The following is a 230,686-nucleotide window of genomic DNA, read 5'->3' on the forward strand; positions in this document are numbered from 1 at the left end:
CAAAAGCTTCAGGAGCTTTTATATCTTCTAAATTAATACCTCCAAAGGTTGGAGCTAACGATTTAACTATTTCAATAAATTTGTCCGGATCTTTTTCATTTACTTCAATATCAAAAACATTGATTCCGGCAAAAATTTTAAATAATAAACCTTTACCTTCCATAACCGGTTTAGAGGCATCTGCACCAATATCTCCCAATCCTAACACGGCGGTTCCGTTGGAAATTACTGCTACCAAATTACCTTTTGAGGTGTATTTGTAACTATCTGCATTATTTTTTTGTATTTCTAAACAGGGTTCCGCCACTCCCGGAGAATAGGCTAATGATAAATCTGTTTGAGTTGAATGTGGTTTGGTAGGTATAACTTCTATTTTACCTTCTGGTTTGGAACTATGATATTCTAAAGCAGCTTCTCTTAAATTTTTTTCTCGTGACATTGTTTTAATAATATTTTGACATACAAAAGTAAATATTTTTATTTTATAACATAGATTCTATTTTTCACCTATAGTTTATATGATAAAAATATATAGGGTTAATAATTTATTAACTTATAGACAATCACTTAATTAGTATATTTTTAAATTAAATGTTACATATCCATAAATTTATATTTTTTTAAAATATATAATTACATTAATTATATCGTAATAATATAGTTAACTAGCTTTTCCAATGGTTTTTATATTTTATTTTTCAGATATTTATTTTTAACGGGCTTACCCTTACGAAATGCGCCTAAATATGTATATTATAGGTAATATTTGTTTAATTTTGTAAGCTAATAAATTATTTATGAATAGTACTCTACAAAGTAAATTAGATAAATTAAAGGAGAACGGTTATAATTTATCTATGAATCAAGTAATTATGGATGGGTTTACCGCTTGGAAAAATATTATTTTTTATGGAGTATTTAGTATTTTGTTTACCTATATTTTTACTAACTTAATTAATAATTTATTGGGTCGCTATCTAGGAACTAATATAATTGATCTGGAATTTATTAAAGCGATTAATAAATTAAATAATCCTCAAGCGTTTAACAAAATTTTCCCATTAGTTCAAAACTATATATCTAATCCTTTAATAATTGTAAAAAATTTATTGTCTTCAGTTATTGGTATTCTTTTATACCCCTTAACTGCAGGCGTTGTTTATTGTGCTTATCAAACAGATAGAAACGGAAAAGCAAGTTTTAAAGAGTTTATAAGTGGCTATCAAGGTACTAAGTTTTTTAAACTTATTGGATTAGCTTTTATCGTACTAATTTTACATTTCATTAGTATTTTCTTTTTGTTTATTCCTTCTCTTTATTTTACACCAGCTTTTATTTTAGCCGGAGCTTTAATAATTATTGATGATGTCCCCTTAATTCAAGCTATTACTTATAGTTTTAGAATCGTAAATAAGAAATTTGGAAAAGTATTTTTATTATTAGTAATTTCATGTTTGGTTAGTAAAGTTTTAGGAATCTTTTTGTGTGTTGTAGGTATAATTTTCACGTATTCTTTTTCTCAAGCCATGGTTTATTCTTTGTATAAAAATACTGTTGGTTCAATAGATGTTGATGATGAAATAAATGAAAATTAATCAATCTATTATAAAAAAACATTTTGAGTCCTATTGGGATTCAATTAAAAAATTACGAGTAAAATATAACATCGTAATACGAAAATTCAGGAATCAAAATCCTCAAGCATTTATTTACTTAGCAAGTACATTAATTGGAATAATTGGAGGAATAAGTGCGGTAATTTTAAAAAATTTAGTTAGTTTAACTGAAGAACTGATTTATCATAATAAAAATTTTAATTTCAATTATTGGACTATTTTTTTCCCAACCATCGGCATTATTTTGACCGTTATTTTTATTAAATATTGGGTTAAAATGGATATAAGTCATGGAGTTGAAAAAGTCTTATTTGCTATTTCCAAGAAACGTAGTATAATAGATAAAAAAAATACATACAGTTCGATTATAGCCAGTTGTTTAACCATCGGTTTTGGAGGATCTGTAGGTACCGAAGCTCCCATTGTATATACAGGAGCAGCCATTGGCTCTAATATAGCCCAGGAATTTAAACTTAACTTAAAATTAAGAACTTTATTCATTGCTTGTGGATGTTCCGCAGCCATTGCTGGTATTTTTAAGGCTCCGATAGCTGCCATTATTTTTTCGCTTGAAGTTATTATGATCGATTTAAGTATGTGGTCATTAATACCTATTTTAATTTCTTCAACTACCGGGGCTTTAATTTCCTATTTTTTATTAGGTGATAATATATCGTTTTATTTTGCGATTTTTGAGCCATTCGATAAATCGAAAATTCCTTACTATATAATTTTAGGTGTTATTTGTGGTTTTTTTTCATTGTATTTTATAAAAATCGGTCGTTTAATTGAGAAGAAATTTTCAACCAGTAAAAGCATCTATTTAAAAGCTATTTTGGGCGGTTTAGCAGTAGGTATCCTTATCTTTATTTTTCCTCCGCTTTTTGGTGAAGGGTATATCGGGCTGCAACATTTAATGAGTTCTCACCCGGAAAGTATAGCAAAAAATTCTTTCTTTTATATATTGAGAGAAAATGATTATTTTCTTATTCTTTTTTTAGTAGGCATTTTGTTTATAAAAGTGGTTGCCAGTAGCTTTACTACTTCGTCCGGGGGTATTGGCGGGGTATTCGCTCCTGCTCTTTTTACCGGAGGAATTTTAGGTTTTGTATTTACAAAAATTATTAATCTTACTAGCTTCACCAAGCTTTCTGAACATAACTTTACTTTAGTGGGAATGGCGGGTGTAATGGCAGGTATCATGCATGCTCCCATGACCTCGATTTTCCTTATTGCTGAAATTACAGGAGGATATAGTTTATTATTTCCTTTAATTATTACTTCTACCATTGCTTATCTTGTGAAATATCATTTTGATAAACATTCTGTGTATACCTATAATTTAAAAAGAAATAATGAGATGATTACTCATAATAAAGACAAAGAGGCTATTCGTAGAATGAATATTAAAAATCTTATAGAAAAGAATTTCGTTAAAATTTCTTTATCTTTATCTTTTTCTGAGTTTATAAATGAGGTAATTCCTTCTTCAAGTAAAAAGTTTTTTATCGTTGAAGATTCGGATCAGAAATTTAAAGGATATATCATTTTGGATGATCTTATTAATATTTTGCTTCATAAGGAACGTTATGAAAGTTTACATATTGTTGATCTTATAACCCAACCGTCTGAGTGTATTTCTTTACTTGATGATAATGAAACTATTTTTAGAGTTTTCGATAAGTCAAAATCTTTGTATCTACCGGTTGTTGAAAATGATCAATTTATCGGAATGCTTTCTAAATCTAAATTATTGGATAAATACCGAAAATTAATCGTAGATTTTTCAGAAGATTAAGTTATTTATTTAATAATACATTACCGGAATTAAAAACTATTGGAATAATAGATTTCTTATGTCGCTAAGTATTAAGTGTAATGCCGGTAATGTTTACTAAAAAATTATTTTTATTTGTGTTTACTTATTTAATTCCAAGAAAACATCGGAAAGACACTGTATAATGCTTTGAGCTGTCATAGCTTCTTGAGAAAATTTCTCTGAGGCATAATCCCCTGCTTTACCATGAATGTAAACTCCTAAAATAGCTGCCAATTTTGAGTCATAACCTTGTGCCAATAATCCGGTGATAATACCAGTTAAAACGTCTCCACTTCCCCCTTTTGCCATTCCGGCATTACCTGTAGCATTATAATAACAAAGACCATCCGGTAATAAAATTGCTGTGTTATGCCCTTTAATGACTATAACAATTTCATGCTCTTTTGCTTTTTTCCTAGCAAGTTCGCATTGCTCTAAAGTAGAATTAGTTTTCCCAAACAATCGCTCAAATTCTTTAGGGTGTGGAGTGATTATAGAATTTTTAGGAACTAAATTTAATAAATCTTTGCTTTCTGAAATTATATTGAGAGCGTCAGCATCCAAAACCATCGGATTTTTTTCATTTTGCAGCATTTTTTCAAATGCCATTTTTGTTAATACCTCTGTACCTAGCCCTGGGCCTATACCTATGGTATAATTTTTAAATGGAATTTGTATATCTTCTATATATTTATCTCCGCATGAGAAAAACATAGCTTCGGGAGCAACGGTTTGAAGTACTAAACTGCCGTATTCAGGAGCACCTGTAAATACTAATCCGGTACCCACGCGCAAGGCTGACAATGTAGAAAAGGTAATAGATCCCATTCTTCCGTAGCTTCCACCTATTATAATGGCTTTTCCGAAAGTTCCTTTATTACTGAACGGACTTCTTCTTTTATAATTTTTTTCAAAAAAATCATTTTCTATAAGGTAATTATCGGTTTGTTCATTTTCAATGAATTTTTTATCCAAACCTATATCCAGTACATGTATTTTACCGGCATATTGTGCTGCTTCAGGATGTAAAAAAGATCTTTTATAAAATTCAAAAGTCAAGGTTTCATCTGCCCTAAACACCGTTTGGTTTTCTTCGGGAAGTGAATCTGTAAATAATCCTGAAGGTATATCAATTGAAATTTTTATAGCATTGATTTCATTTAATTTTGAAACTATTTTTTCAGCTTCTCCTTTCAATTTGTTATTTAATCCTATACCAAATAAAGCATCAATAATAATCGCTTTTTCTTCATTAACTTCAAAATCATCTCCTTCAATAAAATCTACTGATTTTGGAAATTTATCAAAATTGATCTGAGTATCTTCTGTAAAGTCAGAAGAGGATTGTATAATAAAAGCTTCGACATTATAATTTTCATTATTCAACAATCTAGCTAAAGCTAAACCATCTCCTCCATTATTCCCTTTTCCACAAAAAATGTAATAGGTATATTCGTTCGAGTATCTGCTTTTTAGCCAATCAAAACAAGCTAAAGCTGATTTTTCCATTAAATCTAAGGATGTTGTCATTTCACTTTCGATGAATTGACTTGCACATTCTTTTATTTGCGTTGATGTTAATATCTTCATAAGTATTGTTAGTTTCTAGTTATTATAAATCTCCAAAGTTTATTCTTCCAAATTTCTCCTGCATAGTCTATTCCTACTCGTACGGTGGTAATAAAATTTGGTTTAATTTGAGAATCTTCAACCCAAATTTTTTTAGAAGAAGCTAAATCTTCTCCATAAAAATCTTTATTTAACTGTAATAATTTGCCAATTCGTCCCGGACCGGAACATTCCTCAACGCCTCTTATTAATACTGCTTGAGGTTGGTTCTTTTTACCCGTAACAAAGTTTAGCATCCAATATATTCCATATATCAGATAAACATATACTTTTCCTCCTTCATGGTACATAATCTCTGTTCTTTTGGTTCTACCTTTACTTGCATGACAGGCTAAATCTTCTTCTCCTCCGTATGCTTCTGTTTCCGTAATAGTATATTTTACTATTTCTCCGGAATCATAAACTCTTACGATTTTTTTCCCTAATAATTCCTGCGCTACAAAAAATGCTTCTTTTTGAAAAAATTTAGTATCGATTCTCATTTTATCTTCACATCGGTAAAAATAAGTACTTTTTTTGAATTATAAGTTATTAAAATAAAATTTGATTAATAAAAATAACATTTTATTTTATTTATATAAAATCACCTGATAAAATCAAGTTTTTTTTATTTATATATCAAACATTTATCAAATTATTTATAATTTTAAAAAAAATACTTAAAATATATTTTATTTTATAAAGAAATATAATATATATAGAATTTATATTTTACTCTTTACGAAGTTAAAATTCGATTTTATTTTCTTCTAAACTTTCAAAAATGAAAATAAAGTTTCGCTACCTATACTAATTCTGCCGCTTTATTGTCAATACTATTGTTTTTGCTTAATTGTCTTAAGTTATCTAATGTTACTAATGCTATTTGTGTTAATGCTTCTTCTGTGAAAAATGCCTGATGCGCCGTTACTAAAACGTTAGGGAACGAAAGTAATAATTGTATTTTGTCATCTTCAATGATGGTTTCAGATAAATCCCTAAAGAATAATTTATCTTCTTGTTCATATACATCAATTCCTAATGCTCCAATTTTTTTAGATTTTAATCCGTCAATAATATCTTGTGTATTAATTAAACCTCCTCTACTGGTATTAATTAAATACACGCCGTTTTTCATTAAGCTTATCGTATGTTTGTTTATTATGTGATGTGTTTCAGGGGTTAAAGGGCAATGTAAAGAAATTATATCGGATTGTTTTAGTAACTCTTCTAAGGTAACGTATTGAAATCCTTCTTTTTTTAGTTCTTCATTGGGATAGACATCATAAGCTAAAACGTTTGTCCCTAAGGCTTTTATTGTTTTACAAAATACTTTACCGATATTTCCTGTTCCTATAACACCCACCGTTTTTTTATAGATGTTAGTTCCCAGTAATCCATTAAGGGAAAAATTTTGCTCTCTAACTCTATTGTATGCCTTATGTGTTTTTCTATTTAAGGTTAAAAGCATCGCCAATGTATGCTCTGCTACTGCTTGAGGAGAATATGCAGGAACTCTACATACTTTTATTTCATATTTTTTAGCAGCTTCTAAATCTACATTGTTGAATCCTGCATTTCTTAATGCTATATATTTAATTCCTCTTTTTTTTAGTTTTTTAATTACCCCTTCGTTTAATTTATCATTTACAAAAACGCAAATGGCATCGGTTCCTTCTTCAATTATATTGACTGTATGTTCATCCAAATTGGGTTCAAAATATTCTAAATCAAAATTAAAATTTTTGTTACATTCATTAAAGAATTTTATATCATAGGGCTGTGTTGAAAAAAATGATACCTTCATATTTAAACTTTTATCATTAAACTTAATTTTTATATAATTACAAATATTGTACAAAATTATATATAAATTTTTTCCGGTATAAAGTTTATTTTTTTAAAGATAAAATATAAAGATGCGGTATAATAGGTAATAAATTTATATTCAATAAGTTAATCTAAATAACAAATTTACATATTGGTTATATTAAATAAAAAAAGAACCGTAAATAAATACGGTTCTTTATGAATTATTTTAGGAAATGGTTTTATTATAAGGATTATTGTCCTTCTTCCATTTTTCTTTTTAATTCTTGTAATTCGTCTAAATCACCTAAAGTAGATTTTTCAACAGTTTGATTTTGTGATTTAACTTGTTTTTCAGTTTCTTCTCTATTTTCTTCTTCACGGAAAGTTCCGGTATGAGAAACTACAATTCTTTTGAATTCTTTATTAAATTCAATTACTTTGAATTCAGTTTCATCTCCTTTTTTAATTTTGGAACCGTCTTCTTTTTCTAATAATCTAGATGGACAGAAACCTTCTACTTCAGCGTCTTCAAATTGAACAGTAGCTCCTTTGTCGAATAGCTGAACTACTTTTCCTGTGTGTACAGTTCCTTCAGCATATTTAACTTCGTATTTTTCCCAAGGGTTTTCTGTTAATTGTTTGTGACCTAAGCTCAATCTTCTAGCATCTGTATCTAATTCTAATACTACTACATCTAGTACGTCACCAACTGAACAGAATTCGGAAGGATGTTTAATTTTCTTAGTCCAAGATAGATCTGAAATGTAAATTAACCCGTCTACTCCAGCTTCTAATTCAACAAATACTCCAAAATTGGTAAAGTTTCTTACTGTTCCTTTGTGTTTAGAACCAATTGGATATTTTGCTGTTATATCAGTCCATGGATCCGGAGTTAATTGTTTCATACCTAAAGACATTTTTCTTTCTTCTTTATCTAAGGTAAGAATAACACATTCTACTTCATCCCCGATTTTAACAAAATCTTGAGCTGATCTTAAATGAGTAGACCAAGACATTTCAGAAACATGTATTAATCCTTCTACTCCCGGTGCAACTTCTACAAAAGCTCCATAGTCTGCTAAAACAACTACTTTACCTTTGATTTTATCTCCAACTTGTAAGTTTGGATCTAATGCATCCCAAGGGTGTGGTTCTAATTGTTTCATTCCTAATTGGATTCTAGATTTTTGATCATCAAAATCAAGAATTACCACATTAACTTTTTGATCTAATTGAACTACTTCAGATGGATGATTTATTCTGCTCCAGGATAGGTCTGTAATGTGGATTAATCCGTCTACACCTCCTAAATCAATAAATACTCCGTAAGAAGTTATATTTTTAACAACTCCTTCTAATACCTGACCTTTTTCAAGTTGTCCGATAATTTCTTTTTTCTGATCTTCAATATCTGCTTCGATCAATGCTTTATGAGAAACAACTACATTTTTAAATTCGTGGTTAATTTTAACGATTTTAAATTCCATAGTTTTTCCTACGTATTGATCATAATCGCGAATTGGTTTTACATCAATTTGTGAACCCGGTAAGAAAGCTTCGATGCCAAATACATCTACGATCATACCTCCTTTAGTTCTTGATTTTACATAACCTTCAACGATTTCGCCGGTCTCATGAAGCTCATTAACTCTATCCCATGCTTTAAGCATTCTTGCTTTTCTATGAGAAAGTTGTAATTGACCGGTTTTATCTTCTCTTTGAGCAACCATAACTTCAACCTCATCTCCAACTTTAAGATTAGGATTGTAACGGAACTCATTCAAAGAGATAACTCCTTCTGATTTAAAGTTTATATCAACGATTGCTTCTTTGTCAGTAATACGAACAACTTTACCTTTGAAAACTTGATTTTCGTCAAGCTCTCTCAAAGAAGTATCATACATTTTTTCTAACTCAGACTTTTCTTTTCTATCCTCAGCATTTAATCCAGATTCAAAAGAATCCCAGTCAAATTGCTCAGGAGCAACATTTACATTTTTAAGAGTTTCTTGCTCTTCTACTAAATTTTTAGTCTCTTCGGACATATTTTTATAAACATTGTATTCCTTTGCTTTTCAATGTAAGATAAAGGCGAAATTGATGCTTAGGAAGTGGTTATACTTGATGTTATTACGATTTTCTTACTTTCGCCAAATCGAGGCGCAAATATACTAAAAAAATTTTAATTAAACTTAATTTTTATCTTCTTTTTTACTGATTTACTTTAAGTTAATCAATATTTATTAAAAATTACTCACTTTTAGATCATAGAAATATAATTAATTAAATAATAGTTTATTATTCCTTTATTTAATTTATTAACCATCTAAATTTCAAAAGACTACTCTATAAAAAACTAATTTTCTTTACAAAAATACTAAGTAAAAAATACTAACCATTAAAATAAAAATCAAATGATAATTCCAAATAAGTTTTTGTAAACTCATGAATTCGAGTATCCTAAACACAAAGCCATATAAATTTATATACCCGGTTCAATTATTAAATTAAATTATAATACAATTCATACTAGATATACTATAATGATCTTTTGGTTTTTAAAATTAAAATAAGACTTATCTATTATAAATAAAAAATCTTACTAATTCTAGGAATAATGTTATTAATAGGTAAAAAAATTGTATTAAATTTGAGGTATGGATTGGTTTGCAGAATGGTTTAATACTCCTTATTATCATATATTATATAAAAATCGTGATGATCAGGAAGCTCAAGAATTTATAACGAATTTATTAAAATATCTTGCCTTACGTAAGGAAAGTAAAATTTTAGATTTGGCTTGTGGTAAAGGTAGACATAGTATTTTTTTAAATAAATTGGGATACGATGTTATCGGCGTTGACCTTGCACCGGAAAGCATTGCTTATGCAAAGAGTTTTGAAAATGAACATCTTAAATTCTTTGTTGCAGATATGAGAAGAAGTAATTTCCCGAACCATTTTAATGCCATTTTCAATTTATTTACCAGTTTTGGCTATTTTAATGATGATGAAGATAATTTAAAAGTTTTTCAATCTGTTTTTGAACAATTGTTAAGTAAAGGAATATTTGTGATGGATTTTATGAATGTTTCCTTAGCAATGGATACACTAATTAAACAAGAGGACAAAGAAGTCGACGGTATTTTATTTCATCTGCAGAGGAAAATTGAAGATGGTTTTATTATAAAAGATATTACATTTCAAGATAAAGGTAAAAATTTTCATTTTCAAGAAAGAGTAAGAACTTTTAAACTGAATTATTTTGAAAGTCTGGCCAAAAAAGTAGGATTTACTTTAAAAAATGTATTCGGTGATTATCATCTCCTCCCATTTGAAGAAAAAAATTCTCCCCGTCTAATTTTAATTTTTGAAAAATAAATGGATTATATCGTATTGATTTCTGCTGTAATCATCGGAGCAGGAATAGCTTATTTTTTCCAAAATAATTCAAAATTTAATAAACAACTTTTAATGTTTAGTGCGGGATTGCTTTTAGCAATTACTGTATTAGACATGTTTCCTTCCTTGTATATAGATGGAGGAATTAATGCAGGAATATGGATTATTATCGGGGTTTCCATACAATTAATCTTAGAAGGATTATCTAAGGGAATCGAACACGGTCACTTACACAGCTCAGAACATCATACGGACAGCGTTATTCCGATTAGTGTAATGCTGGGGCTGTTTATTCATTCATTTTTAGAGGGAACTCCATTGGAAGTTCATCATATACATAATCATGTTGCTCATGATCATTCTATGCATTCTTCAAATATTTTATGGGCTCTAAGCATCCATAAAGTTTCGGAATCCATTGTTTTATCTACTTTTTTATTTTCTTTACCTATTAAAAGGATATATTCTTTCTCTATTCTTGTTTTGTTTGCCGTTTCAGCTCCTATTGGGGCTTTCTTTGGTTCATTCTTAGATCCTCATATTTATCCTAAATTGTTGGGTATCGTAGCTGGAATTTTTTTACATATCTCTTCTGTGATTATATTTGAAAGTAATGAGAAGCATTCCTTAAATTGGCAAAAATTACTTTTAGTATTTAGTGGAATGTTCGTAGGTTTTTTAATTTCTGTAGTTTAAATATTCGTTTTTTATCTATAAAAAATTCCCCTAAAATGTTAGGGGAATTGATCTTTATATAAAAATATGATTAGTTGACGGGTATATCTTTATTTACATTTTTACTTCCGATTAATGCATAATAAAGGATATAAGCAAATTCTATGATAATTAACCAATAACTGGATAAAAAGCCGAATAAATCAGCAAAATAATTTTGTATGAGAGGCAAAATTCCTCCTCCACATACCATCATCATAAAAATTCCGGATGCTGCTGATGTGTATTTTCCTAATCCTTCTACCGCTAAATTAAATATACCTCCCCACATTACGGAAGTACACAATCCACACAATACAAAAAATACGATGGTAATAGGTAATTCTGCAAAACCTATAGATATATCCGATTTAAATACTGGCATACTTACCGTAGAAGAAATAGGACTAATAATTGCTAAAACTATGAATATTAACCCTAGAAGTGAGGTAAAGGCCAACATAGCCTTACTGGATATACGAGCCCCAAGTGAAGCTCCTATTAATCGACCAATGAGCATTAAAAACCAATAGGTTCCTACTACCGTTCCAGCCACAGTTGTATCAATACCTAAACCTCCTTTGTCTGGTGCAGAAGTCATAAATAAATTGGCGGTATTGGGAATTCCTACTTCAATACCTACATATATAAATATGGCTACTACTCCTAAACAAAAATGTCTAAATGAAAATGCGCTATATTTTCCTTCAATTTTTTCTTTTTTATCTAAAAAAGGTTCCGGTATATTTACCAACAACAACACGATAAAGGCAAGGACAAATATCCCCATAGCCAAGAAAAGAGCGGGATTTGCTTCTTTTATGGTTGCTCGTGATGCATTTCCGATTAAATATCCTACCAACACAGGTACAATAGTTGCTCCCATTGAATTTATTGAACCGCCTAATTGCAGCAAAATATTCCCTTTTTTACCTCCTCCTCCTAACGTATTTAGCATAGGATTTACAACGGTATTTAACATACACATAGAGAACCCGGAAACAAAAGCTCCTATTAAATAGGCAACAAAACTTTCCATTCCTCCGGATAGGTATTGAATTCCAACGCCTAAAAATCCAACCACAATGGCTACTAAGGCTGTTTTTTTATATCCTATTTTTTGTAACAGCATACCCGCCGGAATACCCATAAATGCATAGGCTATAAAGTTTGCAGCATTACCTAGTTGAGACATAAAGTTGGATGCCCCAAATTGATTTTTGACAATTATTCCCATCGGATTTTGTAAGCCTGTTACAAATGAAATCATAAAAAACAGGGCAAACATCATTGCTATAGGTAATGCGTAATTTTTTTCTTTATTAGTCATATCTAGTATTATTTTTTAATTATTATTATAGGTTAAAAAGAGTATTTAAGACCAAACTCAACTGTAAAAGGACGGATGTATGTTCCTGAAAGAATAGTTCCTTCCTTCTTTTTAGCTTCTTCGGAAGTTAAGATCAAATCAGAATCCCCCATATCTCCTTTAGCTCCCCTTTGATTGAATAAATTTATCACAGTTGAAGAGAAACTTAAGTTTTTGGTAATAGCATATTGTAAACCGGCAAAAGTTTCCCAACGACTTGCAAAATATATTGTATTCGGTCTATTGGCATATTGTTTACTGAAATATCTTGCACTCGCCCAAATCCTTAAATCTTTCCAAACATAGCTCGGATCAATCTCTAATAAAACTTTAGAAATACCCGTTACATATTTGTCTGTGAAATCATACTTAGCTGCTGCACCGTCTTTAAATTTAACTTCTCCGACAAAATTTTTATATTTTGGACTTTGTAAAGTGATCAAAAAGTGTAATTCAAAGTTTTTTATGGGTTTTGATATGATATCTGTAGTCCATCCTATGGTTTCAATATCATAATTTGTAGTTTCTCTTTTCACTTCTCCCGGATTATTGGGATTGGAAAAATTTACTGTTGAACGATATTCATTACGAGTGATATAGGTTGCCTTAGAAACTATACTTGCTAACGGATGATTGAAATATACTCCAAACCCTGCAGTTGGTATTTTAGATTTTTTGATTTTAGGATCAACTCCAATGTTATAGTATTCTAAGTGTCCGGCTTGTTCATTGTAATTAACCTCACCTAGTAAACCAAATTTAGGGGTCATTTTATATACTGCATTTAACATGTAGGATTGATTAACCCAATCTTTATTTATATCAGTTTTAGGTCCTGTTAATGTTTGCAATCCTAAATTTCTGTCCTGGTAATCTCCCCGTAATGCTTGATACTCAATACGTCCACCCAAATTTAATTCTAATTTATCGACCAATAACCACTTATCTAATATATATAATGCTAATTTATTTTCATTCCCATTATGATATTCTAGTCCTTGATTTAAATTAAAATCTCCATTGGCATTTGCCGTACCTCCTACTTGAATTAATTTTCTTGGATTCGGTGCCACCTCTTGAAAATACATAGCAGATTCTGTAGCATATTTATCCACTTTATAATGCCATTCGTTTAAACCAACTTTCAAATCGTGGTTTCCTATCTTTTTACCTAATTCAACGGTACCGGTTATAGATTTAACAGGAGTTTTTCTGGTTGCTAATATTAATACCCCTTGTGCGTTATTTCCCATATAAGCTTCTCCCGTATCAGCATATACATACTCTCCCGGTTTCGCTTCGGAAACTCCTGCCATAATAGGTATGTAAATTCCCACTTTGGATGAATGGTAACGAACCATGTAATTTAAATAAAATCCATTATCAAATTTGTTATTACCTAGTAAATCAACTGTATGGGATTCTGTTCCGAAATCGTCTAATATATCTTTTTCTACCATATTTCCGGTAAAAGCATCCATTAATGTTATTTTTCCGGATCTTTCATGATACGATTTCCGCCCAATTTTAAATCCCGATATTTCACTTACATCCCCATCTTTTCCATACATAAAAGGGCTGTAATTATATGTTAGATTTTTAACATTAACATATTTATATAATACTGAAACAGAGCCTTCTCCTCCTCTGTATTTATAGTCTTGAGTTAAGGCCATTTTATACATTTGAGTTTTATCGGCATAATATTTATCTATAATTGATGGTTTAAAAGTACCCGGGTCAAAGCTCAGATAAGCACCGGCTGAATATTTAAGTCCCTTAGTATTTACAGGTCCGCTCACATTTGCACTTCCTCTCATTAATCCAAAATGATTGGATTCCAGGTTAATTATACCTTGAAGCTTATCTGTGCCTAGATTATCAAACGTATTTAAGGAAAAACCTACATCTCCAATATTGATAAAGGTTTGTCCTAAGTCAAATAAACCCGTACGATTAAGGGTAACATCGGATCTCCATGCTTTAGTAGGTAGTTCCGGCCAATAGTGGAATACTACCGGAAGACCATTCTCAAGAATAGTAGTACCTCCTACTGAAGCGGGTAGACCGATATTTACATCCCTGGGACCGGTACTATTTGCTGCATTTAACATGACATTCCTATCATTTTTCTGTTCTATGTCTACTTTTATCGTATCATTTTTCGTTTGATTTTGACTATATATTTCATTGGTACTAATAAGTAATAAAAGTACTGACAATGAATATATACTATTTTTATTTCTCATCTTTTATAAATTTTATTTCAGTGGTTACGTGCTCTGCTCTTTTTTATATACACAGAGTTTTATGTTCTTTGAAATTGATGAATTATAACAGTATCAAACACTAAAAATTTTTAAGCCGACTTAATGATAGTTTTTCATGAAAACCATATATTACAATAAATTAAAGTATTTATACTATTATGTAAATGCGTATAAAACATCTTATTCAATTATTTAGAATGCAGTAAATTTTAATTGATTTTTAACTTCTTATTTGATTTATTTTTATTTGCCTAATACCTTTTTTCCTTTTTCCACATAACTCATATCTCCAAAAGATTCAATCGTAAACTTTCCGTCTTTGTAGATTACCTTGGAAACTGCTGCATTTCCCATATGTGTACCTGTTATTTTTTTACCGCTACTGTCTAAATCTGAAAGAAAAACGCTAATTGCCATTCCATGAGCGACTAATAATATGTTTCCTCCTCCTGATAAAGCCTCTTTTTCTGCTATTTCACGAATGGCTTTCTGTCCTCTCGCTTTAACATCTTCATAATTTTCTCCTATTCCTAAGGTTTCTAACGTTTTAAATGTGTTCATGGCTTTCTTTAATATTTCAGGATTTTTTGCCATATCGGCAAAAAGTTCTTTTGATGATTTATAGTGTAAGTAGAGAGCCGCATCCCCCCACATTTTCGAGTTTAAATCACCTTCGTAGCTGCCAAAATTGGTTTCCCTTAGTTGAGGTACTTCTGTTATTGCTAATTTTTCTTGACCTTTAGTATCTAAGACTATACGAGCTGTTTGTCTGGCCCGTCCTAAGTCACTGGAATAAGCTGCTTTAAAATTTACATCTTTAATTCCTTCCCCTAGAAACTTAGCCACTTCCACTCCTTCGGGTGTTAAAGGGGTGTCTGCCCAACCTTGCACTCTATCCATGGTATTCAATATAGTCTTACCATGGCGGGTAACATATAAGATTACCGTCTTATCTTGTTTCGTTGATTTTTTATTTTGCCCATAAACTTGTGGGTTAATTGATACGGTCAATAGCATGAAAACTATCAACTTAACGTTTAGTAGTACAGAGTTTTTCATTTATTTACATTTTATTTATTTAATTATTAAAATACAACACCACCGGATAATGATCTGAATAGAGATCAGTAAATTCATCTTTAATTACATCACATTTTATAAGATCTTTTTTCATATTTCCGCTAACATAGAGATAATCATATCTTACCGGAGATTTAGATTGATCATAAAATAATTTTGTTGGCGCGGTCGCTTCAAATTCAGGATGGAATAAACGAAGTGCATCTATAAATCCAAAATCAAGTATTTTTTGCTGGATAGTATAATCTAACTCATTGTCTTTACCTAAATTCAAATTATACGGTCTTTTCTTTCTGTCTTCCCGTATAAAATTTCTGAGTTTATTATCTTTATATGCACTTTTATCCAATGGAGAAACTGAATTTAAATCCCCCATAAACAACCATTTATCATTAGATGGTTTGGATTGGATGGTAGCTAAAATTTGATCCACTTCATAACCTCTTTTCTCAGATGAAAATGGGTGAAAATGAGTAACTATAAAATGATATCCTTCAATTTCTGCTTCTATATATCCATGAATATTATTATCTAATACCCGATGAACATTTACAATCGGGTATTTTGAAGTTATGGCCACCGGAAAAGTTACAGAGCCATCGGTAGAAGGTTCTCTGACAATAACACAATAAGGGTGACCATAACTTTCAGCTAATTTTCTTAAATTTTTTGGATTCGCTCCTTCAGGGGCAAACTCATAAATTCCTGCAGTAAATCCATTCATTTCCTGCAAGGCTAAAATATCAGGATCTTGTTTACGAATCCATTCAGCAAATTTGGATTTATCTTTAGTTGAGTCCTGTTTCATTCCCCAGTATACATTATAGCTAATCAACTTTATTATTTTCTTTTTGGTAATGCCTTGTGCATGAATATGGCCTAAAGGAATTAGAAGGAATAAAAAGAAAACCAACCTATATTTAATATAAATCCAATACTTGCTCATTTTTTATTTTTTAAAATTTAAACTTAGTTTTAAATTCCAGAGTAAAAGGTCGGATGTAAGTTCCTGCTACCGGTTTATTATAATAAGGAGTAGGATCTATAGCTGTATTAGTTCCAGATATAGAGCCTTGTGCTCCACTTTGGTTTAATAAGTTAACCGCACTTACTCCAAAACTCAGGTTACTGTTATATTTAAAATCTATACCCGCAAATGTTTCCCATCTTCCTGCAAAAAACAATGAATTGGTATAATTTGCATATTCTTTACTGAAATATCGCGCACTTCCCCAAAATTTAAATTTCTTCCAATTATAGCTTGGATCTAATTCTATTATGGTTTTTGATACGCTTCTTGCTATATTCCCATCGTAATCATATTTTACATCATACGCTTCAAATTTGTAATTTTTGTATTCGGGATTTTGTAAGGTAAATAACATATGAAATTGAAAATTTTTAAATGGTGTAACCAAAGCATCGGTTGTCCATCCTATGGTTTTAACATCATAGCTAATAGTTTTTTTCATGTAATCGGTAGGATCTTTTGGATTGGTAAAAGTGGAATTATTTGTAAAATTACTTCTCTGAATGTAAGTAACTTTAGATACTACTCTTACCAAAGCATGGTTAAAGTATACTCCGAAAGAAGCTCCTGGTATTTTTGACTTTTTAATTCCCGGATCATCTGCACCTGCATAACTACTTAACTTTCCACCTAATTCTCCATAGGTTGCTTCTCCTTGAAGTCCAAATGAAGGCATGATTTTCCATAGTGCATTGACTGTAAAAGTTTTATTAATCCAATCTTTTTTAACTTTTGTTTTATTTCCGGATACCCAATTAGTCCCTGCTAATTTTCTGTCTTCTCCTTTATACCATTCTCCGTTAATATTTTGCCATTCTAATCTCACACCTCCTCCCACTTGTATTTTTTCGGAAGGCGTCCATTTTTCAGTACCATACACAGCCATTTTGTTTTCTCCACCGGTATAGTATTGCATAGCGCCGTTATGATTATATCCTCCGAATTCATCTGAACCTTTTCTTGGCATCCAAGTGCCGGTAAGTGGATCGTAATTTTCTTGAATTAACAGTGACGGATTTGGAGTCACTTCATGGTAATAGGAATAAGAAGCTGTATTATAATTGTTTATGTGGTAATACCATTCATTAAATCCGATATTCCAATTGTGTTTAGACGTTTTTTTGCTTAATTCCACGCGACTCATATAAGTATTGAATGGAGCTCGGGGGGTGAAAAGCATTAAAACCGATTGTACTTTTCCATTATAAATGTTATCGGAACCTACATAACGGAAACGTGTCTTACCTTCAACCGGATTACTTATGGATGAATAGTACGGATTAAAATATCCGGATTCAGCATATTGATATCTAAAAATATAATCCAGCTTCATCCCATTTGTAAGGCTATTTTTTCCGATGATATCGAAAATATGATTTTCTCCTCCACTTCCTTTCATTATATCTCGAGTAGTATATTCTCCTGAAAGCGGATCTATATAATGCACCAATCCGGATTTTTCCAGATAGGAATCTCTGCCTAATTTGAATCCTTCTACAGCATCTACTTTTCCATTGGAACGATAGTAATAAGGATTTTGTTTAGTTGTTATCGCTTGTGAGCTGATAAATTTATATTGTACTCCAATTTCTCCTTTTCCGTCATTATATTTTTTATTTATAAATACTTTATAAATTTGAGTTTTATCTAAAAATTGAGAAAAGGCTGATGTAAATGTTCCGGGATCCATATTAGCATAAGCACTAACCGAATAATAAAATCCGTTTTTCATCGGTCCGCTTACATTAAAGCTTCCTCTTAATAATCCGTAAGAATTGGTGACAAATTCACCTTTACCTTGTAATTTATCTGTTCCTTTATTGGTATAAGTATTTACTGATACTCCCACATCCCCTACGCTTATAGCGGTTTTTGCAACATCTAATACGTCCATCTTTTCAAAACTGGAATCTGACCTCCAGGCCCTCACGGGCATTTGTACGACGTAGTCCATCACAACCGGTAACCCATTTTCTAAAATAGTAGTTCCTCCCACACTTGCCGGTAAACCAATGTTTACATTTCTTGGCCCGTTATCGGCTGAGGCATTTAACATCACGGAAGTGTTCTGATCTTTTTTTAAATCTGTTTTAGTTTTTAAACTATCAGATTTATTCTCTTGTGCCTGTATCAAATTCATAGTAGAAACAATCATAATAGCACTAAGAGACTTAACTGCTCTTCTCATACTTAATTAATCTTTTTGTGGTTTTAGTTTAATTATGACTTTATATTTTATATCATTATAATTTTGTTTTTTTATTTATAGCATATCATTAATCAAAACTTATATTTATTTTTTTATACCGTATTTTGCAGTCCTAGAATCTTTGATGACACCTTTCCAATCTAAACCAAAACCAAAATTATAGACATTCCCTTCACTGTCTTGATGACATTCCATGTCAAAAGGAATATCTTCTTTCTGTTTTTCAACCGTGTTCATATTTGCAGGCATTTGAAGGGGTAATAATCCGGAGGGTTCGTACTTCCCGGAAATAATATCCATTATGGCTTGTTCTCCAATTCCAAATCTTGCTATTATCCCATCCACTCTAGATTCAAATTCATTAAAAATCATAGGACGACTGATATTTACTACTACTATGACCGGTTTATTTCCCATTTGACTTTTAGTAGTTAATATGGTAGATAGATCGGATGAATTGGAAACGGTTACTGTTTTATCTTTATAACTTCGATCTTTAATTGAAGGGTCTATTACGGGGTCTCCTGCTGCTATACTGTGCTCACGCGCATTTGTAGCCGTATAGCTGTTATATTGTAAGGAGATGGGAACGTATCCATTTCCTCCATTATTTCTATCAGCTATATCATATCCCCCGCCATCGTTGTTAGTTTGAGGACTTGAAACAAAGACTATGGAAAAATCTGCTTTTTCAGGATCTTCTGTAACATGATAATATTTCTTAACTAACTCTATATTAACCGAATAATCTAATTTTGGTTCAGACCATTTTCCCCACCAATCTTTTATGGAAGGTTGATAGTTTTTTGGTATATATACCGTTTTTTTATCTTTTATAGGTAGTATATGTTTTTTATTTTTAAGCAATACCACTGATTTTATTTGTGCTTCATAACCCGCTTGCATAAATTCAGGATTTCCAACTGTTTTAACGCTTTGCTCAACGTTTAAATACGGATTTTCAAACAATCCCAGCCTGAAAATATTTTTTAATAATCGTATTCCTGATTGCTCAAAACGATTTCTCATATAATTATTCCCGTATTCCTTTACTCCCATTTTGTAGGCTTCTAATATGGGTTGCATAACATTGTTGCCTCCAAATTGATCCATTCCGGCCATTAAGGCAATATAATGTCTTTGAGCTATCGTTTTATTTTCCACTCCCCAAGGCTTACCTTTAAATTCATCCGGAGTTTTACCCTCATTGGCTGTTATCAGCCAATCTGTACATAATACCCCATCATACCCAAACTTATCTCTAAGTAAATCGGTAATGATATATTTATTGAAACCATTTGCATAGTTACTTCCGTCTTTTGATTGATTATATGAAATGGTGTAATAAGGCATAACTGCTGAAGCTTTGGAAGTTTTTCCATTGAGATTAAAAGCTCCGTTAACAAAAGGGCTCATGTGTGTATCAAAATTATTTCCTGGATATACTGCATATTTTCCAAACGCCCAATGTGCATCTCTTCCGCCCTCTTCCGGTCCTCCACCCGGCCAATGTTTAACCATTGTATTAACACTTTTATATCCCCATCCGTCTGCAATTTCATCTTTACCAAAAGAAGTTTGGAAACCATCTATATAGGCCCTGGCCATATCTGTAGTTAGTTCCGGGCTTTCTCCAAATGTCATGTAGATTCTATACCATCGGGGTTCTGTTCCTAAATCTATTTGAGGAGATAAAGCTGTAGTTATTCCTAAAGCTCTATATTCTTGTGCTGCTATATTACCAAATTTTTGTACAAGTGACGGATCAAATGTTGCTCCTAAGCCTAACCCATCCGGCCAAAGTGATATGGCGCCTCCTGCTCCTGCATTAAATTCAGATTTTATATTTCCGGTAACTTGATCAGAATGTCGGGGATCTGAACTTGTATTTCCCGGAATTCCTAATCCCAACCCTTCCACGTATGCTTGCATTTGATTGTTCCATCGTGCCGCAACTTCAGGGCTTTGAACCGAAGTTATTAATATATGTCTTAAATTATCCTTTTGCAGAAATTTTTTTTGTGCGTCTGATAGTTCCCAAGGTTGTGCACCACTGGCAGAAAAGATTTTTCCATTATAGGTTCCAGATGCGAATCCACTATCGTTTGAAGGTATAGCTTGGTGATTACTATAAAGCATTAATCCTGCGATCTGTTCCAAGGACATTTTTTGAACTAAATCTTTAGCCCTTTCATCTGCAGATAATCTCCAATCTTCATATTTATCAAGTTTTCCGTTTCTATTAAGGTCTTTGAATTTCAAACCGTCAACAGTTATAATTTTTACACCTGATAATGGGGAATATCCTAAATTGACTCCATTTCCATTATCGATTAAAATAAATTCTGTTTGCTGCGCCTTTGAAAAAAAAAGAGACAAGATTGTTAAAGTAGTAAAAATCTTTCTTCTCATATATGTAGTTTTTAATTTATTTTTTATAAAAATTACTATAAACATGTAAGTTTAACGTGTTTATACAAATATAAATTAAATATCCTATTATAGTATAAATTATCAAAGATACGTAATCTAACCTTAAATAGTTATACATTTAAATATATCATTATCATATAATTAACAATATTGTAATTGATTAATATCATATTTAGAAATGACTAATTTTATCTAATATTAAGGTTAAAATGGTGTTTTTGATGCTTGGAAACCTTACCATTTCATTTACTTATTTGAAGTAAATGTTAATTTTTTAACAAAATTTTAATTTCTCTTTATTTTAATGGCTGAACAGGGGTATCCATAAATTTAATACATATAAAATTAAATTTATTTTATTTTTTATACCTAATCGTATGATTTAAATCAACATTTGATAAATATTTACAGTTTCAATGATATCTTTTATTAATTTTAGTCTGTAAAGAGATAGTTAAGCTATTTCAAACATTAGTATATATACTTATTAGTTGTAATAAATTGAGCACATTAACCATTACTAATAAGATAATTTTACCAACATTTATTGAATATTTATTTTTATTATAAATATTTTTATTTTGTACTTTTGAAACATAACTAAAATTAAAAACAAAAAATATGATTCTTCTAGCAGATTCAGGTGCTACTAAAGCCGATTGGATAGCCATTGATAATAATGGCAATCGTATATTCTCAACACAAACTAAAGGTTTAAGTCCCGAAGCCATAAATAAAGAGGAAATGATCAAAAGATTAAATGAACGTTTTGACATTTACCAAAATAAACCCGCGGTAAAAAAAATATTTTTTTATGGGGCAGGATGTGGAACTGATAATATGAAAGATATTGTAAGAAATGCTTTAACAGAATCTTTTCCTAATGCTGAAGAAATTGTGGTTGAAGAAGATACCTATGGAGCCGTTTATGCAACCACACCTCCGGGAACTCAAGCCATAGTATGTATCTTAGGTACCGGATCCAATTGCAGTTATTATGACGGTGAACTTTTACATCAAAAAGTTTTATCTCTTGGATATCTTTTAATGGATGATTGCAGCGGTAATAAATTAGGAGCAGATTTGATTCGTGCCTATAATTTCAAAACTCTTCCTCATGAATTATCAATAAAATTGTCGAAAGAATATAATATGGATATAGATTTTATAAAAGAAAATCTATACAAAAAACCTAATCCCAATGCTTATCTAGCCACATTTGCTAAATTTATTATTCAAAACAAAGATCATGAATTTATTCAGCAAATCATTGATAAACAAATTCAAACCTTTATCGATTTATATATAAAACAATACGATAATTGTACTCAAGTCCCAATCAATTTTAATGGTTCTATCGGTTTTTATTTAAAAGATGAATTAGAGAAAAAATTATCTGAAAATGGAATGAAATTAGGTATAGCTTTACGAAGACCTATTGATGGTCTGATTGACTATATCTGTACTCATAGACTTACTTAAAATTTGAATTTTAATTGGTTTAAAAGGAATGAGTATGTCATTCCTTTTTTCTTTTTGGGTAGCTAGATTTTAAAATTAATTTTATTTTTGTTTAGTATTAAACTATAAAAATGTCTAAAACAATTATAATTACAGGAACCTCATCCGGCGTGGGATTGGCATTGGGAAATTATTTATTTCAGAAGGGTTACAACGTATACGGTTTGAGTCGTTCAGTACCTAAAAATGCTAAATTTACTACTATTCCAACTGATATAACTAATGAAAAAGAAGTTGATGATGCATTAGATCAAATTCTTGCTAAAAATTCAACCATTGATCTGTTAATCAATAATGCAGGAAAAGGTATGGTCGGGCCTGTTGAAAACGCTAAAAAAAATGAAATTATAGATTTATTTACCCTAAATATTGTAGCACCCTCTTATCTGATTTCAAAGGTTTTACCAATTATGCGTAAAAGTAATAAAGGTAAAATTTTTAATATATCATCGATTGGAAGTGAAATGGGTTTACCATTCAGAGGTTTTTATTCCGGTTCTAAATCTGCATTAGACATGATTACAGAATCGTTACGTTATGAATTAAAAAATTCTGGTATTGAAGTATGTACAGTAAATTTAGGTGATATACGAACAGATATAGCAGCTCATAGGATTAAAAGTGATATTTCGGTTGACTATGTTAAAGTTTTTGATAAGGTGTATGATCATATGAATGCGGATGTTTCAAATGGTCTAGCCCCCGAAACTATTGCTCCCTTTATTGAAAAATTATTTACTCAAAAAAATAAATTAAAACCCCATTATTATTTTGGTACAACCATCCAAAAATTATCTATTTGGGTTAAAACCATAATTCCTCAATTGTGGTTTGAAAAAATTATAGCTAAATATTCGGGTTTATAACAAAAAAAACCTCTTTAAAAGAGGTTTTTTGTACTCAATTTATAATTATTTAGCTGAAGCACGTAGCATCCATGCCATAGATTCGTGCTGTTCCATAACTCCGGTTAAAAAATCACTGGTTCCATCATCTTTATTTTTGTCAGCAGTTGGTATGAATTCTGCTCGGATCAAACGGATGATCGTTTCATGATCCTGACATAATTCTACCAATATAGTCTTTTCATCATCCACTTCTTCCCCGTCATGTTCCAGTAAGTCTACTACTGCACTGTATTGTTTAAATGATCCCAGCGCATAATGACCTAATTTCCTTATCCTTTCTGCCACTTCGTCAATAATTTCCGCAATTTCTTTATATTGCTCTTCTAATAATAAGTGTATAGATCTGAAATGTGGACCTTCTACATTCCAATGAAATTTTCTGGTTTTGGTATAAAGAAAATATTCATTGGCTAACAATCTGTTTAGTGCATCGGACACTAATTGTTTATTTTCTTCACTAAGCCCTATGTTGGCTTCTATGTGCCTTACTTTTTCAGACACAGGTTTTTTGGTTTTTGTTTTCAAAATAAATTTATGTTATATAGGTTTTTCGTACTCTATAATTAATAATTGATTATTGTAACCTTTTCAATCTAAACAATAATTGTTGAATGGCTTCTTGATAATCATCAAAAATGGACAACGCATAGTCATCAACAAATAATTCTCTACCGTCTTGAAGTAACAGGTAAAAATTCTCACAATGTTTGATAATATCTTTAGGCGTAGGAGTTTCTTTGATAGTTACTTCAATATCTCCAAATTGCGCATAAGCTGTTTCAACTAAGCGGTCAATTACATCTAATACTGAATCAATAGCCTGATCTAAAGCAATATGTGTTGCATAACTTCCTTTGCCGGTTACTTGCCAATGATATAGTTTTAAACTGCTGTTATATGAAAAAATTTCACCAAAAAATTTACCTAATTTTTTGTTTTTTGAAGAGTCGTTGTAAGTGCTTTTCACTACGTTTTGTTCTTTGATCATAATTTTAAATTTTTAGTCTTCTATTTATTAATATTTGATTTGTACTTATAAAATGCAAATATCAGACCTAAAGCGTTTAACTCTATATTATTTTAAAATCCTATGATAAAGCTGTAATTTGTTTTTTATAGTAAACTGTAAACTTTTGAATTTTATGAATAAAAAAAGATCGTCTGATGAGACGATCTTTTTTTTATTAAATCAGATATAAAATTATCTCATTTTTTTATAGGCATTTATCAGCCCATTAGTTGATGAATCATGTGTGGTTATTTCTTGATCTCCTGATAATTCAGGCAGCACTTTGTTAGCCAATTGTTTGCCTAATTCTACGCCCCATTGATCGAAACTGAAAATATTCCAGATAACTCCTTGTACAAATATTTTTTGCTCATATATAGCAATTAATTTTCCTAGTAATTTAGGTGTTAGAATTTTATACAAAAAGGAATTGGTTGGACGATTTCCTTCAAATATTTTATATGGTTTTAATTTATTAATTTCCTCTTCATTTTTACCCTGATCTTTTAATTCTTTATAAACTACTTCTTCCGTTTTACCAAAAGCTAAAGCTTCTGTTTGAGCGAAAAAGTTGGATATAAGTTTTTCATGATGATCTGAGACTTTATTTAGTGTTTGAGCACCTGCAAAAAAATCACAAGGAATAAGTTTTGTTCCTTGATGTATCAATTGATAAAATGCATGTTGTCCATTGGTTCCCGGTTCTCCGAAAATTATTGGTCCGGTCTGATAATCAACTTTTTTACCGCTTCGGTCTATATATTTACCATTGGATTCCATATCTCCTTGTTGAAAATAGGCTGCAAACCGGTGTAAATATTGTTCATAGGGAAGTAAAGCAACATCTTCCGCGCCAAAAAAGTTATTATACCAAATACCTAATAGGGCTAAAATTACCGGTATGTTTTTATTTAGTTCCGTATTTCTAAAATGTAAATCAATTTCATTTCCTCCTTCTAATAATTCGGTAAAATTGTCATATCCGACAGCTAAACATATGCTCAGTCCAATAGCTGACCAAATAGAATATCTTCCACCTACCCAATCCCAAAATTCAAACATATTGTCTTGGTTGATTCCAAATTTTGTTACGGCTTCTTGATTGGTTGATAGGGCGACAAAATGTTTGGCTACTTCAGATTCTAATTTTGCTGATTTTAAAAACCAATCCTTTGCTGTTTGAGCATTGGTCATAGTTTCTTGAGTAGTAAATGTTTTAGATGCCACAATAAACATTGTTGTTTCCGGATTTAACGGTTTCAATGTTTCTACTATGTGAGTTCCATCAATATTGGATACAAAATGTAAATTGAGTCTGGTTTTATAATATTTTAGCCCTTCTACAACCATTAAAGGTCCTAAGTCAGAACCACCAATACCAATATTAACCACATCAGTAATTGCTTTTCCTGAATAGCCTTTCCATTCGCCCGAAATTACTGATTCAGAAAATTTTTGCATTTGCGAAAGGACTTTGTTTATCTTAGGCATTAAATCTTCTCCATCAACTATAACCGGTGTATTTTTTCGATTTCTTAATGCTGTGTGTAAAACTGCTCTATTTTCTGTCTCATTAATTTTATCGCCACTAAACTGCTTTTCAATAGCTTCTTTAACTTGGGTTTCCTCAGCCAGTTGAATTAATAATTTCAATGTTTTTTCTTCTATTCTGTTCTTAGAATAATCAAAAAGAATATCATTAAATTGTATTGAAAATTTATCAAATCTTTGAGGATCTTCTTTAAACCATTGACGAAGGTGTTTATCTTTTATTTGGTCGTAATGTTCTTTTAATAATTGCCATGCGCGGGTTTCTGTTGGATTAATCTTAGATAATGCCATAATACATTTATTTATAATACTAGCAAATTTACTTATTTATCACTTTTAATCAACAAAAAAACCTCTGAAATAAATCAGAGGTTTTTATATTATTTTTTTATTTATAAAATTAAAAACTGAATTTTTTAGTAACTCCTACGTGAATAGATTTTCCAAACGTTAGGTCAAAATCTTTGCTCTTGTTATAATTTTTATAATCCAAGGCTACGTTTTCTTTTGTGTCGCTCCATTCAACTCCTCCAAAAGAAACATTTAACCCAAAATTATTTTTAAAGTTTATAAATAAAGCAGGGGCAAAATCGATGTAATATCCATATCCTCTAACTCTATTACCTTCGATCATATCAGCCTCATTATAAATTGGACTACCTGAATCTATTTTGCTATCAGAGCGATACTGTTGATATCCGGCCCCTAGATCTGCATATATACCAAAAGTTTCATTAAAAGGTTTATAGTAACGAACAAAACCACCAATTCTACTTTCGTAAGCTTTATCTTGTATTTTTGTATCTAGAAGTTGATCACTTGAATAAGTATGTTTATCAAAAGATAGGCTGGTTTTAGCTCCTACAAACCAATTATCTGCTACTTCATAAGCTATTACAGGTGTAAATGTAACATTATTGGTTTTTTCGTCATTATAACCATTAACTCTTTTAAGGCTAAAATCTGTACCCAAAAGGATAGAATTCTTTTGAGCTTGGGCAGACAACACACTAAAAAGGGTAAGGGTTGCTATTATAATTTTTTTCATGCTTTTTCTTTTTAATTAGTTATATAACTTGCGTTAAATAATTTTATACTATAATTAAATTATAGTGAAAAGTTTTTAGAAATACCAATATTGAAAGCATTTCCAAAAGTTACATCAACCCCATTAGATTTATTTTTTGTTCCTTTTTCTTTTAAGTGGTTGTATTCAACTCCACCAATGCTAAAATTCAATCCAAAATTATTTTTGAAGTTAATGAATAATGCCGGATTGAATCCGATGTAAAATCCATCTGCTTTATTTTCATATTTTGCTAAAGCATCGTGTCCTTTGGTTTTTTGCTCTTGCCAACCTGCACCCAAATCAGCATATACTGCAAAAGTTTCACTTAATGGTTGTGAATAACGTATAAAACCTCCGATTTTTGAAGTTTTAGTATCTCCATCAAGTAAATTAGATTCTTGAAGTGCTTTACTATCTAAATCCGCTTTTGTAAAAGCTACTTTTGCTCCAATAGTTAAATGATCAGTAAATTGATATCCTAAATAAGGAGCCCATTCGTAAGTGTCCAATTTTTGTTTTCCTGAATTTCCTCCAAATTTGTTTTCGGTGTGGTTGTAACCTACATTACCTCCTAATAAAATACTGTTTTTTTGTGCATTCATAGTTGATAATCCAAAAACTACTGCTGCAAACAACACTAACTTTTTCATAATTTTCTTTTTTGTAAAATAATTTAATTCAAAATTTATTTAATTCTAATTCTTCCACTTAAAACGTAGTAGAATCTAAATTTATCCAATTTCGTGTTAAAACTATACTAAATACCGTGCCAAAGTTAACATTATGTTAAAAAAACATCTTATTTTCTGTTATTTTATATTGGATCAATATACAAATAAATTAACTTTGTATGATTATTCAGTTATAATTTTATAAACAATATCTAAATTTAGCATGCAAATATAAATAAATACTCACTTATAAAGTAATTTGATACTTAATTTATTTTTTTTTCATGCAAATTTTGTGTTTTCTATTAAATTAATATTAATTATTAAAGTAAAAATATTAGTAAATAAAAATTTAAATTGATTTTTTTTAACAAATATTACCACCTAATTAATTGATTATATACCAAATTCAATTTTTAACATTTTTTTTATTTGTTTTAATTTATAATTGAAAAAAAACAAAATGAGTCATTTTAGAAAAACATATTGTACATAAAAACACAAAAATGCCTAAAAATAAAAAGCTTTTTTTGTATAATATATTTCGTATTTTATATAAAATTTTATGCCTTTATATAGTAATAATGAGATGAGAATTTATTATTCTGCTTTTTTTACCATTTTAAAGCAATATTTATACATTAATATACTGTTTTTTTCATTTTTTGACTAACTAACTTTTCTTTAGCATATAAAATAAAACAAATAAAAAAAGAGTATGATAAAACATACTTTTTTTAGATTTAAGTGTTAAATAAATCCTTTTAAATTAGGCTTCTACAGGATTTTATTTTTTTAGAATGCTTATTAATATAGATGAGGTATTAAGCATTTTAAATGGTAACAAATTGGTAGTAAATGTACATTTTGTTTATCTAGCCAATATTTTAAAAATCATTAAATCCTTTTACTTTATTGGATTTTCCAACTTTTTTTAATTTATTAAATATGTACAATTTGTTTTCCCCCCTATATATACATAAAAAACCTCAGAATTAAAATTCTGAGGTTTTCCAATTATACTTGTGTATTATTCTTATTTTTATTTCACTTCTTCGAAATCAACATCTTCAACATTATCTCCTCCTTGATTAGGATTACTTGATGATCCTTCTCTTCCGCCTTGAGCTCCCGGATTTGCTCCTTCAGCTGCTTGACCGGATTTATATAAATCTTCTGAAGCGGAAGCCCATACGGCATTAATTTTTTCCATTGCTGTTTCAATTGCCGGAATGTCTTTGCTTTCATGTGCTTTTTTCAAGTCTGCCAACGCATCTTCAATCGGTTGTTTTTTCTCTGACGGTAATTTTTCTCCAAATTCTTTTAATTGTTTTTCTGTTTGGAAAATCATTGCATCCGCAGAATTTAATTTCTCAACTTCTTCTTTTCTCTTTTTATCTGCTTCAGCGTTAGCTTCTGCTTCTTTCTTCATTTTTTCAATTTCTGCTTCACTTAATCCGGAAGATGCTTGAATTTTTATGGATTGTTCTTTTCCGGTTCCTTTATCTTTAGCCGATACACTTAAAATACCGTTAGCATCAATATCGAAGGTTACTTCAATTTGTGGAACTCCTCTTGGTGCCGGTGGTATATCCACTAAATCGAATTTTCCGATTTCTTTATTATCGTTGAACATAGGTCGTTCTCCTTGCCCTACTCTAATAGTAACAGCCGGTTGATTATCTGCTGCAGTAGAAAACGTTTCAGATTTTTTAGTTGGAATGGTGGTATTGGCATCAATTAATTTGGTAAATACACCTCCGTAAGTTTCAATTCCCAAGGAAAGTGGAGTAACATCTAACAATAAAACATCTTTTACATCTCCCGTTAATACACCTCCTTGAATTGCAGCTCCAATAGCAACAACTTCATCTGGGTTCACTCCTTTGGAAGGTTTTTTACCGAAAAATTTTTCTACTTCTTCTTGGATCACCGGGATACGTGTTGAACCTCCGACTAATAATACTTCATCAATATCTGATGTTTTTAATCCTGCATCTTCTAACGCTTTTTTACAAGGTTCCATAGATCTTTTAACAAGATCGGCTGCTAATTGTTCAAATTTTGCTCTGGTTAACGTTTTTACCAAATGTTTTGGACCGGAAGCTGTAGCGGTTATATAAGGTAAATTAATCTCTGTTTGAGTAGATGAAGATAATTCTACTTTAGCTTTTTCAGCGGCTTCTTTCAATCTTTGTAATGCAATTGGATCTGCTTTTAAATCAACACCTTCTGCAGATTTGAATTCTTCTGCCAACCAATTAATTATTACATCATCAAAATCATCTCCTCCTAAGTGTGTATCTCCATTAGTTGATAATACTTCAAATACTCCGTCTCCTAAGTCAAGAATAGAAATATCAAAAGTACCTCCTCCTAGGTCGTATACTGCTACTTTTTGGTCTTTATGAGCTTTATCTAATCCGTAAGCCAAGGCTGCTGCTGTAGGCTCATTTATAATTCTTTCTACTTTTAAACCGGCAATTTCACCTGCTTCTTTCGTTGCTTGTCTTTGCGCATCATTAAAATAAGCAGGAACTGTAATTACTGCTCGATCTACAGTTTCTCCTAAGAAATCTTCTGCTGTTTTCTTCATTTTTTGAAGAATCATAGCTGAAATTTCTTGCGGAGTATATAATCTTCCGTTAATATCTACTCTTGGAGTATCGGAATCACCTTTTACTACTTTATAAGGAACTCTTGAAATTTCACCTGCATCTGATGAAAATCTAGTACCCATAAATCTTTTTATGGAGTATACGGTATTGTGTGGATTGGTTACTGCTTGTCTTTTAGCAGGGTCCCCCACTTTAATTTCTCCATCTTCCATAAAAGCAACTACGGATGGAGTAGTTCTTTTTCCTTCAGCATTAGTAATAACGGTAGGATCGCTACCTTCCATTACAGCTACACAAGAATTCGTTGTTCCTAAATCAATTCCTATAATTTTACTCATGTTTATATTTTTTCTTTAATTACTTATGGTTATTAATTATACTAAATACTACTATTATTACTTATATAATTGCTTATGCAATTTCAATGATTATGCCATGAAGCATTATATAAACATTTGTCATAATTAATTTTTTGCAAGCTGACATATTGTCTAAGCATTTTTACTTCACCTTACGATTTTATATAATTTTATCTATAATGATAATTAAAAAGGTAGAACTTTAATGCTCTACCTTACCCATTTAATCTATTTAATCTATAAATTGGTTTATTCCTTATCTTTTAGATATTAGATAAATGTTTTACTGCATTTAGTAAAACATTAGCACCGGCATTCATCCATTCCGGTTTAATTTCTTCCTTTTCATTATGACTTATTCCTTTAATACAGGGTATAAAAATCATGGAAGTCGGGGCTATTTTAGAAATATTACACGAGTCATGTCCGGCTCCTGAAACCATTGTTCTATGGGGATAATTTAAATTCTGAGCTACTTTGCGTACCACTTCAATGCAGGTTTTATCAAAAGGTAAGGGAGGAAAGGATAATATAGGACGGATGCTATAGGTTAAATTTAATTTCTCGGCTATTTGATGTATTTTTTCAGACAATTGTTGATCCATCCTTTGTAGTCCTTTTTCTGAAGGATGTCTAAATTCAACTGAAAACCAAGCTTTATCAGAAATTACATTTCTTGAATTGGGGGTAATTTTTACCATTCCAACAGTTGCCCTGCCCTCCGGTTTTTCATTTTTTCCTATTGTGTTGACTTCAAGCACTGCCTCGGCAAGTCCCAGTAAGGCATCTTGGCGTACTTCCATAGGGGTTGTTCCGGCATGAGAAGCCATCCCGGTGAATTCAACATCGTACCATTTTTGACCTAAAGCGCCGGTAACGATTCCTATTAATTCATTATGGTTTTCTAATATTGGACCTTGCTCAATATGCAGTTCCAGTGAAGCATGAATTTTATAATTTGAAAAATTATCTTTTCCATCATATCCAATTCTTTCTAATTCTTGTTTAATAGTATTACCTTCACTATCTCTACACGACCAACCATCTTGTAAAGAAGTTAACCCTGAAAAAACGGCCGAACCTATCATGGCAGGAGCGAAACGTGAACCTTCCTCATTGGTCCAGCTTACAACATCTATGGGGCGATCAGTCTTTATATCATGGTCATTCAATGAATAAACAACTTCCAGGGCTGCTAATACCCCATAGATCCCGTCGTACTTACCTCCTAATGGCTGACTATCTATGTGAGAACCTATAAGTACAGGATTCAAACGGTTATCTACACCGGATCGTCTGGCGAAAATGTTGCCCATTGCATCTATTTTTATTGAACACCCGGCTTTCTTCGCCAGAGATACAAACAAATCACGAGCTTGTTTATCTAAATCTGTGAGCGTTAAACGATGTACCCCTCCATTTGGTGTAGCTCCTATGGTAGCGAAATCGGCTAACCACGTTTGTAGTCTCTTTGAATTTATATGTAAATTATCATTCATTGGAAATATCTGTTTTCCCTTTTTCTAGTTTATAATGAAAATCACAAAAACCGTCTCCATTCATTATAGTATGGGGACGGGTTAATTTTACGTTTGGAGCATATCCTTCGATAAATTTAGCATCTCTGTTGCAGGATAGTAAAAATCCAATTTCGCCCAATCCCATTTCATGATACATTTCTGCATATCGACATCTTTTCACGTTATAATCATATTGGTTCTCATTATTAACAACCACTTCTGTTTCAAGTGCATCATCTTTTTCCCATAGATATTGGAGAGCTACAAAACTTTGTACTGAGGTTGGCTCATCTTCTTTTTGGGCAAAATCTTTTCCGGCCTGAATGGCTGCATTAGCTACGGCTTCTTCAATAATCGATTTTGCCTGTTCAAGTCCATACTCTCTCTTTAAAATATCGTATATAGGTTTTATTATTTCTGCTTCAATTTTTCGTCTTTGTAAAATACCTATTTCTTCTTTTAGATTCTTCATACTTGTATTTACTTATGTTTATTTTAAATAGTATAATCGATGGGAGCAACATTTCCAATGAATTTTAGTAATCTTTCATCCTTGGATTTTTTCATTTGTTGAGGTTCTTCATTGTATAAAATTTTTCCTGATTCCATAAAAACAATTCTATCTGATACTTCAAATGCGAATTTCATTTCATGAGTAACAATTATCATAGTCATGCCTTCATTAGATAATTCTTTAATAACTTTCAATACTTCTTGAACTAATTCGGGATCTAAAGCGGAAGTAGGTTCATCAAATAACATAATGTCGGGCTGTATAGCCAATGCTCTTGCTATGGCTACCCGCTGTTGCTGCCCTCCTGATAATTGGTGAGGGTATTTATTGGCATGAACCAACATACCTACTTTATCTAACATTGCCAATGCATACATACGCAGCAGCTGTTTATCTTTGTTTTTTTTATGATATAAAGGAGCCAACATAACATTTTCTAATACCGTTTTGTGTGGAAAAAGATTATACGATTGAAAAACCATACCTATCCTCATTTCCTGAAGTTTCTTTTTTGATTTATGAAATTTACTTTTATTTTTAAGTATAAGAGAAACTTCTCCCATTTCAATATCTCCTTCATCTATTGTTTCTAAACCGTTTATGGATCTTATTAAGGTACTTTTCCCGGATCCTGATGGACCTATAATACTGATTACTTTTCCCCAAGGAACGCTTAAACATATATTATTTAATACCAATGTTGTTCCAAATGTTTTTGTTATATTTTTTAATTCTAAAGCGGTTGAACCTTTATTCGTATTTTTTATGTTCGAATATTCTCTTAATTTTTCAAAATCAACTTGTATTGAACTATCAATGTCTGTGCTTTTTTTATGGACATCAAATTTTGCTTCAAATTTGTTAATAATCCATGTTACCAAAGTAACTATTAGTATATAATAGATAGCAACTGCTAACAGGGTTTCCATAACCAGAAAGTTACGTGTATACAATTGCTGTCCAACCATCAATATTTCGGTCAAGGAAATCACCGATACTAATGAGGTTAACTTAACTATGGTTACGTATTGATTAGCGAGTGACGGTAAGGCTATCCTAAATGTTTGCGGGGCAACAATCAATCTCATGATTCCCCAGTAGGATAACCCCAGTGCTTTTCCCGCCTCATATTGTCCTTTGGGTATCGCTTGTAATGCTCCTCTATGTATTTCCGCTATATAGGCTGTTTCACTTAAAACTAAAGCTATTAAACCGGATATGAAGGGATTGGATAGTATTATCGAGCTTTGAGGCCAAATTTGAGGTAGATTATATATAAATATTAATAATACCAATAAAGGTAAACTCCTGAAAAACCAAATATAACCTTTCGAGATAGTTCTTATAAATGAATGAGTACTCTGCCCCATTAATGCTACCAAAAAGCCTAAAACTACTCCTATACACCAAGTTAATGTACTTAATTCGATTACAGTTAAACAAGCTTTCCAAAAATCTGTGTTAATAAATTGATTTTTAAAATATTTCCAATCGAAAATTGTATTCTTTTCTTGAGATGAAATCGATTCTTCATCTATCTTATATTTATGTAGTAATTCTTGACTTGGATAAGCCAAATTATATTTGTCCAATAGCTGCTGATATTCTCCCGATTTTCTTAGTTCTTGGATAACTTGTGCGATTTTATTTTTTAAGGTTATGTTTTCATTTTTAAATGCTAAACCTATTAATACGGGATCTATCATTTCATGTGTAGAAATTACCAATTTATCTCCTAATCTGTCAATTAACATTTTAGCTACTGCCGCATCTTCATATTGTACGTCCACGCCTTTGGATAATAACGCATGTGAAGCCTCGGGAGCGCTGGGGTATTCTTTAACTTCAATTGCTTGTTTATTATTCTTAAAACAGAAATTCTTGGTAACATCATTCAATTTAGGAATCCATGCCGCCCCTTTCATGGAAGAAATTTTCTTTCCGCATAAGTCTTGTAAGGATAACGGACGATAGGATTCGTCTTTTCTAACAACCAATACACCTCCGGTTTGTAGATAGGGTAAAAATGAAACTTGTTGAGCTCGTTGCGGATTAATATACAATGCAGATGCTATGAGATCATAATGTCCTGCATTTAAGCCCATAATTATATTTTCTATTCTGGTATCTTTAAAGACTACTTTAAGATTTAATTTTTCTCCTATTAATCTCATTAAGTCAGGGTCAAACCCTCTGGGAATTCCTTCTAAATAGGCATAGGGAGCATAAGTTAGGTCAATACCAACCGCTAATTCGCCTTTTTTTAGAGTTTGTGAATGATAAATCGTTGTACTAAATAGAAAGATTAGCACGTATACATATTTAGAAAGCAAAGTGTAAAATCGAAGATCTATTTTAAATAATTGGTTATTCACAAGCAATATTATTTTATTCAATATAAAAAATAACAAAGTTTAATTCCTATTAAACTGATAGGCAAACTTACTTATTATTTGAATTATAATAAACTTATTTTTTTATCTTTTTTATAAAATATAAATAATTAAATTTTTATTAAACTTCTGCTTTTTGCAGTATTTAAAATTTTATAAAAGACAATTGGTTAATCAAATATAATTACCATATAATAATTTAAAAATACAATTATATCACATAATCATAATATTATATACACTTTGAATTATAATTCAGAATATAAAATTAAATATTTTTTCCTATATTTGATAAATTTATAAATGTTATGATTATGAAAAATTTTACTTTTTTTTTACTATTATTTTCATCTGCTTTTCTGGTTTCTTGTAATGAGGAATCATTAACTTCAGACATTTATCCTGAAAACAAATCTTCAGAAAATGAAAAATTTTGTGTAGATGCCTTTCTACCCGGAGATAATTTTCAGACCTCAGAATTGGATAAAGAAGTTTCCGGTTATGGTGTAACCACCATTATAAAAAAATGGAATCCCGGAGATACCATTAAAATCAAATTTTTAAATGGTTCATCGTATTTGCAAGATAAAGTCAGAACATATGCAAGTGAATGGCTTCAGTTCGCTAATTTAACATTCAAATATGTTACTGCGGATCAATATGCCGATATTAAAATCAATTTTGATAACAGCGGAAAATCATGGTCTTATGTGGGCACCGATTCAAAATACATTTCTCAACAAAGTCCTTCTTTGAACTTTGGTTGGTTTACGGATTTTACTCCTGAAAATGAATTATCTAAAACAATTCTTCATGAATTTGGTCATGTTCTTGGATTACATCATGAACATCAAAACCCTAATTCGAATATAAAATGGAATAAACCGGTAGTATATGCTTATTTTGAAGGTGCACCTAATTATTGGAATAAGGACAAAGTGGATTTTGAAATTTTTTATAAATACAGCAAGGCATTAACTAATTATTCGGCTTTTGATAAACATTCTATCATGCTTATTTCATTTCCTGCTTCATTCACTTTAAATCATTGGCATAGTCAACCCAATTATAAATTATCTTCTACTGACAAGAAATTTATTGCTAAGCAATATCCAAAAAGTAAATAAATGTTAAAATCACTTTATATAACTCTAATTATTTTATATAAAGTAATATTATTAAACATTTATTCTGGATTTATAAAACCTTAAAAAATCTTAAATATGAAAAAATTTTCCTACATATTTTTATTAAACGTAAGCCTATTTGTATATATGGTTTCCTGTACTGAAGATTCATTAAATTCTGATATTGTACCGGACAAAAGTACAGCTCAAAAAGAACATTTTTGTTTAGATGCTTATTTACCGGATGACATTATTCAACCCCAAGATTCAACTCAAGAAGTTATTGCTAATGGAGTAATTAATAAATTTAATAAATGGAATACAGGACAAACTATAAAAATTAAATTTTTAAACGGAAACTCTTATTTACAGAATAAAGTAAAACAATTTGCCGGTGAATGGTTGAAATATGCTAATTTAAACTTTGAATATGTTCCTGCTTATCAATATGCTGATATAAAAATAAATTTTGATAATAGTGGTCAGTCTTGGTCTTATATTGGAACTGATGCTAGATCCATTACTCAACGTATTCCTACCATGAATTTCGGGTGGTTTACAGATTCAACTCCTGATTATGAATTTTCAAGGACAATAATTCACGAATTCGGACATGCACTTGGTTTACAACATGAGCATCAAAGCCCCGCTGCTAATATTCAGTGGAATAGACAAAAAGTATATGAATATTATGCCGGAGAACCTAATTATTGGAACCAAGCGTATGTTGATAGTAATGTTTTAAATAAATATAATTCAACTACAACTAATTATTCTTCTTTTGACAGTCAATCAATCATGCTTTATTCTATTCCTGCATCTTTAACTTTAAATGGGTGGTCAAGCGGTTGGAATACCGTACTTAGCGAAATGGATAAAAGATTTATATCTGAACAATATCCCGGCAGGTATGCATATGTGGAAACAAAAAATTTCTACAGATATAATATAAACGGACAGCATTTTTATACATCAAATTATAATGAATTAGGAAATAATCATTTTGAGGGGATATTAGGAAAAATTTATGCTAATCAAGTGGAAGGATCTTATCCTATATACAGATATTATAATTTTTTAAACGGTGATCGTTTATCTACACTTGATTGGAACGAATTAAAAAACGGTGGACAAGGAGGATGGATTTTTGAAGGCATATCCGGTTATGCATTCAATACTCATAAACCTAATACAATTCCGGTTTATCGTTTTTACAAATCATATAAAAAGAAATCGGATCATTTGCTCACCACCAACAAAAATGAACTTAAAATCTGGATATCCGAAGATGGTTCGTTAGTTTTAGGTAAAGGTAAAAGTTATATTCCCATTAATGTCTATAGATATGAAGGCATAGCATTTTATATTTTAAGATAATAGTAACAGATACTATTGTTCGTTAAAAAAAGAGAGCTAAATTTTTTTTAGCTCTCTTTTACAATGTTTTTTTATATATTTTACCTAAAATTCATTCGTAAAATGAAGTTTTACCGATGGAAATTTTTCTTGAGTCATGGTTATACTAAATGCAGAATCAGCTAAGAAGACTAATTGCCCAAACTTATCTTTAGCTAAGAATTTTTGTTTCACCCTCTTAAATTCTAAAAATTCCGATGATTTTTCATCCTCTGTTTCCACCCAACATGCTTTATGTATATGAATTGGTTCATAACTGCATTTTGCTGAATACTCATGTTCTAAACGATATTGTATTACTTCAAATTGCAGCGCACCCACTGTTCCTATGATTTTCCTGTTATTCATTTCCAATGTGAATAATTGCGCAACTCCTTCATCCATTAATTGATCAATACCTTTTGCCAACTGCTTGGTTTTCATAGGGTCTTCATTATTTATATAACGGAAATGTTCCGGTGAAAACGATGGAATTCCCTTGAAATTTAATTTTTCTCCTTCTGTTAAGGTGTCCCCGATCCTGAAATTACCGGTATCGTGCAAACCAACAATATCTCCGGGAAAACTTTCTTCCACAACCTCTTTTTTATCTGCAAAAAAGGCTGCAGGACTGCTAAATTTCATGGTTTTATTTTGACGTACATGCAGATAATTGGTATTTCGTTTAAAAGTTCCGGATACAATTTTTACAAAAGCTAAACGATCCCGATGTTTAGGATCCATATTGGCATGAATTTTAAATACAAATCCCGTAAAACTCGTTTCTTCCGGTTTAACTAATCGTATATCGCTCATTTTAGGTAGCGGATTGGGTGCAATTTCAACGAATGCATCTAATAATTCCTGAACTCCAAAATTATTTAATGCGGAACCGAAAAATACCGGCTGTAAGGTTCCGTTCAAATATTCTTCTTTTGAAAATTTTGGGTAAACCGAGTGTATTAATTCTTGTTCATTCCTTAGATTTTCTGCTGCTTGGTCGCCAATAAGTTCATTTACTATTGGATCATTTATATCTTTAATCTCAATACTCTCTCCTACTTTTTGTTTTTTTTCTTCGGTGAAGAATTTAAAATTATTCTCCCACATATTAAAGATTCCTTGAAAATCTAATCCCATACCGATGGGCCAAGATAATGGTGTAACCCTTAATTGTAACTTTTGTTCAACTTCATCTAATAAATCAAAGGCATCTTTACCCTCGCGATCGAGTTTATTGATAAATACCAACATAGGAATATTCCTCATTCTACAAACTTGAACCAATTTTTCAGTTTGTTCTTCAACTCCTTTGGCTACATCTATAACTACAATTACTGAATCTACGGCAGTTAGTGTTCTATAGGTATCTTCGGCAAAATCTTTATGCCCGGGTGTATCTAATATGTTTATTTTTTTTCCTTTATATTCAAAGGCTAATACGGAAGTAGCAACCGAAATACCTCTTTGTCTTTCAATCTCCATAAAATCTGAGGTTGCCCCTTTTTTGATTTTATTGCTTTTTACAGCTCCTGCTTCTTGAATTGCTCCACCAAATAAAAGTAATTTTTCTGTTAAGGTTGTTTTACCAGCATCCGGATGGGATATAATTCCAAAAGTTTTCCTTCTTTTAATTTCTTTTTCTAGAGTGGTTCCCATATATTATTAAATGTTTGCAAATATAAACTATTTAAAATTTCTAATTTTAATGTAATTAATTAGTTTTTTGTAGAATTTCTATAATGAATAAGATAAATAATTAATAAAAATCCAATTCAAATTTTTTAGAAGAATATTAAAGTTAATTCATAAATATTTTTATTTAAAATAGTTTTAACTGAATTCTAAAAAATATTGATATCATTTTAAATGAAAATAAGATTTTTTGATTTTGGATTTCACTAATTTATTTTAGAACAAGGAGTTTGTTTTGTGTAAATTACATAATTTCAATAATCAAAATAAATTAGTAATGAATATTATTTACTGATATTTTTAAATGAATTACTTTTGTAATTCTTATCAGGCAAATTTATGACGATTAATTTAAAACATGCTGTAATTTCCAAATTAACTTTACAATTTTACGGTAATAAACTTCGTGAAGAAAAAAACATTTATGCCGGTGATTTATTTCATTTAAATGAAAAAGAAGAAGAGTCTATGCAACCCTTTTTCCTTTCCCCTTTTAAAAAAAATTTGGAATACTATGAATTTACACATTATACGCAAGACATAAATTTTAATATTTTATATTCTTTATGTAAAGATGTTTTTGAAGATGCCATCGATTTTGTCAGTTTTTCAGACAAAGTTTTGGATCACCTTTACGAAAAATCCAATCACCCACAAATTAAAAAAGGCGAAATTTTTATTGCTTTATTCAATGATATTGATATTGGACAGGAGTCTAAAATTTCCGGCATCGGAATATTCAAATTAGAAAATAAAAACAAATTTCTTCGATTTAAACATTCTGACATTGTTGAATGCGCCATACAGAAAGGTTTTAGATTAGACTCATCCATTGATAAGAGTTGTTTAATACTTAATACACATAAAGAAAGTGGTTATAAAATATTGGTACATGATGATGCTCATGTAGAATCCGAATATTGGAAAAAGTCATTCCTGGAAGTAGATTATATTAAAGATGATTCGTATCAGACTAAAAATTATATTAATTTATTAACTGATTTTTCACAACAAGTAATTTTTGAGGAAAAAGGAAAAAAAATTCAAACTGAATTTATCAGTAATTGTCTTCAAGTATTCAATGAAAACGAAACGATAACTGAAGAAATTTTAGAGAAGGAATTATTGGAAAATTATAATTTGGTTGATGAATTTAAATCATATAAAAAAGATTATTCAGAAAACTCAGGGGTCCAATTTTCGGAAATTTTTGATGTTTCCACCAATGCTTTAGCAAGGGAAAAAAGAAAAATTAAAACTGATATCAAATTAGACACATATATTCAAATTAAATTGGATATTAACAGACCCGAAGCTTCCGAAGATTTTCTAGAGCAAGGGTATGATGAAGAAAAGAAAATGTTTTATTACAAAGTATTTTACAATTCTGAGTTATAAGAGAATTATCATAATTTTATATATTTATTTACTAATCTATTTAAATTATCTTAAATGCCTATTGTAGATTTTATTATACCTGATTATTTTACGAGAATAGTTACTTGGAAAGTCAGTGAAACTAATGAGGAATTGTTACGGATATTAAAATTAGATAACATAAGACAAGGTAAGTATGATTCTTTAACCCCTAAAAGAAAACGTGAATATTTGGGATTACGAGCTTGTTTGATGGCTTTAGGTTTAGATAGTACCGTGAAATACACTAAAGAAGGAAAACCCTATGTTGAAGGAACTTACAATATTTCCGTATCTCATTCACATGGAGTAGTCTGTGTTGGTGCCTCATCTTTCAACATTGGCGTAGATATTGAATTAGAAAGAGATGAAAAAATTAACACTATAAAATATAAGTTTATTCGAAAGGATGAATTTGAATTCATACCAAAAGGTGAGGAAAAGGACTATTATCATATTCTATGGGGATTAAAAGAAGCCCTGTATAAAATACACCATGGAAACTTATGGTCTTTCTTAAATCACTATAGAGTAGAACCCTTTCAATTGAAAAGTGATAAACCTATTGTATGTTGGATTATTGATGAAAAAGCGAGTGTTAAATATTATGCCTACTATAAGAAAATAAATAATTATTACATGACTTATGTACTAAATTATGAATAATTTTTTTTTCTACTTTTGCCGAACTATTTTATAATTAAATATTATATTTTTGAAAAAAGCATTAATTATACAAAATAAATTTATCGGGGATGTTTTAGTATCCAGTGTACTTGCTAAAAATTTAAAAAAAATATTTTCTAATATTGAAGTTCATTTTTTTTGCTATAATAATGCTATTCATATCCTTCAGAACAATCCCTATATAGATAAAATTATTGGGTTTGAAGATTCTGAATTAAAAAAATTACCTGTTTTATGGGAGTATACAAAATACATACAAAAAGAAAGATATGATCTACTATTCGATCCTTATGCTAAATTGCAAAGTCGTTTTATAACGTTGTTTTCTAAAGCTCAAAGGAAAGTTAGTTTTGATAAACCTTTTTTTAAATATTTTTATACGGATGTTTTTGTTGAGGAAAAGTTTCCTAAGTTTATACATTGTACATCTATCGAAAATAGATGCCTTTTACTTTCTCCTTTTGTAGAGGATTTTTCTAAAATTGACTTTCAAACCGAAATATTTTTAACCGAGCAAGAAATAAATAATGCTAAAAAATTAATGATCGATTCCGGAGTCAGTTTTACTAAACCTATCATTATTATTGGAATATTGGGAAGCAGTTTAAAAAAATCTTGGCCTTTATCTTATATGGCTGAATTAATTAATTACTTATTAAAACATTATGATATAGATATTTTATTTAATTATATTCCTAAGCAACAAAAAGAAGCGGATGATCTTTTAAAAGAAATTGAACATAAAGAAAAAATATTTACTTCCATTCTTGGAAATAATATTCGAGAATTTGCTGCCATATTATCTAATTGCAATGCATTGATAGCCAATGAAGGGGGAGCTGTTAATATTGCTAAGGCCATTCAAAAGCCAACATTTTCAATATTCTCACCTCATAAATTTAGAAAAGATTGGGGATGTTATGAAAATTTACTTATTCATAAAAGTTTTCATCTAATGGACATTTTCCCTGAAATATATACAGAATATTCACTTAAAGAAATTTTACGTAAGCCTGAACCTTTTTATAAACTAATGAACCCGAAAATGTTACTTGGTAAAATTGATAATTTTTTATTAAATATTCTAGGAATCAATAAAATGGAATCCAATTTACCACAAGAAATTGAAACTAAAAAACCAAAAATAACTGCTTTATGTATCACCTATAATGAGGAAGAAAATGTTGATCGATTTATGAAAGATATTTCTTTTGCCGATGAGATAATCGTAGTGGATTCATTTAGTACAGATAGAACTAAGGAACGTTTTAAAAAATATCCTAATGTAATTTTCATTGAAAGAATATTTGATAATTTTACTAATCAAAAGAATTTTGCTATTGAACGCGCGACTCATGAATGGATAGTATTTTTTGATTTAGATGAACATATACCGATTGCTCTTAAAAATGAAATATTAATAACTGTAAATTCTCCATTTCCTAGAGATGCTTATTGGATAAAAAGAAATTTTTATTTTAAAGACAAACTCCTGAAACACAGCGGATGGAAGAATGATAAAGTAATACGTTTATTTAAAAAAGATAAATCCTTATATAAAAGCAGTAAACTTGTTCATGAAGAAATAGAATGTAAAACCGAACCGGGATATTTAAAAAACAGATTGGATCATTATTCTTTTAATTCTGAAGAAAAATATTTAGATAAGTTAGATAAATATTCCCGACTTAAAGCAAAAGAATTATTTGAAAAGGGTAAAAAATCTAATTTTCTACATCACCATATTAAACCTATATATCGTTTTCTCCATCATTATATTATTCAATTTGGTTTTTTAGATGGAAAAGAAGGATATATTATTTCTAAAATGTATTCACAATATGTTTCCGACAGATATAAATATTTAGACCAACTTTGGAAATCTAAAAAGAACAAAAACTAACTTTAAATATTTGTATTTATTTATAATTTACAAATGAAATATTCAATAAAATTGTTTATTACATCATATGGGACAAGAAATTGAAAGGAAATATTTAATTACAGGAGAATTTAAATCGAAGGCTATTAAAAGTTTACAAATTAAACAAGGATATCTATCTTCAATACCTGAAAGAACTGTACGTGTTAGAATCCAAGACAATCAAGGTTTTTTAACCATTAAAGGTTCAAATAAAAAAAATAGTATAAGCAGATTTGAATGGGAAAAGGAAATCACAAAAGAAGAAGCTAATGAACTTATACAATTATGTGAAATGGGTATTATCGATAAGAAAAGATATATTATTCCCTTTAGAGATAAAATAATTGAAGTAGATGAGTTTTACGGGGAAAACGAAGGACTAATCCTTGCAGAAATTGAATTAGATGATGAAAATGAAAATATTGAGAAACCGAATTGGTTAGGAAAAGAAGTCACTGACGATCCAAGATATTACAATTCAATGCTTATGAAAAATCCTTATAAAAATTGGGATAACAAATAATTTTATTTTAAAGTAATCTTATTATTAAATTTATATTACTTAAATTTTAGATTATTAAAAACTTACCTGCCATCATAAAAGTAGCTAATAATAAAAGAATACTTCAAACGCCTTTAACTAATTTTAAATACTATTCTTAACTCTATTATTTTTAACGAATATTTAATTGAAAAATATATTATATTTTTATATTGATATATATAACTGTATTTATTATTTATATTAAAAACTTTATAATTATAAATAATATCTATCTTTTATAATCTTAAGTTACTTATATTTATATAATTGATTTTTTAAAAAAAATATAATGGCATAGATTTTGTCTTATATAAAATGTTCATAAGGCAGTGAATTTTCGTAGTAGTTAGTTTTAAACCCCATTAATTATGGGGTTTTTTTATATATAAATTTAAAACATTGATAGTAAATATTTTGCAAAACACCTTACGATGTAATTATTACTATTTTAGTAGTAAACATTAAATTTTAAAATTTATAAATTACTTGCACAACCCAATGGCACAGATATTGCCTTACTTAAAATGTTCATAAGGCAGTGAATTTTCGTAGTAGTTAGTTTTAAGCCCTATTAATAATAATAGGGCTTTTTTATTATATTAATTGTAATTTTATCTTATATAATTGTATCATTTCCAATTTTTATAACATTTAATTACCCTAAAACAAACATTTTACACAAATAATAATTTTATATAATTATGGCATGAATTTTGTTTTAAAATAATTGTTCATAAGGCAGTGAATTTTCATAGTAGTTAGTTTTAAGTCCCGCATTCATTTGCGGGACTTTTTTTATTTAATGCATTTTATCAACATATTATTTTAATTATATAATAATATAAGTAAAATTATAATATATTACTACCATATGATTTTATATTATGGCATGAAATTTGTTTTTAAATAATTATTCATAAGGCAGTGAATTTTCATAGTAGTTAGTTTTAAGTCTCACTTTTATTAGTGAGACTTTTTTATTTAAAGCAATCAATAAGATATATTATTTCATAACGTATAAAATATTACCATATTTATAATATATAAATAAATTAAATATAGCAATTATGGCATAGAATTTGCCTTTAAACAATTATTCATAAGGCAGTGAATTTTCATAGTAGTTAGTTTTAAGTCTCACTTTTATTAGTGAGACTTTTTTTATTTAAAGCAATCAATAAGATATATTATTTCATAACGTATAAAATATTACCATATTTATAATATATAAATAAATTAAATATAGCAATTATGGCATAGAATTTGCCTTTAAACAATTATTCATAAGGCAGTGAATTTTCATAGTAGTTAGTTTTAAGTCTCACTTTTATTAGTGAGACTTTTTTTATTTAATATAATTTAAACGATTATTATTTCATATAATATATATTATTAATTATATTATCGTATTTAATTAAATTAAATATATTTTTTATGGCATTAAATTTGACTTTAAACATTTGTTCATAAGGCAGTGAATTTTCATAGTAGTTAGTTTTAAGTCTCACTTTTATTAGTGATACTTTTTTATTTAATATAATTTAAAAGATTATTATTTCATATAATATATAACATTAAGCATATTATTGTATTTAATTAAATTAAATATATTTTTTATGGCATAGAATTTGCCTTTAAACAATTGTTCATAAGGCAGTGAATTTTCATAGTAGTTAGTTTTAAGTCTCACTTTTATTAGTGAGACTTTTTTATTTAATACTTTATTTAAACTATATTATTTCAATTACAAATTTATTATCAATAAATTATTATAATTAAATAAACAAAACACATATATTATGGCATAGAATTTGACTATAAACAATTGTTCATAAGGCAGTGAATTTTCATAGTAGTTAGTTTTAAGCCCCGTATTACGGGGCTTTTTTTATTAACAGAAAAATTATTTTTTACTAAATTTATTATCGAATCAGTCAGCTAAAAAAATACATCTGAATAATATGTTTGATTTGAGATAAGTTTTTTTTTAATCCCGTTCTTTTTAATTTGAGAAGAACTTTATTAATAAATTAAATACAAAATATTACTATTTTTCCAATATATGCTTCATATAATTCTTTTAATTATTTATTTGTTGAAATAATTTAAAATGGAAAATTTAATAACATATTAGATCAAAAAACGTTAATTCATATTTATTTTTAAAAAGAAAAATAATGTATTCACTATAAATTATCTTAAAAATTATATAAACACATATAATTTATAATAATTTAACTGGTTGAAGTATTATGGCATGGAATTTGTCTTACTATAAATGTTCATAAGGCAGTGAATTTTCATAGTAGTTAGTTTTAACCCCGTTCCATAACGGGGTTTTTTATTATGATTAAATAAAACAGTAAAATCAATAGTATATATACTTATACTAGTATTTAATTTAAAAATATCTCTAAAAATATTATTGTTATATTTTTTCTATAATACTACCTCCACTTTGTATAAAATTTCTTTTAATATTTTCAAAATTTGATACATCAATGGCCTTTGTAGCATTTTCAATAATAGTAGATGTAAATCCTAATTCCAGAGCGTCTTTGGCTGTAAAATATACACAATAATCTGCTGCCAATCCACAAATAAAAATTTCCTTCATTCCTCTCCCCTTTAAAAAATCCCCCAAACCTGTAAATTTTAATTTTCCATTATCATAAAAACCACTATAACTGTCAATAGTAGTATTAATTCCTTTTCTAAAAATCGCTTCTATTTTATTTTGATTCAGTTCCGAAGATATTTCGGCTCCAAAAGTGCCTTGAACGCAATGATCCGGCCATAGAACCTGTTCTATACCATTTAAATCTATTTTGTCATACACGCTTTTATTACTATGTTGCGAAGCAAAACTTTTATGTCCTTTGGGATGCCAATCTTGAGTGGCAACAACCAAATCAAATTTTCCCTGAATGGAATTAATAACGGGGATTATTTCATTCCCCCCTTGTACGGCTAAGCTTCCTCCTTGAAGAAAATCGTTTTGAATATCAACTACTATTAATGCTTTCATTTTAACCCTATATTGTTTTGATCCGATAAATATAATCTTTTTATTTTTATCTTATATTCGATAAAAACAAAAGGTTTTATTAATTAAATGGCTTATTAATAATAGTTTTAATCATAAAAATTGTAACTTTGACAAATACCTTTTTAGAAAACATATTTTAATTATGATAATAAAGCATTTTACAGACAACGATTTATATAAATTTTCAGTAATGCATGCCATTCAAAAATTATATCCATGGGCATATGTTAGATATGACTTTATAAATCGAGGAAAAGATGATTTTCCAAAAGGTTTTGCAGAAAGGCTGAAAGAAGAAATAAATAAAATGATTAGTTTGAAATTAACTAATGATGAAAAAAATTTTATTTTAAAAAGATGCTATTTTTTAGATCCGTTTTTTGTAGATTTTTTAGAAGGGTACAGATACAATCCTGATGAAGTTCATATTTCCCAAGAAGGCGGTAAATTAAACTTGTATGTTGAAGGATATTGGTATAGAACTGTCTTATGGGAAGTTCCGCTTATGGCTATGATATCGGAATTGTATTTTGAAATGATCGGCACAAAGCCAAAAGATATTGAAATTAAAGCTAAAGAAAAAGCGATTGGACTTAAAAATTTAAAAGCCGATTATTCTGAATTTGGTACTCGTAGAAGATATTCATTCGACGTTCAAGATAAAGTTGTAGGAGTATTAAAGGAAAATTCCGATAAATATTTTAAAGGGACCAGCAATGTATATCTTGCCATGAAATATAATACAACTCCAATAGGCACTATGCCTCATGAATGGTTTATGTACCATGGAGCTTTATTCGGTTATCGCTCAGCTAACATTAAAGCTCTGGAAGCTTGGGTGGATGTTTTCCAGGGAAGTCTGGGTATTACCTTAACAGATACGTATACATCACAATCATTTTTTAAATCTTTTAATTTAAAACTGGCAAAATTATTTGACGGAGTGCGTTGTGACAGTGGAGATCCATTAGAGTTTACAGAAAAAACTATCGATTTTTATAAGAAAAATAGAATCGATCCTTCTTCAAAAACTATAGTATTTAGTGATTCATTAAATTTAAATGAGGTTAAAAAAATAAAAGAACATGTCAAAGACAGAATCCATGACACTTATGGCATCGGAACATACTTATCTAATGACGTGGGTGTTAAGCCTCTTAATATGGTAATTAAATTAACTCATGTAAAAGAAAAACCTTCTGATGATTATTTAAATGCTGTAAAGCTATCTGATGTTTTAGGTAAAAATACAGGAGATGAGAATGAAATCAATTTCAGCAAATTATCCTTAGGTTTAAATGAAAATATATGATTGTAATTTCTATCTAATTAAAACTTATATATTATTAAATTATATTTTATATAGGGTATAAATATAATTACCATTGGTTTATATTTGAGAAATTAATACATTTAAAATTCAATTACAATAATAGAGAATTGAGTAATTGATTCTTAAAAGCCTCAAAAAAGATTAATATATCAATTCCTAACTTAGGATTTATCGAATACGCCGGACAAATAAATAAAAAATAATCCTACCACGATCACAGTCATACCAATTATAGATGATATCCACTCTTTTTTGGTTTTTCTTTCTTCATTAAAATAAACTCCTGCAATTACTGAGACAATAATGGATGCTTGACCAACCGGATAGGCTACTGATAATCCTAATTTCATTTGAGAAATCAATATAGCTAAATTACCTATAGCCCACACCACCCCTACAACACTATTTTTCAAAGAATTAAGATTATAGGGATTTACTTTGAAATATAAAAATGCTATAATATTAATACCAAGTAGTTGGCCTATAGATTGAGGTAAAAGACTCGACCAACTATCAATATTATAGTATTTTAAAATACCAACATACAATGTAAAACCTAAGGAAGATAATAAATTAACTGAAATTCCTTTACTCCAATTTATTTTTTTAGCATCATCATTTTCGATTACTTCCTTATATGAAGTAAAAATAATTCCTAAAATAATTAACGCTAAAGCACTAAAACCAAATATTTTTGAATTAAGAGTAGACCAATCTCCTAAAAATACGCCTAAAATAGAAGTACCAATGATCTGAGTTCCATTGGATATGGGCATTGACTTTGAAACTCCCAAATATTTCAATCCCATAAATTGACCTACCGATCCGATTGTCCAAAATAATCCGGATACGATTCCAATTCCTATAATATGAAGATTTAAAGCAGGATGTTTAATGGCATATATAATGCAAGCAAATATAAAACTCCCTATTGCAATACCAAATGATTGTTCTATAACCTTTCCACCTATAAGGGTAGCTATAACGGGAACAAAACCCCAAGATAAAATAGGAATACAGGCTATTAAAAAGTCTGTAATATTCATATTTTAAAGATATAGTGTAAAATCACTTAGGCATTTTGCCCTAAAATTGACAATGCTCCATCTACTGTATAAGTTGAACCCGTAACGTAAGAACTTGCATCGGAAGCTAAAAATAAGGCTACATTAGCAACTTCTTCCGGTGTACCGCCTCTTTTCATAGGGATAATATCTTCTTTTTCTTTTAATAACTTCGCTTCATCAGTAAATTGTTTGTTGATAGGAGTAAGTATCATTCCCGGAGCAATATTATTAACTGTTAATTCTCTTGATGCCAATTCAATAGCCAAAGTTCTGGCCAAATTCCTCATTCCGGCTTTAGCTGTATTATAATCAGCATCTCCCGGTCTGCAAATATATTCATGTATAGAAGTCACATTAATAATTCTTGATCCTTTATATGAATTGTTTTTTTTCTTAAGTTTTAAAAATTCTTTAATACAATAGAAAGGTCCATATAAATTGGTTTTTATAGTTCTATCCCAATCTTCCAAGTTCATATCCTCCACATATGTATTTTTACCATTTATTCCAGCATTGTTAACTAAAATGTCTATATCGGTAAAATCTTGATTAACCAAATTGAAAAAACTTTGAGTTTCATTATAGTCTGAAACATTTACCTGATATGCTTTAACTTTTACGTTCAATCCTGATAATTCTTGCACCAAATTTTCTGCTCTTTCCTTTCCCGAATGGTAAGTTATAATAACATTAGCGCCTTCATGCGCAAATTTTTCTGCAATCGACTTTCCAATACCTGAACTTGAACCTGTAACTAATGCTGTTTTATTTTGTAAAATTCCCATGTCTTATTGTTTAAATTATTTTATTTATAAATTGATAACTTTATTTTTATTTATTATTTATTATATAAATCATTTATCACATTACTATATTAACTAAGTAAAGAATTAAATTTTTAAATTCTTTATTAACCATTTTGTTCCTTAAATAAGTACTATTTATTTATAGTTTAAATAGCACTTATTTAGATTTCTTTGCCAAAAATTATGTAGTAGTAAGTAATTGTTATAGAGTAGTTAAGTTATAAGATATAAAAACAATATTTTTAAGTCTTAATTTCGAAAAACTCAAAAAAGTAGCTATAAAATATATGTTTTTTAATGTTATATCAAATATTGTACTTAACTGAAAAAAACAGAAATAAATATTCATTATATGAAACAGGATATTATATATATTATAAAGCATTTATACTTTATTTATATTTCAAAATTTTAAAAATAAAAATAATTTTATATAAATATTTTTTAATAATTTTAAATAATTATTTTAATACTAAAAAACAAAATGAAATTTTATTTAGTTATAGGTACTTATACTGATGGAGAAAGCAACGGTATCTATATATATGATTTTGATTCAGAAACCGGAAGTACTACATTTATTGATAATGTTTCGGTTAACAATCCATCCTATTTGGTTATAAACCATAAAAAAAATCATATATATTCAGTTAGTGAAAATGATGATAAAGAAAGTTCCATAGTAAATTCCTTTTTATTTGATAAAGCTTCCGGAAAAATTTCTTTTCAAAACTCACAGGCAGCCTATGGTGCTGCACCTTGTTATATTTCTATTGAATATCAAGATAAATACATAGTTACGGCAAATTATATAGGAGGAAGTATTTCTGTTTTTAAAACAAAATCTGACGGAAGTTTAAGTCCCATGATTCAACAGGTTAATTTTTCGGGAAGCAGCGTACACGATGTACGGCAAAATCAATCGCATCTTCATTGCGTGGTGTTCTCTCCCGATTATAAATATCTTTTTGCTACGGATTTAGGAAGTGATAGAATTTATAAGTTCAATGTAAATTATTCTACAGAAAAGAATTTTCTTACGTTTTTTGATCCGGCTTATATAAATGTTGCACCCGGTTCAGGTCCTCGACACCTCGTATTTCATCAAAATAAAAAATTTGCTTATCTAATTAATGAATTGGGTGGAACTGTAGTTGTTTTTAAATATGAGGATGGAAATTTAGAAGAAATTCAGACGACAGTTTCCGATGAATATAAGGCCGAGGGAAGTGCAGATATTCATATACATCCTAATGGCAAGTTTTTATATTCTTCCAACAGATTAAAAAAGGATGGAATATCAATTTTCAGTATCGATCAGAATACAGGTAAATTAACTCCCATTGATTATGAAAGAACTAACATTAATCCCAGAAATTTCGTTATATCTCCTAATGGTAAATTTTTGATAGTTGCTAATCAAGATAGTGATACTATTCAAATATTTTCCATTGATCAAAATACAGGATTTTTACAAGACACCAATCAAAATATAAAAATTGATATGCCGGTCTGTTTAAAATTTATTTCTCCATAAATAATTTTATATTTAATAGCATTAACAATACAATAAAAAATAAATTTTTCATAACCTCTATATATTAATAAATGAGTATTTTTGTATAAAATTTTAACAAACAAATTTTATAATATTATGAGTCTAATAGCACAAATTCATGCAAGACAAATCTTGGATTCCAGAGGAAATCCAACAGTTGAAGTTGATGTAATCACCGAATACGGTACTTTGGGTAGAGCAGCTGTTCCATCTGGAGCATCAACCGGTGAATATGAAGCTGTTGAATTAAGAGATGGAGGAAAAGAATATTTAGGTAAAGGAGTTTTAAAAGCTGTTGAAAATGTAAATGATGTTATTGCACCTGAATTAGTTGGAGTTGATGTCTTTGAACAAGCTTTAATAGATAAAACAATGATTGACCTGGATGGTACACCTAATAAAGGTAAATTAGGTGCTAATGCTATTTTAGGCGTATCTTTAGCTGTTGCTCAAGCTGCTGCTAAAGAATTAGGATTACCATTATATCGATACGTTGGAGGTGTTAACGGTAAAGTTCTACCTGTTCCAATGATGAATATTATCAACGCAGGTGCACATTCTGATGCTCCTATTGCGTTTCAGGAATTTATGATTATGCCGGTTGCTGCAGATTGTTATTCTACTGCTATTCGTATGGGAACTGAAATTTTCCACTCTCTTAAAAAAGTTTTACATGACAGAGGTTTAAGTACCGCTGTAGGTGATGAAGGTGGTTTTGCTCCTAACTTTAAAAATATTGAAGATGCATTAGATACTATTTTAGATGCTACCAAAAAAGCAGGATACACTCCGGGGCAAGATGTTATGCTAGCTCTAGATTGTGCTTCATCTGAATTCTTCAAAGACAATAAATATGATTATTCTATTTTTGAAGGTCAAGGAGGTAAAGTAAGAACCAGTGAAGAACAGGCTTCTTATTTAGCTGAATTAACTGAAAAATATCCAATTATTTCTATTGAAGACGGTATGGATCAAAACGATTGGGAAGGTTGGAAAATACTTACTGATAAAATTGGTAAAAGAGTTCAATTAGTAGGTGATGATTTATTTGTTACCAATGTTAAAAGACTTGAAGACGGTATTAAACAAGGAGTAGGAAACTCAATCTTAATTAAAGTTAATCAAATCGGAACTCTTACTGAAACTATTGATGCTGTACAAATGGCTCAAAATGCCGGATATACGGCAGTAATGTCTCACCGTTCCGGTGAAACAGAAGATAATACGATTGCAGATCTTGCCGTTGCATTGAACTGTGGTCAAATTAAAACAGGTTCTGCTTCTAGATCTGATCGTATGGCTAAATACAATCAATTACTAAGAATTGAAGAAAACTTAGGAGAAGTTGCTGTTTATCCTCAATTCAAAGCTTTTAAAGTTAAAAGATAATTTATTTTATAAATAAAGATAAACGGAAAGATTAGTTAACTCTTTCCGTTTTTTTATTGCATAAATTCTCGACTGCATTATATCCATTAAAAATTATTAACTTATATGGAAAGAATAAGAATTTTTTGTGATTTCCCCCCTATTTGATAAGTACACTTATCCATACATCCAAAAAATTATAAAAATACTCGATATTTATTTTAACTTTTTCTTCTAATTTACTGTTTTTGAATGTTTTTTTTCAATATTTCTTTTATAATTTTTTTTCTACTAATTTTAATTTCATATATTCAAAGAATAAAACAACTAATAAAATAAGAAAGAACATAATAATATGTCAGATACAGTAAAATTATCCTATGAAGGCAAAGAATATGAATATCCCATTGTTGAGAGTGTTATTGGCGACAGAGGCATAAATATATCCAAATTACGAGATGAAACCGGACTGATTACTTTAGATGTCGGCTTTAAGAATACAGGTTCTACAAAGAGTAAAATTACATATCTTGATGGAGATTTAGGTCAATTATATTATCGAGGATATCCCATTGAACAAATTGCTAAAAAATCAACCTTCACCGAGGTTATGTATTTATTGTTAGAAGGAGAACTACCTACTCTGGAACAATTAAACAGATTTGAGGCAGATATAAAAAAGAATAGTTTGGTAAGTGAAGAAATGAAACAAATTTTAAAAGCATTTCCTCGTTCTGCTCATCCAATGGGTGTTTTGTCTACCCTTACCAGTTCCTTAACAGCTTTCAATCCTCACGCTGTTAATGTTAAATCTGAAAGAGATCTATATAACGCATATACCTTATTATTGGGTAAATTTCCTGTATTATGCGCTTGGACATACCGATTAAAATTAGGGTTACCTTTGAATTATTCTAATAACAAACTGGATTATCCTCACAACTTTTATCAAATGATGTTTAGAATGCCGACTGAGGATTTAGAAATTGATGAAGTAGTTGTTGATGCCATCAACAAATTGCTTATACTTCATGCTGATCATGAGCAAAATTGCTCTGCGTCGACTGTCCGAATGGTAGGTTCAGCTCAGACCGGACTATTTGCTTCTATATCTGCAGGAGTTTCAGCCCTTTGGGGACCTTTACACGGAGGAGCTAATCAAGCAGTAATCGAAATGCTCGAAATGATTAAAAATGACGGAGGTGATCTTCAAAAATGGATTGATAAAGCAAAATCAAAAGATGATAGTTTCCGTCTTATGGGATTTGGACATCGGGTATACAGAAATTTTGATCCTAGAGCTAAGGTTATAAAAAAGGTGGCTGACGATGTATTCAATAGATTAGGTGTTGAAGATGAAACCCTTGAAATTGCTAAGAAATTAGAAGAGGTAGCTTTAAATGATCCTTATTTTATTGAGAAAAAGCTTTATCCTAATGTCGATTTTTATTCCGGAATTATCTACAGAGCTCTAGGCATTCCTACAGAGATGTTTACAATTATGTTTGCTTTAGGAAGATTGCCCGGGTGGATTGCTCAATGGAAAGAAATGAGAATGAATAATGAGCCTATCAATAGACCAAGACAAATCTATATCGGTAGTCCTAAAAGAGATTATATCGATATAGATAAAAGATAAAAATATCAATTCATTGTAGAAAAAGTTTTAGTAATTAGCTAAAACTTTTTTTATTTTCATTAAATTTATCTTATTAATTACTTGAATAAGACTAAATTATGAAAGAAAAGTTACTGCATTATATTTGGCAATTTAAAAAATTTAACACTTTAGATCTATATACTAATGATGGCAAAAAAGTTGAAATAATTCAAGCGGGAACTTATAATACGAATGAAGGTCCGAATTTCATTTTTGCTAAGTTAAAAATAGATGATATTGAATGGAACGGTAATGTTGAAATTCATGTAAAATCATCGGATTGGTTTAAGCATAAACATGATCTCAATAATTATTACAAAAATATAATTCTGTATGTTGTATACGAAATTGATGATAATAACGATAAAATTCCAAATTTATCTTTTCCAATTCTTGAATTGAAATCCTATGTTTCCAATGAGATTTATAATAATTATGAATTTTTGGATCATCAAACATTCAAATTTATCCCTTGCGAAAATTTAATTGACACCTCATTAATTTCTGATATTTTTTCTTTCTCAGAAAATTTATACTTGGATAAATTAAAAAATAAATGTGAACGTATCTATGAAATTTTGAAAAGAAAAAAGAATGATTGGGAAGCCACCCTAACTACTGTTTTAGGGTACACATTAGGTCTCAAAATAAATGCTTATGCATTTGAATATATATTTTTATATTTAGAGTATGGGATTATCAGAAAAATTTCAAAAAATCTATTTCAAACTGAATCTTTATTATTTGGAACAACTCATAAACTGGAAAATTGCGTTGATACTTATCCTCAAGATTTATATAAAGAATTTAAATTTTTGCAATCAAAATTTAACCTACCGGAAAAAATTACTGACGTAAAATATTTGAGATTAAGGCCTTCAAATTTTCCTACCATTAGATTATCCCAACTTGCAAACATTGTCTCTACTTATCAAAATTTATTTTCTTATATCATAGGTATCAAATCTGTAAATCAGTATTATCGGCTATTAGATGATGTCAAAGCATCCGGCTATTGGAATGATCATTATGTTTTTGATAAAAAAACATCGTCAATTTCTGAAAAAAGATTATCTAACTCACTAAAAGATTTGCTAATATTAAATGCATTTCTTCCCATAAAATATGCTTATTCTTTAAGTATCGGAAAACCTATGGAAGAAGAAATTTTTGAAATACTTTCTGAAGTTAAAGCTGAAAATAACTCGATTATAAAAAGTTATAATCAATTAGGTATTAAAATTAATTCTGCTTTAGACTCTCAAGCATTTCTATATTTATATAAAAATAAATGTTTAAAAAAACAATGTTTAAGCTGTAAAATAGGATATAAGATTTTAAAGTAAATAAGTAATTGTATCTATGATTATTTTAACCAATTAAGTTATATCTTAAATTTTAATTATAATACAATCACTATTACTTAAAATAAAAATCATTTAAAAATTATAGTTGATTAAAAGTGCTTATTCTTTGCGTTTATTAACAATTAAGTAAATTAAATATGCGATAGGAATTAGCATTAATAATAAATAAATGGGTCTAAAATTAGTAAAAGGATAATAGGGATATTCACTAACAAATAAGAGTCCACAAAGAATACCAAAAAGAGCTCCTCCTATATGAGCATCATGTCCAATATTACCCAATTGAGTCTTCATCCCATATAAAGAATAGGTTAAATAAACAACACCAAAAATCCATCCCGGAATAGAAAATGGTAAAGGAAAAATTCCTATTGAAATTTCTGAATTTATAATAATTGTAGCAAATAAGATCCCGGATACACCGCCTGAAGCTCCTATTGCACTATATTGTGGATTATTTTTATGCATCCATAATGCCAATAAATTACCGCTAATAATGGATCCAAAGTAAGTTATAAGAAAAAACAGATTTCCATAATTTAGTAAAAAGACTGAAAAAAAATAAAAGGTATACATATTGAAAAACAAATGAGAGATATCTCCGTGTAAAAATGCTGAAGTAATCATCCTTTCCCATTGTTTTCCTTTTAAAATAGCATCGATGTTAAACTTATAACGGTTAAAAAAATTCTGATCATTAAACCCTTTAAAACTAAGTATACTGGTAATTATAATAATACCTATTACAATAATATTTGAATTTTCCATTTTATAAATTAAATCTATTAATATTTACTTCAGACATTAATTCTTTTCCATTTTCCATATAATCAAATAACTCTTCTGCCATAATAGGGGCTAACATAACTCCCCTACTGCCCAAACCATTAAATATAAACATATTTTTATGTTCAGAATGCTCTCCTAATAAAGGTCGACGATCAACAACTGTAGGTCGTATTCCTGCAAATTTTTTAATAATTTTATAATCAATAGTTAAAAACTTATTTAAATTATTAATTAGTTCGCTCTGTCCCTCTTCAGATATTTCATCATTTACTTCACGATAATGATAAGTAGCCCCTATATAATAATAGTCTTTTTCCATAGGCATAACAAAAACCTTAGCTTTTACGATATCAGTAAGGCCTAATCCATTGGCATGAATTACCATGGTTTCCCCTTTGACACCTTCCATAGGTAGATAGCTAAAAAAAGGATTATACTTTAAAGCATAACCATCACAAAATACGATTTTTTTAGCTTTAATTCCTTTATATTCATAATTATTTATCTCTTTATTTAATTGATTAAAATCAAATATATCATCAATTATCCTATTTTCATTAAGTAAAAATTTTCTAAATTCCCTTAAAAGTTCTCTTACAAATATTTTCCCAGCCTTGTATACTCTTCCCATTCCAAATTTTGCTAAAATATTTGGATTAATCGAATCATAAATTTCAGGATCTAAAAAGGGTTTTAAATTTTCATTCCTTACAGACTTTTTTTTCCAAGTTTTAACTTCGTCCTCATTTGCAAAAATTCTGTATAAATTTGAATTATAAACTAGTTTTACCTGTAATAAATCTTCAAATTCTGTAAATTCTTTACGTAGTTTATCAATTTCAATTTCTGCGTTCCAAACAGGCGTAAATCGTTTTAATACCACGGGATTATACATTCCCGATGAAACAAATGAAGCCGAATTGGAAACTATATCTATTATTTTAAATGATTTGTTTTCTTTATATAATTTATGAGCCAAACAGGAACCTGCCAATCCTTGACCTATAATAAGATAATCTAGCATACTTTTTTATATTATCGGAAGTAGTGTATATTATTTGTAAAGTTAAAAAAAAAGTCCTGAATCAATTTGTGTGATTCAGGACTGTATTTTATTAAAATTTATTTAATTAATAATTCCACATATTGTTTTCTTTCTGTAGAATTTCATTTTTAATTCTATTACTTTCTTCAAGCTGAGATTTTGCATCTCCGGGTATATAATTTGATATCAACCCGTCACCATATTCAGATTGCGATTTATAAATAATGGAACTGAATCGTCTTGCGTTAAGTACATCATCATAGGTAATTGATGAAGATCCGTTTTTAGGATTATACACTGTACAACTGGATAAAACCTCTCTAGCTCCCGGATAAAATATCCAAAATAAGTCGATCAACTCTTCATCTCCTTGATATCCAAGCATAGCAGCTTCTGAAAGCCCCATTACTTGAGGATCCGGTCCCATAGGTGCAATTCCCAACAAACGATATTTCATTTGACCTAATCGTTTATCTATATACCACATTCCTTTAATCTTAATTAATTTCACGCTACGTGTATCCGTTTTAAAATGATCCACTCCTTCAATCAAATCTTGAGCAGTAATTTCTTCTCCGGAAGCTCTTTTATCTTGAAGCCATTCGGATTCTCTTATAGCTTGGATTTTATTTTGAAGATTTTCGGGTGAAATCCTTGAAGTAAAGTTATCATCATCATATACTTCAGTTATATTTCCTGAATCAATACCCTTAAAAAGAGCATCGTATAGGGAGATATAAGTAGCTGAAACATCCTCATAAGAATAGTAATAAGGTTGATTTAATTTTTCATTTAAATCTATAATCTCCCATACTACTTTAGACCATAAAATATCTTTATCTTCAATATACCCATAAGGTAAGACAGTCGGAGCAGTTGAAATTGTATCTGTTCCATTTACAATATCATACCTCTCTTCTCTCATTTCTCTTAATTCAACAGGAGATTTTGCATTTAAGATATTTTGTGCAAATGCTCCTGAACTTATTAAGACTGTTATGCTAAGTAATAAAGATTTCATGTTAAAAATAGTATTATTAATTTCTTTTTTATTGAACATTTATAAGAATAGGTGAAATACTTTGTTGAGATATTCCGGATGCTGTAGCAGAAATATCAAATATTAATACTTGATCACCTGATTTTAATCCTTTTAAATAATCTGCAGCCGGTCTTAGAGAATTTCCGGAATATGGTCTTGCTGCAGCGCCAGGTCTCTTCAATTTAAATCCGGTAACATTAAAGGTAACAGGGAATTCAAAATCCGGTATAGCTGCTGATACTGTTTGATTAGATACTGAGCTTGGCGGCATACTTACTACATTCGCACCTCGTATGGTTCCTTGTGCTTTTGGTACATTCTTAATTCTAAATGAAACAGTTGTAGAAACTGTTTTTCCAGAAGAAGTTTTTCCTGAAATGGTAAAGTTTGTAGTTGTTCCTGAACCTGCTTTATATATCCAACCTTTTCCTGATCTTGAAAGACTACCGTTTGAAGTACTCATACTGATAGTTGATGCATCAACTCCGGTAACCGATCCGCTCATAGGGTTATCTACACCTCTATAAACGACATTCATCTTATCTGCTACTACAGTTCCTCCGGTTGGTAAATCCTTAACAACATCTTGTACAACTTCGTATGTTTCGTCGAACGATTCTGTTTTAATACCATTAGCTGTTTGGTATGAAATATTCCCTGATAAACGTTGTTTTCCTACTCCGGAAGCAACCATATTGACTATAGCTTTTCCTCCAGATAAAGGAATATTTCGTCCGTTCAGAGTTATAGATCCTTTTAATGTGTTATCGTACGCACCGAAACCAATTGTAACATTAAATTTCTCTCCTGCTCTAACAAATTTAGGTGCAGAAACGATTGGAACAAAGGCTTTCAATTCTATTTCATCTTGCAGTTTATTAGCTAATAAATCTCTAACTCTATTCCCTTCTTCAGTTCTAATATTTGATTGTAATCTTGTTAAGTTAGTTAGAGCTGAAATCATAGGTTGATCATAAAATTGATTAACAATCCACGGTTTATTTTGTTTATCTGTAAAATCAAATAATTGATCAATCCTTTTCTTTGCATTCTCATTCGCTCCTTGCAAAATAAATTGGGTAAATGTTTTAACCTTTGCAATCATATCTTGCACATCTTTTGTAGCTGTGTTATCATTTGCAAAGAACACTTTATTAACTACATCTGTATTTTGAAGTGAGTTGTAATTTGTTTCTTCACCTGCTGAAGGAGGAGTATATTCTGCAGCTGTCGCTAAACGATTTTTTACTTCTTCAATCGCATCTACAGCTGTCTGTGCTTGTCTTTTAACTTCATCTGATTTTTTTGCTATCTCTACATACCCTTCATTTCCATCGGCTTTTTTAGCATCGATTTGATCATAAAAGGTTTTATTATTTTCATCCGTTAATTTTGTGGATAATTGTAAAGATTCATTTATACCTTCGAAAGAACGTAAAACCTCTCTGTCTACATTCATTGCCAACATAGCAATAAACACTAAATACATTAGGTTTATCATCTTCTGGCGTGGTGTCTGTTTTCCTGCTGCCATTTTTACTTATTTAATTTTTGAATTTAAAATTATTAAGCTTTCATGGCATTAAGCATACCACCATATACCTTATTTAAGTTGTTTAGATTTGCTGTTAATTCAGCCAATTGTTTTTGGAATGTATGTGAATACTCTCCTGCTTTAGATAAGTCATCCACAAATTTTTGATTTGCTTCTGAATATTTTTTACCATTGTCTAATTGCAATTGGTATAAAGCATTTAAATTTTCTAAATGAGAGGAAGCTATACTTAATTGGTTTTTATATTTTTCTGTAACAGAACTAGCTTCTACGGTTTTGTTAATTCCTTCAACTGCTTGTCCAAAGTTTTCTATACCACCTCGTAATCTTTCCAATAATCCTGCATCTAATTTAGCTTGAGAAAGCATTTGGTCTAATTTAGTTGACAAAGATATTTCAGCTTCTTGTATGGATGAGTCCTGTATTTGAGATTTTGATTTTCTCTGTGCTGATGAACTGTCTAATAATTCCGGATATGCTTTTTCCCATTCATATTCAGCAGGAGGTGGATCAAACGCAAATACCACAAATATAAAAGCTTCAACAATTAAACCTATTGCTAATATGGTACTACCGGTTATAGGACCTAATCCCCAGTGATTAATTTTAAATAAAGCACCAATGATAACTACTGCTGCACCTAAAGAGTACACCATATTTAACACTTTATCCTTTGATTTCGTTTGATTTGCCATTTTTCTAAATTTTCTAAATTATTATCTATGTATTATTTAATTATCAGTACTAATTATCTTACCGGAGCATGTTTTTTAACAGCCGGATATTTACCCTTAGACCCTTCCGGTATAGTTTGAACACGTCTAAAACCAATAAAACTTCTGGCTGAATCTTTATGTTCCCAATCTCTTTCACTCACCATAAGCATGTAACCTATGTCTTTCCATGATCCTCCTTTTATAACTTTTCGAGGGTCTTCAATTCTATTTCCTAAATAAGGATTTAAAGTGGATGATATTATATAAGAACTATTATTATATGCGGAAACTGTCCATTCAGAAACATTCCCTGCCATATCATATAATCCAAATCCATTTTTATGAAAAGATTTTACAGGAGCTGTGTATAAATAACCATTTTGATTTTCCATATAATCCCCTCTTTTAGGTTTAAAATTAGCTAAATAGCAACCTCTATCATCTATTAGATAAGGTCCACCCCATGGATAAGGGGCATTTTCTAAACCTCCTCGTGCAGCATATTCCCATTCAACTTCTGAAGGTAATCTATACGGAAATATTTTATCTATTTTTCTTTTTCTGCTTTGGTTATAATCGTTTTTGGATTTTGTGCTATAAGCACAAAAAGCCCTTGCTTGATCCCATGTCACACCCACCACAGGGTATTTAGAATAAGCTTTATGCCAAAAATACTGTTCAAATAAGGGCTCATTAAAAGAGTAATTAAAATCTCTTAGCCACACTGTCGTATCCGGATAAATAGCTATTTCTTCTCTTCTAAGAAAATCTTTACCTCTACCTTTATTTTTAACTGCTTCCAGTTGATCAATCCATGTAAATTGGTAAATTAATTTTCTAGCATCTATGACTCTTTCATTGTTAAATCTTTCTTCAGGCGGGTAATATAATGATTCTAATACTTCTGCATAAGCAACATCAGGGTATCTGGAAGTATTCCATTCTAAAGGCACCGACCAATCTAACTTTTTAGATTCGTCATATCCTTCTCTACCTCCCTGTTCTTCCAACATTTGCTGATATGCAGTCTGTTCTTTTTCTGATTTTTTGTTTAAATAAGAATATCTTCCTATACCTTCACCTCCTTCTTCACCTCCTCTTTCTGCTAATAGGGAACGAACAATGGAATCTTTCACATAGTTTACAAATACTCTATATTCAGCATTGGTTACTTCTGTATCATCCATATAAAATGCTGATACGGTAACAGTAGTTAAAGGGGCTTTTGTGTTTGTGCCGGTGAAATCCATGTCAGATTGCCCTAAAATAAAAGCTCCACCTGGAATAGGAACCATACCATACGGTTTTTTGTTATTCCATTGCTGACTCTTTTGCGTAACTACAATCTCTCCTTGTGATCCCGGTTTTCCTGCTCTTCCTTTTTTGGATGAATTACAAGAAATAATTGTTGACGTTGCCAATAAGAGTAATAATACTTTTCTCATTATAACCAAAATGTTTCTTTTAAAAATTGTAAAACTACTATTTTTTTATTTTATTTAAAAATTTTTTTGTTCTTCTATTAAAATCAGCGTTAATTTTATCTGTGACCGTTTATAAAAACTTTTTGAATGTTTTCCAATATCGCTCGGGAACATTTCCTTCTAAAGCTTCTTTGTAATCATTTGATGAACAAGGAACTAAGAAAGCAGGACTTTCATTGTCCTCAAAATCGATAGCCAACCACCACCTATCGACATATTTATCTTTTAAAAAGACCAATTCTTTATCTTCATGTAAGACTGTATATTTTATGTATTCATCATTTTCATAATATTCTTGCTGATTTTTACCTTCCATTATATACCACAAAATTTGTGAAACTAATTTTTCATTCATTTTATTGTATGAGTATCCTAAAAAATTATAGATTCCTATTATTTTTACCTGTTTAGACAAACCTATATACCTTGATAAACCACAAATTTCACGATTGGTGAATCCGTTTACCGTACTTCCGGTTGAGAGAGTCCCGTCATAAGACTCTACAGAGTCCAAATTGATCCCTACAAAATCAGAACTTCTGAATATAGGCTCTGAATCTTTTATATTCGTTGTTATATTCCCTAAACGTATGCCTTCAAAATCTAAGGTGTTAAATTTTTTTAATGTTGATTGAGGTACGTAATAACTTTGATATCCTATATTGGTAAAATTGAAAAGTAAATTAAAATCTTCAACTATCATCTTGGAAAGATAATTTTTATCCGTTAGCTTTCCTTCTGTATTTCCAATTTCAATTTTCGTATCAACTGCGGTATAATTTAAAGGCTTTTTTAGTATAGAAAGTGCTTTATAGGCAGTATAATTCAGTCCCATATTTCCACCTAAGATAATGGGTTGTACCTTCATTTCCAATAATTCTTCTAATACTTTTTTGAGAGCAAAATCTGTATCCTCCCATTCATTTCCAGGAATTATATCTCCCAAATCATACAACTTTAAATTCCAATCATTCCATACTAATTGATAGAATTCTTCACGGATCAACCTTAAATTGGAAAACTCTTTTTTATGACCTGTACCTCTTAAATCGGGACAACCAATAATTACAACACTATTCTCTTCAAGTTTTTTATCCCAGTAAAATTGTATCTTGCTTCCTATTGAATCCGGTTGTGCATATATTAAGGATTCATCTACCGGATGCAAAAAATCTCGCAATGCTTCCACTTATTTCTTTTTTGATTTGGTTTTGGATTTAGGCTTGGTTTTACTACCTGATTCCGAGATTAATTTTTTGACATCTTCGAGAGTTAATTTATCGGCTTCCGTGTCTTTAGGAATTTTATAATTTTCTTTTCCTTGTTTAATATAAGGCCCCCATCTTCCATTTAAAATTTCAATAATTGGATCTTCTGATTCAAATGCTTTAATAAATTTATTTCTGTCTGCTTCCCTTTTCGCTTCTATTAATTCGATAGCTCTTTCTAAAGTAATGGTTGAAATTTCATCTCCTTCTTTAGGTTTTAAGGAAAAAAACTTGCTGTTATGTTTTACATAAGGACCAAATCTTCCCGTATTTACTTCAACTTTTTTATCTTCATAATCTCCTAAATACTTAGGCAATTCAAATAATTTAAGCGCTTCTTCTAAAGTTATTGAATTTATGTGTTGCCCTTTCATTAAACCGGCGAATTTTGGCTTTTCTTCATCTTCGGTTTCACCCATTTGAATCATTGGACCGAATCTGCCTATGCGAGCATAAATATTTTTACCGCTTATAGGATCTTGACCTAATAATCTTTCTCCTGTAGCTCTTTCTGCCGTTTCTTTTACTTCTTCTACATGGGGGTGAAAATCATCATAAAAACCGGTCAACATTTCTTTCCAGTTTTCATTTCCTCCGGCTATATTGTCAAAGTCTTCTTCAACTTTTGCTGTGAAGCCATAATCTAATATGGTTGGAAAATGTTCCGTTAAAAATTCATTTACGACTAATCCTATATCTGTCGGCATTAATTTTCTTCGATCCGCTCCATAATTTTCAATTTCAATACTTTCTTTTATAGTATCATCTTTTAAAAGAATTTTCTTAACCTCCCTTTGTTTGGGATCTAAATCTCTGATTTCCACATATTGTCTTTTTTGAATTGTAGAAATAGTAGGAGCATATGTGGAAGGACGCCCGATTCCTAATTCTTCTAATTTCCTTACTAAAGAGGCTTCATTATATCTAGCTGCCGGTCTACTGAATTTTTCTTCGCCAATAATTTGAGATAATTGTACTTCTTCTCCTTTTTCTACGACAGGTAAGAGTCCTTCATTATTGTCTTCATCGGCTGAATCTTCTTCTTTTTGAATTTGGTATACTTTTAAAAATCCATCAAAAACAATAACTTCTCCTTTTGTTACGAACTTCTCTTTTAATTCCGGATTTGATATATCGACAATTGTTCTTTCTAATTTAGCATCGGCCATTTGTGAGGCCAAAGTTCTTCTCCAAATTAAATGATATAGTTTCTTTTGTGAATCATCTGCCCCTGCTTCTTGTACGGATAAATTGGTTGGACGAATTGCTTCGTGAGCTTCTTGAGCCGACTTATTTTTTGTGGTATATTGTCGTGTGATTAAATATTCTTTTCCATATTGTCCAATAATTACATCTTTTGCAGAATTCAACGCTTCTTCTGATAAATTGACGCTATCGGTTCTCATGTAGGTAATGTACCCCGATTCGTAGAGTTGTTGAGCTAACATCATTGTTCTACTAACTGAAAATCCTAATTTGGCAGCTTCTTGTTGTAAAGTAGATGTAGTGAAAGGGGCTGATGGACTTCTTTTACTTGGACGAGTCTCAACATTGGATATAGTGAAAGTTTTCCCTTGGGCTCTTTGTATAAAATCTAATGCCTTAGAATAGTCTTGAAAATCTGTATTTAATTTACTTTTTAATAAATTATGTGATTTATTGTAAAAATCTGCTTCAACTTTATACGTGGGAACCGGAATAAATTTTTCAATTTCCTTTTCTCTTTCACAGATCAAACGTACAGCCACAGATTGTACTCTTCCTGCAGATAATCCGGCTTTTATTTTAGACCAAAGAATAGGTGACATTTCAAATCCTACCAATCGGTCCAACACTCTTCGGGCCTGTTGTGCATTAACCAGATTAATATCTATATTTCTAGGGTTTTGAATGGCTTTTTGTATGGCATTTTTGGTTATTTCATGAAAAACTATTCTTTTAGTGTTTTCTGATTTAAGTTGTAATTCATTAAATAAATGCCAAGCAATGGCTTCCCCTTCACGATCTTCATCGGAAGCCAACCATACAGTTTCTGCTTTTTTTGCTAATGATTTTAGTTTTTTAACGACTTCTTTTTTATCTGAGGAGACTTGATATATGGGCTCTAGAGTTTTCATATCTATACCCATATCTTTTTTTGCTAAATCAGTTATATGACCATAACTAGATTCAACTTCAAAGTCATTTCCTAAAAATTTTTTTATTGTTTTGGCCTTTGCGGGCGATTCAACAATTACCAAATTCATGCTAAGATTTTTTTGCGAAATTAGAAATTTTTTATCAATATTATAGTTCAACTTTGATTTTTTATTTTCTAATAAACAAATTTATCCAGATATAAATAATTAATACTCATAGCATTGTATTTTTCTTAAAGTACCATAACTGTAAAATTCATTTCCTTTATTTTATTTCATCTGTTCAAGTTTGTTTTATGCTTTTTTTGGGTAAATTTTATATTACTTGCACTTATTTTTAGTAGGTATTTTTAAAGTAAAAATTAGTAGTTATAGATTCTAATATTGAAAAAATATAATTATGTTACATGTTATCTATTTTCAAAAATCAATTAGAATCATTACATCGATAAAATTGCATTTAAAATTTAGATTATTAGTATAATTACGATATAAAAAATACCTTTAAGTAATTAACTTAAAGGTATTTTGATTAATGATATATTTATTATTTAAATTTAACTAAATTACCTTATATTTTTAATATCCAAAAAGAGTAGTATTCAAAGCCTGTAATGCTTCTTTTTTACTTTTGCTGTCAATTACTACAGATATATTATGCTCACTTCCTCCATAAGATATCATATGCAGAGGAATATTTTTAAGAGCTTCCAAAATTTTAACAGCATAACCTGATTCATTTTTTGCAATATTTCCTACGATGGCAATAATGGTTTGATCTTTTTCATATTCTACATTGGCTATTTCTCTTAATTCCTTTAATATATATTCTAAATTAGAAGGATTGTCAATGGTTAATGATACAGCAACCTCTGAAGTGGTAATCATATCTATAGAGGTTTTATATTTATCGAATATTTCAAAAATTGTCTTTAGAAATCCATACGCCAATAGCATTCTACCACTTTTTATGGTTATGGCGTAAATACCGTCCTTTGCTGCTACGGCACGAATTCCTTCCGGAGTATTAATATTTCCTATTAAAGTACCTTTAGCTTCAGGTTGCATTGTATTTTTCAAAGCTACGGGTATTCCTCTTTTCTGTGCAGGAAGAATACAGGTTGGATGTAAAATCTTTGCTCCGAAATAGGCTAATTCTGCAGCTTCATCAAAACTTAATTCATTTATGGGATGAGTTTTATTAACAAATCTAGGATCGTTATTATGCATCCCGTCGATATCGGTCCATATTTGTATTTCTTCAGCATCAATTACGGCGCCAATTATACAAGCTGTATAATCACTTCCCCCTCTTTGCAAATTGTCTATGTCTCCTTGAGCATTTTTACAAATATATCCTTGAGTAATAAAAAAATCTATATCAGGATACTTTTTAATTTCTTCTTTAATACGTTCTTCTATATAAGGAAAATCCGGTTCACCGTCTTTGTTTATTCTCATAAACTCCAATGCCGGAAGCAATATCGTTTTTTCTCCGATTTCACTCATGTAAAAATGGAACATATGAGTACTCAAAAGTTCACCTTGAGCCAAAATTATTTTTTCTTCTTTGGAAGTAAATATAGGAAAATCCAGGAATGAAGTTATATAATTGAAATAATCATCCAAAAGTTCGTTCCCTTTCTTGGCAATGGTTTCATTCTTGTACAGGTCTTTTATTTCCTTTCTGTATTTATCTTCTAGAGATTGTATTAATTCTTTCGCCTTAGAAGTATTTTTTTCATAAAGAGCTTGGGATATTTCTACTAAGGCATTAGTTGTTCCACTCATGGCAGACAAAACAACAATCTTCGGTTTTTGACCTTTAGTTAATTCAGCTAAATTTTTTATACGTTCTGCACTTCCTACGCTGGTGCCTCCAAATTTTAATACTAACATTTTTATCCTATTATAGAAGAGATACAAAAATACATATTTTATGGTTTATCAACTATTTTTATATTAAAAACATTAGTAATTTTTTATCATGAATTTAAAACATATAATAGGTTTTTAAACTAGATTTTAATTTCAGTCCAAATTAAATTAATTTATTAAAAATCTTTCTTATTTTTATAGCCGAAATACTAATTTCTAAATCAAAAAATGATTTTTTTAAATAAAAAAAGAAGCTTAATTGATAAGCTTCTTGCACAAATTTATATAAGTTAAAAACTTAATCTATTCTTTTTTAGATGCATCTCTAATTTTTCGTTTCGCATCTGTGGTTAAATCCTCTACCTTATCTCCTATTTTATCACCCCAATCTTCTGCCTTATTGGATATTTTACTAAAAAAATTAGATACTGAATCTTTAAAATGTTCGTATTTCCCTTTAAAGAATTTTTCCCAATCAACATGTAAATCTTCTTTATCCATATATTCTTTTATAACATTTAAAGATTTCACCGCTTGATCTTCACTGAGACCTACTTCTTTTTGAAGTTTTTCAATAATATTTTCCATACACTATGTTTTTTTATTGTTTTAGTAAAATAAAAAATCAAAAATTAGACCTAATAAATGATTTGCTTATAAATATTTTATATGTAATACATGTAAAATTTCAGGCTGTTAAATTATATTTTACATTCTGTTTAAATAGAAACTAATCTTTCTTTACCCTGTAATTTTTTTAATGTAAAAATTCACTCTATTTTATTCAATTCCAAGATCTTTCAAAGTTATTTTTAAGAAATGAAATATTGAAGGAACTTAAGATTTAAAAGTTAGATTCATAAAGAAATCCCTAACTTTGTATTATGAAATTCCTAGTTTTTGATACTGAAACCACAGGTCTTCCTGCCAATGCAAATGCACCTGTTTCCGATTCAGACAATTGGCCTAGAATGGTTCAAATTGCCTGGCAGTTACATGATGAAAATGGTGATTTAATTGAAAACTATGACTATATAATTAAACCCGAAGGATACGACATACCTTTCAATGCTCAAAAAATTCACGGTATAAGTACCGAAAAAGCATTAGCGGAAGGTCATGATCTTAAAACCGTATTGGATCAATTTAATGCGGTACTGGCAGATAATCCGATTTTAGTCGGACAGAATATAGCATTCGATATCCCGATTGTTGGAGCTGAATTTTATCGAAAATCAATTGAAAACCATATTGCGGATCTTCCGTTAATAGATACAGCCCGTGAGGGAACTAATTTTTGTGCTTTGCCCGGAGGTATGGGAGGTGGATTTAAATTTCCTAAACTTTCCGAATTATATGAAAAATTATTTGGGCATGGTTTTGATGAGGCACACAATGCTGCGGCAGACGTTAATGCTACTGCTCAGGCATTTTGGGAGTTGGTTAGACGAAACCAAATAAGTGCAAATAAGCTGAATTTTACAGAAGAAGAATTAAGTGCTTTTATTGAAACTCATCCTGAACCTTTTCAACCTTTTGATATTGTTATTCGTGAACAGGTCAAAGATTTTAATAAAAAACTAAAAGGGAAAACAGAAAGTACTAAAAAATCTGTAGATGAAATAAATTATTCATCTTTTTTCCACTTTCACAATCATTCGGTTTATTCAATACTTACTTCTACCAGTAAACATTCTGATTTAATAAAAAAAACCTTAGAATATAACATGCCCGCTTTAGGTGTAACGGATACGGGCAACTTGATGGGTGCATTTGCTTTTCTCAATGAAATAAAAAAAGCTAATGGATCTATTAAAGATCATAATGCTAAAATTTTAGAAGGCAATGGTTCTGAACCTTTAAAAAATGAGATTTTACCAATTATCGGTTGTGAACTGTATATATCTGAAACTTATTTACAAAATAAGTTTACAAAAGATAATCCGGATCGTAGATATACTCAGATATTACTTGCTAAAAATCATGAAGGATTTAAAAATCTTTCTAAATTATCAACTTTAGGATATAAACTAGGTTTGTATGCAGGCTATCCCAGAATTGGAAAAGAACTTATTGAACAATATAAAGAAAATTTAATTGCAACTACCGGAAGTTTATCTTCAGAAATTCCCAGTCTAATTTTAAATGTGGGAGAAAAGCAGGCAGAAGAGGCCTTTATCTATTGGCATGGATTATTTGGTGATGATTTTTATGTAGAGTTACTAAGGCACCATTTAGATGAAGAGGAACACCTCAACAAAGTTTTAATAAAATTTGCCAAAAAATACGGAGTCAAGGTTTTAGCTCAAAACGATACATTTTATATTAGTAAAAAAGAAGCAGAAACCCAGGATATCCTTTTATGTATAAAAGACGGAGAAAAACAATCTACCCCTAAGGGCAGAGGTTTTGGAAGAAGATACGGTCTTCCTAATGATGAATATAATTTTAAATCTCAAACAGAAATGGCTCAATTGTTTGCAGATATACCGGAAGCAATTGAAAATTTTGAAGACTTTATCAAAAAATTTGAACCCTATCAATTAACCCGAGATGTTTTACTTCCTAAATTTGATATACCTGATGAATTCAAAGACCCTCAAGATGAAGTGGACGGAGGTAAGCGAGGAGAAAATGCCTACTTAGCATATCTTACCTGGGAAGGTGCTAAAAAAAGATATGGTGACCAATTATCCGAAGATACTAAAGATCGTTTACAATTTGAGTTGGAAACCATAGCCAAAACGGGATATCCCGGATATTTTCTTATTGTACAGGATTTCACCTCACAAGCGCGTAAAATGGGTGTATCTGTTGGTCCGGGTCGAGGTTCTGCAGCCGGATCAGCCGTTGCATATTGTATAGGGATTACTAATATAGATCCTATTAAATATGATTTACTTTTTGAGCGTTTCTTAAATCCGGATCGGGTATCCTTACCCGACATAGACATCGATTTTGACGATAGAGGACGTGAAAAAATCATTCAATGGGTGGTAGATAAATACGGAGAAAATCAGGTTGCTCAAATAATTACTTACGGTACATTAGCCGGACGTTCCGCAATAAGGGATGCAGGAAGAGTGCTTGAATTGCCCTTAAGCGATACGGACCGCTTATCAAAAAACCTACCCTCTACCTTAAATTTAACCAAGCTAAAAAATAAAACAGAAAGTGAGTTAATTAAAGATTTTGGTAAAGAGGAGTCTGTTCCAGTGCTTCAACTCAAACAAAAATTTAATGAATATGACCTGGAAGGGCGGGTAATACAAAATGCTTATCAACTCGAAGGTAGTTTACGGAACACGGGAGTTCATGCGTGTGGAGTAATTATTACTCCGGAAGATATTACTAATTTAATACCGGTTGCCGTGGCCAAAGATTCCTCTTTGTTGGTATCCCAATTTGACAACTCCGTGGTAGAAAGTGCCGGATTGTTAAAAATGGATTTTCTAGGTTTACGTACTTTGACGATTATTGCCGATACCATTGAAATTATTAGAAAAAGGACCGGTGAAGTTTTAAATCCTGATGATTTTCCTTTGGATGATGATAAAACCTATGAGATATTCAAAAATGGAAATACAGTAGGGATCTTCCAATACGAGTCCCCCGGAATGCAAAAGCACCTCAAAGCATTGCAACCCGATAAGTTTGAGGACTTGATTGCCATGAATGCCTTGTATCGTCCCGGACCTTTACAATATATTCCCAACTTTATCAATCGTAAACATGGAAAGGAAGAAATATCTTACGATTTAGAGGATATGGAAGAGTATCTTGCGGATACTTACGGTATTACTGTTTATCAAGAACAAGTAATGCTTCTTTCTCAAAAATTAGCCGGATTTAGTAAAGGTGATGCGGACGTGCTAAGAAAAGCTATGGGTAAGAAGCAAATTCAAGTCTTAAATAAAATGGAAGCTCGTTTTCTTGAGGGAGCTATCGAAAGAGGTCATCCTGAAGATAAATTAAAAAAAATATGGGAAGACTGGAAAGCTTTTGCTCAATATGCTTTTAACAAATCTCATTCCACTTGTTATGCATTTATTGCCTTTCAAACCGCTTATTTAAAAGCTCATTTTCCTGCAGAATTTATGGCCGCATTGCTCAGCAATAACCTTAACAATCTTACCACTTTGAGTTTCTTTATGGAAGAATGTAAAAATATGGGATTGGAAGTGCTCGGACCTGATGTTAATGAAAGTGATTATGAATTCACCGTAAATGAAAAAGGTGCTATCCGTTTTGGAATGGGAGCTATTAAGGGAATCGGTGAAAATGCTGTTGAAGCTGTAGTAAGTGAAAGACAAACTAAGGGAAAATATAAAAATCTGTTTGAATTTTTTGAAAGGACAGATTTAAAAAATATAAATAAAAAAGTTCTTGAAAATTTAGTATTGGCAGGAGCTTTTGATGGACTAGCCAATAATAATCGTGCCCAATTTTTTAAAGAAGAAAATGGTACCAGCACTATTGAAAAGCTGGTAAGATACGGGATTGCCTATCAGGATAATAAGAATTCTGCTCAAAATTCTTTATTTGGAGACTTGGGGGATGAAGGATTTGATGTTATGAAACCGGTAATTTCTGAAACGGAAGAATGGAGTACCATGTATAAATTGGGCAGAGAAAAAGAAGTTGTAGGTATCTATATATCCGCTCATCCAATGGATAATTACAAATACGAAATTGCGTTGATTAAACCTGTTGATATTTCCGAAATTAATGAAAATAAAGAAAATTATATTAATAAGGAAGTGTATATCGCCGGTATGATCTCACGTTTTGAGCACAAGGAAATAAACGACGGCAGAACAAGAATCGCCTATTTTGATTTGGAAGATAAAACAGGTACTATTTCTCTTAAGCTTAAAAAGAATTATCTGGATTTGCAAAAATATCTTATTCCTAATTTATTTGTTTTGGTAAAAATCACGGTAGGAATGATTAAAGATAACGGCTTTGTATATATAAACGTGCTGAATATCGAAGAACTTAGCGATGTGATCGGAAAACATGCTAAAAAATTAACCATTAAGATAAACTTGGAAAATTTAGATGAAAATACCATTACTACTTTAAATAAAGTATGTGATGAAAATGCAGGTTCAAAAGATATACACTTTGAAATTATCGATAAAAAGAACAATGTGTATTTAGAATCTCAATCAATGAACCGAAGAGTAAATATAAATAAACAAATTTTAGATGTATTAAGAAACGATCTGTATTTAGATTTCAGGTTGAATTAATAAAAATTCCGACTCTATTTTAAAGTCGGAATTTTATTTTAGGTTTTATTATTGTAGATAAACCTTCAGATCTTTAAAATATCCTTCAGTGCCTACATCAACAAAGAGTCCGATAGCTCCTGTCGCATTTCCTCCTAATTTTAAATCATTTACGATGAGTGAGGGTTGTTTATTATCATTTATATATAATTGAGCTTTTTGCCCTTGAACTTCAATTCTTAATTGTATCCATTCGTTTAGTGCCATATCTGCATAGGACTCGTATTTATTTTGAAATTCATTTCTCAATCGTTGATACTTATAATTCGGATAAGAAAAATATTGTATGGTCCTGTTTCTATGTTCCTGATTCTCGGATCTTCCGTTTAAAGGGCGAACATATATACTTTCAAACTTAGAGTTTGAATCATTTATATGAAAGGCTATACCAATAAATCCTCGGGCAAAATTCGGAGCATCATCCAAAATTCGACTTAACACTTTTACTTCTATGATCCCATTGGCAAAATTTACATTATTGATTCGTACATAAGTAGGTTCATCAAATTTCTTGATTGATGGATCCTTAATGACTCTTACTACTTTATCGCCATCCATTTTTTCAAATGTCATAAATGTATTTATCGCTTTCAAATGAGTCTCCGTTAAATCTATAACTTTTTGTGCTTTTATTTCAGAAATGTTTATAATCACAACAAAAAGTAGAAAATATGCATTTTCTATAATATTTATTTTCATCGATTTTCAATTTACTTGATTTATATATGTTTTATTACATGATAAAATTTAATCTATATACTTAAAAGTTGAATTCCATTTATTATATAAAATACCTTGAGCTACATATAATTGTCCCATATACTCTAATGCTCGTGAAGATTCTAGTTTACCTGCATCATAGGTATTCCAACCTAAAGATTTAATTATTGTAGAAATTGTATTTTTAACCTCTTCATTATTTCCGGCAATAAATGCGGTACCGTTTTCTTTCAGTGAGGGCTGATACATAAGATGCGCACCTATGGTATTCATTCCTTTAACAACATGCGATAATGGCAAAAGCTTTTGTACACTTTCTGACAGAGATTCTTCCGGAGATGAAATTAATTTTATTACTCCATTAGTCGGAGCTTCCGATGAAAATGCATTTGTAATATCCCAAAGTATTTTACCTTCAAAATTTTTAATTCCAATATCCTTTATGGTTTCTATAAGCGCAAATCCGGGAATTGAAAGAAGTATAATTTCACTTAATGCAACAGCCTCTTGGTAGGAAACAATGGATAGGGTTTTATTAACTTGTTTTAGTTTTTCTATATTTTCACTTCCTTTTTCGAAATTTCTTGAACCAACTACCACATTATACTTTTCATTAATTAATCCGTTAATTAACGCTTGTGCAACATTTCCTGTTCCTAGTATTGATATTTTCATTTTTATATATATTTAAATAAGTTTATGATTCGAATTTAGCCCGAACAACTTATGTTCACAAGCAGGCTCGTAACGAACCGCTAAAGTTAGAATTATTGATTATCAGCTAATTATATGTTTAATTTTAACATTTATTTAACTATAAATTATTACTTTATTATTTATAGTTGTACTCTATTGGAGAGTAATATGTATATTTGATAGAAAAATGAAAGCTCATAAACTCGATTTAAAATATCCCATCTGTCCCATAAGAAATATATTAAGCCGATTTAGCGATAAATGGTCTTTATTATTATTAGCTGTTTTATATTCCGGCAAAACGATGCGTTACGGAGAAATAAAAAATGAACTTCCTGATATTTCTCAAAAGATGCTTACCAACACGCTAAAAAATTTGGAAAAATATAATTTAATTAAAAGAAAAGCCTATGCTGAAATCCCGCCTAGGGTTGAATATAGTCTTACGGAAACAGGTATCAGTTTAATGCCTTCCATTCAGATGATGATCACTTGGGCTGAAAATCATTTTGAAGAAGTTTTAAAAAATAATAAAAACCACTAATTCTAAAAGATCAGTATTAGTTTTTACTTTTTAAAAATCGAATATGCAATAAACTTAAACTCATAATTAATATGGCCGATACTCCTCCAATCGAGGTGGCAATTAATCTGTCCATAGCTATTTCATTACCCGATGACCCATTAATTGCAAACATTAATACGGTTGTAATCGTTAAAAAGGTTGACAAAATTGCATATCTGTGGTTGGCAAATACATAGCAAACATATAAAGATATCAGAATTTCCAATGCCATGATATATCTTGATGGAAACCACCATATTAAAAAAGTAGCTATGACAATACCCAGAAGTGTTCCCATCAACCTTATACTTGCTTTTTTCAGGGTATCAATAAAATCAGGTTTCAAAATAACTAAGGCAGTCATAACAGCCCAGTAATAATATTTGATATCGAAAACAGTTATAAAGAAAAAGCAAACTAAAATGGTTAATGCGGTATAGATGATGGTCATATGGAAGCGTATTTTTTTATCAATATCTTCATATATGTTTTTAAAAATGATCAGAAGCTCCTCAGGGTTACTAATATTTCTTTCAAATGATGATTTCTCAATGAGAAAAATAATACAAATAGATTGAAATAAACCTCCTGCAAGAATTAAAACACCTCTATGCAGAGCGGCATAAATATCTCCCACATAATAGCCTCCTACAAAAAAAGCAATAGACCATTGTAAAACAATCCACCAAGCATTTTGATCGATAGTTCCCACACAGGTTGCTAAACAGGCCAATAATACACAACAGACTATATACCAAAAATAGAAATGTCCTATTAATGAACCCAATGCAGCACATATACTCATTCCTAGAACGGCTATGATCATGGGCGCAAAAGGATATTTTAATATTTTTTTATTTGCTCCATATCCCGCCGTCACAGCACCTCCTGCAGCTATACTTGCAAAAATGATATTATTGAAGATAAATCCGAAACTATAGATTATTAATATACCCGGTAAGGAATATAGCGCTATAATTAGGTCTTTTTTGTAATCTTTCAACATTTAAAATTAAAATTTTAAATTTTTTAAAATAAGTTGTTTCCGATTGTTATGATCTATTTTATTTAAACTTTCTAAAGTATTTAATTAGTAACTGAACCTAATGTACTCTTCTTTAAATTAATTTTTTTTCTAATTAAATAAGCATGAAAAAAACTCGGTACGTCATGCATCCAATGAGGTAATAGTATAAGTATAAGTAAAACATCAACATAGGAAATATATCCCACAATTATAGTCAGATATAAAAAGAATCCAGCGTAATTAAACCCCAGTATTGATATAAGTGCTAAAAATAAAGTTATTCCCCAAAATTTTGAAGAATACGCATGGGTACTTGCTTCTTTTCTGAATCGCAAGAAACTAATTAGCGCATTTATTCCTTCTAATATTACTAAACCTACAATAAATATCAAATTGGCTTCAATGATCCCAGGTCGAACTATTCCTGTTGAGGTTGCAAGAGATAGCCAAAATATAATATCTATAAAACTATCCATTCTTCTTAAATTTTCAGTTGCTACCTGATACTTTCTGGCAATAATTCCATCCAATATATCGGAAGTCAACCCCAAGCATAGTATTAAAACAAGCATGGGAACACATCTTTCTCCATAGTGATAAGATAAAATAATGCTTAGGAGAGCTAGTAAGAGTCTGAATATCATAAGAATTTTAGGGACAGTACGCATATGTCTAATATTAATCTTATGTAAACTCAAAAATAATGCAAATGCTAACTTTATTGATTTTAGATCTTTTTATTTTTAGATTTTAAATAACCGTTAAAACAGATGGCAGCAATCATGACAGCAGTTGAAATATAAAATACTGGACTCATTTTTTCCGAATCTTTCCAAATTAAAAAGGCTATTAAAATAGCATATACAGGCTCTAAGTTTATGGAAAGCATAAGTGTAAAAGGCGTAATGTGTTTCATCAGCTTCATGGTCATAACTAAAGGAAAACTGGTTAAAAGTCCGCCCAACACTAAAAGCCATAGGATATCCCAAGCTTTTATGGTAGCTATGGCTTCCCAATCATTGAACAAAAACATAAAAACCGTCAAGGTTACAAAAGCTCCTGCCATTTCATAGAAAGTTATTATTTCTGGACTTTCTTTTGAATGCATTATTCCGTTTACTACTGAAAACAAGGCCGACAAGAATGCACATCCGATACCAAGTAGTATACCTTTCCAATAACTCATTTCTGTATTAAAGATAAAAAGTATACATATTATAATAACTAAACTTAAAATTATTTCAGAAATTTTGATTTTTCGTTTGAAAAAAAAGGGCTCTAAAAAAGCCACAAATAAAGTTCCTGTTGATAGGGTTGAAGTGGCAATAGAAATGTTGGATATTTTAATGGATCCATAAAACAATGACCAATGAGTACCTACAATTACTCCACACCCCAAAAGTTGTAACATCAGCTTTTTGGAAATTTTAAAATTTTTTCCTTTTGAAAAATATAAATAACAAAATAAAATAAAAGCTGCAACCAAGGTCCTACCCCATACCAAAGGTATAGCATTAAGAGAGATAAGCTTACCAATTACACCGGTAAATCCCCAAATAAATACGATAATATGCAATTGAACTATTGCCGGTAATTTCATGAATAATTAATTTGTTAAATAGTGGATGCAAATTTAATCATCTTTGTTTAAATTCTAAAAAAAAGAGTCATTTAATAAATAATTTGTAATTTTTATATATAAATATTCTAAAAAATTACATTATTCGCATTTCACCATCCATCATTTTACCCATAAATTGATCGTATTAGGGGAAAGAATAATCGGATATTTTATTTAGTTGTTGAAGTTAAATTGGCATTAAAATTTATATTATCCATAAAGCAAGAATAAAAAAAGGATGTGTAGTGTAAGTAAACATCCTTTTTAATAATCAATTACTATGTAACTATATTTCGTAATCGATAGCTACTCTTTGTTCAACCACTGTTTTTATAAACTCCACCACTTTAAGATGTTCCGGATGATTTGCATATAGAGTTAAATCTTCAAAATTTTTAAATCGGGAATCTAACAGTATATCAAAATTTGACTGTGGAGCAATCTCCATATTGGTATTTACTTGGATATATTGTAACTCCTTAATTCGATCTTTTAAAGCTTCTAAATCATTTTTTATTTTTAAAGCATTATTTTTTTTATCGCTTTCTTTAAGCTTCCACATTACAATATGATGTATCATTTTTATTGTTTTTTAAATTATTTTGATTTTTATTATAGATTTTATTTATTCAATCCAATAGTAATTGCCAAAATTCAACATCTATCAATTGATTAAATTTTTTTCCTGATTCTTTAAAATTTCCTATCAGATTAAATCCTGTTTTCCGATGCAATTTTCTACTGGGCTCATTCGGTAAAGATATTACTCCTATAATGGAATGTATATCTATCTTTTTTGATTCTTCAATCAGGTCTGTAAGCAATTCATTACCTATTCCTTGATGGGTTTGATTATAATCCAGGTAAATACTGTTTTCTAATGTTATATCATAAGCCGAACGTTCTCGCCAAGTATTCAGATATGCATATCCGAGTACTATTCCTTCTTTTTCATATACTATATAAGGATAGCCTTTTGCAAATATTTTTTGGATTCTGTTTTCTATTTCCCGGGCACTAACTTTTTTTTCTTCAAAGGTAATGACCGTATTTTCTATATAATAATTATAAATTTCAGCTATTCTTAATGCATCGGATAGTTGAACATTTCTTATCATAATTTATTATTATTTTCTTTGTTCAAATTAATAATAATTTTTTAAAAATTTACATTTATTTACACCATCCTTCCCGATCAAGACTACGATATTGTATAGCTTCTCCAATATGGTGAGCTTGGATAACTTCAGATTTATCTAAATCTGCTATCGTTCTGCCCACTCTTAAGATTCGATCATAGGCTCGGGCAGATAAACCCAATTTTTCAATGGCAGACTTTAGTAAATTTTTGGAGACGTCGTCCAACAAACAAAATTCATCTAATTGTTTAGGACCTATTTGAGCATTATAATGGATTCCTTCCGCTGTTTTATATCTTTGAGTTTGAATTTTCCTTGCTTCTACCACTCTTGCCCTTATTTCTGAACTTGACTCTCCTTTCCTTTTATCCGATAAATCATCAAAAGGTACTGGTGAAACTTCCACATGAATATCGATTCGATCGAGTAACGGCCCGGATATTTTATTCTTATATCTTTGCATTTCTTGTATAGTGCTCGTATTTTTAGGGTCATTTGGAAAATATCCGGAAGGAGAAGGATTCATGGAAGCAATCAACATAAAACTGGCCGGATAGGTGATCGTAAATTTTGCTCTTGAGATAGTTACAATCCTGTCTTCTAAAGGTTGTCTCATGACTTCCAATACTTGGCGATTAAATTCAGGCAGTTCATCCAGAAAAAGTACGCCGTTATGAGAAAGAGAAATTTCTCCGGGTTGCGGATAGCTTCCTCCTGTAAACTCCAATAGATTTTGATAAAAACATTCCTTTAATATTTCTTTTTTACAAAAGAAGATGATAAAACTATCATAAACATTTATTTAAAACCTTAAAATTAATAAAAGATGGTGAGAATAAGCCTAAATAAACAAAAATATCTTGACTTAGAAAATGTTCAACTAACCAGTCAAATTAATACTATTATAAATAACTCATTATTTCATGATAAAAACGAATTAGAACTGCAATACTCTTATTTATTAGAATATGATACAGATATTTTATTTTACTATGAAGCACCTATTAGTATATATCTGAAATCACAAAAAAATTTTCCTTTTGTCCCTAACTATATTGTAAAATACCATACTAAAAATACAGAGGTAATATTTATCAAAGGGAGAGAAGAACTAAATGAATTTCAACATAATTATTTAAAAGAGTTACGCACAATAAATAAATTTTGCAAAGAAAATAATTTCAATTTAAAAATTATAACTGAAGATGATATCTATATTGATAAATTATTCAATGCTAAATTCCTACTGCATTTTCAAGATCCTTTCATCAAAATTAATTATAACGACACCGTAATTCTTTCTGATATTATAAAGAAACATAAAAAAATATCAATTTCTAATTTAATTCGAGAAGCATCATTAGTAAAAGAACGACAAGCAGAATTACTTTATGTATTATGGTATTCTGTTGCTAATCATTTTTTTGATTATGATAAAAATAGTAAATTGAACATGAATTCCATGATATGGATTGACAAATTATAATACCATGAAAAGATTATATATAACTGAGGGAGAGAAAGTATTATACAAAAACAAAGAGTGTATTATTATAAGAATAATAGATGTATGTACTATTTCCATAGAAGAAAAAGACACTAATATTATTCATACTATACCTGTAAATTTAGTAGAACCCTATGATCCTAATCACATTTCTAAAATCAAAGAAATTCATAGTCTATCCGAAAAAGAATGGGAAAAAGCTCTATACAGGTACAATATAATACAACCTATTTTAAATAAAAGAGGAGATTTAGCTCTTATACAAGAAGTATCCAATGAAACCAAAATAAGCATCCCTACCCTATATAGATGGATTAAATTATTTGATGAAACAGAATTAGTATCTTCTCTAGCCGGAAAAAAACATACCGGAGGAATAGGAAAAAGTAGGCTTACAGAGAAATTAAACCATATAATAGAAAATAAGATCCATTCTGTTTATCTAACTAAATCAAGAAAATCCATTACGAAAACTATACTAGAGATTGAATTAGAATGCAATAGATTAGGAATTAAGCCTCCTCATTCTAATACCATAAGAAATAGAATAAAAAATATTTCTGAAGAAGAAAGAATAAAAAAACGTCTAGGAATAAAAGAAGCTAAATATAAATTTGAACCTTTGAAAAATCATTTCGAAGCGGAATACCCCTTATCTGTAGTTCAAATAGATCATACTTTAGTCGACATTATTCTTGTCGATGAGCAGTTTAGGAAACCCTATAAAAGACCTTGGCTAACCTTAGCTATTGATATTTATAGTAGAATGGTTGTAGGCTTTTACCTATCCTATGAAACTCCCGGAGCTTTAGGTACAGGAATGTGTATATCTAATACTATTCTTCCTAAGGAAATCTGGCTTGAAAAATTAGGAATTAGTACGGAATGGAATTGTTGGGGAGTTATGGATACTATCCATGTAGATAATGCCAAAGAATTTAGAGGAAATATGCTAAAACGTGCCTGTCAGGATTATGGAATAAAATTACAATTTAGACCTATAGGAACTCCACATTGGGGAGGACATATTGAAAGGTTACTAGGTACTTTTTCTAAAGAAATTCATAATTTACCTGGTACTACTTTTTCATCTGAAGCTGAAAGAAAAAAATATCAATCAGAGAAAAATGCCGCATTTACTTTAAATGAATTTGAAAAATGGTTAACCTTATACATTACTAAAGTTTACCATAAAAGAATACATTCTTCACTTGATAAAACTCCTGAAGAAAAATGGGAAGAAGGAATCCTAGGTTTGGGCTCTCAAATAGGAAGAGGAATTCCTGCTAGAATATATAATGAAAGAAAAGTAAGGTTAGATTTTATGCCCTATGTTGAAAGAACCATACAAGAATATGGAGTAGTTATAGATCATATTCATTATTATGATGATATTTTAAGAAACTATGTTCATGATTATGATAATAATAAGAAAGAAAATAAATTACATGTTTTTAAAAGAGATCCTAGAGATATAAGTATAGTTTATTTTTTTGAACCCAAACAAAATGAGTATTTTAATATTCCCTATAGAAATACTTCTTTCCCTCCAATTTCAATTTGGGAGTATAGAGACCTACTCAAAAAATTAAAAAGTAATAAGATAAACATAACCGAAGATAATATTTTTAATGCTTACCGAGAATTAAACGATTTAGAAGAAAAAGTGGTTAGAGAAACTAAAAGAAAGCAAAAATTAGACTATGTTGATATTTTCCGAAGTGAGCCATTAAAAACAGCTCACAAAACAATTGAATCTGAAATCATTAATACTGAAACCATACTCCCTTTTGAAGATTTAGAAGATGAAACATTTACAACTTAAAACCAAAGAATTTGTACAGAAAGCAACCAACGAAGAAAGAATAGTTGCCTGTAAAAAATTTAAGTGGATAGGATATACTCATGCAAAGAAGATACTAAACATTATGGATGACTTTCTCACCTATCCAAAATCTCATAGAATGCCTAACCTTTTACTTGTTGGAGATTCCAATAACGGTAAAACAGCCATACTTTCAAAGTTCAATCAATTACATCTAGCCTATATAGATGAAGATACCAGTAGATTGATCAATCCTGTTTTAATGATCCAAGCTCCTCCAGAACCGGATGAAAAAAGATTTTATAATGCTATACTAGAAAAATTATTTGCCCCTTACAGAACTTCTGAAAAAATTGAGAGCAGGTATATTAGAGTAAAAAACTTACTTATTGATTTAAAAACCAAAGTATTAATTATAGATGAAATTCACCATGTTTTAGCAGGTTCGCCTATGAGACAAAGGACATTTTTAAATGTAATCAAGCATCTATCTAATGATCTTCAAATTCCTTTAATCTGTGCCGGAACTAATCTTGCTTTTAATGCTATACAATCAGATCAACAACTTGCCAATAGATTTGAACCTAGAGTTCTTCCTCGATGGAATAATGATTTAGAATTAAAACGTCTATTACTAAGTTTTGAGAAATTATTACCCCTTAAAGAAGAATCTAATCTAATTGATAATAATCTTGTTACTAAAATTCTGGCTCTAAGTGATGGACTAATTGGAGAAATTGCAAAAATATTAGAATTAAGCTCTATCATGGCTATCCAATTAGGTATTGAAAAAATAAATAAAAGCTTGATTGACCAGATAGATTATACCCCCCCACAAAATAGAAAAAGGAGATTTATAGCTTAATCTATGGTTTTTATTAAATCTATAAATAAAAATATCTTTCCTCACTATCTACCCCCTGAAGAAGATGAATTATTTTCTTCTTGGTTATGTCGATTAGCTATCAACCATTATGTAAAGCCCCAAACCTTTATTCAAAATTATTTTGGAAAAGATTTTCCAATTATGAATAGAGATATAGATCTATACGCCCCTGAAAATCTTATTAATATCTTAGAGCACCACACCCCTTTAAATAATTATGATATAAGAAAAATGTTTCTCACCATCTATGAATCCTATGCTTTTGAAAAAGTGGGAGAAAAAGGGACTTACACTAATAACATACTACCTTTAGGCATCAATCATAGAAAAAGAAAAAGATTTGGTCTCTCACTTTGTTCTTGTTGTTTAAAAAATAAAAACTATTACAAAAAATCATGGAGACTTATTACCTCTCTAATTTGTGTAGAATGCAACCAATATCTATTGGATAGATGTTTTTCTTGTTCCGCCCCGATAGCCTTTCATAGAATAAATATGAGTAATAATGTTTCAACCATGGATTTTAAACCGATTTACCTTTGTTACAATTGTAATCAGGATTTAAGAAAATACACTCCCACTCTCTTACCTTTACCCTTTGAAATAAAATATCAAAGGTTTATAGATTCAACCATACAACTTGGATATAATAAAGTATGTTCTTATTCCTTTTTCTATATATACACTTTGTTGTATCTTTCTTACAAAGTAAGGGGGCAAAGAAGAAATAATCGATTTAAAGAAGCAATTCTTTCTATTAATCACAAATTAAAAAAATCATCTACGATAAAAGAACACATTAAATATTGGACTATAGAACAAAGGCTTGAAACCCTTCCTTTTATTGCCAAATTATTGAACAATCCTTTAAAACTCAAAAAAACACTTATTAATGGAAGAGTTCATAAAAGCTATGTAGATCAGGATAAAGTACTACCTTATTGGTTCATTAAAAATACTATTAACTAAATTATGTTTTTACAATAATATGCAATTACACATGAGAAAATCAAAAATATTTATCTTCCAAGTCTTTCTCTAATTTTAATTTTACCAGTTTAGTATATAACTTATCTATCATTTTATCTGTATCAATCTGCTTAATAGCTTCCTTCTCCTGCTTCCTAAAGTATAAATTATGATCCATAGGTTGAAAAAGTTTTATTCCATATACCTTTTCTAATCTCTTATTACGATACAAATGAGACCAGGAAAAATCAAAATTTTCTATGGTAAATCTCAATACTTTACTTAGTTCTGATCCATTAAATTTAACATTATAGCTATTGTATCTCATTAAAACCATACTAGTATTAACATAGCTTTCTACTAGACAGTAATATCTTCCGTTTTTACTTATCTGAACTATAAATAAAATTTTTGGTTTGTTAGTTGATATAGGAGGATAAGATAAATTTCCATGAGTATTCTCCAATTTTATAATCTCAATCTGAAAATCTTCCTGTTTCATTCTTTTTAATACTTCATAAAGTACTGACAAATGAATATTTTCACCCCCTAAATTTGTGAATTGAATTGTTTGAGATGTGCTAGTTGTAGAAATGTCCGTATTCTGAGTAAAATTGTTAATTTCAACTGGGTAATAATTATCCGGATAATAACTAAAATTCTGATCTTCTCTTTTTATAAAATTAAAATTTATTTGTGGCATAATACTCATTAAAGGATCTATTTCATTTTGTATAGGAGTAGCATTTGTCCCTTCAATATCTCCTAAATCCATTGTAATATGCTCATTATTATCAACTATAGGCTTATTATAAGGCAATAAGTCTTTATCTTCTTTACTTTCAGTTGAATTATTCTGATTTTTACTAACTGCATGTATATCCTCCTGAACTTCAAATAAGTTTACCAAATTTTCATTGTTACCTAATACACCACCAACTATATCAAAAACTAAGAATCTATTTTTTATATAAGTCTCCTTCTCAATATTATTTATAAACATACCTATTACAGTAAATTTCATTACACCTAAATATGGTAACCTACAAAATAAATAACTCTTATTATTTTGATTATGAAAAGGCTTTTTGAAGCGGTCTGTTATATCAAATAACATTTCTTTTCCTTGGGTATCTATAGTAAACAAATATCGGCATAATTCCTTCACTTCCTTTTCTCTTAATTTGCCATTCACCTGATTTAAAGGATTATATTCTAAAACACCTATTTTCTTTTCATCTTCCACTTTTATATAATAGTTTATAATCTTAAGCCAAAAATCAGGTTTCAATAACTCTTTAATAGTTTCATTAAAAAAAGCCTTTAAGATGGAAGATGGAGGAAAAACAAATTCTGTTATTAAATTCTTATTTATATTATTTTTTCTAATTTTACTAGTAATAACCCCTTGAAAATAGTTAATATCTTCAAAGACATCTTCTTCTATTAAAGAAAACTTAGTATCTTCAAAATATTCAAATAAACTCCCTCTCTTCTTTCCTTTCTCATTACTTAATATAACCTCATATGATTTTGAAAAATCTTGTATTGATGGATAATGTATAACATGCCCTAAATGATTAAATATAGTACCTATAGGAATTATAAAAGATAAATATAACTCTCTTTTTGTTTTATAAATTTTATCTCCCCAACTTTTAAAATCATAGTATGGTTCACTTACTGTAACAAAAAACAACTCTTCCTCAAAAGTTTGTTTTTCTAAATTATAACTTGCCCTACCATGCCATACTAATATCCATTTTGTATTTTCATCTCCATCAAATTTTATTATACCTGGAACTCTTCTTTTCATAATTTATTTTTACCCCCATAAAGATAAAATAAAAAAACTATTATCATTAACTTATGTATTATTGTAATATAGTTCCATAAAGACATAATTTATAAAACTATTAAATGTTACGAAAAAAAACACTATATTTAATTACTAATTTAAGATAGTAAAAGAGTACTTTAAAACGATCGTTTTAAGGAACTAAAAATTACTATCTCAAACAATTCTTATAAATATGAAAATAGGCTATGCAAGAGTTTCCACACAAGAACAAAATATTCAATCTCAGATTGACTTATTAAAAGAATATGGATGTGAAAAAATATTTTCAGATCATGTTAGTGGAGTTAGGGATGACCGTCCTGGACTAAATTCTATGTTTGATAGTTTACGGAAAGGAGATACCGTTATCATTTATAAAACAGATAGAATCTTTAGATCCCTGAAAAATATGATTACTCTTATTGAGAAATTTAACAATATGGAAATTAATTTTAAAAGTATAAGTGAACCTGAATTCGACACAACATCAGCTAATGGCAAATTCATACTACAAATATTTGGGGCTGTAGCAGAATTTGAAAGAAACTTAATTAGCGAAAGAACTAAATTAGGATTAACTAATGCCAGGAAAAGGAAAAAATTATTAGGTAGGCCTAAGGGTGCTAAATCTGAAACAATTGAAAAATACAATTATGCACAACATCTGTATGAAATTAAGAATATTCCCATTGATAAAGCATGTAAACAAGCCGGAATAAGTAAAACTACTTTTTACAGAGTTGAGAGGGAAATAACAAGAAATTAAAAATATCCTATATCATACCCCAAATTAGCTAATCTAAATATCATTGCTTGTTCACTTACTTTAAATTTTTCAGCTAAATAAGGTACATTATCTTCATACAATGGAACCTTATTGATCTCATATTTAATAAAATCTATTGGCATTAATAACGATGCCGCAAAAGAATTAGCCTCTCTCTCTTTACGAATTTCTCCTGTAGTTGATTCTGAATTTCGATACATAATCTTTTCATCCCTATCAATAAATAAAGGAATGATATCTTTATGTAAAACGAAATGTCCTAATTCGTGAGCTATTGTAAATCTCTGTCGAACTTCCGATTCAGTATTGTTATATCTAATGTAAGCATTAGATTCTTTGACTACAAATATCCCAGAAATATCACTATTCATATCTTCTCCTTTAACATCAATTCCTAAATTCTCTGAGATTCTAAATAAATTAATATCTTCTACTTTTTTTATTCTGAGTTTTTTTAAAATTTCAAAAGTAATTTTTTCTATTCTATGATTTATCATGATATTAAATTTAAATATTTATTATAATGTTTTTTATAGAATCTAACTCATCATCATCAAACTTACTTCTATCAATATGTTCAATATAATCAAAAATTTGTATAGAATCTGATACTTCTTTATAACTTGGGATTAATTCCTGAATATCTATTTTCAGTACTTGAGAAATAGAATATAAAACAACCAAAGGAATCTGATGTCTTCCTACTTCGATGTTAGAAACAGAAGCTCTACTGATATTTAAACTTTCAGATAACTCTAATTGAGTTATCTTTAACTCTTCTCTTTTAGATTTAATTTTTTCTCCAATAATCTTATATAAAGCCACCCTAAAACTCTCCATTTACTTATATCTAAAGTTGAATTTTATGTAAATATAGCAATGTTTATGTAACTAACAAACAAAAAATTAATTTTTTATATTTTTTGACATATGAAAATAATGATTATATTTGTATCAGAATAATATTAAATATGATAGAATCATAAACATATATTCTCGTTAAGTCCTTTATATCGAAAAGTTAAAGGATTATTATATAATTTAAAACTCTTAATTACCATGGCAAAAAATCCACCAACAGACAACTCTAGAAAAGGAGCTATTAGAGAACGTTCACAAACTTACAACCCAAAAACAGATTCTTGGGTAAAACGTGATACTAATACAGGTAAGTTTATGGATGTAAAGACTTCTAGCAATAAACCTTTTAAAGGAGTGCGTAAGGAAAAGTAACTTTATTTCTAAAGAGTATCTTCTTATAAATTAAAATTAAGTATAGGGAGATACTCTTTTACTTAAATAAAAAAATAATTATTAATTTATATAAATAATCATTATGGCAGAATTATCTACAGTTTTATTAAGCTTAGCCAAACCTATTGTAAAAAAAAGCACAGATATTATATGGGAAAATCGAAACTATTTAACCTTATATTTTAAAACAAATTTTTTAAAATATAGAAATTTGGATATTCGATTCTCTATTAGTGGACTTTACAAAATTCAAATTCCTAACACTAATAAATATTTACTGGTTTTAAACAGAAGAATCGCTAATCAATTACAACCTGTAGGTGGAGTATACAAACGATGGGGAGATGATAGTTTATTTAATAAATGGGGATATAAACCAGACAACATATCTAATGGGTTAGATATAGATAAAAAAAGTATAAATGATCTACGTTTTATGGTGAAAGGCAAAAATGTATTAGATGTAATTAATTGGTTCGAAGGAAATTCTGAAAGAGAAAGTGACCTCAAAAGAGAGTTTTCGGAAGAATTACTAGAAACTAGAATTCTTGATTCAAAAATTTTCTCAATTATTAACCATAAACATATTCGACGATACTCTAAATCTTTATGCTGGAGTGACTATTTTAATTGCTATGAAATTTTAATCTATGATATTTTTGAATTGTTACCCAATGAAAAACAAAAAAAAGAGCTAATTAAACTCTCTAAACAAAAAATGGATCTTTCTAATAAATATGCAATTGTTACTTGTGATGATATAGAACAATTACGTTTAATGGAAAACAATATACAAATTGCCCGTATTGGACAACATACTAAATTAGTCATTAATAAAAACTTTTAAAACCTTATCCTATGTATACAAATGATGAAGAAAAAGAGCTAAATAAAATTTTGGAAATTTTAACTGAAAATCTAGATATTTCAGAAAGTCAATATAATATGGCTGTTTCCAGTTATGAAGCTGTAGGTAGATATTTATCAGAACCTCCATCCCCATTAGCTAAATACTCTCCTACCATCAAACCTCAAGGTTCTTTTATGCTTGGTACAATAACAAAACCTATAATTGAACAAGATGATATTGATATCGACTTAGTCTGCGAACTTTCAGGAAAAGATTTACGGTGGACACAATATGATGTTAAACAGATAGTAGGAAACAGATTGAAAAATCATGACATCTATTTCGGAATGCTAAAACCTGAGGGCAGGAGATGTTGGACACTAAAATATTCTGAATCTGCAAACTATCATATGGATATTTTGCCCAGTATTATAGATGAAAACTATAAAAAAAATCTATTAAAATTATCTTCATCATATATTAGTGACGCTAGTTTAGATCCATTAGCTATCAGAATTACAGATAAAAAAACAGCAAATTATATGACTGAAATACTAACTTTTAATTGGCTAAAAACCAATCCTTTTGGATTTGCTATATGGTTTTTCAATAAAGCTACTTTAAGCTTACAAGAGCAAGTTCGTTTATTTAGTAACTCTGTAAAAAACGTCCCTGAATATCAAAAAACTAAATTGCCTCTTCAGAGAGCTATCCAAATATTAAAACGTCATAGAGATATGATGTTTAATGGAGATGATGAAAAGCCTACGTCTATAATAATTACAACTCTAGCAGCAAAAGCTTATAAAAAGGAAACTAATTTAATTTCAGCTCTAAAAAATATAATTGACAATATGGATTCTTATATTGAAGAGAGAAATGGACAAAAAATAATTGTAAATCCAGTAAATTTAGAAGAAAATTTTGCTGATAAATGGGTTAATTATCCCAAAAGAAAAGAAAATTTCTACAAATGGCTTTATAAACTTAAAAAAGATTTTTCAGATATTAAGCTTCAAAAAGGATTACATAATATTAGCAACTCAATGAAACCTATGTTTGGTGAACAAGTAGTCACTAAAACTTTTTCTACGTTGTCTTCTCAAGCTTATGAAGAAAGAATTTCAGGAAATCAAAAAATGAGTATTAAAAGTGGAATATTGGGTTCCACAGGTAGCATTATAAACAAACCTCATAATTTTCATGGCAACTAATTTTTTTCCTCCAACTTCAATATCAATATCTAAACAAGCTTATAAGCTTAAGAAATATTTCCCTTACTCTAATTGTAACATTATTAATAAGGGAACTATCTTAATTTGGAATGGAAATATAAAACCCTCAGAATTAAGTTTAGAATATTCAATTAAAATAAATTATAAAAGGAACCAACATCCTAACGTATATATTATATCACCTTTCCCCTTAAAGCTCCCTAAAGATGAAAAAAAATTAAAACATGTTTATTCTCACGAGAAACAACACCTATGCTTATATTACAGAAATATAAATGAATGGAACTCTACAATGTACATAGCAGATACAGTAATTCCTTGGACTAGCGAATGGCTACTCCATTATGAATATTGGCTAGCAACTGATGGAATATGGAATGGTGGAGGAATAGAACATTAATTCTTTATAACCCAAAAGTTTAAAAAAGTATTTACCATGTATATGAGTTCTTTATCTTTTGTATATTTATTTTATCAAAATGTAATTTATCATTTACTATTGTAATTAACACCTCCTCCAACTAATGCTACTCCTGATATGGTATGATGAGGATTACGATAAGGTCTTACTGTCATTAAAGAAGATTCTAATCCTAATTTTCCGGCAACGGAATGTATTTTGGTTGTCTCTAGTGCTTCCGATAAGGTCAATGGAGGTAAGATGGAGGGAATTCTTTTTGCCAACATGGTTTTTCCACTTCCCGGCGGGCCGATTAAAAGTACATTGTGTCCTCCGGCAGCAGCAATTTCCAAAGCTCTTTTTACATTTTCCTGACCTTTGACTTCTGAAAAATCAAATTGAAATTTATTATTATTCTCAAAAAACTCTTCTCTTGTATTTACTATGGTTGGATTTAATTGAATGTTTTTATCAAAAAAATCAATGACTTCTTTTATATTGTCAACTCCATAAACTTCGAGATCATTGACTATAGCAGCTTCTTTAGCGTTTTGTTTAGGAAGAAAAAAGCCTTTAAAACCATCTTCTCTTGCTTGTATTGCAATAGGTAAAACACCTTTTATGGGTTGTAAAGAACCATCTAAAGATAATTCGCCCATAATTAAATATTGATCGAGATGATCTCCTTTTATTTGCTCGGATGCCGCCAATATTCCCATAGCAATTGTTAAATCATAAGCTGATCCTTCTTTCCTTAGATCTGCAGGTGCCATGTTTACTGTGATTTTTTTACCCGGCATTTTATATCCACAGTTTTTTAAGGCTGCCGAAATTCGATGTGCGCTTTCTTTTATTGCCATATCCGGCATACCTACTAACTGATACCCTACTCCTTTATCTACATTTACTTCAACGGTGATTAATTGAGCATTGACTCCATAGACAGAACTTCCATATGTTTTAATTAGCATAAAAAATAGTTTTATCCGTATAAAGATAAAACTATTTTAGTTTATTTTAGATAATGTATGATGATGAATATCTGTTTTATACTTAAAATACTACTTACATTATTTTTTAATACGTTTAAAGACGATAAAAAATATGAAGGTATTATTTAGATGCGGCATCGACTAATTGCATATACCAATTTCTAAGATTTTTTTGTTGTTCAGTATCTAATTTTTTTAAGACCTTTTTATAATTTTCATCTATATCATTGGCTTTAAGTTGCAATTCTAAAATTTTACTATCATTACCTGCTTGAGTAGCTTCTGCTATTTGCTCAAAATATAATTTAGTTTCCTGAACAAAGTTGTCCACCTCTTTATTTTCAAATTTCGGAACTTTTTTAATTGGAGATAAACTTATCGTATCTAATGACGTAGATTGTACCACCGGAGTACTATCTTTAGATTGGGTCGTATTTGGGGCCTTCTCTGATTTTTTAGAATTGTTACATGAACTTATGCTTAAAACAATACTTAAAAAAAATACGATATAAGATATTTTCATTTTCTTATTTTTAAATACTAATCAAAAGTACAATTAAATTATTCATTTTAATAGTGTTTTTAAGTTTCTATTAATAAAACCTTAAATTATGAATAATACTATGCTTTTATTTACTAACACAAAACCATATATTTAGCAATAATATCTTACATTTGCACCTGAATTTTAATATCATATATGCAATCAATTAGAAATATAGCAATTATTGCTCATGTCGATCATGGAAAAACAACATTAGTAGATAAAATTATTCAGTCTTGTAATGTTGTTGAAAAAAATGACGGGGATTTGATTCTGGATAATAATGATCTGGAACGTGAAAGAGGAATAACCATTTTATCCAAGAATGTATCGGTTAACTATAAAGGTGTCAAAATTAATATCATTGACACTCCCGGACACGCGGATTTTGGAGGAGAGGTTGAACGTGTTCTTAAAATGGCTGACGGTGTATTATTGCTTGTGGATGCGTTTGAGGGACCAATGCCTCAAACTCGCTTTGTTCTTAGTAAAGCGATTGAATTGGGATTGAAGCCCATCGTAGTAATTAATAAAGTTGATAAAGAAAACTGCCAACCGGAACATGTACATGATCAGGTATTTGAATTGATGTTTAATTTAGACGCTACTGAAGAACAATTGGATTTTGAAACGGTATACGGTTCTTCTAAACAAGGTTGGATGTCCGGAGATTATAAACAACCTACTGATAACATTACATATTTATTAGATAAAATTATTGAATTAATACCGGAAGCACCTTATGTAGAAGGAACGCCTCAAATGCAAATTACCTCTCTTGATTTCTCAAGTTTTGTGGGAAAAATTGCCATAGGTCGTGTGTATCGTGGAGATTTAATTTCCGGTAAAGATTATACTCTTTGCCAGGAAGATGGTAAAAATAAAAAAATACGCATAAAAGAATTACAAGTCTTTGAAGGTTTAGGAAGAAAACCTGTTGAATCTGTTAGAAGCGGTGATTTATGTGCTGTAATCGGTATCGATGATTTTGAAATTGGAGATACCATTGCTGACTTGAACGAACCGGAAGCTTTGCCTCGTATTGCAGTTGATGAGCCTACGATGAGTATGTTGTTTACTATCAATACTTCACCGTTTTTCGGTAAAGAAGGAAAATACGTTACTTCAAGACACCTTAGAGATCGATTAATGAAGGAAACTGAAATCAACTTAGCCCTTCGAGTGGAAGAAACTGATTCCGAAGATAAGTTCAATGTTTTTGGTAGAGGTATTCTTCACTTATCTGTCCTTATCGAAACTATGAGACGTGAAGGATATGAATTGCAAGTAGGTAGACCAAAAGTAACTATTAAAGAGATTGACGGTGTTAAGCATGAGCCCTATGAACATTTAGTAATTGATGTTCCCGATGCTGTATCCGGCAAAGCTATAGAATTGGTTACTCAAAGAAAAGGAGAATTAAAAGTGATGGAACCCAAAGGTGATTTACAACATTTGGAATTTGATATTTCTTCTCGAGGTCTTATCGGATTACGTAACCTTCTTCTAACAGCAACTTCCGGAGAAGCTATTATTAATCATCGTTTTAAAGATTTTGAACCGGTAAAAGACATTATTCCACAAAGACAAAACGGATCTATGATTTCATCTGAAACGGGACAGGCTTTGGCTTATGCAATCGACCGACTTCAGGATAGAGGTAAATTTTTTGTTGAACCGGGAGATCAAATATATAAAGGTCAAGTAGTCGGAGAACATAGTCGTGATAATGATTTGGAAGTTAATCTTATAAAAGGTAAAAAGTTAACCAACGTGAGAGCTTCCGGATCTGACCAAGCTGCTAAAATTTTCCCTAAAGTTGAATTTTCATTAGAAGAAGCTATGGAATATATTAAAGATGATGAATATCTTGAAATAACTCCTAAGAGTTTACGTATGCGTAAAATTTAATATACTTTTAAATAGCATTTATATAAATAAAAATATCCTGAATATTTCAGGATATTTTTATTTTCATCATTTAATTGGATTAATCCAATAATGCATTCATTTTTTCTGCTAGCTTTTCTTTTGGCTGAACCCCTACTACTTTGTCAACAACTTGTCCGTTTTTAAAGAATAAAAGTGTAGGAATATTTCTGATTCCATATTCAACTGAAACTTCTTGATTGGCATCAATATCAATTTTAGCAACTTTTACTTTTCCTTTAAATTCTTCAGTCAATTCATCAACTATAGGTTTTAAACTTCTGCATGGTCCACACCATTCAGCCCAAAAATCAACCAAAACCGGTTCTTTGGAACTTAATACCTCATCTTTGAATGTTTGATCACTAATTTCTAAACTCATATTTGTATTATTTATATCTATATCTTCACTAATTTTTAAAGCAAAATTAATTTAAAAATTTCATTTTGCACTAGTAAAGAAATTGTATTTTTAATGATTTATGTGAATAAAAAATTAATATATATTAATTCTTGAAAATAAAATGAGCGCAAATTATTTTTTTGCCTCAAACTTTAGCCTTAACATTATAGTAACAAGTTTAAACGTTTTATTAACAATTTTTACTTAAATCTATTAAATAATTTTGTATTTAAGAAAAATGATGTATATTTGCATCAATAATTAGTTGTTCTTTAATAAAGTTTTTTAGTGTTAATGAACCCTTTCATAGTTTCTATTGAAAGGGTTTTACATATAATAATGTTACATTAATGTTAAATTTTTTTTTCTTAACCCAATCCCCTGCTATATTTTAACAAGTTATTAATCTTAATATTTCATTTATAACATATATAAATATTATCTTTTTTATATTTATACAATTATTTTAGCTTAATGAATAAAATCCAAAATAAAAAAGTAATATATAAAGATTTACTTCATGCTGATTATCTTAAAACTTGGAAGTTGCAAGAAAAATTACTCCAATATATTGTTTCAATCAAATTAAAAAACAAAAAATCAATAACTAATGAAATAAATCTTACTCCCAATTATTTTTTATTTGTTTCTCATCCGCATATATTTACCTTAGGTAAAAATGGTAATTTAGACCATCTTCTTATCAGCAATATCAAACTTCAAGAAATTAATGCTCAGTTCATTAAAACCAATCGAGGCGGAGATATTACGTATCATGGTCCCGGACAAATTGTTGGATATCCTATATTTGATCTTGATAATTTTTTTAATGATATCCACAAATACATGCGCTTGTTGGAAGAAGTAATTATAAAAACCATAAATTTTTATGGAATTAAAGGAGAAAGATCTAACGGGGAAACAGGCGTATGGATTGATGTAAATAAACCTATGGCCAGAAAAATATGTGCTATTGGCGTAAAGGCCTCTCAATGGGTCACTATGCACGGTTTTGCACTTAATCTATCCCCCAACCTTTCCTATTTTGACTACATCGTTCCTTGCGGTATACAAAACAAATATGTTACTTCTTTAGAAAAAGAATTAGGTATATCCGTAAACCCGGATGAGGTGAAAAAAGTTATTAAAAAATACTTTTCTGAAATATTTGATCTTGAATGGATTTAATATTTATATTCTATAATTTTTAATTATAATTACTATTTCATCTTCCATAAATTAAATTCTTCACTAATTTAATTCTTCATCTTAAAATTCGAAATAGTAAAAAAGATAAAAATTTTTTTTTATTAATTTTTACATTGTGCTTTATATCTTTAAGAATTTGTTAATATAATTTTTAGATTTTAAATTTTTAAAAACTAAAAAAATTGAATTTCTACTTTATTTAACACTTTTTGTGATTTATTTAACTTTAATATTTTTTTTTGATTTATTTATTTAACAACATAAAAATTATGTTTTTTTGAATATTTAATCCATTTACATTTTATTATCACTTATATAGCACATTTGCAATATTTTTTATATTTTTGTTTGGAAAAATATCAAAAATATGGGTACTGAATCGGATAACCTGCATAATGCAGAAGGAAATGAAAAAAAGGTTGAATCAACTCAAAATTTAGAATCAACATATAATAAAAATTCTTCTAAGGAAGATTCTATTGATGAGCTAAATTCTGAAAACAACAAGGAGGATCAATCCGTTGAAGAAACAACCATTCCTGAAAAAGATTATGAATCTTTTTCATTAGAAAAACTCATTGATGAGCTTAAATATCTTCACAATCATTATCCAGTTCAATTAATTGGAGAAAATATTAATTCCATAAGGGATATATTTTTAAAAAAATTTGATGAACATGAAACGGAACGAAAACAAAAGTTCCTTAATGAAGGTGGAGACGAGCTAAGTTATCAACCCGATCAATTCTTAAAAAACAAATTCAATTCAGCCTACCACGACTATAAAACAAAACTAAACTCATATTATAAAGAACAAGAACAAAACGAGCAAAATAATCTCAATAAAAGACTTCAGATAATTGAAGAATTAAAAGAGCTGTATACAACCCCTATGGAATCGATCAGTTCTTTTTTTAAAAAATTCAGAGATATAAAAGAAAGATGGCATAATGCAGGTAAGATACCTAAATCTAGAGCCGGTGATGTTTTCAGAACCTATTTTCATCATTTAGATAATACACATGAATTTATCAAATTAAATAAGGAACTTGAAGAATTGGACTATGCTCATAATTTGGAACAAAGAAGGGCTATTATTAGCAGAGCCGAAGAATTGACAACTGAGCCTAGTGTGCAAAAAGCATTAAATGAACTGCAATATTTGCACAAGCTATGGAAAGAACAAGCAGAACCTGTGGCGGAAGAGTTTAGAGAAAGTACTTGGCAAGAATTTAAAGCTATAACCCAAAAAATTCACGAACGCAAATCTGAATTATTTGAAAAAATTAAAGAAGAACAACAAGCGAATTTGGAGAAAAAACAAGCCATTATTTCTCAACTTGAAACTATAGCATCCGCTGAAAATCCCGATCATTCCTTCTGGCAAAATAATGTTAAGAAAATAGAAAATTTAAGAGAAGCTTTCTTTACTACAGGAAGAATTCCTAAAGAAACCAGTAGTGACACGTGGAGTAAATTTAAAAGTCTGCTTCATGAAATTAACAATAAGAAAAATACATTTTATAAAGATTTAAAAAAGATCCAACAAGAAAATCTTAAAAAGAAAAACGACCTATTGGAAATCGCTAAAGCTAATAAAGACAGCGAAGATTGGGAAGTTGCTTTAAATCTTTATAAAAAGATTCAGAATGAATGGAAAAATATTGGTCATGTTCCAAGAAAATATTCTGATAAACTTTGGGATGAATTCAGAGAAAATTGCAATTATTTCTTTAACCGATATAAATTAAGAAATAATAAAGTTAATGAAGAATGGATCGAAAATTTAAAAAGAAAGCAAGATCTTTTGGAAGAAATTTCCTCCATTTCTGCTATAGATAAAGAAGATGCTCTTGCTAAAATCAATGATTACAGTATTCAATGGAATTCTATAGGAAAAGTTCCCAGAGAGAATATGAACATCAATAAAGAATTTAATTCAGCTATTAAAAATCTTATTAAAAAATTCGATATTGACAAAAACATCATTGATGAAATTCAATTAAATATTAAAGTAGAAAATTATAAGCAATCTAAGGATGATAAAAAGCTGGATGAAGATCTACGAAAAATGAGAAAGCAAATTCAAGATTTGGGACATGAAATTGTTCAATTGGAGAATAATTTATCATACTTTTCAAATGCCAATCAAGACAATCCGCTTTTACAGAATACATTAAACAATATTGAATCCAAAAAAACTAAATTGGATGAATTAAAACAGACTTATTCAAAACTGGTTAATTTAAATTTGTCTGAAAGCGATTCAAATTATGAAGATGGTGAAGGTATTTCTGAAGAAACTGAGGAAGAATAATCTATTTCACCGCTTATAAAAAGAATTTATGGGTAATACTGTCGATGAAGTCTACATGCGGCGTTGTATAGATCTTGCTCAAAATGGTTTGGGAACCACTTATCCTAATCCTTTAGTAGGTTCTGTTATAGTTTACAACAATACAATAATTGGAGAAGGCTGGCATAGAAAATCCGGTGAAGCTCATGCTGAAATTAATGCCATTTCCTCGGTTAAAGATCAAAGTTTACTTAAAAAAAGTACCATTTATGTTTCCTTAGAGCCTTGCGCTCATTACGGAAAAACTCCTCCTTGCGCTTTAAAAATAAAGGATTTAAAGTTTAAAAAAGTGGTGATCGGTACTCAGGATCCAACGAGTAAAGTTAACGGTAAAGGAATTGAAATAATTCGCAATTCAGGTATAGAAGTAGTTACCGGTGTTATGGAAAAAGAATGTAAAAGATTAAATAAAAGATTTTTTACTTATCATTTGAAAAAACGACCGTATATTATTTTAAAATGGGCAGAAACTTTAAATAAGAAAATAGATAACGGCAGAGATAGAAACCATCCGTTCTGGATCAGCAATCCTTTTTCAATACAAAAAACTCATGTGTTAAGGAATGAAGAACAATCTATATTAGTCGGAAAAAATACTGTTTTAATAGACAATCCTAGTTTAACTACCCGATCTGTTTATGGTAATAACCCAATAAGATTACTCATCGATAAAAATTTAGAAATTCCCCTCAGTCATTCTATTTTCGATGACCAAGCTGAGACTTTTATCTTTACGGAAAAAAAATCTCAATCAACTACTCATTTAAACTATTTTCAATTAGATTTTAACAAGGATTTAGTTCCCCAAATTATAAATGTTTTATACGACAAAAATATTCAATCGGTAATCATCGAAGGCGGTAAACAAACCTTACAACATTTTATTGATAAAGGAATGTGGGACGAAGCAATGATCATCACGTCTCCAAATATATTAAAAAATGGCACTAGTGCTCCTATTCTTTTCGGAGATATTAGTTATCAAGAATTGGTGGGAGACAATCTTATTTCATATCTTAAAAATCCATCAACGTTATTTTAATCAATTATCTACAAATCAATATCTTAAATTTACATGGATGATAAATTTATTTATAAAACTGTTGATACTGAAATAACGGATGCTCTTTTAAAAATTAAAGGAAGTAAATTTTACGGGCTAATATTTAATGTCAATAATGAACAAGAAGTAAAGGATTATCTAAAATTTAGTGAAACACTATATCCCAATGCAACGCATTATTGTTATGCTTTTCGAATGGGCATTTCGGGAGAGCTATACAGAGCCAATGATGATGGAGAACCTTCGGGTACTGCCGGATTACCAATCTATAATCAATTGCTTTCTTCAGGACTAACCAATGTACTTTTAATTGTAGTACGATATTTTGGAGGAACTAAACTTGGAGTTGGGGGATTGATAAAAGCTTATAAAGAAAGTGCTCAATATACTATTGAATGTGCAAAAATCATTTCTAAGGAATTAAGTGAGAACTATGAGCTCTTATTTGATTATGCGTATCAATCTTCTATTATGACTCTTTTAAAAAAATTATCGATTGAAATGTTATCAAGCACTTTTTCCGATAAATGTTATCTTGTAGTTGAAGTTCCCATGAAAAATAAAGAATTATTTTTTGAAAAATTCGATTCTTATTTGGCTCAAAATTTTATTGCCATAAAAAAAATTTTATAGCTCACTTATCGTACTGAGCAACAAATTTTCTACCGATTTATTAATCCAAAATAACACTAATTTTCCTTCTTTAAAAGCCATAAAAAATCATCTTGTTTTTTAATTTCACAGACCTAAAATATACCTATTTCTTTAGAAAAATGATGGATATTAAAATAAATAATTTGTTCAACAACATTTCAATTCTATTTTTGTCTATTTGATGAATAAATTGTTTTTTACAACTATTGGCTCATATTCTGCAATCCCTTTATTGGCCTTATATAGATCGAATTTATACAATCCAAATTATTACTAATAATCAATATTTTTAAACTATTGTTTTTTATCCAATTTATCCTATCTTATTCTTATTTTTACGCTTTATTTAATCCAAGATAGAATATATATTTACTTACTAATAAATTTCTAAAAATACAACAGGTAATCCTCTTTTTTTTTCTAAAATAAATTAACAATTTTGTGATCTAAAAGGTGGGTAAAATTTTATCCTTTATTTTTTATACAAATTTAAAAAAATGTTAAATTCTGCGATTTCAATATGGGAAGCCTGTCTACAATATATCAAAGATAATATCTCTGAGAAATCCTATTTTACATGGTTCCAACCTATCAAGGCCGTAAAGCTTCAAGATAAAATATTAACCATACAGGTACCCAGTAAGTTTTACTATGAATATCTTGAAGAAAATTACATAAAGATAATAAAAAGTGCCTTAACCAAAAATTTGGGAAAAGATGCCAAATTGGTTTATTCCATTATGATGGAAAAAAACCAACAATCTGAAAATTCCTATACCGTTAACATTCCAAGTTCCCAAAAAGCACAAATAAAGGTTCAGGAAGTAGAAGCTCCCCTATTTATTGAAAGAGGAGTTAAAAATCCATTTATTATTCCCGGATTACAAAAATTAAAGATTGATAGTCAACTCAATACAAATTATACATTTGATAATTTTATTGAAGGAGATTCTAATCGTCTTGCCCGTTCTGCTGGAAAACAAATTGCTAAAAGACCCGGCGGTACTTCTTTTAATCCTTTATTTATTTATAGTAGTGTAGGTTTAGGAAAAACCCATTTAGCTCATGCTATCGGCTTAGAAGTTAAAAGAATTCAATCTGAAAAAACCGTCTTGTATGTTTCCATGGAAAAATTTTGTCAACAATTCCAGGAAGCTACTAAATCAAACAATAGAAATGATTTTATTCATTTTTATCAAATGATAGATGTGTTGATCGTCGATGATATTCATTTCATATCGGGTAAAAAAGGTACACAAGAAGTATTTTTCCATATTTTTAATCATTTACATCAAAACGGAAAACAGATTATATTAACCTCGGATAAATCGCCGGTAGACATTCAAGATGTTGAGCAACGATTAATCTCTCGATTCAAATGGGGACTTTCAACTGAAATACAATCCCCTGATTATACTACGAGGTTAGCAATTCTCCAACAAAAAATGGAATTTGATGGTATTGCGCTTTCTGATGAAGTTTTAGGATATATTGCTAAAAATATTAAAACCAATATTAGAGAACTGGAAGGATCTCTAAATTCCATAATTGCTCAGGCAACTTTCAATAAAAAGGAAATAACCTTAGATCTTGTTGAAAAAACACTATCTAATCTTATTACTAATTCCAAAAAAGATATTACCATAGATTATATTCAAAACTTGGTTTGCGATTATTTTAAAGTATCAATTGATGCTTTACAATCAAAAACCAGAAAAAGAGATATTGTTCAGGCGAGACAATTAGCTATGTATTTCGCTAAAAAATATACCAATGCCTCTCTTTCTTCTATTGGTATTCAAATTGGTAAAAGAGATCACGCAACCGTATTACATGCTTGTAAAACGGTTGACAACTTATTTGAAACAGATAAGTTATTCAAATCTTATGTTGACGATTTAAATAAAAAATTGACTTCTGATATATGAAAATATTAATGGTTTGTTTAGGTAATGTTTGTCGTTCCCCTATGGCAGAAGGAATTTTACGTTCAAAACTTCCTGATAGTTTTACTGTAGATAGTGCCGGGATAACCGATTATCACGTAAATGAAAAACCTGATAAACGTGCGATTCAGGTTTGTAAAAAAAACAATATTGATATTTCTCAGCTAAGAGGCAGAAAATTTATTACTTCTGATTTCGACGAGTTTGATGCCATATATGTTATGGATCATGCCAACTACAGCGATATAATCTTCAAAGCAAAAAAAGAAGCAGATAAGAAAAAGGTTAAACTAATTATGTCTGAATCTCCTACTGCTGTTAAACAAAGTGTTCCGGACCCTTATTACGGTGATATAGAAGATTTTGAAAATGTTTTCAACCTATTGAATGAAGCTTGTACTTGTATTGCTGAAAAACTTTCAAAGGATTAATGGATAAGTTATTTACCCATTAATCGCTTCTACTGCTTCAATTTCATTAGGTAACATTTGTTTTAAAAGTTCCTCAATTCCATTTTTTAAAGTAAATGTTGAGGATGGACAACCATTGCATGCGCCTTGTAAAAGCATTTTAGCTACCTTCGTTTCTTCATCGAAAGAAATAAGTTCTATATTACCTCCGTCTCCGGCAATTGCAGGTAACACATATTCATCCAAAATATTTTTAATTTTAATTTCAATTTCTGAAAATTCTCTTTCCGTATGATCTGTAGTTTTATAGGTGGAAAAATTTTTTATGTTGCTGATCTCTTTTTCTTCTCTTAAATATTCAGAAATAGTATACCTTAGTTCCATAGAGATATCTTCCCATTTATAATCATCGGCTTTAGTTATGGAAACGAAATTATCCGATATAAACACTTCTTTTACATAAGGAAAACTAAATAAATATTGTGCTAAAGGGACTTCTTTAGCTTCGCTCTCATTTTTTAATTCAATTATTCCTTCAACTAAAATTTTGTTGGTAACAAATTTCATCACAGAGGCATTAGGCGTCATTTCTACATACACAGATATGGGAGTATTACGCGGCTGTAAAACAACTGAAGGATTCGCCAGTAATTCGTCTTCAATTAGTTCTTTTACTTCATCTAAGACCATATCCCATTCTACCATATCATTTTTTTGAACAGCAATAAAATTTGCTGTAATAAAAATATGAGTAACAAATGGCAATTGAAGTAATTCTTGTGCTATAGGAATATCACCTGCTTTTTTTATATCCGATATTTCATAACTGCCTTCTACTAATGTTGAGGGGGCAACGAATTTAACTATATTCTTATTGGGAGTTTTTTCAATTTTTAATTTCATGTCATTTAGTTTAATTCTTCAAAATTACATAACTTGCTAGTATCTATAAATAGATTATTATAATATTATTTAAAAATATGGCGCTACTTAAAAAAGTATTAGATAAATTTCCCTCAATTGAAAATGATTGTTATTTATCAGAAACATGCGTAATCATCGGAGATGTGACTATAGGAAGCCAAAGTTCTGTTTGGTTTAATGCTGTAATCCGTGGTGATGTTAATTTTATAAAAATTGGCAGCAGAGTTAATATTCAAGACAATGCAGTCATTCATTGTACCTATATGAAACATCCTACCCTTATTGGAAATAACGTATCTATAGGTCATAATGCAATTGTCCATGGATGTTCCATTCACGATGATGTTCTGGTTGGTATGGGAGCTATAGTCATGGATGAGGTAACCGTAGAAAGTAATGCAATTATTGCTGCCGGAGCTGTAGTCACTCAAGGTACGTTTATATCACGTGGTGAAATTTGGGCAGGAATTCCGGCAAAAAAAATAGGTATGGTTTCAGAAGATTTAATGAAAAATAAAATATATCAAACGGCTTCCAATTATCTTAAATACAGCAAATGGTATAATAATGAAGATGATGATGATGACAATGGCATTTAAGGATTCGATGCAAGAAATTTATTAACTTGATTACACTTTTTTATTAATAATAAAGATTTAGATAAAGATAATTTTATTTTATGATTTATAATATTTTTTTAGTAGGATTAGGTGGATCTTTAGGTACAATCATTCGTTATCTATTAACACTTTATATCCAAAAATATTATGGAGGAATATTTCCTTTAGCTACCTTTCTTATAAATTGTAGCGGATGTATTGTCATCGGATTATTTTTGGGATTATCAGAACGATTTAATTTTATAAACAATGAAATAAAATTACTATTGGTAACCGGTTTTTGTGGAGGATATACTACTTTTTCAACTTTTTCAGCGGAAAATTTGCAATTATATCAAAATCATCAATTCTTCACTTTAGCTTTATATATAGGTATCAGCATCTTGGTAGGAATTTTGGGTGTTTGGATAGGAAATTTTATTTCTAAAATCTGATATACCAATAAATTTTAGAGTAAAAGTCGAACTATGATTGTTGTTTCTAAGAACGATAAGAATCGGATCTTTAAGCTTAAAATCTACTATTCAATTAAATTTTTCTGCTGAAAAAAGAAGGATAGAAAGAGTGTATAATGAATGAAAAATAAGTATAGGGTTTAATTTGAAAATTTATAAATGACTTCCTTCTCTTCGTTTTGAATTTGAAATTCAAGATATTTAAAGCTGTCTCTAGGAATTACCCTAATCCATCGTTTGTAATTTAGAAACCATTCATTACGTATGCTTTTGATGCCTTTAGTTAAATATGCTGCAACAAATGGATGTGTATGCAAATACAATTTGCCTTTATTTGAAACTATGGCATTTAAGATTTGTTGTTGAATTTTATCTACTAATACAATAGGAGATTCTACTTTTCCATTAATATTAGGATTTTCCTCTGTTGTATTCAACTGTTTTTGAGGACGTACTCTTTGTCTGGTGATTTGAACTATTCCAAATTTACTTGGAGGTAAGATTTTATGTTTTGCTTTATCATCTTTCATTACCTTTTTTAGATATTCATAAAGATCTTTTTTGTGTTGAGATGAAGTTAGATCAATAAAATCTATAACGATGATTCCTCCGATATCCCGTAAACGTAATTGACGAGCAATTTCTGCTGCAGCTAATTTGTTGATATGTAAGGCTGCATCTTCTTGGGATTTTTGATTGGCTGTAACGTTCCCTGAATTAACATCTATAACATGCATGGCTTCAGTATGTTCAATTATCAAATACGCGCCTTTCGATTGATAAATATTAACATGCTTACCAAACAATTGTTTTATTTGCTTATCTATATTGTAATATTCAAAGATGGGAATATGGGAATCGTAATATTTAACTAACTTAGATTTTTCGGGAGCAATAATATTAAGGTATTCTTTCATCTCTCCGGCCAATTCCTCATTATCACAAACGATACTAACAAAATCTTCATTTAAATTATCCCTAAGAATTGATGAAGCTTTATCTAACTCTCCCAAAATTTTGGCAGGTGCTTTGCTTTTTTTTATATTACGAAAGCACACATTGTTCCATTTATTTAAAAGATTAGTTAATTCCGATTGTAATTCTTGAGCGGATTTACCTTCTGCTACCGTTCTAATAATAAGTCCGAAACCATTAGGGCGTATTTGTTCTCCGATTTGTTTCAACCTGTCTTTTTCTTCAGCAGTAGATACATTTCTTGAAACTGATGTCTTGGATGCAAAAGGAATCAATACAAGATACCTTCCGGCTAAAGAAATTTCGGAAGATAATCGAGGACCTTTAGTTGAAATGGGCTCTTTGGTAATTTGTACGAGTATATCCTGATTAGGAGTTAGAACATCTTGTATAACTCCATCCTTGTTTATATCTTCTTCAAAAGGGAACGAAGTTAATTTGGGTGAATTTATTTTACCGGAAGATACTCCTTTACAATATTTTAATGAAGATTTAATTTGTGGACCTAAATCAAGATAATGTAAAAAAGCATCTTTTTCGTATCCGATGTTTACGAAACAAGCATTAAGACTTGGAGCAAGTTTTTTTACTTTGCCCATAATAATATCTCCAACCGTAAAATTATTTCCTATTTCTTCTTCATGAAGTTCTTGAATCCTACCTCCTTCTAATATTATAATTCTAACTTTTGAATGTTCGTATGATACTATTAATTCTTTACTCATCTTTTACATTAATTATCCACCCTTATACACATTCATTTTTGAACAAAAACATTCTTTACCTATTGTTTTTGAGTTTAAACTTTGGTAAAGAATGTACAAATATCTTAAGTAAAAAAACCTTAGTTTTATGTTAGAAGAAAATTATTTATTTTTCTTTTTATGACGGTTTAATCTTCTTCTTTTTTTACGTTTATGGGTCGCTACCTTATGACGTTTTCTTTTTTTTCCGCTTGGCATAGTGTTCTTTTATTTATTAATTATTACTAATTTTTGACTTTAACATTTGTTTTTACGTCTTCAACAAAAGACTTAGCTGGTTTAAAAGCAGGTACATTGTGAGCCGGAATCTTAATAGTTGTATTTTTAGAAATGTTTCTTCCTGTTTTAGCTGCTCTTTTTTTAATTAAAAAAGTTCCAAAACCTCTTAAATAAACATTATCACCCTTAGCCATAGCAGTTTTAATCTCATCCATAAAAACTTCCACGACTTTTTGAGTTTCAACTTTTTCAAGACCCAGTTTACTTGAAATCGAATTTACGATATCTGCTTTTGTCATACTTTTAATATTATATTATTATACTTCTAATTAAATTTTGAGTTTGCAAATATAATATTATTTTTGGAAAGTAAAACTTATAAACATTTAAAAGTGTGAATTTTATTAGTCTTTTACAGAAATGGTATAAAATCAATAAACGCTTACTGCCATGGAGGGAAACTCTTTCTCCTTATAACATTTGGATTTCGGAAATTATTTTTCAGCAAACTCGTATTAATCAAGGATATGAATATTATTTAAATTTTATTCAACGGTTTCCTAATGTTAAAGTTCTGGCAAATGCCGCCGAAGATGAAGTATTAAATTCCTGGCAGGGATTGGGGTATTATTCTAGAGCGCACAATTTACACTTTACCGCAAAATACATTGTAAATGAATTAAATGGTATTTTCCCTAATTCTTATCATGAAATAATTAAACTTAAAGGAATTGGAAAATATACTGCCGCTGCCATAGCTTCAATATCTTTTAATGAAAAAGTGCCTGCTCTGGACGGTAATGCATTTCGAGTATATTCCAGAGTTTTTGGCTCAGAAAAGGATATAAGTAAAAGTAGCACTTTTACCTACTTTTTTGATTTAATTAAACCTTTAATGCCGGAAAATCCGGGTGATTTCAATCAAGCGATCATGGATTTCGGTTCGATGGTCTGCACACCGTTACATCCAAAATGTGATCAATGTATTATTCAGGAGGAATGTTTGGCCTATACTAATAATTTACAAAACGTTCTTCCTATTAAATCTTCCTCGGTTAAAATTAAAGAAGAAAGTATACATTATGCCTATCTTTTTTGTAAAGACTTAACATTAATAAAAAAAAGAAATAACAATTCGATTTGGAAAGGGTTATATGAATTCCCCTTATTTGACCAAAATTTCAAGAATTACCAAATTATCCATAACCATCAGATCAAACATAAGCTTAGTCATAGATTGTTAACTATTACCATTTCAGAAATTGAAATTGATGAAAATGATTTTTATCAAGTCGCCTATAAAATAAATGCTATAATTTTGAATAAAAACAACTTAAAAAGCTACGCTTTTCCAAAACCCATGGAAAATTTTTTATTTTATAATTAAATTTTTTATTATTTTTGCTCATCAATGCGATCAATTTATATATAAAAATGAGTACATCTATTAATAAAGTAATTTTAGTTGGGAATTTAGGTACTGACGTAAAATCTTATAGGTTTAGTGATGGAAATATTGTTGTTAACTTTCCGGTTGCCACATCTGAAAGTTATATGAATAAAGAAACCGGAGAAAAAGTAGATGTAACTGATTGGCATAATATAACTGCAAGAAATAAACTGGCAGAACTTTGTGAAAAATTTTTGAAAAAAGGAAGTAAAGTTTACATTGAAGGAAAACTTAAAACCCGTAAATTTGATGATAACGGTATTACTAAACATATTACCGAAGTTATTGCAGATAATATTTTATTTTTATCCAACTTATTGGGTAAACAACCTGAAAATGAAGACATAATTCAGCATGATTTTTAAACTTCAAAAATACTTATAATAAAATTTCAATTTATATGGACGAGCCCGGGCCCACGAGTATTTCATTAATTTATATCCTCTTATTTTATAATTTTCTCTTCTCCTATTGTTTTAAGAGAAAAACTTTCTTTAAGTTATTTAGTAAAATTCTACAGGTATGTGCATTGACTGCTTTTGCATATACTATATTCCCTCAAAAATATTTTTATTACAAGATAAAATATTTATATAAAAAGTTTCTATTTATAGGTAATAGATGGGATAATATACGTATTGTATCTAAAAATTCGTTATATATATTATTTAATTAAATACTAAATTTATTTATTTAGATGGGTAAATCATTAAAAAAATTATATATTTTATATTTTATTATTCTATTTTCTTTGTTTTTACTTAGTTGTAAGAAAGAAGAATATTTACCTAAGCCAATCGGCCAGGTAAGATTAGAATACCCTGCACCCAATTACATACTTTTTAAAAAAGAAAAATGTCCTTTTGAATTTCAGTATTCGAACCTCACTAAAGTAGAGGATAAACACAAAAATTGTTGGTACAATTTTAGTTATCCATTCATGAAAGCAACTCTATATTTAACTTATTCTGAGGTAAACGGAAATTTAAATTCGCTATTAAAAGAAGCTCAGAGACTTGTATATGAACATACCATAAAAGCCAATTCTATAAAAACCAAATCATTTTCTTATCCGGAAAAAAAGGTATTTGGGAATCTTTATCGATTGGGAGGCGAATCTGCTTCAAATATTCAATTTTATGTAACAGACAGTATTAAACATTTCCTTTCAGGAAATTTATATTTTAAAGTTCAGCCTCGGCCTGATTCTTTACAACCTGCTGTTGAATATATTGAAAAAGATATTATTAAAATGATTGAAACAACTACCTGGGAATAAACTTAATTTTTTTATATTAAAATGTTAGAAATAGGAATTCTTTTATTATTAACTCTTTTAAATGCCTTTTTCGCTATATCTGAGATTGCCTTAGTATCTGTAAAGAGGCAAAAAATTGAAAACAAAGTTAAAAAAGGAAATAAAAAGGCTCAAATAGTACTCAATCTTTTAGAAAAACCGGAAGATTTTTTATCTTCTATTCAAGTGGGTATAACTTTGATCGGTATTGTATCGGGTGCTTATGGAGGCGCTACCTTAGTAAAATACGTTACTCCATTTTTTGAGCATTTCTCATTGACAGCAACCCATGCTAATGAACTGTCTTATATGGTAATTATAGCATTGATTACTTATGTTTCCATAGTTTTGGGAGAGTTGATTCCTAAGACTTTCGGCATGAGAAATCCTGAAAAAATAGCTTTGACTGTTGCTCCAATTATCAAAGTTTTTTCAATGGCTTTGTATCCATTTGTTAAAATCCTTTCATTTTCAACCCATATATTTAACAAGATATTTAAAATTTCAAATGTGGAAGGTGAAAAAATTTCTGAGGACGAACTAATTTATATGCTTAAGACAGCTAGTTTACAAGGGGTTTTAGAAAAAGAGGAAAGTGAATTGCATCAGAATGTTTTTGCTTTTTCAGAACAAAAAGCAAAAAGTTTAATGACATACCGCAAAAGAGTTGAATGGATTAATTTAAAAGATAGCTTCGAAGAAATTGAAAAGCAAATTAAAGACAGCAATTTTACCAAATTTCCCGTGTGTGACGGTAATTTAGATGAAGCTAATGCCTATTTGGCTATAAAAGAATTTTATGAAAATATAAATACACCAAATTTTGATATCAAATCCATTTTAAAAACTCCGATCTTCATTCATGAAAATATGCATTCTGTTGATATTTTACAGGAATTCCGTAAAAATAAACAGCATATGGGTTTTGTTGTAGATGAATATGGTACTTTTCAAGGTATTATCACTTTGCAAGACCTTATTGAAGGTATTGTAGGTGACATGCCTGAGAGCGATGAAGAGGAGACAGAAATTGTGCAACGTGAAGATGGTTCATATTTAGTTAACGGTAATATAGGAATTAGAGATTTAAATTCCTTTTTTGATGATACTATTATAGAATTAGACGATGATGAATATGTTACATTAGCCGGATTTATTATTTATCATATGGAGTATATTCCTGAAGTTGCCGAAAAATTCAATTATAACGGATTTTCATTTGAAATTGTAGATAAAGATGCAAATAGAATAGATAAAGTATTAATGGAAAAACTTAATTCTACGGAAGAAAACGAGGAGAGTTCCGCTGAAGATGAAATTACTGATTAATACTATTTTTTATGGTTTACTTTATTTATAGTTTACTCTTTATTGGATTTATTATTATTTCATTTATGCTTTATCGGTTTTTACTAAAAACTACCGATATAATGAAATATATGTTTTTCATAATTTTATACATAGTCGGTATATTACTATTTTTTCAGGCAGCAGAAATGATTATTATTTATTGGTATGATCCCATACCTGCTAAGTATTTAAATTTTATGTTCTTAACCTATCTTTTTGCTACAATGATAGGATTTATAAGTATTTCAATTATTACCATTAAAAAGTTAAAAAAGAAATGAGTTATTCATTTGATTTATAAACTTTAACATAAAAATTTTCATCAACATAAAATTTATTGATTAAATTCTTAGGTTTGATGGATTTCCAATTTTCTGTTGGTTTTATTTTACCTATGGACGTGTTTATTTCCATTGAAAAGCCTTTAACAACGTTTGACCATTTATAAAATAAGGCATTATCTTTTATATAATAATTTAATACGGGTATATCTACGGTTCTTAAATATTGGTCAAAAATTTTAGAAAAATTAATTCCTGATTTTTCTGATATATAATTTTCTACTTGACTCGAAGTAACAGTTTGATGATAAAAATCTTGGTTTAAACCTCTGAGTATATTTCTGAACAGTTCATCACTTCCAATAATTTGTCTTATGGTATGTATCATATTAGCTCCTTTATCATACATATCTAAACTTCCTTTTTTATTTTTAGAATACGTTCCTATAATGGGAATATCATTTTTAATATTCTTTCTTTGTCCTATTATATACCTATTTGCTTTTTCCTTTTCATAAAAATATTCAACAAATAACGTTTCCGAATAGGTAGTGAATGCTTCATGTATCCACATGTCTGCAATATCCGCATTAGAAATATTGTTGCCAAACCATTCGTGTCCGGATTCGTGAACTATAATAAAATCCCAATCCAACCCTATACCCGTGTCACTTCTATCTTGACCTAAATAGCCATTTTTATAATTATTGCCATAAGCAATTGCACTTTGATGTTCCATGCCCAAATAAGGCGCTTCAACGATCTTATAACCATCCTCATAAAAAGGATACGGGCCGAACCAATATTCAAACGCTTCAAGCATCTTTTTTACTTGTGAAAATTGAAATTTAGCTTTATTTAAATTTTCAGGCATAACCCAATAACTTAATTCTAAATTTCCTTTTTCTCCCTTATATTCATCTTTGAAATTTACGTAATCTCCTATATAGGGAATTATATTGTATGAATTTATGGGATTAATTACCTGCCATTTAAAATAATTTTTTTGTGATTCATTCCAGTTATCTTTAAGTTTCCCATTGCCTATACCTTTTAAGTGGTTATTGGTAACAATAGTTAAGGTCATTCCTTCATCCGGTTCATCTCCCAAATAGCCCTTGCATGGAAACCACACACTAGCTCCAATGCCTTCACAAGCAACGGTCATCCAATCTTTACCATTTCTATCTTTAGAAAATATCCAACCTCCATCCCAGGGAGCATTTTCTGCAATTTTAGGTTTTCCGCTAAAATAAATAATGAGTTCCTGATCAACATTTTCTTTTTCTGCATCGCTACTTAAGTCTAAATAATAAAAATTTCCTTTTTTTATAAATGGTACACGGTTATTTTTTACAGTCAAAATACTATCAATATTCATTGGATTTTGAAGATCAATTTGAATTATATCAGATCCTTTATTTTGGAATTTAATTTTGTTTGATCCTTTTAAAAATTTAGTTGTAAAGTCCGGTTCAATGATTAGATCATAATGTTTTACATCCCAATGATCTACATACTTATTTTTATTACTTTCTATCGAATCTTTAAATATAAATAAAGCTCTTTCTTGAGCAACAAAAATTAGAGGGAAGAATAAAAATATAATGTTTTGAAATTTAAGAGATTTCATAAAGAATACTTTTACGATGGATTTATTTGCTAAACTAATTATATAAAAGAACGTATAGGATGTAAGTATCTTGTACTTTACTTTAATTATTGTAAAATAGTTTTAAATCATGAAAAATTTATTATACGTATTGGTAAAAAAATATTAGACACTAATGAACTTCACTCTAATTTAATCGTATTTCACATTTGAAGTCAAATTACTTACTATTGTAGTTAATTTCAATTAGTAAATCCCTATTAACTATTTTGATGAAATTTGATTAAGCTTTATACATTAATTAAAATTGTTAAAATTCTAATTTCAATAAAAAAAGTCATTAAAAACAAGCTATTTAACTCGTTTAAAATGACTTACTTCAGTGACCGCGGAAGGAGTCGAACCCTCAGCCTTCAGAGCCGTAATCTGACGCTCTATCCAATTGAGCTACGCGGCCATTTATTTTGCGTGCAAAGCTAATAAAATTTTTTTTTCTATTAAAATCTTTTTGAATTTTTCAATGAAATTTCATTATTCATTTCAAATCTTTTTATTTAATAATACTTTTTTTAAAATCTTAGAAATAGGGGTTTCTAAATATTTATAGCTAAACAATGAAAAAATGCAAGCTAATGAAGCAATAAGTAAAGGTATGAAAAGTATTTCTTTTCCAAAATAATTATATATAGTTTTTATTGTTGCAACGCCAATGTGATAATGAATTAAATATAATGAATATGAGGCTATGCCTAATTTCACAATCCATTTATTATTTAAAAAGGATAGATATTTAGGAAAGTATATTAAAATTAAAAAAACGGATATTATTATAGTATGAATCAATAGATATTTAACGTGTCTACTCCAAAACGCTAATATGATAGATAATATAAAAATATAAACTATAATTTTATAGTCTTTTTTATTGTTATATAGTTTATATAAATACATTCCTATTAGAAACCATAAACATTCATGAAAAAATACAAAAGATCTACTGACATATTTATAATAATTTATTTTTTCAGATGAAATGAAATTTTGTAAAATAATATGCCCTGCTTTACTCCAAAATAACACGTAGAAAAATATACCTATGATACAAATTATTATATAATTTCTCATCATTTTTTTTGGCGAATAAAAATATAAAAAACCTATTAAAAAATAAAAATTCACTTCAACCCATAAACTCCAGTAGCAATTATCTATATAATAAAACTTATTATAACCATAGGGTATATTACAGAAATACGGGTCAATAAAAGCATTTGCAATTAAATAATTATAAATATTTTTAGAATGTGAGTAATCTTCTCCTAAGTAAATGTATTTAAAAAATAAAAAAGTTAATGTTGAACATACAAACATTCCAGGAGCTAATCTTATATATCTTTTTTTAAGAAATTCTAAATAATTTTTCGATTTTTCTAAAGAAATGGATATAACAAATCCGGATATAATAAAGAAAATTTGAACTCCAATATATCCATATATAGCTATATTTTTAATAATTTCATTTTTCGAGAAATTGTAATAATGCCCTAGCATTACCATACCAATAGATAAAACTCTTAATCCATCTAAAACCGGCACCCTAGAATCTTTCATTACTGATTTTTTATAAGTATTTATTTACTATTTCTAATAATTTTTCTGGATAATTTATAATATATTGAGCTCCTTGCTTTTTTAATTCCTCTTCGGATCTGAATCCCCACAGAACCCCTATACTTGTTATGCCTGCATTTACTGCTGTTAGCATATCTGTTCCGGTATCCCCCACATAAATAATTTCTTCTTTATTAGTTACATTTAAATCTTTCATAATATCGTATACAATCTGTGGATTCGGCTTCATGGGAACATTAGTTCTTTGTCCTAAAACAGATGAAAATTTTATTTCACTAAAATATTTTTTTACTAATTCTTGAGCACCTTCCATAAATTTATTGGATGCTACTGCCAGTTTTATATCCATAGAACTCAGTGATTTTAACATTTCAAAAACTCCGTCATATGGAGCTGTCTTTATAGCTGAATGTTTAGTATAGTATTCAATGAATTCATCTTTAATTTTTTCAATTACCTCAAAATCGCTTTTTAATTTGGATGGCAAAGCTCTTTCAACCAATTGGGCCATTCCATTACCAACAAAATTTTTGTATGACTCTAAAGTATGTAACGGTAAATGATTCTTTTCTAAAATATAATTACATGAATCAGCTAAATCATTTAGCGTGTTAAGTAAAGTTCCGTCTAAATCAAAAATAGCCAACTTAATCATAATTTTAATTTTTTATTTTACAAATATAGTTTTAAACAGATAGTTAAAGTCTCCTGTTAATGACCAATTTTTTACATAATCTTTATTTATATTAATTTTATCCTTCCAAATGATCGTATCATTGTATAATTGTGGATTTTCAACTTTAGATAAAATTTCCTCTTCATTTCTGTATTTTAGTTGAGCCGGACCTGTAATTCCAGGCTTTACGGAAAGAATAATTTTATCTTCCCCTTCTAATTTGTCCGCATAACCCGGAACATCGGGCCTGGGACCCACCCAAGACATATCACCTATAAGAATATTTAAAATTTGGGGTAATTCATCCAATTTATATTTTCTTAAAAATTTACCTAATTGGGTGATTTGCATTTTATGTGTAGTGACCGTTGATGTATATACCCCTTTCATCGTTCTAAATTTGAACAAATTGAAATGTTTACCATTTTTACCTATTCTATTTTGAGTAAAGATTCCAATCATACCTGTGTCAAATGTAACCGCAATAAATATAATTATCATGGGGACAAGAAAAATAATAAAGCATATTAATGCTAATATATAATCTGCTATAATTTTATTTTTCTTCATACTATTTATTATACAAAATTATAAAAGAAAAAGGATTTCTTACGAAATCCTTTTCCTATTAAGCACCTTTTAAAATAAACATTGAATAAATATTCTAATAACTATTAAAAAACTTTTTCACCGTGTTGTGATATATCTAAACCTAATTCTTCTTTATCAGGGTCAACTCTTAATGGAATAATTTTATTTACAATAAATAATAATAACAACGTTCCAAAAAAAACAAATATGGAAACGGCAATCATTGCTATAAAGTGATTAACAAACAATGTGGTCTCTCCAAAAAACAATCCGTTTGAAGGAATATCTTCATTTATAGACTTATCCGCGAAAACTCCGGTTAAGAGCATTCCTACCATACCTCCCACTCCATGACAAGGAAAAACGTCTAAGGTATCATCTACCCCATTAGTATGGAAAAATTTAACCATGTAAAAACTAATCACGCTGGCAATTAATCCGATAAACAATGAATGCCCTAAAGAAACAAATCCTGCACCCGGGGTTATAGCTACTAACCCCACTACTGCTCCTACACAAACTCCTACTGAAGATAATTTTTTCCCATTAATTTTTTCTAAAAATCCCCAAGTTAAAGCACTTAAAGCAGAGGCTGCCGTTGTATTTGCAAAAGCTAGTACACCTAACTCATTAGCCGCAAACGATGATCCCGCATTAAATCCAAACCAACCAATCCAAAGCAAACTTGCGCCTAAAATTACATAAGGTATTTGTGCAGCTGCTAGAGTTGTATCTCTTCTTTTTTTCAAAAAAATAGCTCCTGCTAAGGCAGCCCAACCTGAACTCATATGAACCACCGTGCCTCCGGCAAAATCCAATATTCCTGCTTTTGCCAATATTCCTTCCGGATGCCATGTAGCATGTGCCAGGGGGGAGTAAATAAAAATTGAAAACATAACTATAAATAATAAATAACCCCAGAATTTTATACGCTCTGCAACACCTCCTGAAATTAATGCCGGAGTTATAATGGCAAATTTTAATTGAAAGAGGGCAAATAAAAGTATGGGGATGGTAGGCGCTCCTACCCAGGCAGAAGTTGTTCCAATCCCTTGCATAAACATATGAGGTAATGGATTTCCTATGATACCTCCTATATCCGGTCCGAATGCCAATCCAAACTCAAAGATAAACCATAAAACGGTTATTGTCACCATAGCTATAAAGCTCTGAAATATAGTGCTTATTATATTTTTACTGTTAACCATTCCTCCATAAAAAAAACCTACTCCGGGAGTCATTAAAAAAACAAGCACTGAAGCTACTAACATCCAAGCTACATCAGCAGAATTAAAATTTATGCCTTCTGCAACTGCTTTTGAAGACTCTGCTGAAAATAATGTATTTGAAAAAAGGCTTACTAAACCTACGAAAATTAAAATTAGAATTAAAATATATTTACGCATACCCAATATTTTATACAGCAAAAATATAATTTTTTAATTAAAAACAAAATAAACATATGTTTTTTAACGGGTATAAATTATAAATATTAATAAATTATAAGATATACCCCTATTTTTTAATACCACAATTTATTTTTATTGCATTTAATTTATATATTATATTGGATAAAAATTTAATCTAAACATTTGATTATTTAAATCGTTTAATATATTTATCTCTTATTTAAAGAACTCTTCGTGTACCTTCTTAAAAGAAAGTAATTCGTTACACAATGAATTACTCAACTTATAAAAACTATAAAAATATATTTATAAACATCTGCAAGTACTCAAATTAAATTTATTTTATATAATTTTTTTAAAAAATTTTTATAATATTTGCGATTCATTCAATAGTATTTTAAAAATAAAACCCACAAGTTCTTTTCAAACTAGACTTGCAAAATTCTTTTAAAAATGTACTTAGTATTAAACATTTATCATGCAAACACCAATTCTATAAAAATTATTACATATAAACTACTATATAATTATACGTTAAAAGTATTTAGATAAATATTAATGTATTTTATTTCTATATATTAAAAAATAATATATATTTATCCGAAATTAAAAACTATATTAATGGAAGTTATAAACAACTGATTTTAAATGAATTACTAATTTTTTAATAACAATTTTTATGAAAAAAATTCTTTTAACACTTAGCACTATTTTAGCGCTATATTCATGTAATAATGAAGACTTACATGATGGTTCATCCCCCTCTCATTCTTTGAATGATAAGAAAATTATCAATCAGTCCGGCTCTATACAAGGAGTTACCTATTCATTTGATAATGTGGAAGTAAATCCTAATTTAGTAACCTTGAATACAGAAAATAGTTCTATTCTTAGTACTAAAGAGGAGTTATCAAGAGGATTTATTAGTTTACAAAACATATCTGAAAAAATCGGTAAAGAACTAATCCCGGGTAATACGGTTTATTTAATTACCCAAGATTCGACGTATATAAGAAATATCACCTCAATTAATCAAAAAAATGATATTTATAATTTAGAAACAACGGATGCCAATATAGGCGATGTTTTTGAAAACGGTACGTTAAGCTTATCTTTAAATATTGATGATACTAACAACAATAAGAATAGTTCTTTACTTGCACTTAAAAATGCTTACGATAAAGAATACGTTTTTCATCCTTTGATTTTTAATAAAGAATTTCGTGTAAAAGGGCTAATTTTTAATCCGGACAGTAAATTAACCCCTTCTATCGCTGTAAAATTAGGTTTTGATAAATCACGCATTATACCTAGCGTAATTGAGATGTATTATAACAGCCATACAGAATATAATCCGACTTTAACATTAGATAAAGACTTTAAAGGTAAATTTTCTCATGATTTTATCGATAATGTTCCACAAATCCTGATCGATTATTTAAAAAAATATAGTGTAGAAATAAAAATTCCTACCGGCAAATATTTAGGAGACGTTCCGGTTAAAATTAGTGTAAACCAAATTAATTTTCCAACTGAAATTGAAGCAAACGTTTACAGAGGATCTAGCGTGAGCTTTAAAGCCGAAGGTAATATAAAATTAGGTGTTAAATTTACACTTGATAATAATCCGGATTATATCTATGAAAATGGAATTCAAAAAATAGACGGATTTACTAATAATTTATACGGAGAAGTTTTAACCGACATGAAATTTATCATCATACCTCAAGTTCAAGTTTTCCAATCTAAATTAATTGATGTTAAAGGTAAAATAACTGTAGGACTTAAAACTTCTAATATAGGTAATGGAACTTCTTCAGGTGATTCTAAAAGTTTTTCACAAGGAACAGTCTATACTTCTGCGGCATTCACTTTTTCAAGTTTAGGCTTACCTGCCTATACCACCGATATTTTCAAAAAATCTATAAATATATGGAAAAAAGGAGAATATATTAATTCTGTTTCTTTTTCAAATTTTAAAGTGGGTAAAGCTACCATTGTACCATGTAGCGGTTTGACCTCTTTTGGATATGATGTGTTATTGGATTATAAATACAGCTTACCAGGTAAAACAATTTCCGGTGATTTAGAAATAACTTATGATGTATATGCTGATAATGGTACTCTTCTTGAGTCCAATAAAACAGTTAAAGTGTTGCCATATAATGTAACTTCTAACTCATTTAAATTCAACATGTGTATTCCTTTCAGAAAAATCAATTTCTTCAATATATCTAAAATTAGTTATGTTAAAAATATAACTATTAAAGATGCTAACGGTTATATAGCGAATGGAATATTAGACCCATTGACCGGAAGCCCGGTTACTGAAATTGCATTTGTAAGGTAATTTTTCTTAGTAATATATTAGTAAAGGTAGACGCTCATTGTCTACCTTTTTTTATAGAACTAATATTTCCTCAAAAAAATCAAAATGTATAACATTAAAATTATCAATTTTTAAATTTTTCTTAAGATGTATAAGATATCGTGAAGAATTTTTAAAAAGAATAGTAAATAAATACGGTAAACATTTTAAAGGACTTACAGATTATTACTAAATTTGCACGATAAAATTGTTATTATGCAACTTTCAGAACAAGAACTAATTCGAAGAGAAAAATTACAAAAACTTAAGGATGCGGGTATCGATCCATATCCCGCTGCAGAATATAAAGTTACGCATACTGCCCAAGAAATAAAAGATCAATTTAAAGAAGGAGAGAAGGTTGTGATTGCCGGAAGACTTATGTCTAATCGTATTCAGGGAAAAGCGGGTTTTTCTGAGCTGCAAGACACCACCGGGCGTATTCAGCTGTATTTTAACAGAGATGTAATTTGTCCCGACGATGATAAATTTAAATATAACGATTTTTATAAAAAATTGCTCGATTTAGGTGATTTTATAGGAGTTGAAGGAGAATTATTTGTTACTAAAATGGGCGAAAAAACCGTAATGGTTAACGATTTTAAACTTCTTTCAAAAGTATTGCGACCGCTTCCTCTACCTAAAGTTGATGAAGATGGAAAAGTCCATGATGCATTTAATGATCCTGAATTAAGATATAGAATGAGATATGTTGACTTAGTAGTTAATCCCCATATTAAAGATATTTTTATTAAACGGACTCGTCTGTTTAATGCTATGAGATCCTTTTTTAATGATAAAGGATATTTTGAAGTTGAAACCCCTATACTCCAATCTATTCCCGGTGGAGCTGCGGCTCGACCGTTTATAACCCATCATAACGCTTTAAATATTCCATTGTATTTACGAATAGCAAATGAGTTATATTTAAAACGTCTTATTGTTGCCGGTTTTGAAGGTGTTTACGAATTCTCTAAAAACTTCAGAAATGAAGGAATGGACAGAACGCATAATCCTGAATTTACTGCAATGGAAATTTACGTTGCTTATAAGGATTATAATTGGATGATGAAGTTTACTGAACAATTATTGGAACATTGCGCCCTAGCAGTTAACGGAACTACCCGAGCAACATTTGGAGAACATGAAATTGATTTTAAAGCTCCATATGCCCGAATTTCTATGACTGATGCTATTAAAAAATTTACGGGTTTTGATATAACCGGAAAATCTGAGGAGGAATTGAGAAATGCGGCAAAAGAAATGGGTATTGAGGTAGATGAAACTATGGGTAAAGGAAAGATCATAGATGAAATATTCGGAGAAAAGTGTGAAGGTAATTTTATACAACCAACCTTCATTACTGATTATCCCAAAGAAATGTCTCCATTAACCAAACAGCACCGCGATAATCCTGAATTAACCGAACGTTTTGAATTAATGGTTTGCGGAAAAGAAATTGCTAATTCTTATTCAGAATTAAATGATCCCATAGATCAAAGAGAACGTTTTGAAGAACAATTAAAATTGTCTGAAAAAGGAGATGATGAAGCGATGTTTATTGATCAGGATTTTTTACGTGCATTGGAGTTCGGTATGCCTCCTACTGCAGGTTTAGGTATAGGAATGGATCGATTAATCATGTTCCTTACTAATAATCCGTCTATACAAGAAGTATTATTTTTCCCGCAAATGAAACCCGAGCAAAAAGCATCTTCTATTGAACATTCTGAGGAAGAAAAGATTATCATCAAATTATTACAAGATAATAATTCTTCTATGGAATTAAGTGAATTAAAATCTTTGGCCGGACTAAGTGGAAAAAAATGGGACAAAGCCATGAAATCGCTTTCTAAACATTCATTGATTACTGTTACTGTTACCAATGAAAATAAAACAGTTGAATTAATTTCATAAAAATATTTTGAAATAACATTTATAAGGCTATCTTTTTAGATAGCCTTTTTCAATTAAAATATATCGAATTTAGAACCCATACATTCTATTATAAGTCAATTTGTAAAAATGAACTAAAAAAAATGTTTTTATTTACCACTAAATCTATAGGAATTAGATGATATTAAATTCATATTTATTATCTTTGTTTAAAATCAAAATAAATAAATGATTATGGAAACGATATTTAAAAATAAAAGTCAAGAATTACTTAGCTGTATAGAAAATCTAAAATTAAGTAACTCTGATTATGAGCAAGTTGCATCAGAATTATTTAAATATAATTTCAATGATTACGATGCAACTTTTTCAATTAATAAAGTAAATGTTCCGGAAGGCAGTTATGTTCGTTTACCTATTTTTGCTAATAAATGCTGTGCGATTTTAATGCTTTGGGGAATAAATAATAAAACTGCCATTCATGACCACTTAAACTACGACGGATTAATAAAAGTTTTAAAAGGAAATCTTACAGAAGTTAGTTACATTGAAGATAAAAATTTCATAGTATATAATGGAGAAGGCGTAGCTCCTGAAGGTGCTATTTTTCCTGAAGATTTAGGAGGTATTCATTCGGTAGTTAATAATTCTTCGGAAATATCTGTTAGCTTACATATTTATCACACTCCTCAAACTTCTTTAAAAGGTGTTAGAATTTTTGATATTGAAAATAGAAAAATAGCTATCTTAAATGATAAGGCTACCTCCTGTTCTTGGGATTTACCTAAAGATAATTACGAGAAAATCACTCATTTATAGCTAGTTAAATCTAGTATAATTTTAAAATATTTAAATTCTAACTCAAATTGAGTTAGAATTTTCGTTTGTGTATTATTCCCCCTAACCAAGAATCTAACCTTTACCTTTTCTAATATTAATTTTTTTATAATCTTATTTTTTTGGTCTCTTTTATTTTAAAAGTTTAGAAACAAAAAAAGCTATTCCATTTAAATGAATGAAATAGCTATTTAATTTTATAAATTATAAATAATTATTGTAAAAGTTTTTGAAGATTTAAAGCATCTGCATTTTGAGGATCCACAGATAATGTTTTGTTTAAATAAGATTCTGCTTTTTCTTTATTTCCTTCATGATATTCTTTATAAGCGAAAAAAGTATAGGCAATAGCTAAATATGCTTTTTCATTAGCTGAATATTCTTTCTTCGGTTCAACCATATCAATATATTTTTGGAAGGCTTGAGCTGTAAGACCGCTTTTATCACTCGAATCATACGCGTATAATGCCATACCTTTTCCGGCATAAGCTACTTCCCAGGTAGGAATTAGAGAAATCAATTGGTCCCATGATGCAACAGAGCCTAAATAATCTTTAGCTTCGTATTGTTCTAAAGCTAAATTATACCATGAAGTTGTATCGTTGGCATCAGCCGCAACCGATTTTTTCAAAGCTTCGATTTTGGAATTAGTTATAGATGCTTCTGTTTTAGCTCCCGGTTGTAAGGATAAAAGAATAGATTGATAATCATAGGTTTTATCTCCTTGACCGATGGCTTTGGTTAAATTCAGTATCGCGGTTTTGGTTAATTCCTCTTTTTCTTGTCCGCTTGCAGTTTTAAGTAATGAGGATTGTATTTTTCCTAAAATTCCAAAATCTGAACCTTCTCTTTTTGATTCAGGAATGGTTTGTAAGTATTGATTTATATTTTTATAGGCTTCGGAAAAATCAGAATTTTCAATTAAATCCAATGCTTTTAGCTTAAATTTTAAAGGGTCGGATATATCATTCCAATTTTTAGTCAGTAAATCTAAAGACTTTGCATAATCTTTAATAAAATAGGAAACTTTAGCTAATTCAAATTGAGTCTCGGAATCGTTGTTCCCTGACAAAGAAATATATTTTTGTAAGTTTTTAAAAGCTTCATTATAATTACCGCTTCTCACATTAAAGTCTGACAAATATTTGTATGTTAATGGATAATTAGGATTAGCTGATATGGCCTTGTCAAAATTTTCTGAAGCTAATTTTCCTTGTCCATTGGTTCGCCCCCATATATTTCCTATTAATGCATAAGGTATGGATTTATCTTCGGCAATTCCTAAGGCTTTGGTATAATTGGAAACTGCCTTACCCGGATCTTTTTTTTCAAAATAGGCATTTCCTAAAACTATATAGTATTCGGACTTATCTTTATTTTTAGCCAAGTCTAATAGCTTTTGGCCATATTCGATACTTTTATCATAATCTGTACTTTCCGGCTTATTGGTAAATAATTGATAGGCTTTTGATATTTGATATAATACATCCGCATTTTTGTACTTAGATCCTTTGGCGATGGATTCAAAATCTGCATTTGCTTCCGATTTTTTTCCTTGATATAATTTTATTGTCGCTAATCCGATTTTGTTTAAATCAGATTTAGAATCTAAAGCCAATCCTTTATTAAAATTTTGTGAGGCCTGTTCTATATCAGGTTTAGAAATTGTTAAATAATATACTCCTAAATAATAATAATTGTCTGCCGATGGTGATTGAGCTGCTAATTTTTCAAAAGTATTTTGGGCTTTGCTATATTGATCGCTTCCTAAATACTTAATACCTTCTTGAATACTTTGTGCATTCATAAATCCTGATAACATCAAAGCAGAGATTACAAATGTTGCACCTATTTCTTTTTTCGCGTAATTCATTTTAAATCTTTATTTTTTTTCTTTTTATTTTATTTTTAACTATTATTTGTATTTAAATAGTATTAAATTTTATTATTTTATTAAAATTTATCTTCCATGAAGCTGAATCCTTCTTTCATACAAATAATAGGGTTGAAGTCCCGCCCTTTTAACAACAAGCTGTCCTCTCTGAGAGCCACAAAATCTTGAAAAACTGCTCCCTATTTTAAAACTGTTTTCAGCATTTAATAGAAAAACTCTTTTGGTGAAAGGGTATATACCTTCACGCAAATTAGGCACCGTCGGATTTATTAAATTACCATCCGCTCTTCTTATAGGCAATATTCTCACTTTTGAAAGGAACTCCTTAACTTCATTACTATTTTCTTCACTTAATACATCCAAACCAATAATTCCTATATGAGAGCTATTTTTACTAACAAATTGGATTACCTCTTTTCCATTTGAAAATGAGTTAATTTTTTGATTTTTAGTAAGTTTAAACCCTAATTTTTTTTTTAAATTATTAAAATTACTTGAATTTCCTCCATCAAATACAAATTTACTATCATTTGAAATAATATTTGATTTTAAAGAAGTTTGGTCAATTTCTTTAATGGAACTTTCTTTTGACACAACAAAAATGGTTGCATCACACGCTATTTGTGTTGAAATATAAGTAACATTGGTATGATTATATAAAATTCCGGCTTCTTCTGCAGATAAATCCCTGGTAGTCATTGCTATGGAAACCTTACCGTTCAAAAGATCAGCGATCACTAAATCTTCAACTTCCGGCTTGAATAAAATTTTTGTTTCGGGATAAGAGGATTGAAAAACTTCAACTAAAGCAGAGCCTAAATTCATAAGTGACGGATCAATAGCTAAAGTTATATTCCCTTGCCTATACGCTTGTTTCTTTTTTATATCTTCTTGGCACGAAATACATATAATTAAAAAAGCTAAAAATACTATGGGTCTGATTATTAATCTATTGTTCATTTTGTCTAATATATTTAGTCGCTCGGTAAGCTCTATAAAATCCGTAAACTATTAATAATCCCCCTAAAATCCAAGAATATTCAGGTTCTAATTCAATAAAAAACTTTTTATAAACAATAATTAATATTCCTATTATAAAATACCCAATTCCAATAAATATGGAAAGTGATTTATAACTTAGCTTCATACTTCTTTTTTTGAAGAATTCTAAATAACAAATATAAAAATATTTATTTACTTATTTTTGCAGTTACTATTCTTATAATCTTTTTAAAAAATAAATTATATGGATTATGTTATCAATACATTTTCAGACTTAGAAGATGTTGCTAAAGAAATAATTTCAAATTCAAAATATAAAATTTTTACACTTAAGGGAAATCTAGGTGCCGGAAAAACCACTTTAGTAAAATATTTATGCAAAACACTTGAATGCCATGATACCATAACCAGTCCAACTTTTTCATTAGTAAATGAATACCTGTGTCCTGCAGGTAGAATTTATCACTTTGATTTATATCGAATTAAATATATGGAAGAATTAATAAATATTGGTTTTTATGAATACATAGATTCCGATAATTATTGTTTTATAGAATGGCCGGATATATGTGAAAATGAATTACCTGAACATCATAAAATTTTATTAAATTTGATGGATCAAACCAGGCACTTAACATTTAACTAATATGGGTATTTATACACCTTTTTCCGAAGAAGAGCTGATTCCCCTGGAGGAACGAATTGAAGTGATAAAAAAAGGAGGAAAATGCAGTATTGGTATTCCTAAAGAAGATCATTTGATTGAAAGCAGGATTGCTCTCACTCCTGATGCTGTTTCTGTTCTAAGCTCTAATGGTATTGAAATCATAATGGAAAGTGGAGCCGGTTTAGGGGCTCATTATTCCGATACTTTATATTCCGAGGCAGGGGCAAAAATTTCATACGACCCTAAAGAGGTTCTGTCTCAACCCATCATTTTAAAAGTTGAACCTTTATCCATAGATCAAATAAAGCACTTGCAGCCAAATTCCTATTTGATTTCTGCTGTACAAATAAATACTCAATGCAAAGAATATTTCGAAGAACTTTCTAAAAAAAAGATTACGGCTTTAGGATTTGAATATATACGAGACAGCCATAATGAATTATCCATTGTACGACTTATTGGTGAAATAGCCGGAGTTTCCAGCATACTCATCGCCGCTGAATTACTGTCTTCTACTCATGGGGGAAATGGTCTTTTACTGGGCGGGATAACCGGCGTTAGACCATCCAACGTAGTAATTATAGGAGCAGGAAATGTGGGAGAAAGCGCCGCACGTTCGGCTTTAGGGTTAGGAGCCACCGTAAAAGTGTTTGACAATTCTATTACTCGACTTAGAAGATTTCAAGAATTACTGGGACGACGGTTATATACATCTACGATAGACCCGAAAGAGCTCAGCAAAGCGTTAATTCGCTGCGATGTTGCCATTGGATGTTTAAAGGGAGAACTTAGGGCGCCGATTATTGTACCTGAAAATACTGTTAAAAGAATGAAACCGGGATCTGTTGTCATTGATATAAGCATTGATAACGGAGGAGTTTTTGAAACCTCAGAAATAAATGCTAAAAATGAAGCTTTTATTAAACATGAAGTCCTACATTATTGTGTTCCCAACATCACTTCTAAATTTGCAAGAACCGCTTCTAAAGCTTTAAGTAATTTCTTTTTAAGTTATTTTCTTAATCTGAACAATCAAGGAGGATTTGAAGCTATGTTTAGAAAAAACCGTGGAATTTGTCAGGGCATTTATATGTACAAAGGCAGAATTACTAATAGACAGATAGCTTCTTGGTACGACCTGCCGTACCAAGACATTCATTTACTAATTATTTAAGCATGTCATTTTCTAAAAGATTAAGACTCTATCTTACGGGTTTTTTTATGGGTCTTGTATTTATATTATTTGTATTTGGTAATAAGGTATTTTCTTGGTCATATTTGCCCAATGACAGGGTTTTAGCCGAAATACAAACCAAACCTTTAAAATTTTCAAATCAAAGTCTGGAAAGTCTTAAACTAAAAAAAATATCTCTCAATTTTATAAAAGATACAGTTCTTAGTAAAGGTAAAATAAATTTTAAGATGAGTAATGCTCAAGCATTGCCTTGTCCTCATTATGTCCTTCATTATGAAAGCTTAAAAGTTACATTTACTAAATGCAAAGACACGGTAGTCATAAACACGATTGATTAATCCTATTAAGGATTTTTTAACATAAAATTCCGTTTGTACAATTTTTTCCTATATTTACAATCTAAATGTAAAACAGAATATATGAGATGGTTTACTAGACAGAAAAAAAACATCAGTACTGACATTAGCGAAAAGAGGGAGGTTCCTGAGGGATTATACTATAAAACTCCATCCGGGAAAATTATTGAAACTGATCAATTAACAGCTAATTACTATGTTAGTCCGGAAGATGATTTTCATGTTAGAATTGGTAGTTCCCAATATTACCAGATTTTATTTGATAATGGTAAATTTAAAGAACTTGACGTAAAAGTTCACAGCAAAGATTCATTAAATTTCGTCGATTCCAAACCGTATAAAGATCGATTAAAAGAAGCACAATCTAAAACTAATTTAACTGAAGCCATAAGAAATGCCGTAGGTAAAGTAAATGGAAAAGAAATTTATATTTCTTGTATGGATTTTAGTTTCATCGGAGGGTCTGTAGGATCTGCGGTTGGAGAAAAAATTAGAAGAGCCATCGATTACTGTATTAAAAATAAATTACCATATGTAATTATAAGTCAATCCGGAGGTGCTAGAATGCAAGAAGCAGGGCTATCTTTGATGCAATTAGCAAAGGTTGAAGCTAAATTAGCTCAATTAAGTGATGCCGGACTTCCTTATATATCTGTACTAACAGATCCAACCTTTGGAGGAATAACCGCTTCATATGGTTCTACCGGTGATATTATAATTGCTGAACCCGGCGCATTAATCGGATTTGCAGGACCAAGAGTAATTAAAGAAACTATCGGAAAAGATTTACCTCCAGGTTTCCAATCTTCTGAATTTCTATTAGAAAAAGGCTTTATAGACATTATCTCACACAGAAAAGATTTAAAAAATACCATTTCACATTGTGTTGACATGTTAATGAATAAAGAAGTTAAATAAAATATAAAAAACAAAGAAAAAGCTAATAATTATTAGCTTTTCTTTTTTTAATCCATTACCTAAAAATTTATAATCTCCTCAAATAAATGACCCTTAATTATATTTGGATTGCCTTTATTATCTTATCTTTTTTTGTAGGAATTCTTAAGTTCGTGTTTTTAGGAGATACGGTAATCTTTAAACATATGGTTGACGGGTTGTTTAGTACTACCAAAGTCGCAGTAATGGATATAGCTTTGCCTTTGGCAGGAATGATGACTTTCTGGTTAGGAATAATGAAAATTGGTGAAAATGCAGGCGCTATACGTTTTCTTTCTAAATTGGTTTCTCCTTTTTTTTCCAAATTATTTCCTTCCATTCCCAAAGGTCATCCTGCAATAGGAAATATGATGATGAATTTTAGTGCCAATCTTCTTGGATTAGATAATGCCGCCACTCCTTTAGGATTAAAAGCAATGGACAGTTTGCAAACACTGAATACTAAAAAAGATACTGCAACGGATGCACAGATCATGTTTTTAGTTTTGCATACCTCGGGACTAACATTAATCCCGACTTCCATTATGCTCTACCGTTATTTAAATGGCGCACAAGATCCCACCGATATATTTGTACCGTGTATTGTTGGAACTTTTTGCACTACTTTATTTGGTATAATTATAGTAGGAATTAAACAACGCTTAAACTTATTTAGTCGCCAAATATTGATTGGTTTACTAGGAGCTCTAGTAATGATTTTTGGGCTTTCATACTTCATTAAATATTCCACAGATTCTCGGACAAAATATGCTGTCGAGTATGTATCTCATATCACCCCTCAAACTGTATATGTTGAAAATGTAACTGCAGAAGATTTCGTTAACTTATATCCTGATTCATTTCAGAAGGAGATTAACATAAAAGATAAAAAAATAACTCCTGAGTTGATCCGTAAAACTAACCAAGAATATATAAATTTTGAGCGTGGTACAGCCTCTCGAGTGATTAGCAACGTACTTTTATTACTAATTCCCGTTGTATTTATTACAGGCGCTTTTATAAAAAAAATAAATGTTTTTGATAGTTTTATTGATGGTGCTAAAGAAGGTTTCGGAGTATCTGTAAAAATAATTCCTTATTTAGTAGCCATGTTAGCTGCTATCAGTTTATTGAGAACCAGCGGTATAATGGATTATCTAATTAATTCTATTTCTTATTGCTTATCCTCGTTACATATCAATACTGATTTTTTACCTGCACTACCTACTGCTTTAATGAAGCCCCTTAGTGGGAGTGGTAGCCGTGCATTAATGATTGAGGCCATGCAAAATTATGGTGCTGATTCTTTTGTAGGAAGACTTACCTGTATATTTCAGGGAAGTGCAGATACTACTTTCTATATAGTTGCTCTTTATTTTGGAAGTGTAGGTATTAAAAGAATTAGATATTCTCTTACTGCAGGTTTGCTGACCGATTTATTAGGCGTAATCACAGCCATTTTTATTACCTATTATTTCTTTGGGTAGCCATTAACTATAAATATGTTAATTTTTTTAACACATCATCGAACTCCTATAACAATATTTTTCTTAATTAAATATTAATATCTTTGCACCTGTTAATATTTAATTTTTCTTTGTTCCTATGAATGATTTTAGTTGGGGCCAATTAGTCAATCCGGAGTTTTATATAAAGTTAGGCGGTATTTATTTAGTTTTATTTATAGTTTTTGCTGAAACGGGTCTCTTTGCCGGATTTTTCCTTCCCGGAGATAGTTTATTATTCCTCTCAGGTATATACAGTAAGGAATTAATACGAGAAATTTTTTATATTGAATCAGATTTTTTAAGTGTTTTTTTATTATCGTGCTTAATTTCAATTGCCGGTATAATTGGCAACGAAATAGGTTATTGGTTTGGAAAAAAAAGCGGAACTTATCTTTATAATAAAAAAGATACCTTTTTATTCAAAAAAAAATATCTTTTCCAAGCAAAAGAATTTTATGAAAAACATGGGGGAAGAGCCATTATTCTTGCTCGGTTTTTACCTATTTTAAGAACATTTGCACCTATAATTGCTGGAATTGTTCAGATGAATAAGGGAAAATACTTATTTTATAATGTTTTAGGATCAACGGCTTGGTCTTTTTCCTTATTATTTGCGGGACATTACCTTTACCAAATATTCCTTAAGGAATTTAATTTCGATTTGAAACGTCATATTGAAACTATAGTATTAGTAATGGTTGTAGTAACCACCGCCCCTGTAGTAGTTAAGTTATTTTTCCAAAAAAATAAAGATATTTCAGAAAATTAATGTAAAAAACTAATAGATATATATAATTTTAAAAATTATATATATCTACCGGCTGCTTTTAGTTGCAATAAATTATTGAAAGTTTAATTTTACTTAATTCAATAATTTTTATACTTTTAGAAAAGTTTAAAATTAAATTTATAGTATAATCGGAAGGACCTCTCCTTTCATTTGACAAATTAATAGATTTTTTGTACATTGAATATTGTTCTTTACTAGTTATTATAGTATAGATAACGATATTACATTAAATTTTATTATTGTAAATGAATGTTAAATTTTTGGTCTCAATTAGTTTTCTTAGATTTAAAATTGCATATCTCATTCTACCTAATGCCGTATTAATTCCGACATTTGTTTCTTCTGCAATTTCTTTGAAGCTTAAACCTTTATAAAAGCGTAATTCTAAAACTTCTTTTTGATCTTCAGAAAGTTCATTTATAAGCCTTTTAAGATCCTGGTTAATTTGCTCATTAATAATCAATTCTTCAATGGATTGTTCCGAAACCGTTACAAAATCAAATATATTATATTCTTCGTTCAGTCCACTCGATTCATTAATAAATTTGGTTTTATTCGAAACTCTAAAATGATCAATAATTAAGTTATGTGAAATTCTCAAAACCCAAGGTAAAAATTTCCCTTCTTCATTATATTTTTTCTCTTTTAAAGTTAATATAACCTTTATAAAAACATCTTGAAATAGATCTTCTGCAAGCTCAGGATTATTTACCTTTCGATTAATATAATTATATATCCTTAACTTATGCCTATTCAATAATATTTTAAGAGCATTTTCATTACCATTAATATAAGAATGAACTAATTCACAGTCAGTTCTTTTTATCATTACTTATGATATTTGATAGTTAACTAAAGTAAAAATCTATTCAATACATTTAAATTCTTTAAACTTATAAAACTTTCTTAATGAGCAAATGTATACATAAATTTTTAAAAAAACCTAAAAACTGTTAATGAAATTATAATATTTTATTTATGCAACATAAATTTGTTTTATTTTTTCTTATTATATAATGTAAATGTCTATTATTACTATCAAAATTCATATATCAAGTTATAAAATCAAAACTTTTGCATTTAGTAATATAATTTTTAAAATATAGAACAAATTTATATATTGCAACTTGAAATCTAAATATTAATATGAATAAGATAAAATACCAATTAGAATTTGCTATGAAATGTTCCACCACTCTTTTATTTGAATATATTGGAACTTCTTCAGGTATGAGTGAATGGTTAGCAGATGACGTAATTGAAAGAGGAGATAAATTTACTTTTGTATGGGGAGATCAAGAAGAATCAGCCAACTTAATACGATATAAAGAAGAATCTTTTGTGCGTTTCAGATGGGAAGAAGATGAAGGAACGAAATATTTTTGGGAACTTGCCATACATGTTGATGATGTAACCAGTGACGTAGCTCTTGTAATTACTGATTTTGCCGAAGACAGCGACTTAGAACACTCAAAATTATATTGGGAAAATTTAATTGAAGACCTAAAAAAGATTATAGGTTCTTAAATATTATAATTACTCCCCGTATTAGGGCCAATAAAAAAAACCACTAACACAAAAAATACTAATGATTTAGTATGAGAATTATTTTCAATCAAAAATGTATTGAAGAAAATCAATTAGTAATCAATTACACTGAAAACAATTATTTTTCCGGGGATTTTGTAAACGGTTTCTGTTGGCTATTTCAAAATAAACTCCTCTATTGGGAATATGTATATTTCCAATTGATGGCATCCATGAGAAAAATGAGGATAAATATACCTCTAGCTTTTACTCCGGAATTATTTGAAGATCAAATTAAAATACTCTCTGAGAAATTAAATACTACAGAAGGTAGAGTAAAAATAACCATCTATAAAAATATCCAAAATCATCCCCCTTCATTTATAATACAAATTTTACCCCATAAAAATTTCTTTGTGACTACTGAAAATGAAGTTGATGTTTATAAAGAAATTCTTATATATCCCAATTTATTGTCTGATTTATTAATTTATCAGCCTCTTAATAGCATAGCAGAACAATATGCAAGAGAAAATGAGTTACAGGACGTTATTTTGCTGAATAGTGAAAAAAGAATAGCTAGATCTGTATTAGGTAATATATTTTTAATTCAAGATAATATGATAGTTTCCCCTCCCACTGCGGAAGGTGCCATCCAATCTGTTTTAAAGAAAAATTACATCCTTTTTCTACGTGAAAAAACAAATTACATCTTTAAAGAAGCACCAATATCTCCTTTCGAAGCTCAATCTGCAGATGAATTTTTTATACTTAGTGATGAAAATGGATTACTGCCCGTTACCCGGTTGAGAAAAAAAGTTTTTAAAAAAGATCAAACTCGTTTATTGACAAAAAAATTTATCGGTTATTCTTTAGAATAGTTAGTAACTCAAAATATCTGTTTTGTTTTAAATAAAAAAAGGTCGCATAAGCGACCTCAAACTAAAACCACAAAAAAATGAGAAAGCGATTACATTTAAGTAATCATGTCTTGAAAGATCATTAAAAATCTTTTTAAAGATATCTCTTACTTTCTTGATGCAAAAATAATCTAATTATGGTTCTATAAAGGGTTTTATCAATAAAATTATTTTATAGTGTAAATAGTACGTTTTTTATTACCCCTCAATTTTAGATAGATAAACACGCTAAAGTGTAAAATAAAATTTAGGCTTGCACTATAAAAATAGTGGGTTCTTTGTGAAAATTTGGTTTTTTAGCTTTCCAATCTTTGCAATATAAAGTTTTAATAGATTCGTTGGGAAGAGTAACATTCGTGGCAATACATAAAGAAGTTTTTGGATTTAAGTATTTAATCAAGTCATCAAATAACGCTTGATTTCGATACGGAGTTTCCATAAATATTTGTGCTGATCCTTGATTTCTGCTAACCTTTTCAAGATTTACTATTGTCTTTTTCCTTTCATAGGAATCTATGGGAAGATAACCGTTAAAAGCAAAACTTTGACCATTTAAGCCACTGGCTATTAAGGCTAATATGATGGAAGAAGGACCCGTTATAGGAACTACTCGAATATCGTGTCTGTGACACCAAGAAACTAAAATATTACCCGGATCTGCTATGCAAGGTAATCCCGCTTCTGAAATTAATCCAACATCCTCCCCGTTTTTAAAAGGCTGTGAAAGATAATCCAATTCCTCTTCTGTGGTTCTTTTATCTAATATTGAAATACTTAATTCGCTTTGAGTTATATCCGGACATAAAAATTTAATAAATTTTCTGGCCGATTTTTGATTTTCAGCAACAAAAAATTTTAACGTATGTAATAATTCGATTTCTCTCGGAGAAAATATATCTTTGGGTGAGGTTTCACCTAAATAGGCAGGAAGTAAATATAATACAGCCATAATTATTTTTTACTAAACTTTTTTCTTCTTACAAATATAAACGAACCTCCTACGATACTGACTAAAACGATAGGAACCCCTAAATTTAACCATTGCCAATACGATTTTTCCTGAACAATTAGAGGCTTATTCAGCATTCTCATTTGTACAGTCCTGTTTCTTAAAAGCATTAAACCGTGATCATCCAATAAATAGTCCAGGGCGTTTATTAAAAATTCTTCGTTTCCATAAGTAATACCTGTTGAATAATCAAAACCTAAAGGCAAAGGTTGACCTTTTATCACCTGATTTCTTGCTATGTCACCATCGGATATAACGATCATCTTATTATTGTTTGACCGGTCCACAAAATTTTTAATTCCACTAGACTCTATCCTATCCTTGTATGCAGAGGTAAATTTACCTTCAAGCAAAACTGCCAATATTTTAGGCCCTTTATTGTATTCGTTCCAATTTACGTTGTTTCTTTCAAATAACTTTGCTTCTTCAAGTGATATATAGGAGGGTACTCCTTGAAGCGCGGTATAGGAAGAACTTTGATAGAGAATTGTTTTTTTAACTCCGGGAGTATCTAAGGTATCTATGGAAGTAGGAAACTGAAAGGATACCGGATTAATATTTTTGGTTATCGGATGATTATTCAAGGAAAATCCCATAGGAAAATATACCCAAGGTACTCTTGCATTTTGTGCATTTCCTTGTATTTCTCCAACCTGTAAATTTATATAGGTAGGATTTTTTATATCCTTAACAATTCCGGAATTTATCCTTACTCCGTAAGAAAATAATAAATCAGTTAAATTAAGATCATACGGATAAGCCAATATTTTACTGGACTTAAGCAAAGTATCCATTTCGGCATTAACTTGATCAATTGCCCATAGTGTTTTACCTCCACTCATGATATATTGGTCAATCGTTAATTTTTCCTTATCAGTAAAAGCCTTTCTTGGTTTAGCAATCAGTATGGCGTCAAATTTTTTAAGAGTTGGTAAATCCTGAAGTGACAAGGTCTGACTATCTTTAGGAAAAATAGGTCCGAAGTTATAACTTTGATGAATCCTGTTAGCCAGGCTAAACATTTCCAATCGGTTCAGTTCTTTTTGATTTACTAAAATGCCTACACTTTTCAAACTTTTATTGGATAACTTATCAATAGCACTTATAAAACCGTATTCCAGATTTTCGATAGATTTAGCCATTTGCTCATCTCCTGTTATTCCTGCCTGAGAAATTATTAACGGTACTGTTTGCCCATTGCCTTTATATTTTATAGTTGCATAAGGAAATAAAATTAGTTGAGATGATGCTCCATCTTTTTCAACCCGCAAAGCCGAAGGAGCCATACCCATAGCTTCTAATGTCTCTTGTGATAATTTTTCCTTTATTGGATCTATTAATTGAAAATTAATATTGGAATTTAACCTTTTAAATTCGTCTAGCAGACTGAGAGTTTCAGACTGCAGTTGTTTAAAATCTGCAGGAAAATCTCCTTCTAAATATACATCAATCTGCATCGGCTCATCAATTTTTTTTAATACTTGACGAGTACTTTCAGTTAACGTATATCGTTTATCCGAAGTTAAGTCAAACCTTTTATAAAAAAAACCACTAGTCAATATAAGTCCTGCAATAAGTAGGATTACTAAGCTAATATTTATCTTTTTTAAATATCTCATTACTTTTTGCTGTTGATTATTCGAATCGATAATAAAAGAAAAACAACTATTACAAAGATAAAATAACCTATATCTCTTGTATCTACAATCCCTTTGGTAAAACTGGTATAATGTTGAAAAAATCCTATTTTTTGAAGGGTATAATCTAAATTTCCTAGCAGATTATACGATGCCAAATTTTCAAATCCATAAAAACAAATAAAACAAAAAAAGACACCCGTTACAAACGCTAATACCTGATTTTTTACTAAAGAAGAACAAAAAATACCAATTGAAGCAAAGGTCATAGACAAAAAGAGTAATCCGATATATCCGCTAACAATGATTCCTGAATCTATACTTCCTTTCGGTAAACTTAAATAATTAATCGTATAAACATAGGTAAATGTAGGAAGTAAAGAAAATAAGACTAAAATCAGAATCGCCCAATATTTACCTAAAACAATAGATGAAACAGACAATGGTTGAGAAAATAACCAGACCAAAGTACCGTTTTGCTCTTCTTCTGCAATGCTTTTCATTGTCAAGGCAGGTAATAGGAACATCAGCACCCAGGGAGCAAGTATAAAAAAGTTATTTAATGTAGCCAATCCTACATTGAAAACATTAAAATCATTATCGAAAAACCATAAAAATAAAGAACAGATTAACAAGAAAGCAGCCGAAACAATATAAGCGCCTAATGTTCCAAAATATGCCCAAAGTTCTTTTTTAAAAATTGAAAACATACGATTCTTACTTTTTCTTTTTTCTGTTAACTAATTTTACAACTAACATAATAACAAGAACCAGAACAATAAAACTGATCAATAAGCTTAGCCACATTCCCATAAAATATTGTTTAAAAATAACTATAAATATTACGGCAAATAAAATAATAGTAGCAACTTCATTCATCATACGAAGCTTAATAGAAGTTGTATTGAATTTTCCGGCCTTTATTCTCCTAATACACCTCCAACTCCAGTAATGATATAGAGCCAACGCTCCAACAAATACCAGTTTGATATGGAACCAAGGTTCTCTTAAAATGTAAAAAGTAATATCCCCGCGGGTATTAATCATCATTAATGTTCCGGTTATAAGCATTATAATTCCTGCCGGAACCGTTATGATATCCCATAAACGAGAAATCATATATATGTATTGCTTTCTAAGAATCTCACGTTCAAGCTCCGGTTTTTCATTGGTATCTATAAAATAAACAAATAAACGTATTAAGTAAAAAATCCCCGCAAAATAGCTTACCATAAAAATAATGTGAATCGCTTTTAAGGCAAAATAACTGGGAATATCAGGAATATGCATTATACAATCAATTTTGAATGCGAATTTAATAAATTTAATATTATCAATACTTTAATATATAACCCTGTGAACAGGTTATATATACACACCATATATATTTAAGCTAAAATTATAGTTTTTTGAATATTTGAATAATTGATATAACTTTTGGTAATAAAGAAATAAGTAAACATTGCTTAACCATTCTATCAATTTCATAAATAAAATTGTAATAAAATTAGTATTATACTGAATAAATGTAAAATTTTAGGCATTTTTTTTGAAAATGATTTTAAACATACGTTTTTAAATAGCATACATTAATATCAAAAAATTGTATTGTTATTTCAATTAATTAATCATTTATATAATTCTGTTTATGAAAAATGCTTTACATCCTAAGAAAAATGTTGCCGTATGGGTAGGAATCATTTCAGGAATCATTTCAGGTTTTATCAAATTCGGTTGGGAAGTTCCTTTTCCTCCCCGTACTCCCGAAAGAGATATGACCAATCCACCACAACACCTCCTGGAACAACTGGGAATGTCTCATGACCTCTCCCATCTCATGTATTATTTTAATGATAATCCGCGACCGATCATGAGCTTTATTATTCATTTTTCCTTCTCAATTATCTGTGCAATATTCTATTGCTTAGTTGCAGAATATTATCCTAAAATTAAATTATGGCAGGGAACAGCTTATGGAATATTTATTTTCATAATGTTTCATATTATTATAATGCCAATACTGGGAACGGTACCTGCCCCGTGGGATCAGCCTTTTGCAGAACATTTCTCTGAATTTTTCGGACATGCGTTCTGGACCTGGATAATTGAAATTACGCGTAGAGATTTACGAAACCGAATTACGAAACAACCGGATTCCGAAATCCCTCTTACTTCTCCTTTCAGGTAAAAATTTTATATTTCAACATACATGTAAAAAGGAGCATATGTTTTATGCTCTTTTTTTACCTTATTTACCTAAAAAAAAATCAAAACATTTCTATACCTTTGTTTTAAAAATAAGACATAAAGAAATGAAACCCGGAATTCCTAAAGGCACCAGAGATTTTACCGCTAAAGAATTACAAAAGAGAAGATACATAATTACTAAGTTACAATCCAATTTTGAAAAATTTTGCTTTCAACCGTTGGAAACTCCTTCTTTTGAAAATTTAGATACATTGACCGGTAAATATGGAGAAGAGGGAGATCGCTTAATTTTTAAAATATTAAACAGCGGTGATTTTTTAGCTGAAGCGAAAAAAAAGAATCCGGATATGTCTCAATGGAGTTCTAAAAATATAATCGGTTCCATTTCGGAAAAAGCTTTGCGGTATGATCTTACCGTACCTTTTGCGCGTTATGTTGCCATGAATCACGGGCAACTTCCCCTACCTTTCAAAAGATACCAAATACAACCGGTTTGGAGAGCAGATCGACCTCAAAAAGGACGATATCGTGAATTTTATCAATGCGATGCCGATATTGTCGGTTCAGCCAGTTTGTGGCATGAAGTAAATCTTACTTTATTATATGATTCGGCTTTTTCGGATTTACATATTCCTATTGAAATTCATATAAACAACCGAAAGTTATTGGCAGCTATTGCTCAATATGCATCTATCGAAAATCAATTAATCGATTTTACCGTTGCTTTGGACAAGTTAGACAAAATTGGTTTAGATAAAGTTTTAGAAGAAATGTCAACTAAAGGTATTGGACAAGATTCTTTACAAAAACTTATTCCGATTATTGAACTTTCAGGAACTTTTGAAGAAAAAATTTCGCAACTAAAAGATATACTCACAGATATTGAAATAGGGCAAGAAGGTATTCAAGAGATGGAATTTATTTACAATCGGGTAAAAGAAATTGGTCTTACCTCTGCAGAACTGGTCTTCAACCTGACCCTAGCGCGAGGTTTGGATTATTATACCGGAACAATTTATGAAGTGAAAGCTAAAAATATCTCCATGGGATCAATTGGCGGAGGCGGACGATATGACAACCTCACCGAAATATTCGGCGTTAAAAACATGCCGGGAGTAGGTATTTCTTTCGGATTAGACCGAATATATTTGGTTATGGAAGAACTTAATCTTTTCCCTGAGGCTACATTACATCAAAAACAAATTCTCTTTTTCAATTTCGGTGAAAATGAATGTCTTCAAGCATTGAAACTAATTAAAGAACTTAGAAGTAAAAACATTGCTTGTGATTTATATCCTGAAAAATCTAAACTTCAAAAACAATTCAGCTACGCAGAAAAAAAGGAAATATCTTTTGTAGCCTTTTATGGAGAAGATGAAATTAATACGAATACAGTAACACTTAAAAATATAAAAACGGGCGATCAGAAAAATTTATCTATTGATGAAATTGAAGAATTTTTATCTTAATTTTAATTAATTTTACCTCAAATGATTTACGAAATTACAGTTATGTAGCTAGTAATTAAACACATAAAAGCTTTTAAAACTGGCATATTTTTTGATTGGTTTTATTTGTTAATTAATTTAATAAAACCAAAATAATAATGAACAAGTTTTTAACCTTAGCATTTCTAGTAATGCTGTCTACTTCTGCCTTTGCTCAATCCGGAAGAAAAGAAATGAATAAAGAATACGGCAGACAATATAAAGAGATAGGCAAAAATCAAAATTTATCCGGATACGAAAAAGCACAAAAAAAACGTGAACTTTCACTTCAACAAAAACAAGATAATTTAAATTACTCTAACTCTCATGATCATGCATACGATCGCCATTCAGAGCTTGCCGACAAAAGTTTAGAAAAAAAAATTCATTCCATTACTAAGAATAAGAAAGCCACTGTGGGAGTGGCCGTAATTTTCGACGGAAAAGATACCTTAACAGTTAATAACGATATGGAGTATCCGGCGATGAGCGTTTTTAAATTTCATCAAGCACTTGCTTTGTTGGACTACATGAACAATAATTTACTTTCTTTGGAATCTAATTTATATCTGAAAAAATCAGACATAAAAAAAGATACTTACAGCCCTTTAGCAAAAGAGTACCCGGAAGGTAATTTTACTATTCCAATTGGCGATTTGTTAAATTATACGGTTTCCAAAAGTGACAACAATGCTTCTGATGCTTTATATTATTATATGAGTGGTACTAAAATGACAGATCTATATTTACGTACACTAGGAAGTAAAAATTTTTCCATTCAAGCAACTGAAGAGGAAATGAGCAAAGATTTTAATAACCAATATATAAATTGGACGACTCCGTTAGAAGCTGCCCGTTTATTGGATATTTTTATAAATAAAGATATCTTTTGTAAAAACTATAAAGATTTCTTATTCCAAGCAATGACAGAATCTGAAACAGGTTCGGATAAGTTAAAAGCTCTTTTACCTAAAAAAGTTTTAATTGGACATAAATCCGGCAGTTCTTCCCGAAATTTGGAAGGCTTAAAAGCCGCCGATAATGACATCGGTTTTGTTTATTTACCCAATGGGAAACAATATTCTATTGCAGTATTTATTAAAGATTCTAAAGAAGATGATAAAACAAATGCTCGAATAATTGCCGATATTTCTCAGGTAGTATATAACTTTTATAAAAATAAATAATTTTTCATTTTGAAATTTTACATATATCAAACCGGAATGATTTTAAAAATCATTCCGGTTTTTTAAAACTAACAATAACTAGATATTACGCTATTTCCTTTCTAATTTCATCCAAAAATTCCAATTCAGAACGTGGAATTAATTTTTTAGCTATATCCAATAGATTATATATATCTGTACGCACTTCTTCTTCTAATTTTTCTTCTCTAAAAAACAACGATTTTTGTGAAATATGAATAATGGAGTAAAGCAAAGCTCCCAACTGCACATAATTTTCAAACACAATTTCCGATTCAAGATCCTCTGTTGCCCGAGAAGATTGTAAATAATGACGAGCTTTATCAAGCCAAAAATCTTTAGTATTTGTCATTCTCATTTGTTATTATATTGTCAAATTTAGCCCATTATTGAGATGGTATTTTACAAGTACTTACTTGTATAATACAATTATTGAGATGTATTTCACAAATTCGTCGCTTTTAGCCGTATTTTTAGTATTTTTGTATACATAAATAAATAGTAACACAGAATGAAATTAGATATTGCTCCTCAAAAAACACATCATGGTAGAAATATCAAACGATTGCGCGAAATGTTAGGTATAAAACAAGAGGCGATTGCTATTGATTTGGATATTACCCAACAATCCGTTTCTGAACTTGAGCAAAAAGAATTTATCGATGATTCTACACTAAAAAAAGTAGCCAAAACTCTTAATGTTCCTATTGATGCTATTAAAAATATGAATGATGAAGCAACTTTTAATTATATCAATACTTTTAATGATAAAGTAGAAAGTTCATTTTTAAATAATCCAATAAATTGTGCCTTCAATCCTATTGATAAAATTGTAGAACTCTATAACGAAAAGGAGGCTTTATACGAGCGCATGCTGAAAGAAAAAGATGAATTATTGGAAAAGTTATTGAATAAATAAAGGATTTCAATTTAGATAATAGTTTAAAGAGGTTTTAGTGTTAAAATCTCTTTTTTATTTTTAAAATAGATTCTTTTACTTTAAACACAATAATAAAAGCAAAAGCTTAGCTAGGATTTAACATTAACTTTATTAATATAAAATATTTTTTAATTAATATTATACCATCAATCACAAATAAATTGATTTTTTAATGTTAAAAAAATATTTTTTTCAAATTAAATTTGCATTTAAATTCATTCTATATTTAAATTATATATTAAATTTATTTTATTATATTTGTTATGTAAATTCATAAATATGAAAAAGAAATTTAATAAACTTATAACTAATTTTAATCTTCCTAAAAATAATTTTTTTATAGGAATTGGAAGTATATTAAATGTATTCGGTTTCTATTATGATTATAATTATTCTAAAACTTATAAAAAAACAGATTTTGAAGCAATTTTTTCAGATTGGAAAAATGTAGGTGAAGATATAATAACGGCTGAAAAAAAATTTTTAAAAAAAAATAAATATATTTTATATAATAATTAAAAATTTTTTATCCTTACTATGAACGATTACTTATGAATGAGACAGAAGTTAATAATAATGCTTTCAACGAATCTGATAATGACGAAAGTTCAGGTCATGAACCAAATCTATCAAACATAGAAAGAAGTATTAAAGAAAATTTCCCAAAAATTTATAAAATTATTCCAGATGAGGATAAAAATAGTTTTTTTGGATTCATAGGAAATTCATCTTCGATATCTTTTACTGAACAGAAATTACATTCAGGTCCTATCCCATCTCCAGAATCTTTAGATAAATATAATTCTATAATACCCAATGGCGCAGATAGAATTATGAAAATGGCTGAAAATCAATCACAACATAGAATGAAAATCGAAGAAAGAGAAATTAACTCTCAATATAGACAAAATGTCTTAGGTCAAATTTTTGGATTTATAATCAGTATTTTGGGTATTGTAGGAGGAATAATTTCAGGAATATACGGTTCTCCTTGGGTTGGCGGAATAATCGGAGGAGGAACGGTCGTAAGTTTGGCGACCGTGTTTGTATTAGGTAAAAAATATCAAAATAATAATAATAATAATAATAATAATTAATTATATTTTCAATTTCATTTAGAACTAATTATTTTAGTTCTAAATTTTTTATAAATAACGTATAATCATTAATTTAATTTTATCATTCATTTTTAATTATTTATGAATTGCTCTTTTTTCGGTAGCTTCTAAGGCAGCCTCTTTTATGGCTTCAGCATACGTAGGATGTGCATGGCTCATTCTAGCTATATCTTCAGCAGATGCTCGATATTCTAATAAAGTCACGGCATCCGCAATTAAATCGGCAGCACGAGCGGCTATCATATGAATTCCCAATACTTCATCGGTTGCCTCATCAGCCAATATTTTTACAAATCCGTCCGTATCGCCACTGGCTCGAGCCCTTCCTAAAGCACGAATGGGAAATTGTCCTATTTTGTAACTACGCCCCTCCTCTAATAATTCTTCTTCTGTTTTTCCTACTCCCGCAACTTCCGGCCAGGTATATACCACAGCAGGTATAAGATTATAATCTATATGAGGTTTTTGTCCTGCTAACTGTTCGGCAACTAAAACTCCTTCTTCTTCCGCCTTGTGTGCCAACATAGGTCCACGAACCACATCTCCTATAGCATATATATTTGGAATATTCGTTTGCAAATGTTCATTTACTTTTATTCTTCCTTGATCATCCAATTCAATACCTGCCTTTTCCAATCCAAGATTTTCAGTATAGGGTTTCCTTCCGACAGCGACTAAACAATAATCACCCTCAAACCTGATTTCCTTGCCGTTCTTTTCCACAGCTTGAACAAATATTTTATCTCCCTTACGTTCTATCTTGGTAACTTGAGTGGATAAAGAAAATTTCATTCCTTGTTTTTTTAACACTTTCAGTAATTCCTTAGATAAACCGCCATCCATAGTAGGAATTAAGCGGTCTAAAAATTCTATGACGGTCACTTCTGCTCCCAACCTTTTGTATACAGATCCTAGTTCTAATCCGATAACTCCTCCCCCGATAACCAATAAATGCTTAGGAATTTCTTTTAGATTTAATGCCTCTGTTGAAGTGATCAAACGTTCTTTATCTGCGGGAGCAAACGGAAGGTTTGCAGGTTTAGAACCGGTGGCTATAATGAAATATCGAGCTTCCAGGTTTTTTATATTTCCTTTCTCATCTTTAACTTCCAATTGATTGGAAGACTTAAAAGTACCCATACCATGAAAAACCGTAATCTTATTTTTATCCATTAAATAATCGATTCCCTTACTTGTTTGTTCAACGACTTCATTTTTCCGTTGAATCATTCTGCTAAAATCAATCGTTGGCTTAGTAATTTCAATTCCGAAGTCTTTAAATTGGTGTAAAGCTTTATCATAAAGCTCGGAAGCATCTAACAAGGATTTGGAAGGAATACATCCCACATGTAAACAGGTGCCTCCTAAATGGGAATATTTTTCTACCAATGCGGTTTTAAATCCTAATTGTGCACAACGAATGGCTGATACATACCCCCCGGGCCCCGATCCAATGATTACTATATCGAAATTACTCATGATTTATTTTTCTACTAGGTTGGAATTCAAAGATAAAAAATATACATTCAATTTATACATCTCACCTAAATAATTTTATAAATTTAAAATTACTTAGTCTATACCTTTACATAACGTATTAACCATAGTTAAACAGTAAAAGGTCTTAATCGAAATTATTTCCATTTCCAATCCAACATTCTTTTATACGGGATCGATTTTAATTCTGCTAAATCAGTAAGAGTTTTAGTAAGTGAGTCTATAGCTTCAATTTGAGATTTAGGAATAATAATATTTCTTCCTCTGTCTAATTTTATAAAAAAATGCGAGGGAATTTCATAGATTAGTTCTATATTGGAAATAGGAATTTTTCCTTCATTTTCACCGTTGGAAAGGATTACATCATCCGTTGAAAAAGTAAGTCCAATGGTTTCTAATTGCGTTTTATTAAAATTTCGATAAACAAAACGTTTATAAAATCTTTTATATATCCAACGAGAATAAATCGGATAAATAAATATAAAACCAATTCCAAATACTCCAAAATAAGCGGCTAATGCATAGTTTTTTAAAAAAACAAAAATTACAGCAAGTACAAAAAAGGCAGAAGTCCATAAAAGTAGCCCTTTTTTCCTTTGTTGTTTTACTATTTCATTCATCGAAGCACTAAAAAGCTGATGAGTAAGATAATCATCTGCTGAAATTTTATAAGTATATGTATAATCTTTCATAATTGTAAATGTATGAAATCCGTCGAATTTATGTTAGTGATTTAATAAGTAAGAATGAGATACGTATAAATAAATATTCCTATCTCCCTATATTATAAAATTAATTTATAATTGTAACTAGTAAAGATAGGAATAAGTATATGCTCCGTTAGTAACGGAAGCATATTTTGGTTATATTTTCTTTAAAAGAGATTTTAATTCAACATTCTCTCCTAAAATAGTGCGTAAGGAATCTACTGAAACTCTTTCCTGTTTCATAGTATCTCTGTTTCTTATAGTAACCGTATGATCGGAAAGCGTGTCATGGTCTACGGTAATACAGTAAGGAGTACCGATAGCATCTTGTCTTCTATATCGTTTACCAATGGCATCTTTATCTTCATACATTACATTATAATCAAATTTCAAATCATTGAAAATCTTTTCTGCATATTCCGGCAATCCATCTTTTTTAAGTAATGGAAATATAGCAACTTTATTAGGCGCTAAAGCAGGAGGCAAACTTAAAACAACTCTTGATGAGCCATCTTCCAATGTTTCGTCTTTTAAACATTTAGATAAAAGAGCTAAAAACATTCGGTCTAATCCAATAGATGTTTCCACTACATAAGGAACATAACTTTTATTTTGTTCCGGATCGAAATATTGAAGTTTTTTACCGGAATATTTTTCATGTGCCGATAAATCAAAATCGGTTCTGGAATGGATACCTTCCAATTCTTTAAATCCGAATGGAAAATTAAATTCAATATCGGTGGCAGCGTTTGCATAATGGGCTAACTTTTCATGATCGTGAAATCTATAATTATCTTTACCCAATCCTAAAGCTAAATGCCAATTTAAACGTTTTTCTTTCCATTCTTTAAAATAAGACAGTTCTGTGCCCGGAGGAACAAAAAATTGCATTTCCATCTGTTCAAACTCTCTCATCCTAAAAATGAATTGTCTTGCCACAATTTCATTTCTAAACGCTTTACCAATTTGTGCAATTCCAAAAGGTAATTTTTTTCTTCCTGTCTTTTGAACATTTAGGTAATTTACAAAAATTCCTTGTGCCGTTTCAGGTCTTAAATATAAATCGGTAGCAGAATCAGCAGTAGAGCCTAATTTTGTCCCAAACATTAAATTAAACTGACGAACTTCTGTCCAATTTTTAGAACCTGTTTCGGGATCACCAATTTCCAGTTCTTCGATTAAAGCTTTAGTATCTGCTAAATTAGTTTCCAAAGATTTAGCTAATCTTTGTAAGATATCTGCTTTTTGCTTTCTATATTCTAAAACTTTAGGATTGGTAGTCTCAAACTGTTCCAAATCAAAAGCTTCTCCGAATCGTTTTCTTGCCTTTTCAATTTCTTTTTTGGCTTTATCTTCAAATTTCTCCGCAAAATCTTCCACTAAAACATCCGCACGAAATCTCTTTTTACTGTCTTTATTGTCAATTAACGGATCATTAAACGCATCAACATGACCGGAAGCCTTCCAAATAGTAGGATGCATAAATATAGCAGAATCCAATCCCAAAATATTTTCATTCAACTGCACCATTGCTTTCCACCAATACTGTTTAATATTGTTTTTTAATTCAACACCATTTTGACCGTAATCGTAAATGGCTGATAATCCGTCATAAACTTCACTGGAAGGAAAAACAAACCCATATTCCTTGGCATGGGCAACTACCTTTTTTAAAACATCTTCTTGAGATTTCATATATATACTTGGTTAGATATTTATATTCAACGTTCAAATTTACTATAAAAAATGAGATATTACCCTATAACTGTTATATACCTCTATTAGGGAAAACAAAATATATCCAATAATTCAACCGAATCTTTCGTTGATATTAAAAATAAATTTGTGTTTGCAAATTATCTTCATATATTTGCACTTCGAAAATAAATGAAGAACAAAAAAGAGATGTTATTATGTTAATTATTCCAGTAAAAGATGGAGAGTCTATTGATAAAGCTCTAAAAAAATATAAAAGAAAATACGATAAAACCGGTGTTGTTAAAGAATTAAGAAAAAGACAACAATTTATTAAACCTTCTGTCACTAAAAGACAACAAGTAATTAGAGCAGCTTACAAACAAAGATTGCAAAGTCAAGAAGAAGCATAAGAAACTTTTTCTATAAAATATTAGCCTATTTTTCGAAATTATTTTTAATTTTGAAAAGTAGGCTTTTTATATGTTACAAAAATTTCTTGAATACCTTACCTTAGAGAAACATTATTCTCCTCTTACCATACAAAGTTATGAAAGAGATTTGCTGGATCTTCAAAGCTTTCTTTTAGAATCTGAAAGCATTTCTGATGCAGAACATGCTACTGCCAAACAACTAAGGAATTTCATTATTTATCTATCCAATAAAAATTTATCGGAAAAATCCATCAATAGAAAAATTTCTTCTATAAGAAGCTTTTTTAAATTTTTGCTTAAAATTGGTTATTTGGATATAAATCCAACCATACACTTAAAAAATCTTAAACAAAAGAAAAAAGTTCTACTCCCTTACACTGAAGATGAAATTTATTCCATCGAAACTTATATAAATTCTTGTGAGGCAGGAAAAGATAACTCGGATTCCTTTGAAACTCTTAGAAACCATCTCATTTTTGAGATATTTTATCAAACAGGTATCAGAAGAATGGAACTCCTGCAACTTAAAACTTCAACAATCGATTTAAAGAATCACACGATTAGAGTTACAGGAAAAAGAAATAAAGAAAGATTAATTCCTATAACTCAAAAATTATCAGAGCAAATAAATGCATTTCTAGCCTATAAAATCAATTTTGGTATACCTTATGAATATTTATTTACCTATAAAAACGGTAAAATTTTAAGTGAAAAGTATGTATATAACCTGATTCATAGATATGTTAGCATGGTAACTACTAAGGATAAAAAAAGTCCGCATATGCTTCGTCATACCTTTGCAAGTCATCTCTTACACAACGGAGCCGAAATCAATTCCATAAAAGAATTACTGGGTCATAGTAGTTTAGCAGCTACACAGGTTTATACTCATAATACTATAGAAGATTTAAAAAAAGTATTCAACCGGTCCCATCCTTTTGGGCTTAAAAATAAAAAAGATGAAAATTAACGTACAAGCAGTAAATTTTAATGCACAAGACACCCTATTGGCATTTTTAAATAAAAAAGTATTAAAATTAGATCAATATTACGATAAAATTATCAATGCTAATATATTCCTAAAATTGGAAAACGTTGGAAATAAAGAAAATAAGACTACGGAAATCGTTTTAGAAGTTCCCGGTGATGAATTAGTAGCTAAAAAAACGTCCCCTACATTTGAAGAAAGTATTGACTTAGCCTGTGAAGCCGCTAAAAAGATGATACTCAAAAGGAAAGAAAAAATGTAGGTAAAAAATCATATTTTTTTTTCATAAAAATTTGGAAATATTAAAAATTTATCTACCTTTGCAATCCGTTAGACGAAGATAATGATCTTAGAAAAATAACGAAATATTTTCTTTGAAATAAAAAATTTAACGCCGGTATAGCTCAGTTGGCCAGAGCACGTGATTTGTAATCTCGGGGTCGTGGGTTCGAATCCCTCTACCGGCTCGTTTTTGAAGGGGAGATACTCAAGCGGCCAACGAGGACAGACTGTAAATCTGTTGGTTTTTACCTTCGGAGGTTCGAATCCTCCTCTCCCCACAAAAAAAATTAAAAAAAAATTTTGTAATTCAAAAAAAATTTCTACCTTTGCAACCGAATTACAAAGGTAATCAAAAAATAAGCGGAAGTAGCTCAGTTGGTAGAGCGTCAGCCTTCCAAGCTGAATGTCGCGAGTTCGACCCTCGTCTTCCGCTCAATTTTTTAACAGCCGATGTAGCTCAGGGGTAGAGCGCTTCCTTGGTAAGGACGAGGTCACGGGTTCAATTCCCGTCATTGGCTCTCAATTATCCAAACATACAATCACAAATTTTATTAATAAGCCTAAACTTTCTTAAAGACATATTTACAAAACAGTTGTTTATAAAAAAGTATTTATTTTTTATAAGCTATTGTTATTTAAAAAAAATTGAGTATATTTGCACTCATTTTTGGAAATATAAACAAACATATTTATCATGGCAAAAGAAACTTTTCAGCGTACCAAACCACATCTTAATATAGGTACAATCGGTCACGTAGACCACGGAAAAACGACTTTAACAGCTGCTATCACAAAAGTTTTAGCAGAAAAAGGGTTAGCAGAAAAAAGAGATTTCTCTCAAATTGATGCAGCTCCTGAGGAAAAAGAAAGAGGGATCACAATCAATACTGCACACGTAGAATATCAAACAGAAAACCGTCACTATGCACACGTTGACTGTCCGGGGCATGCTGACTATGTAAAAAACATGGTTACCGGTGCTGCTCAAATGGACGGAGCTATTCTAGTAGTTGCTGCAACAGATGGACCTATGCCTCAAACAAGAGAGCACATCTTGTTATGTCGTCAGGTTAACGTACCTAAAATCGTTGTATTCATGAACAAAGTGGATATGGTTGACGATCCTGAATTATTAGACTTAGTTGAAATGGAAGTAAGAGAATTATTATCTTCTTACGATTATGACGGAGATAACACTCCTGTTATCCAAGGTTCTGCTTTAGGTGCACTTAACGGAGATCCAAAATGGGTTGCTACTGTTGATGAATTAATGGCAGCAGTTGATAACTGGATTGATTTACCGGTTCGTGATCAAGATAAACCATTCTTAATGCCAATCGAAGACGTTTTCTCTATTACAGGTCGTGGAACTGTAGCTACAGGACGTATTGAAGCCGGAGTTATTAACTCAGGTGAAGCTGTAGATATCGTTGGTATGGGAGATGAAAAATTAACATCTACTGTAACCGGAGTTGAAATGTTTAGAAAAATATTAGATAGAGGTGAAGCCGGAGATAATGTTGGATTATTATTAAGAGGTATTGAAAAAACTGATATTCGTCGTGGTATGGTTATCGCTAAACCGGGGTCTATCACTCCTCACAAAAAATTCAAAGCAGAGGTTTATATCTTAACTAAAGAAGAAGGTGGACGTCACACTCCATTCCACAATAACTACCGTCCTCAATTCTACGTTAGAACTACTGACGTAACCGGTACAATTACTTTACCGGAAGGAACTGAAATGGTAATGCCTGGTGATAACTTAACTATTACAGTTGAATTACACCAACCAATCGCACTTAACAACGGTTTAAGATTCGCTATCCGTGAAGGTGGTAGAACTGTTGGTGCAGGTCAGGTAACTGAGATTTTAGATTAATTTAAATAAAATCATAACAAAAGAAAGAACTTAAAGTTCTTTCTTTTTTAAGCGGGTGTAGCTCAGCTGGTAGAGCAGTGGTCTCCAAAACCAAAGGTCGTGAGTTCGAATCTTTCCGCCCGCGCAAAATAATAATAAATGAACGGACTCATTAAGTATTTAAAGGGCGCAATAGAAGAATTTAAAGATCACGTCGAGTGGCCTAAATGGTCCGATCTGCAATCCTCAACAACTGTTGTAGCGATTACATCGATCATTTTGGCTATGTTCTGCTTTGGTGTAGATTGGATTTTTGCTAAAGCGCTTCAGAATATTTATTCTATATTAATAGGATTAAAATCTTAATATTAGGAAGCGATGGATGAAATGAAATGGTATGTACTGAAAACGATCAGTGGGCAAGAATCTAAGGTGAAAATGTATATTGAAAATGAAGTTTTAAGATACGAACATCTTAAAAAAAATCTTGGCCAAGTAGTGGTACCTATGGAAAAAGTAGTACAAATTAGAAATGGGAAAAAAATTCGTAAAGAAAAAGTTTATTATCCCGGTTATGTTATGGTTGAAGCTAATTTAATTGGTGAATTACCACATACCATAAAGAATATACCTGGCGTAATTAGTTTTTTAAGTGCTACTAAAGGAGGAGATCCACTTCCAATGAGACGAAGCGAAGTGAGTAGAATGTTCGGTAAAATGGATGAATTATCAGAATCTGAAGATACCGTAAACATTCCTTTTGTATTTGGTGAAACCGTGAAAGTTATTGATGGACCATTTAATGGTTTTAATGGAACCATCGAAAAAATAAATGAAGAGAAAAGAAAATTAGATGTGATGGTGTTGATTTTCGGAAGAAAAACCCCCATTGAATTAAGTTTCTCTCAAGTAGAAAAAATATAGGCTGCTTCCACAGATATAAATAAAACATTTTTAAGTAAAAATTAAAATGGCAAAAAAAATTTTTAAAATGGTAAAACTCCAGGTGAAAGGAGGTCAAGCAAATCCTTCACCACCAGTAGGACCTGCATTAGGTGCTGCCGGGGTTAACATTATGGAGTTTTGTAAACAATTTAATGCCCGAACACAAGAAAAGCAAGGACAAGTATTACCGGTTATCATTACTGTATATGAGGATAAATCTTTTGACTTTGTAGTTAAAACTCCTCCTGTAACCGTTCAACTTTTAGCAGCTTCTAAAGCTAAAAAAGGTTCCGGCGAACCAAACAGAGATAAGGTAGCATCCGTTACTTGGAGCCAAGTACAACAAATTGCTGAAGATAAAATGGTAGATTTAAATTGCTTTACTATAGAATCAGCAGTTAGCATGGTTGCAGGTACAGCAAGATCTATGGGTATTAGAGTAACTGGGCAAAATCCCTTTAATAATTAATTGTAGGAATCATGGCAGTTTTAACGAAAAAACAAAAAGCAGTAGTTGCTAAAGTAGATAAATCAAAACTTTATACATTAGAGGAAGCTTCCAATTTAGTTAAAGAAGTTAATTACACTAAATTTGATGCATCCGTTGATATAGCTGTACGTTTAGGAGTAGATCCACGTAAGGCTAATCAAATGGTGCGTGGAGTTGTATCTTTACCTCATGGTACAGGTAAAGAAACTCGTGTTTTAGCTTTAGTTACTCCCGATAAGGAAGAAGAAGCTAAAAACGCAGGTGCTGATTATGTAGGTTTGGATGATTATCTACAAAAAATAAAAGATGGATGGACAGATGTTGATGTAATTGTTACTCAACCTCAAGTAATGGGTAAATTAGGTCCTTTAGGAAGAGTTTTAGGTCCTCGTGGATTAATGCCCAATCCTAAAACCGGAACAGTTACCACTGAAATAGGAAAAGCAATTTCAGAAGTGAAAGCAGGTAAAATAGATTTTAAAGTAGATAAATACGGAATTGTACATGCTGCAATAGGTAAAGTATCTTTCGATGCAAAAAACATTCAAGAGAATGCACAAGAAATTATTTCTACTTTAATAAAATTAAAACCTCAGGCAGCAAAAGGAGTTTATGTGAAAAGTATATACCTATCCTCTACTATGAGTCCGGGTATTGCTATTGATCCTAAAGGTATTAACTAATTTTTAATTTTACCAAAACATGACAAAACAAGAAAAAACAGAGGTAATTAAAGAATTACAGGAAGTACTTGAAAGTACAAATGTATTATATATAGCTGATACTGATGGATTAAATGCACAACAAACTTCAGAACTAAGAAGAGCTTGTTTCAAAGGTGAAATTTCAATGAAAGTTGTTAAAAACACCCTTCTTAGAAAAGCAATGGAAAATGTAGAAGATAAAGATTTTTCAGGTGTTTTTGAAAGTCTAAAAGGAAACTCTACTATTTTCATTTCAGAAAAAGGAAATGCTCCGGCTAAATTAATACAAAATTTCAGAAAGAAAACCGAAAAACCATTATTAAAAGCTGCTTGGATTGATTCTGCAGTATTTGTAGGAGATGCTCAATTAGAAACATTGGCAAATCTTAAATCCAGAGAAGAGCTTATTGGAGAAATTATTGGATTACTTCAATCTCCAATTAAAAATGTTGTTTCTGCCCTTAAATCCGGTGGGAATACCATTGCCGGTTTGGTTAAAACCTTATCTGAAAAAGAAGAATAATTTCACACTCATAATAAATAGTTGTTAAACAAAAATTAAAACAAAATTAAAAATGGCAGATTTAAAACAATTAGCTGAAACTCTAGTAAATTTAACAGTAAAAGAAGTTAATGAATTAGCTGAAATATTAAAAGAAGAATACGGTATTGAACCTGCTGCTGCTGCTGTAGCTATGGCTGCACCTGTTGCTGGTGCTGATGCCGGTGCTGCTGAAGAAAAAACAGAATTCGATGTTATTCTTAAAGCTGCAGGAGCTAACAAATTAGCTGTTGTTAAATTAGTTAAAGATCTTACAGGTAAAGGTCTAAAAGAAGCTAAAGATGCTGTAGATGGAGCTCCTACTCCAATTAAAGAAGGAGTAGCTAAAGACGAAGCAGAAAGTCTTAAAAAACAGCTTGAAGAAGCTGGAGCTGAAGTTGAATTGAAATAATTCATTCTACCTAAAAATAAAGGTTTAGGCCTCCAATTTAACATTGGTAAGGTCTAAGCCTATTTGTGTTTTAAAGATTTTAATATATCATATGAGTAAATCATTGGCGTCAAAAACTCAAAACCCTAAGAGATTTAGTTTCTCTCACTCTAAAGGACAAATTGAATTTCCTGATTTCCTGGATATACAGGTTAAATCATTTCAGGATTTTTTTCAATTAGAAACCCGTCCTGATCAAAGAAAAAACGAAGGACTTTTTAAAACGTTTACTGAAAATTTTCCTATTTCCGATACTAGGAATCAGTTCGTTTTAGAATTTTTAGATTATTTTGTTGATCCTCCAAAATACTCTATTGAAGAATGCATTGAAAGAGGATTAACTTATAGTGTACCACTTAAAGCACGTCTTAAATTATATTGTACCGACCCCGAACATGAAGATTTTGAAACTGTAGTTCAAGATGTATATTTAGGGCCTATTCCTTATATGACACCAAGCGGTTCGTTTATTATAAACGGTGCTGAAAGAGTTATGGTATCCCAATTACATCGTTCACCTGGTGTATTTTTTGGACAATCTTATCATGCCAACGGTGCTAAATTATATTCTTCCAGAATTATTCCATTTAAAGGATCTTGGATGGAATTTGCTACCGATATAAATGGTGTGATGTATGCTTACATTGACAGAAAGAAAAAACTTCCGATGACAACCTTGCTTCGTGCAATCGGTTATCAAAGTGATAAAGATATATTAGAAATATTTGATCTTGCAGAAGAAGTAAAAGTAAATAAATCCAACCTTAAAAAGATGTTAGGAAGGACTCTAGCTGCAAGAGTTTTAAATACTTGGTTTGAGGACTTTGTTGATGAAGACACCGGTGAGGTGGTTTCTATTGAAAGAAATGAAATTATCCTTGACCGTGAAACTGTTTTAGAAAAGGAACATCTTGATTTAATCATAGATTCCGGAATTAAAACTATTTTAGTTCATAAAGAAAACAGTAATGAATTCTCAATAATTCACAACACATTACAAAAAGACTCTACCAATTCCGAAAAAGAAGCTGTAGAATATATCTATCGTCAATTACGTAATGCTGAACCACCTGATGAAGAAACGGCTAGAGGAATTATCGATAAATTATTCTTCTCTGATGCTCGATATTCTTTAGGTGAAGTAGGTCGTTATCGTATTAATAAAAAGTTAGGATTAAATATATCAGAAGATATTCAAGTTTTAACAAAAGACGATATTATCGCAATTGTTAAATATTTAATTGAATTAATCAACTCAAAAGCTGAAGTTGATGATATCGATCACTTATCTAACCGTCGTGTTAAAACTGTTGGTGAACAATTAGCCGGTCAATTTGGTGTAGGTTTAGCTCGTATGGCTCGAACCATTAAAGAGAGAATGAACGTTCGTGATAACGAAGTGTTCACTCCTATTGACTTGATCAATGCTAAAACCTTAACTTCAGTTATCAACTCTTTCTTTGGAACTAATCAGTTATCTCAATTCATGGATCAAACCAATCCACTATCTGAGGTTACCCATAAAAGACGTATGTCTGCATTAGGTCCCGGTGGTTTATCAAGAGAAAGAGCCGGATTTGAAGTGCGAGACGTTCACTACACTCACTACGGTAGAATTTGTCCTATCGAAACTCCGGAAGGCCCGAACATCGGTTTGATATCTTCTTTAGGCTGTTACGCTAGAATCAATGACTTAGGATTTATGGAAACCCCATACAGAAAAGTTGTTGACGGTAAAGTAGATTTAGAATCCGAGCCTCAATATTTAACTGCGGAAGAGGAAGAAGGAAAAATTATTGCTCAAGCGAACATCAATATGGACAGCGACGGTAAAATTCTTGATGAGAGAATCGTTGCCAGAGAGGAAGCTGATTATCCTGTTGTTGAACCTGATAAGGTGGATCTGATGGATGTTGCACCTAATCAAATTACAGGTATTTCCGCTTCATTAATTCCTTTCCTTGAGCACGATGATGCGAACCGTGCTTTGATGGGTTCAAACATGATGCGTCAAGCAGTACCCTTATTAAAACCTCAAGCCCCAATTGTAGGAACCGGTTTAGAATTTCAAGTAGCTAAAGATTCACGTATCTTAATTAATGCAGAAGGTGAAGGAGTAGTAGAATATGTGGATGCTAACATTATTACTATTAAATACGACAGAACCGAAGAAGAAGAATTAGTTAGCTTTGATTCTGCAAGTAAAACATATAAATTAACGAAATTCAGAAAAACCAATCAAAGTACATCTATAACGCTTAAACCAATCGTTAAAGCAGGTGATAGAGTTTCTAAAGGTCAAGTTTTAACTGAAGGTTATGCTACCGAAGATGGAGAACTTGCTTTAGGTAGAAACCTTCTAGTAGCTTTCATGCCTTGGAAAGGATATAACTTTGAGGATGCGATTGTTATTAATCAAAGAGCAGTTAGCGAAGACTGGTTTACTTCTATTCACGTAGACGAATATTCTTTAGAAGTTCGTGATACCAAATTAGGTATGGAAGAACTTACACCGGATATTCCAAACGTAAGTGAAGAAGCTACTAAAGACCTTGATGAAAACGGGATGATCCGTATTGGAGCAGAAGTTAAACCCGGAGATATTTTAGTAGGAAAAATTACTCCTAAAGGAGAATCTGACCCAACTTCAGAAGAAAAATTACTTCGTGCCATATTCGGGGATAAAGCCGGAGATGTAAAAGATGCTTCTCTAAAAGCAGAACCATCTTTAAAAGGTGTGGTAATTAATAAAAAATTATTTACACGTAACATTAAAGACAAACGTAAAAGAGGAGACGAAAAATTAAAAATTGAACAATTAGAAGCTGAATTTAAAGTAAAGCTTAATGATTTAAAAAATCAACTATTAGAGAAATTATATGTCCTTCTAAATGGTAAAACTTCTCAAGGAATCTATAATGATTTAAATGAAGAAGTAATACCAAAAGGAGTTAAATTCACTCAAAAGCTTTTATCTAGTATTGATGACTATTTTAATTTAGCTGGAGAAAATTGGACTTTAGATGATAACAAAAACAATTCTATTAAAGAATTGCTTCACAACTATAAAATAAAACATAACGATTTACTAGGTTCTCTAAATAGAGAAAGACATACTATTTCTGTTGGAGATGAATTACCGGCCGGTATCGTTAAATTGGCAAAAGTTTATATTGCTAAAAAACGTAAACTAAATGTTGGAGATAAAATGGCAGGTCGTCACGGTAACAAAGGTATTGTTGCTAGAATAGTACGTGATGAAGATATGCCATTCCTAGAAGACGGAACACCGGTAGATATTGTCCTTAACCCATTAGGGGTACCTTCCCGTATGAACATTGGACAGATTTACGAAACAATCTTAGGATGGTGCGGTAAAAAATTAGGTAAAAAATTCGCAACTCCTATCTTCGATGGAGCTACTTCTGAGCAAATCGATGAACTTACAAAAGAAGCAGGAGTACCACAATGGGGAACTACTTATTTATATGATGGAGGAACCGGAGAACGTTTTGAGCAAAAAGCAACAGTGGGAGTTATCTATATGTTGAAATTAGGACATATGGTTGATGACAAAATGCACGCACGTTCAATCGGACCATACTCATTAATTACTCAGCAACCATTAGGAGGTAAAGCTCAATTTGGAGGTCAGAGATTCGGAGAAATGGAGGTTTGGGCTTTAGAAGCTTTCGGAGCGTCAAACATTCTAAGAGAAATTATAACAATTAAATCTGATGATGTAATAGGTAGAGCTAAAGCCTATGAATCAATTGTTAAAGGTGAACCAATGCCGGAACCGGGTATACCTGAATCATTTAATGTATTCTTACATGAATTACAAGGTTTAGGGTTGGATGTAAGATTGGAAGAATAAATATTTCTTTCTTAACTCTTAATAAATTTAAATTTTTTTCAATTTAATTGATTACAAAATAATGGCAGTTAAACAAAGAACTAGCAAATTTAGTAAAATTATAATCGGATTAGCTTCTCCGGAAAGTATATTACAACAATCTAGAGGAGAGGTTTTAAAACCTGAAACAATCAATTATCGGACTCATAAACCTGAACGAGACGGTTTGTTTTGTGAAAGAATATTCGGTCCGGTAAAGGACTACGAATGTGCTTGTGGGAAATATAAAAGAATACGTTACAAAGGAATTGTTTGTGATCGATGTGGAGTTGAAGTAACGGAAAAAAAAGTTAGACGTGAAAGAATCGGACATATCAACTTGGTAGTGCCTGTGGCACATATCTGGTATTTCCGTTCTTTACCCAATAAAATTGGATATTTATTAGGTATTCCATCCAAAAAACTGGATATGATTATCTACAACGAACGTTTTGTAGTAATTCAAGCCGGAATAGCTAAAAAATTAAATGGTGAAGAATTAGAACATCTTGAATTTTTAACGGAAGAAGAATATTTAGATATATTAGAAACTCTTCCTATTGAAAATCAATATTTAGATGATTCTGATCCGAATAAATTTGTTGCCAAAATGGGAGCAGAATGTTTGGAAGAACTTTTAAAGAGAACAGATTTAGATGCTTTATCTTATGAATTAAGACATAAAGCCAATAATGAATCTTCCAAACAAAGAAGAACAGAAGCGTTAAAACGATTACAAGTAGTTGAATCTTTCAGAGATGCTAATTCCAATGGTCGCATTAACAGACCAGAATGGATGATCATGAGAGTGATACCTGTAATTCCTCCGGACTTACGTCCGTTAGTTCCCTTAGATGGAGGGCGTTTTGCTACTTCTGACTTAAATGATTTATATCGTAGGGTTATTATCAGAAACAATCGTTTAAAACGATTAATTGAAATTAAAGCCCCTGAAGTAATTTTACGTAATGAGAAGCGTATGCTTCAGGAAGCTGTTGATTCTTTATTTGATAATACCAGAAAATCATCTGCGGTTAAATCTGAATCTAACAGACCTTTAAAATCTCTGTCTGATTCCTTAAAAGGAAAACAAGGACGTTTCCGTCAAAACTTATTAGGTAAACGTGTGGATTATTCTGCTCGTTCGGTAATTGTTGTAGGTCCTTCCCTTCAACTTCATGAGTGCGGACTTCCTAAAGATATGGCTGCAGAGCTTTATAAACCTTTTATCATTCGTAAATTAATTGAAAGAGGAATTGTAAAAACTGTAAAATCTGCCAAGAGAATTATTGAAAGAAAAGAGCCGGTAGTTTACGATATCCTGGAAAATGTAATGAAAGGACATCCGGTATTGTTGAACCGTGCCCCTACTCTTCACCGTTTAGGTATTCAAGCATTTCAACCTAGAATGATTGAAGGAAAAGCTATTCGTCTTCACCCGTTAGTTTGTACTGCGTTTAATGCAGACTTTGACGGTGACCAAATGGCAGTGCATTTACCTTTAGGACCTGAAGCTATTTTGGAAGCTCAATTATTGATGTTAGCTTCTCAAAACATTTTAAATCCGGCTAACGGATCTCCTATTCAAGTACCTTCACAAGATATGGTTTTAGGATTATATTATATGACTAAACCATTAACACCTACGGACGAAATTAAAGTTAAAGGACACGGATCTATTTTCTATTCTTCAGAAGAGGTAGACATTGCTTATAATGAGAAAGCAGTAGATTTAAATGCTATCATTAAAGTAAAAGCAACAGTTGTAGAAGGTGAAGAATTAGTTGAAAAAATGATTGAAACTACTGTAGGGCGCGTGTTATTTAACAAAATCGTACCTAAAAAAGTAGGTTTCATCAATGAAGTATTGACTAAAAAATCATTACGTAACATTATCGGTACCATATTACAAAGAACCGATTTCCCTACCACAGCTAAGTTTTTGGATGATATGAAAACTTTAGGTTATGCAACTGCATTTAAAGGTGGATTATCATTTAGCTTAGGTGATATTAAAACTCCTGAAGAAAAGAAAATTATGATTCAGGAAGCGAATGAACAAGTGGATGGGATCAGAGCTAACTATAATATGGGATTAATTACCAATAATGAAAGATATAATCAGGTAATTGATGTTTGGACTAATACCAATGCACGATTAACAGATTTAATCATGCAACGAATGAAAACCGACAAAGGTGGATTCAACTCTGTATATATGATGCTTGACTCCGGTGCACGGGGATCTAAAGAACAGATTCGTCAGTTAGCAGGTATGCGTGGATTGATGGCAAAACCTCAAAAAGCGGGATCTTCCGGAGGTGAAATTATTGAAAACCCTATTATCTCTAATTTCCGTGAAGGACTTTCCATCCTTGAGTACTTTATTTCTACTCACGGGGCTCGTAAGGGTCTTGCAGATACCGCATTAAAAACCGCTGACGCAGGTTATTTGACTCGTCGTTTAGTGGATGTGGCACAAGATGTTATTATTAATGAACAAGATTGTGGAACTTTAAGAGGTATCGAAATTTCTCCGTTGAAGAAAAATGACGAAATTGTTGAACCATTATCTGAAAGAATTTTAGGACGTGTATCTCTTCATGATGTATATCATCCTGATACAGATGAGCTATTAATTGAAGCAGATCAAATGATAACTTCCGAAATAGCTAAATTAATTCAACAATCCGGAATTGAATCAGTAGAAGTTCGTTCGCCTTTAACTTGTGAATCTAAAAAAGGTATTTGTGCTAAATGTTATGGTGTAAACCTTTCAACCAATAAATTAATCAACAAAGGGGAAGCGGTTGGAGTTATTGCAGCTCAATCTATCGGTGAACCGGGTACACAGCTTACCTTAAGAACCTTCCACGTGGGAGGTACTGCAGGAAACGTTGCAGAAGTTAGCAGCATTGTTGCTAAAAGAGACGGAAAAGTTGAATTTGATGATATTAGGACTGTTGAAAGTGAAGACGAAAACGGAAATAAAGTTTCAATCGTTGTTTCTCGTTCCACAGAATTTAAATTATTGAATGCGGAAGGAAACATTCAAATGCTTACCAACATTCCGTATGGTTCTACTTTATTAGTTGAATCTGGTGATGAAGTTAAGAAAGGAGATATCATTTGTAAATGGGATCCGTATAATGCAATTATACTTTCTGAAACTGCCGGTAAGATCGAATACGAACAAATTGAGCAAGGTTCCACTTATCAACTAGAAATAGACGAACAAACCGGATTTGAAGAAAAAGTAATTTCAGAATCTAGAAATAAAAAATTAATTCCTACCCTAAAAATATTAGATACAAAAGGGAATGAGTTAAAATCAATTAACTTACCGGTTGGTGCACACCTTATCGTAAATGATGGTGAAAAAATTAAGGCAGGTAGAATCTTAGTAAAGATACCAAGAAGATCAGCTAAAGCCGGGGATATTACAGGTGGTTTACCACGTGTTACCGAGCTGTTTGAAGCACGAAATCCTTCCAATCCAGCTGTTGTTTCAGAAATTGACGGGGTAGTTAGTTACGGTAAAATTAAGAGAGGTAATAGAGAAATAGTTATTGAGTCTAAAACCGGTGAAATTAAGAGATATTTGGTTAAATTATCAAATCAGATTCTTGTACAGGAAAATGACTTCGTACATGCTGGAGATGCCTTATCTGACGGTGCTATAACTCCTAACGATATTCTTAACATCAAAGGGCCTACTGCCGTTCAGGAATATTTGGTAAATGAAATTCAAGAAGTATACCGATTACAAGGGGTAAAAATCGATGATAAACATTTCGAAATTATTGTTCGTCAAATGATGACTAAAGTAGAAATTGTTGATTGCGGTGATACTAAATTCTTAGAAGGTAATCTTGAACATAAGATTGACTTTATTGAGGAAAATGATCGTATTTTCGGAATGAAAGTTATTACTGATCCCGGAGACAGTTTGGAATTAAAAGCCGGACAAATCATTACTTCAAGAGAACTTCGTGATGAAAATTCTAAATTGAAACGTGAAGATAAGAAATTGGTTGAAGCCAGAGAAGCGCTTCCGGCTACTGCCAGTCCTGTACTACAAGGTATTACAAGAGCCTCTTTACAAACTAAATCATTTATCTCTGCAGCATCTTTCCAAGAAACAACTAAAGTTTTAAATGAAGCTGCTGTTGCCGGTAAAGTTGATTACTTAAACGGATTGAAAGAAAATGTAATTGTAGGACACAGAATCCCTGCCGGTACCGGTTTAACTGAATATCAACACGTAGTTGTAGGTTCGAATAAGGAATTTGAGGAAATGATAACCGAAAAAATTTAACCAAAAACTAATTCGAAATGGAAAATCAAAATCAGAATCAACAAGACTTAAATATTGAATTGACGGATGAGGTAGCTTCCGGGGTATTTTCAAATTTGGCATTAATAAATCATTCTCCGACTGAGTTCGTAGTAGATTTTATACAAATAATGCCGGGGGTCCCTAAGGCTAAAGTTAAATCAAGAATTATTTTAACTCCTGAACATGCGAAACGATTATTAACAGCTTTAACTGATAATATTCAAAAATTCGAACAACAATTTGGTGCAGTTAAAGATGATACCTACCATTTAAATTTTGGTCCTAAAGGTCAAGCTTAAATAATCTAAAAGTCAACAAATTATTTATAATAATAATGAAGCCGAGGGTTTACCTCGGCTTTTTTTGTTAATGGTTTAATAGTTTACATCATAAAAGGTCGATATTTTTATAATATAGACAACTAAATAAAGGAATTAATTTGTGAATTATGTAATTATTTAACAATTATTTTACGATAATTAAAAAATATATTATATATTTGAAACGATAAATTAATGTATTAGATATGAGAGTAAACCGAATTTTCTTAGGATTTTCGTTTATCTTCTTGGGTTCGGCTTTTGCCTGGGCTCAGATGAAAACGATTAGCGGGAAAGTTCTTGGGAGTGACGGTCAGCCACAAGCTGATGTTTCTGTTACGATACAAGGATCTACCAAAAAAACGTATACTGACGACTCAGGAAATTTTTCAATTGAAGCTGAACCCGGACAAACCATCGAAATTTTATCATTTGATGACGAAACTGCAAGTTTTATTGTTAATGATCAAAGTTTCTATGATGTGGTTCTACAGCCTCTAGTTACAGAAAACAAAGAACCTGCTGAAAAAAAGGAAACAGTAATTGAAGGAGTCGTGGTAACTGCTTTAGGTATCACAAGAGAAAAAAAGTCGTTGGGTTATGCGACTCAATCAGTAAATGGCGACGATCTTTCCGTTACCAGGGAAAGTAATCCAATTAATTCACTTTCGGGAAAAGTTTCGGGATTACAAATCGTTAATAATAGTGGAACCATGGGAGGTTCAACACAAATCAGATTAAGAGGAATGAGGTCTCTATCTCAATCCAACAAACCTCTTATCGTTGTAGACGGTATTCCTTTAATTGACCAAAATATCAATGATAAAAAGACTGAACGAGGAGCCGGTGGTATTGATTATGGAGATTCATTCGGTGATATTAATCCCGACGATATAGCAAATATTTCCGTGCTTAAAGGAGCTACCGCCGCAGCATTATACGGATCCAGAGCCATGAATGGAGCGATAATGATTACCACAAAAAAAGCAAAAAGAGGTAAAACTGAGATTGTCTTTAATTCAGGTGTTGTATTTGACAAAGTTTATAAAATGCCTCATCAGCAAAAATTATATGGTGGTGGCGGAAGCAAAACATTTGCAACAAAAAATATTAATGGTGTGGATTATCTGGTGGTTGACTATAGAACCGACGAATCTTGGGGGCCAAAATACGATCCGAATGTTAAAGTCTTACATTGGAATGCATTCGATCCAGAATTTCCAAATGATTATTTAGTTGCAAAACCGTGGATATATCCTAAAAATGATTACAAGAAATTTTTCAAAACCGGTGTAACATACAATAATGGTATTTCTTTTAGCAGAAGTGTTGAAAATACTAATATCAGAGTGGGATATAATAATACTAAATCATCAGGAATAACTCCAAATTCAGACTTAACCAAAAATTCATTATCCATGAATCTGAATTCTAAATTATCTGATGATTTAAAAATAAATGCTTCTGCAGCTTATACTTCTACAAGAGGTTTCAACAGACCTGAAGTGGGATATGACAATAACAACATTATTCAAAAAATGTTTCATTTTGGTCAAACCTCATTAGACTATAATGATCTACAAAAATATGAATTAGCAGACGGTACTCAAAGAACTTGGAACAGAGAATCTTGGGATAATTCAAAACCCGCTTATTCGGATAATCCTTATTGGACTATAAACAAAAATACCAATAAAGACAATAGAGATCGTTTATATGGTACTGCCGGATTAATTTATAATATAACAAAAGATATGTATGTAAATGGAAAGGTAATGCTTGATACCTATACTCTTCATACAGAAAACAGGACAGCTGTTGGATCACATGCTCTTTCTGAATTTAAAATTTCAGAGAGGAAATATACTGATCTAAATTATGAAGCAACATTACATTATGACAAAAATATAGGGAACTTTTCACTTAATTCTTTTGCAGGAACTAATCGAAGGGAATACACATATAGAAGAATGAATGGAAAAACTAAAGGAGGGCTAATTATAAGAGACTGGTATAATCTAAATAATTCATTAGAACCATCTTTAGTTATGAATGAAAAAGAGAAGAAAAGAGTAAACAGTTTGTTTTATTCATTTAGTTTAGGATATGACAATTTTGTATTCTTAGAAACTACCGGTAGAAATGACTGGTCTTCTTCTTTACCTTCTAAAAACAATTCTTTTTTCTATCCATCGGTAGCAACCAGTTTTGTAGTTACTAGATATCTTACCAGCAATTGGTTGGAATTTTTAAAAATTAGAGGGGGATATTCTGAAGTTAGAAATGATACTGATCCTTATCAACTCATCAATACATTTTACAATATAGATGAGGAAGAGGATCCGGATTATGGCAGCTTGTATTTAAAAGATCCTTGGTTTTGGTTAACAACTGTTGCTAAAACAGATAAATTAAAACCCGAAAAATTAGAATCTTTTGAATTGGGAGTAGAATTTCAAATGTTCCAAAGAAGATTAAACGGGGATATTTCATTATATCAAACTACCACCAAAGACTTAATAACCAAAGTACCCTTAGACGGTTCTGCCGGTTTCAAATATGCAATGATGAATGCCGGAAAATTAGTTAATAAAGGAATAGAAGTTTCATTGAATATAGTTCCAATTAGAAAGGAGAATTTTAGATGGGATTTTAATTATAATTTTTCAAAATCTGATAATGAAATCAAATCTTTGAGTGAGGATTTAAGTTCACTAACCATAGCTAAAGCTCCATTTAATGCTTTTGTCGTTGCACTACCCGGGTATAGATACGGACAAATATACGGGACAGATTTTGTTTATAAAGATGGAAAAAAAGTAGTGGGTAGTAATGGGCTATATCTGAAAACCGATAAAAATGTACCCTTAGGATCAATACTTCCCGATTTTAACATGAGCTTTAGAAATTCTTTCACTTATAAAAATTGGAGCTTAGGATTTCAAATTGATTGGCAAAAAGGCGGTAAATATTTTTCAACTACCCATATGCTAGGTATGAGCTCCGGAATATTACCTGAAACTTCTGCAAATGGAATTAGAGAAAACGGTATTATTGTAGACGGCGTTAAAGAAAATGGAAAACCTAATGATATTAGAGTTTCAGCAACAGAATATTCTAAGCATTTTTTTAGTGGACCTAGTGCACAAAATGTATTCGACGCGGATTACATCAAACTGCGTGAATTGTCACTAGCTTATTCTCTTCCCTCTCAATATTTAGGAGATTTTATTAATTCCATAACATTTTCTGCCTTTGCAAGAAATTTATTTGTATGGGGACTAGATTGGAAATCCATGGATCCTGAGGTTGCTAATTATGGTAGTGGAAATGCTTCAGGAATTGAAGGGGGATCGATGCCTACTACCAGATCATTTGGAGTTAATGTGCAAGTTAAGTTCTAAATTAAAATATTCAATATGAAAAAAATAACCATTTATATAGCTTCTCTAATTTTTCTATCTGCCACCGTTTCTTGCGACAATGATTTTGAAAACATCAATACCAATCCCAACAATCCGGAGAAGGTTCCCGGTTATACTACTTTTAGATACGGTAGCCGATATTTTATTGATAACACCCGAGATGAATGGGGATCCGGAAGAATGGTTCTTCCTTGGATACAGTATTGGTGTCAGGTAAATTATACGGAAGAAGATCGATATCAGTATAGAGACGGAGCTAATCAAAACTTATGGAAAGATTATTATCGCGCTGCAGAAAATCTTAAAACCTCCATTGAATTAGTAGAAGCCGATCCGATAAGCAATGTGCAATTTGGTGCTATAAGTAATCAAATAGCTGTCGCAAGAATAATGTTAAGTTATTTATTTATGCAACTTACAGATACCTACGGAAATGTTCCATATTGGTCTTACGGAGGGCAATCCAATCCGGATTTTCAGGCTTTACAGGTTGAAAAATATAAAACTCCAAAATTTGCTTCACAAATAACCATATATAAAGACATTTTAAAAGAATTAAAAGAAGCTTCCGGCCAACTTGATCTTTCTGAAAAAGTCACTACAGGAGATCACATGTATGAAGGTAATGCGGTAAAATGGAAAAAATTTGCCAATTCTTTACGCCTAAGATTAGCTAATCGTTTAAAAAGCGTTTTACCTGAAGCATTAGCCGAAGCTAATGATGCGATTTCAATGGGTGTATTTACATCTAATGATGATAACGCAGTATTTGCGTATGGAAATACTACATCAGATGCTAATCCAATGTGGATGGCTTATTTTGTTAAAAATAGAACTGATTTTGCAGTAACCAATACATTTATTGAATTATTAAAAGGAAAAACAGGTAATTTTTCTGCTGATCCAAGACTTTATAAATTCTCTTCTCCTAAAAAAGCAAGTATAGACGATGTAAAAAATAATACGTATATATCATCCACTAATTTAGATGATTATGAGGGGATGCCTTATGGTGTTAAAAGCGAAATGGCATCTGAAGTGTTCACCTCCAGCACTATTTCTTTCCCTAGTTATGACGTTTTACATATTAACAGAGGTGAAGTACTTATGGAATACGCTGAAGTTGAATTTATATTATCCGAATTAAATAATTGGGATCAAGCACATTATGAAAGTGGTGTAAAAGCTTCGTTTGATAAGTGGAATGTATCTGCTGCAGAACAAACAGCCTTTTTAAGCACTTTGCCGCCGGCAAATGAAGAAAATGTACTAACACAGAAATATATTGCACTTTATATGCAACCCCATGAAGCATGGGCTGAATATAGAAGAACAGGGTATCCTAAAAATTTATTATTACCTAATCAATTGCATACTCTTCCGGCGTATAATAAAACTCCCGAAGGAACTACCTATACTTTTATTCCTTTAGTCGATAATATGACTGATCTACCGACTCGTATTCCTTATCCTTCTCATCTTTCTACACAGAATTCAAAAAATTATTATGAAGCTGTTAAAGGATTGGGAGGACCTGATGATATGAAAACAAAATTAGTTTGGGATGTAAATTGATACTTAGTTAAAATTTCATATATGAATAACGCTCTGTTTAATTATAAACAGAGCGTTGTTATATTTATAAAGCAATTTTTAAAATTTAATATTCTACCAATAATTGAATATCCTGTGTATACTTTTTTAACTCGTCTAAACCTCCTAAAAAGGAAAGTCCCAATATAAAGCTAAATTGAGAGACTACTGCATCACAATTTTGCACTAATTTAGCACATGCAGAAGCTGTTCCTCCTGTTGCTAGAACGTCATCATGAATAAGAATTTTTTGTCCCGGCTTAATGTGTCCTTTTTTAACTTCAATAATTGCTGAACCATATTCTAAATCATATTCTTGGGAAATTATCGGAGGAGGCAATTTCCCTGCTTTACGTACCAATATAAACGGCAAACCAAGCTCCCTGGCAATTTGAACTCCAAATAAATACCCCCTACTCTCAATACCACAAACTGCATCAATTTTACCTCTACTTAAATCAGCAAAAGCTTTTACAATTTTGGTACACAAATCTGCATTTAAAAATATGGGAGAAATATCTTTATATTGAATGCCTTCTTTTGGAAAATCTTGAACTCTATCAATATGTAAATCTATTTCTTGGCCTAAACTTAATTCTTTCATTCAATTCATTTTTAATTTTACTTAAAATCTTATTTCCAAGTATCTTCTTTTATTTCTTTAGTTTCTGTATTTATTATTAACCAATTATCTTTAACTTTTTTTAGTATAAAATTTTGATTTAAAGTTTTTATTTTTCCATTAATGTCTTTGATCTGATATTGTACATTAACAGTTTGTTTATCATCATTCTTTTCTTCTAATTGTGCGTTAATTAAATTAGTAGCAGCAATAGTTCCAAATCCATTGGTAGTAGACGAAAATTGATCTAAAGAAGTCCATTTAGGATTCTGTGCTAAATTATAAGCTTCGGAATATTGCTTATCACCAATTAATTGTATAAATTTTTTAACATTGTCCAATGCAACTTGTTTATTTATTTCATCCTCTATAGGAGTGGATGCATCTCTTGTTTTGGATAAATCTATAGGAATACCCGACAGTTTACCGTATAGGTATTTATCTTCGGCATTAATCTTTATTTCAACATCCAGGGAGGATGTCGCCAATTTTTTGTTATCAAACATGAAAAAAGGAATTTTAATACCTTTATTTAATGAGGGATCTCCCACTGCCGAAGAATTAATTTCTCTTTGGATTACATATACTATGGTACCATTGTTTATAAATGATATGGATAAAGTCAATGGTAAATCAGCATAAAAAATTTCTGATCCTGAATCATCAATTAATTCGGGGTATAAATAAAATCCATCATTGATGGTTTCATCTTTGCTAATCGGAGAATAACGAATATTGATCCGTGTTGCTTTTTCTATTTGTTTTAGTTTTTGCTCAGCTTCAGTTAATGGCTTTAAATCATTATCGAAAACAGAAGGATCTACTGAGTTCATGGAAGTGCTGGACCAAGGAATCTTGTTTTTCTTTGCTATATCCTCTGCAATATCGAAAATTTGTTCGGCATTTTTACCATTAAGTAAAGTATAGAGTTGTTCCCATCTCTTATTTTCATCGGATCCTTCTGTTTTAAACTTATAAATCAGTTTAACCGCTTCTTGAATTTTATCCTGCTGTAGGATAGTCAATTTGGACGAGATAGATTTTACACTTTTAGTAAAGGTTTCCTTTGATGTCCCGTCAATTACCTTATATTCTTTTTCACAAGAAGAACATAAGAAAATAAAGGTGAGCCCTATCAAAAATATTTTTCTCATAAAAGTATGTTTGTCACAGGTAAAAATACATTAATTATTTTTAACGATATACCCCGATATTTTTAATGATGAAAGATTTTTATAAGTAATTAGTGCTTTAGTTTCATAATCTATGATATTCAATCCGGCATATTTGGCAATGGCGTGTCCACCGGCAATATCCCAAAAATTAATGGGACTTAACCGTGCATATTCGTTTGCTTTTCCTTCAGCTACCAGGCCGATTTTAATAGCACTTCCCATCTGTAAAACAACAATTTCTGAATGTTGTAATTTTAAGTTTTTTATATACTCTTCATCCACATGACTATAGTGGGAACGACTGGTTAAAACGGTATATTTTTTTAAATCAGGTTTAAAAGGTAATGTAACGGATTGTTCCAGTAGTTTGTCCGTAAGATCATCTTCATTCAGTAACGCATATAAATCTTCATACTTTCCATTCCATTTATAGCTACCTAATCCTTCCGCAGCAAAGTAAAACAATCCCATAGAGGGAGCAGCTAAAACTCCGAGCAAAGAAGTTTCGGGAGTCAGTAAGCCAATTGAAATACAATATTCTCCGGTTTTATTCACATATTCTTTAGTTCCGTCAATTGGATCTACACACCAATATTTTTCCCAACTTCCCATTACCTTTTCCGATTCGTGCTCGGTTTCTTCACTTAAAATAGGAATTAATGTTTGTTTTAAATAAGTGGTAATAATTTCATTTGACTTAAGATCACCCGTTGTTACGGGTGATTGGTCTTTTTTTAAGGAAACTGAAAAGCCATCCTCATATATTTTATGGACTTCTTGAGAAGCTTCTATAGCAGCTTTTAGCGCTATATTAATTAGTTTTTTCATTAGTATGAATCATTTGTATTACCTTTTTGAGATAAGGCTTTTGCCGAAGAAGTTCCTATTCTTTTTACTCCCATTTCAATCATTTTCACTGCTTCATCGTAGGTTCTAACTCCACCAGCTGCTTTTACCGGCAAGGGTTGAGAATATTTAAGCATAATTTCCATTGCATGGAACGTTGCTCCATTTGGTTTTCCCTCTTCTGCTTGGTAAAAACCGGTGGAAGATTTCACAAAAATGTTACCAAATTCATTCTTTTCAAAGTTTTCTTGAGCCCAGGTGGAAAAATAAGAGCAAATGGATTGGATTTGTTCGTCAGTTAATGCCGCAATCTCAATAATCCATTTAACCACTTTAGATGCTTTTAAACCTAATGACGTTCCGGTAATAAATTCTTGTTTAATTAAATCGATATCTCCCTTTTTAAAAGCCTCATAGTTGATTACATAATCCAACTCATCCACTCCATCTTCAATAGCTTTCTGTGCCTCTGCAATTTTTTCAGTTAATGAATAGGTACCTTCATGAAACCCAATGACGGTTCCTACTTTTACCTCAGAATCAACTTTTTGAATCATTTCTTTCACTTTATTAATGTATTCGGGACGAATCATTACTAAATAAAAATGATTTTCAATTGCTTCTTCAGTAAGTTTTTTAACTTCTTCCCAAGTTTGTTCTTCGGTTAATCCACTTTGAGAAGGTAGCTTAAGGTAAGTTGAATCTAAATACTTTGTTATATCCATTTATCTTATAATTTTTAATTGTGTTTTTAGGGTATAATCTGTCGTGAAATACTTTGTTCTAAAGAAATAATGGTTTCAGTCCTTTCAATTCCCTTTATATTTTGTATCTCATTTCTTAAAACCGACATGAGATGATCATTATCTTTACATAATATTTTGATGAAAATAGCATAATTTCCTGTTGTAAAATGTGCTTCGATAATTTCAGGAATTTGCATCATGCTTTTAATGGCTTCTTTGTACTGGGCCGATTTTTCAAGAAAAATACCCACATAAGCGGTAGTTTTATATCCTAATAATTTATAATTCAAAGGGGTAACCGGATCTTCTATGATTTTTGCTGCTTCCAGTTTTTTAATTCGTTGATGAATTGCTGTGGATGAAACTCCTACCTGTTTTGCTATTGTTGAAACCGGTATTTTCGAATTCTCCATTAATGCTTTTAAAATGATTTTATCAATACCGTCTAATTCTACTGTATGTATATCTGATATTCTCATTTTTCGGTAAAATTACAAATACTAAATTAATATTATACAATTTTATATTTTATCTTTTATATTTTTAACAATTTCTACAAGATTTAAATTATTTTTACTTTTTGTCCTTGTATTTAAAAATAAGTACCTTTGGGATTAATAATTTTAAATAGCTGTACATGCAGGACAATATGCTTAATCATCCCGGATTAATTACCATATTCGCGGTTTCGATTATTATTATGCTACTTCTTGACTTAGGAATTCTCAATAAAAAATCTCATGCTGTTTCTAATAAGGAAGCTGCGATATGGTCGGTAGTTTGGATATCTTTAGCCATGATTTTCAGTGGGATTATTTATTTTGTTTTTAAAGGAGCGGATGGATCAAAATTCGCCCTTGAAAAATTCTCTCAATTTCAATCTGCTTATTGGATAGAAAAAGCACTATCCGTTGACAATCTTTTTGTATTTATAATGGTTTTTGGATTTTTTAAAATTCCAAAAGAATATCAACATAAAATTTTATTTTGGGGTATTATTGGTGCCTTGGCTTTCCGCGCCGTATTTATTTTCTTAGGTGTAGAAATGATTAATAAAACCTATCTTCCTCCTTTTTCCATCGGAAATTTTCATTTTATTTTAGACCAACAAAGTGCGGAACATGCCGATTATAGTCAAATGCTGTTTTTCAGGCCTAATATAATTTTAACTATTTTTGGATTCTTCCTTATTTATGCCGGTATCCATTCTTGGACATCCAAAGATGATGACAACTCCGACAAAAAAAATCTAAATGAGAGTTTCGGTGCTCGTTTTGTAAAACGATTTTTTAAAGTATCTGATGAATTAGACGGAAGTAAATTTTTTACAGTTAAAAATGGGATTAAAATGGCAACCCCTTTATTTACTGCTCTAGTTATCATTGAATTTACTGATTTAATTTTTGCCGTGGACTCCATACCTGCTATCTTCGCTATTGCACCTAATGACCCGTTTATTTTATATACTTCTAATATATTTGCCATTTTAGGTTTGCGATCTCTTTACTTTTTACTGGCTAATTTTATGTATATGTTCAGTAAATTAAAATATGGATTGGCTGTGATCTTAAGTTTTATAGGAGTTAAAATGTTGGTAGCTCCTTTTATACATATTTCATCTATAGTTTCTTTAGGAGTTGTGGCAGGAGTACTTGTAATTTCAGTATTGCTTTCATTAACTTTTCCTGAAAAAAAAGAAAAAAATGTTTAATAATTTAAAATAAAAATTAGAATTTACAATGAATAAACCTATTTCGGAATTTATTGAAAAATATTTTTTACATTTCAATTCTGCAACCTTAGTAGATGCTGCTAAAGGTTATGTAGCTCATCTTAAAGATGGGGGTAAGATGATGATTACTATGGGAGGTGCCATGAGTACCGCTGAATTAGGAAAAATTTTGGCTGAGATGATTCGCCAAGATAAGGTATCCATTATTTCTTGTACGGGAGCTAATTTAGAGGAAGACATCATGAATTTGGTGGCTCATTCCCACTACAAGAGAATTCCTGAATATCGCGACCTGACTCCTCAACAAGAATGGGAATTACTTGAAAATCATTTAAATCGCGTTACAGATACGTGTATTCCGGAAGAAGAAGCTTTTCGACGTATCCAACAACATATTGAAAAAATATGGAAAGATGCAGACGATAAAGGAGAAAGATATTTCCCTCATGAATATATGTATCAAATGCTTCGTTCGGGAGTATTGGAACAATATTACGAAATAGACCCAAAAGACAGTTGGATGTTGGCCGCTGCTGAAAAAAACTTACCTATTGTAGTTCCGGGTTGGGAAGACAGTACTATGGGTAATATTTTTGCCGCTAATGTGATTAAAGGAAATTTGAAAGCTTCAACCATGAAAAGCGGTATTGAATATATGATATATTTAACCGAATGGTATCGAAACAATTCCGAAGGTAAAGGTGTAGGATTTTTCCAAATAGCCGGAGGAATATCCGGAGATTTTCCTATTTGTGTAGTTCCTATGATGTATCAAGATTTAGAATGGGAAGATGTTCCATTCTGGAGCTATTTCTGTCAGATATCCGACTCAACCACCAGCTATGGCTCTTATTCGGGGGCTGTTCCCAATGAAAAAATAACCTGGGGAAAGTTAGATATTGATACTCCTAAATTTATTATTGAGAGTGATGCAACTATTGTAGCTCCGTTAGTTTTTGCTTATATTCTAGAAATGTAGTAAGATAAAATTATTAATTTATACTATAAAAAAGTTCGGAATTTTAGATCCGAACTTTTTTTTTATACTATCTTAAAAGATTACGATACCACTCCCAAAGAACTATTCCGGCACAAACGCTTACATTTAAAGAGTGTTTTGTTCCAGATTGAGGGATCTCAATAAAAATATCAATTAAATGGAGAATAGAATCACTGATCCCTTCAACTTCATTTCCGAAAATTAAAACATACTTTTGCTCCTTGTTTATAGGATAATCTTGTAATAAAATGCTACCTTTCACTTGTTCAACTCCTACAATACTATACCCTTCGTTTTTTAAGTTAGTTATTAATTCACTTATATTTTCCTGATACTCCCATTCAACGCTTTCCGTAGCTCCCAAGGCTGTTTTTTGGATTTCACGATGAGGAGGGCACGGCGTAATTCCGCATAAATAAATTTTCTCTATAGCAAAAGCATCTGAGGTTCTGAAAACCGATCCTACATTATGCATGGAACGAACTTGATCCAGCAATACTATCACGGGAATTTTCTCACTTTCTTTATAATCTTCAAGGGATTTTCTGTTTAACGATTCTAATTTTAATTTCTCTACTCTTTCCTGTTGCTGCATATTTTCAGTAATGTTGATTGATTTTTAGAAGTTTCATATATTTTTTACCTTTTCCTTACTACCGGTAAAATTTCATTTTTCGATAATGCGTATTTTTTCATTTCACTTTCGGGTAAAGTTTCATAATACTTTACTTGCTCTACTTGAAACCCTGCGTTTTCTAAACGTTCAAAATAATCCAACCCATACCATCTCACATGATCATATTGTCCGAAATGTTTTTTTCTTTCTTCTTTGTCTGTGATGGAGAAATCTTCGTATGTTTTGTTAGATCCATATCTCATAGGCACTTGAAAAATTCCCCATCCTCCAGGTTTCATCACCCTGTATAATTCTGACATTGCTTTACGATCATCTTCTATATGTTCCAAAACATGATTGCAAAAAATAACATCAAATTCATTATCTTTAAAAGGCAGGTTCAAAATATCCGCTTTAACATCTACAATAGGAGAATAAAGATCAGCGGTTATATAGTCTAAATTTTTTAATTTTTTAAACCTTTTTAGAAAGCATTGCTCTGGAGCAATACTTAAAACTTTTAAATTAGCTGAAAAAAAATCAGTATCTTTTAGTAAATACAACCACATTAACCTATGTCTTTCAAGAGATAGTGTCCCCGGTGCTAAAGCATTATTTCTAGGTTTACCGTAACCGTACGGCAAAAATTTTCGGTATTTTTTACCGTCTATTGGGTCTACAAATTGATCTCCTTTGTAAAACCAAGCAAAAAAAGGAGCAAAGAAATAGCTGAATTTAATAAGAATCGGTCTAGGTATTAAATTCAAAAAAAACTTAAATACTTGCTTCATTAACTAAATTAATTCTGCACGGGTTGGTATAAAAATTCATCTTCTTCATTGGAAGTAATGCCTAAAGCATTATATATGTATTTATAGGTTGAAAGCAGTTTTGGCTCTCCATCTACTACTGCAACATCGTGTTCAAAATGACAAGAGGGTTTGTTATCCCGCGTGGTGACTGTCCATCCGTCGTTATGGAATTTAACTTTATAAGTACCTAAATTGACCATCGGTTCAATTGCTATTACTAATCCTTCTTCTATTTTCGGACCATTGCCTTTTCTTCCATAATTAGGAACTTGCGGATCTTCATGCATTTCTTTACCTAAACCATGACCTACTAATTCGCGTACTACTCCATATCCTGCATTTTCACAAATTAATTGAATCGCAAAACTTATGTCCCCTATTCTATTTCCTGCTTTGCATTTTTTTATTCCTGCATATAAGCTTTGTTTAGTAATTCGCATCATTTTATCAACTTCAGGTTCAATGCTTCCTACAGAAAATGTATACGCTTGATCTCCGTAAAATCCATTTTTTAATGCTCCACAATCAATGGAAATTATATCTCCATCTTCGAGCGGTTTATTATTAGGTATACCGTGAACCACTTGTTCATTAGGAGACATACATAATGTATTAGGAAAGTCATACAATCCTAAAAAACCGGGAATAGCACCGTGATCTCGTATATATTCTTCAGCAATTTTATCTAAGTATATGGTAGTCACTCCGGGTTTAACTTCTTTAGCCAGTATTCCCAAAGTTTTAGAAACCAATTGAGCGCTTTCGTACATCAATTCAATTTCTTCTTTTGTTTTTAATTGTATCATAATTTAAAAATTCTTGAAAAAAAACCTCTCTTATTTTTATGTTTTCTTTTTGAATAAACTAATACTTGTCTTCCCTCTACTCCAAATTCTATCTTTTCCTTTATAATTTCGTAAACTTCTCCCCAACCGGGAAATCCGCCTAAATTCCTGTCATCAATGAAATAGTCGGCATTTATTTTTCTACTCTGATTTTCACTTTCAAATATTTCCCCCTCAAAATTTGAATTAACTGAATAAAATTCAATTCCATTTTTTTTGCAAAATTCTATTGCTTCATTCAATCTATCTCCATATCTATAAGTCCACAAAATCAGTCTATAACCTTTTTTTTGAAGTCTTTTCATAGTTTCAAAAGCAAAAATCATCGGCCTACCAATTTCTGGATATTTATCTTCTACAATTGTTCCATCAAAATCAATAGCTATTATTTTATTATTCATATAATTATACTACAAGTTAGTTCTGTTTACTCTTTTAAGTTTAGTGTTCAAATTACTGTTCTAAATTGTCATTAATTTTCCAAATTTACAAGTTTTTAATCAATAAATTTTATGTTATCCACTTAGATATTAGCCTGAAATAATTTAAGAAATCTTTTATAATAAATTCGGTTATAATTTTTATAATTTTTGGTATAATATTAGATGAGAAAATTTTTAGTTCTGAAATATTAATTAAAAAAATAAAGGTCTATGAAATTAAAACTTTTAGTTATGACTGCTTTTTGCATCTTACTTTCCAGCTGTGCATTAACTACTTCCTATGATTTTGACAAAACGGTTGATTTTTCAAATTATAAATCTTTTACCATTTATCAGCAGGGTATCGATAAATTAAAATTGAATGATATTGATAAAAGTCGTATCATCCGTGCTTTAGAGAATCAATTAAAAAGCAAGGGATTAACCGAAAGTGCCGACGGAGATTTGATCGTAAATGTTCTTGCTTCATCAAAAAAAGTTATTAACGTTGATAATGATCCTTATTGGAATGGTCCATGGGGATGGGGTTACTATTGGGCACCTTCCAGTACCGTTTATGAAACTCGTGAAGGTAAATTAACGTTTCATTTAGTGGATTCTAAAAAAAATATTCTAGTTTGGGAGGGTATGGTTGATGGTTTTGATGTTGGTAATATCAAAAATAAAGACGAACAAATAAATAAAGCCATTCAAAAAATATTTAATTATTATCCGCCTAAAAAGAAAAATAACTCATATTATTAAAAAGGATAAACTCATCTAAAGCCTCAAAATATAAATTTTGAGGCTTTAATTATTTATCTAACCTAAATTATTTTATTTTTACTAATAAATTATTTTTGAGATCTTTATCCAGAAATTAACATCCTTTGCTTAACGAGATCATCCTCTTAAATTTGTTGCAAAAAAATTTTTACTCTAAATTTATTAATGAGACTTTTTGGTAATTTAATCCATAAAATTTTTGTAGGAAGTTAAGTACCCAAATAAATTTCCCAAAAAATCTTTACTCTTTCAAGTTTTTAAATATTTACCCTATCTGCCAAAGTGACATAATGAATGAAAAATGGTTTATCTAAGTCAATAGGGATATGAAAACCTCTCACTATAAGTAAGAACGCTACACTTATTGCCACAAAATTTAGTACAATATTGATGCTTTACCGTAACAATTGTAAAACTTCTTCCAAAGTATCGACTCATTATTTGATCATAATTTCTTTAAAAAAATATACTTCTTAGGATTTACTATGTTTTTCATTTACTATTTATTTTAATTATAAATGAGATAATTTTAAACCAGCTAAATCATTATTTTTTTATGAACATTTGTAAAAACTTTTCAATATTTAAACAAGAATTAAAAGATATTTATACTTTTGCATTTGATATCATTTCCCTTATTTAAAAATTCAAAAAAGCCGGAATGAATTTTAACACATTTTTTCGTAAAAAAAATATTTCTGATTTACAGGATACAACACAAAAATCTGAATTAAGCAGAGTATTAACTGTAAAGGATTTAACTTTTTTTGGAATTGCTGCGATTATAGGCGCCGGCATTTTCAGTACCATCGGAAGAGCCTCTTATGAAGGAGGACCCGCCATTTCATTACTTTTTATCTTAGTGGCTGTTGCTTGTATTTTTACCGCATTATGTTATGCGCAATTTGCCTCTATGATTCCGGTGAGCGGCAGCGCTTATACTTATGCTTATGTTTCTTTAGGTGAAATTTTTGCTTGGACTATCGGGTGGGCTTTAATACTTGAATATGCTGTATCAAACATGGTGATCGCAATCTCTTGGTCGGGATATTTTGTCTCTATGTTGCAAGGTTTTGGCATTCATTGGCCTGATTGGCTTTCCATTGATTATTGGAATGCTCATAGAGCTTATCTTGAATATCTTGCACATCCTCAAAGTCTATCCCAAAATGATCTTAGACTTTCGGAAATATATCAATCTGCTCCTGAAATTGCAAACATAAAAATAATATTTAATTTACCGGCGGGATTAATTACTTTATTAGTTACCACCCTGGCGTATGTAGGAATTAAAGAATCTACCCGTGTAAGTAATGCTTTAGTTTGGATTAAATTATCTGTAATTATAGGCATTATTTTAATCGGTGTATTTTATATAAAACCGGATAATTGGTCGCCTTTCTTTCCTAATGGTTTAGGAGGAGTTATGGGAGGAGTGGCTGCCGTATTTTTTTCTTTTATCGGATTTGATTCTATATCAACTACAGCTGAAGAAGCTAAAAATCCACAAAGGGATTTGCCACGCGCCATGCTATATTGTATTATAATTTGTACCGTTTTATATGCTTCAATAGCATTAATATTGACCGGTATGGTTAATTATAAAGAATTACGCGTTGATGACCCGTTGGCGTATGTTTTCAATAAAATAGGAATAAATTTTATAGCCGGAATCATTTCCGTGAGTGCGGTAATCGCCATGACAGGAGCCATTCTTGTTTACCAGATCGGACAACCGAGAATATGGATGACCATGAGTCGAGACGGTTTATTGTGGAAGCCTTTTGGTACTATTCATAAAAAATACCATACCCCCGGATTTGCAACTATTATTGCCGGTTTCTTTGTGGGAATACCTGCTATGTTCCTGGATATGCAGTTGGTTGTGGATTTGACAAGTGTGGGAACTTTTTTCGCTTTTATTTTAGTTTGTTCCGGAGTTTTATATTTAGATAACAAAGGTCTTTCTCATCAAGCAAAATTTAAATTAATTTATATCAACGGTCAATATTTAATTCCTTTATCTTTTTGTTTGGCAATCATTTTGTTCTTAACCCAAACCAATTATAATGAAATACTTGCTGATAAACCTTTATTAGCTATTTTTTGGATTATCTGGTTCGGTTTATCTTTAGGTGCATTCAAATATAAATTTTCGCTAATACCTATTCTCGGTATTTTGTTTAATTTATATTTAATGACGGAATTAGGATGGTCTAATTGGGGAATGTTTATACTATGGCTATTGATTGGATTATCAATTTACTTCTTATATGGAAGGAAAAACAGTAAACTCGAAAAATTAATTCAAACTTCTCGTAATCATTAATTATTTTAAATTATTTATACTATAGTAATTTTATCTTCAAATAATTTAGTATTAAATAAATTACATTAATCTTAAATATTTTCACTTTCATAAAATTTTGCTTCTTTCCAATATAAATTTTGGATACAAACAAGTAAAATATGCTAAAAGATATTTTTGTTTCACTTAACTATATATAATTATCCATCAATACTTTAAAAAATAAAGTTTCTTTTAATTTCAATATTTATTTTATTTCTTTCATATGAATCTAAAAATAATCATGACGAAAAAAAATAAACTTATTATCTTTGCAAACGCTAATTAGCTTGAAAGTAAATTTTTTCTTGCTCAATAAATATAATTAAGTATTATGAATCAGAACTTAATAAATTTTTTTCCAAAAGAAAATGAAATTCCTGAACATTTTCGACTTCAAAACGAAATCTCTCAGAAAAGAGTATTGATCGATGGAGAATTTATTGAATGGGAAGGTCCATTTCAAGAAGTTTATTCTCCTATTTATACCCGTTCAAACTCTACAGATGAGTTAGTACAAACTAAATTAGGGAGCTATCCAATCTGTACTTCTAAAGAAGCTGAAAAAGCCTTACAGGCTGCTTTAAAAGCTTTTAACGGAGGAAGAGGAGAATGGCCGTCTATGTCTGTTTCTCAAAGAATCTCTGCGATGGAAAATTTCATCGTTAAAATGGTTGAGCAAAGAGAAAAAGTAGTAAAATTACTAGTTTGGGAAATTTGTAAAAGCTATAAAGACTCCGAAAAAGAATTCGACAGAACGGTTGATGCAATAAAATGTTCTATTGAAGCTCTGAAAGAATTAGATATAAATTCATCTCGTACAAAAACAGATGAAGGGGTGGTTGCTCAGGTTAAAAAATCTCCTTATGGAGTTGTCCTTTGTATGGGTCCTTACAATTATCCGTTAAATGAGACTTTTGCGACTTTGATACCTGCTTTATTAATGGGTAACACCGTATTGTTCAAACCGCCGCGTCGTGGTACATTATTGTTTGAACCTTTATTAAATGCATTTAAAGAATGTTTTCCTGCAGGGGTTATCAATACTTTATACGGTAGAGGTAAAGATGTTATTCCTACTTTAATGCAATCAGGTAAAATTAATGTATTAGCATTTATCGGATCCAGTAAGGTAGTAAATGGAATGATTAAAGAACATCCTAATGCAAACAGTCTTCATTCCGTATTAGGATTAGACGCCAAAAATGCGGCTATTATCGACAAAACTGCTGATATCGATTTAGCGGTTAAAGAAGCTATTTTGGGTACTTTTTCTTTCAACGGACAAAGATGTACAGCTTTAAAAATACTATTTGTTCACTCTTCTGTTGCTGATGAATTCAATAAAAAATTCACTGAGGAAATATCTAAATTGAAAGTGGGAATGCCATGGGAAGATAATGTAACCATTACTCCGTTAGCTGAACCGGACAAACCTCAATATGTTCAAAAATGTATTGATGAAGCTTTAGAAAACAACGGTGAAATTATCAATAAAGAAAATGGAGGAGGACAAATTTTAAATTCATTAGTTAGCCCAACTGTAATTTATCCGGCTAATGAGAAAATGAATCTATTATATAATAATGAGCAATTTGCTCCTATCATTCCGATAGTTTCTTTTGACGATCTTGAATCTCCGATTAGCTATATTACCAATTCAACTAAAGGACAACAAGCAGCCATCTTCAGTAATGATGAAGATACTGTATCTTATCTTGTTGATGCTCTATGTTGTCAAGTAGGTAGAATCAATATTAATGCTCAATGTCAACGTGGACCTGATACGCTTCCTTTTAACGGTAGAAAAAATTCAGCTTTAGGTACTCTTTCAACCATTGACGCATTATATGCCCTATCTATCGACTCTGTTGTAGCTACCAAGGATACTAAATCAAATGACAATTTGATTGACTCTGTTATAAAGAGTGGTAAATCTTCAAGATTAAGCTAATTTGAGGTTTTTTATCTTATAATATCAATTATTTTATAAAATGGAACCATCTATCTTCGTATAGATGGTTTTATTTTTTTTTAATATGCTAAGCTTTATTAAAAAGGGAAATTCATACATTCAAAAATTTATATCATTAATCGATCATTTCCTCTTACCTCTTATTTATCTTTTCAAATGCGGGACTCCGTTTTAGTTAACAATATTTTTTATTCTGTTAGATTTATAATAAGTTTAGTAAAAGTTTTCAATAGTGAAGTTAAACTGCATATATCAGATAAATATATGACAAAGTGTACTTTGGTTTAGAATTTGTACCGATACATTATACACGAAATATACACGAATATAAAAAATTTGACTTACACTATATGGCATATATTGATTATTATAAAGTTTTAGGATTAAGTAAAAATGCTTCTCAGGATGATATCAAAAAGGCATACCGAAAATTAGCCCGAAAGTACCATCCGGATTTAAATCCTAATGATAAAGAAGCTAATGTAAAATTTCAGCAGATTAATGAAGCTAATGAAGTTTTGGGCGATCCCGAAAAACGTAAGAAGTATGATCAATACGGCGAAAATTGGAAACATGCAGAACAATTTGAACAAGCACGTCAACAACAAGGAGGCGGTGGCGGTCAATACTATTATGACAATTCCGGTAACCCTTTTGAAGGTTTTTCCCAAGGTTTTGGTACGGAAGGTTTTTCTGATTTTTTTAGTGATCTTTTTGGTGGAAGAACCGGTAGAACCCATCGAAGAAGTTCTCAATTTAAAGGGCAAGATTATACGACAGAATTACGTCTTTCCTTGCGAGACGCAGCCAACACACATAAACAGACTCTTAACGTCAACGGTAAACAAATACGTATTACCATTCCTGCAGGCATCTCTAATGGTCAGCAAATAAAATTGAAAGGTCAAGGGGGCCCAGGTGCAAACGGAGGTCCCAACGGTGATTTATATATTACTTTCAATCTTTTGGAAGATCCTAAATTTAAAAGATTACATAATGATTTAACCACTACTGCAGAAGTAGACCTTTATACAGCTGTTTTAGGGGGAGAAATAACCGTTGATACTCTGGATGGTAAAGTTAAACTCAAAGTGAGTCCGGGTACACAAAATGGAACTAAAGTGCGATTGAAAGGTAAAGGGTTTCCTGTGTATAAAAAAGAAGGAGAACATGGAGATTTATTCGTGATTTACCAAGTAAAAATACCTACTCATCTTTCTGAAAAGCAAAAAAATTTATTTAAACAATTAGCAGAATCATAAAATTATCTGATACATGAAAAATGATTTGATAACTATAGAAGAATATTCCATACATTATAATGTAGATGTATCATTTATTGAGGATTTAGAAAATTTGGGTATTATCCATACCGTTCAAAAGGAGGAAATAAAATACATTCCTTTTGATATTCTTTCCGATTTGGAATCTTATTCCAGAATGTTTTATGATATGGATATAAACCTTGCAGGAATTGATGCTGTAAAAAATTTACTTTTTAAAATACGTAAACTCCAACTTGAGATGACCGAACTTAAAAACAGGCTTAAATTTTATGAATAAATAAAAATATTCTGTTATTTAAAAATTAAATTTAGCAATGAAAATATAATAGCCATACATCTTAAAAATGTATGGCTATTAACATATATGTACAAACTTTATAAAAAATTCTTAAAAACTACTCCTCCTTGTATCCATCTTCCCGGCATGGGTACCAAATTTGATTCTGTATATTTATTATTGAAAATATTGGTCATTTGGATGTATAACTGTAAGTGATTGGTTTGATACATAAGACGATCATCCAATAAATGGTAATCATCTAATTTTACTCTGTCATTGTATCTATAAATTATTTGATTGGATATATTCTTGAGAAGTTTATGCTCTACTTTTACTACTAACTGATGTCTTAAATTATCTAATGAATATCTAGAGTACGCTCGGTCAGAATATTTTAAATTTTTATCCAAATAGGTATAACCTAAATTAATTGATTTTATGAAGAGTGCCGTAAAAGAATAATTAAAATCAACTTCTACACCATCCGTATTTATTCTTGAAATATTTTCGGGTTTCCATTTACCTTCTTCACTATCTTTTGTCCAATCTATACTTTTTCTTGATTCCCTTCTAAAAAGGCTGATGGTAGTTTTTATGTTTTTATGATTCAATCGATATCCCAATTCATAAGACAAAGCATTCTCAGGTTTTAAATTGGAATTTCCTTCTGTGACCGGGTCTGTATAATTAAGATCTGTATACGTAGGAACTCTATAGGTTTTTCCTAAATTAGCAAATAATTTATTTTGTTGGTTTATACTGTATCCAATATCAATTCCCGGATACCAAAAATTCCCAAAATCCGAATAGTCGGAAAAGCTTATTCCCGGAGTAATATCCAATCTGTTTTTAAAAAACATAAATCGATGTTCCAAAAATGCAAAATAAACTGTCCGTTGATTTTCACCTAAATTATTGGAAGATAAATATTCCTTTCTAAAGTCCAATCCAACGCCGGTGATTCCTAAAGAAGATGAATAGTTTGTATTGGCTTCGATACCTGCATTATTACCTATATGAAGGTTTCTATATTTTGAGGGATTATGTCTTTCGAAAATATATTCGTCTTGAGACCTTCTCCAATATGCATTGGATTCCCATTTGAATTTACCTGATTTTTGATTCCAACCAATGCTAACCAAGGAAGTTTGAATCGCTTCGTATTGATCTTTTGCTAATGGGGATGAATAAAATCCGTTGGCTCCAAATTTTTTATCAATAAATCCTCCTTGTAAACGAAGTTCTCCCCCGTTTAATTTATACTGATTCTGATACCAAACATTTTTAACTTGATAGTCCGTATTATAACGATATCCATCAGATTGTGAAGTTTCCGCTTGAATAAATTGAGAAAACTTTTTTCCTGAAACATTTAATGAAGCACCTAAAGATGTCGTATTAAAATCACCTAAAGATCCTGAAATTGTTATATCATTCTTGGTAGACGGACGAGTAACAATATTAATAGCACCGGCATATGCATTTTGTCCAAAACGACGAGCTGCAGGTCCTTTAATTATTTCAATTCGTTCAATGGATGCTAAATCTAACGGAAGATTCATGGTATTATGTCCGGTTTGGCTATCATTCATGCGTATTCCATTGATAAGAATTAATACTTGTTCAAAAGAACTTCCTCTTATACTAATATCGGCTTGTACTCCATGCGCTCCTCTTTGTCTTATATCTATTCCTGAATAATAAGAAAGAACTTCTTCAATACTGGAGGCAGGCATAGCTTTGATTTGTTCTTTCGTAATTATTTGAACATCTTGTGAAGTTTTATTATAAGGTAAGGAAAGTGTTTTCCCTTGAATTACAACTCCTTCAAGTTCTTTACTCTCCTGCGCAACCAGTACTAAACATATAAACAAGGCAATAATTGAATAAAATAGTTTCATAATTCTATTGTTCACAGCAAATTTTCGCAGTAGTTAGTTAAAATTTATTTTTATACTAGTTAGTTTATACAAAAGTAGTAACTTTCCGGATGATTAAACTATACCAGTTTTATTATTATGACTAGTCCGGATTTACTACCTTATTACAGCTTGATACATATCGACCGAAACGCTAAAGTTTCTGTATATCTACAAATTACCACTCAGATCATCAATGCTATTCAAAGAGGTTATTTAAGTATAGGTATGAGACTTCCCGGAACGCGTATTTTAAGTAACCTTATTCAAGTAAATCGCAACACGATCGTTAAAGTATATGATGAATTGCATGCACAAGGATGGATTGAAGTACATCCCAATAAGGGCAGTTTTATCATTCAAAAAGACAATGTGACTAATAAAAAAATTAAATCCATATCTAAAGATTCTTTGACTCATTATCCTTCTAAAACGGGATTTTCATATAGAACTTCCAATTTATTGGATAACCCTTTTGAAACTTCAACTTGCTCATGGATGTTAAACGATGGTGGACCCGATACTCGACTTTTACAAATGAATACCTTATCGAGCCTTTATTCATCGAACCTTAAAAGAAAAAGACATTTTACCAAAGGAAATAATGAAGTTCCTGAAAAAAGTGAATATCTAAAAAAAAACTTATCTAATTTTTTAAATCTATCTCGGGGATTACATATTTCACCAAAAAATCTACTTATCACGCGAAGCATCGAAATGGGAGGTTATATAGCAGCAGAATTACTTATTACCCCAAAAGATATTGTATTGGTCGGAGAACCTAGTTATTTTCTAATCAATATGATTCTGCAAAAAGTCGGTGCAGATATAATAACCATTCCTGTTGATGAAGAAGGCATTTCTCCGGATGCTGTTAAAAAAATTTGTCAAAAAAGAAAGATTCGTATGTTATATATAACTCCACACCATCATTATCCAACAACGGTTTCATTAAGTGTGAAACGTCGTATGGAATTGTTGGAATTATCTCAACAGTATGGATTCATTATTTTAGAGGATGATTATGATTATGATTTTCATTACGAAAACAATCGGATTCTGCCTCTTGCCAGTGCAGATACCTCTGGAATGGTCGTTTATATCGGTTCGTTTGGAAGATCTTTAGCCCCGGGATTCCGTAAAGGCTTTGTGATCGCTCCTGAGGATTTAATTTTAGAAATGCAAAAATTATCAAACATGCTTGACAGGCAAGGAGATATTTTTATGGAATATGCTTTGGGCGAACTTATTGAAGAAGGTGAATTTAACAGACACCTGAGACGAACCTCTGCTATTTATAAAGAAAGAAGAAATTTTCTGGCATCTTTATTAAACACTCATTTGAAGAATTATTTAAATTTTTCTTTGCCAACCGGTGGATTGGCTTTTTGGACACAATGGAATTCATCGGTAAATTTGATGAAATTACGAGAGTATTGTCTAAAGGAAGATTTGCTCATTCCTAAGTCCTTGCTTTATCAAACGCACAATTTATCTGCTATGAGATTGGGATTTGGAAGTTTTACCACAGAAGAAATGGAGGAAATCATCTATAAAATCAAATCAGCTTTATCACGTTTAGAAAAAAAATAGATCCATTATCCACAATTAATCAATCATTTAATAAAATATTTATAAAAATTATATTAGATCGTAACGACATTTTTCAACGTTACTACTTTTCGTTTTGAAATTTTAAAACCGACAGTCTATAAGTTAAATTTGAAGTTTTTAAGTTGATTTTTGAATCAATTAGATAATAGTACAATCACTCAGTTACTCAGCTTGGCTCTGAAAAGGGTGTAATATATAAACACTAGAAACCCAATGAATGTTAATACAACACCCGGCAAAGCACTATATTCATAGGGATAATTTTTACTGATAGGAATACCTCCTAAATAAGCGCCTAAAGCATTTCCTATGTTAAAAGCTACCTGTGCCATTGCAGAACCTAACATCTCTCCTCCTCTTGAGTTATGCAACAATAAAATTTGTTGAGGAGCTGATACGGCAAAAAGACAACCTGTACAAAGGAACATAAGTAGTAACGAAAGGATTTGAGATTTGCTGAAAAAAAAGAAAAATAATAAGGATAGCATTGCCAACCCTTGGGTAACTGTAGCTACCTTTTGCGGAGAATATTTATCCGATAATTTTCCACTCAACAGATTTCCAACTACCATTCCCAAACCTGCAAACATCATTACTCCTGTCATAGATTCTTCTGAAAAGCCAACCGAATGGGTCATAATTGGATTTATATAACTATACCAACAAAATATACCTCCATTTCCTACAATGGTTGTTACGACAATCAGCCACGGATTCAAGTTCTTCAAAAAATGAAATTGATCTTTAAATCTAGTATAGGGAAGCGGTTTCAATTCAGGAACAAATTTTTTAATGGATATGAAAATTATGATTCCTAATAAAGCTATAAGAAAGTATGTAATTTTCCACGAAAAATGATGGCTTATGAATGTACCCAAGGGAACCCCTAAGAGGTTAGCAATCGTCATTCCTGAAATCATTCCCGAAACGGCAGAAGTTCCTTTTCCCTTAGGTGCCAGTTTACTGGCAACAATGGAACCGACACCAAAATAAGCGCCATGTGGAAGACCTGAAATAAACCTGAACAATACATTCAATTCATAATACGAAATCAAAGAAAAAAATAAATTACCTAATATGAAGATTAAAATAAGAATTAACAATATTCTTTTTAAGGGAAGTTTACCGGATATTAAAACCAATAAGGGGGCTCCGATAGCTACCCCGAGAGCATATGCCGATATAAAATGCCCTGCTTTTGGTATGCTTATAGACATATCTCTTGCAATATCCGGAAGTATGCCCATCATGCCAAATTCAGACATTCCTAATCCTAAAGTACCTAAAGCTAACGCTATGGTAGATTTTTTCATATTTTTTAACTGCCTTTTTACTAAACAAAATTATAGGAAATTATTCCTTATTCCGCAGTTTCCGGCAAAAAAATATTTATCGTATATTTGATTAAATTATAATACAGGAATCATGAATATAACAGATATTTCAGGAACAACTACTCTTTCCAACGGTGTAAAAATGCCTTATTTGGGTTTAGGTGTGTATAAAGCTGACGGAGGACAAGAAGTAATTACTGCTATACATGATGCCTTAGATGCAGGATATCGTCATATTGATACGGCTGCTTATTATTATAATGAAGAAGGAGTTGGAAAAGCCATCCAATCTGCTTCAATTCCTCGTGAAGAAATTTTTGTAACTACCAAAATATGGTTCAGCAGACAAAGATATGAGGACACTTTTAAAGCATTTGATGAATCTATGGAAAAACTTGGTCTTGATTATCTTGATCTATATTTAATCCATTGGCCTCATCCGGATTTCTATTTAGAAGCATGGAAAGCAATGGAAGAATTATATAAGGCGGGTAGAATACGTGCAATAGGTTTATGTAATTCTTTGCAGCATCATATCCAAAAAATTATAGATTTGGGACAAACCGTTCCTATGGTTAATCAAATGGAATTCCACCCCAATTTAGTACAACAAGATTTATTGGATTTTTGCAAAAAAAATCAAATTCAATACGAAGCTTGGTCTCCTTTAAAAAGAGGGGCTTTGTTTAACGATCCTTTACTTATAGAATTAGCTCATAAGTATAATAAAAATGTAGCACAAATTATTATTCGATGGGATTTGCAAAAAGGGGTAGTTACTATTCCGAAAAGTACAAAAAAAGAAAGAATTATTTCCAATGCTGATGTTTTCGATTTTCATTTAAGTGATGAAGATGTAAAAAAAATAGATTCTTTAGATTCCAATGATCGAACCGGAGCTCATCCCGATCATTTTTTGGAATATTTTGCTAAAAAGGGAATCAAATAATCAAACTATCATATATCTCATTTAAAAAAAAAGATTCATTTAAACTCAAAAAAATATATCAATTTTTTTGGAGTTTAATTATACATATTGAAATATTTATTAATTCTTTTTTATAAATACTATTTCTTATAACCTTGAATTTGCTTTATAGACAAAAAGTATATACTTAATATAAGAGTAAACTTTCCTAAGTTAAAATTCAACTAATTACAGCTAAAAAATATTTACATAATATTGTAAAAATTTTTTAGACGTTATCGTAATTAAAAACCAATTCCTAAATGAAAATTGCATACTGTATAGGTAACATTCATAATTCCGGAGGAATAGAACGTGTGATTTCAATTAAGGCCAATTATTTGGTTGACAAAGACTATGAAGTTCATATTGTCGTTATATATCCATCTTCTCAAAAGCCTTTTTTCAACTTTGATTCCCGTATTAAATTTCATTATTTGAATTTGGATTTTGAAAAAGATAGGGGATTGAAAAAACATATTAATTTTAAAAAAAATAAAAAAATTTTTCTTCAAACAATCGGAAATCTTTTTCAGGAAATTAAGCCCGATATAGCTATTTCCACTTTTTGTAAGTACTCGAAATATATTTTTGAGTTAAATGATGGAAGTAAAAAAATTATTGAACGACATTTCGCTAAATACAAACGTGCGCAATATTATTCAAAATTGGATAATTATTTTCTAGGAAGAATCATAACGTATTTATACCGTAAAACAGATTATGATATTGGTAAGAATTTTGACCGATTTATAGTTTTAACGAATGAAGATAGAGAATCCTGGGGAAATAATCTTCCCAACCTTGAGGTAATTGAAAATCCACTTACTATATTACCTAAAACTCATGCATCTCTTGAAAATAAAATAGTAATTAGCTTAGGCCGATTAAACCAGCAAAAACAGTTTGATCATCATATTGAAATATGGAACACTATTGTTCAAAAACATCCGGATTGGAAATTGTTACTATATGGTAATGGTGAGAAAAAAAGAGAGCTTGAAGAAATGATTGATCGATTAAATTTAAATTCCAACATTGAATTACATCCGGCGACTTCAGATATAAGTTCAGTTTTGCTAAATAGTTCCATTTATGCTATGACTTCAAAATATGAAGGATTTCCATTGACATTAATTGAATCTATGGTTCATGGAGTCCCTCCTGTTTCCTATACCTGCAAATGCGGACCTAAAGAAATTATCCATGATGAAGTAGACGGATTATTAGTTCCTTTTAATGATAAAGAAATTTTTGCTCAAAAACTCTCCTACTTAATAGAAAATGAAACTATTAGAAAACAAATGGGAAAAGCGGCTTCTGAAAATATTCTGCGTTATTCACAGGATATAATCATGCAAAAATGGATGAATTTGTTTCAACGTTTAGTAGAAAGTTAAAGTCGGGCTGCAGACTTTATTTTTTTATTATAAAATTCTACTTTTGTTTTAAAATACTTTGATTTACGAACTTTCCCCGCATCTGTAATAATGAGGCAACTATAATCCGGATAGTGGTTAATGAGTTTGCGTCCGGCTTTTACTCCGAGTACCATTATTGAGGTACTGAATCCATTGGCCGTTTCTGCATTCGGACCTATCACACTGACACTTTTAATTCCTTTTACGGGATATCCCGTGCGAGGATCGATAATATGAGAATATTTTTTTCCTTCTAATTCGACATATTTTTCATAAGAACCGGATGTTGTGACGCATTCATCTTTAAGTGTAAAAAAACCTGTAATATCCGAAGGCTCAAAGGGATTAATTATTCCAATGTTCCAATATTCTCCATTAATTTTATGCCCCCAAACACTTATATCTCCTGAAGCATTGATTATCCCCGCTTTTACATTATTCTTCACCATTAGTTCTTTTGCTTTATCAGCTGCATATCCTTTTCCTATGGATCCAAATCCGATTTTCATTCCGGTGAGCTTTAAAAAGAGAGTTGAGTTTAAAGTATCTATAATGATATTTTTATAGCCTATTTTCTTTATGGATTCTTTGATTCGTTCCTCTGAGGGCATTTTTTTCATAGAACCGTCAAATTTCCAAATTTTATCCATAGCTGCAAAACTTATATCAAATGCTCCTTCTGTAATCTCTGAGATTTTAATAGCTCTTCGAGTAAGTTCCAATACTTCTCTATCTACTTTTACGGGCTGTATACCTGCATTTTGGTTAACCTTTGAAACTTGTGAATCAGGCTTCCAATCCGATATTAAATTTTCAATCCGTACTATTTCATCGATAGCCTTATCTATGTATTTTTCTGCTTGTAGGGAATCTTCTGCTAGTATTGAAAAGTCAAATTTACAACCCATTAATGTTGCTGTGCGGTTTCGTTGTACTTGCGAATTAATGTTTATGTAAGATAATACAAATAATGCTGCCAATAGTACATATTTCCCTCTCATATATTTACTATTTTTCTTGAAATTCATTAATAACAATCGGTTACAATTAGTCCTTTTCTTTTGTAATCATTACATTTTTTTAGGCTATCTACAAAAACAACCTCATCCAAGACTTTTTCAACCTCCAGTTGCATTTGCAAGGCTCCACAAATCATGATTACTCCTCCCTCTTCCAATAAATTAACAAAAAAATTTCTGTCATTTTGAATTAAATCCATCACATATTTATTTTCTGTATCTGATGAATACGAAAAATTATATTGTTCTAAATATCCTTTGTTTATTTGTTCTTTCAAAAAACAAATATATTGATCTACCATTTCACTTCGTTGTCTGAATCCGCAATACAAATAAGTTTTAACTTTGGTTAAATTTTGATCGATCATTCCTAAAAAGGGACCTATTCCTGTTCCATTGGCAATCATAACTACTTTATTTGCTTTTTCGGGAAAATGAAAAGAAGTGTTAGTTAAGATTTTCCCGTATATGGTATCTCCTTTTTTCCGATTTATTAAATATTCTGACGCCAAGCCGCTCGGATAATATTTTATTGATAACTGTATGTTATGATTGACTTTAGCTATGGAATAATATCTTTCCTTATTGTCTTTACAGGGATAAACAGCAAGGATATCTCCTGAAGTAAATTTTTGTTTACCGGGATGTATTTGTACTATAAAAGTTTCTTTAGAATCATTAGGTATGTAAACCTCCTCTATCTTCATTTTTATACGATTTTTGGGTTTACTTGTATAAAATTTGGCATCAGCATATAGTTTGATACCCGTTTTATTATTCCATTCTTTTATCCATGTTGTAAACTCATCTATTGATTGGTCGTTTACTGTGTGTAAATCTAATATCGATTCGCTCCATGCCTCTTTTTTGATTTGTTCGTCTACAGTTTTAGCAAACAAACAGTAATCTTCATAGGATTTTGATCCAAACCCAACTACACTGAACTTAACGTTTTGGTTTTGTGGATTTTCTTTTAGAAGTGTTTCGAATTTACGCGCATTTGAAGGAGCATCTCCCAGTCCATAGGTTGAAGTTAAAACTAGTATATATTCCGCTTTTGGATATATTTGGTACTTATTAAGCTCTGTTAAATAGGATCGATAATTTTGCGAAACCATTTGTTGATGAATTGAATGAGCCAAGTTGAACGTACTTCCATTTTCTGATCCTACCAATAGTATAATTTGGCTATCTTCAGGGAGGTATTTATTTTTAAAACTACGTTTTCCTCTTTTCAAAGTTATGGTAAATCCTGAAACTATAAAAAACAATATATATACACCGGCTATAAAAAGAATGACAGCCCAAACTACATGAGTTCTGCCGGTATGAAGGTCTAAACTTAGAGTTGCTAACTTTTTTGAAATCGGATGATTAACTTGAGAGACAACCTCACCTGTTAAAGGACTGACGGTTAATTCTTTATCTTTTAATTTTAAAATAAAATATTCGTCGGGATCATCGGAAAACGGAAATTCTATTTTACGAACTTCTGAAAGTTTAATTCGTGAAAAAAGAGGGATATCTTTATATAATAGTTTCTTTGTTGTAGTTTGATCTTGAGGGGAATGAAAAATAATTTTCTCACCTTCTTTGGAAAAAAAATGAAACCTTTCTAAACATAGATAACTTCCGGTTAATGAAATTATACCAATAGGTATAAGCAGTACACGTCCAAACAAAGTATGGTAATATTGAGAAAAAGATGCTTTTTTTATTTTTGAAAAAAAGTTGCTGAATTTTTTCTGTCTTTTTATTATAAGTATGCTTCCTGAAGTTGCTATTAAAAAAAGTAAAAATGAATTGATACCCACAAGTATACGTCCGGTTTCATGCATAAACAGGGATCTATGTAATGAGGTAACCCACAAGATAAAAGAATTGTTTTTTTGAGGTTTTCCTATGATAGTTCCCGTTTTAGGGTTTATGTATCCTACTACCTCCTCCCCATTCGTATCGGTACCTTGTAATTTTACAAACGATTTTTCATTAATTTCCAATTCAGAAATTTCCTGAACAGTAGATTGTAATGCTGAAAGAGTCTGCGCAATACTAATACGATTTAAATCATGAATGCAATATGGTGACGTATTTTCTTCAATTGTATAAAAAGCAAGTATGGATCCCGTTATGGAAGCCATACTCAAAAATATGAAAGAAACTAATGCTAAAGTTAAGTGAGCATATCTCCAAATGGAAAGCGTCATTGAATTATTGAATCTTACTTAGTCTCACATAATTTATATATCCCGTTCCGGATATTTTACCCGTAAAGGCTTGAGAATTTAAAGGGATTTCCAGATCTTTTACATAATAATTTTGATCTTCAACAGCGGTTTCAAATCGGAGTTTATATCCCTTATCAATTTTAGAATCTTCAATTTCCAACGTGGTTATGCTACGGTCTCCGCCGGTTACGGATGCTCCGGTTTTAGCATCTATAGTTTTCTTTTTTGAATTGTATTTATGCCATTCTTTTAAGGTATTATACCATCTTTTATCTTCTCCCATTATATATAATGTCTTTTCATATTGACCTTGCGGAGAAATTAATGATACTACTATGTAGGCACCTTCTCCTATATAATTATTCATTTGAAGTAGACATTTATATTTATGAGTCTGTGCAAGGCCCATAAAAGGCAACAACATTAGAAGTAAACTGTAAGCTGCTATTTTAATATTCATCTTCATAATAGATTATTTTAAGAAATCAACGGATACTTTATTTTGAGTTAAGATTTTGTTTTCTTTTGCTAAATCATAGGCTGTTTCTCCAAACTCTGTTTTTAGGTCTTTTTTTGCACCTAAAGATAGCAGATATTTCAAAATAGTATCGTCTTTAGCAATCATTGCAGCTCTTTGTAAAGGAGTTATCCCCTCGTTATTAGCTGTATTAACGTCTACTTTTAATCCTGAAATTTTTTTAATCAAATTGATATCATTTTTACCGACTGCTAAATGATAGAGGATATTGCCATCTTCTTGTTTTGCATTAAAATCTACTCCTTTATCTTTTAGTAATTCTAAATTTGCATCAAAATCTTTATTTCTAGGATGATAAGATTGGATAAGATAATAAACCAAACTGTTTCCTTTGTTATCTTTCTGATTTATATTAGCTCCATTAGCAAGTAACAAAGCAATCATTTCCGGTGTACTAGATTTTACTGCTAACATTAGAGCACTTTCTCCCTTATTGTTAACTTCATTGATATTTTTAACTAAAGGTAAAAATACTTGTGTATTTTTAATATCTTTTCCTGAAGCACTTTTTATAAATGCTGTATTTCCTTCTTTATCTTTTTTTTGTGGATCAACCTTTTTAGAAATAAAATAGTTGATAATTTCTGCCTGATCAGGTTTTGTTGCGACTATATGAAGTACGGTTTGTTGATTGTCATTGACAACTAAAGGATTTAATTTTATATCCTCTACCAAATATTTAAAAACATCTAAGGTATTGGCTGTTCTCCGTGTAGCTTCTGCTGCCAGTAAAAGAGCATTGTTGGTGCTTTTTACCCCTCTTGTTTTCAATTTTTTTAATAATTCTATATCGCCTTTTCTGGCCGCATAATCAAATGCTGTGCTTCCTTTATCATCTGTATCCGATAAAGAAAGACCTTTGGATTGTAAATAATCGGTAAGGTGAAGATCAGAATCATAGGGAATAGCTAAAAGCAAAATGGTTGCCCCGTTTTTATATTTTTGCTTAGGATTTAATCCGGCATCAAAAAACAAGCGATAGATTTCAACATCGGTTTGTCCTGCATTTGCTGCAAATACTAAAGGAGTGAGCCCGTGGGAATCTTCTAAATTGATATTGCTCTTTTTATCGATTAAAAATTTTATTAATTCTGTGTTTCCTTTTAAAGCTGCCCAATGTAAATAAATTCTGTTATCATGAGTTAATTTATTTATGTCATTTCCTTTCTGTTTTAACAGGTATTTAATGGTTTCTAAAGGGGCTTCATTTAGTATGGCAACTGTAACAGCGTCAAATTTGTTATCATTAAACTCATTCGGACTGTTACCTTTTTTAATTTCTGTTTCAACTGCTTGTAAATCGGGTTTATTTTTCCAAAAGTTATTATCTAACAAGGTATTATTTATTTGAGCATTCATCCAAATGGATGCCATGCAAAGGAGAGTTACGAAACTTCTTTTCATTTTTTTTATATTTTAAATGAGAGCACTATAATAGTAATTTTTTTTCAATAATACTTATATAGACTAAATAAAAACAAAATAGTTTAAAGCAGTTGAATAATTCAACTGCTTTTATTAAAAAATTATCTGAGTAAAATTAATTAATTTTTCAAGAAAGTGACCGCTCTAATATGCTCCTTATCATTGGAAAGTTCAAATCCTTTATTGGCTGTTGCCGTTACCGGATCTATGGCATATATGGCTGAATTTCCGCTAACCGGATTTAATGGTAAATATATTTTACCTTTATGTGCTAACGGCCATCCGTTACTTGACACTTGGGTATAGTCCGGAATTCCTTCTACCCATTTAAAAGATTTAGAGTCCATTTTAACGACTGCAAAACGTGTTGCTTTGGAACCGTTTCCGGAACTTGTTGTTTCATTGTAAAATTCAAGTAAATAGTAATCTTTAGTAATCGGAAAAACTTTTCTGAATTTATATCCTCCTGAAGCAGTTTCAATATCAAAATAATAATTTGAATCGAATGTTTGAGAACCTTTATTAATTTTTAAAGCACCGGCTTTTTTAGCAGTGGTATTCCCGGATCCGGCACCTGAAAATACGTATACGTTTCCTGATCCATCCGGCCAAATTTGAGAATATACAGCACCTTTCCATTGGCCTCCTGAAAAGCTTAGACGCGAATCGTTAATGACTAATTTAATAGTCATATTATAATCCATCAAGGCAACATAAACATTATCTGAATTTGTATATTTAAATGCAGCAGCTATTTCGTTATTTCCTCTGTCTGCAATTCCTGTAATGGTGGGCTTCTTATCTTCTATCATATGTGAAGAAAGGTCGATCGGTTTATCTATCATTGATATATTATCTCCATTTCTTTCATACAGAAAGCTGTTGTCTTTATTGGATATGGCATAAATATATTTTCCAAAATTTCCTGTAACTGAAAATCTACCAATAATTATCGGACTTCCTTGTAATTCTTTCATTTTATCATCTGTGTCATATTTAAATGCTCTGCATCCTGATTTTCCTTGCCCTAAATCTGATCCGTTGGGATAAATAAATCCAACCAATGTGCTTGCATTGTTTACTACGATCTGTGTAAAAGAACTGGTTGTTTTCACTGAATTAGAATTTCCTGAAATACTATCTTTACCGCTATCTAAATGATTGACAGTCAAAAAATAAGTTCCTGTACCTAATTTTCCACTCCCGGGAGCAGCCGCTATTACAAACTTATCTGCTTTAGTGGGTAGGGGTTGTGTGGCTATCGTATTATCATCATCGCTACTACATGATATAGTCATGCATCCGGCCAAAAAGCTTACTAATACTTTTTGGATAAAATTTGTTTTTTTCATACTATATTTTATTTAAGAGTTTATTGAAATTTATTGTTTTTTTAACAGGGATAATCCCGTAATGCCATCTGCTTCAACCACTAATCCTGCTTTAGCTGAAGTAGTTTTAGGATCGATCACGTATACGGTAGGTTGTTCATTAGAAGTGGTAACCGGAAGATATATTTTACCGTCATAACTTAATGGCCATCCCGTTGCCGTAATTTGTTCTTTAGATGGGAAACCATCTCTTAGCCAATTAAAATTTTTGGTGCTCATTTTTAGAATTGCATATTGAGAGGCAGGGCTTATAATGTTATAGTTCAATTCGTTATAAAATTCTAACAGAAAATAGTCTTCCGTTATATGAAATACTTTACGAAATCGATAGCCACCTGAGGCTTGTTCAATATTAAAATAGTAATCTTTATCGAAGGCAGTACTTCCTTTTTTTATACATAACGCACCCGCTGGTTTTGTGGTAGCGCTTTCGTATGAACCTGAAAATACATAGGTATTTCCGTTATCATCTTTTCCTATTTGAGAATACATGGCAGATCGCCATCTTCCTGCAGAGTAACTAATTCTATCATCCGAATAAATTCGTTTAACATTTAAATTTGCGTCTAAAGCTAACACATGCACTTTATCGGGATCATTGGGACTAACGGCTGAGGTAAGAAATTCTCCATTTTCGGTATCAACAATTCCGCTAATCGTTGGATTATAACCGTTTCCAACTATATTATCGGTATGTAATGTTTTTTGGGTTATAGACATATTTGTTCCTTCTTGTTCTATAAAACTGAAGATGGCTCCTGTCGTTCCGTCTGCTAAAGCCTGTGATCCTCGTGCAGAAATCATATAATTTCCGAAATTTCCAACGGTATTATAACTGTTTACTTGAAATCCCATGTCCTGATCTCCCTTTAATTTTTGAATTTTGCCGTTTGGAGCCAAAATGAAGCAATATCCAACGTATGCACCTCCTTGTCCGTATACCAGCCCTACTAATGATTTATAGTGGTTATTTATAAAATGTGTAAATACTCTTCCAACTTCCACGCCATTTCCCGATAGCGAGGTTCTGCCTATATCCAGATTATCGGAAGTTAACATATAGCTGGAACTGCCCATAGTTGCAGCTATAACAAATTTTTGTGTAGCAGAATCTGTTCCCGGATTTTCTGATAGGTTATCATTGTCATCGCTTCCGCATCCCACTATGAAAACTGATAGTGCTGCTATTAAAAGGAATTTTCTTTTAAATGATCTATTTCTCATATTATTGATTTATTTACTTTTTATGTGATTTTGAAAATGAATATCTTAGCTTGATATAATAAGCCCTACCGGGCTTTTGTAAACTGTAGTTGTCATAAAGAAATTCATTGGTGATATTTTTAAGTTCCAATGAAACACTTAATGAACTTTCGTAGAGAGTGTAATTTATAATTAGATCATGTGATAGTTGTCGGGGTAAAGTGTATTTCGATTTTTTATTTCCCAAACTTTCCCAATTAAGATAAAATTTTTCAATAAAGTTGAATGTATAACCAATACTTAAATTATTTTTTCTTTTTACCCGATCGTTAATAAAATATGCTGCATCAATTGCGCCGAAAAAATAAGGAACATTAGGTATTCTGTCATTAAAGGTAATATCTTTCCTGTTTCCACTGACGGAAGAATATCGCTCTTTATTCCTTAAATTTTGGTAGGTTACATTTCCTCCTAACGAAAATTTATTTCTGTAATAGAATTTTATTTCAGCATCTATTCCAATATTTTTTACTTTTCCGTGGTTGACATAAGTTGCTATACCATAATGTTGTTCAATAATTCTTCGGATATAATCTTTAGTATCTCTTATATAACCACTGACATCAAAGTAGATAACATTATTATTTTTAAATTGTTTATTTAAAAGGATTCCTAAATTGTAATTCATGGAATTTTCAGCTTTTAAAACTGAATTTCCCAATTCTAATACTTCATCCCCAAAGAGTTCATTATCTGTGGGCAGACGGTATGCCTTTTCTAATGATCCCTTAAACTGAAAATCTTTCAAAAAATAAGTGACGGCTAAGCCATACCCGTTGGTGTTAAATTTTTCCGTGTTTTCAATATATTTTGTACTATTGGTTATGGTAGAAATATTTTTAGGACCTTTCACTTTTTGATAGTAATATTTACCAAAAACATTCGCATTCCATATATTTTTATAATTAAAACTATAAGAACCTCCTAAAATATTTTTCAAATTGGTTCTTCTCATAGTATCGCGCACGGAACCGATTTCCACTATAGAAACCCGATCAGATTTCTTTCTTTTGTAGCCGGAAAGAACATCATTTATAGCAAAGGAATGCATATCATTCCATCGATAAGTTAAATTTGCTGTTGAGGAATAGTTATCATTATAAAATTTTGAAAGAGAATAAATGCCTTCACCTCTAGTTTTTTTGGGTACATAGTCTCCTAACCAATTGTATTGTCTGGCTGCAGTGTCCGTATTTTTATTATAATTTCTATTATAATTTGCCGTGAGTTTAAGATTTAATTTATTGATCAAAAAATTATTTTTCCCATAAACTAAAGAAGGCATAACAGTTGTACCCATTCGTTTTTTCATTCCGTAAACAATTTCCATTAAATTGGCATTTTGTATGTCGGAAAATTCTTGTCCTAATGTAATCCCTATTAGAAATTTATCTGCCCATCGTTTCTTAATAAAACCTAATTTTAAAATACCTGTTTCATTGTGGTATTTTCCATGAAATCTTTTGACCCAAAATTTTTCGGATGAAAAGACATTTGTTTTCAAATCCAATATAGAAGTCTTTACTTTGTAATTATTATCTGAATAATTTTGAAAAGCATTGAGTTGAATCGTAAATCCTGATTTTGAGGTATGCCCCATGTTTAAATCGGTTCGGTAGGTATTGAAGGAACCGGAAGAATACGATAAATCCATATAGGTTTTAGTACTTTGAGCCGTCACAATGTTGATCACTCCACCTATTGCATCAGTGCCAAATTCAATAGGCACCACTCCTTTATATATCTCGATTCGATCCGCTATATTTACCGGAATATTGTTTAATTGAAAAGCAGAACCGAAACCCTGCATAGGAACACCATCCATGAATATTTTAACATGTTTTCCCGTAAAACCATTTAAAGAAATTGACATATCCGAACCTACTCCTCCGGCTTCTCTTACTTTTACTCCGGGTGCTTTCTCAAGCATATGAGCTAAATCTAATGAGCTATTATAAAATGATTTAGCATCTAAAACTGTTACATTATACGGGGTTTCTTTTGTTTTTTGTATGGCTGATTTTCCGATAATTACAACGTTATCAATATCGGTATAGGTGATAGGTTTAAGTTTAATGGATATATTTTTCTTTTCTCCTTTTTTTAAATAAACAGGAATACGTTGGGTTTCAAATTTAGGATTTGAAAACGTTAACCCATATTTTCCCTCAGGAAGCATTATCTTATAATATCCTTTTTGATCGGTTTTAGTTATATAATCTATATTGTCTACCTGAACAGAACAATTTTCCAACACTTGGGTATTAGAGGTAACTATTCCTTCTACAACTGCCATTTGAGAGTATAAACAGGTTGAAAATGAGCATATAATTAGAATATTGATAATTACTTTCATGGAGCAGTAAGTTTAAGACCTCAATAATTTTTTATTTCTTATTTTTGTTTAGACTAAATAAATATTATTTACGAAAGTATAATTTTAGAACCATATAATAATATCATATTTGGTATAAAAAATAATATAAACAGTATCATGAATATTTATTCGGAAATAAATCAAGATCTTTTACTGACTATTGAATTGGAAGACAGATTAAATATTAATTCACCTATAATTACTAAGAAAAACCATTTTAAAAAACATTTTGCCAGTGGTATTCAAAAAAGTATATATACCGGAGGTTTATGTATTCTTATTCAAAAATTTTCTGTAGTGCATAATTTTATTCAAACATTAAATATTGAAAAGGACTACATACAAGTATCATTATTATTACAAGGAAAAGCAACTATTGAATCTTCTAAAAATAAAACCATTCATGGTATTAAGCCCGGTATTTTACAAATGACTTATCAAAATAAAAATAATATAAAAATTAAGATAGATCCTTATGAAAAGACATTTTATTCTATTAGTATTTTCATATCTAAACCTTTTATTTTTTCAATCTTAAAAAATGAAAAATGGTTTTTGGATAGTATTTTTTGTAAAGATATTCAACGGAATATTCATTCTGATTTCAACGAAATAGTTTTACCGATAGATTTCAATATGCTTACCGTTATAAATGAATTAATTGAAATTAAAGAAACGGGAGTATTCGGTCACAGTTATTATCAAATTAAGTTAAAAGAATTATTTTTAAAAATCTTTATAAAATTATCAACCAACAAGAAAGAAATAAAGTCTATAAAAGAGGAAGATTTCAAAAAAATTGAACTAGCTAATGCCTATTTAACTACCCATTACGAAGAACCGCCTACAATTAACCAGCTTTCTAAAATTATTCATTTAAATGAACTAAAATTAAAAACGGGATTTAAACAGGCTTATAGTTGCACCATTCATTATTATATTATACAATTACGCATGAAAAAGGCACTTCAAATGTTGAATAACCATTACCCAATAAATGAAATTGCATTGGCAACAGGTTATAAAAGCACTTCTCATTTTATAACCTCCTTCAAAAAAATGTTTGGAAAAACACCTAAACAATATATATTAGATGAGTCACTTTAAACTTTAAATAAATCGATCGTTTCTTATTTGAAAAGCTTTTTCATTCTTTTTCCATCTTATTAATTCTTTAAATGATTTTTATTCATCAGATATTTATTAATGTCTGAACGTATATTTAACTGAGCTTTTCTATTCCTTATTAGATATTTATTTTTTTACACTAAATTTGCCATTTAAAGTTTACATTGATATGTTACAGGTTGCATATATTAAAGATAATAAAGAAAAGGTCTTAGCCGGATTAAAAAAAAGAAATTTCGGCAAATTAGAACTTATCGATGAAATTATTTCACTGGATGAATCCAGAAAAAAGATTCAATTTGATTTGGATTCCCAGCTTTCGGAAATGAATAAAATTTCGAAAGATATTGGAATTTTAATGAAAGAAGGTAAAAAAGATGAAGCCGAAAATGCTAAATCACAAACTCTTTCTTTAAAAGAATCCACTAAAAAGTTGCAACAAAGTTTATCTGAAACAGAGGAAAAGTTAAAATTAACTTTATATGAAGTACCCAATATTCCAAACGATTTAGTTCCTGTAGGAACAAATGAAGAGGATAATCTTGAGGTTTTTAAGCATACTGCAAATGAAAATATCATAAGTAATGCTTTACCTCATTGGGAACTTACTAAAAAATACGATTTAATAGATTTTGAATTAGGAGTAAAAATAACCGGTGCCGGTTTTCCCGTTTATAAAGGAAAAGGAGCTCGATTGCAACGCTCTTTGGTTCAATATTTTTTAGATAAAAATGCTGAAGCCGGTTATATGGAAATTGTTCCACCATTTGTAGTAAATGAAGCTTCCGGATATGGCACGGGACAACTTCCTGACAAAGAAGGTCAAATGTATTATATTAATGAAGACAAATTATATTTGATTCCTACCTCAGAAGTTCCGGTAACCAATATGTACAGGGATGTATTGCTAAACGAAAATCAACTACCAATAAAATTAACAGCTTATTCTCCTTGTTTTAGAAGAGAAGCCGGTTCTTATGGTAAAGATGTTAGAGGGCTTAACAGATTACATCAATTTGAAAAAGTTGAAATCGTTCGAATCGAAAGACCAGAAAATTCTTATGAGGCATTGGATGAAATGTTTGAACATGTAAAATCTTTATTAGAGTCACTACAACTTACTTACCGAATACTACGACTATGTGGCGGGGATTTAGGCTTTACCTCAGCAATTACTTATGATTTTGAAGTTTGGTCGGCTGCTCAAGAAAGATGGTTGGAAGTTAGCTCAGTATCAAATTTTGAAACCTTTCAAGCAAACCGATTAAAATTACGATATAAATCAGAAGGAAAAAATCAGCTTTGCCATACACTTAATGGTTCATCTCTTGCATTACCTAGAGTTTTAGCAGCTTTACTTGAAAATCACCAATCGGAAGAAGGAATTAAAATACCGAAGGTATTAGTTCCTTATACCGGTTACGACTTAATTAATTAAATATTTTTTCCATGACAATTTCTGAAATACAACAAGGACTTATAAATGAATTTAATTTATTTGACTCTTGGGAACAACGGTATGAATATGTTATTGAATTAGGTAAATCTCTGCCCGAAATACCTGAAAAAGACAAAACTCAAGATAAATTAATCAAAGGATGTCAGTCTCAGGTTTGGCTAACTACTCGTTCGGAAAATGGTAAATTATTTTTTGAAGCAGATTCTGACGCAATTTTACCGAGAGGAATAGCTGCCATGTTAGTACGCATCTATTCAGGACAACCCATTGAAGACATTTTAAAATCGGATGAAAATTTTATTGAAGAAATAGGTCTTCAAGAATTTTTAACTCCTACTCGAGCTAATGGGTTATTGGCAATGATTAAACAAATTAAATACTACGCAATTGCTTACTCTGCAAAAAAATAATTAGTAAAAAAAGTGAGTAAGATCAAAGAAAAAATTTTAGTCTTTCGTTTTTCTGCAATGGGAGATGTCGCAATGACTGTACCCGTTATAAGAGAATTTATCGAGCAAAATAAAGACGTTGAGTTGCTGATAGTTACCCGCCATTTTTTTGCTCCCTTTTTTCAATCAATTCCTAATATAACCTTTATAGGAGTAGATATCGAAAACTATAATGGAATTTTAGGTTTAAAAAAACTTGCCGACGAATTAAAGGTTTACGAACCTACTATGGTAGCTGATTTACATAATGTCTTAAGAACCAAAATTTTAAAATTATTTTTATCTAAACATGTAAAAAAAATTGCTACCCTTGATAAAAATCGTAAAGAAAAAAAATTATTAACTCGAAGAAAAAATAAAAAACTTTATCCACTTCGCCCTGTATCCGAATATTACGCAGATGTTTTCAGAAGATTGGGATTTGATTTACAATTATCTCATAAATTATCATCAAACCCTATAAAGAAGAAAAACTCCATAGGCGTTGCACCTTTTGCAAATTACAAGGAAAAAATGCTACCTTTAGATAAAATGAAAGATATTTGCATACATCTTGCAAAAGATGATTATCAAATATATTTATTTGGAGGCGGAAAGGAAGAAACTGAGATTCTTGATTCTTGGCAGAAAATGCATCCAAATATTCATTCTTTATCAGGGCAAATTACCTTAAAGGAACAAATGAATTTAATTAGCCAATTGCCTTTAATGATAACTATGGATTCTGCCAATATGCACATATCATCTTTAGTGGGAACCAAAGTTATTTCCATTTGGGGAGCTACTCACCCTTTTGCCGGTTTTTTAGGTTATGGTCAACAATTAAATGATGTGATACAAATAAATGATCTTCCTTGCCGACCTTGCTCGATTTTTGGAAATAAACCTTGTTATAGAAATGATTGGGCATGTACAAGAAATTTGGAATGTTCCTATATCCTAAATAAAATAAAAAGTCAAACTATTTTATAATTAGTAATTTTTTTACTGTTTATACACCTAGAAGTTATTTCATAATAACAACAACTCTAATAACTTAGATTAACAACTTACAGTATATCAAATATTGATAATGTTCGAGAAATTAACATATTAACAATATAAAATATTGCCAAAACCTATAGTCAATTTATTTTATATAAAATTATTTCTTAATTTTTATACAAATTTTCTTTTCTTTTTAAACATAAAAGAATTTGATTGTTCAAAAAATTTGTACTTTTGCCGTAATAATTTTAAGTACAATGAAGGAAGTTCAATTTAGACAAGCAATTTGTGAAGCTATGAGCGAAGAAATGAGAAGAGATCCTTCCATTTATCTGATTGGCGAAGAAGTTGCTAATTATAATGGAGCTTATAAAGCTTCCAAAGGAATGGTAGACGAATTCGGTGCCAAAAGAGTCATTGATTCCCCTATTGCAGAAAGTGGTTTTACCGGAATTAGTGTTGGCGCAGCCATGAATGGATGCCGTCCTATTGTAGAATTTATGACATTTAATTTTTCCTTGGTTGCAATCGACCAAATCATAAATAATGCAGCTAAAATTTATCAAATGACCGGTGGTCAATGGAATGTACCAATCGTATTTCGTGGTCCAACCGCTTCAGCCGGACAATTAGGAGCTACTCACTCTCAGGCGTTTGAAAGTTGGTTTGCGAATTGTCCCGGATTAAAGGTTATCGTACCTTCTAATCCTTATGATGCCAAAGGATTATTGAAATCCGCTATTAGAGATAATGACCCTGTTATTTTCATGGAATCTGAGCAAATGTATGGCGACAAAATGGAGATTCCTGAAGATGAATATCTTATCCCTATAGGTGTTGCAGACATCAAGAAACCAGGATCCGATGTTACTATTGTCTCTTTTGGTAAAATAATGAAAGTTGCTTTACAAGCTGCTGCTGAACTTGAAAAAGAAGGCATTAATGCAGAAGTTATAGATTTAAGAACTGTTCGACCTTTAGATTATGACACTGTTATTAATTCCGTTAAGAAAACCAATCGTTTGGTATTATTAATTGAAGAATGGCCTTTTGCATCTGTTGCTAGTGAAATTGCTTATATGGTACAACAAAAAGCTTTTGATTATTTGGATGCACCTATAAAAAGAATTACAACTGCTGATACTTCAGCCCCTTATTCTTCTTCTTTATTTTCTAAATGGTATCCGAATGTGAACCAAGTAATAACCGCAGTTAAAAATACTTTATATAAAAAGTAATCGTAGTTATTTTCTTTAATAATATAAACTAAAAAATATTTTTCGGGTTTCAATTTTAATTAATAAATTAATTTTGAAACCTGAATTTTAAATTAATATCAGCTTTATTAAAGCTTATGGAACAAAAATGTACTTTTTGCGGAAGAAAAAAATCTGAAGTTCAACTATTAATTGCCGGACTTCACGGACATATATGCAATGATTGTATTGAACAAGCACATAACATTGTTATACAGGAAGAAAATTTTAAAGACGACAGCAATTTTGAATTGCAAGTAAGAAAACCTAAAGAAATAAAAGAATTTTTAGATCAATACGTAATAGGTCAAGAAAACGCAAAAAAAACGTTATCTGTTTCCGTTTACAATCATTATAAAAGGTTAGCACATTCTTTAGACGTTGACAGGGAGGTTGAAATTGAAAAATCCAACATATTGATGGTTGGTGAAACAGGAACCGGAAAAACTCTAATTGCCAAATCAATTGCTAAACTTTTGGATGTTCCTTTTACTATAGTTGATGCAACTGTTTTAACAGAAGCCGGATACGTGGGTGAAGATGTTGAAAGTATATTAAGTCGATTATTACAAGCTGCTGATTATAACGTTGAAAAGGCTGAACAAGGTATAGTCTTTATAGATGAAATAGATAAAATTAGTCGAAAAAGCGATAATCCAAGTATAACCCGCGACGTTTCCGGGGAAGGAGTGCAACAAGCTTTATTAAAACTTTTAGAAGGAAGTATTATTAATGTTCCTCCTCAAGGAGGCAGAAAACATCCCGATCAAAAATACATTCAAGTAAATACACAAAATATTTTATTTATTGCAGGGGGGGCTTTTTCAGGTATTGATAAAATTATTTCTAACAGGTTAAATAAAAACACGATAGGTTTTAGCAAAACGGATGAAAAAACACTTGAAGTAGAACACATTTTATCTCAGGTAAATGCTACCGATTTAAAAACGTTTGGACTTATTCCCGAACTATTAGGAAGATTCCCTGTAATAACTAATTTAGAGCCATTGGATGATGAGGCTATGTTACAAATTCTTACTAAACCTAAAAATGCAATAATTAAACAATATCAGGCTCTATTTAAATTAGATGGAATCAACCTTTCAATTACCGATGACGTATTAAAAGAAATTGTAAAAGAAACCAGAATTTTAGGTTTAGGGGCAAGAGGGTTGCGAAGCATCTCTGAAAACCTATTTTCTAAAATTAGTTATGATATTGACAATTATAACGGAGATTTACTTATAGATATGGATAAATTTGTTGCGTTAACGAAACACAAATCAATAAAATAAAAAAAAAAGACTTGCGAATAATATTTTTATTTATATTTGCACTACTAGTATATATTATATTTAATAAATAAATTTAACTAATAAATGCTTAATAAATGAAAATGAAATTTATACCCTTGCTTTTTGTATTGGGTTGTATTGCAAGCAATTCACAAATAACCACAACGAGTGGTGCAAAGTTCTTTGTGAGTCCAGGAACGAAATTATTTAGTACTGGAGATATAACCATAGATAATAGTTCGGATGTATTTACTAATAAAGGTGATATAAAAATATCTGAAGGTACTCTTAAAAATAATGCCCTTCCAGACAAATTTGTTCTCACTTACATAGACGAGCAACATTACGGTCAATTAATTATTGCAAGTAATAAAAGTGCTTCTGGTAAAATAACTATTCAAAAACAAATTTTTGATGATGGGTCTGGTCAAATACTCTTTGGTACTCCATTTGTTAATTATACATATGATCAATTCTATCAAAATATTACAAACTCTACTTCAACATCCGGTATACCCGATCTTATTTGTTACAGAGCTGATGTAAACAATAATTGTAGAAACAGTAAAAATTGGGCTAAACACCCTGTATTTAAATGGAGAGAGGAATATTTTAGATTTGATCCTTTTCAAAAAGGTGAAAATTTTGTTCCCGGAAATTATTATGCATTTAAAAAAGCAAAATTTGATAAGGGATCAAATTTTAATAATCCTTTATCATTTACTGGAATTCCTTATGTGGCAGGAACCAAACCAGCTGATGGAAATATAGCTTCAACTTCTGATTTGTCTGTACATGTTAGCAATAGAGTTGCAAGTGGTCGTAAAATTGGAAATAATAGAGAAAATGAATATGGTATTTACTATTGGACATATTTATCTGACCCTTTCGTTACAAATATAACTTTTGATAATAATACTAATGACCAAATTCTAGATAATGCATATTATGCTGATAGAATGTTGCACTTAGTTAATCCTTATACATCTAATATAAATCTTGATGTATTAGTTAAAAATAATTCACAATATATTATAGGTCTTGGCAGTGAAGGTCCTATAACAAATGTAGTTGACGATGGAATAACTAGATATAAACAGAAAATGCAATTGCGTACTTATAAAAATGGAAGTCCGGTGGGTGGTGATTCTATTACAATTATTCCTCCGATGACTAACTTTTTTATAAAGACCAATACAGATGATGTAAACATTAATCTATATAATTCTGACATTCAAACGTTTAGTCAATCAAAATACGAATATAATAAGGGAGACATTAAAGAATATAGTATAAAACCAGTAAATACAGATAAATATCAATTAAATCTTGAACTATTTTCTGGAAAAACCTTTTATGGTAATACATTTATTGCTGCGGGTGCTGACTTAATAACTGGAAATACTAATCAATGGGAGGCCAAAAATAGTGATAATATTATTTATGAAACTAATATTTATACTATACCAGAATCTCCTAATGGAGGAAAACAAGCTGGATATGAGGATACCAAGTTATACATTAATGTTATAAATACAGATAACGCTTCTAGGATCGCTGTGCCAGTAGGAATAAATGTTCTTAAAGAAGACAGAGGTAAACAATTTACATTTAAATCTGACCTTAGGTTGAATATGAATGCATTAAAAAAAGGTCAAACAAATTTTGATAATCCTAATGCGAGATTTTATTTTCACGATAAAGATTTGAATGTTATTAAAGAAATTGATTCTAATTTTTCATATTCTGTAACAATTAATGAATCAACTAATGACAGATTTGAAATATTTTGGAAAGAACCTGGCACTTTAGGAAATGAAGACATTAATACTTTAAATAGTTTAACAACAATTTATAAGACCGGAAACGAATATAAAATTCACTTTGACCAAAATTGGAGTAAAGCAGAAGTTAATATATTTAACGTTTTAGGTCAGTTAATTTCGACAGAAAAAAATATTAATACCCAAAATGATTATTTACTACCTATTCATACTACATCCTCATCTTTGTACGTTATAGTTGTAACTAATTCGATTACTGGCGAAAAAATAACTAAAAAAATAGTTAAATAATAAAGTACATTAATATGAAAAAATTATTTTCCATAATATTTATAGTCATCATATATAATTTTACTTATGCCTATAATTTATTACAAGTTGTAGTTGAAACTAATGAGGTTCCACCTGTACCTGAAGGAGAAGTCCAAGCATATATAGGTATTGGTGAACCACACACAACTACTCCAATAAATTTTATAGTACCATTTTTATTAATAAGTGCTATACTTTTAATATTTTATATTTTTAAAAAGAAAAGAATTAAATCTATATAAAGATTTTAATTTCATAAATTAGCCTTGTTAAATAAATAACAAGGCTTTTTTTATGAAAAAAATTTCAATTACATTCTTATTAGTTCTATTAAACTTAATAGCTCAAGCCCAATTCACTTTTAAAGGTACTATTGCCAATTATCCTAATAAAAGAATATTAGTAAAAATAGATAGAGCATTTGATGATATTTTAATAGGAAATATAACTACAAATTCAAATGGATCTTTTTCAATTCCTGTTAAAGATAACTATTCCGGTATAATTGAAATTTCATTACTGGATGCCAAAAAGAATTACATTTTCATTTCTAATAATACCGATATAGACTTTAGCGCATCAATTACTGCAAATGATGAATTTATTATAAATATACCAGGTAATCAAATTAATGACCGTTATCAAAATTATCTAAATTATGATATTAAAAAAAATTCAATTCTTCCTCAATTACAAAATATGAATTTTTATTATAATTCTAAAGATGATTTTTATTTACCCTTAAAAAATGAAATTCAAAGAATATCTGAAATGAATGAACCTGATATTTCTGAATTCCCATTTTTATCCTATTATTTAAAAACTTCAGATCTAATTAAAAACACTGAAATAGGAAACGGCGATGCTATTTCAAATAAAAATTTAATTTTAGATCATTTTAAAAATGCCGGACAAGAATTTGAAACTTCCGGTGTAGGTAAATCGCTTTTATATAATTATTTTAAACTGTCTGCAATGGGAGCCTCTTCTCAAAAAGATTGGGAAAATAAAATTGATAAAGCTATAGAAGTTTTATTGGATGAAGTTGGTGAAGATACAAGCAGGGGACAAGAGATATTATCCGCAACTATTAATTTTCTAAATGGATATGGTTTAGTAAATCTTACTGATAAATATATGAAAAGAGCAGAATCACTAACATGCGAAATAAGTGCGGAACTTAAAAAAACAATTCAAGACAATAATTCTATAAAGGAAGGAAAAATAATTCCAAACATAAAATTTACGCATAAATTAAACGATAAGTATACGTATTTATATGACATTAAAACTAAATATAAATTAATTATGGTATGGGCTTCTTGGTGTAGTCATTGCCAACAAGAAATGCCATATGTTAAACAGTTTTACGAAAATTTTAAAAAATCGGGTGGTGAAATTATAGCCCTTTCTGTTGATTACAATAAAGAGGATTGGCAAAATGCCATAAAAGAAACTTCATGGTTAAACGATTCAGATTTAATATACTGGGATAGTAAATTTGTAAAAGAACTAAATATAACCGGTACCCCTACACTAATTTTAGTAGATCAAAAAAATAAAATTTTAAAAATTACTTCTAAAATATCTGATATCAATAATTTAATTAAATAAGATACCCAAATATATACTTTTACATAAGAAGGGAAATATTCCCTTCTTATGTGTTTTCTTTAAATAGTAAATTTCAATTAATTTATATCTCTATTGCTAGTTATAGTAAGATCAGTTTCTTAATTTTGTAATATGAGTGCATTATATCTTCAATCTTCTATTGAATATGTTAAAGGTATAGGAACTGAAAAAGCGAACTTATTAAAAAAACAGCTTAATATACACTCATGTGAGGATTTACTTAATTATTTTCCTTTTAGATATGTGGATAAAAGTAAAATTTATAAAGTAAATCAACTAGGCTCTTCTTCAGCAGAAATTCAATTAAGAGGTAAAATAATATCTTTAAAAGAAACTACTTTTAACAAGAAAAGCAGATTAACCGCTATATTTGAAGATAGTACCGGAAAATTAGAACTTATATGGTTCAATGTAACGAATTGGTTAGTAAAAAGCATTCCCTTACATGAAGAAGTTTTAATATTTGGTAAAGTAAATGCTTTTAATGGAAAATTAACCCTTGCGCATCCGGAAATTGAAAAAATGAATGATGCAAAACTAGCTCCTATAGTTTTAGAACCAATTTATTCAAACTCGGAAAAATTACAAAAAAGAGGGGTCAATCAACGTTTTTTTAAAAAATCAATTAGGGAAATTTTAGTCGCTATTGATGATCAAATAGAGGAAAACTTATCGCAAGAAATTTTAGTAAATTATAAGTTAATTTCTCGTAAAAATGCTTATCAACAAATTCATTTTCCAAATTCTTACGTTGAATTACAACAGGCCGAATACAGGTTGAAATTTGAAGAAATGTTTTTTTTTCAACTTGGTTTTGGACTACAAAAAATTCATAGACAACGTATAAATTTAGGAAATCCTTTTTCTATTGTCGGACATCATTTTAATGAATTTTATAATTTTCATCTTCCGTTCCAATTAACAAATGCTCAAAAAAAAGTAATTAAAGAAATTCGTAAAGACCTTAGCCGAAATATTCAAATGAATAGGTTATTGCAAGGTGATGTAGGCAGTGGAAAGACGATGGTCGCTCTCTTATGCATGCTTTTAGCTATTGATAATGGATTTCAAGCTTGTATGATTGCTCCCACCGAAATTTTAGCCGTTCAACATTATAAAAGCATTTGTGAATTGGTTGATGAAATGAATATTTCTGTACAGTTATTAACGGGATCAACTTCGACCTCGGAAAGAAAACTAATTCATCAAGAATTACTGTCGGGAAAAATAAATATATTGGTGGGTACACATGCTTTACTTGAAGAAAAAGTACAATTTAAAAATTTAGGTTTAGCTATAATTGATGAACAACATCGGTTTGGGGTTGAACAACGCTCTCGATTATGGGGAAAAAATTCGATACCTCCTCATATATTAGTGATGACAGCTACTCCTATACCGAGAACATTGGCCATGAGTTATTATAGTGATTTGGATGTATCTATAATTGATGAATTACCAAGTGGCAGAAAAGAAATTAAAACCTATCATAGAACAGATTCAAACAGGCTATCCGTTTTTGGTTTTCTGAAAAATGAAATTAAAAAAGGCAGACAAGTATATATTGTATATCCCCTTATAGAAGAAAGTGAAACTCTTGATTATAAAGATCTTATGGATGGATATGAAAGTATAGTCAGAGATTTCCCAATGCCTGATTATCAAATAAGCATCGTACACGGGAAAATGAAACCTGCGGATAAAGAATATGAAATGCAACGATTTATCAATAATCAGACGCAAATTATGATTGCCACTACTGTTATTGAGGTGGGCGTAAATGTTCCGAATGCAAGTGTCATGGTTATTGAAAGTGCAGAGAAATTCGGATTATCTCAGTTGCATCAATTGAGAGGAAGAGTGGGTAGAGGTGCTGAACAATCATATTGTATTTTGATGACCAAATCAGAGCTATCGAATGATGCTCATAAAAGGATTAAAACAATGTGTGAAACAAACGACGGATTTAGAATATCTGAAGTGGATTTGGAATTAAGAGGACCCGGTAATATTTTAGGAACTCAGCAAAGCGGTACCATTGATTTTAAAAAAACAGATTTGATTCATGATAAGGTAATAGTATCATTATCTAAATCATGTGTAGATCATTTATTACAAGATGATCCTGATCTTACAAAGGAAAAAAATCAAGCTATAAGAAAATTCTTTTTAAGATATCATAAGAATAAAATCAAATGGTCAAAAATTAGTTAATACTAAAGGGTATCTAGATAAGACTATTTTTGTCAGAATAATTCAAGCGCAAGAATATAAAAATAAATAAGGAAAATCCTAATAGTGAACTGCCCCCATAGCTAAAGAAAGGTAATGGGATTCCTACGGTTGGAAACAATCCTATTACCATTCCTATATTAATTAAAAAATGCATAAATAATATGGAAGCTAATGAATATCCCATAACTCTGGAGAATGCGCTTTTCTGTGTTTCTGCCAAATAATATATTCTTGCTATTAAACAAGTATAAAGCCCGATCAATAGGGTACATCCTATAAATCCCCATTCTTCACCCACTGTACAAAATATATAGTCTGTTTGTTGCTCCGGCACAAATTTACCTGCTGTAACACTACCTTGTTTATATCCTTTACCCCAGAAACCTCCCGATCCTATGGCTGTTTTAGAATAAAGCAAATTATATCCTGCGGTATCTCTGTACTTTTTTTCTCCTTCGTATAGTACTAATATTCTTTCTTTTTGATGCTTAGGTAAATGCTCGAATATAAACGGTGAGGATATACTTATAACACTTGATATTAGTACAAATACTATGATAAATAAAATGTTAAAGTGTTGATTCCATTTAATTTTCTTTCTAAGCAAGAATAATAATAGAAACAGTAAAAGTGTTAATATTAAAATAACGATCCATGATGGAACCCAGATGGAAGTCAGAAATAAAATCGCAAAATAAAAACCAATGATAAACAACCATCCCGTCATTCCTTCTCTATATAATGCGATAAAATAAGCAGTAAATACTAAAATGGATCCAACATCGGGTTGCAGCAAAATTAATACTATGGGAATAAATATAATTAGAAATGCAATTCCTAATGATTGATTATTTTTAATATTAAAATTAGGGGAATCTACGTAATTAGCTAACATTAATGCTGTGGAAATTTTAGCTAATTCTACCGGTTGTAAACTGAAACCTCCAATTCGATACCAGGCTTTAGCTCCGTTAACATAGCTTCCAAACAATAAAACACCGGTAAGTAGACATAAGCCAAATAAGTAAAATAAGCCCGCAAAATTCTCAAAAAATTTAGGACGAACAAGAAAGGTTGAAGTTCCTACTGTTAAAGATATTAACAGCCAGATGAATTGTTTAGTACCACTGGAACTATCAACGCTATATATATTTGCGATACCAAATAAGGCTATAAGCAAATATAAAAATAACATTAAACCATCTACTCCCCTAAAAATTTTATTCATTTTTAATCACCAATAAAATTATCTAATTTTTTAGCTGCTTCTCCCTGATTAATTATATTTTGTATTAATCGTTGCTTTTCTTTTAAGGATAGTTTTTTATTCGAATTGATCTTATTTATACTATCTTTTAACGCTTGAGGTAAATTATTTGGAACATATTTTCCTGTTCTTTTTAAATAATCGTTCCATTGTCTCAAATATTCATTACTGAAATCAGATTTTATGATGCTTTCCTCCATTGATTTTCTTTCAATGGTTCCGGTAAGATATTTTTCTGCAAGTAGAGAGGCCATGGGTCCGGCATAAGTGGCTCCAAAACCTCCATTTTCAACGACTACAGCAATTGCTATTTTTGGTTTATCTACGGGAGCTATTAAAACAAATATGGAATGATCTTTTCCATGAGGATTTTGCGAGGTACCTGTTTTTCCTTCCTGACTAAATGTATTGGTAAAAATCCTATGACCCGTACCCGACAAAACTACCATACTCATTCCCTTATTAACAATATCAAAATATTTTTTCTCGACTTTTACTTGTTTGGGTACAGTAAATTGAGGATCTGTTACCGGTTTTCCATCTATAGCTTTTACAATATGAGGGGTGTAAAAAAATCCTCTGTTGGCAATAACAGCCGTATAATTTGCGATTTGTAATGGAGTTGCCAAAACTTCACCTTGTCCTATTGAATTAGAAATTATAGTATAGATATTCCATTTATCCTTTCCGTAACGCCTATTATAATAATTTGCATCCGGAATGTTTCCTCTACTTCCCACTGCTAAATCATTATGCATAAATTCGCCGACGGCAAAACTTTTAACTATATCACTCCATTCATCAATGCTTTTTTCAATGTTACCCGGATACTTGTTAAGTATTCTTACGTAAGCCTCTGCAAAGAAATTATTGCATGATTTTTGAATAGCTTTATCCATAGCTATAGGAGTATAAAAATATCCACAGTGGCAACCTATCTTCCTGTTTCCATAATGAAAACCATGTTTACATATAAAGGTTGTTTTTTCATCTATTACTCCCATTTGTAAAGCAGCTAAACCATTTATCAATTTAAAAGTAGATCCTGGAGGATATGCTGCTTGAGCCGCTCGATCAAACATTGGCTTATTCATTGAATCCATTTGAAGAGCATATATATGTTTATTCTTATCTCTTCCTACAAATACTGACGGATCAATAACAGGAGCTGAGGCCATAACCAATATTTCTCCATTATTGGGATCTAAAGCAACGATACCGCCTCTTTTATTAACTAACAATTTTTCTGCCAGATTTTGTAAATCATAGTCAATTGAGAGTGTTATATCTTTACCACTATGCATTTGTTGGTCATACTCTCCATCCTTATATGAGCCTATACTTCTTAATCTTCTGTCTTTTTGTATATACTTAATTCCTTTTATTCCTCGTAAATATTTTTCATACGATTTTTCTACTCCTGTCATACCAGCTAAATTACCGGGCATGTAATAGGACGAATCAGATTTTATATACTTTTCATTAACTTCATTAATATAACCCAATATGTTTCCTGCTGAATGGACCAAGTAATTTCTTTCAGGAGTTCGAACAATTGAAAATGCATTATATTTAAAAAGTTTTTCTTGTATTCTGGCTAAATCTTCACTAGTCAGACCTTTCATAAAGGTCATAGGAACCAGGTTATTATAAATTTTCTTATTTGATTTGATACTTTTGATTTTTTTTATAAAATCAGCTTTCGAAATATTAACTAATTTGCAAAAACCTAAGGTATCAAAATTTTTTTCCATCTGGGATTGGGTAAAAGTTAACTCATAGGAAGGAGTATTTCCTACTAATATTTTACCGTTTCTGTCCATTATATATCCCCGTAATGGAATTTGATATTCTGCTTTTATTGAAGTATTTGCTGCGTTAAGCTTATATTTTTCTGTAAATAATTGTAGGTAGGATATACGCGCGATAAACAGTAACGCTAAGAAAATCAACACCCCTATTATAATCTGAAATTTTTTCACTATCCAATCTTATTTTTAAAGAAAGCGTAAATTATAATGATAAATAAAAATGAAAATACTGATGTTATAAGAGCGTCTTCTATTACATCTAATATCATAGATATTTTAAAACTTTCTAAAATAAAAAGACTTAAATGATGAATTAATATAATTATTATTATATACGATAGTAATTGAAGGAAATTTAAATCTGAAAAGTTTAATATTTTCATTTCTCGATCTAAATCTGAGATATATCGAAGTACTGTATTTCTTATATAAGAAATTAATACGGATGAGAAAGCATTAACGCCTCCGGTGTCCATAAAACAATCAATTCCAAATCCCAAAAGGAATGAAAAAATTAGAAACAGATAATTAAAAGATTTGTCATATGGATAAAAAATGATCCAAATAATATATATGATAGGATTATATTTATGGAAAAAATAGATGTTATTAAATACAAAAACTTGCAATAATAGTAAGATGGGAATTAAGATGAGATTTATTAATGTGTATCTGTTAAGCATTATTAATTTATAGAATCTTTCAAACTTTTAATTTCTTCTCTATCCAGTTTATCCACTACATATACTTTTTGTATATTTCCCATATCTTGAAATAATTCAATTGAAATATTCCAATTACCGGTCTCCTCATCTATGGATTTACTGCTCACTCTTCCAATTAATATACCTTCAGGATATATTTTAGATTTTCCATCCGTCTCAATAGTATCTCCTATCTTTACACCTACATATTTAGGTATATCTGATAAATGCATGATTCTGGGATCTTCTCCCTGCCATAATAATGTACCGTAATATTTACTTGATTTTAATCTGGCATTTATCCTGGTATTCCTATTAAGAATGGAAATAACTTTGGAATAATTCTTCGTACAATTGATAATCATTCCTACAACTCCGGTTGAGGTAACAACGCCCATTTCCGGACTCACACCTTGATCTGTCCCTCGATCTATAATTAAATAATTATTTGACCTTGTAATTGAGTTTGATATTATATCAGCAGTTGTATAATAATATTTTTGCTTATATTTTGTAGAATCTAACATAGCAAAAAACTCAGGCTTAATTTTTCCCGTTTTTCCTAGAAATTTATTTCTATATTCTTTATTCTCTTCTATTAGACGTTCATTTTCCTTTTTGAGATTTATATAGTACGTTAAATAAGATATTTTAGAATCTACATAACCGGTGAATGAAATTATTTTTTCTTCTAGTATCGAATTATGATAAACATTTCTGTTAAACGTAAAAAAAAGAGCTAATATCTGCAAAAATAGAAATAGCAGGAATCTACTATTTTTTGATAGAAAATTTATCAATACAGACATTAATAAGTTTTATCTTAAGAATAATTTATTATTTGATTAAAAAATTCTCAAATTTTTCAATATTTTTTAGTGCAATTCCAGTACCTCTCACAACTGCTCTCAATGGATCGTCAGCTATGAAAACAGGTAACCCTGTTTTCCTTCCTATTCTTTGATCGAGACCTCTAAGTAAAGCCCCTCCTCCTGCTAAATATATACCGGTATTATAGATATCTGCAGATAATTCCGGAGGTGTTCTTGATAAAGTTTCCATGATAGCATCTTCGATTCTTAAAATTGATTTATCTAGAGCTCTGGCCATTTCTTTATAATTAACCATAATTTCTTTAGGTTTACCGGTAATTAAATCTCTACCTTGAACTGGTAGATCTTCAGGCGGATTATCCAGTTCTTCAAGTCCTGAACCTACCTCCATTTTAATGTGTTCTGCTGTTTTTTCTCCGATAAACAAATTATGATGAGTTCTTAAATAATATAAGATATCATTATTAAATACGTCTCCTGCAATTTTAATAGAGTTATCACAAACAATTCCTCCCAAAGCTATAACTGCTATTTCAGTAGTTCCTCCCCCTATGTCTATAATCATATTACCTTTAGGCTGTGTAACATCAATACCAACCCCTATGGCTGCAGCCATAGGCTCATAAATTAATTTTACATCCTTAGCATTTACTTTAGCTGCAGAATCTTTTACTGCTCTTTTTTCAACTTCTGTAATACCTGAAGGAATACAAATAACCATCCTCAATGAAGGATTAAAAATTTTTCCTTTTATTCCCGGAATTTGTTTTATAAATTCCCTGATCATATGCTCGGACGCGCCAAAATCAGCTATTACACCATCTTTTAGAGGTCTAATAGTTTTTATATCATCATGCGTTTTCCCCTGCATTTGCTTAGCTATCTCTCCGACTGCAATAGGCTTCATGGTCCTTCTATCTATAGCTACTATAGAAGGACTGTCTACTACTACTTTATTATTATGAATGATTAGGGTATTTGCTGTACCCAAATCAATTGCTATTTCTTGTGTAAGAAAATCAAATAATCCCATTTAACTTTTAAATAATTGTACTATTTGGTTGAATAAATTCTCGAAAAAATTATAAAAATACTTTTCTCAAACTTTTAAGTTTTGCAAAGATATAACATCTTTATTGAAAATGATATATTAGTTAGAATATTTTTATTCAAGACTTTTTATCCGTTATTTAATTTCTACATCATACGGCATTAAGTACATTATTCCTTGATTACTTTCTATATTTTTTATTTTTTGATATAATTTATAATGATCCTTACCTAATTCATATTTAATAAGGTTTTCTATTATACCCGATTGATTCAAATCATTGTCATCAGAGGTAAACATATTTACTATAAGATCCCAATTGGTTTTTTCTTCCGGATAGGAAACTAAATTATAAGATGTTACCCCTGCTTTTTTTGCAGCATATTTAATAGCCTCATTGAATCCGCCGATTTCATCTACCAAACCCTTTTCTAATGCATCCCTTCCGCTCCATATTCTACCTTGTCCCACCGAATCTACTTGAGCATAGGTCATATGTCTACACTTCATTACTTCATTAACAAATTTATTATATGTTATAGTAATGCCCTTATTCATTATTTCTTTGAATCCTTTAGATGTTCCCTGGGTAATTGAATAATAATTAGAGTTTGCATTTGTAGAAACATAGTCTGAAGTGACGCCAATAGTATTGGCTAATTTTTTAACATCCGGGATCATGCCTAAAACGCCTATGGATCCTGTTAGTGTATTATCTTGGGCATAAATTTTATCAGCAGCCATTGAAATATAATAGCCTCCGGAGGCTGCTATATCACTAAATGACACTATTAAAGGTTTTTTCTTTTTTAGCTCATATAATTCATATAAAATTTCAGCTGATGCATTAGCACTTCCACCAGGTGAATTTACTCGTAAAACTACCGCTTTTATATCATCATCATTTTTTATTTCATTAATAAGATTTATAAATGTTTTGGAATAAATCTCTGTGTCTCCTTTACCTGTATAAATTTGTCCGGATGCATATAATATGGCTATTTTATCATTAATAAACGAAACATCTTCAATAATTTCTTTATATTGTTCAAAGGATATTTTATTAATGGAATCATCATCTGACAAACCTAGTCTCTTTTTAATTAAATTATCATATTGGGATTCATAGATCAACCTATCTACTAATCTATTTTTATATGCTAATTCTGGAATAAAACTATATAAACTATCTACAGATTTATTTAAACTCTCGTTAGTAATTTTTCTTGAAGAGATTATATCCGATGATATTTTATTCCAAAAATTCTGTAACAAATTTTTTAACTGATATCTATTCTCTTCTGAAAGATTATCTCTAAGATACGGCTCAACGGCTGATTTATATTTACCGTGTCTTATAACTTCAAAATTTACTCCAAACTTTTGTCCTAAATTTTTATAAAATAAGACTTCTGCAGATAAACCTGCTAATTCTATACTTGCATTTGGATTAGCGTATAGAGAATCGGCCACAGAAGATAAATAATATGATCTTTGATCACATTCATTACTATATGAGTATATAAACTTTTTGCTTTCTTTAAAATTTAGCAAGGCTTGACGAATTTCAGCTATTTGTGAGTATCCGGCATTTATATTGGATAATTTAAGACTTATACCTTCTATTTTTTCATCTGTTTTAGCGTGATTTATAACATTTAAAATATCTTTTAAATTAACACGCTTATCGTTATTTAAAAGTGAAATTGATGCTTCTTGATCATTTGGGGATTCCAAAATAGGATTATTTAGATTTATTTCTAAAATTGATTTATCTTTAACAACAAATTTAGATGGAATAAATGCTATAATATTTATTAAAATCAAGCCGAACACAACTATACTCGTTAATAACACTATACCAACAATGGTTGCCAAAACTTGAATGATAAATTTTTTCATTTCTTTCTATTAACAAATAATTAATTAGTAGATGAACAATGTCGTTTTGTTACTGGGTAGCAATTTAGGAAATAAAAAAAATAATATAACATTAGCTATAAATTTAATAGATATTAAAATTGGACCAATTTTAAAAAAATCCAAATTAATTGAATCCGAACCTGAAGATTATTTTTCATCAAATAATTATCTAAATATTGGAATTATCGTTAGTACCGATTTGTCACCCATAAAACTTTTAAAATCAATTAAAGAAATTGAAAGATCTTTAGGCAGAATTAATGATAGTTATTTAAGCGGAAAATATGAGGATAGGACTATCGACATTGATATAGTTTATTTTAATTCAATAAAATATTTTTCAAAAATTTTAGTGATACCACACGCTTCACACATATCAAAAAGAAGTTTCTCAAAAAAAATTTTATATGAACTGGTTTAATATATTTTTTTATTTAAAAAATTTTGATAATTTTACAACCTTCAATCATTTTGTATTAGGAGAAGACTTAATATACTTACTAATTAATTATAGTTATGAATAAAAAATGTATTCTATTTTTACTTGCAGTTTTTTGTACATGCATAAATGTACAAGCTCAAAATGTAGATAGTAGTAATTTCACTGATGATTATGTTAAATTTACTAATGATCAAAAGCAATTTAATGACTGGTCTGTATCTATATATGGAGGTGTTCCTTGGTTAATAACATCTGATTTTACCTCTATAGATAATGGTGCATCAAGCAAATGGAGAGTTGGGTATGATTTTCAAGCTTCAATAAATAAACAAATTTCACATGTCTTAGGATTAAGTTTATTAGGTCAATTTGGTGAATCTAAGCAAGGATATGGTTCTAATAAAGTTGATGCAAAAACAAATTATTTTGCATTAAGCATTTTAGGTGATTTAAATGTTTCATCTTTATTCAGAAGAATTGATAACAGATCTCCATATAGATGGGCTTTACATACATATGCTGGTGTAGGAACAATACAATATAAAGCTAAAACTAAGTTCTTAGAAAAAGGTTCAACCGTCTATGAAACTATGGCGGACCAAGATATGGGTTTAAAATCTTTATTTGCTCAGTTAGGTACAGGCTTAACATATAAAATAAATAAAAGATGGGATGCATCCTTAAGAGCTATGTATGTAATTACCGGTGATGAACTATTTGATGGTTCCGGTAATAACGGTCATTACGCTGATTTGCATAAAGGAAGTAAATCCGATAACTTTTTAACAACATCGTTAGGAGTAACATATAAAATTGGAAAACATAATGAATTTTTAGGTTGGGTTGATCCATTACGTGAAATGTTTACAAAAATCAATGATGTAGCAAGTCAACAACAATTAGAAGTTTGTGTATTTGGAGATAAAGATGATGACGGAGTTTGTGATGATTGGGATAGAGAATTAGATACTCCTAAAGGGGCTCGTGTTGATGGTTCAGGTAGAGCTTTAGACGTAGATATGGACGGTATTATAGACCTATATGATAAATGCCCTACTTTCCCTGGCCCTGCATCAAACGATGGATGTCCTGAACCTCAAAAACTTGCTGAGGATGCTATTAATCCACTTATTGCTACTATGGGAGGTATTCAATTTAATCTTGATTCAGACAAAATTCTTTTAGAATCGCAACCTATTTTAGATCAAGTAGCTGATATTATAATTAAATACGGTCAAGGTACAAGATTTTTAGTTGAAGGGCATACTGATGCTAGAGGAACAGATGCTTACAATCTTAATCTATCAAAAAGAAGAGTAACTTCTGTAATTAAATATTTAGTTTCTAAAGGTGTGCCTCCTTATCAATTAACAGGTAAAGGTATGGGATTCACTAACCCTAAATATCCTGAATGTAAACCTGCTTCTAAATGTCCTGAATGGAAAAATAAAGAAAACAGAAGAGTGGTTTTCAAATTACTTGATTCTGCAGAATAAAAAAACTAATAATATAAAAAAAGCCTCTTATATAAGAGGCTTTTTTTATTTAAATATATTTAAACCCTACCACTTTTTAAGTTATATTTTTAGTCTCAATTTACTATTTATATAATATAATTAGTTTTTTTTAAGTATTTAAAATAATTTTTAAAGCTTTAAAACCAAATTATAAAGAATGATTTTATTAATTTATAAGTGAAACATTTAAATAAATAAAATATTAGATTAAACATTCAGTTTTGACCTGCCTATAAAGTATTTTATTTTAATAAAATTTTAATTTATTATTAATGTAAAAGACCTTTTAATCTATTTTATTGAAATACAGTCATATTTAAATGTTTATAAATAATATTATAGTTTCAATTAATTATTTTATCAATAATATATAACTCTTTAATGAATAGATACTATACAATAAAACGATTATTGAAAATCTATGCAAGTATAAAGGGATTAGTATAAAATAAAAAAGCAGGTTTTTTAAACCTGCTTTTTTTTAAAATTGAATTTATTTTTTATTCTTTTGTTTCATCTGATTTATTCTCAGATTCAACTTCACTAGTTTCATTAACTACAGATTCAGATGTTGATTCTGCAGAATCCGCTTTTTTGGTTGAACGACGACTTCTTCTTGTTACTTTTTTATTAGATTCTCCTGAATTATAGGTTTCATTAAAATCCACTAATTCAATAAGAGCTGTATCTGCACCATCTCCTAATCTAAAACCAGTTTTAATTATTCTACAATAACCACCATTTCTAGAAGAAATTTTAGTTGCTACTGTTCTAAATAATTCAGTAACCGCTTCTTTGCTCTGAAGATAACTAAAAACAGTTCTTCTATTATGAGTAGTGTCTTCTTTAGATTTAGTTAATAATGGTTCTATATACGTTCTTAATGCTTTAGCTTTAGCAACAGTTGTATTAATTCTTTTATGAAGAATAAGGGAAGTAGCCATATTGGAAAGCATAGCTTTACGATGTGATGCAGTTCTCCCTAAATGATTAAACTTTTTTCCGTGTCTCATGATTTCTTATTATTCTGCTTCTAATTTATACTTTGAAACATCCAAACCAAAAGTCAGATTCTTAGAATAAACTAAATCTTCCAATTCGGTTAGAGATTTTTTACCAAAATTCCTAAACTTCATTAAATCTGATTTTGTAAAGGAAACTAATTCTCCCAAAGTTTCAACTTCTGCAGCCTTAAGACAATTAAGAGCTCTAACAGATAGATCCATATCAACTAGTTTAGTTTTTAATAACTGTCTCATATGAAGAGCTTCTTCGTCATAAGTGTCTGCGGATGAAACAACATCTGCTTCTAATGTTATTCTTTCATCAGAAAATAACATAAAATGATGAATTAATATTTTAGCTGCTTCTGTTAAGGCTTCTTGAGGAGTTATTGAACCATCTGTTTGAATATCTAAAATAAGCTTTTCATAATCAGTTCTCTGTTCTACACGATAATCTTCAATGCTATAACTAACATTTCTGATTGGAGTATAAATAGAGTCAATTGCTATAGTTCCTATTGGAGCGTGATTAGATTTATTTTGTTCTGCAGGTACGTACCCTCTTCCTTTATCTATATTAAAAGTTATATTAAATTTAACTGATTTATCCATATGACAAATCACTAAATCAGGATTTAAAACTTGATAAGAAGAAATAAATTTACCTAAATCTCCGGCAGTCAATTCTGATTTTCCGGAAATTTGAGCTGTTACAATTTCATTTCCACCTTTATTGATTTGATTTTTAAATCTAACTTTTTTAAGATTCAATATGATTTCAGTCACATCTTCTATTACACCCGGAATAGTTGAAAATTCATGTTCAACTCCTTCAATTCTTATTGATGTAATAGCATACCCTTCCAACGAAGATAATAAAACTCTTCTTAAAGCATTTCCAACGGTTAATCCAAATCCAGGCTCTAAGGGTCTGAATTCAAATTGACCTTTAAAATCATCTGATTCAACTAAAATTACCTTATCAGGTTTTATAAAGTTTAAAATTGCCATATAAATCTTAGCTAATTTTTTGTTTTATTTAGAATATAATTCGACTATCAATTGTTCTTTGATATCTTCAGGAATTTGAATTCTTTCAGGAACTACTTTAAAATCTCCTGATAGTTTTTCATCATTCCATACTAACCATTCATAAGTTTTATGAGAATTATTAGCTAAAGCATCTTTAATTACTTGTAATGATTTAGATTTTTCTCTAACTCCAATCACATCACCAGGTTTTAATAGATAAGAAGGTATATTTACAATCTCTCCATTAACTGTGATATGTTTGTGTGATACTAATTGACGAGATCCTGCTCTAGTATTAGACAAACCGAATCTATAAACTACGTTATCTAGTCTTGATTCACATAATTGTAATAATACTTCACCGGTAATCCCTTTACTTCTTTGTGCCTTATCAAACAAATTTGCAAATTGTCTTTCTAATATACCGTAAGTATATTTTGCTTTTTGTTTTTCAGCCAACTGAACTGCATATTCAGATTTTTTAGCACCTCTTCTCTTGTTCGGACCGTGTTGTCCTGGAGGGTATTTTCTTCTTTCAAAATACTTATCTTCCCCATAAATAGCTTGTCCGAATTTTCTAGCTATTTTCGTTTTTGGACCAATATATCTTGCCATTATAAAATTTGAATGATATTAATAGTATTAAACTCTTCTTCTTTTTGGTGGTCTACATCCATTATGTGGTATAGGAGTTACATCAACGATTTCACTAACTTCAATACCAGCATTATGAATAGTTCGAATAGCGGATTCTCTTCCAGCTCCCGGACCTTTCACAAAAACTTTTACCCTTCTTAATCCTAATTCATACGCAACCTGCGCACAATTTTCAGCTGCCATTTGAGCTGCATAAGGGGTATTTTTTTTAGAGCCTTTAAAACCCATTTTTCCAGCAGATGCCCATGATATTACTTCTCCGTTTTTATTAGTTAAAGAGATAATAATATTATTAAATGAGGCTTGGATATGAGCTTCTCCTACTGCTTCAATTTTAACTTTTCTTTTTTTAGCTGTTTTTGATGCTGTTTTTGCCATGTTTCTATTTATTATTTAGTGGCTTTTTTCTTATTAGCTACAGTTTTTCTTTTACCTTTTCTTGTACGAGAATTATTTTTAGTTCTTTGACCTCTAAGTGGTAAACCCAGACGATGTCTGATACCTCTCTGACATCCAATATCCATTAAACGTTTAATATTTAATTGAATTTCAGAACGTAATTCTCCCTCTACTTTAACGTTTTCGGAAATGAATTTTCTGATAGCATTAACTTCATCGTCATTCCATTCAGAAACTTTTTTATCTTCACTAATTCCTGCATCTTTTAAAACTTTAGCTGCAGTACTTTTACCAACACCGTAAATATAGGTAAGGCCTATAACTCCTCTTTTATTTTTTGGTAAATCTACACCGGAAATTCTAGCCATAGTATTAACCTTGTCTTTGTTTAAATTTAGGATTTTTTTTGTTTATAATGTATAGACGACCTTTACGTCTTACAACAATATCATCTGAACTTCTTTTTTTAAGTGATGCTCTAATTTTCATTTTTCTTTCTATTTTAATATCTGAAAGTTATTCTTCCTTTTGATAAATCATAGGGTGACATTTCCAACCGTACTTTATCTCCAGGTAATAGTTTAATATAATGCATCCTCATTTTACCAGAAATATGTGCGGTTAAAATGTGGCCATTTTCTAATTCTACTCTGAACATTGCATTAGACAATGCTTCAATAATAGTTCCGTCTTGTTCTATATGTTTTTGTTTTGCCATATATTAATTCGGATTTCTACTTAATCTTGACTGCATTAAACCATCATAATGGTGGTTTAATAAATAAGTATTAATTTGTTGTACAGTATCTAATAATACACCTACCATAATTAATAAAGAAGTTCCTCCAAAAAATAAAGCAAATTTATCGGTTGCGGTGAGACCGATAATTTTAACTATTGCAGGAAGAACTGCTATAAGAGCTAAATAAATAGCTCCAGGTAGTGTAATTTTAGATAAAACATCATCTAAATAATCAGCTGTTTCTTTACCTGGTTTTACACGTGGAATTAATCCTCCATTTCTTTTTAAATCATCAGCCATTTGATTTATAGGAATTGTAATAGCTGTGTAGAAAAAGGTAAAGACAATTATTAACAGGGCAAATAATAAATTATATTGCCAACTAAATACTTGACTAAATCCTGCCCAAAAAGTATTAGTAGTTGTTTCAGAACGTACCAATAAACCCGGTATGAACATTAAAGCTTGTGCAAAAATGATAGGCATTACACCGGCTGCATTAACTTTTAATGGTATATATTGCCTAGCCGCATTTGTTATGGAACGTAATGATCCAGATTTTGTTCTACTCACGTATTGTACAGGAACTTTTCTTACGGCTACAGTCAACATAATACATAATATGATAACTAACAACCAAGCAATTACTTCTATAAACATCATGATAAGTCCTTTTCCGGTATCTCCCATTTGTACACCAACTTCTTGAACAAATGCTGTTGGAAAACCTGCTAAAATACCAACCATAATTAAAATAGATATCCCATTACCGATTCCTTTGTCAGTTATCTTTTCCCCCATCCACATAGCAAAAATTGTGCCTGAAATTAAGATTATAATACTTGGCACCCAAAATAAGAAAATATTATTTGGATCTACTAAATAGGCTGTTCTAAATTGCTCAATAGGTAGAAAGACTTGTGTAATAGATGTCAAATAGGCAGGAGCTTGTATTAAACATATTAAAATTGTCAACCACCTAGTAATCTGATTAACCGTCTTACGACCGCTTTCTCCCTCTTTTTGTAGTTTTTGTATATAAGGTATAGCTAATCCCATTAATTGCACCACAATAGAAGCAGATATATACGGCATAATACCTAAAGCAAAAATTGATGCTTTACTGAATGCACCTCCCGTAAATGAAGATAATAAACCTAACAGGCCGGTAGCCTGTTGGTTTCCACCATTGTTTTTGTAGATTTCAAGAATATTATCTACTTCAACCATATTGATAGCAGGAAGTGAAACATGCGTACCAAATCTGTATACCAATACTAGAACAAAAGTGAAAATAAGTTTATCTCTTAACTCTTTTATACTCCAGATATTCTTTAATGTCTGTATAAATCCTTTCATGCTATTTTATAAGATGTTAGCTTTCCCTCCGGCTTTTTCAATAGCCTCTTTTGCTGATTTAGTATATTTATCAACAGTTATATTAACGGTTGATTTTAATTCTCCTCTACCAAGAATTTTAACTAAATCATTTTTAGAAATTAATCCATTTAGAATTAAAGTTTCTTTGGTGATTTCAGTAGAAATTTTATTACTATCAATTAAACCTTGAATTGTGTCTAAATTAATACCCACATACTCCTTTCTATTGATATTTTTAAAGCCAAATTTAGGAATTCTTCTTTGTAAAGGCATTTGACCTCCTTCAAATCCTACTTTATCTTTATGTCCTGAACGAGATTTATCTCCTTTGTGACCTTTAGTAGAAGTACCTCCTTTACCACTTCCTTGACCTCTACCTAGTCTCTTACTATTATGTGTTGAACCTTGTGCAGGTTTTAAAGTATGTAAATTCATATCTTATTATTCTTCAACAGTTACTAAATGTTTTACTACTGCAACCATACCTAATATTTGTGGGGTTGCTTCATGTTCAACGGTCTTATTCAATTTAGTTAAACCTAATGCTTCTAAAGTAAGCTTTTGATTTTTCGGTCTTTTAATTGAACTTCTTTTTAAAGTTATTTTTATCGTTGCCATGTTCTTATCCTTTAAATACTTTAGAAAGTGAAACTCCTCTTTGTTGTGCAATAGTTTCAGCACTTCTTAAGTTTAATAGTGCTTTTACTGTTGCTTTTACTACGTTATGCGGATTTGAAGATCCTTTAGATTTTGAAAGTACATCTTTAACTCCTGCAGATTCCAATACAGCACGAACTGCTCCCCCAGCAATCAAACCTGTACCATGAGATGCTGGACGTATAAATACATCAGCACCGCCATATTTTGCAGATTGTTCATGTGGAAGTGAACCGTTTAATATCGGTACTCTAACTAAATTTTTCTTAGCATCTTCTACAGCTTTTGAAATAGCGCTAGCCACTTCTTTTGATTTACCTAAACCAAATCCTACAACTCCTTTTTCATCACCTACAACCACAATAGCTGAAAATCCGAATGCTCTACCACCTTTGGTTACTTTTGTTACTCTTTGTACACCTACTAAACGATCTACAAGCTCTAACCCACCCGGTTTTACTCTTTCAATATTATTTATTCCTAACATAATTTTTTAATGTATTAAAATTTTAAACCTCCTTCTCTAGCACCATCAGCTAAGGCTTTCACTCTTCCGTGATATATGAAGCCATTTCTATCAAAAACTACAGTTTCAATACCAGCTACTTTAGCATTTTCAGCTAATTTCTTACCTACTAAAGCAGAAATTTCAGTTTTAGTTCCTTTTTCTCCAGCGATTTCTTTTTGACGCGAAGATGCGTAAGCTAAAGTTTTGCCAGAATTATCATCTATAAGTTGAGCGTAAATTTCTTTATTACTTCTAAAAACTGACAAACGAGGTTTTTCAGCTGTACCGAATATATTTTTACGTACTCTCCTTTTAACTCTTATTCTTTTTTCTCTTTTAGTTAATGCCATAACTTAATTTTTTATGCAGATTTACCTGCTTTTCTTCTGATTTGTTCTCCTACAAATTTAACTCCTTTACCTTTATAAGGTTCAGGTTTACGAAGTGATCTTATTTTTGCACAAACCATCCCTAATAAATGTTTATCATACGAAGATAAAGTAATTATTGGATTTTTACCTTTTTCAGTTAAAGTTTCCACTTTTACTTCTTGAGGTAACTCCATAACTACTAAATGCGAAAATCCTAAAGCCAATTCTAATTTTTGCCCTTGATTAGATGCTCTATAACCAACCCCCGCTAATTCTAATTTTTTGGTGAATCCTTCAGATACACCAACTATCATGTTATTAATAAGGGCTCTGTATAATCCATGCAAAGATTTATGTTCTTTACTGTCGGATGGACGTTGAACTGCTAATTCAGAATTTTCAATATTTATAGTTATTCCTCCGGTAAGTTCTTGTTTTAACTCACCGTTTTTTCCTTTAACTGTAACTACATTATCTTTATAATCAATGGTAGTACCTGTTGGAATATTTATTATTGCTTTTCCTATTCTTGACATTTCTTCAATTTTTTAATAAACATAACAAATTACCTCTCCACCAACATTTTCTTGTCTAGCTTTCTTATCTGTCATTACTCCTTTTGAAGTTGAGATAATAGCGATACCTAATCCATTTAAAACTCTTGGAAGTTCTTTACAACCGGAATATTTTCTTAAGCCCGGTTTAGATGCTCTTTGAATTTTTTTAATAGCAGGAAGATTAGTTGCTTTATCGTATTTTAAAGCAATTTTAATAACTCCTTGTACACTACCTTCTTCAAATTTGTAGTTAAGGATATATCCTTGATCGAAGAGAATTTTAGTAATCTCTTTTTTAATTTTTGATGCAGGAATTTCAACAACTTTGTGTCCTGCTCTCATGGCATTTCTTACTCTTGTTAAGTAATCTGCAATTGGGTCTGTAACCATATTTATTTAATTTTAGAGTATAGAATTTAAATTCTACTTTTAAAATCTGTTATTTTTTAATTTTTACCAACTAGCTTTTTTAACTCCCGGTATTAATCCTTCGTTAGCCATTTCTCTAAAAGTTACTCTGGAAATTCCAAAAACTCTCATATATCCTCTTGGTCTTCCTGTAAGCTTACATCTATTGTGTAATCTTACCGGAGAAGAGTTTTTAGGAAGCTTTTGAAGTGCTTCGTAGTCTCCGGCTTCTTTTAAAGCTTTTCTTTTAGCGGCATATTTAGCTGAAAGTGCTTCTCTTTTGCGCTCACGCGCTTTCATTGATTCTTTAGCCATACTATTAATTAATTCTTTTTAAATGGTAATCCAAAGTGGGTTAATAATGCTTTTGCTTCCTTATCGGTTTTTGCATTAGTTACAAAGGTAATATCCATACCTTGAATTTTCTTCACTTTATCAATATTTATTTCTGGAAATATGATTTGTTCAGTAATTCCTAATGTATAGTTACCTCTACCGTCAAAACCATCTGATTTTATTCCATTAAAATCTCTAACACGAGGTAGAGCAGCAGTAATTAATCGATCTAAAAACTCATACATTCTATCACCACGTAAGGTAACCATTGCGCCGATTGGCATTCCTTTTCTTAGTTTGAAACCAGCTTCATCTTTTTTAGATAGACATGGTATTGCTTTTTGTCCTGCAATTAAAGAAATTTCTTCAACTGCATAATCAACAATTTTTTTATCTGCTGTTGCTGCCCCTAATCCTTGGCTTATCACAATCTTTTCTAGTTTTGGAACTTGCATCACAGATGTATAACCAAATTCCTCTTTTAGAGCAGAGATGATTTTATCTTTATATAATTGTTTCGGTCTTGCTATGTATTGCATAATCTTTCAAATTTAATTAAATCACTTCTCCTGATTTGGTTGCAACTCTAACTTTTTTCTCACCATCCATTTTATAACTTACTCTTGTTGGTTTTCCAGATTTTGGATCCAATAGAGCTAAGTTAGAAATATGTATAGAAGCTTCTTTTTCAATAATGCTTCCTTGAGGATTTTCTGCTGAAGGTTTTCTATGTTTTTTAACTATATTAACTCCTTCAACTATCGCTCTGTTTTTTTCAGGATAAATTACTAAAACTTGTCCTTGCTTTCCTCTGTATGATCCGGCAAGAACTTGAACTTTATCTCCTTTTTTTATTTTAACTTTTGCCATTTTTTTTAATTTACCTTATAATACCTCAGGAGCTAATGATATAATTTTCATATACTCTTTATCACGTAATTCTCTGGCTACCGGTCCAAAAACACGAGTTCCTCTCATTTCTCCTGCTGCATTTAACAATACACATGCATTATCTTCAAAACTAATATAAGAACCATCTTTCCTTCTTACAGGTTTTTTAGTTCTAACCACTACTGCTTTGGATACTTGACCTTTTTTAGCGTTTCCTGATGG

At 30.4% G+C, this 230,686-nt stretch carries 201 protein-coding genes, 6 tRNA genes and 2 pseudogenes (2 of these 209 cut by a window edge); 99 read left to right on the forward strand and 110 right to left on the reverse strand.

The annotated features are described in order from the left end of the window. Window positions 1-439 carry the 5' end (the start) of an NADP-dependent malic enzyme gene (locus GFV01_RS00485; RefSeq protein ID WP_160564032.1) on the reverse strand. It extends 1,841 nt beyond the left edge of the window, so 439 of the gene's 2,280 nt are visible here — the first part of the coding sequence; the start codon lies at window positions 437-439; its stop codon lies off the left edge, out of view. Between the two features lie 358 nt (window positions 440-797). Between GFV01_RS00485 and GFV01_RS00490 the strand changes: the two genes are divergently transcribed. Together GFV01_RS00490 and GFV01_RS00495 are read left to right on the forward strand one after the other, a co-directional pair. Next, window positions 798-1,595, forward strand: a complete 798-nt coding sequence (locus GFV01_RS00490; RefSeq protein WP_160564034.1) for a hypothetical protein — start codon at window positions 798-800, stop codon at window positions 1,593-1,595. Beyond that, window positions 1,585-3,414, forward strand: coding sequence for a chloride channel protein (locus tag GFV01_RS00495; protein WP_160564036.1), 1,830 nt, complete (start codon window positions 1,585-1,587; stop codon window positions 3,412-3,414). Before GFV01_RS00490 ends, GFV01_RS00495 begins: the two co-directional genes overlap by 11 nt. 120 nt (window positions 3,415-3,534) lie before the next feature. Here GFV01_RS00495 and GFV01_RS00500 read toward each other — a convergent pair whose 3' ends face one another. The 4 genes from GFV01_RS00500 to rpsA all read right to left on the reverse strand — a co-directional run bounded on the left by GFV01_RS00500 (window position 3,535) and on the right by rpsA (window position 8,900). After that, complete coding sequence (locus GFV01_RS00500; RefSeq protein ID WP_160564038.1) at window positions 3,535-5,025, reverse strand: NAD(P)H-hydrate dehydratase; 1,491 nt, start codon at window positions 5,023-5,025, stop codon at window positions 3,535-3,537. Between the two features lie 8 nt (window positions 5,026-5,033). Beyond that, window positions 5,034-5,546: a DNA-3-methyladenine glycosylase gene (locus GFV01_RS00505; protein WP_160564040.1), complete on the reverse strand. Its 513-nt coding sequence runs from the start codon at window positions 5,544-5,546 to the stop codon at window positions 5,034-5,036. A gap of 302 nt (window positions 5,547-5,848) precedes the next feature. After that, the gene (locus GFV01_RS00510; protein WP_105297957.1) at window positions 5,849-6,850 is read right to left on the reverse strand and encodes a 2-hydroxyacid dehydrogenase; all 1,002 of its coding nucleotides are present in this window, start codon (window positions 6,848-6,850) and stop codon (window positions 5,849-5,851) included. 256 nt (window positions 6,851-7,106) lie between these two features. Then, on the reverse strand, window positions 7,107-8,900 hold the full coding sequence (gene rpsA / locus GFV01_RS00515) for a 30S ribosomal protein S1 (RefSeq protein WP_160564042.1): 1,794 nt from the start codon (window positions 8,898-8,900) through the stop codon (window positions 7,107-7,109). 612 nt (window positions 8,901-9,512) lie between these two features. On the opposite strand from rpsA, the gene GFV01_RS00520 reads away from it, so the two are divergent. Continuing rightward, complete coding sequence (locus tag GFV01_RS00520) at window positions 9,513-10,235, forward strand: bifunctional 2-polyprenyl-6-hydroxyphenol methylase/3-demethylubiquinol 3-O-methyltransferase UbiG (RefSeq protein ID WP_160564044.1); 723 nt, start codon at window positions 9,513-9,515, stop codon at window positions 10,233-10,235. Further along, window positions 10,236-10,952, forward strand: coding sequence for a ZIP family metal transporter (locus GFV01_RS00525; protein ID WP_160564046.1), 717 nt, complete (start codon window positions 10,236-10,238; stop codon window positions 10,950-10,952). A 70-nt stretch (window positions 10,953-11,022) separates the two neighbouring features. On the opposite strand, the gene GFV01_RS00530 is transcribed toward GFV01_RS00525, so the two are convergent. The 6 genes from GFV01_RS00530 to GFV01_RS00555 all read right to left on the reverse strand — a co-directional run bounded on the left by GFV01_RS00530 (window position 11,023) and on the right by GFV01_RS00555 (window position 21,340). Next, window positions 11,023-12,300 carry an MFS transporter gene (locus GFV01_RS00530; protein ID WP_105297961.1) on the reverse strand — a complete coding sequence of 426 codons (1,278 nt, stop codon included), beginning with the start codon at window positions 12,298-12,300 and terminating at the stop codon, window positions 11,023-11,025. Window positions 12,301-12,332: 32 nt separating this feature from the next. Continuing rightward, window positions 12,333-14,588, reverse strand: a complete 2,256-nt coding sequence (locus tag GFV01_RS00535) for a hypothetical protein (protein WP_185150304.1) — start codon at window positions 14,586-14,588, stop codon at window positions 12,333-12,335. Window positions 14,589-14,852: 264 nt separating this feature from the next. Continuing rightward, complete coding sequence (locus GFV01_RS00540) at window positions 14,853-15,668, reverse strand: histidine phosphatase family protein (RefSeq protein WP_160564048.1); 816 nt, start codon at window positions 15,666-15,668, stop codon at window positions 14,853-14,855. Between the two features lie 19 nt (window positions 15,669-15,687). Further along, on the reverse strand, window positions 15,688-16,635 hold the full coding sequence (locus GFV01_RS00545) for an endonuclease/exonuclease/phosphatase family protein (protein ID WP_160564050.1): 948 nt from the start codon (window positions 16,633-16,635) through the stop codon (window positions 15,688-15,690). A gap of 10 nt (window positions 16,636-16,645) precedes the next feature. Next, on the reverse strand, window positions 16,646-18,907 hold the full coding sequence (locus tag GFV01_RS00550; protein WP_160564052.1) for a TonB-dependent receptor: 2,262 nt from the start codon (window positions 18,905-18,907) through the stop codon (window positions 16,646-16,648). Between the two features lie 105 nt (window positions 18,908-19,012). Next, entirely contained in the window at window positions 19,013-21,340 is a 2,328-nt protein-coding gene (locus tag GFV01_RS00555) for a glycoside hydrolase family 3 N-terminal domain-containing protein (RefSeq protein WP_160564054.1), read from the reverse strand. Between the two features lie 642 nt (window positions 21,341-21,982). Between GFV01_RS00555 and GFV01_RS00560 the strand changes: the two genes are divergently transcribed. Both GFV01_RS00560 and GFV01_RS00565 read left to right on the forward strand, forming a co-directional pair. Then, complete coding sequence (locus tag GFV01_RS00560) at window positions 21,983-22,843, forward strand: N-acetylglucosamine kinase (RefSeq protein WP_160541998.1); 861 nt, start codon at window positions 21,983-21,985, stop codon at window positions 22,841-22,843. A gap of 110 nt (window positions 22,844-22,953) precedes the next feature. After that, the gene (locus GFV01_RS00565; protein WP_160564056.1) at window positions 22,954-23,748 is read left to right on the forward strand and encodes an SDR family NAD(P)-dependent oxidoreductase; all 795 of its coding nucleotides are present in this window, start codon (window positions 22,954-22,956) and stop codon (window positions 23,746-23,748) included. A 45-nt stretch (window positions 23,749-23,793) separates the two neighbouring features. Here the strand turns inward: GFV01_RS00565 and GFV01_RS00570 are convergent, their stop codons facing one another. The 9 genes from GFV01_RS00570 to GFV01_RS10250 form a co-directional block, all read right to left on the reverse strand. Continuing rightward, window positions 23,794-24,315 carry a Dps family protein gene (locus GFV01_RS00570; protein ID WP_185150305.1) on the reverse strand — a complete coding sequence of 174 codons (522 nt, stop codon included), beginning with the start codon at window positions 24,313-24,315 and terminating at the stop codon, window positions 23,794-23,796. Between the two features lie 49 nt (window positions 24,316-24,364). Continuing rightward, entirely contained in the window at window positions 24,365-24,778 is a 414-nt protein-coding gene (locus tag GFV01_RS00575) for a hypothetical protein (protein ID WP_185150282.1), read from the reverse strand. 213 nt (window positions 24,779-24,991) lie between these two features. After that, window positions 24,992-26,641 (reverse strand): glucose-6-phosphate isomerase, encoded by a 1,650-nt coding sequence (gene pgi / locus GFV01_RS00580; protein ID WP_160564058.1) that lies wholly within the window; start codon window positions 26,639-26,641, stop codon window positions 24,992-24,994. A gap of 109 nt (window positions 26,642-26,750) precedes the next feature. Continuing rightward, entirely contained in the window at window positions 26,751-27,398 is a 648-nt protein-coding gene (locus tag GFV01_RS00585) for an outer membrane beta-barrel protein (RefSeq protein WP_160557200.1), read from the reverse strand. Window positions 27,399-27,457: 59 nt separating this feature from the next. After that, window positions 27,458-28,069, reverse strand: a complete 612-nt coding sequence (locus tag GFV01_RS00590) for an outer membrane beta-barrel protein (protein WP_160557199.1) — start codon at window positions 28,067-28,069, stop codon at window positions 27,458-27,460. A gap of 1,063 nt (window positions 28,070-29,132) precedes the next feature. Then, on the reverse strand, window positions 29,133-31,046 hold the full coding sequence (gene dnaK, locus GFV01_RS00595; RefSeq protein WP_160564060.1) for a molecular chaperone DnaK: 1,914 nt from the start codon (window positions 31,044-31,046) through the stop codon (window positions 29,133-29,135). Window positions 31,047-31,330: 284 nt separating this feature from the next. Continuing rightward, window positions 31,331-32,566 (reverse strand): M20 family metallo-hydrolase, encoded by a 1,236-nt coding sequence (locus GFV01_RS00600; RefSeq protein WP_160564062.1) that lies wholly within the window; start codon window positions 32,564-32,566, stop codon window positions 31,331-31,333. After that, window positions 32,559-33,059 (reverse strand): L-2-amino-thiazoline-4-carboxylic acid hydrolase, encoded by a 501-nt coding sequence (locus GFV01_RS00605; RefSeq protein WP_160564064.1) that lies wholly within the window; start codon window positions 33,057-33,059, stop codon window positions 32,559-32,561. Before GFV01_RS00605 ends, GFV01_RS00600 begins: the two co-directional genes overlap by 8 nt. 23 nt (window positions 33,060-33,082) lie before the next feature. Further along, the gene (locus GFV01_RS10250) at window positions 33,083-35,476 is read right to left on the reverse strand and encodes an ABC transporter permease subunit (protein ID WP_160564066.1); all 2,394 of its coding nucleotides are present in this window, start codon (window positions 35,474-35,476) and stop codon (window positions 33,083-33,085) included. A gap of 332 nt (window positions 35,477-35,808) precedes the next feature. Between GFV01_RS10250 and GFV01_RS00615 the strand changes: the two genes are divergently transcribed. Together GFV01_RS00615 and GFV01_RS10080 are read left to right on the forward strand one after the other, a co-directional pair. Next, window positions 35,809-36,621 carry a M12 family metallopeptidase gene (locus GFV01_RS00615; protein WP_160564068.1) on the forward strand — a complete coding sequence of 271 codons (813 nt, stop codon included), beginning with the start codon at window positions 35,809-35,811 and terminating at the stop codon, window positions 36,619-36,621. 96 nt (window positions 36,622-36,717) lie between these two features. Next, window positions 36,718-37,998 (forward strand): matrixin family metalloprotease, encoded by a 1,281-nt coding sequence (locus tag GFV01_RS10080; RefSeq protein ID WP_185150306.1) that lies wholly within the window; start codon window positions 36,718-36,720, stop codon window positions 37,996-37,998. An 84-nt stretch (window positions 37,999-38,082) separates the two neighbouring features. On the opposite strand, the gene GFV01_RS00625 is transcribed toward GFV01_RS10080, so the two are convergent. Further along, window positions 38,083-39,675 carry a peptide chain release factor 3 gene (locus tag GFV01_RS00625; protein ID WP_105297977.1) on the reverse strand — a complete coding sequence of 531 codons (1,593 nt, stop codon included), beginning with the start codon at window positions 39,673-39,675 and terminating at the stop codon, window positions 38,083-38,085. A gap of 375 nt (window positions 39,676-40,050) precedes the next feature. Between GFV01_RS00625 and GFV01_RS00630 the strand changes: the two genes are divergently transcribed. From GFV01_RS00630 to GFV01_RS00645, 4 genes are all read left to right on the forward strand, one after another. Beyond that, window positions 40,051-41,109 (forward strand): nucleoid-associated protein, encoded by a 1,059-nt coding sequence (locus GFV01_RS00630; RefSeq protein ID WP_160564070.1) that lies wholly within the window; start codon window positions 40,051-40,053, stop codon window positions 41,107-41,109. A 54-nt stretch (window positions 41,110-41,163) separates the two neighbouring features. Continuing rightward, window positions 41,164-41,793 (forward strand): 4'-phosphopantetheinyl transferase superfamily protein, encoded by a 630-nt coding sequence (locus GFV01_RS00635; protein ID WP_160541985.1) that lies wholly within the window; start codon window positions 41,164-41,166, stop codon window positions 41,791-41,793. 49 nt (window positions 41,794-41,842) lie between these two features. Beyond that, window positions 41,843-43,717 carry a glycosyltransferase family 9 protein gene (locus tag GFV01_RS00640; RefSeq protein ID WP_160564072.1) on the forward strand — a complete coding sequence of 625 codons (1,875 nt, stop codon included), beginning with the start codon at window positions 41,843-41,845 and terminating at the stop codon, window positions 43,715-43,717. 67 nt (window positions 43,718-43,784) lie between these two features. Further along, window positions 43,785-44,261: a CYTH domain-containing protein gene (locus GFV01_RS00645; protein ID WP_160564074.1), complete on the forward strand. Its 477-nt coding sequence runs from the start codon at window positions 43,785-43,787 to the stop codon at window positions 44,259-44,261. Between the two features lie 2,449 nt (window positions 44,262-46,710). On the opposite strand, the gene pncA is transcribed toward GFV01_RS00645, so the two are convergent. Continuing rightward, a complete protein-coding gene (pncA, locus tag GFV01_RS00650) occupies window positions 46,711-47,310 on the reverse strand; it encodes a bifunctional nicotinamidase/pyrazinamidase (RefSeq protein WP_160564083.1) in 600 nt (199 codons plus the stop codon). 163 nt (window positions 47,311-47,473) lie between these two features. Between pncA and pncB the strand changes: the two genes are divergently transcribed. Further along, window positions 47,474-48,643 carry a nicotinate phosphoribosyltransferase gene (gene pncB, locus GFV01_RS00655; protein WP_160564085.1) on the forward strand — a complete coding sequence of 390 codons (1,170 nt, stop codon included), beginning with the start codon at window positions 47,474-47,476 and terminating at the stop codon, window positions 48,641-48,643. 182 nt (window positions 48,644-48,825) lie between these two features. Here pncB and GFV01_RS00660 read toward each other — a convergent pair whose 3' ends face one another. Together GFV01_RS00660 and GFV01_RS00665 are read right to left on the reverse strand one after the other, a co-directional pair. After that, entirely contained in the window at window positions 48,826-49,710 is an 885-nt protein-coding gene (locus GFV01_RS00660) for a GRP family sugar transporter (RefSeq protein ID WP_160564087.1), read from the reverse strand. A gap of 26 nt (window positions 49,711-49,736) precedes the next feature. After that, a complete protein-coding gene (locus GFV01_RS00665; RefSeq protein ID WP_160564089.1) occupies window positions 49,737-50,516 on the reverse strand; it encodes an SDR family NAD(P)-dependent oxidoreductase in 780 nt (259 codons plus the stop codon). A 505-nt stretch (window positions 50,517-51,021) separates the two neighbouring features. On the opposite strand from GFV01_RS00665, the gene GFV01_RS00670 reads away from it, so the two are divergent. The 4 genes from GFV01_RS00670 to GFV01_RS00685 all read left to right on the forward strand — a co-directional run bounded on the left by GFV01_RS00670 (window position 51,022) and on the right by GFV01_RS00685 (window position 56,469). After that, a complete protein-coding gene (locus GFV01_RS00670) occupies window positions 51,022-52,074 on the forward strand; it encodes a lactonase family protein (RefSeq protein WP_160564091.1) in 1,053 nt (350 codons plus the stop codon). Between the two features lie 117 nt (window positions 52,075-52,191). Continuing rightward, window positions 52,192-53,484 (forward strand): phosphopyruvate hydratase, encoded by a 1,293-nt coding sequence (gene eno / locus GFV01_RS00675; protein WP_160564093.1) that lies wholly within the window; start codon window positions 52,192-52,194, stop codon window positions 53,482-53,484. A gap of 334 nt (window positions 53,485-53,818) precedes the next feature. After that, on the forward strand, window positions 53,819-55,102 hold the full coding sequence (locus tag GFV01_RS00680; protein WP_160564095.1) for a citrate synthase: 1,284 nt from the start codon (window positions 53,819-53,821) through the stop codon (window positions 55,100-55,102). A 98-nt stretch (window positions 55,103-55,200) separates the two neighbouring features. Continuing rightward, window positions 55,201-56,469: a DUF2851 family protein gene (locus GFV01_RS00685; protein ID WP_160564097.1), complete on the forward strand. Its 1,269-nt coding sequence runs from the start codon at window positions 55,201-55,203 to the stop codon at window positions 56,467-56,469. A 120-nt stretch (window positions 56,470-56,589) separates the two neighbouring features. Here the strand turns inward: GFV01_RS00685 and GFV01_RS00690 are convergent, their stop codons facing one another. The 10 genes from GFV01_RS00690 to GFV01_RS00735 all read right to left on the reverse strand — a co-directional run bounded on the left by GFV01_RS00690 (window position 56,590) and on the right by GFV01_RS00735 (window position 68,993). Continuing rightward, a complete protein-coding gene (locus GFV01_RS00690) occupies window positions 56,590-57,258 on the reverse strand; it encodes a rhomboid family intramembrane serine protease (RefSeq protein WP_160564099.1) in 669 nt (222 codons plus the stop codon). Window position 57,259: 1 nt separating this feature from the next. Continuing rightward, complete coding sequence (locus GFV01_RS00695) at window positions 57,260-58,303, reverse strand: FAD-binding oxidoreductase (RefSeq protein WP_160564101.1); 1,044 nt, start codon at window positions 58,301-58,303, stop codon at window positions 57,260-57,262. A 106-nt stretch (window positions 58,304-58,409) separates the two neighbouring features. Further along, the gene (gene gldN, locus GFV01_RS00700; protein ID WP_160564103.1) at window positions 58,410-59,345 is read right to left on the reverse strand and encodes a gliding motility protein GldN; all 936 of its coding nucleotides are present in this window, start codon (window positions 59,343-59,345) and stop codon (window positions 58,410-58,412) included. A gap of 28 nt (window positions 59,346-59,373) precedes the next feature. Next, on the reverse strand, window positions 59,374-60,900 hold the full coding sequence (gene gldM, locus GFV01_RS00705) for a gliding motility protein GldM (RefSeq protein ID WP_160564105.1): 1,527 nt from the start codon (window positions 60,898-60,900) through the stop codon (window positions 59,374-59,376). Between the two features lie 32 nt (window positions 60,901-60,932). Then, window positions 60,933-61,616, reverse strand: a complete 684-nt coding sequence (gene gldL, locus GFV01_RS00710) for a gliding motility protein GldL (RefSeq protein ID WP_160557176.1) — start codon at window positions 61,614-61,616, stop codon at window positions 60,933-60,935. Window positions 61,617-61,669: 53 nt separating this feature from the next. After that, window positions 61,670-63,082 carry a gliding motility lipoprotein GldK gene (gene gldK / locus GFV01_RS00715; RefSeq protein WP_160557175.1) on the reverse strand — a complete coding sequence of 471 codons (1,413 nt, stop codon included), beginning with the start codon at window positions 63,080-63,082 and terminating at the stop codon, window positions 61,670-61,672. A 109-nt stretch (window positions 63,083-63,191) separates the two neighbouring features. Further along, a complete protein-coding gene (locus GFV01_RS00720) occupies window positions 63,192-64,310 on the reverse strand; it encodes a hypothetical protein (RefSeq protein ID WP_160564107.1) in 1,119 nt (372 codons plus the stop codon). Then, window positions 64,311-66,635, reverse strand: a complete 2,325-nt coding sequence (gene topA, locus GFV01_RS00725; protein ID WP_160564109.1) for a type I DNA topoisomerase — start codon at window positions 66,633-66,635, stop codon at window positions 64,311-64,313. A 471-nt stretch (window positions 66,636-67,106) separates the two neighbouring features. Further along, window positions 67,107-68,426: an aspartate kinase gene (locus GFV01_RS00730; protein WP_160564111.1), complete on the reverse strand. Its 1,320-nt coding sequence runs from the start codon at window positions 68,424-68,426 to the stop codon at window positions 67,107-67,109. Between the two features lie 282 nt (window positions 68,427-68,708). Continuing rightward, entirely contained in the window at window positions 68,709-68,993 is a 285-nt protein-coding gene (locus tag GFV01_RS00735; protein ID WP_160541966.1) for a hypothetical protein, read from the reverse strand. A gap of 296 nt (window positions 68,994-69,289) precedes the next feature. Here GFV01_RS00735 and dnaE point away from each other — a divergent pair, with 296 nt between their 5' ends. Further along, the gene (dnaE, locus tag GFV01_RS00740) at window positions 69,290-73,660 is read left to right on the forward strand and encodes a DNA polymerase III subunit alpha (protein WP_160564113.1); all 4,371 of its coding nucleotides are present in this window, start codon (window positions 69,290-69,292) and stop codon (window positions 73,658-73,660) included. Window positions 73,661-73,708: 48 nt separating this feature from the next. Here the strand turns inward: dnaE and GFV01_RS00745 are convergent, their stop codons facing one another. Both GFV01_RS00745 and GFV01_RS00750 read right to left on the reverse strand, forming a co-directional pair. Beyond that, window positions 73,709-74,398, reverse strand: a complete 690-nt coding sequence (locus tag GFV01_RS00745; RefSeq protein ID WP_220263870.1) for a family 16 glycoside hydrolase — start codon at window positions 74,396-74,398, stop codon at window positions 73,709-73,711. Window positions 74,399-74,446: 48 nt separating this feature from the next. Beyond that, window positions 74,447-75,094, reverse strand: coding sequence for an NADPH-dependent F420 reductase (locus GFV01_RS00750; RefSeq protein ID WP_160564115.1), 648 nt, complete (start codon window positions 75,092-75,094; stop codon window positions 74,447-74,449). A gap of 208 nt (window positions 75,095-75,302) precedes the next feature. Here GFV01_RS00750 and GFV01_RS00755 point away from each other — a divergent pair, with 208 nt between their 5' ends. Continuing rightward, window positions 75,303-75,659 carry a helix-turn-helix domain-containing protein gene (locus GFV01_RS00755; RefSeq protein WP_160557169.1) on the forward strand — a complete coding sequence of 119 codons (357 nt, stop codon included), beginning with the start codon at window positions 75,303-75,305 and terminating at the stop codon, window positions 75,657-75,659. A gap of 16 nt (window positions 75,660-75,675) precedes the next feature. On the opposite strand, the gene GFV01_RS00760 is transcribed toward GFV01_RS00755, so the two are convergent. The 6 genes and pseudogenes from GFV01_RS00760 to GFV01_RS00785 form a co-directional block, all read right to left on the reverse strand. After that, on the reverse strand, window positions 75,676-76,686 hold the full coding sequence (locus GFV01_RS00760) for an FUSC family protein (RefSeq protein ID WP_160541962.1): 1,011 nt from the start codon (window positions 76,684-76,686) through the stop codon (window positions 75,676-75,678). A gap of 80 nt (window positions 76,687-76,766) precedes the next feature. Then, on the reverse strand, window positions 76,767-77,375 hold the full coding sequence (locus GFV01_RS00765; protein WP_160564117.1) for a CDP-alcohol phosphatidyltransferase family protein: 609 nt from the start codon (window positions 77,373-77,375) through the stop codon (window positions 76,767-76,769). 59 nt (window positions 77,376-77,434) lie between these two features. Next, window positions 77,435-78,307 (reverse strand): DMT family transporter, encoded by an 873-nt coding sequence (locus GFV01_RS00770; RefSeq protein WP_160564119.1) that lies wholly within the window; start codon window positions 78,305-78,307, stop codon window positions 77,435-77,437. A 307-nt stretch (window positions 78,308-78,614) separates the two neighbouring features. After that, on the reverse strand, window positions 78,615-78,908 hold the full coding sequence (locus GFV01_RS00775) for a Dabb family protein (protein WP_160557166.1): 294 nt from the start codon (window positions 78,906-78,908) through the stop codon (window positions 78,615-78,617). A gap of 49 nt (window positions 78,909-78,957) precedes the next feature. Continuing rightward, window positions 78,958-79,446, reverse strand: a complete 489-nt coding sequence (locus GFV01_RS00780) for a GNAT family N-acetyltransferase (RefSeq protein WP_160564121.1) — start codon at window positions 79,444-79,446, stop codon at window positions 78,958-78,960. Between the two features lie 55 nt (window positions 79,447-79,501). Then, window positions 79,502-80,182 (reverse strand): annotated as a pseudogene (locus GFV01_RS00785) (YifB family Mg chelatase-like AAA ATPase); the annotation flags it as partial. A 111-nt stretch (window positions 80,183-80,293) separates the two neighbouring features. Here GFV01_RS00785 and GFV01_RS00790 point away from each other — a divergent pair. The 4 genes from GFV01_RS00790 to GFV01_RS00805 are packed head-to-tail and all read left to right on the forward strand — an operon-like array spanning window position 80,294 to window position 84,654. After that, on the forward strand, window positions 80,294-80,953 hold the full coding sequence (locus GFV01_RS00790) for a hypothetical protein (RefSeq protein ID WP_160564123.1): 660 nt from the start codon (window positions 80,294-80,296) through the stop codon (window positions 80,951-80,953). A 4-nt stretch (window positions 80,954-80,957) separates the two neighbouring features. Then, the gene (locus GFV01_RS00795) at window positions 80,958-82,799 is read left to right on the forward strand and encodes a Mu transposase C-terminal domain-containing protein (RefSeq protein WP_160564125.1); all 1,842 of its coding nucleotides are present in this window, start codon (window positions 80,958-80,960) and stop codon (window positions 82,797-82,799) included. After that, entirely contained in the window at window positions 82,780-83,664 is an 885-nt protein-coding gene (locus GFV01_RS00800; protein ID WP_160564127.1) for a TniB family NTP-binding protein, read from the forward strand. Before GFV01_RS00795 ends, GFV01_RS00800 begins: the two co-directional genes overlap by 20 nt. A gap of 3 nt (window positions 83,665-83,667) precedes the next feature. Further along, window positions 83,668-84,654: a TniQ family protein gene (locus GFV01_RS00805; protein WP_160564129.1), complete on the forward strand. Its 987-nt coding sequence runs from the start codon at window positions 83,668-83,670 to the stop codon at window positions 84,652-84,654. Between the two features lie 40 nt (window positions 84,655-84,694). Here GFV01_RS00805 and GFV01_RS00810 read toward each other — a convergent pair whose 3' ends face one another. Next, the gene (locus tag GFV01_RS00810) at window positions 84,695-86,470 is read right to left on the reverse strand and encodes a hypothetical protein (RefSeq protein ID WP_160564131.1); all 1,776 of its coding nucleotides are present in this window, start codon (window positions 86,468-86,470) and stop codon (window positions 84,695-84,697) included. Between the two features lie 217 nt (window positions 86,471-86,687). On the opposite strand from GFV01_RS00810, the gene GFV01_RS00815 reads away from it, so the two are divergent. Then, window positions 86,688-87,260, forward strand: a complete 573-nt coding sequence (locus GFV01_RS00815) for a recombinase family protein (protein ID WP_160564133.1) — start codon at window positions 86,688-86,690, stop codon at window positions 87,258-87,260. Here the strand turns inward: GFV01_RS00815 and GFV01_RS00820 are convergent. Beyond that, window positions 87,257-87,778 carry an ImmA/IrrE family metallo-endopeptidase gene (locus GFV01_RS00820; protein ID WP_160564135.1) on the reverse strand — a complete coding sequence of 174 codons (522 nt, stop codon included), beginning with the start codon at window positions 87,776-87,778 and terminating at the stop codon, window positions 87,257-87,259. The genes GFV01_RS00815 and GFV01_RS00820 overlap by 4 nt on opposite strands. A gap of 10 nt (window positions 87,779-87,788) precedes the next feature. Next, complete coding sequence (locus GFV01_RS00825; RefSeq protein WP_160564137.1) at window positions 87,789-88,121, reverse strand: helix-turn-helix domain-containing protein; 333 nt, start codon at window positions 88,119-88,121, stop codon at window positions 87,789-87,791. A 219-nt stretch (window positions 88,122-88,340) separates the two neighbouring features. Between GFV01_RS00825 and GFV01_RS10085 the strand changes: the two genes are divergently transcribed. The 3 genes from GFV01_RS10085 to GFV01_RS00835 all read left to right on the forward strand — a co-directional run bounded on the left by GFV01_RS10085 (window position 88,341) and on the right by GFV01_RS00835 (window position 90,599). Next, complete coding sequence (locus GFV01_RS10085) at window positions 88,341-88,514, forward strand: hypothetical protein (RefSeq protein ID WP_185150308.1); 174 nt, start codon at window positions 88,341-88,343, stop codon at window positions 88,512-88,514. A 103-nt stretch (window positions 88,515-88,617) separates the two neighbouring features. Then, the gene (locus GFV01_RS00830; RefSeq protein WP_160564139.1) at window positions 88,618-89,382 is read left to right on the forward strand and encodes a hypothetical protein; all 765 of its coding nucleotides are present in this window, start codon (window positions 88,618-88,620) and stop codon (window positions 89,380-89,382) included. An 11-nt stretch (window positions 89,383-89,393) separates the two neighbouring features. Beyond that, window positions 89,394-90,599: a cyclic GMP-AMP synthase DncV-like nucleotidyltransferase gene (locus tag GFV01_RS00835; RefSeq protein ID WP_160564141.1), complete on the forward strand. Its 1,206-nt coding sequence runs from the start codon at window positions 89,394-89,396 to the stop codon at window positions 90,597-90,599. A 531-nt stretch (window positions 90,600-91,130) separates the two neighbouring features. Here GFV01_RS00835 and GFV01_RS00845 read toward each other — a convergent pair. Together GFV01_RS00845 and GFV01_RS00850 are read right to left on the reverse strand one after the other, a co-directional pair. After that, window positions 91,131-91,991: pseudogene (locus tag GFV01_RS00845) on the reverse strand (YifB family Mg chelatase-like AAA ATPase); the annotation flags it as partial. Window positions 91,992-92,133: 142 nt separating this feature from the next. Beyond that, window positions 92,134-92,535: a hypothetical protein gene (locus GFV01_RS00850; RefSeq protein WP_160564147.1), complete on the reverse strand. Its 402-nt coding sequence runs from the start codon at window positions 92,533-92,535 to the stop codon at window positions 92,134-92,136. A gap of 177 nt (window positions 92,536-92,712) precedes the next feature. Here GFV01_RS00850 and typA point away from each other — a divergent pair, with 177 nt between their 5' ends. Next, a complete protein-coding gene (gene typA / locus GFV01_RS00855; RefSeq protein WP_160557163.1) occupies window positions 92,713-94,467 on the forward strand; it encodes a translational GTPase TypA in 1,755 nt (584 codons plus the stop codon). A 79-nt stretch (window positions 94,468-94,546) separates the two neighbouring features. Here the strand turns inward: typA and trxA are convergent, their stop codons facing one another. Next, the gene (gene trxA / locus GFV01_RS00860; RefSeq protein WP_160564149.1) at window positions 94,547-94,867 is read right to left on the reverse strand and encodes a thioredoxin; all 321 of its coding nucleotides are present in this window, start codon (window positions 94,865-94,867) and stop codon (window positions 94,547-94,549) included. A gap of 495 nt (window positions 94,868-95,362) precedes the next feature. Between trxA and lipB the strand changes: the two genes are divergently transcribed. From lipB to GFV01_RS00890, 6 genes are all read left to right on the forward strand, one after another. Further along, a complete protein-coding gene (gene lipB, locus GFV01_RS00865; RefSeq protein ID WP_160564151.1) occupies window positions 95,363-96,076 on the forward strand; it encodes a lipoyl(octanoyl) transferase LipB in 714 nt (237 codons plus the stop codon). Window positions 96,077-96,464: 388 nt separating this feature from the next. Further along, the gene (locus tag GFV01_RS00870) at window positions 96,465-98,414 is read left to right on the forward strand and encodes a DUF349 domain-containing protein (RefSeq protein ID WP_160557161.1); all 1,950 of its coding nucleotides are present in this window, start codon (window positions 96,465-96,467) and stop codon (window positions 98,412-98,414) included. Between the two features lie 28 nt (window positions 98,415-98,442). After that, on the forward strand, window positions 98,443-99,495 hold the full coding sequence (gene ribD / locus GFV01_RS00875; protein WP_255448788.1) for a bifunctional diaminohydroxyphosphoribosylaminopyrimidine deaminase/5-amino-6-(5-phosphoribosylamino)uracil reductase RibD: 1,053 nt from the start codon (window positions 98,443-98,445) through the stop codon (window positions 99,493-99,495). Window positions 99,496-99,528: 33 nt separating this feature from the next. Then, window positions 99,529-100,149, forward strand: a complete 621-nt coding sequence (locus GFV01_RS00880) for a YigZ family protein (protein WP_160564153.1) — start codon at window positions 99,529-99,531, stop codon at window positions 100,147-100,149. 518 nt (window positions 100,150-100,667) lie between these two features. Beyond that, on the forward strand, window positions 100,668-102,098 hold the full coding sequence (gene dnaA, locus GFV01_RS00885; RefSeq protein ID WP_105298016.1) for a chromosomal replication initiator protein DnaA: 1,431 nt from the start codon (window positions 100,668-100,670) through the stop codon (window positions 102,096-102,098). Next, on the forward strand, window positions 102,095-102,547 hold the full coding sequence (locus GFV01_RS00890) for a low molecular weight protein-tyrosine-phosphatase (RefSeq protein ID WP_255448927.1): 453 nt from the start codon (window positions 102,095-102,097) through the stop codon (window positions 102,545-102,547). Before dnaA ends, GFV01_RS00890 begins: the two co-directional genes overlap by 4 nt. Before the next feature lie 12 nt (window positions 102,548-102,559). Here GFV01_RS00890 and GFV01_RS00895 read toward each other — a convergent pair whose 3' ends face one another. Beyond that, complete coding sequence (locus GFV01_RS00895; RefSeq protein ID WP_160564155.1) at window positions 102,560-103,429, reverse strand: NifU family protein; 870 nt, start codon at window positions 103,427-103,429, stop codon at window positions 102,560-102,562. Window positions 103,430-103,506: 77 nt separating this feature from the next. Between GFV01_RS00895 and GFV01_RS00900 the strand changes: the two genes are divergently transcribed. Continuing rightward, a complete protein-coding gene (locus tag GFV01_RS00900) occupies window positions 103,507-104,049 on the forward strand; it encodes a gamma carbonic anhydrase family protein (RefSeq protein WP_160564157.1) in 543 nt (180 codons plus the stop codon). A gap of 80 nt (window positions 104,050-104,129) precedes the next feature. After that, window positions 104,130-104,504, forward strand: a complete 375-nt coding sequence (crcB, locus tag GFV01_RS00905; protein ID WP_160557157.1) for a fluoride efflux transporter CrcB — start codon at window positions 104,130-104,132, stop codon at window positions 104,502-104,504. Window positions 104,505-104,665: 161 nt separating this feature from the next. Here the strand turns inward: crcB and GFV01_RS00910 are convergent, their stop codons facing one another. Both GFV01_RS00910 and GFV01_RS00915 read right to left on the reverse strand, forming a co-directional pair. Further along, entirely contained in the window at window positions 104,666-106,225 is a 1,560-nt protein-coding gene (locus GFV01_RS00910; protein WP_160564159.1) for an Rne/Rng family ribonuclease, read from the reverse strand. A gap of 263 nt (window positions 106,226-106,488) precedes the next feature. Beyond that, window positions 106,489-106,782: an HU family DNA-binding protein gene (locus tag GFV01_RS00915; RefSeq protein ID WP_105298021.1), complete on the reverse strand. Its 294-nt coding sequence runs from the start codon at window positions 106,780-106,782 to the stop codon at window positions 106,489-106,491. A gap of 95 nt (window positions 106,783-106,877) precedes the next feature. Between GFV01_RS00915 and mutY the strand changes: the two genes are divergently transcribed. The 4 genes from mutY to GFV01_RS00935 all read left to right on the forward strand — a co-directional run bounded on the left by mutY (window position 106,878) and on the right by GFV01_RS00935 (window position 110,559). Next, entirely contained in the window at window positions 106,878-107,870 is a 993-nt protein-coding gene (gene mutY / locus GFV01_RS00920) for an A/G-specific adenine glycosylase (protein ID WP_160564160.1), read from the forward strand. A gap of 47 nt (window positions 107,871-107,917) precedes the next feature. Continuing rightward, window positions 107,918-108,298 (forward strand): single-stranded DNA-binding protein, encoded by a 381-nt coding sequence (locus tag GFV01_RS00925; protein ID WP_105298023.1) that lies wholly within the window; start codon window positions 107,918-107,920, stop codon window positions 108,296-108,298. A gap of 332 nt (window positions 108,299-108,630) precedes the next feature. After that, the gene (gene gldD / locus GFV01_RS00930) at window positions 108,631-109,212 is read left to right on the forward strand and encodes a gliding motility lipoprotein GldD (protein WP_160564162.1); all 582 of its coding nucleotides are present in this window, start codon (window positions 108,631-108,633) and stop codon (window positions 109,210-109,212) included. A 21-nt stretch (window positions 109,213-109,233) separates the two neighbouring features. Continuing rightward, window positions 109,234-110,559, forward strand: coding sequence for a hemolysin family protein (locus GFV01_RS00935; RefSeq protein WP_160564163.1), 1,326 nt, complete (start codon window positions 109,234-109,236; stop codon window positions 110,557-110,559). 303 nt (window positions 110,560-110,862) lie between these two features. On the opposite strand, the gene GFV01_RS00940 is transcribed toward GFV01_RS00935, so the two are convergent. The 6 genes from GFV01_RS00940 to GFV01_RS00965 all read right to left on the reverse strand — a co-directional run bounded on the left by GFV01_RS00940 (window position 110,863) and on the right by GFV01_RS00965 (window position 116,778). Then, window positions 110,863-112,494, reverse strand: a complete 1,632-nt coding sequence (locus GFV01_RS00940) for a M1 family metallopeptidase (RefSeq protein ID WP_160564165.1) — start codon at window positions 112,492-112,494, stop codon at window positions 110,863-110,865. Between the two features lie 362 nt (window positions 112,495-112,856). After that, window positions 112,857-112,930, reverse strand: a tRNA-Arg gene (locus GFV01_RS00945). 83 nt (window positions 112,931-113,013) lie between these two features. Next, window positions 113,014-114,084 carry an acyltransferase gene (locus GFV01_RS00950; protein ID WP_160564167.1) on the reverse strand — a complete coding sequence of 357 codons (1,071 nt, stop codon included), beginning with the start codon at window positions 114,082-114,084 and terminating at the stop codon, window positions 113,014-113,016. A 10-nt stretch (window positions 114,085-114,094) separates the two neighbouring features. Then, window positions 114,095-114,760, reverse strand: coding sequence for an HAD family hydrolase (locus tag GFV01_RS00955; RefSeq protein WP_160564169.1), 666 nt, complete (start codon window positions 114,758-114,760; stop codon window positions 114,095-114,097). Between the two features lie 12 nt (window positions 114,761-114,772). Further along, entirely contained in the window at window positions 114,773-115,351 is a 579-nt protein-coding gene (locus GFV01_RS00960) for a sugar transferase (RefSeq protein WP_160564171.1), read from the reverse strand. A gap of 104 nt (window positions 115,352-115,455) precedes the next feature. After that, the gene (locus GFV01_RS00965) at window positions 115,456-116,778 is read right to left on the reverse strand and encodes an ammonium transporter (RefSeq protein ID WP_160564173.1); all 1,323 of its coding nucleotides are present in this window, start codon (window positions 116,776-116,778) and stop codon (window positions 115,456-115,458) included. A gap of 682 nt (window positions 116,779-117,460) precedes the next feature. On the opposite strand from GFV01_RS00965, the gene GFV01_RS00970 reads away from it, so the two are divergent. The 3 genes from GFV01_RS00970 (at window position 117,461) to GFV01_RS00980 (ending at window position 121,864) form a co-directional block, all read left to right on the forward strand. Beyond that, a complete protein-coding gene (locus GFV01_RS00970; protein ID WP_160564175.1) occupies window positions 117,461-119,131 on the forward strand; it encodes a hypothetical protein in 1,671 nt (556 codons plus the stop codon). Window positions 119,132-119,365: 234 nt separating this feature from the next. After that, window positions 119,366-121,066: a lysine--tRNA ligase gene (gene lysS, locus GFV01_RS00975; protein ID WP_160564177.1), complete on the forward strand. Its 1,701-nt coding sequence runs from the start codon at window positions 119,366-119,368 to the stop codon at window positions 121,064-121,066. Between the two features lie 213 nt (window positions 121,067-121,279). Then, window positions 121,280-121,864: a cysteine dioxygenase family protein gene (locus tag GFV01_RS00980; RefSeq protein ID WP_160564179.1), complete on the forward strand. Its 585-nt coding sequence runs from the start codon at window positions 121,280-121,282 to the stop codon at window positions 121,862-121,864. A 232-nt stretch (window positions 121,865-122,096) separates the two neighbouring features. On the opposite strand, the gene GFV01_RS00985 is transcribed toward GFV01_RS00980, so the two are convergent. From GFV01_RS00985 to GFV01_RS00995, 3 genes are all read right to left on the reverse strand, one after another. Next, window positions 122,097-123,755: a hypothetical protein gene (locus tag GFV01_RS00985; protein ID WP_160564181.1), complete on the reverse strand. Its 1,659-nt coding sequence runs from the start codon at window positions 123,753-123,755 to the stop codon at window positions 122,097-122,099. An 87-nt stretch (window positions 123,756-123,842) separates the two neighbouring features. Then, on the reverse strand, window positions 123,843-124,736 hold the full coding sequence (locus tag GFV01_RS00990; RefSeq protein ID WP_160564183.1) for a PstS family phosphate ABC transporter substrate-binding protein: 894 nt from the start codon (window positions 124,734-124,736) through the stop codon (window positions 123,843-123,845). Next, a complete protein-coding gene (locus GFV01_RS00995) occupies window positions 124,726-124,923 on the reverse strand; it encodes a C4-dicarboxylate ABC transporter (RefSeq protein ID WP_160564185.1) in 198 nt (65 codons plus the stop codon). The genes GFV01_RS00990 and GFV01_RS00995 overlap by 11 nt, the downstream gene beginning before the upstream one ends. Window positions 124,924-125,022: 99 nt before the next feature. On the opposite strand from GFV01_RS00995, the gene tsaE reads away from it, so the two are divergent. From tsaE to GFV01_RS01025, 6 genes are all read left to right on the forward strand, one after another. Further along, window positions 125,023-125,424 carry a tRNA (adenosine(37)-N6)-threonylcarbamoyltransferase complex ATPase subunit type 1 TsaE gene (tsaE, locus tag GFV01_RS01000; protein ID WP_160541933.1) on the forward strand — a complete coding sequence of 134 codons (402 nt, stop codon included), beginning with the start codon at window positions 125,023-125,025 and terminating at the stop codon, window positions 125,422-125,424. A 1-nt stretch (window position 125,425) separates the two neighbouring features. Continuing rightward, window positions 125,426-126,619 (forward strand): alanine dehydrogenase, encoded by a 1,194-nt coding sequence (locus GFV01_RS01005; RefSeq protein ID WP_160564186.1) that lies wholly within the window; start codon window positions 125,426-125,428, stop codon window positions 126,617-126,619. Between the two features lie 2 nt (window positions 126,620-126,621). Continuing rightward, window positions 126,622-126,978 (forward strand): DUF4258 domain-containing protein, encoded by a 357-nt coding sequence (locus tag GFV01_RS01010; RefSeq protein WP_160564188.1) that lies wholly within the window; start codon window positions 126,622-126,624, stop codon window positions 126,976-126,978. A gap of 81 nt (window positions 126,979-127,059) precedes the next feature. Next, entirely contained in the window at window positions 127,060-127,914 is an 855-nt protein-coding gene (gene accD, locus GFV01_RS01015; protein ID WP_160564190.1) for an acetyl-CoA carboxylase, carboxyltransferase subunit beta, read from the forward strand. Between the two features lie 86 nt (window positions 127,915-128,000). Further along, entirely contained in the window at window positions 128,001-129,419 is a 1,419-nt protein-coding gene (locus tag GFV01_RS10100; protein ID WP_221411106.1) for a nucleoside recognition domain-containing protein, read from the forward strand. A 118-nt stretch (window positions 129,420-129,537) separates the two neighbouring features. Beyond that, the gene (locus tag GFV01_RS01025) at window positions 129,538-130,209 is read left to right on the forward strand and encodes a DedA family protein (RefSeq protein WP_160564192.1); all 672 of its coding nucleotides are present in this window, start codon (window positions 129,538-129,540) and stop codon (window positions 130,207-130,209) included. A 247-nt stretch (window positions 130,210-130,456) separates the two neighbouring features. Here the strand turns inward: GFV01_RS01025 and GFV01_RS01030 are convergent, their stop codons facing one another. Further along, window positions 130,457-131,059, reverse strand: a complete 603-nt coding sequence (locus GFV01_RS01030; protein WP_160564194.1) for an RNA polymerase sigma factor — start codon at window positions 131,057-131,059, stop codon at window positions 130,457-130,459. 317 nt (window positions 131,060-131,376) lie between these two features. Here GFV01_RS01030 and GFV01_RS01035 point away from each other — a divergent pair, with 317 nt between their 5' ends. Both GFV01_RS01035 and GFV01_RS01040 read left to right on the forward strand, forming a co-directional pair. Further along, window positions 131,377-131,757, forward strand: coding sequence for an START-like domain-containing protein (locus tag GFV01_RS01035; RefSeq protein ID WP_160564195.1), 381 nt, complete (start codon window positions 131,377-131,379; stop codon window positions 131,755-131,757). Window positions 131,758-131,828: 71 nt separating this feature from the next. Further along, window positions 131,829-132,638 (forward strand): aminotransferase class IV, encoded by an 810-nt coding sequence (locus GFV01_RS01040; RefSeq protein WP_160564196.1) that lies wholly within the window; start codon window positions 131,829-131,831, stop codon window positions 132,636-132,638. Between the two features lie 286 nt (window positions 132,639-132,924). Here GFV01_RS01040 and GFV01_RS01045 read toward each other — a convergent pair whose 3' ends face one another. From GFV01_RS01045 to GFV01_RS01060, 4 genes are read right to left on the reverse strand one after another with little or no spacing between them, the layout of a single operon-like run. Then, window positions 132,925-133,626 carry an SAM-dependent methyltransferase gene (locus GFV01_RS01045; RefSeq protein WP_160564198.1) on the reverse strand — a complete coding sequence of 234 codons (702 nt, stop codon included), beginning with the start codon at window positions 133,624-133,626 and terminating at the stop codon, window positions 132,925-132,927. A gap of 2 nt (window positions 133,627-133,628) precedes the next feature. Next, the gene (gldG, locus tag GFV01_RS01050) at window positions 133,629-135,305 is read right to left on the reverse strand and encodes a gliding motility-associated ABC transporter substrate-binding protein GldG (RefSeq protein ID WP_160564200.1); all 1,677 of its coding nucleotides are present in this window, start codon (window positions 135,303-135,305) and stop codon (window positions 133,629-133,631) included. Beyond that, the gene (locus GFV01_RS01055) at window positions 135,305-136,033 is read right to left on the reverse strand and encodes an ABC transporter permease subunit (protein WP_160564202.1); all 729 of its coding nucleotides are present in this window, start codon (window positions 136,031-136,033) and stop codon (window positions 135,305-135,307) included. Before GFV01_RS01055 ends, gldG begins: the two co-directional genes overlap by 1 nt. Before the next feature lie 7 nt (window positions 136,034-136,040). Then, window positions 136,041-136,613, reverse strand: a complete 573-nt coding sequence (locus tag GFV01_RS01060) for a CopD family protein (protein WP_105298050.1) — start codon at window positions 136,611-136,613, stop codon at window positions 136,041-136,043. Window positions 136,614-136,971: 358 nt separating this feature from the next. On the opposite strand from GFV01_RS01060, the gene GFV01_RS01065 reads away from it, so the two are divergent. From GFV01_RS01065 to bla, 3 genes are all read left to right on the forward strand, one after another. Beyond that, the gene (locus GFV01_RS01065; protein WP_160564204.1) at window positions 136,972-137,511 is read left to right on the forward strand and encodes a DUF1440 domain-containing protein; all 540 of its coding nucleotides are present in this window, start codon (window positions 136,972-136,974) and stop codon (window positions 137,509-137,511) included. A 124-nt stretch (window positions 137,512-137,635) separates the two neighbouring features. Next, on the forward strand, window positions 137,636-139,000 hold the full coding sequence (gene hisS, locus GFV01_RS01070; RefSeq protein WP_160564789.1) for a histidine--tRNA ligase: 1,365 nt from the start codon (window positions 137,636-137,638) through the stop codon (window positions 138,998-139,000). Between the two features lie 137 nt (window positions 139,001-139,137). Next, window positions 139,138-140,205, forward strand: coding sequence for a class A beta-lactamase, subclass A2 (gene bla / locus GFV01_RS01075; protein ID WP_221411107.1), 1,068 nt, complete (start codon window positions 139,138-139,140; stop codon window positions 140,203-140,205). Window positions 140,206-140,290: 85 nt separating this feature from the next. Here bla and GFV01_RS01080 read toward each other — a convergent pair whose 3' ends face one another. Beyond that, window positions 140,291-140,581 (reverse strand): hypothetical protein, encoded by a 291-nt coding sequence (locus GFV01_RS01080; RefSeq protein ID WP_160564206.1) that lies wholly within the window; start codon window positions 140,579-140,581, stop codon window positions 140,291-140,293. A gap of 153 nt (window positions 140,582-140,734) precedes the next feature. Between GFV01_RS01080 and GFV01_RS01085 the strand changes: the two genes are divergently transcribed. From GFV01_RS01085 to GFV01_RS01095, 3 genes are all read left to right on the forward strand, one after another. Then, window positions 140,735-141,142 (forward strand): helix-turn-helix domain-containing protein, encoded by a 408-nt coding sequence (locus tag GFV01_RS01085; protein ID WP_160564208.1) that lies wholly within the window; start codon window positions 140,735-140,737, stop codon window positions 141,140-141,142. A gap of 300 nt (window positions 141,143-141,442) precedes the next feature. Beyond that, window positions 141,443-141,682, forward strand: a complete 240-nt coding sequence (locus GFV01_RS01090) for a hypothetical protein (RefSeq protein ID WP_160557126.1) — start codon at window positions 141,443-141,445, stop codon at window positions 141,680-141,682. A 32-nt stretch (window positions 141,683-141,714) separates the two neighbouring features. Continuing rightward, window positions 141,715-142,260, forward strand: a complete 546-nt coding sequence (locus GFV01_RS01095) for a DUF2335 domain-containing protein (RefSeq protein WP_160564210.1) — start codon at window positions 141,715-141,717, stop codon at window positions 142,258-142,260. 96 nt (window positions 142,261-142,356) lie between these two features. On the opposite strand, the gene lpdA is transcribed toward GFV01_RS01095, so the two are convergent. The 3 genes from lpdA to GFV01_RS01110 all read right to left on the reverse strand — a co-directional run bounded on the left by lpdA (window position 142,357) and on the right by GFV01_RS01110 (window position 146,180). Beyond that, window positions 142,357-143,760, reverse strand: a complete 1,404-nt coding sequence (gene lpdA, locus GFV01_RS01100; RefSeq protein ID WP_160564212.1) for a dihydrolipoyl dehydrogenase — start codon at window positions 143,758-143,760, stop codon at window positions 142,357-142,359. Between the two features lie 155 nt (window positions 143,761-143,915). Beyond that, window positions 143,916-144,470, reverse strand: coding sequence for a YcxB family protein (locus GFV01_RS01105; protein ID WP_160564213.1), 555 nt, complete (start codon window positions 144,468-144,470; stop codon window positions 143,916-143,918). 171 nt (window positions 144,471-144,641) lie between these two features. Then, window positions 144,642-146,180: a glycine--tRNA ligase gene (locus GFV01_RS01110; protein ID WP_105298058.1), complete on the reverse strand. Its 1,539-nt coding sequence runs from the start codon at window positions 146,178-146,180 to the stop codon at window positions 144,642-144,644. 218 nt (window positions 146,181-146,398) lie between these two features. Here GFV01_RS01110 and rpsU point away from each other — a divergent pair, with 218 nt between their 5' ends. The 20 genes from rpsU to GFV01_RS01210 all read left to right on the forward strand — a co-directional run bounded on the left by rpsU (window position 146,399) and on the right by GFV01_RS01210 (window position 166,430). After that, window positions 146,399-146,593: a 30S ribosomal protein S21 gene (gene rpsU, locus GFV01_RS01115; RefSeq protein WP_055425292.1), complete on the forward strand. Its 195-nt coding sequence runs from the start codon at window positions 146,399-146,401 to the stop codon at window positions 146,591-146,593. A gap of 70 nt (window positions 146,594-146,663) precedes the next feature. After that, on the forward strand, window positions 146,664-147,584 hold the full coding sequence (locus GFV01_RS01120; RefSeq protein ID WP_160564215.1) for a tyrosine-type recombinase/integrase: 921 nt from the start codon (window positions 146,664-146,666) through the stop codon (window positions 147,582-147,584). Beyond that, the gene (gene hpf / locus GFV01_RS01125; RefSeq protein WP_105298060.1) at window positions 147,574-147,864 is read left to right on the forward strand and encodes a ribosome hibernation-promoting factor, HPF/YfiA family; all 291 of its coding nucleotides are present in this window, start codon (window positions 147,574-147,576) and stop codon (window positions 147,862-147,864) included. The genes GFV01_RS01120 and hpf overlap by 11 nt, the downstream gene beginning before the upstream one ends. Before the next feature lie 131 nt (window positions 147,865-147,995). Further along, window positions 147,996-148,069: transfer RNA gene (locus GFV01_RS01130), tRNA-Thr, on the forward strand. Window positions 148,070-148,079: 10 nt separating this feature from the next. Beyond that, window positions 148,080-148,162: transfer RNA gene (locus GFV01_RS01135), tRNA-Tyr, on the forward strand. Between the two features lie 82 nt (window positions 148,163-148,244). After that, window positions 148,245-148,317: transfer RNA gene (locus GFV01_RS01140), tRNA-Gly, on the forward strand. A gap of 13 nt (window positions 148,318-148,330) precedes the next feature. Then, window positions 148,331-148,402, forward strand: a tRNA-Thr gene (locus tag GFV01_RS01145). A 176-nt stretch (window positions 148,403-148,578) separates the two neighbouring features. Beyond that, a complete protein-coding gene (tuf, locus tag GFV01_RS01150; RefSeq protein ID WP_105298061.1) occupies window positions 148,579-149,766 on the forward strand; it encodes an elongation factor Tu in 1,188 nt (395 codons plus the stop codon). A 51-nt stretch (window positions 149,767-149,817) separates the two neighbouring features. Further along, window positions 149,818-149,890, forward strand: a tRNA-Trp gene (locus GFV01_RS01155). A gap of 14 nt (window positions 149,891-149,904) precedes the next feature. Next, complete coding sequence (gene secE / locus GFV01_RS01160; protein ID WP_105298062.1) at window positions 149,905-150,111, forward strand: preprotein translocase subunit SecE; 207 nt, start codon at window positions 149,905-149,907, stop codon at window positions 150,109-150,111. 12 nt (window positions 150,112-150,123) lie between these two features. Next, window positions 150,124-150,669, forward strand: coding sequence for a transcription termination/antitermination protein NusG (nusG, locus tag GFV01_RS01165; RefSeq protein WP_105298063.1), 546 nt, complete (start codon window positions 150,124-150,126; stop codon window positions 150,667-150,669). Window positions 150,670-150,715: 46 nt separating this feature from the next. Beyond that, window positions 150,716-151,159 (forward strand): 50S ribosomal protein L11, encoded by a 444-nt coding sequence (gene rplK, locus GFV01_RS01170; protein ID WP_105298064.1) that lies wholly within the window; start codon window positions 150,716-150,718, stop codon window positions 151,157-151,159. 11 nt (window positions 151,160-151,170) lie between these two features. Then, the gene (rplA, locus tag GFV01_RS01175) at window positions 151,171-151,863 is read left to right on the forward strand and encodes a 50S ribosomal protein L1 (protein ID WP_105298065.1); all 693 of its coding nucleotides are present in this window, start codon (window positions 151,171-151,173) and stop codon (window positions 151,861-151,863) included. Window positions 151,864-151,882: 19 nt separating this feature from the next. Then, window positions 151,883-152,407 carry a 50S ribosomal protein L10 gene (gene rplJ, locus GFV01_RS01180; protein WP_105298066.1) on the forward strand — a complete coding sequence of 175 codons (525 nt, stop codon included), beginning with the start codon at window positions 151,883-151,885 and terminating at the stop codon, window positions 152,405-152,407. Window positions 152,408-152,459: 52 nt separating this feature from the next. Beyond that, on the forward strand, window positions 152,460-152,837 hold the full coding sequence (rplL, locus tag GFV01_RS01185; RefSeq protein ID WP_105298067.1) for a 50S ribosomal protein L7/L12: 378 nt from the start codon (window positions 152,460-152,462) through the stop codon (window positions 152,835-152,837). Between the two features lie 91 nt (window positions 152,838-152,928). Further along, window positions 152,929-156,753, forward strand: a complete 3,825-nt coding sequence (gene rpoB / locus GFV01_RS01190; RefSeq protein WP_105298068.1) for a DNA-directed RNA polymerase subunit beta — start codon at window positions 152,929-152,931, stop codon at window positions 156,751-156,753. Window positions 156,754-156,814: 61 nt separating this feature from the next. Next, on the forward strand, window positions 156,815-161,089 hold the full coding sequence (rpoC, locus tag GFV01_RS01195) for a DNA-directed RNA polymerase subunit beta' (RefSeq protein ID WP_160557118.1): 4,275 nt from the start codon (window positions 156,815-156,817) through the stop codon (window positions 161,087-161,089). Between the two features lie 17 nt (window positions 161,090-161,106). Next, window positions 161,107-161,409, forward strand: coding sequence for a DUF3467 domain-containing protein (locus GFV01_RS01200; RefSeq protein WP_105298070.1), 303 nt, complete (start codon window positions 161,107-161,109; stop codon window positions 161,407-161,409). Window positions 161,410-161,636: 227 nt separating this feature from the next. Next, complete coding sequence (locus GFV01_RS01205; protein ID WP_160564217.1) at window positions 161,637-164,834, forward strand: SusC/RagA family TonB-linked outer membrane protein; 3,198 nt, start codon at window positions 161,637-161,639, stop codon at window positions 164,832-164,834. A 15-nt stretch (window positions 164,835-164,849) separates the two neighbouring features. Next, complete coding sequence (locus GFV01_RS01210; protein ID WP_160564219.1) at window positions 164,850-166,430, forward strand: SusD/RagB family nutrient-binding outer membrane lipoprotein; 1,581 nt, start codon at window positions 164,850-164,852, stop codon at window positions 166,428-166,430. An 85-nt stretch (window positions 166,431-166,515) separates the two neighbouring features. Here GFV01_RS01210 and GFV01_RS01215 read toward each other — a convergent pair whose 3' ends face one another. From GFV01_RS01215 to GFV01_RS01235, 5 genes are read right to left on the reverse strand one after another with little or no spacing between them, the layout of a single operon-like run. Next, window positions 166,516-167,052 carry an adenine phosphoribosyltransferase gene (locus GFV01_RS01215; protein WP_160564221.1) on the reverse strand — a complete coding sequence of 179 codons (537 nt, stop codon included), beginning with the start codon at window positions 167,050-167,052 and terminating at the stop codon, window positions 166,516-166,518. A gap of 29 nt (window positions 167,053-167,081) precedes the next feature. Then, a complete protein-coding gene (locus GFV01_RS01220; RefSeq protein WP_160564223.1) occupies window positions 167,082-168,224 on the reverse strand; it encodes a hypothetical protein in 1,143 nt (380 codons plus the stop codon). Between the two features lie 30 nt (window positions 168,225-168,254). Continuing rightward, window positions 168,255-169,073, reverse strand: a complete 819-nt coding sequence (locus GFV01_RS01225; protein ID WP_160564225.1) for a 3'(2'),5'-bisphosphate nucleotidase CysQ — start codon at window positions 169,071-169,073, stop codon at window positions 168,255-168,257. Further along, window positions 169,073-169,816: a deoxyribose-phosphate aldolase gene (gene deoC, locus GFV01_RS01230; RefSeq protein ID WP_160564226.1), complete on the reverse strand. Its 744-nt coding sequence runs from the start codon at window positions 169,814-169,816 to the stop codon at window positions 169,073-169,075. Before deoC ends, GFV01_RS01225 begins: the two co-directional genes overlap by 1 nt. 26 nt (window positions 169,817-169,842) lie before the next feature. After that, on the reverse strand, window positions 169,843-170,316 hold the full coding sequence (locus GFV01_RS01235; protein ID WP_160541906.1) for an Lrp/AsnC ligand binding domain-containing protein: 474 nt from the start codon (window positions 170,314-170,316) through the stop codon (window positions 169,843-169,845). 158 nt (window positions 170,317-170,474) lie between these two features. Here GFV01_RS01235 and GFV01_RS01240 point away from each other — a divergent pair, with 158 nt between their 5' ends. Both GFV01_RS01240 and GFV01_RS01245 read left to right on the forward strand, forming a co-directional pair. Continuing rightward, window positions 170,475-171,548 (forward strand): TerC family protein, encoded by a 1,074-nt coding sequence (locus GFV01_RS01240; protein WP_160564228.1) that lies wholly within the window; start codon window positions 170,475-170,477, stop codon window positions 171,546-171,548. A gap of 28 nt (window positions 171,549-171,576) precedes the next feature. Then, entirely contained in the window at window positions 171,577-172,548 is a 972-nt protein-coding gene (locus GFV01_RS01245; RefSeq protein ID WP_105298079.1) for a deoxyhypusine synthase family protein, read from the forward strand. 67 nt (window positions 172,549-172,615) lie between these two features. On the opposite strand, the gene GFV01_RS01250 is transcribed toward GFV01_RS01245, so the two are convergent. From GFV01_RS01250 to GFV01_RS01265, 4 genes are read right to left on the reverse strand one after another with little or no spacing between them, the layout of a single operon-like run. Next, the gene (locus GFV01_RS01250) at window positions 172,616-173,164 is read right to left on the reverse strand and encodes an RNA methyltransferase (RefSeq protein ID WP_160564230.1); all 549 of its coding nucleotides are present in this window, start codon (window positions 173,162-173,164) and stop codon (window positions 172,616-172,618) included. Window positions 173,165-173,208: 44 nt separating this feature from the next. Then, the gene (locus GFV01_RS01255; RefSeq protein ID WP_160564232.1) at window positions 173,209-173,976 is read right to left on the reverse strand and encodes a methyltransferase domain-containing protein; all 768 of its coding nucleotides are present in this window, start codon (window positions 173,974-173,976) and stop codon (window positions 173,209-173,211) included. Window positions 173,977-173,984: 8 nt separating this feature from the next. Then, entirely contained in the window at window positions 173,985-174,803 is an 819-nt protein-coding gene (gene map / locus GFV01_RS01260; protein WP_160564234.1) for a type I methionyl aminopeptidase, read from the reverse strand. Next, window positions 174,800-175,243: a BT0820 family HAD-type phosphatase gene (locus tag GFV01_RS01265; RefSeq protein ID WP_160564236.1), complete on the reverse strand. Its 444-nt coding sequence runs from the start codon at window positions 175,241-175,243 to the stop codon at window positions 174,800-174,802. Before GFV01_RS01265 ends, map begins: the two co-directional genes overlap by 4 nt. A 252-nt stretch (window positions 175,244-175,495) precedes the next feature. Here GFV01_RS01265 and GFV01_RS01270 point away from each other — a divergent pair, with 252 nt between their 5' ends. The 5 genes from GFV01_RS01270 (at window position 175,496) to GFV01_RS01290 (ending at window position 181,935) form a co-directional block, all read left to right on the forward strand. Continuing rightward, window positions 175,496-176,029, forward strand: coding sequence for a DUF4136 domain-containing protein (locus GFV01_RS01270; protein WP_160564238.1), 534 nt, complete (start codon window positions 175,496-175,498; stop codon window positions 176,027-176,029). Window positions 176,030-176,711: 682 nt separating this feature from the next. Continuing rightward, the gene (locus GFV01_RS01275) at window positions 176,712-178,379 is read left to right on the forward strand and encodes an amino acid permease (RefSeq protein ID WP_160564240.1); all 1,668 of its coding nucleotides are present in this window, start codon (window positions 176,712-176,714) and stop codon (window positions 178,377-178,379) included. A 352-nt stretch (window positions 178,380-178,731) separates the two neighbouring features. Further along, the gene (locus GFV01_RS01280; protein ID WP_160564242.1) at window positions 178,732-180,351 is read left to right on the forward strand and encodes an aldehyde dehydrogenase family protein; all 1,620 of its coding nucleotides are present in this window, start codon (window positions 178,732-178,734) and stop codon (window positions 180,349-180,351) included. A 371-nt stretch (window positions 180,352-180,722) separates the two neighbouring features. Further along, window positions 180,723-181,634, forward strand: a complete 912-nt coding sequence (locus GFV01_RS01285) for a DnaJ C-terminal domain-containing protein (protein ID WP_105298087.1) — start codon at window positions 180,723-180,725, stop codon at window positions 181,632-181,634. A gap of 13 nt (window positions 181,635-181,647) precedes the next feature. Beyond that, window positions 181,648-181,935 (forward strand): chaperone modulator CbpM, encoded by a 288-nt coding sequence (locus tag GFV01_RS01290; RefSeq protein ID WP_160564244.1) that lies wholly within the window; start codon window positions 181,648-181,650, stop codon window positions 181,933-181,935. 98 nt (window positions 181,936-182,033) lie between these two features. Here GFV01_RS01290 and GFV01_RS01295 read toward each other — a convergent pair whose 3' ends face one another. Further along, window positions 182,034-183,839: a TonB-dependent siderophore receptor gene (locus GFV01_RS01295; RefSeq protein WP_160564246.1), complete on the reverse strand. Its 1,806-nt coding sequence runs from the start codon at window positions 183,837-183,839 to the stop codon at window positions 182,034-182,036. A 117-nt stretch (window positions 183,840-183,956) separates the two neighbouring features. Between GFV01_RS01295 and GFV01_RS01300 the strand changes: the two genes are divergently transcribed. Next, window positions 183,957-185,450 carry a PLP-dependent aminotransferase family protein gene (locus GFV01_RS01300; protein ID WP_160564248.1) on the forward strand — a complete coding sequence of 498 codons (1,494 nt, stop codon included), beginning with the start codon at window positions 183,957-183,959 and terminating at the stop codon, window positions 185,448-185,450. 179 nt (window positions 185,451-185,629) lie between these two features. On the opposite strand, the gene araJ is transcribed toward GFV01_RS01300, so the two are convergent. Further along, window positions 185,630-186,784, reverse strand: coding sequence for an MFS transporter AraJ (gene araJ, locus GFV01_RS01305; protein ID WP_160564250.1), 1,155 nt, complete (start codon window positions 186,782-186,784; stop codon window positions 185,630-185,632). A gap of 112 nt (window positions 186,785-186,896) precedes the next feature. Between araJ and GFV01_RS01310 the strand changes: the two genes are divergently transcribed. Together GFV01_RS01310 and GFV01_RS01315 are read left to right on the forward strand one after the other, a co-directional pair. Then, window positions 186,897-187,754, forward strand: a complete 858-nt coding sequence (locus GFV01_RS01310) for an aldo/keto reductase (protein ID WP_160557098.1) — start codon at window positions 186,897-186,899, stop codon at window positions 187,752-187,754. 281 nt (window positions 187,755-188,035) lie between these two features. After that, entirely contained in the window at window positions 188,036-189,172 is a 1,137-nt protein-coding gene (locus tag GFV01_RS01315; protein WP_160564252.1) for a glycosyltransferase family 4 protein, read from the forward strand. On the opposite strand, the gene GFV01_RS01320 is transcribed toward GFV01_RS01315, so the two are convergent. The 7 genes from GFV01_RS01320 to GFV01_RS01350 form a co-directional block, all read right to left on the reverse strand. Continuing rightward, entirely contained in the window at window positions 189,169-190,194 is a 1,026-nt protein-coding gene (locus GFV01_RS01320) for an FAD:protein FMN transferase (protein WP_255448929.1), read from the reverse strand. The two genes, GFV01_RS01315 and GFV01_RS01320, sit on opposite strands and share 4 nt — an antisense overlap. A gap of 26 nt (window positions 190,195-190,220) precedes the next feature. After that, a complete protein-coding gene (locus GFV01_RS01325; RefSeq protein WP_160564256.1) occupies window positions 190,221-192,419 on the reverse strand; it encodes a PepSY domain-containing protein in 2,199 nt (732 codons plus the stop codon). Window positions 192,420-192,423: 4 nt separating this feature from the next. Next, complete coding sequence (locus GFV01_RS01330) at window positions 192,424-192,906, reverse strand: DUF2271 domain-containing protein (RefSeq protein WP_160564258.1); 483 nt, start codon at window positions 192,904-192,906, stop codon at window positions 192,424-192,426. 6 nt (window positions 192,907-192,912) lie between these two features. After that, the gene (locus tag GFV01_RS01335; protein ID WP_160564260.1) at window positions 192,913-194,382 is read right to left on the reverse strand and encodes an ankyrin repeat domain-containing protein; all 1,470 of its coding nucleotides are present in this window, start codon (window positions 194,380-194,382) and stop codon (window positions 192,913-192,915) included. A 140-nt stretch (window positions 194,383-194,522) separates the two neighbouring features. Then, complete coding sequence (locus GFV01_RS01340) at window positions 194,523-195,755, reverse strand: DUF4374 domain-containing protein (RefSeq protein WP_160564262.1); 1,233 nt, start codon at window positions 195,753-195,755, stop codon at window positions 194,523-194,525. 30 nt (window positions 195,756-195,785) lie between these two features. Further along, a complete protein-coding gene (locus tag GFV01_RS01345) occupies window positions 195,786-197,018 on the reverse strand; it encodes a DUF4374 domain-containing protein (RefSeq protein ID WP_160564264.1) in 1,233 nt (410 codons plus the stop codon). A gap of 13 nt (window positions 197,019-197,031) precedes the next feature. Continuing rightward, the gene (locus tag GFV01_RS01350) at window positions 197,032-199,413 is read right to left on the reverse strand and encodes a TonB-dependent receptor plug domain-containing protein (RefSeq protein WP_160564266.1); all 2,382 of its coding nucleotides are present in this window, start codon (window positions 199,411-199,413) and stop codon (window positions 197,032-197,034) included. Window positions 199,414-199,551: 138 nt separating this feature from the next. Between GFV01_RS01350 and GFV01_RS01355 the strand changes: the two genes are divergently transcribed. From GFV01_RS01355 to recG, 10 genes are all read left to right on the forward strand, one after another. After that, on the forward strand, window positions 199,552-200,541 hold the full coding sequence (locus tag GFV01_RS01355) for a helix-turn-helix transcriptional regulator (RefSeq protein ID WP_160564268.1): 990 nt from the start codon (window positions 199,552-199,554) through the stop codon (window positions 200,539-200,541). A 190-nt stretch (window positions 200,542-200,731) separates the two neighbouring features. After that, window positions 200,732-202,000, forward strand: a complete 1,269-nt coding sequence (gene serS, locus GFV01_RS01360; RefSeq protein WP_160564270.1) for a serine--tRNA ligase — start codon at window positions 200,732-200,734, stop codon at window positions 201,998-202,000. A gap of 11 nt (window positions 202,001-202,011) precedes the next feature. Then, on the forward strand, window positions 202,012-202,431 hold the full coding sequence (locus GFV01_RS01365) for a SufE family protein (RefSeq protein WP_160564272.1): 420 nt from the start codon (window positions 202,012-202,014) through the stop codon (window positions 202,429-202,431). Window positions 202,432-202,443: 12 nt separating this feature from the next. After that, on the forward strand, window positions 202,444-203,442 hold the full coding sequence (locus tag GFV01_RS01370) for a glycosyltransferase family 9 protein (RefSeq protein WP_370513718.1): 999 nt from the start codon (window positions 202,444-202,446) through the stop codon (window positions 203,440-203,442). 272 nt (window positions 203,443-203,714) lie between these two features. Continuing rightward, window positions 203,715-204,695, forward strand: coding sequence for a pyruvate dehydrogenase complex E1 component subunit beta (locus GFV01_RS01375; protein WP_160541881.1), 981 nt, complete (start codon window positions 203,715-203,717; stop codon window positions 204,693-204,695). A gap of 116 nt (window positions 204,696-204,811) precedes the next feature. Continuing rightward, on the forward strand, window positions 204,812-206,008 hold the full coding sequence (gene clpX / locus GFV01_RS01380) for an ATP-dependent Clp protease ATP-binding subunit ClpX (RefSeq protein WP_160564274.1): 1,197 nt from the start codon (window positions 204,812-204,814) through the stop codon (window positions 206,006-206,008). Window positions 206,009-206,109: 101 nt separating this feature from the next. After that, window positions 206,110-208,083: a T9SS type A sorting domain-containing protein gene (locus GFV01_RS01385; RefSeq protein WP_160564276.1), complete on the forward strand. Its 1,974-nt coding sequence runs from the start codon at window positions 206,110-206,112 to the stop codon at window positions 208,081-208,083. 14 nt (window positions 208,084-208,097) lie between these two features. Beyond that, window positions 208,098-208,346, forward strand: coding sequence for a hypothetical protein (locus GFV01_RS01390; protein ID WP_160557084.1), 249 nt, complete (start codon window positions 208,098-208,100; stop codon window positions 208,344-208,346). 52 nt (window positions 208,347-208,398) lie between these two features. Further along, window positions 208,399-209,718, forward strand: coding sequence for a TlpA disulfide reductase family protein (locus GFV01_RS01395; RefSeq protein ID WP_160564278.1), 1,320 nt, complete (start codon window positions 208,399-208,401; stop codon window positions 209,716-209,718). 132 nt (window positions 209,719-209,850) lie between these two features. Continuing rightward, complete coding sequence (gene recG / locus GFV01_RS01400; RefSeq protein ID WP_160564280.1) at window positions 209,851-211,953, forward strand: ATP-dependent DNA helicase RecG; 2,103 nt, start codon at window positions 209,851-209,853, stop codon at window positions 211,951-211,953. Window positions 211,954-211,966: 13 nt separating this feature from the next. Here recG and GFV01_RS01405 read toward each other — a convergent pair whose 3' ends face one another. The 5 genes from GFV01_RS01405 to sppA all read right to left on the reverse strand — a co-directional run bounded on the left by GFV01_RS01405 (window position 211,967) and on the right by sppA (window position 219,542). Beyond that, window positions 211,967-213,202 carry a M50 family metallopeptidase gene (locus tag GFV01_RS01405; protein WP_160564282.1) on the reverse strand — a complete coding sequence of 412 codons (1,236 nt, stop codon included), beginning with the start codon at window positions 213,200-213,202 and terminating at the stop codon, window positions 211,967-211,969. A gap of 2 nt (window positions 213,203-213,204) precedes the next feature. Further along, window positions 213,205-215,223 (reverse strand): penicillin-binding transpeptidase domain-containing protein, encoded by a 2,019-nt coding sequence (locus GFV01_RS01410; protein ID WP_370513719.1) that lies wholly within the window; start codon window positions 215,221-215,223, stop codon window positions 213,205-213,207. 514 nt (window positions 215,224-215,737) lie between these two features. Continuing rightward, window positions 215,738-216,565 carry a rod shape-determining protein MreC gene (gene mreC / locus GFV01_RS01415; protein ID WP_160564284.1) on the reverse strand — a complete coding sequence of 276 codons (828 nt, stop codon included), beginning with the start codon at window positions 216,563-216,565 and terminating at the stop codon, window positions 215,738-215,740. Window positions 216,566-216,593: 28 nt separating this feature from the next. Further along, a complete protein-coding gene (locus GFV01_RS01420) occupies window positions 216,594-217,622 on the reverse strand; it encodes a rod shape-determining protein (protein ID WP_055425343.1) in 1,029 nt (342 codons plus the stop codon). A 153-nt stretch (window positions 217,623-217,775) separates the two neighbouring features. After that, on the reverse strand, window positions 217,776-219,542 hold the full coding sequence (sppA, locus tag GFV01_RS01425) for a signal peptide peptidase SppA (protein ID WP_160564286.1): 1,767 nt from the start codon (window positions 219,540-219,542) through the stop codon (window positions 217,776-217,778). 31 nt (window positions 219,543-219,573) lie between these two features. On the opposite strand from sppA, the gene folK reads away from it, so the two are divergent. After that, window positions 219,574-219,984 (forward strand): 2-amino-4-hydroxy-6-hydroxymethyldihydropteridine diphosphokinase, encoded by a 411-nt coding sequence (gene folK / locus GFV01_RS01430; RefSeq protein WP_160564288.1) that lies wholly within the window; start codon window positions 219,574-219,576, stop codon window positions 219,982-219,984. Window positions 219,985-220,079: 95 nt separating this feature from the next. Beyond that, complete coding sequence (locus tag GFV01_RS01435) at window positions 220,080-221,501, forward strand: OmpA family protein (protein WP_160557078.1); 1,422 nt, start codon at window positions 220,080-220,082, stop codon at window positions 221,499-221,501. A gap of 521 nt (window positions 221,502-222,022) precedes the next feature. Here GFV01_RS01435 and rplQ read toward each other — a convergent pair. The 18 genes from rplQ to rplN all read right to left on the reverse strand — a co-directional run. Further along, the gene (rplQ, locus tag GFV01_RS01440; protein ID WP_160564290.1) at window positions 222,023-222,535 is read right to left on the reverse strand and encodes a 50S ribosomal protein L17; all 513 of its coding nucleotides are present in this window, start codon (window positions 222,533-222,535) and stop codon (window positions 222,023-222,025) included. A gap of 9 nt (window positions 222,536-222,544) precedes the next feature. Continuing rightward, window positions 222,545-223,537, reverse strand: a complete 993-nt coding sequence (locus GFV01_RS01445) for a DNA-directed RNA polymerase subunit alpha (RefSeq protein WP_160541870.1) — start codon at window positions 223,535-223,537, stop codon at window positions 222,545-222,547. Window positions 223,538-223,561: 24 nt separating this feature from the next. Beyond that, window positions 223,562-224,173 (reverse strand): 30S ribosomal protein S4, encoded by a 612-nt coding sequence (gene rpsD, locus GFV01_RS01450; protein ID WP_105298115.1) that lies wholly within the window; start codon window positions 224,171-224,173, stop codon window positions 223,562-223,564. Between the two features lie 27 nt (window positions 224,174-224,200). Beyond that, entirely contained in the window at window positions 224,201-224,593 is a 393-nt protein-coding gene (gene rpsK, locus GFV01_RS01455) for a 30S ribosomal protein S11 (RefSeq protein WP_105298116.1), read from the reverse strand. A gap of 11 nt (window positions 224,594-224,604) precedes the next feature. Continuing rightward, window positions 224,605-224,982 (reverse strand): 30S ribosomal protein S13, encoded by a 378-nt coding sequence (rpsM, locus tag GFV01_RS01460; protein ID WP_105298117.1) that lies wholly within the window; start codon window positions 224,980-224,982, stop codon window positions 224,605-224,607. A gap of 4 nt (window positions 224,983-224,986) precedes the next feature. Then, the gene (gene ykgO / locus GFV01_RS01465) at window positions 224,987-225,103 is read right to left on the reverse strand and encodes a type B 50S ribosomal protein L36 (protein WP_073961215.1); all 117 of its coding nucleotides are present in this window, start codon (window positions 225,101-225,103) and stop codon (window positions 224,987-224,989) included. 13 nt (window positions 225,104-225,116) lie between these two features. After that, window positions 225,117-225,332, reverse strand: coding sequence for a translation initiation factor IF-1 (gene infA, locus GFV01_RS01470; RefSeq protein ID WP_055425352.1), 216 nt, complete (start codon window positions 225,330-225,332; stop codon window positions 225,117-225,119). 3 nt (window positions 225,333-225,335) lie between these two features. Further along, window positions 225,336-226,715: a preprotein translocase subunit SecY gene (secY, locus tag GFV01_RS01475; RefSeq protein ID WP_105298118.1), complete on the reverse strand. Its 1,380-nt coding sequence runs from the start codon at window positions 226,713-226,715 to the stop codon at window positions 225,336-225,338. Between the two features lie 6 nt (window positions 226,716-226,721). Beyond that, entirely contained in the window at window positions 226,722-227,171 is a 450-nt protein-coding gene (gene rplO, locus GFV01_RS01480) for a 50S ribosomal protein L15 (protein ID WP_160564292.1), read from the reverse strand. A gap of 6 nt (window positions 227,172-227,177) precedes the next feature. Further along, on the reverse strand, window positions 227,178-227,354 hold the full coding sequence (gene rpmD, locus GFV01_RS01485; protein ID WP_055425355.1) for a 50S ribosomal protein L30: 177 nt from the start codon (window positions 227,352-227,354) through the stop codon (window positions 227,178-227,180). 4 nt (window positions 227,355-227,358) lie between these two features. After that, complete coding sequence (rpsE, locus tag GFV01_RS01490) at window positions 227,359-227,880, reverse strand: 30S ribosomal protein S5 (protein WP_055425356.1); 522 nt, start codon at window positions 227,878-227,880, stop codon at window positions 227,359-227,361. Between the two features lie 14 nt (window positions 227,881-227,894). Beyond that, window positions 227,895-228,251, reverse strand: coding sequence for a 50S ribosomal protein L18 (gene rplR / locus GFV01_RS01495; RefSeq protein WP_105298120.1), 357 nt, complete (start codon window positions 228,249-228,251; stop codon window positions 227,895-227,897). Window positions 228,252-228,262: 11 nt separating this feature from the next. Further along, window positions 228,263-228,808, reverse strand: coding sequence for a 50S ribosomal protein L6 (gene rplF, locus GFV01_RS01500; protein WP_160564294.1), 546 nt, complete (start codon window positions 228,806-228,808; stop codon window positions 228,263-228,265). Window positions 228,809-228,820: 12 nt separating this feature from the next. After that, complete coding sequence (gene rpsH, locus GFV01_RS01505; RefSeq protein WP_160541867.1) at window positions 228,821-229,219, reverse strand: 30S ribosomal protein S8; 399 nt, start codon at window positions 229,217-229,219, stop codon at window positions 228,821-228,823. A 63-nt stretch (window positions 229,220-229,282) separates the two neighbouring features. Then, the gene (rpsN, locus tag GFV01_RS01510; protein ID WP_055425360.1) at window positions 229,283-229,552 is read right to left on the reverse strand and encodes a 30S ribosomal protein S14; all 270 of its coding nucleotides are present in this window, start codon (window positions 229,550-229,552) and stop codon (window positions 229,283-229,285) included. Window positions 229,553-229,560: 8 nt separating this feature from the next. Beyond that, window positions 229,561-230,112, reverse strand: a complete 552-nt coding sequence (gene rplE, locus GFV01_RS01515) for a 50S ribosomal protein L5 (RefSeq protein WP_105298123.1) — start codon at window positions 230,110-230,112, stop codon at window positions 229,561-229,563. 16 nt (window positions 230,113-230,128) lie between these two features. Further along, window positions 230,129-230,443 carry a 50S ribosomal protein L24 gene (gene rplX / locus GFV01_RS01520; RefSeq protein WP_105298124.1) on the reverse strand — a complete coding sequence of 105 codons (315 nt, stop codon included), beginning with the start codon at window positions 230,441-230,443 and terminating at the stop codon, window positions 230,129-230,131. A 15-nt stretch (window positions 230,444-230,458) separates the two neighbouring features. Then, a protein-coding gene (gene rplN / locus GFV01_RS01525; RefSeq protein WP_055425363.1) for a 50S ribosomal protein L14 crosses the window boundary here: on the reverse strand, window positions 230,459-230,686 show its 3' portion. It continues 141 nt past the right edge of the window; 228 of the gene's 369 nt are visible here — the last part of the coding sequence; its start codon lies beyond the right edge, outside the window; the stop codon is at window positions 230,459-230,461.

The organism is Apibacter sp. B2912 (assembly GCF_009827835.1).
Taxonomy (GTDB): Bacteria; Bacteroidota; Bacteroidia; order Flavobacteriales; family Weeksellaceae; genus Apibacter.

What these genes read in the sequence shown, in the direction of transcription:
- GFV01_RS01285 (WP_105298087.1), top strand. Translation starts at nt 180,723, where the DNA reads ATGGCATATATTGATTATTATAAAGTTTTAGGATTAAGTAAAAATGCT.
- tsaE (WP_160541933.1), top strand. Translation starts at nt 125,023, where the DNA reads ATGGATTATGTTATCAATACATTTTCAGACTTAGAAGATGTTGCTAAA.
- GFV01_RS00795 (WP_160564125.1), top strand. Translation starts at nt 80,958, where the DNA reads ATGAAAAGATTATATATAACTGAGGGAGAGAAAGTATTATACAAAAAC.
- secY (WP_105298118.1), bottom strand. Translation starts at nt 226,715, where the DNA reads ATGAAAGGATTTATACAGACATTAAAGAATATCTGGAGTATAAAAGAG.
- GFV01_RS00625 (WP_105297977.1), bottom strand. Translation starts at nt 39,675, where the DNA reads ATGGGAACCACTCTAGAAAAAGAAATTAAAAGAAGGAAAACTTTTGGA.
- rplL (WP_105298067.1), top strand. Translation starts at nt 152,460, where the DNA reads ATGGCAGATTTAAAACAATTAGCTGAAACTCTAGTAAATTTAACAGTA.
- GFV01_RS00735 (WP_160541966.1), bottom strand. Translation starts at nt 68,993, where the DNA reads ATGGAAAATATTATTGAAAAACTTCAAAAAGAAGTAGGTCTCAGTGAA.
- GFV01_RS00800 (WP_160564127.1), top strand. Translation starts at nt 82,780, where the DNA reads ATGAAACATTTACAACTTAAAACCAAAGAATTTGTACAGAAAGCAACC.
- GFV01_RS00925 (WP_105298023.1), top strand. Translation starts at nt 107,918, where the DNA reads ATGAGTACATCTATTAATAAAGTAATTTTAGTTGGGAATTTAGGTACT.
- GFV01_RS01275 (WP_160564240.1), top strand. Translation starts at nt 176,712, where the DNA reads ATGAATTTTAACACATTTTTTCGTAAAAAAAATATTTCTGATTTACAG.
- GFV01_RS01215 (WP_160564221.1), bottom strand. Translation starts at nt 167,052, where the DNA reads ATGAAAGAATTAAGTTTAGGCCAAGAAATAGATTTACATATTGATAGA.
- GFV01_RS00890 (WP_255448927.1), top strand. Translation starts at nt 102,095, where the DNA reads ATGAAAATATTAATGGTTTGTTTAGGTAATGTTTGTCGTTCCCCTATG.
- bla (WP_221411107.1), top strand. Translation starts at nt 139,138, where the DNA reads ATGAACAAGTTTTTAACCTTAGCATTTCTAGTAATGCTGTCTACTTCT.
- tuf (WP_105298061.1), top strand. Translation starts at nt 148,579, where the DNA reads ATGGCAAAAGAAACTTTTCAGCGTACCAAACCACATCTTAATATAGGT.
- GFV01_RS00560 (WP_160541998.1), top strand. Translation starts at nt 21,983, where the DNA reads ATGATTCTTCTAGCAGATTCAGGTGCTACTAAAGCCGATTGGATAGCC.
- rpsK (WP_105298116.1), bottom strand. Translation starts at nt 224,593, where the DNA reads ATGGCAAAAACAGCATCAAAAACAGCTAAAAAAAGAAAAGTTAAAATT.
- GFV01_RS00540 (WP_160564048.1), bottom strand. Translation starts at nt 15,668, where the DNA reads ATGAAAAACTCTGTACTACTAAACGTTAAGTTGATAGTTTTCATGCTA.
- GFV01_RS00530 (WP_105297961.1), bottom strand. Translation starts at nt 12,300, where the DNA reads ATGACTAATAAAGAAAAAAATTACGCATTACCTATAGCAATGATGTTT.
- GFV01_RS00820 (WP_160564135.1), bottom strand. Translation starts at nt 87,778, where the DNA reads ATGATAAATCATAGAATAGAAAAAATTACTTTTGAAATTTTAAAAAAA.
- GFV01_RS00490 (WP_160564034.1), top strand. Translation starts at nt 798, where the DNA reads ATGAATAGTACTCTACAAAGTAAATTAGATAAATTAAAGGAGAACGGT.
- crcB (WP_160557157.1), top strand. Translation starts at nt 104,130, where the DNA reads ATGATTTATAATATTTTTTTAGTAGGATTAGGTGGATCTTTAGGTACA.
- rpsH (WP_160541867.1), bottom strand. Translation starts at nt 229,219, where the DNA reads ATGGTTACAGACCCAATTGCAGATTACTTAACAAGAGTAAGAAATGCC.
- GFV01_RS01010 (WP_160564188.1), top strand. Translation starts at nt 126,622, where the DNA reads ATGTCATTTTCTAAAAGATTAAGACTCTATCTTACGGGTTTTTTTATG.
- GFV01_RS01445 (WP_160541870.1), bottom strand. Translation starts at nt 223,537, where the DNA reads ATGGCAATTTTAAACTTTATAAAACCTGATAAGGTAATTTTAGTTGAA.
- GFV01_RS00615 (WP_160564068.1), top strand. Translation starts at nt 35,809, where the DNA reads ATGAAAAATTTTACTTTTTTTTTACTATTATTTTCATCTGCTTTTCTG.
- GFV01_RS01105 (WP_160564213.1), bottom strand. Translation starts at nt 144,470, where the DNA reads ATGAAAGATTATACATATACTTATAAAATTTCAGCAGATGATTATCTT.
- pgi (WP_160564058.1), bottom strand. Translation starts at nt 26,641, where the DNA reads ATGGCATTATCTAAGATTAATCCAACAGAAACCCGCGCATGGCAATTA.
- rplE (WP_105298123.1), bottom strand. Translation starts at nt 230,112, where the DNA reads ATGCAATACATAGCAAGACCGAAACAATTATATAAAGATAAAATCATC.
- GFV01_RS00505 (WP_160564040.1), bottom strand. Translation starts at nt 5,546, where the DNA reads ATGAGAATCGATACTAAATTTTTTCAAAAAGAAGCATTTTTTGTAGCG.
- GFV01_RS00755 (WP_160557169.1), top strand. Translation starts at nt 75,303, where the DNA reads ATGAAAGCTCATAAACTCGATTTAAAATATCCCATCTGTCCCATAAGA.
- GFV01_RS01120 (WP_160564215.1), top strand. Translation starts at nt 146,664, where the DNA reads ATGTTACAAAAATTTCTTGAATACCTTACCTTAGAGAAACATTATTCT.
- GFV01_RS00780 (WP_160564121.1), bottom strand. Translation starts at nt 79,446, where the DNA reads ATGATAAGAAATGTTCAACTATCCGATGCATTAAGAATAGCTGAAATT.
- GFV01_RS01290 (WP_160564244.1), top strand. Translation starts at nt 181,648, where the DNA reads ATGAAAAATGATTTGATAACTATAGAAGAATATTCCATACATTATAAT.
- GFV01_RS00805 (WP_160564129.1), top strand. Translation starts at nt 83,668, where the DNA reads ATGGTTTTTATTAAATCTATAAATAAAAATATCTTTCCTCACTATCTA.
- GFV01_RS01085 (WP_160564208.1), top strand. Translation starts at nt 140,735, where the DNA reads ATGAAATTAGATATTGCTCCTCAAAAAACACATCATGGTAGAAATATC.
- infA (WP_055425352.1), bottom strand. Translation starts at nt 225,332, where the DNA reads ATGGCAAAACAAAAACATATAGAACAAGACGGAACTATTATTGAAGCA.
- GFV01_RS00950 (WP_160564167.1), bottom strand. Translation starts at nt 114,084, where the DNA reads ATGAAAGATTCTAGGGTGCCGGTTTTAGATGGATTAAGAGTTTTATCT.
- GFV01_RS00730 (WP_160564111.1), bottom strand. Translation starts at nt 68,426, where the DNA reads ATGTTAGTATTAAAATTTGGAGGCACCAGCGTAGGAAGTGCAGAACGT.
- GFV01_RS00535 (WP_185150304.1), bottom strand. Translation starts at nt 14,588, where the DNA reads ATGAGAAATAAAAATAGTATATATTCATTGTCAGTACTTTTATTACTT.
- rplX (WP_105298124.1), bottom strand. Translation starts at nt 230,443, where the DNA reads ATGGCAAAAGTTAAAATAAAAAAAGGAGATAAAGTTCAAGTTCTTGCC.
- lipB (WP_160564151.1), top strand. Translation starts at nt 95,363, where the DNA reads ATGAATAAAATCCAAAATAAAAAAGTAATATATAAAGATTTACTTCAT.
- GFV01_RS00555 (WP_160564054.1), bottom strand. Translation starts at nt 21,340, where the DNA reads ATGAGAAGAAAGATTTTTACTACTTTAACAATCTTGTCTCTTTTTTTT.
- rpsE (WP_055425356.1), bottom strand. Translation starts at nt 227,880, where the DNA reads ATGTTAGGAATAAATAATATTGAAAGAGTAAAACCGGGTGGGTTAGAG.
- GFV01_RS01065 (WP_160564204.1), top strand. Translation starts at nt 136,972, where the DNA reads ATGAAAAATGCTTTACATCCTAAGAAAAATGTTGCCGTATGGGTAGGA.
- rpsD (WP_105298115.1), bottom strand. Translation starts at nt 224,173, where the DNA reads ATGGCAAGATATATTGGTCCAAAAACGAAAATAGCTAGAAAATTCGGA.
- dnaA (WP_105298016.1), top strand. Translation starts at nt 100,668, where the DNA reads ATGTTAAATTCTGCGATTTCAATATGGGAAGCCTGTCTACAATATATC.
- GFV01_RS01255 (WP_160564232.1), bottom strand. Translation starts at nt 173,976, where the DNA reads ATGAAGCAAGTATTTAAGTTTTTTTTGAATTTAATACCTAGACCGATT.
- GFV01_RS01090 (WP_160557126.1), top strand. Translation starts at nt 141,443, where the DNA reads ATGAAAAAGAAATTTAATAAACTTATAACTAATTTTAATCTTCCTAAA.
- araJ (WP_160564250.1), bottom strand. Translation starts at nt 186,784, where the DNA reads ATGAAAAAATCTACCATAGCGTTAGCTTTAGGTACTTTAGGATTAGGA.
- GFV01_RS01270 (WP_160564238.1), top strand. Translation starts at nt 175,496, where the DNA reads ATGAAATTAAAACTTTTAGTTATGACTGCTTTTTGCATCTTACTTTCC.
- GFV01_RS00880 (WP_160564153.1), top strand. Translation starts at nt 99,529, where the DNA reads ATGGATGATAAATTTATTTATAAAACTGTTGATACTGAAATAACGGAT.
- rplF (WP_160564294.1), bottom strand. Translation starts at nt 228,808, where the DNA reads ATGTCAAGAATAGGAAAAGCAATAATAAATATTCCAACAGGTACTACC.
- GFV01_RS01435 (WP_160557078.1), top strand. Translation starts at nt 220,080, where the DNA reads ATGAATAAAAAATGTATTCTATTTTTACTTGCAGTTTTTTGTACATGC.
- GFV01_RS01045 (WP_160564198.1), bottom strand. Translation starts at nt 133,626, where the DNA reads ATGGCTGTATTATATTTACTTCCTGCCTATTTAGGTGAAACCTCACCC.
- GFV01_RS00870 (WP_160557161.1), top strand. Translation starts at nt 96,465, where the DNA reads ATGGGTACTGAATCGGATAACCTGCATAATGCAGAAGGAAATGAAAAA.
- GFV01_RS01325 (WP_160564256.1), bottom strand. Translation starts at nt 192,419, where the DNA reads ATGACGCTTTCCATTTGGAGATATGCTCACTTAACTTTAGCATTAGTT.
- GFV01_RS01335 (WP_160564260.1), bottom strand. Translation starts at nt 194,382, where the DNA reads ATGAAAAGAAGTTTCGTAACTCTCCTTTGCATGGCATCCATTTGGATG.
- GFV01_RS01250 (WP_160564230.1), bottom strand. Translation starts at nt 173,164, where the DNA reads ATGCAGCAACAGGAAAGAGTAGAGAAATTAAAATTAGAATCGTTAAAC.
- GFV01_RS01385 (WP_160564276.1), top strand. Translation starts at nt 206,110, where the DNA reads ATGAAATTTATACCCTTGCTTTTTGTATTGGGTTGTATTGCAAGCAAT.
- GFV01_RS00550 (WP_160564052.1), bottom strand. Translation starts at nt 18,907, where the DNA reads ATGAGAAGAGCAGTTAAGTCTCTTAGTGCTATTATGATTGTTTCTACT.
- dnaE (WP_160564113.1), top strand. Translation starts at nt 69,290, where the DNA reads ATGAAATTCCTAGTTTTTGATACTGAAACCACAGGTCTTCCTGCCAAT.
- gldL (WP_160557176.1), bottom strand. Translation starts at nt 61,616, where the DNA reads ATGGCAAATCAAACGAAATCAAAGGATAAAGTGTTAAATATGGTGTAC.
- dnaK (WP_160564060.1), bottom strand. Translation starts at nt 31,046, where the DNA reads ATGAGTAAAATTATAGGAATTGATTTAGGAACAACGAATTCTTGTGTA.
- GFV01_RS01040 (WP_160564196.1), top strand. Translation starts at nt 131,829, where the DNA reads ATGAGAATTATTTTCAATCAAAAATGTATTGAAGAAAATCAATTAGTA.
- GFV01_RS01235 (WP_160541906.1), bottom strand. Translation starts at nt 170,316, where the DNA reads ATGAGAATATCAGATATACATACAGTAGAATTAGACGGTATTGATAAA.
- GFV01_RS00690 (WP_160564099.1), bottom strand. Translation starts at nt 57,258, where the DNA reads ATGGAAAATTCAAATATTATTGTAATAGGTATTATTATAATTACCAGT.
- GFV01_RS00500 (WP_160564038.1), bottom strand. Translation starts at nt 5,025, where the DNA reads ATGAAGATATTAACATCAACGCAAATAAAAGAATGTGCAAGTCAATTC.
- rplQ (WP_160564290.1), bottom strand. Translation starts at nt 222,535, where the DNA reads ATGAGACACGGAAAAAAGTTTAATCATTTAGGGAGAACTGCATCACAT.
- GFV01_RS00630 (WP_160564070.1), top strand. Translation starts at nt 40,051, where the DNA reads ATGACGATTAATTTAAAACATGCTGTAATTTCCAAATTAACTTTACAA.
- GFV01_RS00660 (WP_160564087.1), bottom strand. Translation starts at nt 49,710, where the DNA reads ATGAATATTACAGACTTTTTAATAGCCTGTATTCCTATTTTATCTTGG.
- GFV01_RS01080 (WP_160564206.1), bottom strand. Translation starts at nt 140,581, where the DNA reads ATGAGAATGACAAATACTAAAGATTTTTGGCTTGATAAAGCTCGTCAT.
- rpsM (WP_105298117.1), bottom strand. Translation starts at nt 224,982, where the DNA reads ATGGCTAGAATTTCCGGTGTAGATTTACCAAAAAATAAAAGAGGAGTT.
- GFV01_RS00545 (WP_160564050.1), bottom strand. Translation starts at nt 16,635, where the DNA reads ATGAGCAAGTATTGGATTTATATTAAATATAGGTTGGTTTTCTTTTTA.
- GFV01_RS00585 (WP_160557200.1), bottom strand. Translation starts at nt 27,398, where the DNA reads ATGAAAAAAATTATAATAGCAACCCTTACCCTTTTTAGTGTGTTGTCT.
- GFV01_RS00810 (WP_160564131.1), bottom strand. Translation starts at nt 86,470, where the DNA reads ATGAAAAGAAGAGTTCCAGGTATAATAAAATTTGATGGAGATGAAAAT.
- GFV01_RS01340 (WP_160564262.1), bottom strand. Translation starts at nt 195,755, where the DNA reads ATGAAAAAAACAAATTTTATCCAAAAAGTATTAGTAAGCTTTTTGGCC.
- GFV01_RS01420 (WP_055425343.1), bottom strand. Translation starts at nt 217,622, where the DNA reads ATGGGATTATTTGATTTTCTTACACAAGAAATAGCAATTGATTTGGGT.
- gldN (WP_160564103.1), bottom strand. Translation starts at nt 59,345, where the DNA reads ATGAAATCTTTATTACTTAGCATAACAGTCTTAATAAGTTCAGGAGCA.
- pncA (WP_160564083.1), bottom strand. Translation starts at nt 47,310, where the DNA reads ATGAAAGCATTAATAGTAGTTGATATTCAAAACGATTTTCTTCAAGGA.
- GFV01_RS00745 (WP_220263870.1), bottom strand. Translation starts at nt 74,398, where the DNA reads ATGAAAATAAATATTATAGAAAATGCATATTTTCTACTTTTTGTTGTG.
- ykgO (WP_073961215.1), bottom strand. Translation starts at nt 225,103, where the DNA reads ATGAAAATTAGAGCATCACTTAAAAAAAGAAGTTCAGATGATATTGTT.
- lpdA (WP_160564212.1), bottom strand. Translation starts at nt 143,760, where the DNA reads ATGAGTAATTTCGATATAGTAATCATTGGATCGGGGCCCGGGGGGTAT.
- GFV01_RS01055 (WP_160564202.1), bottom strand. Translation starts at nt 136,033, where the DNA reads ATGTTTTCAATTTTTAAAAAAGAACTTTGGGCATATTTTGGAACATTA.
- GFV01_RS01310 (WP_160557098.1), top strand. Translation starts at nt 186,897, where the DNA reads ATGAATATAACAGATATTTCAGGAACAACTACTCTTTCCAACGGTGTA.
- GFV01_RS01095 (WP_160564210.1), top strand. Translation starts at nt 141,715, where the DNA reads ATGAATGAGACAGAAGTTAATAATAATGCTTTCAACGAATCTGATAAT.
- GFV01_RS00910 (WP_160564159.1), bottom strand. Translation starts at nt 106,225, where the DNA reads ATGAGTAAAGAATTAATAGTATCATACGAACATTCAAAAGTTAGAATT.
- GFV01_RS00665 (WP_160564089.1), bottom strand. Translation starts at nt 50,516, where the DNA reads ATGGGAATTTTACAAAATAAAACAGCATTAGTTACAGGTTCAAGTTCA.
- GFV01_RS01375 (WP_160541881.1), top strand. Translation starts at nt 203,715, where the DNA reads ATGAAGGAAGTTCAATTTAGACAAGCAATTTGTGAAGCTATGAGCGAA.
- GFV01_RS01345 (WP_160564264.1), bottom strand. Translation starts at nt 197,018, where the DNA reads ATGAGAAATAGATCATTTAAAAGAAAATTCCTTTTAATAGCAGCACTA.
- GFV01_RS01355 (WP_160564268.1), top strand. Translation starts at nt 199,552, where the DNA reads ATGAATATTTATTCGGAAATAAATCAAGATCTTTTACTGACTATTGAA.
- rpsA (WP_160564042.1), bottom strand. Translation starts at nt 8,900, where the DNA reads ATGTCCGAAGAGACTAAAAATTTAGTAGAAGAGCAAGAAACTCTTAAA.
- GFV01_RS00765 (WP_160564117.1), bottom strand. Translation starts at nt 77,375, where the DNA reads ATGCGTACTGTCCCTAAAATTCTTATGATATTCAGACTCTTACTAGCT.
- GFV01_RS00590 (WP_160557199.1), bottom strand. Translation starts at nt 28,069, where the DNA reads ATGAAAAAGTTAGTGTTGTTTGCAGCAGTAGTTTTTGGATTATCAACT.
- secE (WP_105298062.1), top strand. Translation starts at nt 149,905, where the DNA reads ATGAACGGACTCATTAAGTATTTAAAGGGCGCAATAGAAGAATTTAAA.
- rpmD (WP_055425355.1), bottom strand. Translation starts at nt 227,354, where the DNA reads ATGGCAACGATAAAAATAACTTTAAAAAGAAGTTCAATTAAAAGACCG.
- GFV01_RS01200 (WP_105298070.1), top strand. Translation starts at nt 161,107, where the DNA reads ATGGAAAATCAAAATCAGAATCAACAAGACTTAAATATTGAATTGACG.
- map (WP_160564234.1), bottom strand. Translation starts at nt 174,803, where the DNA reads ATGATACAATTAAAAACAAAAGAAGAAATTGAATTGATGTACGAAAGC.
- GFV01_RS10085 (WP_185150308.1), top strand. Translation starts at nt 88,341, where the DNA reads ATGGCAAAAAATCCACCAACAGACAACTCTAGAAAAGGAGCTATTAGA.
- rplA (WP_105298065.1), top strand. Translation starts at nt 151,171, where the DNA reads ATGGCAGTTTTAACGAAAAAACAAAAAGCAGTAGTTGCTAAAGTAGAT.
- GFV01_RS01240 (WP_160564228.1), top strand. Translation starts at nt 170,475, where the DNA reads ATGCAGGACAATATGCTTAATCATCCCGGATTAATTACCATATTCGCG.
- GFV01_RS00600 (WP_160564062.1), bottom strand. Translation starts at nt 32,566, where the DNA reads ATGAATGATAATTTACATATAAATTCAAAGAGACTACAAACGTGGTTA.
- rpsU (WP_055425292.1), top strand. Translation starts at nt 146,399, where the DNA reads ATGTTAATTATTCCAGTAAAAGATGGAGAGTCTATTGATAAAGCTCTA.
- GFV01_RS01300 (WP_160564248.1), top strand. Translation starts at nt 183,957, where the DNA reads ATGACTAGTCCGGATTTACTACCTTATTACAGCTTGATACATATCGAC.
- GFV01_RS00955 (WP_160564169.1), bottom strand. Translation starts at nt 114,760, where the DNA reads ATGATTAAGTTGGCTATTTTTGATTTAGACGGAACTTTACTTAACACG.
- sppA (WP_160564286.1), bottom strand. Translation starts at nt 219,542, where the DNA reads ATGAAAAAATTTATCATTCAAGTTTTGGCAACCATTGTTGGTATAGTG.
- trxA (WP_160564149.1), bottom strand. Translation starts at nt 94,867, where the DNA reads ATGAGTTTAGAAATTAGTGATCAAACATTCAAAGATGAGGTATTAAGT.
- GFV01_RS00935 (WP_160564163.1), top strand. Translation starts at nt 109,234, where the DNA reads ATGTTAGAAATAGGAATTCTTTTATTATTAACTCTTTTAAATGCCTTT.
- GFV01_RS00995 (WP_160564185.1), bottom strand. Translation starts at nt 124,923, where the DNA reads ATGAAGCTAAGTTATAAATCACTTTCCATATTTATTGGAATTGGGTAT.
- GFV01_RS01110 (WP_105298058.1), bottom strand. Translation starts at nt 146,180, where the DNA reads ATGAAATCTCAAGAAGATGTTTTAAAAAAGGTAGTTGCCCATGCCAAG.
- GFV01_RS01245 (WP_105298079.1), top strand. Translation starts at nt 171,577, where the DNA reads ATGAATAAACCTATTTCGGAATTTATTGAAAAATATTTTTTACATTTC.
- clpX (WP_160564274.1), top strand. Translation starts at nt 204,812, where the DNA reads ATGGAACAAAAATGTACTTTTTGCGGAAGAAAAAAATCTGAAGTTCAA.
- GFV01_RS10080 (WP_185150306.1), top strand. Translation starts at nt 36,718, where the DNA reads ATGAAAAAATTTTCCTACATATTTTTATTAAACGTAAGCCTATTTGTA.
- GFV01_RS01220 (WP_160564223.1), bottom strand. Translation starts at nt 168,224, where the DNA reads ATGAGAAAAATATTTTTGATAGGGCTCACCTTTATTTTCTTATGTTCT.
- GFV01_RS00850 (WP_160564147.1), bottom strand. Translation starts at nt 92,535, where the DNA reads ATGAAAATATCTTATATCGTATTTTTTTTAAGTATTGTTTTAAGCATA.
- GFV01_RS00940 (WP_160564165.1), bottom strand. Translation starts at nt 112,494, where the DNA reads ATGAAATCTCTTAAATTTCAAAACATTATATTTTTATTCTTCCCTCTA.
- mreC (WP_160564284.1), bottom strand. Translation starts at nt 216,565, where the DNA reads ATGTCTGTATTGATAAATTTTCTATCAAAAAATAGTAGATTCCTGCTA.
- accD (WP_160564190.1), top strand. Translation starts at nt 127,060, where the DNA reads ATGAGATGGTTTACTAGACAGAAAAAAAACATCAGTACTGACATTAGC.
- recG (WP_160564280.1), top strand. Translation starts at nt 209,851, where the DNA reads ATGAGTGCATTATATCTTCAATCTTCTATTGAATATGTTAAAGGTATA.
- GFV01_RS01320 (WP_255448929.1), bottom strand. Translation starts at nt 190,194, where the DNA reads ATGAGAGGGAAATATGTACTATTGGCAGCATTATTTGTATTATCTTAC.
- GFV01_RS00980 (WP_160564179.1), top strand. Translation starts at nt 121,280, where the DNA reads ATGGAAACGATATTTAAAAATAAAAGTCAAGAATTACTTAGCTGTATA.
- GFV01_RS00900 (WP_160564157.1), top strand. Translation starts at nt 103,507, where the DNA reads ATGGCGCTACTTAAAAAAGTATTAGATAAATTTCCCTCAATTGAAAAT.
- typA (WP_160557163.1), top strand. Translation starts at nt 92,713, where the DNA reads ATGCAATCAATTAGAAATATAGCAATTATTGCTCATGTCGATCATGGA.
- hisS (WP_160564789.1), top strand. Translation starts at nt 137,636, where the DNA reads ATGAAACCCGGAATTCCTAAAGGCACCAGAGATTTTACCGCTAAAGAA.
- GFV01_RS00635 (WP_160541985.1), top strand. Translation starts at nt 41,164, where the DNA reads ATGCCTATTGTAGATTTTATTATACCTGATTATTTTACGAGAATAGTT.
- serS (WP_160564270.1), top strand. Translation starts at nt 200,732, where the DNA reads ATGTTACAGGTTGCATATATTAAAGATAATAAAGAAAAGGTCTTAGCC.
- GFV01_RS00680 (WP_160564095.1), top strand. Translation starts at nt 53,819, where the DNA reads ATGTCAGATACAGTAAAATTATCCTATGAAGGCAAAGAATATGAATAT.
- topA (WP_160564109.1), bottom strand. Translation starts at nt 66,635, where the DNA reads ATGAATTTGGTAATTGTTGAATCGCCCGCAAAGGCCAAAACAATAAAA.
- GFV01_RS01035 (WP_160564195.1), top strand. Translation starts at nt 131,377, where the DNA reads ATGAATAAGATAAAATACCAATTAGAATTTGCTATGAAATGTTCCACC.
- GFV01_RS00915 (WP_105298021.1), bottom strand. Translation starts at nt 106,782, where the DNA reads ATGACAAAAGCAGATATCGTAAATTCGATTTCAAGTAAACTGGGTCTT.
- GFV01_RS01005 (WP_160564186.1), top strand. Translation starts at nt 125,426, where the DNA reads ATGGGTATTTATACACCTTTTTCCGAAGAAGAGCTGATTCCCCTGGAG.
- GFV01_RS00790 (WP_160564123.1), top strand. Translation starts at nt 80,294, where the DNA reads ATGGTGAGAATAAGCCTAAATAAACAAAAATATCTTGACTTAGAAAAT.
- GFV01_RS00520 (WP_160564044.1), top strand. Translation starts at nt 9,513, where the DNA reads ATGGATTGGTTTGCAGAATGGTTTAATACTCCTTATTATCATATATTA.
- GFV01_RS00770 (WP_160564119.1), bottom strand. Translation starts at nt 78,307, where the DNA reads ATGAAATTACCGGCAATAGTTCAATTGCATATTATCGTATTTATTTGG.
- GFV01_RS01295 (WP_160564246.1), bottom strand. Translation starts at nt 183,839, where the DNA reads ATGAAACTATTTTATTCAATTATTGCCTTGTTTATATGTTTAGTACTG.
- GFV01_RS01405 (WP_160564282.1), bottom strand. Translation starts at nt 213,202, where the DNA reads ATGAATAAAATTTTTAGGGGAGTAGATGGTTTAATGTTATTTTTATAT.
- GFV01_RS00670 (WP_160564091.1), top strand. Translation starts at nt 51,022, where the DNA reads ATGAAATTTTATTTAGTTATAGGTACTTATACTGATGGAGAAAGCAAC.
- gldM (WP_160564105.1), bottom strand. Translation starts at nt 60,900, where the DNA reads ATGGCAGCAGGAAAACAGACACCACGCCAGAAGATGATAAACCTAATG.
- GFV01_RS01280 (WP_160564242.1), top strand. Translation starts at nt 178,732, where the DNA reads ATGAATCAGAACTTAATAAATTTTTTTCCAAAAGAAAATGAAATTCCT.
- GFV01_RS01265 (WP_160564236.1), bottom strand. Translation starts at nt 175,243, where the DNA reads ATGAATAATAAAATAATAGCTATTGATTTTGATGGAACAATTGTAGAA.
- gldK (WP_160557175.1), bottom strand. Translation starts at nt 63,082, where the DNA reads ATGAGAAAAGTATTATTACTCTTATTGGCAACGTCAACAATTATTTCT.
- rpoC (WP_160557118.1), top strand. Translation starts at nt 156,815, where the DNA reads ATGGCAGTTAAACAAAGAACTAGCAAATTTAGTAAAATTATAATCGGA.
- GFV01_RS00565 (WP_160564056.1), top strand. Translation starts at nt 22,954, where the DNA reads ATGTCTAAAACAATTATAATTACAGGAACCTCATCCGGCGTGGGATTG.
- GFV01_RS01225 (WP_160564225.1), bottom strand. Translation starts at nt 169,073, where the DNA reads ATGAAAAAACTAATTAATATAGCGCTAAAAGCTGCTATAGAAGCTTCT.
- rplK (WP_105298064.1), top strand. Translation starts at nt 150,716, where the DNA reads ATGGCAAAAAAAATTTTTAAAATGGTAAAACTCCAGGTGAAAGGAGGT.
- GFV01_RS10100 (WP_221411106.1), top strand. Translation starts at nt 128,001, where the DNA reads ATGACCCTTAATTATATTTGGATTGCCTTTATTATCTTATCTTTTTTT.
- rplO (WP_160564292.1), bottom strand. Translation starts at nt 227,171, where the DNA reads ATGAATTTACATACTTTAAAACCTGCACAAGGTTCAACACATAATAGT.
- gldD (WP_160564162.1), top strand. Translation starts at nt 108,631, where the DNA reads ATGGGTAAATCATTAAAAAAATTATATATTTTATATTTTATTATTCTA.
- GFV01_RS00895 (WP_160564155.1), bottom strand. Translation starts at nt 103,429, where the DNA reads ATGAAATTAAAAATTGAAAAAACTCCCAATAAGAATATAGTTAAATTC.
- GFV01_RS01205 (WP_160564217.1), top strand. Translation starts at nt 161,637, where the DNA reads ATGAGAGTAAACCGAATTTTCTTAGGATTTTCGTTTATCTTCTTGGGT.
- lysS (WP_160564177.1), top strand. Translation starts at nt 119,366, where the DNA reads ATGCAACTTTCAGAACAAGAACTAATTCGAAGAGAAAAATTACAAAAA.
- GFV01_RS01365 (WP_160564272.1), top strand. Translation starts at nt 202,012, where the DNA reads ATGACAATTTCTGAAATACAACAAGGACTTATAAATGAATTTAATTTA.
- GFV01_RS00970 (WP_160564175.1), top strand. Translation starts at nt 117,461, where the DNA reads ATGAAAAAAATTCTTTTAACACTTAGCACTATTTTAGCGCTATATTCA.
- GFV01_RS01030 (WP_160564194.1), bottom strand. Translation starts at nt 131,059, where the DNA reads ATGATAAAAAGAACTGACTGTGAATTAGTTCATTCTTATATTAATGGT.
- GFV01_RS00815 (WP_160564133.1), top strand. Translation starts at nt 86,688, where the DNA reads ATGAAAATAGGCTATGCAAGAGTTTCCACACAAGAACAAAATATTCAA.
- GFV01_RS00685 (WP_160564097.1), top strand. Translation starts at nt 55,201, where the DNA reads ATGAAAGAAAAGTTACTGCATTATATTTGGCAATTTAAAAAATTTAAC.
- nusG (WP_105298063.1), top strand. Translation starts at nt 150,124, where the DNA reads ATGGATGAAATGAAATGGTATGTACTGAAAACGATCAGTGGGCAAGAA.
- deoC (WP_160564226.1), bottom strand. Translation starts at nt 169,816, where the DNA reads ATGGATATAACAAAGTATTTAGATTCAACTTACCTTAAGCTACCTTCT.
- rplR (WP_105298120.1), bottom strand. Translation starts at nt 228,251, where the DNA reads ATGGCATTAACTAAAAGAGAAAAAAGAATAAGAGTTAAAAGGAGAGTA.
- GFV01_RS00825 (WP_160564137.1), bottom strand. Translation starts at nt 88,121, where the DNA reads ATGGAGAGTTTTAGGGTGGCTTTATATAAGATTATTGGAGAAAAAATT.
- GFV01_RS00575 (WP_185150282.1), bottom strand. Translation starts at nt 24,778, where the DNA reads ATGATCAAAGAACAAAACGTAGTGAAAAGCACTTACAACGACTCTTCA.
- GFV01_RS00510 (WP_105297957.1), bottom strand. Translation starts at nt 6,850, where the DNA reads ATGAAGGTATCATTTTTTTCAACACAGCCCTATGATATAAAATTCTTT.
- GFV01_RS00760 (WP_160541962.1), bottom strand. Translation starts at nt 76,686, where the DNA reads ATGTTGAAAGATTACAAAAAAGACCTAATTATAGCGCTATATTCCTTA.
- rpoB (WP_105298068.1), top strand. Translation starts at nt 152,929, where the DNA reads ATGAGTAAATCATTGGCGTCAAAAACTCAAAACCCTAAGAGATTTAGT.
- rplJ (WP_105298066.1), top strand. Translation starts at nt 151,883, where the DNA reads ATGACAAAACAAGAAAAAACAGAGGTAATTAAAGAATTACAGGAAGTA.
- GFV01_RS01390 (WP_160557084.1), top strand. Translation starts at nt 208,098, where the DNA reads ATGAAAAAATTATTTTCCATAATATTTATAGTCATCATATATAATTTT.
- ribD (WP_255448788.1), top strand. Translation starts at nt 98,443, where the DNA reads ATGGGTAATACTGTCGATGAAGTCTACATGCGGCGTTGTATAGATCTT.
- GFV01_RS00775 (WP_160557166.1), bottom strand. Translation starts at nt 78,908, where the DNA reads ATGATACATCATATTGTAATGTGGAAGCTTAAAGAAAGCGATAAAAAA.
- gldG (WP_160564200.1), bottom strand. Translation starts at nt 135,305, where the DNA reads ATGAGATATTTAAAAAAGATAAATATTAGCTTAGTAATCCTACTTATT.
- pncB (WP_160564085.1), top strand. Translation starts at nt 47,474, where the DNA reads ATGATAATAAAGCATTTTACAGACAACGATTTATATAAATTTTCAGTA.
- GFV01_RS00525 (WP_160564046.1), top strand. Translation starts at nt 10,236, where the DNA reads ATGGATTATATCGTATTGATTTCTGCTGTAATCATCGGAGCAGGAATA.
- GFV01_RS00645 (WP_160564074.1), top strand. Translation starts at nt 43,785, where the DNA reads ATGGGACAAGAAATTGAAAGGAAATATTTAATTACAGGAGAATTTAAA.
- GFV01_RS01025 (WP_160564192.1), top strand. Translation starts at nt 129,538, where the DNA reads ATGAATGATTTTAGTTGGGGCCAATTAGTCAATCCGGAGTTTTATATA.
- GFV01_RS00750 (WP_160564115.1), bottom strand. Translation starts at nt 75,094, where the DNA reads ATGAAAATATCAATACTAGGAACAGGAAATGTTGCACAAGCGTTAATT.
- GFV01_RS01210 (WP_160564219.1), top strand. Translation starts at nt 164,850, where the DNA reads ATGAAAAAAATAACCATTTATATAGCTTCTCTAATTTTTCTATCTGCC.
- folK (WP_160564288.1), top strand. Translation starts at nt 219,574, where the DNA reads ATGAACAATGTCGTTTTGTTACTGGGTAGCAATTTAGGAAATAAAAAA.
- GFV01_RS00695 (WP_160564101.1), bottom strand. Translation starts at nt 58,303, where the DNA reads ATGCTAGATTATCTTATTATAGGTCAAGGATTGGCAGGTTCCTGTTTG.
- rpsN (WP_055425360.1), bottom strand. Translation starts at nt 229,552, where the DNA reads ATGGCTAAAGAATCAATGAAAGCGCGTGAGCGCAAAAGAGAAGCACTT.
- GFV01_RS01060 (WP_105298050.1), bottom strand. Translation starts at nt 136,613, where the DNA reads ATGCATATTCCTGATATTCCCAGTTATTTTGCCTTAAAAGCGATTCAC.
- GFV01_RS00960 (WP_160564171.1), bottom strand. Translation starts at nt 115,351, where the DNA reads ATGAAGAAAAATAAAATTATAGCAGATTATATATTAGCATTAATATGC.
- GFV01_RS00985 (WP_160564181.1), bottom strand. Translation starts at nt 123,755, where the DNA reads ATGAATTACGCGAAAAAAGAAATAGGTGCAACATTTGTAATCTCTGCT.
- GFV01_RS01330 (WP_160564258.1), bottom strand. Translation starts at nt 192,906, where the DNA reads ATGAAGATGAATATTAAAATAGCAGCTTACAGTTTACTTCTAATGTTG.
- GFV01_RS00605 (WP_160564064.1), bottom strand. Translation starts at nt 33,059, where the DNA reads ATGAAGAATCTAAAAGAAGAAATAGGTATTTTACAAAGACGAAAAATT.
- GFV01_RS00830 (WP_160564139.1), top strand. Translation starts at nt 88,618, where the DNA reads ATGGCAGAATTATCTACAGTTTTATTAAGCTTAGCCAAACCTATTGTA.
- GFV01_RS01350 (WP_160564266.1), bottom strand. Translation starts at nt 199,413, where the DNA reads ATGAAAGTAATTATCAATATTCTAATTATATGCTCATTTTCAACCTGT.
- GFV01_RS00495 (WP_160564036.1), top strand. Translation starts at nt 1,585, where the DNA reads ATGAAAATTAATCAATCTATTATAAAAAAACATTTTGAGTCCTATTGG.
- hpf (WP_105298060.1), top strand. Translation starts at nt 147,574, where the DNA reads ATGAAAATTAACGTACAAGCAGTAAATTTTAATGCACAAGACACCCTA.
- eno (WP_160564093.1), top strand. Translation starts at nt 52,192, where the DNA reads ATGAGTCTAATAGCACAAATTCATGCAAGACAAATCTTGGATTCCAGA.
- GFV01_RS01395 (WP_160564278.1), top strand. Translation starts at nt 208,399, where the DNA reads ATGAAAAAAATTTCAATTACATTCTTATTAGTTCTATTAAACTTAATA.
- GFV01_RS00835 (WP_160564141.1), top strand. Translation starts at nt 89,394, where the DNA reads ATGTATACAAATGATGAAGAAAAAGAGCTAAATAAAATTTTGGAAATT.
- GFV01_RS01315 (WP_160564252.1), top strand. Translation starts at nt 188,036, where the DNA reads ATGAAAATTGCATACTGTATAGGTAACATTCATAATTCCGGAGGAATA.
- GFV01_RS00965 (WP_160564173.1), bottom strand. Translation starts at nt 116,778, where the DNA reads ATGCGTAAATATATTTTAATTCTAATTTTAATTTTCGTAGGTTTAGTA.
- GFV01_RS00990 (WP_160564183.1), bottom strand. Translation starts at nt 124,736, where the DNA reads ATGAACAATAGATTAATAATCAGACCCATAGTATTTTTAGCTTTTTTA.